The sequence below is a fragment of the Ornithinicoccus sp. genome (assembly GCF_057176825.1).
Map to the genome: position 1 here is coordinate 614,511 of NZ_CM169976.1, position 225,823 is coordinate 840,333.

General features: G+C 72.0%; 200 protein-coding genes, 6 tRNA genes and 15 pseudogenes (2 of these 221 only partly in view). 110 read left to right on the top strand and 111 right to left on the bottom strand.

Features of this window, described 5'->3' with window-relative positions:
* From AC1QRC_RS03285 to rpmH, 5 genes are all read right to left on the bottom strand, one after another.
* A protein-coding gene (locus tag AC1QRC_RS03285; RefSeq protein ID WP_484205407.1) for a Jag family protein crosses the window boundary here: on the bottom strand, positions 1-87 show its beginning. The gene continues 621 nt to the left of window position 1, outside the view; only the first 87 of its 708 coding nucleotides appear in the window; it begins with the start codon at positions 85-87; its stop codon lies off the left edge, out of view.
* A 77-nt stretch (positions 88-164) separates the two neighbouring features.
* Positions 165-1,166 (bottom strand): membrane protein insertase YidC, encoded by a 1,002-nt coding sequence (gene yidC / locus AC1QRC_RS03290; protein WP_484205408.1) that lies wholly within the window; start codon positions 1,164-1,166, stop codon positions 165-167.
* Between the two features lie 7 nt (positions 1,167-1,173).
* Positions 1,174-1,455, bottom strand: a complete 282-nt coding sequence (gene yidD / locus AC1QRC_RS03295; protein WP_484205409.1) for a membrane protein insertion efficiency factor YidD — start codon at positions 1,453-1,455, stop codon at positions 1,174-1,176.
* On the bottom strand, positions 1,455-1,820 hold the full coding sequence (gene rnpA / locus AC1QRC_RS03300; protein ID WP_484205410.1) for a ribonuclease P protein component: 366 nt from the start codon (positions 1,818-1,820) through the stop codon (positions 1,455-1,457). Before rnpA ends, yidD begins: the two co-directional genes overlap by 1 nt.
* 50 nt (positions 1,821-1,870) lie before the next feature.
* Positions 1,871-2,008 carry a 50S ribosomal protein L34 gene (gene rpmH, locus AC1QRC_RS03305; protein ID WP_141783699.1) on the bottom strand — a complete coding sequence of 46 codons (138 nt, stop codon included), beginning with the start codon at positions 2,006-2,008 and terminating at the stop codon, positions 1,871-1,873.
* Between the two features lie 474 nt (positions 2,009-2,482).
* On the opposite strand from rpmH, the gene dnaA reads away from it, so the two are divergent.
* From dnaA to AC1QRC_RS03375, 14 genes are all read left to right on the top strand, one after another.
* Complete coding sequence (dnaA, locus tag AC1QRC_RS03310) at positions 2,483-3,961, top strand: chromosomal replication initiator protein DnaA (protein WP_484205411.1); 1,479 nt, start codon at positions 2,483-2,485, stop codon at positions 3,959-3,961.
* Positions 3,962-4,549: 588 nt separating this feature from the next.
* Entirely contained in the window at positions 4,550-5,683 is a 1,134-nt protein-coding gene (gene dnaN, locus AC1QRC_RS03315) for a DNA polymerase III subunit beta (protein ID WP_484205412.1), read from the top strand.
* Positions 5,684-5,743: 60 nt separating this feature from the next.
* Positions 5,744-6,769, top strand: a complete 1,026-nt coding sequence (gnd, locus tag AC1QRC_RS03320) for a phosphogluconate dehydrogenase (NAD(+)-dependent, decarboxylating) (protein ID WP_484205413.1) — start codon at positions 5,744-5,746, stop codon at positions 6,767-6,769.
* 19 nt (positions 6,770-6,788) lie between these two features.
* Positions 6,789-8,012 (top strand): DNA replication/repair protein RecF, encoded by a 1,224-nt coding sequence (recF, locus tag AC1QRC_RS03325; protein ID WP_484205414.1) that lies wholly within the window; start codon positions 6,789-6,791, stop codon positions 8,010-8,012.
* Positions 8,009-8,617 (top strand): DciA family protein, encoded by a 609-nt coding sequence (locus AC1QRC_RS03330; RefSeq protein ID WP_484205415.1) that lies wholly within the window; start codon positions 8,009-8,011, stop codon positions 8,615-8,617. The genes recF and AC1QRC_RS03330 overlap by 4 nt, the downstream gene beginning before the upstream one ends.
* 19 nt (positions 8,618-8,636) lie before the next feature.
* Positions 8,637-9,263, top strand: a complete 627-nt coding sequence (locus tag AC1QRC_RS03335) for a hypothetical protein (protein ID WP_484205416.1) — start codon at positions 8,637-8,639, stop codon at positions 9,261-9,263.
* Positions 9,264-9,491: 228 nt separating this feature from the next.
* Positions 9,492-11,594, top strand: coding sequence for a DNA topoisomerase (ATP-hydrolyzing) subunit B (gene gyrB / locus AC1QRC_RS03340; RefSeq protein WP_484206566.1), 2,103 nt, complete (start codon positions 9,492-9,494; stop codon positions 11,592-11,594).
* A gap of 202 nt (positions 11,595-11,796) precedes the next feature.
* Entirely contained in the window at positions 11,797-14,316 is a 2,520-nt protein-coding gene (gene gyrA / locus AC1QRC_RS03345) for a DNA gyrase subunit A (RefSeq protein WP_484206567.1), read from the top strand.
* A gap of 22 nt (positions 14,317-14,338) precedes the next feature.
* A complete protein-coding gene (locus tag AC1QRC_RS03350) occupies positions 14,339-15,013 on the top strand; it encodes a DUF3566 domain-containing protein (RefSeq protein ID WP_484205417.1) in 675 nt (224 codons plus the stop codon).
* A 248-nt stretch (positions 15,014-15,261) separates the two neighbouring features.
* The gene (locus AC1QRC_RS03355; RefSeq protein WP_484205418.1) at positions 15,262-16,374 is read left to right on the top strand and encodes a ScyD/ScyE family protein; all 1,113 of its coding nucleotides are present in this window, start codon (positions 15,262-15,264) and stop codon (positions 16,372-16,374) included.
* Between the two features lie 157 nt (positions 16,375-16,531).
* A tRNA-Ile gene (locus AC1QRC_RS03360) sits at positions 16,532-16,608 on the top strand.
* Positions 16,609-16,654: 46 nt separating this feature from the next.
* Positions 16,655-16,786, top strand: coding sequence for a DLW-39 family protein (locus AC1QRC_RS03365; RefSeq protein ID WP_484205419.1), 132 nt, complete (start codon positions 16,655-16,657; stop codon positions 16,784-16,786).
* Positions 16,787-16,817: 31 nt separating this feature from the next.
* Positions 16,818-16,890 (top strand) — tRNA-Ala (locus AC1QRC_RS03370).
* A 199-nt stretch (positions 16,891-17,089) separates the two neighbouring features.
* A complete protein-coding gene (locus tag AC1QRC_RS03375) occupies positions 17,090-17,623 on the top strand; it encodes a hypothetical protein (protein ID WP_484205420.1) in 534 nt (177 codons plus the stop codon).
* Positions 17,624-17,686: 63 nt separating this feature from the next.
* Here the strand turns inward: AC1QRC_RS03375 and AC1QRC_RS03380 are convergent, their stop codons facing one another.
* Genes AC1QRC_RS03380 through AC1QRC_RS03395 form a run of 4 tightly spaced genes read right to left on the bottom strand, consistent with a single transcriptional unit; the run spans position 17,687 to position 20,069 of the window.
* Positions 17,687-18,181, bottom strand: coding sequence for a hypothetical protein (locus tag AC1QRC_RS03380; protein ID WP_484206568.1), 495 nt, complete (start codon positions 18,179-18,181; stop codon positions 17,687-17,689).
* The gene (gene betC, locus AC1QRC_RS03385; protein ID WP_484205421.1) at positions 18,120-19,190 is read right to left on the bottom strand and encodes a choline-sulfatase; all 1,071 of its coding nucleotides are present in this window, start codon (positions 19,188-19,190) and stop codon (positions 18,120-18,122) included. Before betC ends, AC1QRC_RS03380 begins: the two co-directional genes overlap by 62 nt.
* Positions 19,191-19,195: 5 nt before the next feature.
* The gene (locus AC1QRC_RS03390) at positions 19,196-19,771 is read right to left on the bottom strand and encodes an NYN domain-containing protein (protein ID WP_484205422.1); all 576 of its coding nucleotides are present in this window, start codon (positions 19,769-19,771) and stop codon (positions 19,196-19,198) included.
* Positions 19,772-19,793: 22 nt separating this feature from the next.
* Positions 19,794-20,069 (bottom strand): hypothetical protein, encoded by a 276-nt coding sequence (locus AC1QRC_RS03395; RefSeq protein WP_484205423.1) that lies wholly within the window; start codon positions 20,067-20,069, stop codon positions 19,794-19,796.
* Between the two features lie 562 nt (positions 20,070-20,631).
* Here AC1QRC_RS03395 and AC1QRC_RS03400 point away from each other — a divergent pair.
* Positions 20,632-21,780, top strand: a complete 1,149-nt coding sequence (locus tag AC1QRC_RS03400) for an ATP-grasp domain-containing protein (protein WP_484205424.1) — start codon at positions 20,632-20,634, stop codon at positions 21,778-21,780.
* Here the strand turns inward: AC1QRC_RS03400 and AC1QRC_RS03405 are convergent.
* From AC1QRC_RS03405 to AC1QRC_RS03425, 5 genes are all read right to left on the bottom strand, one after another.
* A complete protein-coding gene (locus AC1QRC_RS03405) occupies positions 21,771-22,955 on the bottom strand; it encodes an alpha/beta hydrolase (RefSeq protein WP_484205425.1) in 1,185 nt (394 codons plus the stop codon). The genes AC1QRC_RS03400 and AC1QRC_RS03405 overlap by 10 nt on opposite strands.
* Entirely contained in the window at positions 22,952-23,896 is a 945-nt protein-coding gene (locus tag AC1QRC_RS03410; RefSeq protein ID WP_484205426.1) for a hypothetical protein, read from the bottom strand. Before AC1QRC_RS03410 ends, AC1QRC_RS03405 begins: the two co-directional genes overlap by 4 nt.
* Positions 23,886-25,106, bottom strand: coding sequence for an ATP-grasp domain-containing protein (locus tag AC1QRC_RS03415; protein ID WP_484205427.1), 1,221 nt, complete (start codon positions 25,104-25,106; stop codon positions 23,886-23,888). Before AC1QRC_RS03415 ends, AC1QRC_RS03410 begins: the two co-directional genes overlap by 11 nt.
* 34 nt (positions 25,107-25,140) lie before the next feature.
* Complete coding sequence (locus AC1QRC_RS03420; RefSeq protein ID WP_484205428.1) at positions 25,141-27,363, bottom strand: acyltransferase family protein; 2,223 nt, start codon at positions 27,361-27,363, stop codon at positions 25,141-25,143.
* A gap of 222 nt (positions 27,364-27,585) precedes the next feature.
* Entirely contained in the window at positions 27,586-28,524 is a 939-nt protein-coding gene (locus tag AC1QRC_RS03425) for a hypothetical protein (protein ID WP_484205429.1), read from the bottom strand.
* Between the two features lie 96 nt (positions 28,525-28,620).
* Between AC1QRC_RS03425 and AC1QRC_RS03430 the strand changes: the two genes are divergently transcribed.
* The 3 genes from AC1QRC_RS03430 (at position 28,621) to AC1QRC_RS03440 (ending at position 31,200) form a co-directional block, all read left to right on the top strand.
* On the top strand, positions 28,621-29,139 hold the full coding sequence (locus AC1QRC_RS03430; RefSeq protein ID WP_484205430.1) for a peptidylprolyl isomerase: 519 nt from the start codon (positions 28,621-28,623) through the stop codon (positions 29,137-29,139).
* A gap of 7 nt (positions 29,140-29,146) precedes the next feature.
* A complete protein-coding gene (locus AC1QRC_RS03435; RefSeq protein WP_484205431.1) occupies positions 29,147-30,031 on the top strand; it encodes a rhomboid family intramembrane serine protease in 885 nt (294 codons plus the stop codon).
* A gap of 185 nt (positions 30,032-30,216) precedes the next feature.
* The gene (locus tag AC1QRC_RS03440) at positions 30,217-31,200 is read left to right on the top strand and encodes a ribose-phosphate diphosphokinase (protein ID WP_484205432.1); all 984 of its coding nucleotides are present in this window, start codon (positions 30,217-30,219) and stop codon (positions 31,198-31,200) included.
* 34 nt (positions 31,201-31,234) lie between these two features.
* Here the strand turns inward: AC1QRC_RS03440 and AC1QRC_RS03445 are convergent, their stop codons facing one another.
* Positions 31,235-31,498, bottom strand: coding sequence for a cell division protein CrgA (locus AC1QRC_RS03445; protein ID WP_484205433.1), 264 nt, complete (start codon positions 31,496-31,498; stop codon positions 31,235-31,237).
* A 101-nt stretch (positions 31,499-31,599) separates the two neighbouring features.
* On the opposite strand from AC1QRC_RS03445, the gene AC1QRC_RS03450 reads away from it, so the two are divergent.
* On the top strand, positions 31,600-32,370 hold the full coding sequence (locus AC1QRC_RS03450; protein WP_484205434.1) for a DUF881 domain-containing protein: 771 nt from the start codon (positions 31,600-31,602) through the stop codon (positions 32,368-32,370).
* A 30-nt stretch (positions 32,371-32,400) separates the two neighbouring features.
* Here the strand turns inward: AC1QRC_RS03450 and pknB are convergent, their stop codons facing one another.
* From pknB to AC1QRC_RS03480, 6 genes and pseudogenes are all read right to left on the bottom strand, one after another.
* The gene (gene pknB, locus AC1QRC_RS03455) at positions 32,401-34,374 is read right to left on the bottom strand and encodes a Stk1 family PASTA domain-containing Ser/Thr kinase (RefSeq protein ID WP_484205435.1); all 1,974 of its coding nucleotides are present in this window, start codon (positions 34,372-34,374) and stop codon (positions 32,401-32,403) included.
* Positions 34,371-35,828 (bottom strand): peptidoglycan D,D-transpeptidase FtsI family protein, encoded by a 1,458-nt coding sequence (locus tag AC1QRC_RS03460; protein WP_484205436.1) that lies wholly within the window; start codon positions 35,826-35,828, stop codon positions 34,371-34,373. The genes pknB and AC1QRC_RS03460 overlap by 4 nt, the downstream gene beginning before the upstream one ends.
* Positions 35,825-37,202 (bottom strand): annotated as a pseudogene (locus AC1QRC_RS03465) (FtsW/RodA/SpoVE family cell cycle protein). Before AC1QRC_RS03465 ends, AC1QRC_RS03460 begins: the two are co-directional and overlap by 4 nt.
* The gene (locus tag AC1QRC_RS03470; RefSeq protein WP_484205437.1) at positions 37,199-38,638 is read right to left on the bottom strand and encodes a PP2C family protein-serine/threonine phosphatase; all 1,440 of its coding nucleotides are present in this window, start codon (positions 38,636-38,638) and stop codon (positions 37,199-37,201) included. The pseudogene AC1QRC_RS03465 and the gene AC1QRC_RS03470 overlap by 4 nt, the downstream one beginning before the upstream one ends.
* A gap of 3 nt (positions 38,639-38,641) precedes the next feature.
* Positions 38,642-39,115 (bottom strand): FHA domain-containing protein FhaB/FipA, encoded by a 474-nt coding sequence (locus AC1QRC_RS03475; protein ID WP_484205438.1) that lies wholly within the window; start codon positions 39,113-39,115, stop codon positions 38,642-38,644.
* Positions 39,112-40,074 (bottom strand): FhaA domain-containing protein, encoded by a 963-nt coding sequence (locus AC1QRC_RS03480; RefSeq protein WP_484205439.1) that lies wholly within the window; start codon positions 40,072-40,074, stop codon positions 39,112-39,114. The genes AC1QRC_RS03475 and AC1QRC_RS03480 overlap by 4 nt, the downstream gene beginning before the upstream one ends.
* 221 nt (positions 40,075-40,295) lie before the next feature.
* Between AC1QRC_RS03480 and AC1QRC_RS03485 the strand changes: the two genes are divergently transcribed.
* The 4 genes from AC1QRC_RS03485 (at position 40,296) to AC1QRC_RS03500 (ending at position 42,507) form a co-directional block, all read left to right on the top strand.
* Positions 40,296-40,379 (top strand) — tRNA-Leu (locus tag AC1QRC_RS03485).
* Positions 40,380-40,894: 515 nt separating this feature from the next.
* Positions 40,895-41,407, top strand: coding sequence for a pyridoxamine 5'-phosphate oxidase family protein (locus AC1QRC_RS03490; protein ID WP_484205440.1), 513 nt, complete (start codon positions 40,895-40,897; stop codon positions 41,405-41,407).
* A gap of 33 nt (positions 41,408-41,440) precedes the next feature.
* Positions 41,441-41,995, top strand: a complete 555-nt coding sequence (locus AC1QRC_RS03495) for an orotate phosphoribosyltransferase (protein ID WP_484205441.1) — start codon at positions 41,441-41,443, stop codon at positions 41,993-41,995.
* An 80-nt stretch (positions 41,996-42,075) separates the two neighbouring features.
* Positions 42,076-42,507 (top strand): carboxymuconolactone decarboxylase family protein, encoded by a 432-nt coding sequence (locus AC1QRC_RS03500; RefSeq protein ID WP_484205442.1) that lies wholly within the window; start codon positions 42,076-42,078, stop codon positions 42,505-42,507.
* On the opposite strand, the gene AC1QRC_RS03505 is transcribed toward AC1QRC_RS03500, so the two are convergent.
* Positions 42,504-43,670: a hypothetical protein gene (locus AC1QRC_RS03505; protein WP_484205443.1), complete on the bottom strand. Its 1,167-nt coding sequence runs from the start codon at positions 43,668-43,670 to the stop codon at positions 42,504-42,506. The genes AC1QRC_RS03500 and AC1QRC_RS03505 overlap by 4 nt on opposite strands.
* A 161-nt stretch (positions 43,671-43,831) precedes the next feature.
* Here AC1QRC_RS03505 and AC1QRC_RS03510 point away from each other — a divergent pair, with 161 nt between their 5' ends.
* Positions 43,832-45,826, top strand: a complete 1,995-nt coding sequence (locus AC1QRC_RS03510; protein WP_484205444.1) for a vWA domain-containing protein — start codon at positions 43,832-43,834, stop codon at positions 45,824-45,826.
* 24 nt (positions 45,827-45,850) lie between these two features.
* Here AC1QRC_RS03510 and AC1QRC_RS03515 read toward each other — a convergent pair whose 3' ends face one another.
* Positions 45,851-46,387 (bottom strand): helix-turn-helix domain-containing protein, encoded by a 537-nt coding sequence (locus AC1QRC_RS03515; RefSeq protein ID WP_484205445.1) that lies wholly within the window; start codon positions 46,385-46,387, stop codon positions 45,851-45,853.
* Between the two features lie 44 nt (positions 46,388-46,431).
* Positions 46,432-47,460: a serine/threonine-protein kinase gene (locus AC1QRC_RS03520; protein ID WP_484205446.1), complete on the bottom strand. Its 1,029-nt coding sequence runs from the start codon at positions 47,458-47,460 to the stop codon at positions 46,432-46,434.
* A 31-nt stretch (positions 47,461-47,491) separates the two neighbouring features.
* Here AC1QRC_RS03520 and AC1QRC_RS03525 point away from each other — a divergent pair, with 31 nt between their 5' ends.
* Positions 47,492-48,364 (top strand): oxygenase MpaB family protein, encoded by an 873-nt coding sequence (locus AC1QRC_RS03525; RefSeq protein WP_484205447.1) that lies wholly within the window; start codon positions 47,492-47,494, stop codon positions 48,362-48,364.
* Here AC1QRC_RS03525 and AC1QRC_RS03530 read toward each other — a convergent pair.
* Positions 48,361-49,260 (bottom strand): NAD(P)-dependent oxidoreductase, encoded by a 900-nt coding sequence (locus AC1QRC_RS03530; RefSeq protein WP_484205448.1) that lies wholly within the window; start codon positions 49,258-49,260, stop codon positions 48,361-48,363. The genes AC1QRC_RS03525 and AC1QRC_RS03530 overlap by 4 nt on opposite strands.
* A gap of 2 nt (positions 49,261-49,262) precedes the next feature.
* The gene (locus AC1QRC_RS03535) at positions 49,263-49,568 is read right to left on the bottom strand and encodes a hypothetical protein (RefSeq protein ID WP_484205449.1); all 306 of its coding nucleotides are present in this window, start codon (positions 49,566-49,568) and stop codon (positions 49,263-49,265) included.
* Between the two features lie 245 nt (positions 49,569-49,813).
* On the opposite strand from AC1QRC_RS03535, the gene AC1QRC_RS03540 reads away from it, so the two are divergent.
* Positions 49,814-51,277 carry a DEAD/DEAH box helicase gene (locus tag AC1QRC_RS03540; protein WP_484205450.1) on the top strand — a complete coding sequence of 488 codons (1,464 nt, stop codon included), beginning with the start codon at positions 49,814-49,816 and terminating at the stop codon, positions 51,275-51,277.
* A 190-nt stretch (positions 51,278-51,467) separates the two neighbouring features.
* The gene (locus AC1QRC_RS03545) at positions 51,468-54,188 is read left to right on the top strand and encodes a cell wall-binding repeat-containing protein (protein WP_484205451.1); all 2,721 of its coding nucleotides are present in this window, start codon (positions 51,468-51,470) and stop codon (positions 54,186-54,188) included.
* A 73-nt stretch (positions 54,189-54,261) separates the two neighbouring features.
* Here the strand turns inward: AC1QRC_RS03545 and AC1QRC_RS03550 are convergent, their stop codons facing one another.
* From AC1QRC_RS03550 to AC1QRC_RS03560, 3 genes are all read right to left on the bottom strand, one after another.
* Positions 54,262-54,849: an NADPH-dependent FMN reductase gene (locus AC1QRC_RS03550; RefSeq protein ID WP_484205452.1), complete on the bottom strand. Its 588-nt coding sequence runs from the start codon at positions 54,847-54,849 to the stop codon at positions 54,262-54,264.
* 45 nt (positions 54,850-54,894) lie between these two features.
* Entirely contained in the window at positions 54,895-56,109 is a 1,215-nt protein-coding gene (locus tag AC1QRC_RS03555; protein ID WP_484205453.1) for an amidohydrolase, read from the bottom strand.
* A 121-nt stretch (positions 56,110-56,230) separates the two neighbouring features.
* Positions 56,231-57,511, bottom strand: coding sequence for a glycosyltransferase (locus AC1QRC_RS03560; protein WP_484205454.1), 1,281 nt, complete (start codon positions 57,509-57,511; stop codon positions 56,231-56,233).
* Between the two features lie 71 nt (positions 57,512-57,582).
* Here AC1QRC_RS03560 and AC1QRC_RS03565 point away from each other — a divergent pair, with 71 nt between their 5' ends.
* Positions 57,583-59,130, top strand: coding sequence for an ATP-dependent DNA ligase (locus AC1QRC_RS03565; RefSeq protein WP_484205455.1), 1,548 nt, complete (start codon positions 57,583-57,585; stop codon positions 59,128-59,130).
* A 3-nt stretch (positions 59,131-59,133) separates the two neighbouring features.
* On the opposite strand, the gene pgfA is transcribed toward AC1QRC_RS03565, so the two are convergent.
* Positions 59,134-60,195, bottom strand: coding sequence for a cell envelope lipid trafficking protein PgfA (gene pgfA, locus AC1QRC_RS03570; RefSeq protein ID WP_484205456.1), 1,062 nt, complete (start codon positions 60,193-60,195; stop codon positions 59,134-59,136).
* Positions 60,196-60,325: 130 nt separating this feature from the next.
* Positions 60,326-60,487, bottom strand: a complete 162-nt coding sequence (locus AC1QRC_RS03575; RefSeq protein WP_484205457.1) for a hypothetical protein — start codon at positions 60,485-60,487, stop codon at positions 60,326-60,328.
* 122 nt (positions 60,488-60,609) lie between these two features.
* Between AC1QRC_RS03575 and AC1QRC_RS03580 the strand changes: the two are divergent.
* The 4 genes and pseudogenes from AC1QRC_RS03580 to AC1QRC_RS03595 all read left to right on the top strand — a co-directional run.
* Positions 60,610-61,341: pseudogene (locus tag AC1QRC_RS03580) on the top strand (acyltransferase family protein); the annotation flags it as partial.
* A 160-nt stretch (positions 61,342-61,501) separates the two neighbouring features.
* Positions 61,502-62,398, top strand: coding sequence for a VOC family protein (locus tag AC1QRC_RS03585; RefSeq protein WP_484205458.1), 897 nt, complete (start codon positions 61,502-61,504; stop codon positions 62,396-62,398).
* A 2-nt stretch (positions 62,399-62,400) separates the two neighbouring features.
* Positions 62,401-63,123, top strand: coding sequence for an LLM class flavin-dependent oxidoreductase (locus AC1QRC_RS03590; protein ID WP_484205459.1), 723 nt, complete (start codon positions 62,401-62,403; stop codon positions 63,121-63,123).
* The gene (locus tag AC1QRC_RS03595; RefSeq protein WP_484205460.1) at positions 63,110-63,292 is read left to right on the top strand and encodes a hypothetical protein; all 183 of its coding nucleotides are present in this window, start codon (positions 63,110-63,112) and stop codon (positions 63,290-63,292) included. The genes AC1QRC_RS03590 and AC1QRC_RS03595 overlap by 14 nt, the downstream gene beginning before the upstream one ends.
* Here AC1QRC_RS03595 and AC1QRC_RS03600 read toward each other — a convergent pair whose 3' ends face one another.
* Together AC1QRC_RS03600 and AC1QRC_RS03605 are read right to left on the bottom strand one after the other, a co-directional pair.
* On the bottom strand, positions 63,293-67,447 hold the full coding sequence (locus tag AC1QRC_RS03600) for an alpha-(1->3)-arabinofuranosyltransferase domain-containing protein (RefSeq protein WP_484205461.1): 4,155 nt from the start codon (positions 67,445-67,447) through the stop codon (positions 63,293-63,295).
* Positions 67,444-68,202, bottom strand: coding sequence for a class I SAM-dependent methyltransferase (locus AC1QRC_RS03605; protein WP_484205462.1), 759 nt, complete (start codon positions 68,200-68,202; stop codon positions 67,444-67,446). The genes AC1QRC_RS03600 and AC1QRC_RS03605 overlap by 4 nt, the downstream gene beginning before the upstream one ends.
* An 84-nt stretch (positions 68,203-68,286) precedes the next feature.
* Here AC1QRC_RS03605 and AC1QRC_RS03610 point away from each other — a divergent pair, with 84 nt between their 5' ends.
* A complete protein-coding gene (locus tag AC1QRC_RS03610) occupies positions 68,287-69,468 on the top strand; it encodes a glycosyltransferase family 4 protein (protein ID WP_484205463.1) in 1,182 nt (393 codons plus the stop codon).
* A 67-nt stretch (positions 69,469-69,535) separates the two neighbouring features.
* On the opposite strand, the gene AC1QRC_RS03615 is transcribed toward AC1QRC_RS03610, so the two are convergent.
* Together AC1QRC_RS03615 and AC1QRC_RS03620 are read right to left on the bottom strand one after the other, a co-directional pair.
* Complete coding sequence (locus AC1QRC_RS03615; RefSeq protein WP_484205464.1) at positions 69,536-69,733, bottom strand: hypothetical protein; 198 nt, start codon at positions 69,731-69,733, stop codon at positions 69,536-69,538.
* A 35-nt stretch (positions 69,734-69,768) separates the two neighbouring features.
* On the bottom strand, positions 69,769-71,382 hold the full coding sequence (locus tag AC1QRC_RS03620) for an MmpA family trehalose lipid delivery protein (RefSeq protein ID WP_484205465.1): 1,614 nt from the start codon (positions 71,380-71,382) through the stop codon (positions 69,769-69,771).
* A gap of 116 nt (positions 71,383-71,498) precedes the next feature.
* Here AC1QRC_RS03620 and AC1QRC_RS03625 point away from each other — a divergent pair, with 116 nt between their 5' ends.
* Positions 71,499-71,900, top strand: coding sequence for a pyridoxamine 5'-phosphate oxidase family protein (locus tag AC1QRC_RS03625; protein ID WP_484205466.1), 402 nt, complete (start codon positions 71,499-71,501; stop codon positions 71,898-71,900).
* 19 nt (positions 71,901-71,919) lie between these two features.
* On the opposite strand, the gene AC1QRC_RS03630 is transcribed toward AC1QRC_RS03625, so the two are convergent.
* From AC1QRC_RS03630 to AC1QRC_RS03660, 7 genes and pseudogenes are all read right to left on the bottom strand, one after another.
* Positions 71,920-72,726 carry a class I SAM-dependent methyltransferase gene (locus AC1QRC_RS03630; RefSeq protein WP_484205467.1) on the bottom strand — a complete coding sequence of 269 codons (807 nt, stop codon included), beginning with the start codon at positions 72,724-72,726 and terminating at the stop codon, positions 71,920-71,922.
* 7 nt (positions 72,727-72,733) lie between these two features.
* Positions 72,734-73,573, bottom strand: coding sequence for an ammonia-dependent NAD(+) synthetase (gene nadE, locus AC1QRC_RS03635; protein ID WP_484205468.1), 840 nt, complete (start codon positions 73,571-73,573; stop codon positions 72,734-72,736).
* 20 nt (positions 73,574-73,593) lie between these two features.
* A pseudogene (locus AC1QRC_RS03640) lies at positions 73,594-74,203 on the bottom strand (response regulator transcription factor).
* Positions 74,200-74,619, bottom strand: coding sequence for a sensor histidine kinase (locus tag AC1QRC_RS03645; RefSeq protein WP_484206569.1), 420 nt, complete (start codon positions 74,617-74,619; stop codon positions 74,200-74,202). Before AC1QRC_RS03645 ends, AC1QRC_RS03640 begins: the two are co-directional and overlap by 4 nt.
* Complete coding sequence (locus tag AC1QRC_RS03650) at positions 74,501-75,253, bottom strand: histidine kinase (protein ID WP_484205469.1); 753 nt, start codon at positions 75,251-75,253, stop codon at positions 74,501-74,503. Before AC1QRC_RS03650 ends, AC1QRC_RS03645 begins: the two co-directional genes overlap by 119 nt.
* A gap of 59 nt (positions 75,254-75,312) precedes the next feature.
* Positions 75,313-76,074, bottom strand: a complete 762-nt coding sequence (locus AC1QRC_RS03655; protein WP_484205470.1) for an ABC transporter permease — start codon at positions 76,072-76,074, stop codon at positions 75,313-75,315.
* A complete protein-coding gene (locus tag AC1QRC_RS03660; protein WP_484205471.1) occupies positions 76,071-77,069 on the bottom strand; it encodes an ABC transporter ATP-binding protein in 999 nt (332 codons plus the stop codon). Before AC1QRC_RS03660 ends, AC1QRC_RS03655 begins: the two co-directional genes overlap by 4 nt.
* A 156-nt stretch (positions 77,070-77,225) precedes the next feature.
* On the opposite strand from AC1QRC_RS03660, the gene AC1QRC_RS03665 reads away from it, so the two are divergent.
* The 7 genes from AC1QRC_RS03665 to argS all read left to right on the top strand — a co-directional run bounded on the left by AC1QRC_RS03665 (position 77,226) and on the right by argS (position 84,474).
* Complete coding sequence (locus AC1QRC_RS03665; RefSeq protein ID WP_484205472.1) at positions 77,226-77,888, top strand: hypothetical protein; 663 nt, start codon at positions 77,226-77,228, stop codon at positions 77,886-77,888.
* Between the two features lie 72 nt (positions 77,889-77,960).
* Positions 77,961-79,529 carry a peptidoglycan-binding domain-containing protein gene (locus AC1QRC_RS03670; protein WP_484205473.1) on the top strand — a complete coding sequence of 523 codons (1,569 nt, stop codon included), beginning with the start codon at positions 77,961-77,963 and terminating at the stop codon, positions 79,527-79,529.
* Positions 79,526-80,332, top strand: a complete 807-nt coding sequence (ddaH, locus tag AC1QRC_RS03675) for a dimethylargininase (RefSeq protein ID WP_484205474.1) — start codon at positions 79,526-79,528, stop codon at positions 80,330-80,332. Before AC1QRC_RS03670 ends, ddaH begins: the two co-directional genes overlap by 4 nt.
* A 36-nt stretch (positions 80,333-80,368) precedes the next feature.
* Complete coding sequence (locus tag AC1QRC_RS03680; protein ID WP_484205475.1) at positions 80,369-81,463, top strand: App1 family protein; 1,095 nt, start codon at positions 80,369-80,371, stop codon at positions 81,461-81,463.
* Positions 81,456-82,316 (top strand): Fpg/Nei family DNA glycosylase, encoded by an 861-nt coding sequence (locus tag AC1QRC_RS03685; RefSeq protein ID WP_484205476.1) that lies wholly within the window; start codon positions 81,456-81,458, stop codon positions 82,314-82,316. The genes AC1QRC_RS03680 and AC1QRC_RS03685 overlap by 8 nt, the downstream gene beginning before the upstream one ends.
* Positions 82,317-82,341: 25 nt before the next feature.
* Positions 82,342-82,671: a rhodanese-like domain-containing protein gene (locus AC1QRC_RS03690; RefSeq protein ID WP_484205477.1), complete on the top strand. Its 330-nt coding sequence runs from the start codon at positions 82,342-82,344 to the stop codon at positions 82,669-82,671.
* A gap of 45 nt (positions 82,672-82,716) precedes the next feature.
* Entirely contained in the window at positions 82,717-84,474 is a 1,758-nt protein-coding gene (argS, locus tag AC1QRC_RS03695; RefSeq protein ID WP_484205478.1) for an arginine--tRNA ligase, read from the top strand.
* A 27-nt stretch (positions 84,475-84,501) separates the two neighbouring features.
* Here the strand turns inward: argS and AC1QRC_RS03700 are convergent, their stop codons facing one another.
* Positions 84,502-85,869, bottom strand: a complete 1,368-nt coding sequence (locus AC1QRC_RS03700; protein ID WP_484205479.1) for a DUF2520 domain-containing protein — start codon at positions 85,867-85,869, stop codon at positions 84,502-84,504.
* Positions 85,870-85,944: 75 nt separating this feature from the next.
* Between AC1QRC_RS03700 and AC1QRC_RS03705 the strand changes: the two genes are divergently transcribed.
* From AC1QRC_RS03705 to AC1QRC_RS03715, 3 genes are all read left to right on the top strand, one after another.
* Positions 85,945-86,739: an alpha/beta hydrolase gene (locus AC1QRC_RS03705; RefSeq protein ID WP_484205480.1), complete on the top strand. Its 795-nt coding sequence runs from the start codon at positions 85,945-85,947 to the stop codon at positions 86,737-86,739.
* Between the two features lie 70 nt (positions 86,740-86,809).
* Positions 86,810-88,012, top strand: a complete 1,203-nt coding sequence (locus AC1QRC_RS03710) for an AAA family ATPase (protein ID WP_484205481.1) — start codon at positions 86,810-86,812, stop codon at positions 88,010-88,012.
* 34 nt (positions 88,013-88,046) lie between these two features.
* Entirely contained in the window at positions 88,047-88,760 is a 714-nt protein-coding gene (locus AC1QRC_RS03715) for a class I SAM-dependent methyltransferase (protein ID WP_484205482.1), read from the top strand.
* 65 nt (positions 88,761-88,825) lie between these two features.
* Here AC1QRC_RS03715 and AC1QRC_RS03720 read toward each other — a convergent pair whose 3' ends face one another.
* Positions 88,826-89,239, bottom strand: coding sequence for a PIN domain-containing protein (locus tag AC1QRC_RS03720; RefSeq protein ID WP_484205483.1), 414 nt, complete (start codon positions 89,237-89,239; stop codon positions 88,826-88,828).
* A 244-nt stretch (positions 89,240-89,483) separates the two neighbouring features.
* Between AC1QRC_RS03720 and AC1QRC_RS03725 the strand changes: the two genes are divergently transcribed.
* Both AC1QRC_RS03725 and AC1QRC_RS03730 read left to right on the top strand, forming a co-directional pair.
* On the top strand, positions 89,484-89,702 hold the full coding sequence (locus AC1QRC_RS03725; RefSeq protein WP_484205484.1) for a CopG family ribbon-helix-helix protein: 219 nt from the start codon (positions 89,484-89,486) through the stop codon (positions 89,700-89,702).
* 25 nt (positions 89,703-89,727) lie between these two features.
* A complete protein-coding gene (locus AC1QRC_RS03730) occupies positions 89,728-90,036 on the top strand; it encodes a type II toxin-antitoxin system PemK/MazF family toxin (RefSeq protein WP_484205485.1) in 309 nt (102 codons plus the stop codon).
* A 229-nt stretch (positions 90,037-90,265) separates the two neighbouring features.
* Here AC1QRC_RS03730 and AC1QRC_RS03735 read toward each other — a convergent pair whose 3' ends face one another.
* The 3 genes from AC1QRC_RS03735 to AC1QRC_RS03745 all read right to left on the bottom strand — a co-directional run bounded on the left by AC1QRC_RS03735 (position 90,266) and on the right by AC1QRC_RS03745 (position 91,037).
* Positions 90,266-90,493 carry a substrate-binding domain-containing protein gene (locus AC1QRC_RS03735; RefSeq protein WP_484205486.1) on the bottom strand — a complete coding sequence of 76 codons (228 nt, stop codon included), beginning with the start codon at positions 90,491-90,493 and terminating at the stop codon, positions 90,266-90,268.
* Positions 90,490-90,642 carry a hypothetical protein gene (locus AC1QRC_RS03740; protein WP_484205487.1) on the bottom strand — a complete coding sequence of 51 codons (153 nt, stop codon included), beginning with the start codon at positions 90,640-90,642 and terminating at the stop codon, positions 90,490-90,492. The genes AC1QRC_RS03735 and AC1QRC_RS03740 overlap by 4 nt, the downstream gene beginning before the upstream one ends.
* 191 nt (positions 90,643-90,833) lie before the next feature.
* Positions 90,834-91,037: a cold-shock protein gene (locus tag AC1QRC_RS03745; RefSeq protein WP_484205488.1), complete on the bottom strand. Its 204-nt coding sequence runs from the start codon at positions 91,035-91,037 to the stop codon at positions 90,834-90,836.
* A gap of 203 nt (positions 91,038-91,240) precedes the next feature.
* On the opposite strand from AC1QRC_RS03745, the gene AC1QRC_RS03750 reads away from it, so the two are divergent.
* On the top strand, positions 91,241-92,011 hold the full coding sequence (locus AC1QRC_RS03750) for a DinB family protein (RefSeq protein ID WP_484205489.1): 771 nt from the start codon (positions 91,241-91,243) through the stop codon (positions 92,009-92,011).
* 108 nt (positions 92,012-92,119) lie between these two features.
* On the opposite strand, the gene AC1QRC_RS03755 is transcribed toward AC1QRC_RS03750, so the two are convergent.
* Complete coding sequence (locus tag AC1QRC_RS03755) at positions 92,120-92,896, bottom strand: lysostaphin resistance A-like protein (protein ID WP_484205490.1); 777 nt, start codon at positions 92,894-92,896, stop codon at positions 92,120-92,122.
* A gap of 205 nt (positions 92,897-93,101) precedes the next feature.
* Here AC1QRC_RS03755 and helR point away from each other — a divergent pair, with 205 nt between their 5' ends.
* Positions 93,102-95,282, top strand: a complete 2,181-nt coding sequence (gene helR / locus AC1QRC_RS03760) for an RNA polymerase recycling motor ATPase HelR (protein ID WP_484205491.1) — start codon at positions 93,102-93,104, stop codon at positions 95,280-95,282.
* Here helR and AC1QRC_RS03765 read toward each other — a convergent pair.
* Complete coding sequence (locus tag AC1QRC_RS03765) at positions 95,277-96,539, bottom strand: amidase (protein WP_484205492.1); 1,263 nt, start codon at positions 96,537-96,539, stop codon at positions 95,277-95,279. The two genes, helR and AC1QRC_RS03765, sit on opposite strands and share 6 nt — an antisense overlap.
* Before the next feature lie 34 nt (positions 96,540-96,573).
* A complete protein-coding gene (locus AC1QRC_RS03770) occupies positions 96,574-97,548 on the bottom strand; it encodes a helix-turn-helix transcriptional regulator (RefSeq protein WP_484205493.1) in 975 nt (324 codons plus the stop codon).
* Positions 97,549-97,609: 61 nt separating this feature from the next.
* On the opposite strand from AC1QRC_RS03770, the gene AC1QRC_RS03775 reads away from it, so the two are divergent.
* Positions 97,610-98,332, top strand: coding sequence for an alpha/beta fold hydrolase (locus tag AC1QRC_RS03775; protein ID WP_484205494.1), 723 nt, complete (start codon positions 97,610-97,612; stop codon positions 98,330-98,332).
* Between the two features lie 25 nt (positions 98,333-98,357).
* On the opposite strand, the gene AC1QRC_RS03780 is transcribed toward AC1QRC_RS03775, so the two are convergent.
* Positions 98,358-99,425 (bottom strand): DUF2252 domain-containing protein, encoded by a 1,068-nt coding sequence (locus AC1QRC_RS03780; RefSeq protein WP_484205495.1) that lies wholly within the window; start codon positions 99,423-99,425, stop codon positions 98,358-98,360.
* A 22-nt stretch (positions 99,426-99,447) separates the two neighbouring features.
* Positions 99,448-99,756: pseudogene (locus AC1QRC_RS03785) on the bottom strand (DUF2252 family protein); the annotation flags it as partial.
* Between the two features lie 55 nt (positions 99,757-99,811).
* Between AC1QRC_RS03785 and AC1QRC_RS03790 the strand changes: the two are divergent.
* From AC1QRC_RS03790 to AC1QRC_RS03800, 3 genes and pseudogenes are all read left to right on the top strand, one after another.
* A complete protein-coding gene (locus tag AC1QRC_RS03790) occupies positions 99,812-100,462 on the top strand; it encodes an N-acetyltransferase family protein (protein ID WP_484205496.1) in 651 nt (216 codons plus the stop codon).
* Positions 100,463-101,354: 892 nt separating this feature from the next.
* Positions 101,355-101,912 (top strand): annotated as a pseudogene (locus AC1QRC_RS03795) (DUF222 domain-containing protein); the annotation flags it as partial.
* Between the two features lie 61 nt (positions 101,913-101,973).
* Positions 101,974-102,258 (top strand): HNH endonuclease signature motif containing protein, encoded by a 285-nt coding sequence (locus AC1QRC_RS03800; protein ID WP_484204282.1) that lies wholly within the window; start codon positions 101,974-101,976, stop codon positions 102,256-102,258.
* 58 nt (positions 102,259-102,316) lie between these two features.
* On the opposite strand, the pseudogene AC1QRC_RS03805 reads toward AC1QRC_RS03800, so the two are convergent.
* Positions 102,317-103,296, bottom strand: a pseudogene (locus tag AC1QRC_RS03805) (GAP family protein).
* Between AC1QRC_RS03805 and AC1QRC_RS03810 the strand changes: the two are divergent.
* The 3 genes and pseudogenes from AC1QRC_RS03810 to AC1QRC_RS03820 all read left to right on the top strand — a co-directional run bounded on the left by AC1QRC_RS03810 (position 103,289) and on the right by AC1QRC_RS03820 (position 105,133).
* Positions 103,289-103,798: a hypothetical protein gene (locus AC1QRC_RS03810; protein WP_484205497.1), complete on the top strand. Its 510-nt coding sequence runs from the start codon at positions 103,289-103,291 to the stop codon at positions 103,796-103,798. The pseudogene AC1QRC_RS03805 and the gene AC1QRC_RS03810 sit on opposite strands and share 8 nt — an antisense overlap.
* A 171-nt stretch (positions 103,799-103,969) precedes the next feature.
* Positions 103,970-104,482 (top strand): sensor histidine kinase, encoded by a 513-nt coding sequence (locus tag AC1QRC_RS03815; protein WP_484205498.1) that lies wholly within the window; start codon positions 103,970-103,972, stop codon positions 104,480-104,482.
* Between the two features lie 56 nt (positions 104,483-104,538).
* Positions 104,539-105,133: pseudogene (locus AC1QRC_RS03820) on the top strand (response regulator).
* 110 nt (positions 105,134-105,243) lie between these two features.
* Here the strand turns inward: AC1QRC_RS03820 and AC1QRC_RS03825 are convergent.
* The 5 genes and pseudogenes from AC1QRC_RS03825 to AC1QRC_RS03845 all read right to left on the bottom strand — a co-directional run bounded on the left by AC1QRC_RS03825 (position 105,244) and on the right by AC1QRC_RS03845 (position 108,927).
* A complete protein-coding gene (locus AC1QRC_RS03825; protein ID WP_484205499.1) occupies positions 105,244-106,590 on the bottom strand; it encodes an APC family permease in 1,347 nt (448 codons plus the stop codon).
* Positions 106,587-106,982 (bottom strand): cell wall-binding repeat-containing protein, encoded by a 396-nt coding sequence (locus tag AC1QRC_RS03830; protein WP_484205500.1) that lies wholly within the window; start codon positions 106,980-106,982, stop codon positions 106,587-106,589. Before AC1QRC_RS03830 ends, AC1QRC_RS03825 begins: the two co-directional genes overlap by 4 nt.
* A pseudogene (locus AC1QRC_RS03835) lies at positions 106,969-107,031 on the bottom strand (hypothetical protein); the annotation flags it as partial. The gene AC1QRC_RS03830 and the pseudogene AC1QRC_RS03835, both read right to left, overlap by 14 nt.
* Positions 107,013-108,083: a S8 family serine peptidase gene (locus tag AC1QRC_RS03840; RefSeq protein WP_484205501.1), complete on the bottom strand. Its 1,071-nt coding sequence runs from the start codon at positions 108,081-108,083 to the stop codon at positions 107,013-107,015. The gene AC1QRC_RS03840 and the pseudogene AC1QRC_RS03835, both read right to left, overlap by 19 nt.
* Positions 107,965-108,927, bottom strand: coding sequence for a S8 family serine peptidase (locus AC1QRC_RS03845; protein WP_484205502.1), 963 nt, complete (start codon positions 108,925-108,927; stop codon positions 107,965-107,967). The genes AC1QRC_RS03840 and AC1QRC_RS03845 overlap by 119 nt, the downstream gene beginning before the upstream one ends.
* A 90-nt stretch (positions 108,928-109,017) precedes the next feature.
* Here AC1QRC_RS03845 and AC1QRC_RS03850 point away from each other — a divergent pair, with 90 nt between their 5' ends.
* The 8 genes from AC1QRC_RS03850 to AC1QRC_RS03885 all read left to right on the top strand — a co-directional run bounded on the left by AC1QRC_RS03850 (position 109,018) and on the right by AC1QRC_RS03885 (position 116,923).
* A complete protein-coding gene (locus AC1QRC_RS03850; protein WP_484205503.1) occupies positions 109,018-111,033 on the top strand; it encodes an MMPL family transporter in 2,016 nt (671 codons plus the stop codon).
* A 60-nt stretch (positions 111,034-111,093) separates the two neighbouring features.
* Complete coding sequence (locus AC1QRC_RS03855; protein ID WP_484205504.1) at positions 111,094-111,441, top strand: PadR family transcriptional regulator; 348 nt, start codon at positions 111,094-111,096, stop codon at positions 111,439-111,441.
* Entirely contained in the window at positions 111,438-112,193 is a 756-nt protein-coding gene (locus AC1QRC_RS03860) for an HAAS signaling domain-containing protein (protein ID WP_484205505.1), read from the top strand. The genes AC1QRC_RS03855 and AC1QRC_RS03860 overlap by 4 nt, the downstream gene beginning before the upstream one ends.
* A gap of 103 nt (positions 112,194-112,296) precedes the next feature.
* Positions 112,297-113,316: an NAD(P)-dependent alcohol dehydrogenase gene (locus AC1QRC_RS03865; protein WP_484206570.1), complete on the top strand. Its 1,020-nt coding sequence runs from the start codon at positions 112,297-112,299 to the stop codon at positions 113,314-113,316.
* A 15-nt stretch (positions 113,317-113,331) separates the two neighbouring features.
* Positions 113,332-114,813, top strand: coding sequence for a UDP-N-acetylmuramoyl-L-alanyl-D-glutamate--2,6-diaminopimelate ligase (locus AC1QRC_RS03870; protein WP_484205506.1), 1,482 nt, complete (start codon positions 113,332-113,334; stop codon positions 114,811-114,813).
* Positions 114,814-114,840: 27 nt separating this feature from the next.
* On the top strand, positions 114,841-115,725 hold the full coding sequence (locus AC1QRC_RS03875; protein ID WP_484205507.1) for a DUF5926 family protein: 885 nt from the start codon (positions 114,841-114,843) through the stop codon (positions 115,723-115,725).
* Between the two features lie 38 nt (positions 115,726-115,763).
* Positions 115,764-116,555 (top strand): glycosyltransferase, encoded by a 792-nt coding sequence (locus AC1QRC_RS03880; RefSeq protein ID WP_484205508.1) that lies wholly within the window; start codon positions 115,764-115,766, stop codon positions 116,553-116,555.
* Entirely contained in the window at positions 116,552-116,923 is a 372-nt protein-coding gene (locus tag AC1QRC_RS03885) for a nitroreductase family deazaflavin-dependent oxidoreductase (protein ID WP_484205509.1), read from the top strand. Before AC1QRC_RS03880 ends, AC1QRC_RS03885 begins: the two co-directional genes overlap by 4 nt.
* A 54-nt stretch (positions 116,924-116,977) precedes the next feature.
* Here AC1QRC_RS03885 and AC1QRC_RS03890 read toward each other — a convergent pair whose 3' ends face one another.
* Positions 116,978-118,309 (bottom strand): YjiH family protein, encoded by a 1,332-nt coding sequence (locus AC1QRC_RS03890; RefSeq protein WP_484205510.1) that lies wholly within the window; start codon positions 118,307-118,309, stop codon positions 116,978-116,980.
* Positions 118,310-118,364: 55 nt separating this feature from the next.
* On the bottom strand, positions 118,365-120,479 hold the full coding sequence (locus AC1QRC_RS03895; protein ID WP_484205511.1) for a hypothetical protein: 2,115 nt from the start codon (positions 120,477-120,479) through the stop codon (positions 118,365-118,367).
* Between the two features lie 81 nt (positions 120,480-120,560).
* Here AC1QRC_RS03895 and AC1QRC_RS03900 point away from each other — a divergent pair, with 81 nt between their 5' ends.
* Positions 120,561-121,052 carry a DUF4446 family protein gene (locus AC1QRC_RS03900; RefSeq protein ID WP_484205512.1) on the top strand — a complete coding sequence of 164 codons (492 nt, stop codon included), beginning with the start codon at positions 120,561-120,563 and terminating at the stop codon, positions 121,050-121,052.
* 12 nt (positions 121,053-121,064) lie between these two features.
* On the opposite strand, the gene AC1QRC_RS03905 is transcribed toward AC1QRC_RS03900, so the two are convergent.
* Positions 121,065-122,258 (bottom strand): diacylglycerol/lipid kinase family protein, encoded by a 1,194-nt coding sequence (locus AC1QRC_RS03905; protein WP_484205513.1) that lies wholly within the window; start codon positions 122,256-122,258, stop codon positions 121,065-121,067.
* 119 nt (positions 122,259-122,377) lie between these two features.
* Between AC1QRC_RS03905 and serS the strand changes: the two genes are divergently transcribed.
* From serS to AC1QRC_RS03935, 6 genes are all read left to right on the top strand, one after another.
* A complete protein-coding gene (gene serS, locus AC1QRC_RS03910; RefSeq protein ID WP_484205514.1) occupies positions 122,378-123,649 on the top strand; it encodes a serine--tRNA ligase in 1,272 nt (423 codons plus the stop codon).
* 172 nt (positions 123,650-123,821) lie between these two features.
* Positions 123,822-125,231 (top strand): sensor histidine kinase, encoded by a 1,410-nt coding sequence (locus AC1QRC_RS03915; protein ID WP_484205515.1) that lies wholly within the window; start codon positions 123,822-123,824, stop codon positions 125,229-125,231.
* On the top strand, positions 125,228-125,983 hold the full coding sequence (locus AC1QRC_RS03920; RefSeq protein WP_484205516.1) for a response regulator: 756 nt from the start codon (positions 125,228-125,230) through the stop codon (positions 125,981-125,983). The genes AC1QRC_RS03915 and AC1QRC_RS03920 overlap by 4 nt, the downstream gene beginning before the upstream one ends.
* Positions 125,984-126,125: 142 nt before the next feature.
* A complete protein-coding gene (locus tag AC1QRC_RS03925; protein ID WP_484205517.1) occupies positions 126,126-127,007 on the top strand; it encodes an ABC transporter ATP-binding protein in 882 nt (293 codons plus the stop codon).
* Positions 127,004-128,248, top strand: a complete 1,245-nt coding sequence (locus AC1QRC_RS03930; protein WP_484205518.1) for an ABC transporter permease — start codon at positions 127,004-127,006, stop codon at positions 128,246-128,248. The genes AC1QRC_RS03925 and AC1QRC_RS03930 overlap by 4 nt, the downstream gene beginning before the upstream one ends.
* A 125-nt stretch (positions 128,249-128,373) precedes the next feature.
* Positions 128,374-129,210: an HAD family hydrolase gene (locus AC1QRC_RS03935; RefSeq protein ID WP_484205519.1), complete on the top strand. Its 837-nt coding sequence runs from the start codon at positions 128,374-128,376 to the stop codon at positions 129,208-129,210.
* A gap of 34 nt (positions 129,211-129,244) precedes the next feature.
* Here the strand turns inward: AC1QRC_RS03935 and AC1QRC_RS03940 are convergent, their stop codons facing one another.
* The 7 genes and pseudogenes from AC1QRC_RS03940 to AC1QRC_RS03970 all read right to left on the bottom strand — a co-directional run bounded on the left by AC1QRC_RS03940 (position 129,245) and on the right by AC1QRC_RS03970 (position 136,402).
* Positions 129,245-130,417 (bottom strand): ABC transporter substrate-binding protein, encoded by a 1,173-nt coding sequence (locus AC1QRC_RS03940; RefSeq protein WP_484205520.1) that lies wholly within the window; start codon positions 130,415-130,417, stop codon positions 129,245-129,247.
* A 57-nt stretch (positions 130,418-130,474) separates the two neighbouring features.
* On the bottom strand, positions 130,475-131,785 hold the full coding sequence (locus AC1QRC_RS03945) for an ABC transporter permease subunit (RefSeq protein ID WP_484205521.1): 1,311 nt from the start codon (positions 131,783-131,785) through the stop codon (positions 130,475-130,477).
* A gap of 161 nt (positions 131,786-131,946) precedes the next feature.
* Positions 131,947-132,147 carry a hypothetical protein gene (locus AC1QRC_RS03950; protein WP_484205522.1) on the bottom strand — a complete coding sequence of 67 codons (201 nt, stop codon included), beginning with the start codon at positions 132,145-132,147 and terminating at the stop codon, positions 131,947-131,949.
* Positions 132,144-132,440: a hypothetical protein gene (locus AC1QRC_RS03955; protein ID WP_484205523.1), complete on the bottom strand. Its 297-nt coding sequence runs from the start codon at positions 132,438-132,440 to the stop codon at positions 132,144-132,146. The genes AC1QRC_RS03950 and AC1QRC_RS03955 overlap by 4 nt, the downstream gene beginning before the upstream one ends.
* An 886-nt stretch (positions 132,441-133,326) precedes the next feature.
* The gene (locus tag AC1QRC_RS03960; RefSeq protein ID WP_484205524.1) at positions 133,327-133,731 is read right to left on the bottom strand and encodes an LLM class flavin-dependent oxidoreductase; all 405 of its coding nucleotides are present in this window, start codon (positions 133,729-133,731) and stop codon (positions 133,327-133,329) included.
* A 373-nt stretch (positions 133,732-134,104) separates the two neighbouring features.
* A pseudogene (hydA, locus tag AC1QRC_RS03965) lies at positions 134,105-135,536 on the bottom strand (dihydropyrimidinase); the annotation flags it as partial.
* 3 nt (positions 135,537-135,539) lie between these two features.
* Positions 135,540-136,402, bottom strand: a pseudogene (locus tag AC1QRC_RS03970) (nitrilase-related carbon-nitrogen hydrolase).
* A 164-nt stretch (positions 136,403-136,566) separates the two neighbouring features.
* On the opposite strand from AC1QRC_RS03970, the gene AC1QRC_RS03975 reads away from it, so the two are divergent.
* The 3 genes and pseudogenes from AC1QRC_RS03975 to AC1QRC_RS03985 form a co-directional block, all read left to right on the top strand.
* Positions 136,567-137,265, top strand: coding sequence for a hypothetical protein (locus tag AC1QRC_RS03975; protein WP_484205525.1), 699 nt, complete (start codon positions 136,567-136,569; stop codon positions 137,263-137,265).
* A gap of 23 nt (positions 137,266-137,288) precedes the next feature.
* Positions 137,289-138,083 (top strand): annotated as a pseudogene (locus tag AC1QRC_RS03980) (TrmH family RNA methyltransferase); the annotation flags it as partial.
* Between the two features lie 72 nt (positions 138,084-138,155).
* Positions 138,156-138,770, top strand: a pseudogene (locus AC1QRC_RS03985) (VOC family protein); the annotation flags it as partial.
* Between the two features lie 18 nt (positions 138,771-138,788).
* Here AC1QRC_RS03985 and AC1QRC_RS03990 read toward each other — a convergent pair.
* The 14 genes and pseudogenes from AC1QRC_RS03990 to AC1QRC_RS04055 all read right to left on the bottom strand — a co-directional run bounded on the left by AC1QRC_RS03990 (position 138,789) and on the right by AC1QRC_RS04055 (position 153,937).
* Positions 138,789-141,113: a heavy metal translocating P-type ATPase gene (locus AC1QRC_RS03990; protein WP_484205526.1), complete on the bottom strand. Its 2,325-nt coding sequence runs from the start codon at positions 141,111-141,113 to the stop codon at positions 138,789-138,791.
* A 44-nt stretch (positions 141,114-141,157) separates the two neighbouring features.
* Positions 141,158-141,385 carry a heavy-metal-associated domain-containing protein gene (locus AC1QRC_RS03995; RefSeq protein ID WP_484205527.1) on the bottom strand — a complete coding sequence of 76 codons (228 nt, stop codon included), beginning with the start codon at positions 141,383-141,385 and terminating at the stop codon, positions 141,158-141,160.
* A 31-nt stretch (positions 141,386-141,416) separates the two neighbouring features.
* On the bottom strand, positions 141,417-141,698 hold the full coding sequence (locus AC1QRC_RS04000; protein ID WP_484206571.1) for a metal-sensitive transcriptional regulator: 282 nt from the start codon (positions 141,696-141,698) through the stop codon (positions 141,417-141,419).
* Positions 141,699-141,738: 40 nt separating this feature from the next.
* On the bottom strand, positions 141,739-142,326 hold the full coding sequence (locus AC1QRC_RS04005) for a guanyl-specific ribonuclease (protein ID WP_484205528.1): 588 nt from the start codon (positions 142,324-142,326) through the stop codon (positions 141,739-141,741).
* Positions 142,323-142,931 carry a barstar family protein gene (locus AC1QRC_RS04010; protein WP_484205529.1) on the bottom strand — a complete coding sequence of 203 codons (609 nt, stop codon included), beginning with the start codon at positions 142,929-142,931 and terminating at the stop codon, positions 142,323-142,325. The genes AC1QRC_RS04005 and AC1QRC_RS04010 overlap by 4 nt, the downstream gene beginning before the upstream one ends.
* Positions 142,928-144,355, bottom strand: a complete 1,428-nt coding sequence (purB, locus tag AC1QRC_RS04015; RefSeq protein WP_484205530.1) for an adenylosuccinate lyase — start codon at positions 144,353-144,355, stop codon at positions 142,928-142,930. The genes AC1QRC_RS04010 and purB overlap by 4 nt, the downstream gene beginning before the upstream one ends.
* Before the next feature lie 49 nt (positions 144,356-144,404).
* On the bottom strand, positions 144,405-144,737 hold the full coding sequence (locus AC1QRC_RS04020; RefSeq protein WP_484205531.1) for a hypothetical protein: 333 nt from the start codon (positions 144,735-144,737) through the stop codon (positions 144,405-144,407).
* 31 nt (positions 144,738-144,768) lie between these two features.
* A complete protein-coding gene (gene cydD, locus AC1QRC_RS04025; protein ID WP_484205532.1) occupies positions 144,769-148,236 on the bottom strand; it encodes a thiol reductant ABC exporter subunit CydD in 3,468 nt (1,155 codons plus the stop codon).
* On the bottom strand, positions 148,236-149,303 hold the full coding sequence (cydB, locus tag AC1QRC_RS04030; RefSeq protein ID WP_484205533.1) for a cytochrome d ubiquinol oxidase subunit II: 1,068 nt from the start codon (positions 149,301-149,303) through the stop codon (positions 148,236-148,238). The genes cydD and cydB overlap by 1 nt, the downstream gene beginning before the upstream one ends.
* A gap of 25 nt (positions 149,304-149,328) precedes the next feature.
* A complete protein-coding gene (locus AC1QRC_RS04035) occupies positions 149,329-150,771 on the bottom strand; it encodes a cytochrome ubiquinol oxidase subunit I (RefSeq protein ID WP_484205534.1) in 1,443 nt (480 codons plus the stop codon).
* A gap of 131 nt (positions 150,772-150,902) precedes the next feature.
* Positions 150,903-151,829 carry a M56 family metallopeptidase gene (locus tag AC1QRC_RS04040; RefSeq protein WP_484205535.1) on the bottom strand — a complete coding sequence of 309 codons (927 nt, stop codon included), beginning with the start codon at positions 151,827-151,829 and terminating at the stop codon, positions 150,903-150,905.
* Between the two features lie 51 nt (positions 151,830-151,880).
* Positions 151,881-152,297 (bottom strand): BlaI/MecI/CopY family transcriptional regulator, encoded by a 417-nt coding sequence (locus tag AC1QRC_RS04045; RefSeq protein ID WP_484205536.1) that lies wholly within the window; start codon positions 152,295-152,297, stop codon positions 151,881-151,883.
* A 38-nt stretch (positions 152,298-152,335) separates the two neighbouring features.
* Positions 152,336-153,356, bottom strand: a pseudogene (galE, locus tag AC1QRC_RS04050) (UDP-glucose 4-epimerase GalE).
* A 17-nt stretch (positions 153,357-153,373) separates the two neighbouring features.
* On the bottom strand, positions 153,374-153,937 hold the full coding sequence (locus AC1QRC_RS04055) for a mycothiol transferase (RefSeq protein ID WP_484205537.1): 564 nt from the start codon (positions 153,935-153,937) through the stop codon (positions 153,374-153,376).
* Between the two features lie 218 nt (positions 153,938-154,155).
* On the opposite strand from AC1QRC_RS04055, the gene AC1QRC_RS04060 reads away from it, so the two are divergent.
* Positions 154,156-154,506, top strand: coding sequence for a GntR family transcriptional regulator (locus AC1QRC_RS04060; RefSeq protein ID WP_484205538.1), 351 nt, complete (start codon positions 154,156-154,158; stop codon positions 154,504-154,506).
* Entirely contained in the window at positions 154,506-155,522 is a 1,017-nt protein-coding gene (locus tag AC1QRC_RS04065) for a DUF1648 domain-containing protein (protein WP_484205539.1), read from the top strand. Before AC1QRC_RS04060 ends, AC1QRC_RS04065 begins: the two co-directional genes overlap by 1 nt.
* 61 nt (positions 155,523-155,583) lie before the next feature.
* Here the strand turns inward: AC1QRC_RS04065 and AC1QRC_RS04070 are convergent, their stop codons facing one another.
* The 9 genes from AC1QRC_RS04070 to AC1QRC_RS04110 form a co-directional block, all read right to left on the bottom strand.
* The gene (locus AC1QRC_RS04070) at positions 155,584-155,832 is read right to left on the bottom strand and encodes a DivIVA domain-containing protein (protein WP_484205540.1); all 249 of its coding nucleotides are present in this window, start codon (positions 155,830-155,832) and stop codon (positions 155,584-155,586) included.
* A gap of 78 nt (positions 155,833-155,910) precedes the next feature.
* The gene (locus AC1QRC_RS04075) at positions 155,911-159,267 is read right to left on the bottom strand and encodes an FtsX-like permease family protein (protein WP_484205541.1); all 3,357 of its coding nucleotides are present in this window, start codon (positions 159,265-159,267) and stop codon (positions 155,911-155,913) included.
* Between the two features lie 55 nt (positions 159,268-159,322).
* Complete coding sequence (locus AC1QRC_RS04080; protein WP_484205542.1) at positions 159,323-160,045, bottom strand: ABC transporter ATP-binding protein; 723 nt, start codon at positions 160,043-160,045, stop codon at positions 159,323-159,325.
* Positions 160,038-161,042 (bottom strand): ABC transporter ATP-binding protein, encoded by a 1,005-nt coding sequence (locus tag AC1QRC_RS04085; protein ID WP_484205543.1) that lies wholly within the window; start codon positions 161,040-161,042, stop codon positions 160,038-160,040. The genes AC1QRC_RS04080 and AC1QRC_RS04085 overlap by 8 nt, the downstream gene beginning before the upstream one ends.
* A 5-nt stretch (positions 161,043-161,047) precedes the next feature.
* On the bottom strand, positions 161,048-163,882 hold the full coding sequence (locus tag AC1QRC_RS04090) for an ABC transporter permease (RefSeq protein WP_484205544.1): 2,835 nt from the start codon (positions 163,880-163,882) through the stop codon (positions 161,048-161,050).
* Positions 163,879-167,271, bottom strand: a complete 3,393-nt coding sequence (locus AC1QRC_RS04095) for an FtsX-like permease family protein (RefSeq protein WP_484205545.1) — start codon at positions 167,269-167,271, stop codon at positions 163,879-163,881. Before AC1QRC_RS04095 ends, AC1QRC_RS04090 begins: the two co-directional genes overlap by 4 nt.
* A gap of 185 nt (positions 167,272-167,456) precedes the next feature.
* Positions 167,457-168,770 carry a phenylacetate--CoA ligase family protein gene (locus tag AC1QRC_RS04100; protein ID WP_484205546.1) on the bottom strand — a complete coding sequence of 438 codons (1,314 nt, stop codon included), beginning with the start codon at positions 168,768-168,770 and terminating at the stop codon, positions 167,457-167,459.
* A gap of 36 nt (positions 168,771-168,806) precedes the next feature.
* A complete protein-coding gene (paaI, locus tag AC1QRC_RS04105; protein WP_484205547.1) occupies positions 168,807-169,247 on the bottom strand; it encodes a hydroxyphenylacetyl-CoA thioesterase PaaI in 441 nt (146 codons plus the stop codon).
* Entirely contained in the window at positions 169,244-170,452 is a 1,209-nt protein-coding gene (locus AC1QRC_RS04110) for a 3-hydroxyacyl-CoA dehydrogenase NAD-binding domain-containing protein (protein WP_484205548.1), read from the bottom strand. Before AC1QRC_RS04110 ends, paaI begins: the two co-directional genes overlap by 4 nt.
* A gap of 70 nt (positions 170,453-170,522) precedes the next feature.
* Here AC1QRC_RS04110 and paaN point away from each other — a divergent pair, with 70 nt between their 5' ends.
* The 3 genes from paaN to AC1QRC_RS04125 are packed head-to-tail and all read left to right on the top strand — an operon-like array spanning position 170,523 to position 173,440.
* Positions 170,523-172,229, top strand: a complete 1,707-nt coding sequence (gene paaN, locus AC1QRC_RS04115) for a phenylacetic acid degradation protein PaaN (RefSeq protein ID WP_484205549.1) — start codon at positions 170,523-170,525, stop codon at positions 172,227-172,229.
* On the top strand, positions 172,226-172,615 hold the full coding sequence (locus AC1QRC_RS04120; protein WP_484205550.1) for a DUF3817 domain-containing protein: 390 nt from the start codon (positions 172,226-172,228) through the stop codon (positions 172,613-172,615). Before paaN ends, AC1QRC_RS04120 begins: the two co-directional genes overlap by 4 nt.
* Before the next feature lie 18 nt (positions 172,616-172,633).
* Positions 172,634-173,440 (top strand): NUDIX hydrolase, encoded by an 807-nt coding sequence (locus AC1QRC_RS04125; RefSeq protein ID WP_484205551.1) that lies wholly within the window; start codon positions 172,634-172,636, stop codon positions 173,438-173,440.
* Between the two features lie 10 nt (positions 173,441-173,450).
* Here the strand turns inward: AC1QRC_RS04125 and AC1QRC_RS04130 are convergent, their stop codons facing one another.
* Positions 173,451-174,092, bottom strand: coding sequence for a response regulator (locus AC1QRC_RS04130; protein WP_484205552.1), 642 nt, complete (start codon positions 174,090-174,092; stop codon positions 173,451-173,453).
* A gap of 38 nt (positions 174,093-174,130) precedes the next feature.
* Positions 174,131-174,445, bottom strand: a pseudogene (locus AC1QRC_RS04135) (ATP-binding protein); the annotation flags it as partial.
* A gap of 12 nt (positions 174,446-174,457) precedes the next feature.
* Here AC1QRC_RS04135 and AC1QRC_RS04140 point away from each other — a divergent pair.
* The gene (locus AC1QRC_RS04140) at positions 174,458-174,637 is read left to right on the top strand and encodes a DUF418 domain-containing protein (protein WP_484205553.1); all 180 of its coding nucleotides are present in this window, start codon (positions 174,458-174,460) and stop codon (positions 174,635-174,637) included.
* Between the two features lie 128 nt (positions 174,638-174,765).
* Here the strand turns inward: AC1QRC_RS04140 and AC1QRC_RS04145 are convergent, their stop codons facing one another.
* The gene (locus AC1QRC_RS04145; protein ID WP_484205554.1) at positions 174,766-177,708 is read right to left on the bottom strand and encodes an exo-alpha-sialidase; all 2,943 of its coding nucleotides are present in this window, start codon (positions 177,706-177,708) and stop codon (positions 174,766-174,768) included.
* A gap of 151 nt (positions 177,709-177,859) precedes the next feature.
* Here AC1QRC_RS04145 and AC1QRC_RS04150 point away from each other — a divergent pair, with 151 nt between their 5' ends.
* Positions 177,860-178,648, top strand: coding sequence for a metallophosphoesterase (locus tag AC1QRC_RS04150; protein ID WP_484205555.1), 789 nt, complete (start codon positions 177,860-177,862; stop codon positions 178,646-178,648).
* Between the two features lie 27 nt (positions 178,649-178,675).
* On the top strand, positions 178,676-180,406 hold the full coding sequence (locus tag AC1QRC_RS04155) for a VWA domain-containing protein (protein WP_484205556.1): 1,731 nt from the start codon (positions 178,676-178,678) through the stop codon (positions 180,404-180,406).
* Positions 180,407-180,419: 13 nt separating this feature from the next.
* Here the strand turns inward: AC1QRC_RS04155 and AC1QRC_RS04160 are convergent, their stop codons facing one another.
* Positions 180,420-181,136: a dienelactone hydrolase family protein gene (locus tag AC1QRC_RS04160; protein WP_484205557.1), complete on the bottom strand. Its 717-nt coding sequence runs from the start codon at positions 181,134-181,136 to the stop codon at positions 180,420-180,422.
* A gap of 7 nt (positions 181,137-181,143) precedes the next feature.
* Entirely contained in the window at positions 181,144-181,524 is a 381-nt protein-coding gene (locus tag AC1QRC_RS04165) for a phage holin family protein (RefSeq protein ID WP_484205558.1), read from the bottom strand.
* A 37-nt stretch (positions 181,525-181,561) separates the two neighbouring features.
* Between AC1QRC_RS04165 and hisC the strand changes: the two genes are divergently transcribed.
* From hisC to AC1QRC_RS04185, 4 genes and pseudogenes are all read left to right on the top strand, one after another.
* Positions 181,562-182,653, top strand: a complete 1,092-nt coding sequence (hisC, locus tag AC1QRC_RS04170; protein WP_484205559.1) for a histidinol-phosphate transaminase — start codon at positions 181,562-181,564, stop codon at positions 182,651-182,653.
* A 96-nt stretch (positions 182,654-182,749) separates the two neighbouring features.
* Positions 182,750-183,938 (top strand): annotated as a pseudogene (gene pdhA, locus AC1QRC_RS04175) (pyruvate dehydrogenase (acetyl-transferring) E1 component subunit alpha).
* On the top strand, positions 183,938-184,918 hold the full coding sequence (locus AC1QRC_RS04180; RefSeq protein WP_484205560.1) for an alpha-ketoacid dehydrogenase subunit beta: 981 nt from the start codon (positions 183,938-183,940) through the stop codon (positions 184,916-184,918). The pseudogene pdhA and the gene AC1QRC_RS04180 overlap by 1 nt, the downstream one beginning before the upstream one ends.
* Positions 184,919-184,954: 36 nt before the next feature.
* Positions 184,955-186,484 carry a dihydrolipoamide acetyltransferase family protein gene (locus AC1QRC_RS04185; RefSeq protein ID WP_484205561.1) on the top strand — a complete coding sequence of 510 codons (1,530 nt, stop codon included), beginning with the start codon at positions 184,955-184,957 and terminating at the stop codon, positions 186,482-186,484.
* Positions 186,485-186,586: 102 nt separating this feature from the next.
* Here the strand turns inward: AC1QRC_RS04185 and AC1QRC_RS04190 are convergent, their stop codons facing one another.
* Both AC1QRC_RS04190 and AC1QRC_RS04195 read right to left on the bottom strand, forming a co-directional pair.
* Positions 186,587-187,063, bottom strand: coding sequence for a hypothetical protein (locus AC1QRC_RS04190; protein ID WP_484205562.1), 477 nt, complete (start codon positions 187,061-187,063; stop codon positions 186,587-186,589).
* Positions 187,064-187,381: 318 nt separating this feature from the next.
* Entirely contained in the window at positions 187,382-188,089 is a 708-nt protein-coding gene (locus tag AC1QRC_RS04195) for a maleylpyruvate isomerase mycothiol-dependent enzyme family protein (RefSeq protein WP_484205563.1), read from the bottom strand.
* Between the two features lie 189 nt (positions 188,090-188,278).
* On the opposite strand from AC1QRC_RS04195, the gene AC1QRC_RS04200 reads away from it, so the two are divergent.
* Together AC1QRC_RS04200 and AC1QRC_RS04205 are read left to right on the top strand one after the other, a co-directional pair.
* Entirely contained in the window at positions 188,279-190,288 is a 2,010-nt protein-coding gene (locus AC1QRC_RS04200) for a bifunctional copper resistance protein CopD/cytochrome c oxidase assembly protein (RefSeq protein WP_484205564.1), read from the top strand.
* Complete coding sequence (locus tag AC1QRC_RS04205) at positions 190,285-191,088, top strand: carbon-nitrogen family hydrolase (protein ID WP_484205565.1); 804 nt, start codon at positions 190,285-190,287, stop codon at positions 191,086-191,088. The genes AC1QRC_RS04200 and AC1QRC_RS04205 overlap by 4 nt, the downstream gene beginning before the upstream one ends.
* A 298-nt stretch (positions 191,089-191,386) precedes the next feature.
* Here the strand turns inward: AC1QRC_RS04205 and AC1QRC_RS04210 are convergent, their stop codons facing one another.
* From AC1QRC_RS04210 to AC1QRC_RS04220, 3 genes are all read right to left on the bottom strand, one after another.
* Complete coding sequence (locus AC1QRC_RS04210) at positions 191,387-193,261, bottom strand: acyl-CoA dehydrogenase (RefSeq protein ID WP_484205566.1); 1,875 nt, start codon at positions 193,259-193,261, stop codon at positions 191,387-191,389.
* 163 nt (positions 193,262-193,424) lie between these two features.
* On the bottom strand, positions 193,425-194,111 hold the full coding sequence (locus tag AC1QRC_RS04215) for a response regulator transcription factor (protein ID WP_484205567.1): 687 nt from the start codon (positions 194,109-194,111) through the stop codon (positions 193,425-193,427).
* Positions 194,099-195,289, bottom strand: a complete 1,191-nt coding sequence (locus AC1QRC_RS04220; RefSeq protein WP_484205568.1) for a sensor histidine kinase — start codon at positions 195,287-195,289, stop codon at positions 194,099-194,101. Before AC1QRC_RS04220 ends, AC1QRC_RS04215 begins: the two co-directional genes overlap by 13 nt.
* A 142-nt stretch (positions 195,290-195,431) precedes the next feature.
* Here AC1QRC_RS04220 and AC1QRC_RS04225 point away from each other — a divergent pair, with 142 nt between their 5' ends.
* The 11 genes from AC1QRC_RS04225 to AC1QRC_RS04275 all read left to right on the top strand — a co-directional run bounded on the left by AC1QRC_RS04225 (position 195,432) and on the right by AC1QRC_RS04275 (position 206,060).
* A complete protein-coding gene (locus AC1QRC_RS04225) occupies positions 195,432-196,331 on the top strand; it encodes an ABC transporter ATP-binding protein (protein WP_484205569.1) in 900 nt (299 codons plus the stop codon).
* On the top strand, positions 196,328-197,149 hold the full coding sequence (locus AC1QRC_RS04230; protein ID WP_484205570.1) for an ABC transporter permease: 822 nt from the start codon (positions 196,328-196,330) through the stop codon (positions 197,147-197,149). Before AC1QRC_RS04225 ends, AC1QRC_RS04230 begins: the two co-directional genes overlap by 4 nt.
* A 183-nt stretch (positions 197,150-197,332) precedes the next feature.
* The gene (locus AC1QRC_RS04235) at positions 197,333-198,859 is read left to right on the top strand and encodes an ABC transporter substrate-binding protein (RefSeq protein ID WP_484205571.1); all 1,527 of its coding nucleotides are present in this window, start codon (positions 197,333-197,335) and stop codon (positions 198,857-198,859) included.
* Positions 198,860-198,895: 36 nt separating this feature from the next.
* Positions 198,896-199,843, top strand: coding sequence for an ABC transporter permease (locus AC1QRC_RS04240; protein WP_484205572.1), 948 nt, complete (start codon positions 198,896-198,898; stop codon positions 199,841-199,843).
* Positions 199,843-200,673 carry an ABC transporter permease gene (locus AC1QRC_RS04245; RefSeq protein ID WP_484205573.1) on the top strand — a complete coding sequence of 277 codons (831 nt, stop codon included), beginning with the start codon at positions 199,843-199,845 and terminating at the stop codon, positions 200,671-200,673. The genes AC1QRC_RS04240 and AC1QRC_RS04245 overlap by 1 nt, the downstream gene beginning before the upstream one ends.
* On the top strand, positions 200,670-202,418 hold the full coding sequence (locus AC1QRC_RS04250; protein WP_484205574.1) for a dipeptide ABC transporter ATP-binding protein: 1,749 nt from the start codon (positions 200,670-200,672) through the stop codon (positions 202,416-202,418). Before AC1QRC_RS04245 ends, AC1QRC_RS04250 begins: the two co-directional genes overlap by 4 nt.
* Positions 202,415-203,542, top strand: a complete 1,128-nt coding sequence (locus AC1QRC_RS04255; RefSeq protein WP_484205575.1) for a P1 family peptidase — start codon at positions 202,415-202,417, stop codon at positions 203,540-203,542. Before AC1QRC_RS04250 ends, AC1QRC_RS04255 begins: the two co-directional genes overlap by 4 nt.
* A gap of 39 nt (positions 203,543-203,581) precedes the next feature.
* Positions 203,582-203,836: an antitoxin gene (locus AC1QRC_RS04260; protein WP_484205576.1), complete on the top strand. Its 255-nt coding sequence runs from the start codon at positions 203,582-203,584 to the stop codon at positions 203,834-203,836.
* Positions 203,833-204,258 carry a TA system VapC family ribonuclease toxin gene (locus AC1QRC_RS04265; RefSeq protein ID WP_484205577.1) on the top strand — a complete coding sequence of 142 codons (426 nt, stop codon included), beginning with the start codon at positions 203,833-203,835 and terminating at the stop codon, positions 204,256-204,258. Before AC1QRC_RS04260 ends, AC1QRC_RS04265 begins: the two co-directional genes overlap by 4 nt.
* A 32-nt stretch (positions 204,259-204,290) precedes the next feature.
* The gene (purU, locus tag AC1QRC_RS04270) at positions 204,291-205,175 is read left to right on the top strand and encodes a formyltetrahydrofolate deformylase (RefSeq protein ID WP_484205578.1); all 885 of its coding nucleotides are present in this window, start codon (positions 204,291-204,293) and stop codon (positions 205,173-205,175) included.
* A 102-nt stretch (positions 205,176-205,277) separates the two neighbouring features.
* Positions 205,278-206,060 (top strand): SDR family NAD(P)-dependent oxidoreductase, encoded by a 783-nt coding sequence (locus AC1QRC_RS04275; protein WP_484205579.1) that lies wholly within the window; start codon positions 205,278-205,280, stop codon positions 206,058-206,060.
* Positions 206,061-206,072: 12 nt separating this feature from the next.
* Here AC1QRC_RS04275 and AC1QRC_RS04280 read toward each other — a convergent pair whose 3' ends face one another.
* The 3 genes from AC1QRC_RS04280 to AC1QRC_RS04290 form a co-directional block, all read right to left on the bottom strand.
* A complete protein-coding gene (locus AC1QRC_RS04280) occupies positions 206,073-207,113 on the bottom strand; it encodes a hypothetical protein (RefSeq protein ID WP_484205580.1) in 1,041 nt (346 codons plus the stop codon).
* Positions 207,106-207,600, bottom strand: a complete 495-nt coding sequence (locus AC1QRC_RS04285) for a sigma-70 family RNA polymerase sigma factor (protein WP_484205581.1) — start codon at positions 207,598-207,600, stop codon at positions 207,106-207,108. Before AC1QRC_RS04285 ends, AC1QRC_RS04280 begins: the two co-directional genes overlap by 8 nt.
* A gap of 70 nt (positions 207,601-207,670) precedes the next feature.
* Positions 207,671-208,081: a VOC family protein gene (locus tag AC1QRC_RS04290; protein WP_484205582.1), complete on the bottom strand. Its 411-nt coding sequence runs from the start codon at positions 208,079-208,081 to the stop codon at positions 207,671-207,673.
* An 84-nt stretch (positions 208,082-208,165) separates the two neighbouring features.
* On the opposite strand from AC1QRC_RS04290, the gene AC1QRC_RS04295 reads away from it, so the two are divergent.
* The 3 genes from AC1QRC_RS04295 (at position 208,166) to cutA (ending at position 210,706) form a co-directional block, all read left to right on the top strand.
* Positions 208,166-208,930: a TetR/AcrR family transcriptional regulator gene (locus AC1QRC_RS04295; RefSeq protein WP_484205583.1), complete on the top strand. Its 765-nt coding sequence runs from the start codon at positions 208,166-208,168 to the stop codon at positions 208,928-208,930.
* A gap of 83 nt (positions 208,931-209,013) precedes the next feature.
* Complete coding sequence (locus AC1QRC_RS04300) at positions 209,014-210,357, top strand: aminotransferase class III-fold pyridoxal phosphate-dependent enzyme (protein WP_484205584.1); 1,344 nt, start codon at positions 209,014-209,016, stop codon at positions 210,355-210,357.
* Between the two features lie 4 nt (positions 210,358-210,361).
* Entirely contained in the window at positions 210,362-210,706 is a 345-nt protein-coding gene (cutA, locus tag AC1QRC_RS04305) for a divalent-cation tolerance protein CutA (RefSeq protein WP_484205585.1), read from the top strand.
* A 17-nt stretch (positions 210,707-210,723) separates the two neighbouring features.
* Here the strand turns inward: cutA and AC1QRC_RS04310 are convergent.
* A tRNA-Gly gene (locus tag AC1QRC_RS04310) sits at positions 210,724-210,797 on the bottom strand.
* Positions 210,798-210,886: 89 nt separating this feature from the next.
* Here AC1QRC_RS04310 and dcd point away from each other — a divergent pair.
* The 5 genes from dcd to AC1QRC_RS04335 all read left to right on the top strand — a co-directional run bounded on the left by dcd (position 210,887) and on the right by AC1QRC_RS04335 (position 215,026).
* Complete coding sequence (gene dcd, locus AC1QRC_RS04315; RefSeq protein WP_484205586.1) at positions 210,887-211,462, top strand: dCTP deaminase; 576 nt, start codon at positions 210,887-210,889, stop codon at positions 211,460-211,462.
* A gap of 117 nt (positions 211,463-211,579) precedes the next feature.
* Positions 211,580-212,668 (top strand): ABC transporter ATP-binding protein, encoded by a 1,089-nt coding sequence (locus AC1QRC_RS04320; protein WP_484205587.1) that lies wholly within the window; start codon positions 211,580-211,582, stop codon positions 212,666-212,668.
* Complete coding sequence (locus AC1QRC_RS04325) at positions 212,665-213,306, top strand: ABC transporter permease (protein ID WP_484205588.1); 642 nt, start codon at positions 212,665-212,667, stop codon at positions 213,304-213,306. Before AC1QRC_RS04320 ends, AC1QRC_RS04325 begins: the two co-directional genes overlap by 4 nt.
* Positions 213,303-214,088 (top strand): ABC transporter permease, encoded by a 786-nt coding sequence (locus AC1QRC_RS04330; protein ID WP_484205589.1) that lies wholly within the window; start codon positions 213,303-213,305, stop codon positions 214,086-214,088. The genes AC1QRC_RS04325 and AC1QRC_RS04330 overlap by 4 nt, the downstream gene beginning before the upstream one ends.
* Before the next feature lie 17 nt (positions 214,089-214,105).
* On the top strand, positions 214,106-215,026 hold the full coding sequence (locus AC1QRC_RS04335) for an ABC transporter substrate-binding protein (RefSeq protein WP_484205590.1): 921 nt from the start codon (positions 214,106-214,108) through the stop codon (positions 215,024-215,026).
* Between the two features lie 110 nt (positions 215,027-215,136).
* Here the strand turns inward: AC1QRC_RS04335 and AC1QRC_RS04340 are convergent, their stop codons facing one another.
* A complete protein-coding gene (locus AC1QRC_RS04340; protein WP_484205591.1) occupies positions 215,137-218,739 on the bottom strand; it encodes a heterodisulfide reductase-related iron-sulfur binding cluster in 3,603 nt (1,200 codons plus the stop codon).
* A 143-nt stretch (positions 218,740-218,882) separates the two neighbouring features.
* On the opposite strand from AC1QRC_RS04340, the gene cysK reads away from it, so the two are divergent.
* Together cysK and epsC are read left to right on the top strand one after the other, a co-directional pair.
* Positions 218,883-219,812, top strand: coding sequence for a cysteine synthase A (gene cysK, locus AC1QRC_RS04345; protein WP_484205592.1), 930 nt, complete (start codon positions 218,883-218,885; stop codon positions 219,810-219,812).
* Between the two features lie 44 nt (positions 219,813-219,856).
* Positions 219,857-220,462 (top strand): serine O-acetyltransferase EpsC, encoded by a 606-nt coding sequence (gene epsC, locus AC1QRC_RS04350; protein ID WP_484206572.1) that lies wholly within the window; start codon positions 219,857-219,859, stop codon positions 220,460-220,462.
* Positions 220,463-220,666: 204 nt separating this feature from the next.
* On the opposite strand, the gene AC1QRC_RS04355 is transcribed toward epsC, so the two are convergent.
* Together AC1QRC_RS04355 and AC1QRC_RS04360 are read right to left on the bottom strand one after the other, a co-directional pair.
* The gene (locus AC1QRC_RS04355; RefSeq protein ID WP_484205593.1) at positions 220,667-221,014 is read right to left on the bottom strand and encodes a YtxH domain-containing protein; all 348 of its coding nucleotides are present in this window, start codon (positions 221,012-221,014) and stop codon (positions 220,667-220,669) included.
* Between the two features lie 69 nt (positions 221,015-221,083).
* Positions 221,084-221,166: transfer RNA gene (locus tag AC1QRC_RS04360), tRNA-Ser, on the bottom strand.
* 251 nt (positions 221,167-221,417) lie between these two features.
* On the opposite strand from AC1QRC_RS04360, the gene AC1QRC_RS04365 reads away from it, so the two are divergent.
* Positions 221,418-221,621: a cold-shock protein gene (locus AC1QRC_RS04365; protein ID WP_141783873.1), complete on the top strand. Its 204-nt coding sequence runs from the start codon at positions 221,418-221,420 to the stop codon at positions 221,619-221,621.
* A 91-nt stretch (positions 221,622-221,712) separates the two neighbouring features.
* Here the strand turns inward: AC1QRC_RS04365 and AC1QRC_RS04370 are convergent, their stop codons facing one another.
* Positions 221,713-223,473 (bottom strand): LCP family protein, encoded by a 1,761-nt coding sequence (locus tag AC1QRC_RS04370; RefSeq protein ID WP_484205594.1) that lies wholly within the window; start codon positions 223,471-223,473, stop codon positions 221,713-221,715.
* A gap of 133 nt (positions 223,474-223,606) precedes the next feature.
* Here AC1QRC_RS04370 and AC1QRC_RS04375 point away from each other — a divergent pair.
* A tRNA-Ser gene (locus tag AC1QRC_RS04375) sits at positions 223,607-223,697 on the top strand.
* Positions 223,698-223,780: 83 nt separating this feature from the next.
* On the opposite strand, the gene AC1QRC_RS04380 is transcribed toward AC1QRC_RS04375, so the two are convergent.
* Together AC1QRC_RS04380 and AC1QRC_RS04385 are read right to left on the bottom strand one after the other, a co-directional pair.
* Positions 223,781-224,014, bottom strand: coding sequence for a hypothetical protein (locus AC1QRC_RS04380; protein WP_484205595.1), 234 nt, complete (start codon positions 224,012-224,014; stop codon positions 223,781-223,783).
* 63 nt (positions 224,015-224,077) lie between these two features.
* On the bottom strand, positions 224,078-225,823 hold the 3' portion of the coding sequence (locus AC1QRC_RS04385; protein ID WP_484205596.1) for a phosphoenolpyruvate carboxykinase (GTP). 66 nt of this gene lie beyond the right edge of the window; the window shows 1,746 of its 1,812 coding nt (coding positions 67-1,812); the start codon falls outside the window, past its right edge; its stop codon occupies positions 224,078-224,080.

The window sequence follows — 225,823 nt, forward strand, 5'->3', positions numbered from 1 at the left end:
GGCCCCCGGTGCCGTCGTTTCGGGCGTCTCGGTGTCGGTGGCGGGCGCAGCCGTGTCGTTCGGCGTGGTCTCGGCGGGTGTGCTCATGGGGTACTCCTGAACTGTGGAGCGGTCGTCGACCGCAGGGGCAGGGGATATCGAACTTATGTTCGGAGAAGTGTGGACTAGCGGCCCTTGGGCCGATTGCTTCCCTTGCGTTTGGCACGCTTCTTGCTCACGGGCTGCACGCGTTGACCGCCGGTGCGTGTCGGCGTCGCGGTGCCTCCCGCGGCACCCTCGGCGCTCTCGTCGTCGGCCGTGGAGACCTGGAGCTTGTCGACCGGCTTGCCCTTGGCCAAGCGCCGGGCCTCGCGGGCCTTCTCGGCCGGGGAGCCGGGGGCCGGCATGGCCCGGATGACGTAGAACTGCTGCCCCATGCTCCACAGGTTCGTGGTGGTCCAGTAGATGAGGACGCCGATCGGGAAGTTCACGCCGGTCACGGCGAAGATGATCGGCAGGGCGTAGAGCAGCATCTTCTGCTGGCGCGCCATGGGATTGTCCAGGGCAGCGGCCGGCATGTTCTTGCGCATCAACTGGTGCTGCGTGGTGAACGTGGTGAGCGACATCGCCACGATCAGGACGAGGGCCAGGATCTTGGCCGGGCCGTCGTTGCTGTGCAGGAAGCTCGAGGTCAGCGAGGCGCCGAAGATGTCGGACGCCGCCATCTTCTGGGCCAGTTCCTGGGACCAGAAGCCCTGCGGGTCATGGGTGCCGTTGGCCACACCGGGGACCGTGTTGAGGATCCGGAAGAGCGCGAAGAAGAACGGCATCTGCATCAGGATCGGCAGACAGGAGGAGAACGGGTTGGTCCCGTGCTTCTTGTACAGCGCGAAGCTCTCCTCGGTCATCGCCTTGCGCGACGCCTCGTCCTTCTTGCCCTTGTACTTCTTCTGGATCTTCATCAGCTCCGGCTGCAGGAGCTGCATCCGGCGCTGCGACCGGATCTGCTTGACGAACAGCGGCATCAACAGGATCCGGAGCACGATGACCAGGCCGACGATCGACAGTGTCCAGGTCCACCCGCTGGTGTCCGACATCCCAATCGAGGTCAACAGCCATTCGACGCCGACCATGATGGCGGAGTTGAACCAGTAGAACGGTGTCAACAGTGTGTCTAGGAAACCCATGAGGTCCTCAGTCTTGCGGCGAGCCGTGGCTCACCTGGTGGTCATGCGTGCGTCGCGGCGGGACATGGTCCACACCGCCTGCGCTCCAGGGGTGGCAGCGGGCCAGCCGGCGGGCGGCCAACCAGACACCCCTCAGCGGCCCGTGCTCCCGCAGTGCCTCGATGGCGTATGCGGAGCACGAAGGGTAGTAGCGGCACGTCGGGCCGAGCAGCGGCGAGATGAGCAGCTGGTAGGCGCGCACCAGCCAGACCAGCGGTGCTGCCAGGACCGAACCGACCGTGCCCGCCATCAGCGCAGCGCCCGGGAGAGTGCGTCGTCGACGGCCGAGGCCAGTATCGCACTCGATGCGCCTGCCGCGGCCGGATTGGCCCGCACCACCAGGTCGGTCCCCGCCGGAATCTGACCGATCCGGTCCGCCACGATGTGCCGGAGTTGCCGGGTGACCCGGTGTCGCACCACGGAGTTGCCGACGGCCTTGGACACCACGAAGCCCACCCTGGCCGGCGTGGGGCTGGGGTGGGCTCGGTCTGCCCGATGCACGATGAGCCACGGCGTGCCACTCCTGCGGGAACGCGTCACAGCCCGCGAGGCACCGCCGCGGAACACGGCGGTGAAGTCCTCCGGTCTGGTCAACCGGTGACGCCGGGGCAGCATCGGGACCGCAGGCTGGGTGAGTAGCACGACCGGGCCGGGAGCCGGGCCGGTCAGGCGGACAGGCTGGAGCGGCCCTTGCGGCGACGGTTGGCCAGGATGGACCGGCCGGCGCGGGTGCGCATACGCAGGCGGAAGCCGTGCACGCGGGCGCGACGACGGTTGTTGGGCTGGAACGTACGCTTGCTCACTGGGTACTCCGTTACCGCAGTCCCCCACACGATCTCCGTGCCGGAAACTGTCTCTGGCTGTCTGGGTCTGGTTCGGTGCCGTCCTCGGCCGCAATCGAAAGCCCACGGACGTGCTCATGGGCAGGCGAAAACGGCCGAAAATCGGCCTGCCCAACGGTACGCGAGGCCCGCACACCGGGTCAAACCGCAGCCCACCCATCGCCATCGGCGCCAAAACGGTCTACTCTGAGCCCTCCGAACCGACGACGCGCGACGACACGCCGGGGAGGGCGCGATCCGGGTCACCGGTCTGCCGCCCGCACTTGCCCCGGAGGTGTCGACCTTGTTAGCGTCGCTGGCTCGGGAGTCTTTGTCCACCGGTTTGTACACAGCCTGTGGATAACCTTGTGGACACGGCCGTAGTGGGTCGTTGCATCCGTCGTCCACCGGGGGACACACACCGCACAACTTGTAGAGACAGGACGAACCACACCGATGACGCAGCCCGAGGTCGACTACGACCAAGTGTGGCAACGGACCGTCGGTGACCTGCACGAGAGCGGTATCGCACCCCGGGAACGCGCCTACCTGCGCATGACGAGACTGGTCGGTCTGCTCGACTCGACCGCGCTGCTGGCGGTCCCCTACGACCACACCAAGGATGCCCTTGAGGCCGGGCTGCGGACCCAGGTCGAGGACGCCCTCTCCACGCACCTGTCCGTCCGGGTCAGGCTCGCCATCACCGTCGATGAGGACCTGCGCGGTCAGATCGAGGGGGAAGGCACCCAGATCGCCGACGATGCCTCCGCCCCGGCCGCCGAACACCGAGAGCAGGGCGGTGCGGCATCGGAAACAACCGCCGGGACAGGAGAATCCACCGCTCCGCGCGCGACTCCGTCCCCCGAGGCAGTCCAGGTCTCCTCGACCGACGTCGACTCCAGGCTCAACCCGAAGTACACCTTCGACACCTTCGTCTCCGGCTCGTCCAACCGCTTCGCACACGCCGCATCACTGGCGGTCGCTGAGGCACCCGCCCGGGCCTACAACCCGCTGTTCATCTATGGCGAGTCAGGCCTGGGCAAGACCCACCTGTTGCACGCCATCGGTCATTACGCCCGCAACCTCTACCCGGGGGTGCGGGTTCGCTACGTGAATTCCGAGGAGTTCACCAACGACTTCATCAACAGCATCCGTGACGACAAGGCCGGCGCGTTCCAGCGGCGCTACCGCAACGTGGACTTCCTCCTGATCGACGACATCCAGTTCCTGCAGGGCAAGGAGCAGACGGTCGAGGAGTTCTTCCACACCTTCAACACCCTGCACAACAGCGAGAAGCAGGTCGTGATCACCTCCGACCAGCCTCCGAAGAAGCTCTCCGGCTTCGCCGAGCGGATGCGCAGCCGGTTCGAGTGGGGGCTGTTGACCGACGTGCAGCCTCCGGACCTGGAGACCCGGATCGCGATCCTGATGAAGAAGGCCACCCAGGAGGGGATGACCATCCCCGCCGACGTCGCCGAGCTCATCGCCAGCAAGATCACCACCAACATCCGTGAGCTGGAGGGCGCCCTGATCCGGGTGACCGCCTTCGCCTCGCTGTCCGGGATGCCGCTCACCGTCGAACTGGCGGCGCACGTCCTCAAGGACATCATCCCGGCCGGCGACTCCGGGCAGATCACGGTGAGCACGATCATCGACGAGGTCTCCGGCTACTTCCACATCGCGGTCGACGATCTCTGCGGCACCTCCCGGTCCCGCACCCTGGTGAACGCCCGACAGATCGCGATGTACCTGTGCCGTGAGCTGACCGACCTGTCGCTGCCCAAGATCGGCCAGGAGTTCGGCGGCCGCGACCACACCACGGTGATGCACGCCGAGCGCAAGATCCGGCAGCTGATGGGCGAGCGCCGCGCGCTCTACGACCAGATCACCGAGTTGACCGGCATGATCCGCAAGTCGGCCGCGCGCCGGGCCTGAGTCCACCGCCCTGTCCTCTGCGCCGCTGTGGACAGGGCTCGAGTATCACGGATTGCGCTGCCGACGAGCCGATCCCGGGACCTCCCGCATTCCCACAGCCTGTGGATAACCCTGTGGGTACATCACCTCCTGTTCACCTAGCACCCCCTCCTCGGGACCCGACCCCCTGCCGGACCACTGTGGATGGCCTGCGGACGGTCTGGGGAAATCCGACGCTGCGCTGCGGACAGACGCCCCCCACCCCCGGCCCGGGCTGTGGACCACCGTCGGGCGTCCCCAACCCGGTGCGGCCTGCACGCAGGATGTCCACTCGGCATACACATCACCAACACCGGCTCCGACCTGCACCGCGCCCCTGTCATCCACAGTCTCCACAACCCCTATGACGATGACGAGATAACCTAGGCAGAGGGATCCCGTCCCACGTCCTGGGGATGAGGACAGCACGGGCGGGCTCACTCCTGGTCGAGGGTCGCGGGGCGGGTTGGCCTCGCTCCCACCGCCGACTAGTGTCATGCTGCACACCCGTCGGTGTGCGCGCCGCGCCACCGACGCCACCGATCCTGCCGTCCCGAAGGGCTGACCGACGTGAAGTTCCGGGTTGACCGCGACGTCCTCTCCGAAGCCGTGGCCTGGGTGGTCCGCGGCCTAAGCAACCGGCCGCCGGTGCCGGTCCTGGCCGGCGTGCTGCTCCAGGCGGACGAGGAGGGCACGCTGACCCTCTCGGCATTCGACTACGAGATCTCCGCCACCGTCACGGTCGAGGCCGACGTGGAGGAGGGTGGGCGCGTCCTCGTGCTGGGCCGGCTGCTCGCCGACATCTCCCGCAACCTTCCCGGCAAACCGGTCGAGGTGTCGACCGACGGCAGCAAGGTGCAACTCACGTGCGGGTCGAGCCGGTTCTCGCTCATCCAGATGCCGGTGGAGGACTACCCCGCCCTGCCGGCATCCGCCGACAGCAGCGGAAGCATTGCCGGTGACGTGTTCACCCAGGCGGTCGCCCAGGTGTCGGTGGCCGCCGACCGTGGTGACACCCTGCCCATCCTGACCGGGGTCCGCGTCGAGATCGACGGCGAGAAGGTCACCCTCCTCGCCACCGACCGGTACCGCCTGGCGATGCGCGAGATCACCTGGCGCCCGGTGGACCCCAACGCCTCCCGGGTCGCGCTGATCCCAGCCCGCACCCTGTCCGAGACGGCCCGGGCCCTGGGCGCGGCCGGGACGGTCGAGGTCGCCCTGGGCGACTCCGGCAGCGGCGACGGCCTGATCGGGTTCGAGGCGGGATCGCGTCGGGCGACGACCCGCCTGCTGGACGGGGAGTACCCGAAGGTCACCTCGATCTTCCCCAACAGCGTGGACACCGTCGCGCTGATGGAGACCGGCACCCTCATCGAGGCGGTCAAGCGGGTCGCCCTCGTCGCGGAGCGCAACACCCCGGTGCGGCTGCGCTTCACCGACGGACAGGTGGCTATCGAGGCCGGCACCGGCGACGACGCCCAGGGCAGCGAGGCGATCGAGGCCACCCTCACCGGCCCCGGCCTGGAGATCGCGTTCAACCCGCAGTTCCTGCTCGACGGCCTGGGTGCCCTCGACACGGCATACGCCCGGCTGTCCTTCACCCAGCCCTCGCGTCCGGCGGTGTTGTCCGGGCAGTCCGAGCCGGACGGGGAGTCCGACGAGTCCTACCGCTACGTGCTGATGCCGGTGCGCTTCGCCGGCTGACCAGCGCACCCGCGCCGCCGGGACCCCGCACCCGGCGCACACCCGAAGGAGGAGCCCGGTATGCAGCTCGGAATGATCGGCCTGGGCAAGATGGGCGGCAACATGCGCGAGCGTGTCCGCCGCGCCGGCCACGAGGTGATCGGCTACGACCTGGCGCCGGAGTTGCGCGACGTCGACAGCCTCGAGGACCTGGTCGCCTCCCTGTCGGCACCGCGGGTGGTCTGGGTGATGGTGCCGCACGGGAAGCCCACGCAGGAGACGGTGACCCAGCTCGGGGAGCTGCTTGAGCCGGGTGACCTGGTCATCGACGGGGGCAACAGCCACTTCAAGGACGACGCGGCCCACGATGCGGAACTGTCCGCCAAGGGCATCGGCTACGTCGACTGCGGTGTCTCCGGCGGGATCTGGGGCCTGGAGAACGGCTACGGGTTGATGTGCGGGGGGCGGAGCGAGCACGTCGAGCTGGCGTTGCCGATCTTCGACGCGTTGCGCCCCGAGGGGCCGCGTGCCGAGGGATTCGTCCACGCCGGCGAGGTGGGCGCGGGGCACTACGCCAAGATGGTGCACAACGGCATCGAGTACGGCCTGATGCACGCGTATGCCGAGGGGTTCGAACTGCTGACGGCCAAGGAGATCGTCACCGACGTCGAGGGCTGCTTCCGGGCCTGGTCGCGCGGCACGGTGGTCCGCTCCTGGCTGTTGGACCTGCTGGTCAAGGCACTGGAGGAGACTCCGGGCCTGGACGGCATCAGTGAATACACCACCGACTCCGGCGAAGGACGCTGGACCGTCCAGGAGGCCATCGAGAACGCGGTGCCGATGCCGGTGATCAGCGCCGCGCTGTTTGCCAGGTTCGCCTCCCGGCAGGAGAACTCCCCGGCCATGCAGGCGGTCGCGGCATTGCGCGGGCAGTTCGGCGGACACGACGTGAAGATGCTCGATGACGACCTCGCCGAGGGTCAGAAGGAAGTCCACGAGTTCGCCCGGGCCAAGCAGGACCGGGGCCAGCAGCGACCGGGCGATGCGAGCCGGGACTCGTCCGACCCGTCCGCCGATGCGGATGCCGGCACGGCCGCGGACCGCTGACGCACGGCATACCGATGCAGTGCACCTGACCCGACTGAGCGTCACCGACTTCCGGAGCTACCCCGAGGCCACCGTCGACCTGGCCCCCGGGGTGACCACGCTGCTGGGTCGCAACGGCCAGGGCAAGACCAACCTGGTCGAGGCGGCGGGCTACCTCGCCGCGCTGTCCAGTCACCGGGTGGCCACCGACGCCCCACTGGTGCGGCACGGCGCCGACTCGGCAGTCGTGCGGGCCACGGTCGTGCGGGACGAGCGGGAGTCCCTGGTGGAGCTGGAGATTGTCCCGGGACGCTCCAACCGGGCGCGGCTCAACCGCTCCGCCCTGACCCGGCCCCGCGACGTGCTCGGCACGTTGCGGACGGTGCTCTTCGCACCCGAGGACCTGGCGTTGGTGAAGGGCGAGCCGGGTGAGAGGCGCAAGTTCCTGGACGAACTGCTCGTGGCACGTCAACCCCGGTGGGCTGGGGTGCGCAGCGACTACGACAAGGCACTGAAGCAGCGCAACGCCCTGTTGCGCTCGGCCTCGGCGCTGTGGCGCGAGCCGCGCGGGCGGCGCCGCCGGGACCGCCAGTTGGCACCGGGCCAGACGTTGGAGGAGGCACGGGAGTCGGCCCTGGCGACCCTGGGGGTCTGGGACGGTCAACTGGCCGAGGTCGGGGGCGCCCTGACCTACGCCCGGTTGCGCCTGCTGCACGACCTCGGTCCGTATGTGGACCAGTCCTACCGGACGATCAGCGATGCGGACACCCCCGCTCGCACGGCATACCGGAGCAGTCTGCAGGGACCCGTGGCCGACCGGATCGCCGCCGGGGAGGTCCCCGAACGGGAGGAGCTGGTCGCCGCGACACTGGAGACCATGGCGCAGGTGCGCACCCAGGAGCAGGAACGCGGGGTGAGCCTGGTGGGCCCGCACCGCGACGAGCTGGTGCTCTCCCTGGGTGAGCTCCCGGCCAAGGGGTATGCCAGCCACGGCGAGTCCTGGTCGATCGCCCTGGCGTTGCGGCTCGCCGCCTTCCAGCTGCTGCGGCACGACGTCGGGACCGACCCCGTGCTGGTGCTGGACGACGTCTTCGCCGAGCTGGATGTCGGTCGACGTAGCAGGCTGGCCACGCTCATCGCCGACTGTGAGCAGGTGCTGATCACCGCCGCCGTCGCCGAGGACGTGCCCGAGGACCTGCTCTCCAGGTCCGGTGCCGTGCTCGACGTCAGCCTCGGCTCGGTCAGCGCGCGGGAGGCACCGTGAGCGATGCTGATGGTCCCCCCGACGTGCCCCCTGACGGTCCCCCCGACGAGGCCGACCGCCCCCACGGCTCGGCCCCATCGGCCGAGGACGACCCGCTGTCGGCGGCCGCAGAGGCGCTGGCCAGGGCCCGGCGCCTGGCCCGGGAGAAGGGGCTGCGACCCGGCAGACCCGGCCGGGCGAAGGGCACCGGCTCCGGCGACCCGGGCGCCGGCCTCTCGAGGACTCGTTCCGGTGCGGGCAAGCCCAGTGCCCGGGACCCCCAGACCGTCGGCACCGAGATCGAGCGTCTGGTGGCGAGCCGCGGCTGGGGGGCCGAGGTGCAGGTAGGGTCGGTCATCGGCCGCTGGGCCACCATCGTGGGGGACACCGTGGCCGCGCACGTCTCCCCGACCGGGTTCACGGGGTCCGTCCTGACGGTCCAGGCCGACTCCACGGCCTGGGCAACACAGATGCAGTTGCTCTCGAGCTCGGTCTTGGCCAGGATCGAGACCGAGGTGGGGCCTGACGTGGTCACCGAGATCGTGGTGCGGGGCCCGGGGGGTCCGAGTTGGCGCAAAGGCGTGTTCCGGTCGACCGGGCGCGGGCCGCGGGACACGTACGGATAGTTCGGGAGAGGGAGGACGGATGGCTGTCGGAGATGTCACGGAGCAGGGCACCGTCCTCTTCGAGGCCCGGGCCGGCACGCGCTCCTTCGTGATGCACGCGGTCCTGCCGGTGGGCCTCGGCCTCGGCCTGGCAATGCTGTACCTGGTGTACATCCGCAACCCCGACGGGGGCGCTGTGGAGAACGGCATCATCAGCGGCCTGACCGTCCTGATCTGCGTGGCATCGCTGGGCTTCCTGTGGGCACGACAGCGGGCGCTCTTCCAGGTGACCGCAACCCATGTCGTCAAGCGTCGGACGCTGCTGCAGCCCATCGTGGTCCCCCGGGAGGAGATCGCCGAGGCCGTGGTCACCAAGCAGTATGCGTTGGTCCGCGACTACCAGCCGCGCGTGTGGTTGCTCGCCCGAGACACCTCGCCGTTGTTGACCAGTGAACCGCTGACGGCCCTGACCGACCTGGAGGCTCTTGCCCGGGCTGCGCCCGTCGCCACCTACCTCGAGGTCCTCAGACCGGAGGAGACCCTGCAACGGTGGCCCCGGATGGTTCCCTGGAGCCACCGCAACCAGAAGGCCGCGGCGGTGCTCGGCGGAGCCTCTGTCATCGTCGCCGCCCTCCTGGCGTTCGTCATCGGCCTGATGTTCCTCTGAGGCGGCTGCGCCGCCCCGCGAGAGGGCACATGTGGCCGCCTGAGCCCCCGGTGGATGGGGAGGACCCCGTCTGAGGGTCTGTTTTGCCGTAGAAAAGCCGTTCTGAGGCTGTGGAAGGCCTGTTCTGAGGCGTTCAGCAGGTAGACTGGACCGGTAATCCACGAAGCTTTCCTAAGGAGTCCTGTGGCCACTGTCGGACCCGACGACCTGTCGTCGACCCAGCCAGAGATGCCCGAACTGCCCGAGGCCACACCGCAGGAAGGCGACCCCGAGTCCCTCGCCACCGCGACGGCATACGACGCCAACGCGATCCAGGTCCTGGAAGGCCTGGAGGCGGTGCGCAAACGCCCGGGAATGTACATCGGCTCGACCGGGGAGCGCGGCCTGCACCACCTGGTGACCGAGATCGTCGACAACTCGGTCGACGAGGCGCTGGCCGGGCACGCCACCGAGATCGAGGTGACGATCCTGGCGGACGGCGCCGTCCGGGTGACGGACAACGGGCGTGGGATCCCGACCGACATCCACCCGGTCGAGCAGAAGCCCGCCGTGGAGCTGGTGCTGACCCAGCTGCACGCCGGAGGCAAGTTCGGCGGCGGGGGCTACAAGGTCTCCGGTGGTCTGCACGGCGTGGGGTCCTCCGTGGTCAACGCCCTCTCCGAGCGGCTCGACGTCGAGGTGCGCCAGCGGGGGCACGTCTGGCGCCAGAGCTACCGCCTGGGCGTCCCCCAGGAGCCGCTGTCCCAGGACGAGGCCATCGAGGAGTCCGACACCGGCACCACGATCACCTTCTGGCCCTCGGGCGACATCTTCGACACCCTGGACTTCCAGTTCGAGACGATCCGGGCCAGCCTGCAACAGCGGGCGTTCCTCAACAAGGGCCTGACGCTGACGCTCCACGACGAGCGTCCGGTGGAGGTCGAGCACGACATCGACGCCCTCGACGACGACCCGATCGACGGCGTCGGCGAGGAGGACGCGGACGGTCTCCCGGACCCCGGCACGCAGGCGCAGGCGCAGTCCAAGAAGCGGTCGGTGACCTACTGCTACGCCAACGGTCTGCTCGACTACGTCGTGCACCTCAACAAGTCCAAGCGCGCCGACCCGGTCCACGACGAGGTCATCGGGTTTGAGACCGAAGACCCGGACCGGATGCTCGCCCTCGAGGTGGCGATGCAGTGGACAACCTCCTACAGCGAGTCCGTACACACCTACGCCAACGCGGTCAACACCCACGAAGGCGGCACGCACGAGGAGGGATTCCGGGCGGCCCTGACCCGGCTGGTCAACGACTTCGCGCGGACCAACAAGTTGCTCAAGGAGAAGGACGTCAACCTGACGGGTGAGGACATCCGCGAGGGCCTGACCGCGGTCGTCTCCGTGAAGCTGGGTGAGCCCCAGTTCGAGGGGCAGACCAAGACCAAGTTGGGCAACTCCGAGGTCAAGGGCTTCGTGCAGTCCGCCATGACCGAGCAGCTGGGCCACTGGTTGGAGGCCCACCCCCGCGAGGGCAAGGAGATCGTCGGGAAGGCCGTGCAGGCCGCGGCCGCCCGGGTCGCCGCCCGCAAGGCACGCGACGCCACCCGGCGCAAGGGCCTGCTGGAGTCCGGCGGCCTGCCCGGCAAGTTGCGTGACTGCCAGTCCAACGACCCCGCGGTCTCCGAGGTGTTCATCGTCGAGGGCGACTCCGCGGGCGGCTCGGCGGTCCGCGGTCGGAACCCCTTCAACCAGGCCATCCTGCCCATCCGCGGCAAGATCCTGAACGTCGAGAAGGCCCGCCTGGACAAGATCCTGAACAACCAGGAGGTCAAGGCGCTCATCTCCGGCTTCGGCACGGGCATCGGCGAGGACTTCGACATCACCAAGGCCCGCTACCACAAGATCGTGCTGATGGCCGACGCCGACGTCGACGGCATGCACATCCGGACCCTGCTGCTGACGCTGCTGTTCCGGTTCATGCGCCCCCTGATCGAGCACGGGTACGTCTACCTGGCCCAACCGCCGCTCTACCGGATCAAGTGGTCCAACGCCGAGCACGAGTTCGCCTACTCCGACCGGGAGCGCGATGCCCTGATCAAGGAGGGCATCTCGGCCGGGCGACGGCTGCCCAAGGACACCGGGATCCAGCGCTACAAGGGTCTGGGTGAGATGGACTACAAGGAACTGTGGGAGACCACCATGGACCCCGACCACCGGGTGCTGCTCCAGGTCACCCTGGATGACGCGGCTGCCGCGGACGAGATCTTCGCCGTCCTCATGGGTGAGGACGTGGAGTCCCGCCGCAGCTTCATCCAGCGCAACGCCAAGGACGTGCGCTTCCTGGACATCTAGTCACTCACCCGGGGGCTCCGCCCCCGGGGCCCCCGACGGGGCTCTGCCCCGGACCCCGCTGGGGGCGCACCCCCAGACCCCGCGCGCTTCGCGCACAGAGCAGGACCACTACGAAAATTGCCCCTGAACGGCATACCGAAGGAACGTCGTGACAGAAACACCACAGAGCGATCGCATCGAGGCCGTCGACCTCAACACCGAGATGCAGCGCAGCTACATCGAGTACGCGATGAGCGTCATCGTCTCGCGTGCGCTGCCCGACGTGCGGGACGGCATGAAGCCGGTGCACCGCCGGGTGCTCTACGCCATGTACGACGGCGGGTACCGCCCGGACCGCGGCTACAACAAGTGCGCGCGTGTCGTCGGCGACGTCATGGGTCACTACCACCCCCACGGCGACGGTGCGATCTACGACGCGTTGGTCCGTCTCGTGCAGGACTGGTCGCTGCGGTACCCGTTGGTCGACGGGCAGGGCAACTTCGGCACGCCCGGGGACGACCCCGCCGCGGCCCCGCGGTACACCGAGTGCAAGATGGCGCCGCTGGCCATGGAGATGGTCCGGGACATCAACGAGGACACGGTCGACTTCCAGGACAACTACGACGGCAAGGCGCAGGAGCCGACGGTCCTGCCGGCCCGCTTCCCGAACCTGCTGGTCAACGGCTCGGCCGGCATCGCCGTCGGGATGGCCACCCAGATCCCCCCGCACAACCTGCGTGAGGTCGCGCACGGCGTGCAGTGGCTGTTGGAGCACCCGGATGCCTCCCGCGAGGAGTTGCTCGAGGCGCTCATCCAGCGGATCCCCGGGCCGGACTTCCCGACCGGTGCGCTCATCATGGGCCGGCGCGGCATCGAGGAGGCCTACCGCACCGGCCGCGGCTCGATCATCATGCGGGCCGTCGTCGAGGTCGAGGAGATCCAGGGCCGGCAGTGCCTGGTCGTCACCGAGCTGCCCTACCAGGTCAACCCGGACAGCCTGGCCAAGAAGATCGCCGAACTCGTCAACGACGGCAAGCTGGCCGGCATCGCCGACATGCGCGACGAGACCTCCGGCCGGACCGGCCAGCGCCTGGTCATCGTGCTCAAGCGCGACGCCGTGGCCAAGGTGGTGCTGAACAACCTCTACAAGCACACCCAGCTGCAGCAGAACTTCGGCGCCAACATGCTCGCCCTGGTCGACGGGGTGCCCCGCACCCTCCCGCTGTCGGCGTTCGTGCGGCATTGGGTGGAGCACCAGATCGAGGTCATCGTCCGGCGCACCCGCTACCGGCTGCGCCGCGCCGAGGAGGAGATCCACATCCTCCGGGGCTACCTGAAGGCCCTGGACGCCCTCGACGAGGTGATCGCGCTGATCCGGCGCTCGCCCACCGTCGAGGAGGCCCGGGACGGGCTGATGGAGCTGCTCGAGGTCGACGAGACGCAGGCCAGGGCGATCCTGGACATGCAGCTGCGCCGCCTGGCGGCCCTGGAGCGCCAGAAGATCATCGAGCAGCACGACAAACTCGAGGCGATGATCCTGGACTACCAGGACATCCTGGAGAAGCCGCAGCGCCAGCGCGACATCGTCAGCGAGGAGCTGGCCGACATCGTGGAGCGGTTCGGCGACGACCGGCGCAGCCGGATCGTGCCGTTCGACGGGGACATGTCCATGGAGGACCTGATCCCCGAGGAGGATGTCGTCGTCACCATCACCCGCGGCGGCTACGCCAAGCGTACCCGCGTCGCGGAGTACCGCCCGCAGAACCGTGGTGGCAAGGGCCGGCGCGGCGCCGCACTCCGTGCCGACGACGTGGTGAACCACTTCTTCACCACCAGCACGCACCACTGGTTGCTGTTCTTCACCAACCTGGGCCGGGTCTACCGGGCCAAGGCCTACGAGATCCCGGAGGGCGGTCCCACCGGCAAGGGGCAGCACGTGGCCAACCTGATGGCCTTCCAGCCCGGTGAGGAGATCGCCCAGGTGCTCACCCTGCGCGACTACGAGCAGGCCGACTACCTGCTCTTGGCCACCCGCAACGGCCTGGTCAAGAAGACCCGGCTGGGCGACTACGACTCACCCCGGTCCGGCGGACTCATCGCGGTGAACCTGCGGGACGGCGACGAGCTCGTGGGCGCCCAACTGGCGGGGGCCGACGACGACGTGCTCCTGGTCTCCGTCAAGGGACAGTCGGTGCGCTTCACCGCGACCGACTCCGCACTGCGCCCCATGGGCCGGGCCACGTCCGGCGTCACCGGGATGAAGTTCCGCGGTGAGGACCACCTGCTGTCGATGAGCGTCGTGGCCCCGGACACCGAGGCCTACGTCTTCGTGGTCTTCGAGACCGGCAAGGCCAAACGGACCCCGGTGTCCGCCTACCGGGTCCAGGGTCGGGGCGGTCTCGGCATCAAGGTGGCCAAGGCCACCGACAAGGGCGGCGACCTGGTCGGTGCCCTGGTGGTCGACGAGACCGACGAGGTGCTCGTGGTCATGGAGCGGGGCAACGTGGTGCGCTCTGCCATCGGGCAGGTCCGGGTGACCGGCCGGGACACCGAGGGTGTGCGGTTCGCGACCCCGGGCAAGGGCGACACCATCGTCGCCGTGGCCCGCAACGCCGAGGCGGAGCTGAGCGAGGAGATCGAGCAGATCGAGCTCGAGGACGCCGCAGATTCGTCGTCCATCCCCACCGATGGCGTAACGTCAGACCCCACAGGTCCGGCAGCCCCCGCCGAGACCGACGAGTGACTCCGCCTCAGGGAGGTCAGTGGTGAGCACGACGGACCAGGGCGACCGGCCCGTGGATTCCGACGCGACCCAGAAGCTGAGCCGACCCGGCACCCAGACCGGGGAGAGTTCGGGCATGCGCGACGGCGCGATGGCCCGCACCGCTCCGCGGCGCGACCTGGAGCGACGTGCCCGGGTTGCGGGAGCTTCGGGTTCGACCGGCTCCAGCGGGTCCGGCGCGACCGCTGGCTCGGAGACCGGCAAGGCCAGTTCCGGTGGGCGCACCTCGCGCCCGCCCGCCCGCTCGGGCCCGCGTCCCCCGGCCACCCGGCCGCAGCGCCGCACCGGCCCCCGGCGCGTTCGGCTGACCCTGCAGCGGGTGGACCCGTGGTCGGTCATGAAGATCTCCTTCCTGGTCTCGGTCGCGTTGGGGATCGCGGGCGTGGTCATGGTGACCGTGCTGTGGAGCGTGCTGTCCGGCATGCAGGTCTTCTCGACGGTCAACGAGTTGATCACCATGCTGAGCACCGGCGAGGACGGCGGCCCGAGCTTCGACCTGATGGACTACCTCGGCTTCGGCCGGGTGGTGTCCCTGTCGGTGGTGATCGGCGTGATCAACGTGATCCTGCTGACCGCGCTCGCCACGCTCACCGCGTTCCTCTACAACGTCTGCACGTCCCTGGTCGGCGGGGCACAGCTCACGCTGTCCGACGAGTGAGGGTGAGGGCGAGACGAGTGAGGGTGAGGGCGAGCCGAGTGAGGGTGAGGGCGAGCCGACGAGGCCGCCCCGCCGCCGCCGATTCTGCGCGCCGAACCCGACGACCGTGGGCCAACTAGGCTGCGCCCCAGGCCTTTATCAATTGCTATAGGATTTGTCAAGAGTTCGTCAAGAAAATCCCTTCCCAGGGGTGCCCCGGCGGGTCTACCTTCGTTGCTGTCCTACTCGCTCGGCAGCAAGGAAATGCCATGCGTACACCCCGTCGCATCGTCACCCTGATCGCCGGCCTCGGGCTCCTCGTCGGTGCGGCAGCCGCACCGGCAGTAGCCGGGACCCGTGACCACAAGCCCACCCCGTCGCCCAGAGTGGTCGCCTCCGGGATGGACGCCCCCCGGCACTTGAGCTTCTCCGCCCGCGGCGACCTCTACATCGCCGAGTCAGGCACCGGCGGCACCGACAACTGCGTCGACCACCCCGAGCTCGGCACCATCTGCCTGGGCGACACCGGCGCCGTCACCAAGCTGTCCCGCAAGGGGCACCAGGAACGGGTCGTCACCGGCCTCCCCTCGGTCGGCTCCGAAGGCGAGGGGACCGGTCCCAGCGATGTCCTGCTCCAGGGCAACCGCCTCATCGTCGTGATCGGTCTGGGCGGTGACGAGGAGATGCGTGACTCCCTCGGCCCGACCGCCGCACTCCTGGGCACCGTGGTGTCGGTCAAGACCGGGAAGCACTCCGGCACGCCGAAGGTGCTGGCCGACCTGGCGGCCTTCGAGCAGAAGCGCAACCCCGACGGCGGGCTGATCGACTCCAACCCGGTCGACCTGGTCCGCAACGGTTCGGGATACCTGGTCGCCGACGCCGGCGGCAACGACGTGGTGAAGGTGGACCACAGGGGCCGACTGTCCACAGCGGCCGTGCTCCCGACGGTCTGGACCGACCCGCCCTTCCCCGGCGCGCCCGACCCGTTCCCGGCCGAGCCGGTCCCGACCGCCGTGGCCAAGGGCCCGGACGGTGCGTGGTACATCGCCCAGCTCACCGGATTCCCGTTCGAGCCGGGGAGCGCGTCGATCTACCGGCTCAAGCACGGCAAGCTCACCACGTATGCGACCGGGCTGACGAACGTCACCGACCTCGCGTGGTCCGGCAAGAGCCTGTATGCCGTGCAGATCAGTGACGAGGGTCTGCTCGCCGGGCTCTCGGGATCCCTGGTGAAGGTGAGCACGAAGGGCGAGCACCGCACCGTGGCCGACGACCTGTTCGCCCCCTACGGGGTGGCGATCCGCCAGGGATCGGCCTACGTCACGACCTGCTCGGTGTGTGCCGGCGGCGGCGAGGTCCTCAAGGTCTCCCTCAAGCGCTGAGCCTTTCGCCGCGGCAGTCCCGCACGCACCGTGGCCGGGGCGTGCGGGACCGCTGTGCCCGGGGTTGTTTTGGCCGTCCCTACCCGCGTGAGGTAGTCTCGTGCGGCGCGATGTCGACAGGATCCTGATCCCGATTCGACGTCGCGCAACGCGGTGCGGGCCTATAGCTCAGACGGTTAGAGCGCTTCCCTGATAAGGAAGAGGTCACAGGTTCAAGTCCTGTTAGGCCCACCACTCCAACCCCGCCGGTCCGCGGCGGTGGACCCGACCGGGAGTTGAGATGAATCGTTTGCTCCTCGTGGCAGCAGCCGCCCTCGGCGCCGTGGCCCTGGCCAAGAAGATGCAGGACCAGCAGGCCGAGCGCGACCTGTGGGCCGAGGCCACCGACGACGTCGCCGCAGACCCGAGCTGAACGGCTCCCACCACAACTGAAGAATCCCTCCGGGGGCGTGGCGCAATTGGTAGCGCACCTGCTTTGCAAGCAGGGGGTTGTCGGTTCGAGTCCGATCGCCTCCACCCTGGTGTCAGAGGCCCTTCCCGCTCGACGGGGAGGGCCTCTGGTGCATCTCCGGGATGCGGCCGTCTCCTCCGCGGCAGGGGGCGCGGCAAGGGGTGACCCGTAGAAGCGGGGGCCGTAGCCCGCGTCTGACAGGTCACCCGGGCGAGGCCGTTCTACGGACTAGCTTTCGGCCCTGGCAGCTGGCAAGCTGCGCGGGTGATTCAGTACCGTCGGCACGCGCGATTGCCCGACGGCCCTCGCGAGCGGGAAGAACTGGAACGGGTCGATGCGCTGGCGGCGCGTCTCGTGGCTCACTTGAAGGCCGATGAGGAGACCATTGCCCTGCTCCACATCCACGGGGCCCAGTCAAAGGCGATCCAGGACCGAGTGGGCAGTCTGCTCGAACTCGAACTGGGGTTTAACGCGGAACTCATCCTGACCCCAGACGAGGGTTTGATCACACGAGCTCGTCCCGACTTCTACTACCCGTTGTCCCCGGGGACGGGGGTGATCGCGGAGGTTGAGAGGGGCGGAACTACCGCCAACAATCACGATCTGAAGGATCTGTGGAAAGCGCACATCGCCATCAATGCGAACCACCTGTTCCTCGTCGTGCCCAACGAACTGTTCAACGAGAAGGGAGCCGTGCGCGAGCGGCCCTTCCCGAAGGTGGCGCGACGCATGGGTGCCTTCTTCACGAGCCCACGCACGGCCGTCGACGTGTTGAGCGTGCACGTCTTCGGCTACTGACGGCGGCTCCTCCGCGGCAGGGGTGACCTGTAGAAGCGGGTGCCGTAGCCCGCGTCTGACAGGTCACCCGCCCCTGGCGCGTGCCTCCACGTCGTTGAGATCCAGGTGATTGCGCATGTAGCGCTCGGAGGCGTGCTGCAGGGGCTGGTGGTCCCACGGGTAGTACGCGCCGTTGCGCAGGGCCTCATAGACCAGCAGGCGCCGCGCCTGGCTCGCACGGATGGCCGCGTCGAAGGCACTCAGGTCCCACGAGGCGTCGACCAGCGCCGTGAAGTGGGCCAGTAGATCGGCGTGCTCGGGGAGATCCGCCAGGTTGTGCCGCTCCCCGGGGTCCGCCTCCAGGTCGAAGAGCTGGTCCGGGTCGAGAGCGCACCGCACGAACTTGTGGCGGCCCTCGACGACGCCGACCAGCGGTGCCTCGGAGGCCTCGGCGGCGTACTCCATCGGCACCGGGCCGCGCCGACGGCCCCCGGCCACCGGCAGCAGGCTGGTCCCGTCAAGCTGCACGGGCGACCCGCCCAGGTCGATGCCAGCGAGGTCCGCCAGGGTCGGCAGGATGTCGAGCGTCGAGACCGGGGCGTCGACCGTCCTGCCCGCGCTCGCCCGGGACGGCGAGCAGCAGCGGCACGCGGGCGGAGTGCTCGAAGAAGCTCATCTTGAACCACATGCCGCGGTTGCCGAGCATGTCGCCGTGATCGGAGGTGAAGAGCACCACGGTGTTGTCCGCCTGGCCGGTGGACTCCAGCACACCGAACAGCTGCCCGACCAGATCGTCGACGTAGGAGAGGTTGCCGAAGTAGGCCCGGCGCGCGCGGGCCACGTGCTCCGCGGTGATGTCGTAGCTGCGCCAGTCGTTCGCGTCGTAGATCCTGCGCGAGTGCGGGTCGTGGTCCTCGTAGGCCAGCGGGGCGCCTTCGGGCTCCAGGTGGTCACAGTCGGCATACCGGTCCCAGTAGCGACGCCGGGTGACATACGGGTCGTGCGGGTGGGTGAAACTGACGGTCAGGCACCAGGGTCGGGCGTCGCCACTCCGGGCGTGCTGGTAGAGCCGGGCAGCGGCGTGATGAGCGACCTCGTCGTCATACTCCAGCTGGTTGGTGATCTCGGCGGTGCCTGCCCCCGTCACCGAGCCGAGGTTGTGATACCACCAGTCGATCCGCTCGCCGGGGCGGCGATAGTCGGGGGTCCAACCGAAGTCGGCGGGGTAGATGTCGGTGGTCAGCCGGTCCTCGAAGCCGTGCAGTTGGTCGGGGCCGACGAAGTGCATCTTGCCGGAGAGGCAGGTGGCGTAGCCGGCCCGGCGCAGGTGGTGGGCGAAGGTGGGCAGGTCGGAGGAGAACTCGGCCGCGTTGTCGTAGACGCCGGTGCGGGACGGCAGTTGGCCCGTCATGAACGCCGAGCGGCCGGGCGCGCACAGCGGGGAGGCCGTGTAGGCACGGGTGAACCGCACCGACCGCTCGGCGAGCGCCCGCAGGTGCGGCACGTGCAGCCAGTCCGCGGGGCCGTCCGGGAAGAGCGGGCCGGCCACCTGGTCGGCCATCACGATGAGGATGTTGGGGGTGCTCATGGCCCTCAGGCCAGGAACTGTGCCGGGTCGAACTCTTCGATCGGGATGATCCGGATCCGGGGCAGCGGGGCGTTGAACGCGTGGACGTCGTGCTCCAGGTCGAAGCTGACCAGCCCGTGAGCCTCCAGCGCGGTGAAGCCGCCGTTGCGGAACTCTGCGAAGGCCATCACCGCGACCCGGCGCTCCTCCTGCACCAACGGCGTCAGGTCCTCGAGGAAGTCGCCGTCGTGGCTGACCAGGATGACGTCGTCGGGGCGGTCCTGCAGGGCCTTGAGGGTGCGCTGGATCGCGATGTCGACGATCTTGTCCTCCGAGGAGCCGGACAACGGCACGGGAAGGTAGCCCATCGCCTTGAGCGCCTGCACGAAGGACATCGGCAGCCCGGTGCTGGCGTTCAGGAAGAACAGCCCCCGGGTCGGCTGGCCCCACTGCTCGGTGCTGAAGGTGAGCAGTCGGTCCCACCGCGGCCGCTCGTCCGGGTGCGGGCGGCGCCCCAGGATGGACGTGCCGAGCGTGGCGTCGATGTTCTCGCCGTCGACGAGCAGGTACGTCGTGCGGCCGGCCGCGGGAGTCTGCTCCATGGGCGGGAGTGTATGCCGTTCCTCACCCGGGTGGGTGGGAGAGCGTCTGGCGGGACAGCAGCCTGGCGAGAACGGCGGCGGGGAAGGCGAGCCAGGCCATGGCGCCCATCATCTTCGCGGTCTCCTCGGCGACCCGCCGGACGGTGGAGTCCCAGCCGGTCAGGTCCAGTCCGACGGAGCTCCCGAGAGCGACCACGGCGACCGCGAGGAGCAGGACCTCCGGCAGGCGGCGCAGCGTGTGCCGGTGCCACACCACGAGCAGCGCCGTCACGACGGCATACGCGAGGTAGGTGACCACCTCCGGGGATGCCGAAGACGTGCGGGATGACGATCTCGTGCAGCAGGAACCGGTCGTCCAGGGTCAACACCACCGTCAGGAGGCCGAGGGAGCCCAGGGCCTTGGCCAACGGACGGTCGACCTGCCACAGCCCGACGAGGCCGACCAGGTGGACCGCGGCAGCCCCGGCCCAGACGAAGAGGTTCAGGTCGGACACGCCACCGACGAACCACGGCGCACCGGTCACCTCGGCCGGGTCGCTCATCAGGTCCATCGGCTGGATGCTGCCGCCGGAGACCAGCGTCGCCAGGGGCGCGAGGGCTGCGAGCATCCAGGAGAGCAGGATGGCGCCGGCGACCCACCGCGACGGGAGGCCACCCCCCGGCGCGAGGGGTGCGCCGCCCCGCGGGGGGTGGGTCGGTGGGGGTGTTGCGGGATCCATGGATGCTCCGTCCCTCGGTGATGGGCGTCCTGCCGGATGGCCCGTCCCTACTGCACCAGACGTTTGTGGACGGGTGCTCATCCGCTTCTCATCGCCCGTTCCTAGCCTGGTGGCACCACAGCTACCACCACGGGAGAGCGCATGGGCCAGGGACGCACCGTCCTCATCGTCAGTTCGGGACGGGACAGGGGTGCCCTGGCCGCATCCCGGGCCCTCGCCCGTCGCGGCTGGTCGGTCGGGCTCGGCACTCCGCACCGGCGCGGGATGGTGACGTCCTCCCGCGCCATCGACCGGCTGCACGCGGTGCCCAGACCCCGCGAAGACGGACGCGCCTTCGTCGAGGGGGTCCGCGACGCGGTGGCAGCCGGCGACTACCCCGTCGTGTTCGGCGCGGGCGACGACTGGATGGCCGCGCTGTCCGCATACCGCCAGGAGCTGCCGGCCGTCGTCCCCCACCCGGAGACCGCCGTGGTGGAGGAGGCGCTGGACAAGCTCGCGCTGGCCCGGAGGGCACACGAGGTGGGGCTCGCGGCGCCGCGCACCGTGCTGGCCACGACCGAGGCGCTGTGGGGGTGGGAGGGCCCGGTGGTGGTCAAGTCGCGGCGGCACTGGTTCCCCGGCCAGACCGCGAGGTTCCGGGTCGACACCCGGCTCTTCGAGGACGTCGCCACTGCCGCCGGACGGGTGGCACAGATCGAGCAGGAGGGAGGGCAGGCGCTGCTCCAGGAGCTGGTGCAGGGCCGCCTCGGCTCCCTGGTCGGCCTGTTCCACGACGGCCGGTTGCGCGCGCGGTTGCAGCAGGAATCGGCCGGGGTGTGGCCGACCCCGAGCGGGATGTCCACGCGGGCGGTCACGGTGCCGGTCGACGAGGAGCTGGTCGCCCGCTGCGAGGCCCTGCTGGACGGTCTCGGCTGGCACGGCCTGGTCCAGCTGCAGTTCCTCACCGACCAGACTGGGAGCCCGCACCTGATCGACCTCAACGGCAGGTTCTACGGCTCGATGGAGCTGGCCAACCTCGCCCAGCCGGGGCTGGTGGACGGCTGGGTCCGCACCGCACTGGGCGAGCCGCCCCCGGACGTGCCGGACGCCGCGCCCGGCCACCGGTTCAGCTGGCTGGCCGGCGACCTGCGCCGGGCGGCAACGGAGCGCCGGGGTGGCGCCGTGCCGGACCTGCTGACCACCCTCAGGTATGCCGTCGGCGCGCGGCACAGCGTGTGGCACGGACGGGACCCGGGGCCGACCGTGCATCTGGTGCGGGAGCGGCTGGCACCGCCGCGCGCCTACTCGTAGACGTACTTCTGCGGGCCGGGGAAGGTCCAGGACAATCCGTCCCGCAGCCGGTCCCGCCAGTTCTCCCACGAGTGTCCGTCCCGCGCCTCGACATACCGCACGGTCGTGCCGGTGGCCTCGAAGACCGGCACCATCGAGCGGTTAGGGACGATGAGCGGCTCGTAGATGCCGCACGAGATGAACATCCGGTCCACCACCTTGCGCGGGCGCGCGCGGTACCGGTTCATGAACTTCACCACCGGGTCGAACGCCTCGCCGCCGCCGTGCTCGGTGCCGATGTCGGTGAAGACGAACGACCCGGACTGCAGGATCAACGAGCCGAACACCCCGGGGTTGCGGCTGGCGACCGACAGCGAGGCGACCCCGCCGAAGCTGGCGCCCATCAGGCAGCGGCCGTCGGGGCGGCGGATCAGCGGGAACCGTTCCTCCAGGTGGGGGATCAGTTCGTGGGCGATGTGGCGGGCGTGTGGGGCGTAGTTGGGGTACTCCCGCAGCCGATCGCCGGGGTTGCTGAACACGACGATCGTCTCGGCCATGTCGAGCCGGTGGATCAGGTTGTCCAGCACGGTCTTCATCGCCGAGTAGTTGATGTAGTCGTCGCCGTCGTGCACGACCAACAGCGGGTATGTCGTGCTGGTGCGGAACCGTGCGGGCAGGTAGACCCGGCTCCAGGTCTTGCGGCGCAGCGCGCGGGAGTCCAGGGCCAGGTCGAGCAGCTCGCCGGCCCGCGCCTCGGGGTCGGGGTGGGTCCACTCGGGCGTGACGTAGCCGTCGGCCTGGCAGACCGAGGACGAGCCGACCGGGCTGTGTGCCACGACTGGGTTCAGGGGGTCGTTGCCGCGCTCGACATGGTCGCCGAGCCGCACCTCCAGCTGGTACTCCACCCGGGATCCCTCGGGCAGCTCGATGATGACGTACCAGAGCGAGGTGTGGCCGATGCGGCGCATCGGCACGCGCTGCGGCTGGTTCACGATCCGGTGGGTCACCCAGACCTCGTCGGCGTTGCCGCGGAACAGGAAGGTGCACTTGGCGCCCTCCACGATGGGGACGGCCCGCTCGTGCAGGAAGGTGTCGACCTGCTCCTCGCCCAGATCGTCCTGCTCCCGGAACCGGTTGATCGCGAGCTTGCGCCGTACTCGACGGGGGGCGGGGTACTGGGTGGTGCCGGGGCTCATGCCGCTCCCCTGGTGGTGACGGAGCCGTCCGGCCCGAGCAGGGGGGCGTCGGCGGGGAGCAGCCCGTCGGCGCCGACGTGGACCCGGGTGCGACGGTCCAGCAGCAGGCTCACGTCCGGTGCGAAGCGACGCACCATCATCGCCATCCGGTCGTGGTCGGCGAGCTCCAGCCGCTCCCGCGCGCTGGGGAAGACGACGACCTCACTGAGCAGTCCCACGCCCGTGGAGAACACCTCCGGCAGCGACGGCCCGTGCGGTGCCTGGTCGTGGAAGAGCACGATCCGGTCGGTGAGGGCCATCGCCCCCGCTCCCCAGGCGATGACCGGCACGTGGATCCGGGGCGCGACGTTGAACAGGTGGAGGGCTCCGGTGAGCACGCCGACGTGGCCGCCGGTGAGGACCACGGCCTCGACGTCGTCCAGCTCCCGGGAGATCAGCTGCCGGAAGGTGGCCACCGCCATCCGCTCGTGCGGGCGCCACTGCTCCCAGAACTGCGCGTGCACCTCCGAGACCCGGGCCAGGTGCCGGGTGTCCATCCCCCGCATGATCCGCTCGGCGTCCTCGATGGCGGTCTGGTGGACCTGCTCGCTGCGGGCGTGATGGCCGCGCAGCGATTCGATGGCGTTGTCGACGTGGCCCAGGCCGAGCAGGTAGAGGTCCTGCATCTCCTCCAGCACCTGGCGGCGGTGCCGGTCCGCCGCCGCGAACTCCGGATCGGCGTCCCACACCTCCTGCATCCGGTGCCAGAGCCGCAGGTTGACCGCGTCACCACCGACCAGGCTGCGCAGCAACTCGTCGTCGGGCTCGCGCTCGCGCCAGCCGGCGTTGATCAGGGCGACCCGACCGGTGATGCCGAGGGAGGAGACCACCTCGTCGACGTGGGGGTTGCGCTGGGGTCCGAGGAGGGTGATCGAGGGGACCGTGCCGGGCTCAACCGGCATGGACCTGGACGGTCTGGCCGACCGCGTCCAGCATTTCGCGCAGGACGTCGTAGTCCGGGTGCCGCATCCGGACGTAGGCGTTGGCCATGTAGCCGGCCTCGACCGGCTGGGTGGGCGTGCCAGAGCCCGGCAGGTGGGCGTCGATCACCCAACGTCCGTAGTTGTTCTCGACGGTCTCCAGGCCGGTGTAGCCCGTGATCACGCCGTCCTGGTCGGGGCGCAGCGCGATGATGCCGGCGGAGTGGCTGCGGCTGGGCCGGGTGAAGACCCGACCGTGCACGATCGCGTCCGCCCAGGAGCGGTAGACGTCCATGTCGTTGGCGGCGCTGTAGAGGTCCCAGCACCCCACCCCGGGAGGACGGGCGCCGATCTCACTGAACTTCAGACCCTTGGGCCCGTAGAACCACTCCATGTGGGTCGCCGAGGTCTCGATGCCCAGGGCGGTGATGACCCGCTGACCCATGTCACGGATCTCGTCGTAGAGGCCGCCGCCGTCAATCCGGTTGGTGGCGATGAACTGGGGGCTGATCCACCGGGTGCGCATGGCCTCCAGCACGCCCGGGTAGTAATGCGAGACGAAGTCGAGGGCGACGCCGCCGTCGATGGCGATGGTGTCGTAGAACCCCTCGTGGCCCTCGATGAACTCCTCGACCGCGATGGAGCGTACGTGCGGCCCGAACGCCGCCATGGCACGGGCCAACTCGGAGTCGTTGACCACCCGCGAGGTGGCCGCAGCCCCGGCACCGTCCCGTGGCTTCAGGATCAGCGGGTATCCCACCCGGGCGGCGAACTCCCGGACCTGCTCGACGGTCTCCGCGCCGGTGGAGGCGGCGGTCGGGACGCCGGCCGCACGCAGCGCCTCCTTCATCGACGGCTTGTCCCGGCACAGCCACGTGGTGTGCACGGAGGTGCCGGGGATGCTGGTGCGTTCCCGGACCACCGCCGCGGCCAGGGTGTGGGCCTCGATGGTTGCCTCGAGCTTGTCGACCCAGACCATCCGCTGCACCCGCTCGACGGTGGCGGTGAGCTGCTCGATGTCGGTGACCGAGCCGATCTGCTCGTAGTGCTGCATCCATGACTTGAGCTGGTCATCGAGGTAGTCGGCGGGGGTTTCGCCGATCCCGATGACGTTGGCGCCCGACTCGGCGAGCGCCCGGACGAACTCGCGCTGGTTCCGTGGGAAGTGGGGCTCGACGAAGATGATGTTCACAAGGGTGAGCCTCCCACACCACCCCGGAACGGAATCAAGATGCGCGGGCCAATGCGTCGAAGGATTCTGCAACAACCCGGGCGTAGACGTGCATCCCGGCGATGTCCGGGTGGATGCGGTCGGACTGCAGTGTCTCCGGCTCGGCCTTCATGGCCGCGTGCCAGTCGCCCACGACGGCGTTCGGGTAGTCGGCGACCACGGACTCGATGGTCTCGTTCGACCCGGGCACGAAGGTGCTGGAGGAGTAGAGGTTCATCACCACGACCTGCCGCTGCGCCCCCAGGGTGTCGAGCACTTCGCGCAGGGCTGCCTCGTCGACGCCGGCGTTGGTGCCGAAGTGGATGATGACGTTGTCCTGCACGGTGTCCGCCTCCAGCGCCGCGTCCAGGACGGGCATGGCGTCCTTCCACTGCCGGTTGGACTTGGCCTCGAAGGACATGCCGGGGAAGCGGTACTCCAGGCCGTCCGCGCTGGTGACCACCAGGGAGTCACCGACTGCGGTGATGTCCTCACCGTCGGGGACCAGCAGGCCCTCCTCGTCCTCCTGGTAGCCGAACGGGTGCTCGGACCCCTCGGCGTCGGAGGCGTCGTCCTCGTCGGACTCCTCCTCCCGGGCCTGGTCCTCGGCCGACCCGTCCTCCCCTGCCTCCTCGTCCTCCCCGGCGGCCTTGTCGTCCTGCGCGGCCTTGTCCTCGGTCGGAGTGGCCGCACCGTCCTGCGCGGAGCTGGCGGCGCCCCCGTCCCGGGCGTCGGTCCGGGCACCCTCGAGCACGCCGCCGGGCCCCAGGAGACCGTCGAACGGACCGGTGCCGGCGTCGGCGGCGGGGTCGGCCTCCTGGACCGGCTCGGCCGCCGCGGGCTCCCCGTTGAGCCGGGCCTCCTGCTCCTCGATCACCTGCTGCGTCTGCGACTTGTCGGGGGCGGTGGCGACCGCCACCGCGGAGAGCAGCACCAGACCGGCCAGCGCGCCCGCGGCGATCCTGGGGACCCGCGAGGTCTCCCACGGGGTGAGCGCCCACTGCCGCACCCGGGCCAGCGAGGCACGGAACCCGTGCCGGCGGACCGGGGTCTCGATGAACCGGTGGGAGAGTGCCGAAAGGACCAGGGTGGTGACCAGGGCGCCGGTCAGCACCAGGGTGGCGCGGAGCGTGCCCGGGGCGTGCGGCACCAGGGTGGTGGCGATCATCAGCACCGGCCAGTGCCACAGGTAGATGCCGTAGGAGCGCTCCCCGATCCAGGCCAGCGGACGCAGCTGCATCACCCGGCGCCACGGGCTGTCGGATTCCAGCAGCCCCGCGATGAGCACCGCGGTGGCCAGGCAGGCCAGCAGGATCCCGCCGCGGAAGGTCCAGGGCGACGCATCGCTGAGCACCCGCATCAGCACCACGAGCAGCACCAGCGAGCCGGTCACGGCCACGCCGCGCCAGCGCCGCCAGACCGCAGTCCGCAGACCGGCCCGGTGGGGTGCGGCCCACGCGAACGCGAGCGCCACCCCCAGCATCAGCCCGAACAGGTGCGTGTCGGTGCCGTAGTACACCCGGGTCGCGTCGGTGCCTGGTTGGTACAGGGCGGCCATCAACAGGGCAGACCCGAGCGCGAGCCCGCCCACGGCATACAGCCGCTGCCGGGCCGTGCGGGCGATCGCCAGCAGCACCACCATCGCCAGCGGCCAGAAGAGGTAGAACTGCTCCTCCACCGCGAGGGACCAGAAGTTGACGAAGAGCAGTGGCGAGGTGTGGTGGAAGTAGCTGGCGCCGGCGCCGATCTCCAGCCAGTTCGTGGAGAAGGTGAGCGCGCCGAGCGCCTGCCGTCCGATCGAGACGAGCAGGTCGCCCCCGACGAGGCGGGCGGCCCCGATGCTGACCACGACGACGGTGAGCAGGGCGGGCAGCAGGCGCCGTGCCCGGCGCAGCCAGAACTGCGGCAGGTCCAGCCGGCCGCGCTCGGTCAGCTCGCGCGCCAGCAGGGTGGTGATCAGGAAGCCGGAGACGACGAAGAAGACATCGACCCCCAGGAAGCCTCCCGGCAGGACGGTGGGGGTGAAGTGGAAGACGAGGACGCCGATGATGGCGATGGCCCGGATGCCATCGAGCCCGTGGATGCGCCCCGGGCGGGGGCGCAGGTCGTCGGGTCCGAAAAGGCGGCGGCGCGGGGGTCGAGGAGTGGTATGCCGACGGGCCGGCTGGGTGCGCACCGTGGCCGCCGACGTGTCCGGGGGTGCCTGGAGGGCGTCGACCCGGCGCGCGGTGGTCGTCATCGGTGGCTCCTCCCTGGCGGAACCGAACTGGGGTGCGGGTCCAGCCTAGGTCGGTGCCGGTCCCGGACCCGGGACCCCACGCGCGTGTCCTCGCGCGAGCAGGGGGCGCCGCTGCGCGGGCAGGCGCACTGGACGCGAGGAGGGCGGTGGGCACCGTGGTGTCGGTGCCCACCGCCCTCGACGGTCGTGCGGGTTTCGGGCCCTGTGATCAGGGCCCGGTCATCAGGGCAGGCCGGGACCCTTGGGGGCGTCCTTGCCCTTCTCGACGTCGTCCAGCACGTCGCTCAGCTCCCGGTCCTGGGGCTGGTCACCGAGACCGGTGGTGGCGTCGGTGTTGGTGCCCGGCACGTCCGACTCCTCGGCCGACAGCGGCTTGTCGTCGGCCAGGGCGTCGATCTCCTCATTCTCCAGCACCCGGGCCTGGTCGTCGGCCGCGTCAGCGCCCTTCGCGGTGTCGGTGGCTGCCGTCGTGGCCGCCGGCGCACCGTTCTGCTGGAGCGTCTCGCGGACCTGGGAGTCGACGCCTGGGGCGCCGCCGACGGGGCGCGACCCGCTGCTGCCGGCCCACGGGTCCGTCTTCGGGCCCTGCTGCTGCTGGTTCAGGTACCAGGCGATGCCGGCACCGGCTGCTGCCAGCAGGCCGAAGCTGAGCAGCACCTTGCCCTTGCGCTTCTTCTTCTTGGGGGCTCCGGTGACGACGGCCACCGGGCCCTCCTGCTGGCTGAGCAGCTCGTCCTTGGAGTCCTGCACCGAGGACAGCCACTCGCTCACCTTCGGCAGCAGCTCGTCGACGATGTAGTCGTGGGCCTTGTCCACCTTGGGCGCGACACCCTCCAACGCCTCGGTGGCTCGGGGCACGGCGGCGTCGATCCCCCTGTCCAGCCCGGTCACCGCCCGCTCACGGGCGGCCGCCGCGGCGGTGGCGGCGGTGGCCGCGTAGGCGCCGGCCTTCGGGCCGACCTTGTCCTTGACGTCGTGGAAGAGTGCAGAGTCCTGCACGTTGTGTGCCAGGTGGGAGGCCCTGTCCTGGACGGTGGAGGCGGCTCGTTCTCCGGCAGCCGTCGCCTTGTCCCGCAGCTGTGCGGCCTTGTCCCCTGCCTGGTGGGCGCGGTCGGCCGCAGCCTCCGCGGCCTTCTCCGTCTTGCTCTTGCGGTTGAACACCGATCCTCCTGTTGTCTCGCCGTTGCCCCCATCCTGCCTTGTGCGGGCCACAAACCTCTAGCCGAGGGTGCAGCGGCCCCGTGCGAGGATTGCGACATGAACGTGACCCTGCAGACCAACAAGGGCGACATCAACCTCGTCCTGTTCCCCGACCACGCCCCCAAGACCGTCCGCAACTTCGTCGGCCTCGCCACCGGCGAGCTGGAGTACCAGGACGACGCGGGCCGCACCAACCCCACCCCGTACTTCGACGGCCTGGGCTTCCACCGGATCATCCCGAACTTCATGATCCAGGGTGGCTGCCCGCTGGGCCAGGGCACCGGTGGTCCGGGGTTCGAGTTCGACGACGAGATCAGCCCCGACAAGGACTTCAGCCAGCCCTACGTGCTGGCCATGGCCAACGCCGGCAAGCGGATGGGCAAGGGCACCAACGGGTCCCAGTTCTTCATCACCACGGCGCCCACCCCCTGGCTGCAGGGCAAGCACACGATCTTCGGCGAGGTGGCCGACGGTCCGAGCCGCGAGGTCGTCGACGCCATCGGCACCGTGCAGACGGGCCGGATGGACCGCCCCGTCGACCCCGTGGTGATCGAGAAGGTCATCGTCGCTGAATGAGGAGCCAGTGAGCCAGGTCGACCCGGCGGCCGCACCGGTCTGCCCCCGCCACCCGGACCGGGTGGCCTACGTGCGGTGCCAGCGGTGCGGTCGCCCGACCTGCCCCGAGTGCCAGCGGTCCGCCGCCGTCGGCATCCAGTGCACCGACTGTGTCGACCAGGCGGCCCGCGAGGCGCCGCGCACGACGACCCGGTTCGGCGGCACACCGCGGGACACCCGCCCGGTCGTCACGCTGACGTTGATCGGCCTGTGCGTCCTGGCCTACCTGGGGCAGCGACTCAACCCCGAGGTGACGGCCACGCTCTGGTTCGGGCCCTGGCTCGCCGAGACCGAGCCCTGGCGGCTGCTGACCGCGGCGTTCGTGCACTCGCCGACCCAGCTGATGCACATCCTGTTCAACATGTACGCGCTCTACCTGGTGGGGGGCTACCTGGAGCCCATGCTCGGCCGGGCCCGCTACCTGGCGCTGTACCTGGTCAGCGCCCTCGGGGGGAGCGTGGCCGTGCTGTTGCTGGCGTCCCTGCCGGAGGGCTGGTTCACCCCGACCGTCGGCGCCTCGGGGGCCGTCTTCGGGCTGTTCGGCGCGATGCTCGTGCTGAACCGGCACCTGGGCCGGGACACCACCGGGATCCTGGTCATCCTGGGGATCAACATGGTGATCGGCTTCCTGGTGCCCAACATCTCCTGGCAGGCGCACGTCGGCGGCGCCGTCACCGGAGCCGTCGTGGCCGGCCTCTACGCGCTGACCAGCGGTCGCGGGCGGGACCGTCGCACCGTGGCCCGGCGGCGCCTGGCCTGGCCCGGCCTGGCCGCCGTGGTGCTGGTGCTGGTGCTCCTGTCGGTGTGGCGGATCGACGCCGTGACCGGCAGCCTGCGGTGGATCGTCGGCTGACGCCGAGTTACACCCATGTAGTTATCCCCAGACCTGTGGATAACGTGTGGACAGCGCACTTGGGCCGCGGCGACCGGCCGTTCGTGGGATCTCCCGGTTGGACGGGGCGGGTCCCGGCGGCGCTAGGGTGCGAAGGGCGGGGGGCCACCCGCCACAGGATCCGACCCGTCACCGAGGGGTAGTCGATGCGCGAGATCGTCGTGTTCTCCGGGGGTGCCCACCCCCGCCTGGCCCAGCAGATCTGCCAGGGGCTCGGGGTGCGCCTGGCGCCGTCGACGACGTCCCGCTTCAGCAACGACTGTCTCCAGGCGCAGCTCCAGGCCAACTGCCGGCAGCGCGACGTCTACATCGTGCAACCCCTGGTGAAGCCCACCCAGGACACGCTGATGGAGTTGCTGCTGATGGTGGACGCGGCCCGCGGGGCGTCCGCGGCGCAGATCACCGCCGTGATCCCGCACTACGCCTACGCGCGGTCCGACAAGAAGGACTCCTCAAGGATCTCCCTGGGCGGCCGCCTGGTCGCGGACCTGCTCGGGACCGCCGGCGTGGACCGGGTGCTGACCATGGCGCTGCACGCCCCCCAGGTGCACGGCTTCTTCCCGGTGCCGGTGGACCACCTCACCGCCATCGGCGTGCTCGCCGACCACTTCCGGGGCACCGACCTGTCCGACGCGGTGGTCGTCTCCCCTGACCTGGGCAACGCCAAGACCGCCACCCAGTTCGCGCGTCTGCTGGGACTGCCGGTCGCGGCCGGCAGCAAGCAACGGCTGGCCGACGACAGGGTCGTGATCGACGCGATCGTGGGCGACGTGGCCGGCCGCCGCGCGATTGTGCTGGACGACGAGATCGCCACCGGTGGCTCCATCGTGGAGCTGCTGGACCGGCTCAAGGATGCCGCGTGCACGGAGGCCGCCGTGGCCTGCACCCACGGCCTGTTCGCGGGGCAGGCGGTGGAGCGGCTGCGCAGCCATCCGATGATCAGCCAGGTCGTCACCACGGACACCGTGCCGGCACCCCCCGACTGGCCCGAGCTGCAGGTGCGGTCCGTGGCGGACCTCTTCGCCGAGGCGATCGCGCGGATCCACGCCGGGGAGTCGGTCAGCAGCCTGTTCGACGGCGTGGACCCCGCCTACGCACCGCCGCAGGGGTCCCTGTTCGACCAGGCCTGAGTGTGGCGCGGACCCACAGCCCGCCCGCGCCGGCCTAGCGCCAGCGGGTGGCCATCGCGAAGCCGGCCATGATCGAGCCCAGGCCCACGGCCAGGTTCCAGTAGCCGATCTTCAGGGGCCAGTCGCCGGAGGTGATGTAGAACACGGACACCCACAGGACGCCAAGGATCATCAGGCCGCACATGACCGGGACGAACCACGTGGGGTTGCTCTGCGGCGGCGCGGCAATGTCGGCCTGCTTGGGCTCCTTCTTGCGGGAACGGGACTTCTTGGGTGGGCGGCCCTTGGACTCCGGCACGGTGACTCCTTGTCGGCAATGGTGCCCACAGGATACGCAGGTGCGCGGTCTACCCTGACCCCAGGAGAGCAGCACCGGGCCGAGCCAGGGGACGAGGTGCCATGACGGGCGAGCAGCCAGCCACGCGGCGGACGCCGTGGCGCTACGTGGTTCCCGTGGCCATGCTGGGCGCGGGACTCCTCTTCGGGACGTCGGCGGCGCTGGCTGACCGGTCCGGGTCGGTGGAGCGACCCACGGACCTGGCGGGGCTGGTCGCCGAGCGGGACCGGGCCGTGGCCGACCTGACCGCGCAGGCGGATGAGTTGGCCGCGCAGGTGGCCGAGCTCAGCAGGGGCGGCGGCACCGTCCGTGAGGTGACCGAGCGGGCCGACCGGATCGCCCCGGCGGTGGGGACGGGCGCGGTGCAGGGCCCCGCCCTGCGGGTCACCCTGGACGACGCCGGCTACAGCCTCGACACCCTCCCCGAGGGCTACAGCGTGGACGACGTCGTGATCCACCAGCAGGACGTGCAGGCTGTCGTGAACGCGATGTGGTCCGGGGGGGCGGAGGCGATGATGATCCAGGACCAGCGGATCGTGGCCACCAGCGCGGTGCAGTGCGTCGGGAACACGCTCTACCTGCAGGGCCGGGTGTACTCCCCGCCCTACACGATCACCGCGATCGGGGACGTGGAGCAGATGGCGCAGGCGCTGGAGGACGACCCGGTCGTGGCCAACTTCCGCGGGTGGTCGCAGGTGCTGGGGCTCGGCTACCAGGTCGAGGATGCCGGGGAGCAGGTGCTCCCGGCGTACAGCGGTGCGACCCGGCCGCAGCACGCCGAGGTGGTCGTGCCGGAGGAGCCGGTCGAGCCCCCGGACGGCCAGGTGCAGTAGCGCCTGCGGGCGGGCCGACCGGAGTTGCGACTAGTCCCCCGGACCCGGGCCGAAGGTGCGGGTCTCGCTGTCCCCCGGCGGGTCGGTGGTCGTGGGGTCGTCGGTGTCCGTCGGTTCGTCGGTCTCGGTCGGTGGCGCGGTCTCGGTCGGGGTCGTGGTGACCGTGATCGACTCGGTCGCGGTGACCGTCTCCGGCGGGGCCTGCGCCACGGTGAGCGTGATCTCGGTGCCGTAGTCGACCTCCTCGCCCGGCTCGATGGACTGGGCCAGGACCGTGTTGGGGTCGGTCGAGGAGGTCCGCTCGTACTCGATGGTGACGTCGAGCCGCAGCTGGTTGCTCAGCGTGGCAAACGCCTCGTTGACGTTGTCGTCGACCACGTCGGGCACCTCCACCTGGCCGCTGGCCACGGTGAGCACCACGGGGGTGTCGGGGTCGGCGGCCTCGCCGATCGCCGGGATGGTGTCGATCACCCGGCCCTGCTCGTAGTCCGGGTTGTGCTCCTCCTGCACCTCCTCCTCCACCTCGAGGCCGACCGAACGCAGCCTGGCCCGCGCCGCCTGCTCGGTGAAGTCGCGGACGTCGGGCACGGTGATCGAGTCCGGCCCCTGGGAGACCACGACCTCGACCGTGCTGTCCTCCTCGGCCCGGGTGTTGCCGTCCGGCGTCTGGTCGATCACCCGGCCCTGGGCGGCGTCATCGGCCTGGTAGCTGACATCGGCGACCAGCCCGGCATTCTCGATCTGCTGCACCGCCCGCTCCTCGGTCTCCCCGACCACGTCGGGGACGGTGACCATGATCGGCTCCTCCGGGTCGTCGCTGCCGGGCCCGAGGACCTGGAAGACCACCCATCCGACGCCGGCCAGGGCGAGCAGGGCGAGCATGCTCAGCACCATCCAACCGCCCCGGTGCCGCTCCTCGCGGACCGGGATCTCGTCGGTGCTCTCGTGGTCCTCCCGGTATGCCGTGCGCGTGCTCTCGGGGGGCCGCTGCGCCGGCGGGGGTGGACCAACGGGCCGACGTTGCGGGCCCCCGGCCTGGGTGGGGATCGCCTCGGTGGGCTGGTCCGCCCGCCCGGTGGCTGCCACGCCGGCCGCGCCCGCGGCATACCCCACGCGGTCCAGGGTCTCCTGGGCGTCGGGGCTGACCGTGCGCCCGGACCGGGCGGCGTGCAGATCGTCCCGGAACGCCGCGGCGGTCTGGTAGCGGGCGTCCGGGGACTTCTGCAGGGCGTGCAGGGCCACGGCATCCATGGCGGGGGCCAGGTCGTGCTGCACCGTCGAGGGCGCCTTGGCCTGCTCCCCGATGTGCTGGTACACCAGGGACACCGGGTCGCCGACGAACGGCGTGCGGCCGGTGAGCAACTCGTAGAACAGGCACCCGGCCGAGTACAGGTCGGAGCGGGTGTCGACCTCCAGCCCCTGGGCCTGCTCGGGAGACAGGTAGCGCGCGGTGCCCAGCACCGCCTGCGTCTGGGTCATGGTGGCCGCGGTGTCGGCCAGCGCGCGGGCGATGCCGAAGTCCATCACCTTGACCGCGCCCCCGCGGGTCACCATGACGTTGGCCGGCTTGATGTCGCGGTGCACGATGCCGCGCTGGTGGGAGTACTCCAGCGCCGACAGGACGGCCGCGCTGATCCGGGCGGCCTCGTCGGGGTCCAGCACCTTCTCGTCGTTGAGCACCTGGCGCAGCGTCTTGCCCTCGACGTGCTCCATCACGATGTAGGGCACCATCACCGGGGCTCCGCCGGCCTCCCGGTGCTCCTGCTCCCCGGAGTCGTAGACGGCCACGATCGCGGGGTGGTTCAACCCCGCAGCGGACTGGGCCTCACGGCGGAAGCGGGCCAGGAACGAGGTGTCCCGGGCCAGGTCGGTGCGCAGGATCTTGATCGCAACCGTGCGTCCCAGCCGCAGGTCGTGGCCCACGTGGACCTCGGCCATGCCGCCCCGCCCGATCAGCTCGCCGACCTCGTAGCGTCCGCCGAGCACGCGTGGTTCGTCAGTCACCGGTTCACCCCCGCCTCCAGGACGGCCCGTGCGATCGGTGCCGCCACCACTCCTCCGGTCTCCCCGGTCCAGTCGTCCGAGGCGCTCTCCACGATCACGGCCACCGCGATCTGCGGGTCGTTGGCCGGCGCGAAGCCGGTGAACCAGGCGTGGGCGGCCCCGTTCGAGCCGTACTCCGCCGTCCCGGTCTTGCCCGCGACCCGGACCTCCGGGATCGCCGCCGCCTGACCGGAGCCGGAGCTCACGACCGACTCCATCATCGCGGTGAGCTCCTCCGCGGTCGCCGGAGACGTCGCCTCGGACAGCTCCTGCGGGGAGGTCTGGTCGATGGTGTTGAGGTCCTGGTCGCGGACCGTGCGCACCAGGTAGGGCTCCATGACCACCCCGTCGTTGGCGATGGCGGCGGACACCATGGCCACCTGGAGGGGGGTGACCCGCACGTCATACTGCCCGATGCCGGTCAGCGCCACCTGGGCGTCGTCCAGGTCTCCCGGATAGGTGCTGGACGTCACCGACATCGGGACCTGGAGGGACTGCCCGAAGCCGAACGCCTCCGCCTGGTCGTTGATCGCGCCGGCCCCGAGCTCCCCGGCCAGCCAGGCGAAGGAGGTGTTGCAGGACACCCGCACCGAGTCGGCCAGACTCGCCTCGTCGTTGTCGCCGCAGGCGGCGCCGCCGAAGTTGGGCAACTCGGTCGTGGTGTTCGGCAGGGTGTAGCGCAGTGGTGCCTGCAGCGTGCTGTCCGGCTCGTAGTCGCCGGACTCCAGGGCGGCGGCAGCCACGACGAGCTTGAAGACCGAGCCCGGCGGGTAGAGGTCTCCGGCGATGGCCCGGTTGATCATGGGTCGCCCCTGATCGCCGGACAGCTCGGCCCACGCATCCTCCACCTGGCCGAGTTGGTGGGAGGCCAGGAGGTTCGGGTCGTATGTCGGGTGGCTGACCATCGCCAGGATCGCGCCGGTCTGCGGGTCCAGGGCGACGACCGCGCCGCGGCGCTCGCCGAGCGCGTCGTCGGCCGCCTGCTGGATCTCCGGGTCGAGGGTCAGCTCGAGCGAGGCGCCACTGGGGGTGGTGCCGGTGACCAGGTCGACAATGCGGCGGTAGAACAGCAGGTCGTCAGTGCCGGAGAGGAGAGCGTCCCGGGACAGCTCGAGGCCGCCGCCGGCGCCGTAGATGAAGGAGTAGTAGCCGGTGGTGTGGGCGTACAGGTCCCCCTGGGGGTACTCCCGGATCCGGCGCAGGTTGTCGCCGGAGGCCACCGACCGGGCGACGGGGTCGCCGTCGACCAGGATCGCGCCGCGATCCCGGCTGTAGTTGGACAACAGGGTGCGCCGGTTGCCGGGCTTGTCGCGCAGGTCGTCCGCCTGGACGAACTGGATGTAGGTGGTGGCGATGAGCAGGGCCGCGAACATCGCGAACACGACGACCGCCAGCTTGCGGATCGGGGCGTTCACCGGGACCCTCCTGCCGGTTGCGGCGCGGTGGACCCGACCTCGTCGTGGACCCGCTCCGAGACCGGGCGCCGGGCGTGGTCACTGATCCGGAGCAGCAGCGCCAGGATGATCCAGTTGGCCAGCAGGGAGGAGCCGCCGGCGGACATGAACGGCGTCGTCAGGCCGGTCAGCGGGATGACCCGGGTGATGCCCCCGACGATGACGAAGACCTGCAGGCCGAAGGAGAAGGACAGGCCGGTCGCCAGCAGCTTGCCGAAGCCCTCACGTGCCCCGATGGCGGTGCGCAGCCCGCGCTGCACCAACAGCCCGTAGAGCACCAGGATCGCAAAGACGCCGATCATGCCGAGCTCCTCGGCGAAGCTGGCCACGATGTAGTCGCTGTTGGCCAGGTAGGTCTCGCTCGGGTAGCCGTTGCCCAGACCGGTGCCGAACAGGCCGCCGTGCGCCATCCCCATCAAACCCTTGGCGACCTGGTCGGACTGCACGTCGCTGGCAAAGGGGTCCAACCACAGGTGCACCCGGGTCTGGACGTGCGCGAACAGTTGCCACGCGACATACGCCCCGCCGGTGAACAGGGCGAGGCCGATGACGATCCAGCTCACCCGCTCGGTGGCCACGTAGAGCATCGCCACGAACAGCCCGAAGAAGAGCAGGGAGGACCCGAGGTCCCGTTGCCCGATCAGGATGACGATGGACAGGCCCCAGGCGGCCAGCAACGGCCCCAGGTCGCGTCCGCGCGGCAGTTGCAGCCCGAGGACCTTGCGGCCCACCAGGGACAACGCGTCGCGGGTGGAGACCAGGTAGCCGGCGAAGAAGACGGTGAGGGCGATCTTGGCGAGCTCGCCCGGCTGGAAGCTGAACGGCCCGATCCGGATCCACAGCCGGGAGCCGAACTCCTCCACGCCGAGGCCGGGCACCATCGGCAGCAGGAGCAGGATGATTCCGGCGGCCATCGCGACGTAGGTGTAGCGGCGCAGCAGCCGGTGGTCGCGGACCAGGAACAGCACGACCCCCGCGATCACGATCGCCAGCACGCTCCACATCAGCTGCCGCGTGGAGGCCCACACCTCCGGGGAGCGGCCGGAGCCGAGGTCGAGCCGGTGGATCATCACCAGACCCAACCCGTTGAGCAGGGTGGCGATCGGGAGCAGCAGCGGGTCGGCATACGAGGCCTTCCAGCGCAGCAACAGGTGGAACAGCCCCGGTGATCGCGAGCAGGCCTCCGCCGTGGGTCACCAGGTCGGCCGGGACGGTGCCCTCCAGGGCCAGCCCCACGTTGACGTAGGCCAGCAGCACGATGGCGATGGCGAAGAGCAGCAACACGAGCTCGGTGTTGCGGCCGGTGCGCGGGCGCACCGAGGTGACGGTGCTCATGGTCGACAGTCCTCGGTGGGCACCTCGGGCGTCGGGGCCACCGGGCCGGTCGCGGTGGCCTCGTCGGTGTCCTCCGGCCCTGCGGTGCGGGACTCGCGGTCCTGTGGCCCGGCGGTGCTCGCTGCCCGGTCGGGTGTGGCCGTGACCGGCTCGCCGTCGGGGCCGACAGTGACGGTCACCCGGTCCTCGGACGCGGTGGGCAGGGGGAGTGGGGTGAGGTCGCGGCAGCGGGGCAGCGCCAGCTGGCGCAACTCGTCGACGATGGACTCGGCCCCGGGCAGGTCGTCCGCCGACAGGGTGCCGCGCACTTCCTGCTGGTAGTAGGTCGGCAGCGCCGTCACCTCGATGTCGGAGACCGACTCGACCTGCGACAACTCGATCGGGCCCAGGTCCTGGGAGACGCCGCGGAAGATGGCGACGTGGCCGTCCTCCTCGCCGACGAAGTACTGCCGCTGGCTCCAGTCATAGGTGGCCCAGCCGCCCCCCGCGACCACCAGCAGGATCGCCAGGCCGATCAGGGTGCGGCGCACCCAGGCCAGGGGTCCGGAGGAGTCGCTCTCCTCGGCCAGCTCGAGCGCCTCGCCGTCCTGCCCGTGCACCTCCCGCGCCAGGGCCGCGGCCTTCTCCGCCGGGGTCTGCGGGGCCAGCAGGGCCATGCCCCGGCGCTCGCTGGCCGCCCCGACCACCTGGGGCTTGGTGGTGCCCTCGCCCGCCGGGACGACATCGGCCACGATCACCGTGACGTTGTCGCGCACCGAGGCCCGCAGCGAGATCTCGATCAGCCGGTCGGCGATGGCGCCGGGCGAGGCCTCCTCCAGCAGCAGGTCGGCGACCGTGCCCTCGGCCACGTAGTCGGTGAGGCCGTCCGAGGCCAGCAGCAGCCGGTCCCCGACCCGCAGCTCGCGCATCGACAGATCCGGCTCGTCGCCCTCCCGGCCGGTGAGCACCTTGGTCACCAGCGAGCGCTGCGGGTGGTGCAGCGCCTCCTCCTCGCTGATCCGCCCCTCGTCCAGCAGCTTCTGCACGAACGAGTGGTCCTTGGTGATCTGGGTGACCCGGGTCCCGCGGCGCAGATAGGCCCGGGAGTCCCCGATGTTGGCGACCGCCAGCTTGGCCCCGGAGCGCATCATCGCGATGCAGGTGGTGCCCATCCCGTCCAGGCTCTCGGTCTCCTCGGCGACCTCGCCGAGCCGGTCGTTGGCCGAGAGCACGGAGCGCTCCAGGATGTCGAGCATGTCGTCAGCGCCGTGGCTCTCACCGTCCAGGTGCACCAGCTCGCCGACCACCAGGGAGCTGGCCACGTCGCCCGCGGCGTGCCCGCCCATGCCGTCGCAGAGCACCAGCAACTCGGGCCCGGCGTAGGCGGAGTCCTCGTTGCGGGACTTCGTGCCGAGCCCGACGTGGGAGCGGGCCGCATAGCGGAAGGCGACGGACATCGGCTACCGCTTGAGCTCGAGGATGGTCTGGCCGATCCGCAGCCGGGTCCCGGGCTCCACGACGGTCGGGGCGGTGATCCGCTGGTTGTTCAGGAAGGTGCCGTTGGTGGACCCGAGGTCCTCGGCGTACCAAGAGCCACCGTCGCCGGGGTAGAGGCGCAGGTGCCGACCGGAGGCGAAGTCGTCGGTGAGCACCAGGGAGCACTCCGGGTTGCGGCCGATGAGCAGGCCGTTGTCGGTCAGCGGCACGGTGGTGCCGCGCAGCGAGCCGGCCACGACCGCGACGTGGGAGGGACCCTTGCGGGCCGCACGGGTGTTGCGGGCCGGTCGGCCCTCGCGGCGCTGCGGGGCGGCGCTGCGGGTGGTCACCCGGGTGCCGTAGAGGTCGCCCCGCAGGGCGCTGACCACACTGAACACGAAGGCCCACAGCAGGACGAGCAGTCCCAGGCGGACGATGTTCAGCGTCAGCTCGCTCATCGTCCCCCGTCCAGGTGGAACGTCACGGTGCTGCGACCGATGGTGAGGCGGTCGCCGTTCTGCAGCTGCTCGCTGCCGACCTGGTCGCCGTTGAGGTAGGTGCCGTTCGTGGATCCGAGGTCGCGGACGAACACCTGGAGGTGGGGGCCATCGTGGGTGATCCGCAACTCGGCGTGACGCCGGGAGACACCCGGGTCGTCGACGACGATGTCGGCGGAGTTGTCCCGGCCCAGGGTCGTCACCGCGGCCCGCAGGTCGTGGCGGCGCCCCGAGATGTCGATCCACGGACCCTTCGGCCGGGCCTGGGCCGGGCGCTGCTGGGGCGGCCTGGCCGCGGGGAACTGCCGGGTCTGTGGTCCGTCCGAGCCGGATCCGCCGCCCCCGCCGAACGCGGCCGCACCTGCCGCGCCGACCCCGGCGGGCGCCGGCCCGCCCGGTCGCTGCTCGGGGCGTCCCCCCTGGCGCTGGTCGGGGCGGGGCCGTTGCGGTCCCGCGGGACCATTCGGCATACCGGAGGGTCGTTGCCCACCCTGCTGCCGCGGCGCTCCCTGCTGGCCAGGACCTTCCTGCTGGCGCTGCCGGCGGCGGGCGTTCTTGGAGACGGGCCGGACCCGGAAGATGCCGGTCTCGAGCTCCTCGTCGCTGCTCAGCCGCACCTCCATCGGCCCCGCCGGCGTGTAGCGCTGCGCCTGCGCGTGGTCCTCCACGGCGGCCACCAGCTCGTCGGTCAGCGCCTCCTCGTAGGAGGCGAGGCGCTCGAAGTCGGTCTTGGCCAGCTCGATCGTGAAGACGTTGGGCACCATGGTGCGCCCCGGCCCCAGCACCGCCGCCCGCTCGTCCATCGCCCCCCGCATCGCCGAGGCGATCTCGACCGGCTGGACCTCCGCCTTGAAGACGCGCGCAAAGGGCGCCTTGACGGCACGCTCCAGGCCGCGTTCGACCCGGTCGAGGATTCCCACCGTCCACTCCCTTCGTCAGTGACGGACCGGCCGCCTGCCGGTCCTGCGGTTCCCGCAGGCACGCGGGCGGATCGGTGCCGCCCGCGGCCACCTGGCCGATCGTATCCGCCCTCCCTGGGCGAATCGGGGAGCCGTCCCCCGACACGTCCACCTGGACCTTCGCGACCGCTCCGCTCGATTCCTGATCACGGCTGGCACCGTGCTAACCTGTTCCAGCACTCGCGCGGGTGGCGGAATTGGCAGACGCGCACGGTTCAGGTCCGTGTGCCCGAAAGGGCGTGGGGGTTCAACTCCCCCCTCGCGCACAGAAACCGATCGGCCCTCCAGCCAGCGGAAGACCTTCGCTGACTGGAGGGCCGATCGGCGTTTCTGGGCCAGACTCTGCTCCTGCGGTGGCGACTCCGCTACACAGATGGCGACTCTGCTACTGAGATGGCGACTCTGCTACTGAGATGGTCACTGTGCGTCTGTCCGGACCGGCGCACAGTGACCATCCCAGTAGCACAGTGGGCCATGCCGACCTTCGGGCGCGGACCACAGGTGTGGCGCGACCTCACGTGTCGGCAGCTACACGCTCCGCGACGACTCGTGTTCACCAGGTGACTGACCATCGCGGCCACAGCCCAGACATTCTCTAAGCAGGAGTCCACGCCCATCGGCTGGCCCCAAGTTCCCGAACAAGGACACCGCTCGACCAGACACCGAGCCCGCGGGCGACCACTCAGTGCTCAGAGATCACCACGTGTCCCGGTCGGACGTTCGGCCCGCCCGCGGACTCACTCAGAGGCTAAATGTCGGTGGTCGGGTCTACGTTCGTGGGATGGACCCGAGTGAGCCGACAACCGACCGTCCCACGTTCCCGGACGGCTACGGCGTCCCCGAGACCTCCGAGGGGCTGCTGGACTGGGCGCAGGTGGAGCAGCGCCTCGTGTCGTCGGAGCACTACTGGCTGTGCAGTGTGCGGCCGGACGGCACGCCGCACTCGGTGCCGCGCTGGGGCGTCTGGGTGGACGGGAAGTTCTGGTACGACGGCGCCCCGACCACCCGGCACACCCGGAACGTCGAGGCCAACCCGGCCGTGACCCTCACCCTGGAGAGCGGACGCGAGGTGGTGGTCGTCGAGGGGACGTCCCACGCCACCCGGGCCGAGGCGGACGGGTTGGGTGCGCGGCTGGCGCAGGCCTTCGTCAAGTATGCCGAGGCGGGCTATGCGCCGACCGCCGACTCCTGGTCGGGTGAGGACGGTGGCGGCCTGCGGGTCATCACCCCGCGCCGGGCCATGGCCTGGTTCGCCTTCCCCCGGGACTGCACCCGATTCACCTTCGGGTCCTGACCCGACCCGTTCCTTCGTGGAATCCTCGGGGCCATGAACCGTCAGCTTCTCGCTCAGGACCTCGACGCGGCCTGCCGGCTGACCGGTCGGTTCATCCTGCGCTCCGGCCAATCCGTCGACGAGTACTTCGACAAGTACTTGTTCGAGTCTCAGCCAGACTTGTTGCGACGCGTCGCTGAGGCCATGGTCCCGCTGGTCCCGGCAGACACCGAGCTCCTCGGGGGCCTGGAGCTGGGCGGCATGCCGATCGTCACGATGCTCAGCTCCCTGACGGGCATCCCGGCGGTGTTCATCCGGAAGGAGGCCAAGGGGCACGGGACGCGCCGCCTGGCCGAGGGGGCTGACCCCCGCGGCCGGCATGTCACCCTCGTCGAGGACGTCATCACCACAGGTGGGGCGGTCCGGGACGCCACCGTCGCGCTGCGCCAACTCGATGCCACCATCGCCGTCGTCCTGTGCGCCATCAACCGCAGTGGGGCAGGTGGTGCGGCACTGGCAGACCTTGGCCTCGAGACGAGATCGGTGCTGACCAAGGCGGACCTCGACGCGGTCCGGTCGCCCAGCAAAGGCTCAAGCGACCTTTCCTGACCGGAGGCGCCCTCCGCGCTCCGGCCAATATTCGGTCGAGCCACCACCGACAGCCCCTCCATAGTGGGGTGATGCCACGGATGAAGATGCAGAAGGTCCTCCCGCTGTCCTACGCCCCGGTGCTCGCCCTCGAGGCCTACGCCCGGAAGAACAACGACAAGGTCGTCTACGAGCTGGTCAAGATCAGGGCGTCCTCGCTCAACGGGTGCAGCTACTGCCTGGCGATGCACACCCGTGATGCCCGCAAGGCCGGGGAGACCGAGGAGCGGATCGCGGCGGTGCAGGAGGACTGGCGGCAGGCCGACCTGTGGACCGGTGCCGAGGCGGCGGCCCTGGCCTTCACCGACGAGGTCACCAGGCTGGGTGAGGGCGGTGTGTCCGACGAGGTCTGGGAGGAGACCGTGCGGGAGTGGGGGGAGAAGGGTGCAGGACACCTGATCATGGCGATCGCCGCGATCAACGTGTGGAACCGGATCGCGATCGCCACCGACCTCACCGCCGCGGACCTCTAACGGCTCCGCCCGGGGGCTGCGCCGTCGGAGCGCCGGTGCAGCACGTAGCCCCAGACCGCGAGCCCCAGGGCGGGACCCCAGATCCAGAACGGGAAGATCAGCGCGCTCACCAGCGCCTGCGTCGGGCCACTCTGCCCGAACATGGTCACCATCGGCACTGACGAGACGGTGAGCGCGGCAGCCACGGCGGCACCGGGCACCGCGGCGAACCAGACCGGCACCGCCCGCCCCGCCACACCGGGGACCCAGCGGGGGAAGACCTCGCCCCAGCGCTGGATGAGTCCCAGGGTGAGCGCGAACCCGGCCCACCCGCCGAGCGAGAGCATGAGTCCCCAGAGCCGCATGTCCGGCGTGAGGTCGGCCGGCACCAGGAGCGGCCAGTCGGTGAGCCAGCTGAGCCGCTGCACCGAGTACGGCAACGGGCCCAGCGCCGCGATCACGGTGATGGCCGTCCGGTGTCGCAGCACCCACCCGGCCGCGCGGTCCAGTCCCCCGTGGGACGTCGCGGCCTGCAGGCCCAGCACCGCCCAGACCAGCGCGGTGGCGGTCAGCGTGAAGGGCGCCGCCAGTTGGCGGGGTGCCTCGGTGAGCAACTCGCCGAACAGGTTGGTGATGGCCGCCGCCTCGGGGGTCAGGATGCCGCTGAACACGCCACCGGCGGCGACGGCGGTCAGCACGAGCATGGTGACCCACCGGGAGCGGCCGCCCTGCCGGAGCAGTCCGATGACGAGGATGACCAACCCGACGGGCACGGCGCAGGCGGTGAGGTAGCCGAGTCCCATGATCACGCCGATGCCGAGCAGGCCGAGACCGATCACGCCGGCCAGCGCCGCACCCGTCGGGCCTACCCAGGCGGGCCACCGGGCCCCGGCCCGCCGCGTTGCCATGAGGGCGCAGGTCGCCAGGCCCAGTCCGAGCAGACCCGCGACGAGCTGGACCAGCGCGGCACCCCCCGGCGACACGAGGTTGCCCAGGAGCGAGTCGAGGTCACCACCGGGGCCGTGCGGGTTCCGGTCGGGATCGGCGAGCCAGAGTGCGCCGAGGGCGGCGGTGGCGGCGCCGAGCACCGCCGCCGCACTGCCGACCCAACGGCGCGGTTCGGTGCGGCGCGGGAGTCCTGCGGGAGGAGCGGTTTGGCTGGTGTCGTGGCGTGCGGATGTCATGCTCCCTACGATTCGCCGAGCACGCATGCCGTCCGTCACCCGTGCGGGTGACGGTGCCCGGCACGCGGGTGACGTAGGACGACACGAGGCTTGACTTTGCGAAAGTAAATCCCTAGATTCCCGATTGCAAATCAGCCGACCGTAGAATGGAACCCGAGATCATGGGACGCACCGCCCGACCTGACCGTCGCCGCGCCACGCTCCGCACCGCCGTGCTGGGGTGGACCGTGGCGCTCCTCGCCGTCGTGGCGCTGCCCGCCGTTGCGGCACCGGAGGACGAGGAGTCAGCGGAGTCCGGGGCGACGACGGAGCAGCCGCCGGTGATGCTGGTGCTCGATGCGTCCGGCTCGATGCTCGAGGAGGACGCCGGTGACGGGGGGCCGCGGATGGAGGTGGCCAAGCAGGCGGTCACCGACCTGATCGCGGCCAGCCCGGAGGAGTCCCGGCTCGGGGTGATGGTCTATGGCAGCGAGATCGGCAACACCGAGGCCGAGAAGGAGGCGGGCTGTCAGGACATCGTCACGCTGGCTGAGGTCGGCCCCATCGACAAGGACGCCGTGACGCGGGAGGTCGACGCCGTCACCGCATCCGGGTGGACCCCGATCGGCGCGGCCCTTGAGGAGGCGGCGCAGGCCCTGGGGCAGGAGGGACCGCGCTCGATCGTCCTCGTCTCCGACGGGATCGACACCTGCGCGCCGCCGGACCCCTGTGACGTGGCCGCCGACCTCCGCGACGCCGGGGTCGACCTCGCGGTGCACACGGTCGGGTTCCGCGTCGACGCGCAGGCCCGCGAGCAGCTGCGGTGCATCGCCGACGCAACCGGTGGCACCTATGCGGATGCCGGCGACGCCGGAGAGCTGACCGAGCAGCTGAGCGTGCAGGTCCAACGGGCGCTGCGCAGCTATGTGCCGGCCGGTCAACCGGTCCAGGGGGGTGCGACCGAGGCGGAGGCGCTGGAGCTGACCGAGGGTGACTACGTCCTGGAGTTGGGCAGCAACGAGGGCGCCGCTCCCGAGCGTGCCATCCAGTACTTCGCCGTGCCGATGCGGGAGGGCGAGGTGCTGCATACGGCCGCCTCACTGATCCGGCCGCAGGACGGGGGCTCCTCGATGGAGTTCGGTGCCATCGCGGTGGACCACCTCGGCGACCGGCGGTGCGGGTCGGCCTACGACCAGGGCAGGGCGAGCAACATCCTCGGTGGTCCGCCGACGGCGGTGCAGATCTCGCGGCCGGCCGAGGCCGATCACGCGTGCTTCCCCGACGGGTATGCCGTGGTGTCGGTCGAGCGCTCCGGCAAGCACGCGGTGAATGTGGACCTGCCGGTCGAGCTGTCCCTGCGCGTCACCCAGCCGGTCGACCCCGGCACGGTGACCAAGGCACCCGCCGCAGACATCGAGCTGCCCACCATCTCCCAGTCGGACCGGGACGGTGCCACGCCCGTCCTCCCCGGGCTGAACTATTCGACCGCTGCGTCGATCGAGCCGGGCGTGCACCGTGCGGAGATCACCAATGGCGAGGTGCACCTCTACACGGTCCGACTGGAGCCGGGTCAGCGACTCGCGACGGCGGTCAGCCCGGAGTCCGGTCTCACCGGTCTCAACGGGATGCAGCTGAACTTCGCGGCGCCGGACCGCACGGCGCTGCGCCCGCAGGAGAGCAGCGTCGGCTATCGATCCGGGTCCTTCATCACCGGGATGTCGAACGGTGACGTGCTGGCCGACCGGATGCGGGACACGGTCGACCCGGCGGAAGGCAATCCCCCCAACGCGGCCGGCGACTACTTCGTGATGGTCAGCCTCCAGAACGGCGACCAGAGCGTGGTCCCCTACACCCTCAAGGTGGAGGTGGCCGGCGACCCGGTGGCGGAGCCCACGCCCCTGGCGGATCCGGAGCCGCTGACCGAGGCCGGCCGCGCGGCTCTCGTCGAGGAGACCGAGGCGGACAGCGAGCAGGATGCGGCGGGCGCGACCACCGACGGGGCCCCGGCGACTGCGGGTCCGGACGGGCAGGACGCAGAGGTCGACGCCGCCGGACCAGCCGGGGACGCCGGGTCGGACGCCGCGGGGATCTCCCCGCTGACCTGGCTGCTGGCCGGCGGCGGTCTGCTGCTGGTCGTCGCCGGAGGTTGGCTCCTGGGGACCCGCGGACGAGCCTGACCCACGCGCCCGTCCCGCCTCCGGTCAGAGGTCGCGGTGCGAGGCAAAGTGCCGGGCGGCCTCCTCGGCGCTGCCCAGGCCGTAGACCCGCAGGAGCTCGGCCACCCCTGGGTGGGCGGGCTCCAGCAGGTCCGCCGCGTTCCGCAGCTCCTGGCCGGAGGCGACGGCACGCAGCAGTCGGTGCACCGCCCGGGGCGTCTCGCCCCCGTCTGACGGCTGGGTGTCCTCGAGGCGGGCCACGGGCTGGGACAGCGTCCACTGCCCACTCACCTGCCGGATTTCGTCCAGCCGGTCCGGCACGTCGGCCGCGGCCACGGCACCGGAGGCCACCCGTCCTGCGAGTTCCTGGAGGGCGCCCAATCGGTTCACTGCCACGGGGTTGCCGAGCTTGACCCGCCGGGCGGTCACCAGTTGCGACAGCATGGGTGCCGAGATCCCGATCACCTGCGCGAGCTGCGCCTGGGTCAGCCCGAGGGTGCTGCCCAGCCGGTGCACGACACCGTCCAGGGACTCCCCGTAGATCTCCGCCTGCACCTGGCGGTTGCGCGTCTGGTCGGCCACCGCCCCAGGGTAACCAGCCGACCGGGGCGGGCGGCGGCCCGCGCCTACCCGAGGGCCAGCACCAGCGCGGTGAGCAACGCCGCCAGCCCGGCCGCCAGCAGCGCGCCCCCGAGGACCACACGGCCCCTGCCGGCCGTGGCAGGTTGCGGGCCGAGGCGATCCGCCACGGGCGACACCCCGTCGCTGACCCAGGGGTGCTCGCGTGGGGTCGCGGGTCCCTCCTCGGTCCACCCGGCCGGGAGGTCGGGGACCTGGTCGAACACCTCGACCTCGCCGTCCCCAAGGTCGCGGGGACTCCGGGAGATCAGCCCGGTCGCGCGCAACGACTCCCGTGCCGCCGCCGCCGACTCCGGGCGGTCGGCGGGGTCCGGCGCGAGGAGGTCGAGCACCAGCCCGGCCAGGGCCGCCGGGACCTCGGCCCGGATGAGCGCCTCGGCGGCCCCGGCGTCCGGCTGCGGCGGCTGCGCGACCAACAGTTGGTATGCCGTCGCCCCCGCGCCGTACAGGTCGCCCCGCGGGTCGGGCTCCGCGCCCTCCAGCGCCTCGGGGGCCAGGTACCCGGGGGTGCCGTGCGCCACCGGCCCCGTGGTCAGGCGGGGCCCACCCAGGGTGGTGGCCAGGCCGAAGTCGGACAGCCGCCCGTGCGGCACGCCGGAGCCCGTCGCGTCAAGGAGCAGGTTGGCCGGGGTCACGTCCCGGTGCACCACCCCGGCCCCGTGGACCTGCTCCAGCCCGGCGAGCAGCTGGTCCAGGAGTGTGGCGACCCAGGCGGGTGGCAACGGTCCGTGGTCGCCGACCAGGGTGGCCGCGGACCCGCCGCGCACCAGCGGCATGGTGAAGAGCACCCGCTCGTCCTCCCCGGCCCAGCCCAGCGGGGTGAGCACGTGGGGGTGCTCGACCCGGACCAACTGCTCGCGCATGAAGCGGAGCAGGGAGCTGGCGTCCACCTGACGGAGCACCTTGGCGGCGACGTAGCGGCGCTCGCGGTGGTCCCAGGCGCGCCAGACGTCTCCGCCACCCCCCGCGCCCAGAGGATCGACGAGCTCGTACCGTCCGCCGAACAACGCGCCCACGCCCGGAACTCTAACGGGGCGATACTGGGGTATGCCGATCCTCGCCCTCCAGCGCCGGGCCGGGGCAGCCCTGCGCGCCAAGGTGGCCGGGGAGGACGCCGCCGAACGGGCCCGGGCCATCTGGGGGGTGCGGGGCGAGCGCTGGTTCGGGGTCGAGGACGCCGTCTGGCAGGTGCACCGGGACGCCGCCATGTTCGTCGGCGGGATCGCGGCGCTGCTGGTCCAGTCCCTGCACCCGATGGCGATGGCGGGCGTGGCCGGCCACAGCGGGTACAAGTCCGACCCGTGGGGTCGGCTGCAGCGCACCAGCAACTACCTGGCCGTCACCACCTACGGCACCGTCCCGGACGCGGAGGCGGTCATCGCGCGGATCCGCGCCGTGCACTCCCGGGTCCGGGGCAAGGACGAGCTCGGCCGCCCCTACCGTGCCGACGACCCCCACCTGCTGACCTGGGTGCACCTGGCCGAGGTCCGCTGCTTCCTCGCCGCCCACCAGGCGTTCGGCGACCGCCCGCTGACGACGGCGCGGGCCGACGAGTACGTCGAGCAGACCGGTCGGGTGGCGGCCCGGCTCGGCGTGCCCGACCCCCCGACCACCGTCGCCGGTCTGCGGGCCCGGCTGACGGCATACCGGCCCGAGCTGGAGGCGACCCCCGCTGCACGCGATGCCGCCCGCTTCCTGCTGCTCCACCCGCCGTTGGCGCTGCCGGCCCGGCCGGGCTACGGGATGCTCGCGGCCGGCGCGCTCTCGCTGCTCGAGCCGTGGGAGCTCGGCGAGCTCGGCGTCCGGCTACCCGCCGGGGCGATCCGCCGCGTGGGGAGACCGCTGGGCAGGGCGGCGGCCGGGACGGTGCGCTGGGCCCTCGCCGGGGTGGACGACGAGCGCCGCCCGCCCCCCGGTTAGTCGAGCCGGAAGGTGACGCTGTGGTCGAGGTCGCCGGCCCCCTGCTCGGCCAGACGCCGGTACACCTCCTCGGTGACCTCGCTGACCGGGAGCGACACCCCCAGCTCCCCGGCGGCCGCGAGCCCGAAGCCCAGGTCCTTGAGCTGGTTGTCCACACTGCCGCCACCGGAGTAGTCGCCGGACAGCCAGTGGTGCTGCTTCTGCCGCAGGGCCTGGGAGCCGGCGAGCCCGGCGTCCAGCACTTCGAGCACGGTGGCCAGGTCGAGGCCCCCGGCCTCGGCCAGCCGGAGCGCCTCACCCAGGGCCGAGAGGGTCGCGCCGACCACGATCTGGTTGCACGCCTTGGTCAGCGCCCCCGACCCGACGGGTCCGAGGTGGCGCACCGTGGTCCCCATCAGCGCGAGCACCGGCTCGACCGTCGCGAAGTCCTCTGGCGACCCGCCCGCCATGATGCTCAGGCGGCGTTCCTGTGCCCCGCGCGGGCCGCCGCTGACGGGGGCGTCCATCAGGCGGATGCCCCGGTCGGCGAGTTCGCCGGCCCACGCGCGCACGGCCACCGGGCTGACCGTGCTCGTCACCACCAGTACCGGAGCCGGTGCGTCCGAGTCCCGGGTGGCCCAGCCCGCCGCGAGTCCGTCGGGGCGGTCGACCACGTCCTGCACCTGGGGGAGGTTGTGCAGCATCGCCACCACGATGTCGGCGGCCGCCCCGGCGGGGCTGTCGACGACGCGCACGGACGGTATGTCGTGGGCCAGGTCGTGCGCCTTGCTCGCCGTGCGGTTCCACACCGTCAGGTCGACCCCGCCGAGGGCGAGGGCCCGTGCCATGGGCAGGCCCATCGGGCCCAGGCCCACGAAGCCGACTGACGGAGGGGAGCTCGTCGCGCTCGTCGTCATCGTCAGGATGCTGCGGGCGGCCGGGTCGCGACACCCGGCTCGGGACGAGCCTCGACATACCGTGCGTGCAGTTCGTCGACCTTGCGGACGGCCCGCTGCAGCCCGACGGTGAAGCACGTGATGCCGATGAGGGCGACGATGACCGCCAGCGTGGCGACCAGGGCGGGCGCGCCCCCACCGTCCGGTGAGGGCTCCAGCGCCGTCCGGTAGAGCCACAGTGCGACGCCGACGGCGAGCAGGATGAGCCCGTTGCGCACGGGGCGGGCCGCCGACGGCTCGGGAAGCCGGGACGGGCTGGATGCGGTCATGGCCGCAGGGTAGCGAACCGTCCCGGGGTCGCGAGTCGATGTGGGGGAGCGAGTCGCCTGGTCGGTCAGGAGGCGGCGATGCCGTAGACTGGTGGGCAGCAGCCCGTTCCGTCTTGCCACGGGCTGCCTGGCGATACGATCCCCGGCCGGGAGCCGGATGTCTTGAGTCGCGCGGCCGTTCCCACAGCAGTGGACGGGCCAACGCGCCGGGCGGGACACATCACCAGCAACGACGGAGACTCTCCTTGTCCCAGGACACTTTCGCGCGCCTCGGCGTGCCTGCCCCGCTGTGCGCCGTGCTCGACGCCCGGGGTATCACCACCCCCACCCCCATCCAGGCGGCCACCCTGCCGGACTCCCTCGCCGGGCGCGACGTGCTCGGCCGGGGCCGCACCGGCTCGGGCAAGACCTACGCCTTCCTGCTGCCGCTCGTGGCGCGGCTGTCCGCCTCGGGGAGGAGGCGCAGCCCCAAGCGCCCCCGGGCACTGATTCTCGCGCCGACCCGTGAACTGGTCGGTCAGATCGAGACCGCCCTCGCCCCGCTGGCCAAGACCAGCGGCCTGACCTCGATGACTGTCTTCGGCGGGGTGAACCAGAACCCGCAGGTCCGGGCGCTCGCCGGTGGCGTCGACATCATGGTCGCCTGCCCCGGCCGGTTGGAGGACCTGATCGGCCAGGGGCACGCCAGCCTGGACGCCGTGGAGGTCACCGTCCTCGACGAGGCGGACCACATGGCTGACCTGGGCTTCCTGCCCGGCGTCAAGCGGCTGTTGGACCGCACCCCCTCCGGGGGCCAGCGGATGCTCTTCTCCGCGACGCTCGACGCCGGGGTGAACGTGCTCGTCAAGCGCTACCTGAGCCGGCCCGTCACGCACGAGGCGGACTCGCCGCAGTCCCCGGTGGCCACAATGTCGCACCACGTGCTCCACGTCACCTCCGAGGCACACCTGCCGGTGCTGGTCGACCTGACCGCGGCACCGGGCCGGACCGTCGTGTTCACCCGGACCAAGCACCGCGCCAAGAAGCTCGCCCGCCAGTTGAACGCCTCCGGGGTGCCCGCGGTGGAACTGCACGGCAACCTGAGCCAGAACGCCCGCACCCGCACCATGGAGGCCTTCCACAGCGGTGCGGCGCAGACCCTGGTCGCCACCGATATCGCGGCCCGCGGCATCCACGTCGACGACGTCGCGCTGGTGATCCACGCCGACCCGCCGGTCGAGCACAAGGCCTACCTGCACCGGTCCGGACGCACCGCGCGTGCGGGCAACTCCGGCACCGTGATCACGCTGATGACCGACGAGCAGGTCCGGGATGTGCGCGACCTGACGCGCAAGGCCGGGATCAAGGCCACCACGACACGGGTCGACCGGTCCCACCCGCTGTTGAGCGAGCTGGCGCCCGGTGAGCGGGAGTTCGGCGGGGCCTACGTCCCGCCCGTGCCCGCCGGGTCCGGGGGCGGAGGCAGCCAGGGTCGGCCGCGCGCCGGGGCGCCCCGCGGCGGAAAGTCCCGGAACGGTCAGGGCCGCAACGGTCAGGGCCGCAACGGGCAGGGCCGCAACGGGCAGGCCCGGAACGGGCAGGGCCGCCAGGGCCAGGGGGCTGCCGGGGGCCGCGGCGGCCAACGCCGCTCGGGTGGCCGGGCGACCGTGTACTCCACGAGCTCCGGTGGTGCCGCGGCGTTCTCCCGCAACAGCCGCGCCGGTCGCTGAACCCGCACCACTGAAGTCGACCCGCACGCGCCCGTCGCGTCCGGGTCGATGTCAGTTCACCGTCAGGTTGCTCCGAGGTCTGGACCGAGTCACCGTCGGGCACTAGCCTCCCAGCAGGTCATCTCCCGTGTCGGGCGGTGCCTGTGGTCCCCGTGTCGCCCGCCGTGGGCGCAGACAAAGGAGTTTTCTCGTGACATCCACCCACCGACGGCTCCGACGCGGCGGTATCGCCGCGTTCGCGGCCGCAACGCTGGTCGCCAGCGGAACAGGCATGGCGCTCTCGTCCGGCGCCGTAACGAACGTATCGTCCGGCTCGCTGGGCTCCCTGCTGTCGGCGACGGCGGCCGGAGTGGCTGCCGACGTCAGCCCGGCAGCCGAGACGGCCGACCGGATCGGCGGGGCGAACCGCTATGAGACCGCCGCCCTGGTCGCGGCGGAGTACCCCGCAGGCTCCACCCACGTGAACATCGCCACGGGTGAGAACTTCGCCGACGCCCTGACCGCCGGCATCTACGAGAACCCGACGGCGGCGGCCGAGGAGCTGGCGGCGTCGCCGACCCTGCTGACCCGCAAGGCCAACCTGCCCGCGGCCACGGCCGCGGCGCTGGAGGAGCTCGCACCCTCGACCATCCGGATCATCGGCGGCCCGGGGGCCATCTCCGCCGAGGTGGAGGCGGAGCTGGAGGAGTACGGCGAGGTCGAGCGGATCTACGGCGCCGACCGCTACGAGACCGCGGCCCTGCTGGCTGCGGGCTACCCCCAGGGGCTGGACGCCGTCTTCCTCGCCACGGGCGAGAACTACCCCGATGCGCTGACCGGTGCCGCGCTGGCCGACAGCCAGGGCGCCCCCGTGCTGCTGACCAAGCCCGGTGAGCTGCCGGAGTCCACCGCCGAGGTGCTGGCGGACCTGGAGCCGCAGTCGGTCGTGGTCTTCGGCGGGCCCGGCGCGATCAGCGAGGACGTGGTGACCGCGGTCGAGGAGATCGTGCCGGACACCTCCCGTCTCTACGGCGACGACCGCTACGGCACGGCCGCGGCGATCGCGGCGACGTACCCCAAGGACGTCGCGACGGCATACCTGGCCACCGGGCTCGACTTCCCGGACGCCCTGACCGGCGCCCACCTGGCCGGCGCCGAGGGCCTGCCGGTGCTGCTCAGCCGCCCGACCGGCCTGACCCCCACCACGCAGGACGCGTTGGACGTGCTGTCCCCGCAGGGCGTGACGCTGCTCGGCGGGCAGTCCGCCCTCGGCGAGGCGGTCGAGACCGACGTCAACGCGGCGCTGCCCGCCTGGTTCGACAGCCTGCACCTGCAACTGCTGTCGTTCAACGACTTCCACGGCCACCTTGAGGCCCAGGACGCCACGTTGGACGAGGTCCAGGACCCGGACCAGAACATCGTGGGCGGGGTGGAGTACCTGTCCACCACGCTGACGAACCTGCGCGGCGACTACCAGGAGGGTCACAGCCTGACCGTCGCCGCCGGTGACCTCATCGGCGGGTCGACCTTCCTGTCCGGCATGTTCCACGACGAGCCGACTGTCGAGGCGCTCGACGCGGTCGGCCTGGACATCAGCAGCGTCGGCAACCACGAGTTCGACGAGGGCACCGAGGAACTGCTGCGGATGCAGCACGGGGGGTGCCACCCGGTGGACGGCTGCTACTTCGAGGACAAGGAGTACCCGGGAGCCGAGTTCAACTGGTTGAGCGCCAACGTGGTCGACAAGGAGAGCGGTGAGTCGCTGCTGGAGGCCACCGAGGTCCGCGAGATCGACGGCGTGCAGGTCGGCTTCATCGGGATGACCCTGGAGGACACCCCCAGCCTGGTCAGCCCGGGCGGGGTCGCGACCGTGGACTTCCTGGACGAGGTGGAGACGGCCAACGCCGAGGCCGCCGCGCTCCAGGAGCAGGGCGTGGAGGCCATCGTCGTGCTGCTGCACGAGGGCGGCTACCAGGCCGGCACCTACCAGGACTGCGAGGGCCCCTCGGGGCCGATCGTGGAGATCGCCGAGAACTTCGACCCCGCGATCGACATGGTGGTTACCGGTCACACCCACCAGCCCTACATCTGCGACATCCCGGACCCGGACGGCAACTCCCGCATGGTGACCAGTGCCGCGCAGTACGGCTACGTGGTGACCGGCACGGACCTGGTGCTCAGCCGGAGCACCGGTGACGTGGTCCGCGACGCCGTTGCCTCGCAGAACCACCTGGTCCTGCAGGAGCAGGCCGACGCCGCGATCACGGCGCTGCTGGCCCCGTGGCAGGAGCTGTCCGAGGTGGTCGCCGGCGAGGTGGTCGGCACGATCACCGAGGACATCACCGGCGACGCCGGTGGTGACCGCGGCATCGAGACCCCGATGGCCAACCTGGTCGCCGACTCCATCCTGTTCGGCACCTCCGCCCCCGAGGACGGCGGCGCACAGATCTCGTTCATGAACGTCGGTGGCGTCCGCGCCAGCTTCCTCGTCGACCAGATCAGCAACGAGGAGGAGCCGGGTGAGATCACCTACGAGGAGTCCTACAACGTCGCGCCGTTCGGCAACCTGCTGGTCTCGATCGACATGACCGGTGACCAGATCAAGCGGATGCTGGAGCAGCAGTACATCCCGGACCGCGGTCGTCCCTACCTGGCGCTGGGCGTCTCGGACGGCTTCACCTACACCTGGGACGACAGCCAGCCCGAGGGTGAGAAGGTCAGCGACATGCAGCTGGACGGTGTCCCGCTGGAGGATGACGAGGTCTACCGGGTCTCCACCCTCAACTTCCTGCAGGAGGGTGGCGACGGCTTCAGCGTCTTCACCGAGGGCACCAACCTGGTCGGTGGTCCCGAGGACCTGCAGAACCTGGTGGACTACCTGAAGGCCAACCCGGGGCTGTCCGCACCCCCGGACCGCGTGGACGGGCTGTGACCGGCTGACCCCCGCGTCCGACCTGGGCAGGGCCGCACCCGAGAGCATTCGGGTGCGGCCCTGCCGCGTCCGGTCAGCGTTCCTCGCGAACCGCCCGCAAGGCCCCGGCCCAGACCGCCAGCTGGTCCAGCATGGTGGCGACGTTGCCGGCCTGGAAGTCGCGCGGCACCATCTGGCTGAAGTCCTCCATGTCGTCGTAGATCGACAGCGACACCTGGGCCCGGACCGTGGCGATCTGCAGCTCTCCCAGCACCGACTTCAGGTGCTCCGCGGCGCGCAGCCCTCCCGAGCTGCCGTAGCAGATGATCCCGGCAGCCTTGTCGTTCCACTCGGCATACAGGTAGTCCAGGGCGTTCTTGAGCGCGGCCGGCATCCCGCGGTTGTACTCCGGGGTGACGAAGACGAACCCGTCGTAGCCCGCGACGAGCTCTGACCAGGCCCTGGTGTGGGCCTGCGTGTATCGGCCGGAGGAGGCGGGCTCGGGCTCATCGAGCAGCGGCAGGCCCTGGTCGGCCAGGTCCACCAGGTCGAGATCGAGGTCGGGATGGGCGTGCTGGTGCGCGACGTCCAGGGCCCAACCCGCGACGGTGGGGCCGACCCGCTCGGGCCGGGTGCTGCCGACGACCATCGCGATCCGGAGCGGGGGCTGGGAGGGACTCATGGCACCACTGTGCCGCACGCCGACCGGCTCGGCAGCCCACGAGGGTCAGCGGCCCAGCCGACCCAGCAGCACGGCATACCCGACCCGCACCCCGGTGGTGAGGGTCGGCTCGAGGGCGGGCGCGAAGTCCGGCGAGTGGTTGCTGGGCACCGGGTGCGGTCCGTCGATCACCTCATCGGACATGCCGCCGAAGAACCAGTAGGCGGAGGGAACGCCGATCGCGGCACCCAGGTGCCCGAAGTCCTCGCTGCCCATCTGGGCGGGGCTGACCTCGACCTGCTCCAGGCCGATCTCCTGCGTCATGGTGGCGATGACGCCCTCGATCAGCTCCGGGTCGTTGTGGGTGAGCGGGAAGGTGTAGAGCTCCTCCACGGTGGGCTCCGGCGCCCCGGACGCCTCCGCCTCCGCACGGAGCACCCGGCGCGCGGCGGTGAGGACCCGCGTGCGCACGTCCTCGTCCAGGTGGCGCAGGTTCACCGTGAACACCGCCGTGTCGGGGATGACGTTCTCCTTGGTGCCCGCGCTGAGGGTGGCGACGGTGAGCACGGAGGCCTGCTGCGCGCCGACCTCCCGGGTGACCACGCTCTGCAGCCGCACGATCATGTGCGCGGTCAGCAGGACCGGGTCGATCGAGTGCTCCGGGCGGGAGCCGTGGCCGCCCCGGCCGTGCACGGTCACCCGCCAGGCGTCGGCGACCGCCATCGCGGGTCCCACACTCACCTGGACGGTCCCGGCACGGGCCGGTCCCACGTGCTGCCCGAACACCACCTCGGGCCTGGGGGCGGTGTCCCACAGCCCGTCGCGGACCATGGCCAGGGCGCCCGTCGCGGTCTCCTCTCCGGGTTGGAAGACGAAGACGACGGTGCCCTGCCAGGCGTCCCGGTCCTGCGCCAGGAGGCTCGCGATCCCGACCGCGCAGGTGATGTGCACGTCGTGACCGCAGGCGTGCATCACGGGGACCTCGGTGCCGTCGGGCAACCGACCCCGTGCCGTGCTGGCGTAGCCCAGACCCGACTTCTCGAGCACGGGGAGGCCGTCGGTGTCCGCACGGAAGGCGACCACCGGCCCCTCGCCGTTCGCCAGCCAGGCCGCGAGCCCCGTCCCGCCCACCCGGGCGGTGGTGTAGCCCAGCTGCTGCATCCGCTGCTCGACCAGCTCCGCCGTCTGGTGCTCCTGCATGGACAGCTCGGGGTGGGCGTGCAGGTGCCGGTAGAGGTCGTGCAGGGCGTCCTGCAGGGCTGCGGGGACGGTCACGGTCATCGGGCACGCCTTCGGGGAGTCAGCACATCAGGGCACGAGGCGGCCCGGGGCAATCATGGCCGATCGCGGCCCGCCCCGCCAGGTGTGGGCGCACCGACAGCAGGTGGTCGCCGACCGTCGGTCAACCGGGCCCGTCGAAGAGCCGCGAGACCAGGACGGTGGCCTCGGTGACGCCGTCCTCGCGCCGGACGATCGCGCCCAGGTCGGTGGCGCGGGCCCGCACGCCCGGGTCGGTGGTCAACTGGCGCAGGGCGGCCTCCAACCGGTCGGCGTCAAGCTCGTGCCGCCGGATGGGTGCGGGCCCGAGCCCGAGCTGGGCCACCCGACGGCCCCAGTACGGCTGGTCCGCGACGTGCGGGACGACCAGTTGGGGGACCCCGGCGCGGACCGCCGCGCCCGTGGTCCCGGCCCCGCCGTGGTGGACGACGGCCGCGACCCGCGGGAAGAGCCACTCGTGCGGCACCTCGCCGACCACAGCCACGGTGTCCGGCAGGTCGCCCGCCGCCAACCCGGTCCACCCGGCGTGGACCAGGCCGCGCCGTCCCGAGCGCCGCAGCGCCTCGAGCATGATCCCGGTGGTGCCCTGCGGGTCCCGCGACATCATGCTGCCGAAGCCCAGATAGACCGGAGGCTCTCCGCCGTCGAGGAACGCCACCAGGTCGTCCGGGGGCGTCCACCCCTCGCCGACGGGGAGGGTCCAGTAGCCGGTCGCGCGGAGCTGCCGACCCCAGGACGGGTCGGGCGGCACCACCGCAGGGCTGCACCCCAGCAGGGACGGGGTGGCGTAAGCCGTGCGCAGGTACTCCCGGAACGTCCCTCCGGGCAGCCCGAGGGCCTGCCGGACCGGGTCCGAGGCCTGCCGGAAGACCGAGTACGCCCCGGCCGCCATCGCGGTGGACGCGAGTCTGTTCAGCGATGTCGTGGCACCCGGGAACGGCGCGTAGACGGTGGACGCACCCTGGCGGGCCGGCGTGGTCGGCGCGAGCTGGGCCACGACGTGGCGCTGGCCCCTGGCCCGGGTCGCCACCGAGGTCGCGTCGTAGGTCATCGCCCCGCTGATCACCAGGTCGACGTCCCCGCTGGTCTGCAGCACGCCCTCGGCGATCGGGCCGCCGAGCTCGGCCAGCAGGGAACGGATCAGCTGTCCCTCGCGGAGCAGCCCGCGGCTGGCGTCGGCCTGCCACTCCAGGCCGGCCCCCTCGCCGGAGGCCTGCCGGACGTCGACCGGGAAGGTGCTGGTGCGCAGCCCGTGGGCGGCCGGGAGCGGCGCCAGGTCCTGGGGGACGGTGATCCCGACGCCGAAGCCGGCCGTCGCCAGGCCGGCCGCCAGCGCGACCAGTGGCTGGACGTCTCCGCGCGAGCCCATCGCCAGCACCTGGATGGTGGGCAGCTGCGTGCTCATGGCGCCGAGTCTGTCAGGCCGGGTGCGGTGCTCCGCTCGCCGGTGTCGGTGATCGGCGCCATGCTGTCCGTATGCAGTTCGCCCGGGTCATCGAGACGTCGGCGGCGGTGGCCGCGACGCCCTCGCGCACGGCCAAGGTCGAGGCGTTGGCGGCCGCGCTGCGGGAGGCGGCGCAGGCCGGAGACGTCGCGGTGGTTGCCGACTACCTGGCGGGGCGGCTGCCGCAACGTCGCGTCGGTATCGGCTGGCGCAGCCTGCGCGACCTGCCCGAGCCCGTCGCAGGGTCCGGTCTGACCGTGGCCGAGGTCGACGCCGCGCTTACCGAGCTGGGCGCCTTCGGCGGTGCCGGGTCGGCCGCGGGGCGCGCGGTGGCGCTGCGGGGGCTGATGGCGCGGGCCACGCAGCAGGAGCAGGACTGGCTGTGTGGCCTGCTCACCGGCGAGCTGCGCCAGGGCGCCAGCGACGGGGTGCTGCAGAAGGCGATCGCGGCCGCCGCCGACGTGCCGGAGGCCGCGGTGCGCCGGGCGGTGATGCTTGCCGGGTTCGCCGGGCCCGTGGCCGCCGCCGCCCTCGCCGGGACCGGCGACGCGGAGGAGTCACTGGCAGCGATCGGGCTGGAGGTCGGCCGTCCGCTCCGTCCGATGCTCGCGTCCTCGGCCGCCGACATCGCGACCGCCCTGGACGGACTGGCGGCGCCCGGACGGCAGGTGGCGCTGGAGAGCAAGCTGGACGGCATCCGGATCCAGGCCCACCTGGACCGGGCTTCGGGGGTGCCGGTGCGGCTGTTCACCAGGACGCTGGAGGAGGTGACCGACCGCATGCCGGAGGTCGTGGAGTCCCTCCTCGCGCTGCCGGCCGACCGGGCGGTGCTGGACGGCGAGGTGATCGCGGAGCGGGACGGCCGGCCGGAGCCGTTCCAGGTGACGGGCGCCCGCACCGCGAGCACCGCCGACCCGCAGCGGTTGCGCGCGCAGGTGCCGCTCACGACATACCTGTTCGACGTCCTGCACCGGGACGGCCGCGACCTCGTGGACGAGCCTGCCGGCACCCGCTGGACCGTCCTGGCCGACCTGGCACCGGGGCTGCTCGTGCCTCGCCTGGAGACGACCGATCCGGGGGCGGGACAGGAGTTCTTCGAGGCACGGGTCGCCGCCGGTCATGAGGGGGTGGTCGTCAAGGCGCTGGACGCGCCCTACGCGGCGGGTCGGCGCGGCGCGGGCTGGGTCAAGGTCAAGCCGCGGCACACCCTGGACCTCGTGGTGCTCGCCGTGGAGTGGGGCAGCGGCCGGCGCCGGGGGGCGCTGTCCAACATCCACCTGGGCGCTCGCGACGAGGCGACCGGCGAGCTGGTGATGCTCGGCAAGACCTTCAAGGGGATGACCGACGCCATGCTGGCGTGGCAGACCAAGCGGTTCCTGGGCCTGGAGACGCACCGCGAGGGGCACGTCGTGCACGTGCGCCCGGAGCAGGTCGTCGAGATCGCCTTCGACGGGGTGCAGCAGTCCCGGCGCTACCCCGGCGGGGTCGCGCTGCGCTTCGCCCGGGTGCTGCGCTACCGCGACGACAAGCCGGTCGCCGAGGTCGACACGCTGCAGCGGGTGCGCGCGCTGGGTCAGTGACCGTCAGCGGCCCGCCAGGAACTCCCGGGTGTCGTCGGCGGACCCCTCGTCGTACTGCCCGTCGTACTGGTCGTACCCGTCGTCGCCCGCCTCGTCCCCGTCGGCGTGGCGGGCGGCCCGGCCTCCGCCGAGGGCCAGGAAGCCGCCCAGCACCATCAGCACCAGGCCGAGCAGGATCCCGACCCAGGTGAGCGGGCCGTTGATGAAGCCGAGCAGGGTGCCCTTGCTGCCGTAGGTGTCGACGTTGCCCGCGACGGTCTCGTCCGTGTAGCCGATGGTGCCCACCGTGATCGGCACGGCCGGCAGGGAGTCGTCGTGCGCCTCGAACCGGACGTTCTGCTCCTCCACGCCCTTGAGGATGACGCCGGTGTTCGGCTCTACCCACACCGTCCGGGTGTTCTCGTAGACGCGGTCGGCGTCGACCGGCTCGTCGCTGCCGAAGAGGTCGCCGGGCAGGCCCTCGGAGGTCGCGACCGTCTCGGGGCCCATCGTCATCCGGAACACGTAGGTGGAGGTCCCGGAGAGGGACTCCTCACCCTGGAACACGGCCGGCACCCCGCGACGCAGCGCGCCGTCCCAGTACTGGTAGTCCTGCTGCTGGGTGTCGAACGGGAACTTGAAGAAGACCCCTTCGTGCTCGATCGGCTCGTGCTCGGCCAGGTCGTCGGGGGCGCCGGAATCGCCGACCGCGATGTAGTCGCCGCAGCAGTTGGTGGCCTCCCCGGTGCGCCGGTCGAAGGAGACGCCCTCCTCGGCGTAGGTGAGCACCGGCCCGTCCTCGACCTTGGACTCCACGGTGGTCTGCCAGAACGCGTTGTTGCCCTCGGCGAGCCCGGGGATGCCGACCACCTGGCGGGTGCTGACGAGCGTCGCCCCATGCAGTTGCTCGACCCCGTCGGAGGAGACGCGCAGCGCCTCCATGTTCTCCCCGCGGGAGACGGAGGTGCTCGACTGGTCGAGCTGGGTGGTGGCCAGGCGGTCGTGGATGACCGGCTTGGCGAGGATGCCGAGCAGGAGAGCGAACGCTCCCAGGACCAACATCAGGTATCCGACACCACGACGCATCGCGGGCTCCTTTGCACGAGGTTGCGCCGGAGCCTACCAGCCAGTAACCCATTCGCGTAGAGTCGGCGCGACAATGACCGCAGACGTCCGCCACCGGAGCCCGGACGCCGACCCGCTCAGGCCGGCCGGGTCAGCCTCGGCGACGGTTCGGCGGACTGGACGGGATGCGGGCCGTCGGGGCGCTGATGGTGCTGCTGACGCACGTGTCCTGGCACACGGGCACGAACTTCCGGGAGCCCTTCGGCGGGATCCTGTCCCGGTTCGACTCCGGCGTGGCGATCTTCTTCGTCATCTCCGGGTTCCTGCTCTACCGCCCGTATGTCGAGGCGCGGCTGACCGGGAGCGCCTCCGCCCCGCGTGGGCCGTTACCTGTGGCACCGCGCGCTGCGGATCCTGCCGGTGCTGTGGCTGGTGGTGCTCGCGACGGCGGTGCTCTTCCGGCACGGGACGGCCCTCTCGGAGTACCTGCGGCACGCCCTGCTGGTGCACATCTACTGGCCGGAGAACTGGGTGGGCGGACTCACCCAGATGTGGAGCCTGGCGGTGGAGGCTGCCTTCTACGTCGCGCTGCCGCTGCTCGCCTGGATGCTGCTGCGCACCGCCACGGATCCCCGGGTGTTCGTGCGGCGGTCGCTGGTCGTGCTGGCCGGCTTCATGGTGCTGTCACCGGTGTGGGCCTACGGGGCGCACGCAGCGGAGCACCCGACGGCCTCGCAGTGGCTCCCGGCCTACCTGGGGTGGTTCGCGGTCGGGATGGCGATGGCCACCTGGCAGCAGGCCCGTGGGCTCGGGTTGCTGCGCGCCGGGACGCTGGACCAGTTGGCCCGGCACCCCGGGACGTTGTGGCTGTCGGCCTGCGCCCTGCTGGTCATCGCCTCCACCCCGCTCGCCGGGTCCAGGGGGCTGGACACGGTGCTCCCCGCCGAGGCGGCGTTCAAGTGCACGGTCTACACCCTCGTGGGCGCGCTGCTGGTGTTCCCCTGCGTCGCGGCGCTGCGTCCGGCGGAGGACCCGCCCTCCGTGCGCTGGCTCGGCAGCCGGTGGCCCCGCTGGCTCGGGGACATCTCCTACGGGGTGTTCGCCTACCACCTGCTCGTCCTGGAGTTGGTCGGCCCGCCGATCGGGCACGAGGACTTCACCGGCGGCTTCTGGCCGCTGCTGGTGGCCACCCTGGTGGTGACGCTCCCGCTGGCCACGCTGAGTTACCGCCTATCTGGAACGCCCGCTGATGCGGTGGGGCCGGGAATACCACCCGCGCAGGGACCGTTCTCCCAACAGTTGAAACTTCAAGTGATTGGGATGAGTCATGAACAGCACACTGCCGACCGGCGGACGCGCAGCCGTCGACCTCCTCGACTCCGACACCGTGATGGGTGCGGTCACGCTCAAGGTCGCCGACCTCGATGCCATGGTCCGCTACTACGAGGATGGCGTCGGCCTGACCCTCCTGGACCTGCGGGCAGGCCGCGCCGTCCTCGGGCGGCCGGGCAACCCTGCCCTGGTCCTGGAACTGGCCCCCGAGCTGGGCTACGCCTCCGCCACCGCGGCCGGACTGTTCCACACGGCCTTCCTGTTCCAGGACCGTGCCGACCTGGCCTCGTCGGTCTACTCGGTCGCGCGGCAGTACCCCGGCACCTTTACCGGCAGCTCGGACCATCTGGTCAGCGAGGCGTTCTACTTCGACGACCCGGAGGGCAACGGGGTGGAGCTCTACTGGGACCGCCCCAGTGAGGAGTGGACCTGGCACGGGGGCAGCGTCGCGATGGACACCCTCTACCTGGACCCGCAACAGTTCCTCCAGCAGCACCTGACGGAGCCGGGGACGCTGAAGGTCACCGAGGGGCAGACCCGGGTGGGGCACGTGCACCTGAAGGTGGGCGACATCGAGACCGCCCGGCGGTTCTACGTCGACACGGTCGGGTTCGAGGCCACCGCACGGTTCGGCAACCAGGCCCTGTTCGTCTCGGCCGGCGGCTACCACCACCACGTCGGCATGAACACCTGGCGCAGCGCCGGGGCGGGCGAGCGCACCCCCGCGCTCGGCCTGGGCGAGGTCTCGGTCGAGCTGCCCAGCGCCGACGGGATCGGCGCCCTGCGGGAGCGGCTGCGCGCCCGTGGGATCCAGGTCGCCGACGACGGCCGCGAGCTCACCTTCGACGACCCGTGGCGCAACCTGGTGCGGGTCACCGGTCCTACCGTGTGACCATGACCGACTACGGGCACGACATCGTCCTGGGGTCGTTCCTGACCCCCACCAACGCCCCGCCCCAGCAGGCCGTTGAGCTGGCGCTGGTGTCCGAGCAGGTGGGACTGGACCTGGTCACCTTCCAGGACCACCCCTACCAGCCGCGTTTCCACGACACGTGGACCCTGCTGAGCTACGTGGCCGCCCGCACCGAGCGGGTCACCCTGTCGGCGAACGTGGTGAACCTGCCGCTGCGCCAGCCGGCCGTGCTCGCCCGCGCCGCGGCCAGCCTCGACCTGCTCTCCGGTGGGCGGATCGAGCTCGGCCTCGGGGCCGGCGCCTTCTGGGACGCCATCGCGGCGATGGGCGGGCCGCGGCGCACCCCCGGCGAGAGCATCGCGGCGCTGGCCGAGGCCATCGAGATTATTCGCGGGATCTGGGACACCGGCACGCGGGAGAAGCTCGCCGTCGGGGGGAGCCACTACGTCGTGGACGGGGCCAAGCGGGGGCCAGCCCCGGCGCACGACATCGGGATCTGGCTCGGGGGCTACCGGCCGCGCATGCTCCGCCTCGTCGGGCGCACCGCGGACGGCTGGCTCCCCTCGCTGAGCTATGTGGAGTCCCTGACCGACCTGGCTGTGGCCAATGCCGCCATCGACGAGGCGGCACGCCGGGCCGGCCGGGAGCCCTCCGCCGTCCGCCGGCTGCTCAACATCAACGGCCGCTTTGGTGACAACCGGTGACGGGCTGCTCCACGGCTCTCCGGAGCAGTGGGTGCAGGAGTTGACCGCGCTCGCCGTGGAGCACGGCTTCAGCACCTTCATCCTGGGGACCGACGACGCCGCGGCGCTGGAGGTCTTCGGCCACGAGGTAGGCCCGGCGCTCCGGGAGGCCGTCGCCACGGCCCGCTGATCAGTCGGGTGGGGTCGGGTCGGTCTCCGGCCCGCGCCACGGCTGGCTGCCGGCACCGACGGCGCACGCCACGGCCAGCAGCACCAGTGCCTGGGGCAGGACGGCCAGCAGGACCTCCTCGGTGGGTCGTGGCCCCCACACCGCAAGCAGCGCGGTGCCGAGCGCGCCAGCGGCCGCGGTGATCGTCACCAGTGCGGCGGCGGGCGGGATGCCACGGCCCCGGACGAGCCGGACCGCACCCAGCACGAGGGCTGCCGCCAGCAGGCCCCACCACCCCGCCAACAGAGTCCCCCAGGCCAGGAGCAGGCCGGCGCGGACGACGGCTCCGGGCCTGGCCTCCGGTCGGGCCCCGACCGTGGTGGCGGGGCGCCAGGCCCAGGACAGGATCGCGAGCAGGCCGACGGCGACCAGCCCCAGGCGCAGCCCCAGCGTGTAGGCCAGGTCCGGGGCGAACGTCGCCTCCAGGGTCGTGGCCGGACCGGCGGGCACCAGGAACGCCTGCTGCCACCCCTCCACGGTGAGCGTGGTCAGCGGAGTGCCCGGGGCATCGGCGAGCCTGGCCTCCCACCCCTCGTTGACGTTCTGCGCGACCACGACCAGCGACGGCTCGTCCCGCGCGGGCAGGTCGATCGAGAGGATCTGCGGCTCGGGTCGCAGCGCCGTGAGCGGGGTCGGCGCGGTCGCGTTCCCGCCCATCGGCGGCGCGTCCTCGCGGTGCAGCGCCAGCGTCACCGGGAGCCAGCTGCCGGAGGCCTCGGCAGTCACGAGGGTCCGTCCTGCGTTCAATGGGACCGTGGCGTCGCCGTCGTCGGTGCACCCGGTCCAGGTGAGCCGGTCCCGTTCGAGCAGCTGGCGGACCGTGCCCTCCACGCGCCCCTCCACCTCGGTGTCTCCCACCGTGAGCAGCGGGCCGTCGCCGCACTCGCTGCCCAGGTCGGCGTCTGGGTCCAAGACGGGGAACTCCACCGCTGCGCCGTCGTGCAGGAGGTCGACCTCCGAGACGCCGACCGGCAGGGCCCTCAGGGATCCGGGGACGGCGGGGTCCTCGGTGATGACGTCGTGCTTGGGGCCGAAGGTGAGCTCGATCGTGGTCACCTCCTGCTCGTCCCAGCCCACGACGCCGTCGCCGTCCAGGGAGAGGGTGAGCGACGCACCGTCGTCCAATCGGATGTCCACCCGCTGCGGGCGGCTCGAAGCCAGGTAGTAGTCGTTGACCAGCCGCAGGCCGTCCAGCGTGGTGGCCTCCGGCAGCGTGAGGGTCAGCGTCGGCTCCGGGTCCAGCCGACCGGCGACCCACCCGGTGCCCTGCTCCCCGTCGACGGTCGCCCCGGGTCGGCCGTACGGATCGGCCACGTCCCGACTGCTGGCCGTGGCGAGGATGGTCCCCTCGGTCGGGAGCAATTCCTCGAGATCATCACCGGGGACGGGGAGGACCTCGCCGGACATCGTGTAGGTCGCCGCCTCCGGCAGGGCCACGGACCGGTACAGCCCGTGCGGCTCCTCGGGCTCCTCCGCCTGCAGCGTCGAGCACAGCGGGCGTTGCCCCAGCACCAGGCAGGCTGCCCGGCCGACCAGCTGGGAGCGCAGCAGGACGAGGTCGGGCGCGGCGTCGCCGGCCGCCGCCACCTCCAGAGAGGGTCGCACCGGGGTGCTGCCGGGCAGGTCGACCTCGGCCAGTCCGAAGGCGCTGGCCGTCCCCTCCGACCCTGGGTCCACGCCGATCCGTAGCCACATGGACGGGCCGGCGGGCACGGTGAGCTCTTGCGGCTGCGTCCCGCCGCTGACGGTGGTGACCTCGCTGCCCGCCTCGGTCTCCACGCGCAGCTCCCCGGGCGCCCCTCGGAACTGCGGCTCGGCGAGCACCACCGTGACGGGGTCCCCGCCGAGGGCCTGCTCCTCGGTCCAGTCCAGCTGCCACCACTGGCCACCGACGACGCCGTAGTCCCCCGACACCCAGCTCGTCGTCGGGTCGTCGTCGACCGCTGCCGCCGGGCTCTGGGCCACGGACCCGCGTGCCGTCGCGTCAGCGTCGGACGCCGAGGACGAGGCGTGCACGGCCGCCACGGGACCGGGCCAGCTCAGGCTGCGCTGCTCGGTGGCCCCGGGCAGCAGGTAGTCGTGCACCGCCCGGTCGGGCAGCCGGTCGGTGGCGCCGAGCATCCCGGATACGTTGGCCGCGGCCTCCCCGAAGTTCACGGCCCTGCGGCGGTAGCCGTCGGCCAGCACCGTGCCGCCCCCCGGGGTGGCGTGGGGGTGCAGGTCCTGGGCCAGGACGAACGCCCCCACACCGTCGGCCGCGCCGGTGGCCAGTGCCGCGGGCACATCCTCCGGGCCGCCATCCAGCGCGGCCGTGGCCGACAGCGGCACCAGCCGGGCCGGGAGCGGGTCCGGCACGGCGTGCACGGTCACGCTCGGGCTCGGCACGAGGGTCCGCTCCCGCACCGTGTAGTCGGCCGACTCTCCCTCGGGCCCGACCGGGGGGCCGAAGGCGGCGACCTGCTCCAGCCCGGCCCGGCCCAGCGCCTGCTGCGTCGAGATCGGGGGTGCGGGCTGCTTGTCCCGGCGCAGGTCATTGCGGACCACGACCCACCCGACGCCGGCTCGGCGCAGCGACTCGGCCAGACCCTCGTCGCCGTCGCCGGAGCCGAGCCTGCGCTGCACCTCGTCCAGCCAGCGGGTGGACCCCGCACTGCCCAGGGGCACCGCGTCGCGCACCGCGAACGGCCGCTCGAGCAGCGCCTGCAGGGGCTCGTCCTTGGTGGAGCCCCAGTCCAGGTCGGCGAAGGGCGAGGCGGGCACGACCAGGACCGAGCCGTCCCCGGGCTGGGCATCGAGCCAGTCCGCCGTCTCCTGCCAGTGAGCCGCGATCGCCTGGTACCCCTCCGGGCGCGGCAGTTGCGCGGTGATGGCCGGTGCCGCCACGGCCACGAGGGTGCAGCCGGCCAGGAACGGCGTCAGCAGGGTGGGCCAGCCGGTCGCTCGGGCGAGGGCGGCGGCCCGGGTCAGTGCCGCGGCCAGGAGCAGGACAAGGGGCAGTCGGACCACGAGCTCGAACTTGTGCGTGTTGCGCAACGCCGCCAACGGCCCGTCCAGGAGGTCTTGCACCACGCCCGCCCAGGGGCCCCCGAGCGCCCCGGCGTGGCCCATCGTGACGAGCAGCAGGCCGGTCGCCGCGGACACGGTCAGGAACAGCCGGTGCGGAGTGGCGCGGGACCCCAGGGCCAACAGGCCGGCCAGCGCCAGCGCGAGCGAGGCGGCGATGAGCAGCGGGGTCTCGACATACTGCGCCCCGGCGGGCCAGCTGGGCCCGGCGTCGGTGGACAGCCAGGCCAGCCAGGGGGTGGTGCCGCGCAGTCCCTCGCTGAGCGCCGCGGTCGAGGTGGTGACCGATGCCGTCTCGATCCAGTCCAGGAATGGCGGGCTGTAACGGCCCAGGACCACCAGGGGGACCAGCCACCACAGCATCGCCACGAGCACCGCCCCGAGCCAGCAGGCGAGGGCGGCCAGGTGCTGCCGGGTCCAGGGACGGGTCAGGAACCACAGGGTCGGCAGCACCAGCACGGCGCCGGTGGCCACGGCGTTCACCCCTCCGGCCAGGGCTACCACCAGGGCCGAGCGGCTGATCCGGGAGAACCAGGAGCGGGGCGCGGGGTCGACCAGGGGCCACAGCACCCACGGGGCGAGCGCCATCGGCCAGACCTCGACCGAGGTGATGGCCACCTCGCTGAGGATGCGGGGGCTGAGGGCGTAGGCGAACGCGGCGGCGTAGCGCGCCCACGGCGAGCCCATGCCCAGCGCACCGGACAGCTTCCAGACGCCGACCAGGGCGACCCCGGCCAGCACCGACCACCAGAGCCGCTGCACCACCCAGGCGGGGAGGCCGACCCCGGTGAGCAGGGCGTGGGAGGGCCCCATCGGCAGCAGGTAGCCGTACGCCTGGTTCTGCAGCTGGCCGAAGAACGCCGTGGGGTCCCACAGGTGCAGCGCCCGGATCAGGAAGCCCACCGGATTGGCGGTCAGGTCGAGCTTGGTGTCCGGCACCACCAGGCCCGGTGCCTGGCGGAACATCAGCGCGGTGATCAGCAGCAGCCCGAGGCCGAGCCGGGCCCGCCAGGTCAGGCGCTCGTCCGCGGGCGGCCGCGGCTCCTCGGTCACCCGGGCACCGTCCGGCGCAGCACGATGACGGCGTTCCAGGCCACCACCTCGCGCAGGACCGGCACCCGGATCACCCACCGGGCCCAGGCCGGGTGGTAGCGCGGCTCGATGGCGTGGATCCGGACCTCACCCCGGTCCTGTGCCGCACGCGCCCAGCGCACCATGCGGGAGACCGGGCAGGCGAACAGCGAGGTGCCGAAGTCGTTCTTCGGCCGGTGACCGTGACGCCGGGCGTAGCGGTCGGCCGCGCGGGCACCGCCCAAGTAGTGCCACATCCCCGTCTCGTGTCCTCCGTGCGGGGACAGCCACGGGGTCCAGGACAGATAGACGGTGCCGCCGGGCCGGGTGACTCGGACCATCTCCCGGGCCATCAACTCGGGGTCGGGCACGTGCTCGAGCACGTTGGAGGAGTAGGTCAGGTCGAAGGAGGCGTCCGCGAGAGGCAGGGCCAGGCCGGAGGCGCGCAGGGTGTCGGCGGCCGCGTGGCCGCGGGCGGTCAGCTCACCCGCGTCCGGCTCCACGCCGAGATAGCGCGCTCCTGCGGCGGCGAAGGCGTCGGAGAAGTAGCCGGGCCCACCGCCGACGTCCAGCATCCGGGCTCCGTCGAGGTCGACAAAGCGCCCGCACTCGCGCACCGAGTCCGCCGCGAGCGTGCCGTAGAACCGGTCCGGATCGGACTGCTCGACGAGGAAGGCGCGGAACAGGTGACGCGACCGCGCGAGGGTCCCGAGAGGGGGCAGTTGGTCGGCGTACACGACAGGCCACGATATTCGGGCTACTCTTCGGTAACAAGAGGCCGCCTCCCCCGGCCCACCCGACGACGACGGAGTCTGACGACGATGCGGATCGCCATCTGCAACTGGCGCGACCTGGCCCACCCCGAGGGCGGCGGTGCCGAGGTCTACGCCCAGCAGGTGGCCGAGGGCCTCGCTGCCACCGGTCACCAGGTCACCTTCCTGTGTGCCGCGCACGACGCGGCCCCGGCCGAGGAGACGGTCGCCGGGGTGCGCTACCTCCGCTCCGGCTCCCGGACCAGCGTCTACCGGCAGGCGCGCCGCGCGATCCGGCGGCTGGAGGCCGGGGAGGGTGCGTTCGACGTCGTCGTGGACGTGCAGAATGGTCTGCCGTTCTTCGCCGCCAGAGCGACCAAGGCACCGGTCGTCGTGCTGGTCCACCACGTGCACCGGGAGCAGTGGCCCGTGGTCTTCAACCGTGCCGTCGCCACCCTGGGGTGGGCGGTGGAGTCGCGCGTGTCGCCACGGGTGAACCGCGGCCGGCAGTATGTCGCGGTCTCGCGGTCCACCAAGGAGGAGTTGGCCGCGATGGGGGTCGAGCGCGACCACGTCGCGATCATCCACAACGGCACCCTGCCGCCCCCGCCGGTCCTGGAGGTCCCGGCGGTCCCGCCGCAGCTGCTCGTGCTGGGTCGTCTGGTCAAGCACAAGCGGGTGGAGCAGGCCGTGGACCTGACGCGGCGGCTGCGGGCCCGTCACCCGGGGCTGCGGCTGCGGGTCGTCGGCACCGGGTGGTGGCGCACGCAGCTCGAGGAGTATGTCGAGGCGCAGGGTGCGCAGGACTACGTGGACATCCTGGGATTCGTCGACGAGGAGACCAAGCACCGGGAGCTGGGGACCGCCTCGCTGCTGTTGGTGCCCAGCGTCAAGGAGGGGTGGGGCCTGTCGGTGGTGGAGGCGGCCAGCCACGGGGTGCCGGCGATTGGCTACCGGGACGCTGGAGGGGTGGCCGAGTCGATCGAGCACGGGCGCACCGGCGTGCTGGTCTCCGACCTTGACGAGATGGTGGAGCAGGTCGACCGGTTGCTGGCCAACCCCGGCACCCTCGACCGGCTCGGGGAGAACGCCCGGGCCCACTCGGCCCGGTTCACCTGGCCGGAAACGGTGCGGGCGTGGGAGGAACTCCTGCTGCGCGCCGCCTGGGGCAAGCGACCCAGCGACCTGGGCGACCACCCGCGCCCGTCGTTGCCCGAGGTGTCGCTGGACCGGGCCCGGGGCAGCGCCTGAGGGTTCAGGCGCGTTCGAACGAGGTCAGCCGCTGTTTCGGTCGGGCCGTGACTGTGGGCCAGCGGGGTCAGTCGCCGTAGCCGAGGATCTCCTGGGCCGGTTGGATCTCGGTGCGGCCGGTCTCCCGTGCCGCGGAATCGTCCGGGGCGTAGCTGTTGACCACTGCGGCGGTGGCGGCGCCCGCGGCACCGAGGCCCACGACGATCGCGACCACGGCGGGGACGACACGTCGGCCGGCGCCGCCGGCGAGCGTGCTCTGGCTCATTCTGACCTCCATCGGACCACAGGTACGCCCTGAGGTTACCGCATAGTAGCCGCGCTGTCCCAGAGGTCGCCCAGGTCCCAGACCACCCAGTCCGGGCCGAGGTGGACCGGGTCCAGGGCGACGAGGGTGTCGTCGGAGGCGGGGACGGTCAACTCGGGGACGATGCCGGGGGAGCCCCGCCACGCCAGGACCCAGCGCACGCCCAGACCCTGCAGCAGCGTGGTGTCGATCTGCTCGCCGGCCAGTTGCTGAGCGTAGGCAGGCTCCTCCCCGCCCACGGTGAAGGTCTGTCCGTCCCGGCGGACGGTGAGGTTGCGGGCATGCAGCGTCTCGGCCTCGAGCGCGCGGGGCAGCGGGTCCAGGAACGGGGTGGGACCCGCCCAGCCGGTGGTCCGGAACGGCTGCCAGGGCAGCAGCAGGACCCGCTCCCCGGGGGAGTGGTCCTCGTTGACCATCTGCACGACGGTGTCCCACTCCTCGGGCAGCGCGACCGGCGCGGCGTCCCGGGCCATCCGGCCCGGCAGGTCGGGGACGGCCAACGCTCCGACGGAGGCTGTCACCGCGACGGCGGCGACCGCGACGAGGCGGCGGGGTCCCGCACCCCGCACCAGGGCGGCGACGCCCACCGCGACCAGGACGGCGACCGCCAGGGTGGGCCAGGCGAGCATGCGGTGGGTGTCGCGCAGCAGCGCCACCCCCGGCACCTGCTGCAGCACCCGCCACACCGGCAGCAACGGGCCGGCCAGGGCCAGCACGGTGCCGACCCCGACGAGGTAGGCGACGCCGGCCAGGGCGACCCCGGGGCGGCGGGAGCGGCCGAACCACCAGGTCAGCAGTGCGGCGATGACCAGGAGCACCTGGGCCAGGACCGGCCAGGCCAACTGGCGGGACTCCAACCACGCCCCGGGTGCCCACACACCGCCGAGGGTGAGCACCGCGCCCACGGTGCCGCCGATCCCGTCGGAGTGCACCGCGAAGGCGTCGGCCCCCGAGCCGACCGCTCCGGCTCCCGGGTTGTCCAGGGCGGCGACGATCCACGGGGCGGACAGGAGCAGGACGGGCACCGGCAGGATCAGCCGGGCGTGCCACCCGCGGGCCGCCAGCAGCACGGTGGCCGCGGCCATGACCGAGCCGACCGGGGTCAAAACCGCCGGGAGGGCGGCCAGGGCCACCCGGGGCACCCGCGACCACAGGCCGCCGCCGGACCGTGTGGCCAGCACCAGCCAGGGGATCGCGGCATACCCGAGCAGGGTGGGTGCCTGACCGAGGAGCAGCCGCTCGGCGACGTAGGGGTTCAGGATCGCCAGCGCGGCCCCGATGCACGTGGCGACGGCCCCCTGGCGGCGCAGCAGGACCGCCGTCCCACACCCGGCGAGCAGCAGCGGGGCCACCAGGAGCGCCCGGGCCACCAGTCCGGCGGGCAGGACGGTCGACAGCGCGGTCACGACGGCATCCAGCGGCACGGCCCGCGGCGCGCCCCCGCCACCCCAGGTGGCCTCGTTCCAGACGGGGTCGGGGACGGTGACGAAGTCACGGTGCAGGAACACCCCGTCCCAGGGTCCGACCAGCACCACGCCGCCGAGCACGAGCAGGGTCGCGGCGAGCGCGACGGCACAGCCCGCCCAGGTGGATCGGCGGGTGGTCCTCATGCCTCGGTTGTACCCCACGCCCCTGCGAGTGCCCGAACTGGCGACTGCACTTCCCGGCCCGTGGCGATCTACTACGTTGCCTAGTAGTCTGGGTGTGACGACCCGAGGAGGACGCGATGAGCCAGGACCGCACCGACCACACGCTCCCCGAGGCCGAGTGCTGGCGGCGGCTGCGGGACCACGCCTTCGGACGCCTCGCCTACCACCTGGTGGACGAGGTGCACATCGTGCCGCTGAACTACCTGGTCGACGGCGACCGACTGGTGATCCGGACGGTCCCGGGGAGCAAACTGCTGGGCGTCGAGATGCACCCCGACGTGGCCTTCGAGATCGACGGCGAGGGAGAGGGCACGATCTGGAGCGTCGTCGCGAGGGGGAGCGCGCACCGCCTCGAGGGGGACGAGGCACGAGCGGCCGATGAACTGCCGCTGCCGGGCTGGATCGAGACCGAGCGCTACGCCAACGTCGAGATCAGGGTCACCGAGCTCACCGGTCGCGAGTTCCCGCTGCGCCGCTGACGGGGCGGGGCGCAGGGCGTCAGTCGCACACAGCGGTGAGGAGCAGGTGGGGCGAGAGGTTGATCGCCCGTGGGTCCTGCTCGACCATGCGGGCCGCGACCTGGGCGTGCAGCAGCACCGTCTCCACGCGGTCCTCCGGGAGGTGGTCGAACGCGTAGGCCATCGGCCCCTCGACCCCGTACACCTGCACCTCGCTCCACCCGGCGTCGACCGCCTCCGCGGCCAGCTCCCCAGCCGTATGGGCGTGCCCCAGGGGGAACCCTCCGATGTGGAGGTTCTCGCCGGTCCGGACCAGGTGCGCCAGCACCTCCTGGGAGACCTCCGTGAGCGCGCTGTCGAGGGCGAGCTCCCCGATGACGTGGTACCGGCCGACCGCGGCGGCGAAGACCCTCCAGCCCCGCCGGGTCACCCGGAGGGCCTCCCGCCAGGCGGCCTGTCGGTCCTCCGGCCGGGCCAGGTGGTAGAGCGGACCGAGCAGCAGGACCACGTCCTGGCTGTCGTCCGCTGCCGCGAGCTCGCGGGCGTCACCCCGTGAGGCGGTGACCCCGGCGATCCCGGAGGCGGCCGCGACGTGCCGGGGCACGGGGTCGACCAGGTGGACGCGGTGTCCCTGGCCCGCCAGCCATCCGGCATACGCCCCGGCGCCGCCGCCCACGTCCAGGACGTCGAGGGCCTCGATCGGCTCGACCGGCGGCTCCGGAAGGTGCCGGGAGACCAGCTCCCGGGTGCGCAGCGCCTCCAGCCGGTGGTGGGCACTGTGGGTCAGCCGACCGGACTCGTCCTCGACGTCCTCGTACCAGGCGATCACGTCCTCGTCGGAGTGCACGACACGGTCAGACGTCGTCGGGGGTGACCGGCAGGGCCCGCTTGTGGGCCGTCCGGCGGTGCCAGGACTCGATCGTCTCGCGCGCCTGCTCGGAGACTTCCGCGCCCTCCAGGTAGTCGTCGATCTCGTCGTAGCTGACGCCGAGCGCCTCCTCGTCCGGGAGCTGCGGCCGGGAGTCCTCCAGGTCGGCCGTCGGCACCTTCTGGGTGAGCTCGACGGGCGCCCCGAGCTCGGCCCCGACGGCCCGGACCCGGCGCTTGTTGAGCCCCGCGAGCGGGGTGAGGTCGCAGGCCCCGTCGCCGAACTTGGTGAAGAACCCGACCACGGCCTCCGCGGCGTGGTCGGTGCCGATCACGAGCATGCCGCGGGCGCCCGCCACGAGGTACTGCGCCACCATCCGCTCGCGGGCCTTGACGTTGCCCTTGACGAAGTCGGCGTGCTCGATCGTGGTGAAGTCGACCCCGGCCCCGTCGACCTCGGCGAACATGGCGTCGGTGCTCGCCTTGATGTTGATGGTCAGCACCTCGTCGGCGCGGATGAAGTCGAGCGCCCGCTGGGCGTCGTCCTCGTCCCGCTGCTCCCCGTAGGGCAGCCGGACCGCGACGAACGTGGCCTCGCCGCCGCCCTCCCTGACCCGCTCGACGGCCAGCTGAGCCAGGCGTCCCGCGGTGGAGGAGTCGACACCGCCGCTGATGCCCAGGACGTAGCCGGCGCTGCCGGTCGAGCGCAGATAGTCGGCGAGGAACGCGACGCGGCGCTCGACCTCCTCCGCCGCATCGAAGTCGGGGCGCACCCCGAGCTCGGCGATGATCTCCTGCTGCGTGCTGCCTGCGGGTGTCGTGCTCACCCTCCAACGCTACCGGGCTCTCACAGCCACCCGTGCTGTTGGGCCGTGCGGGCGGCCTGCACCCGGGTGTCGGCGCCGGTCTTGCCGATGGCGGAGGACAGGTAGTTGCGCACCGTGCCCTGCGACAGGTGGAGCGTGGCCGGCGATGGTGGCGACCGTGCTGCCCTCCAGCGACTCACGCAGCACGTCGCGCTCCCGGTCGGTCAACGGGTTCGGCCCGCCGACGAGGGACTCCGCAGCCAGGGCGGGGTCGACCACGCGTAGCCCGGCGTGCACCCTGCGGACCGCCTCGGCGAGCTCGGGCGCCGGGGTGTCCTTGACCACGAACCCGCTCGCGCCGGCCTCCAGGGCGCGGCGCAGGTATCCCGGCCGACCGAAGGTGGTGACGATGAGCGACCGGCATCCCGGGACCTCGGCAGCCACCGCTGCCGCTGCGGCGATGCCGTCCAATCCCGGCATCTCGATGTCGAGCAGGCAGACGTCGACGGCGTGCTCCCGGGCCGCAGCCACCACCTGGTCGCCCCGTCCCACCTCGGCCACCACCTCGAGGTCACCCTCCAGCCCGAGTAGTGCCGCCAGGGCCCCGCGGATCAGGGCCTGGTCATCGGCCAGAAGCACCCGGATGGTCACAGTTGCACCTCGATCCGGGTGCCGCCCGACTCGCCCGCGGTCACGGACAGCTGGCCGCCGGCACCCGTGACTCTCTCCCGGACGCCGCGGATCCCGTTGCCCTCGCGCCGGGTCTGCATCCCGCGGCCGTCGTCCTCCACCACGAGGCTGTCCTCGCGCAACGTCACGGTGCACCGGGTGGCCAGGCTGTGCCGCACGACGTTGGTGACCGCCTCCCGCAGCACCCAGGCGACCACGATGCGGTGGCGCGGATCCACCACCGCCGGGTCGTCGGGCAGGTCGGCGGCGATCCCGGCGTCACCGAGGGCGGCCCGCGCCGACGCCAGCTCGTCGGCGAGTCGGGCCACCCGGAGTCCGGAGATGGTCGCCCTGATCTCGGCCAGCGACTCCCGGGTCAGGGACTGGATCTGGTCCAGCTCGGCCTTGGCCCGATCCGGGTCGACATCGACCAGCCGGCGCGGCCAGCTCGGCCTTGACGGTGACCACCGTGAGGCTGTGCCCGATGACGTCGTGCACGTCCCGGGCCACCCGGTCCCGCTCCTCGACCAGGGCCAGCTCCGAGGTCACCTCCTGGTGGGCCACCTGGCGCTCCTCCAGCACCCGCACCAGCGCCGTGGCCACCGCGACCAGCGCGATGATCGGCACGAAGAACCAATACTCCCCCAGCAGGCCGAGGGGCAGGGAGACCAGCACCGGGCTGAGGATGCCGAGCACCCCGAGCGTCAGGGCCACCGGGAGCGGCAGGCTGAACATGCCGAAGGCCACCACGAAGGTGACCATGCCCAGGGCCTGCGGCCCGATCACCACGGCCGCCAGCAGGACGAGGGTGACCAGGAGCCCCAGGTAGACCCAGCCGAACCGACCCACCTGCCGCCAGGTGTCCGCCTGGGAGATCCGGATGAACCCGTGCACGTAGACCGCGGCGAACATCAGGATGACGACCACGCCGGCCACACGCCATACGGTGTCGCGCGGTGCCGTCACGGCCGCCGCGATCGGGAAGGCCAGGAAGACCAACCAGATGGCCCCCATCAGCCAGCCGAACCGCACCCACGGGTCCTCGGGTGCGGTCGGCCGGCTCGGGGCGTGGCCCGGCGTGACGGGCCGGGTCACTGGCGGCCCCGGCTCCGGCGCACCAGCAGCACCGCCACGACGCTGAAGATCACTGCCCACACCGCCACGTTAGCGACCGGGATCCACAGCGGGTCGTGGGTCAGCTCACCGGTGGCGGTGTTGATCAGGTGGCCCTCGGTCAGCGGGTAGCGGGCGAGCGCCACGTAGCCGTAGAGCGGGGTGAACTTGGCGATCGTGAGCATCAGCCCCGACAACGGGAAGAAGATGTTGCCCAGGAAGGCCAGGATGACCAGCGAGCCGCTCGCGGCACCGACGGCCGCCTCGGAGCGGAACGCCAGGCCGAAGCACAGGCCGTAGATCGCGAAGACCGCGGCGCCGACCAGGACGATGAGCCCGCTGAGTAGCCAGGCGCCGACGGTGCCCTCGGCCCCGGTGACCGTCCCCAGCAGGTAGATCAGGGTGATCGGCACGGCCGCGATGACCAGGGCCACCAGGCTCTTGGTGGCGACGTACTGGGCGTCCCGCATCGGGGTCAGGCCGAGCTGGCGGCCCCACCCCTGCATCCGCTCGACGGCGGCCATCCCCCCGACGCCCACCGTGGCGGTGACCGCGCCGTAGGCCGCCATCGAGATCATCACGTACAGCCCGACGTTGCCGTTGCCGGCGTTCTGCTCGGAGTACTGCTGCACGGCCCCGAAGATGACGTAGAAGAAGGCCGGCAGGATCGCGATGAAGAACATCGAGACGTAGTCGCGGGCGACCCGGCGCAGCTCCAGGCCGGTGTAGACGGCATTCATGCCGGGACCTCCTCGGTCGCGCCGTCGGTGGTGTCGCCCCGACGGTCGGTGATGGTCAGGAACGCGGTCTCCAGGGAGCCGCTGCTGATCTCCAGGTTGCGGGCGCCCAGCTCGGTGAGCAGCAGTCGGGCGACGCTGTCGGAGTCACCGGAGCGCACCGTGACCCGCCCCCGTTGGGTGGTCACCTCGTGCACCTCGGGTATGCCGTGGAGCCGGTCGAGCGCGTCCGTCGCCGACTCCTCGGGCAGGTCGGCGGAGACGGTGCGCCCGCTGGCCCGCGAGCGGATCTGCTCGGTCGTGCCGTCGGCGACGATCCGTCCGCCGGCGATCATCACGATGCGCCGGGCGAAGGCGTCGGCCTCCTCCAGGTAGTGGGTGGCGAAGACGATGGTGCGACCGGCGTCGGCCTCCGCGTGCATGGTGTCCCAGAACTCGCGGCGGGCCCCGACGTCCATCCCGGCCGTGGGCTCGTCCAGCACCAGCAGGTCCGGGTCGGGCAGCAGCGCCAGGGCGAACCGGAGCCGCTGCTGCTCACCCCCGGAGCACTTGGAGACCCGGCGCCGGGTCAGGTCGCCCAGCCCGGCCTTCTCGATGACGGCGTCCACCCCGGCGTGCTGGTCGAAGGTGGAGGCGATCATCTGGACGGTCTCGCGGACGGTCAGGTCGCGCAGCAGGCCCCCGGTCTGGAGAACGGCGGACACCCGGCCGTCGGCGACCGCCCTGCGGGGTGGCCGGCCGTAGGTCGTCACCGTCCCGGAGGTCGGGTCGGTCAGGCCGAGCACCATGTCCAGGGTGGTCGTCTTGCCGGCCCCGTTGGGACCGAGGAAGGCCACCACCTCACCCGGATCGATGCGCAGGTCCACCCCGTCGACCGCCCGGACGGGCTGGCCGCCGGGCACCGCGAAGGTCTTGGTCAGGCCGGACAGCTGCACCGCCGCCCGGTCGGCCCGGTCGGACGTCGCGCCCGGTGCATTCGTGCTCGATGTCGTCGTCATGCCCCCATCGTGTCCCCCGACACCTGCGTGGTCCCCGCCCGTTCGTCACCGGCTGCCCCTGACATTCGTCATGCCGGAACCTGCCGGGTCCTCGCCACGTCATAGGCTGGACCTGAGGGGGGACCCCCTCGCCTGCAGACCGAGGAGACGATTGCGATGCGACGCACCACGACGACCTTTGCCCTGGCCGCCACGGCCGCCCTCACCCTGTCCGCCTGCGGCGGCGGTGCCGAGGCGCTGACCCAGGAGCAGACCGCCGAGGTCCTGCTGACCGAGGAGGAGTTCGGCATCGACGGCTGGACCCGTGGCGAGGTCGAGGAGGTCGAGAGCGACGACGGCGCGGACGCGACCGACGACGCGACGAACGAGTTCGAGGAGCTGTTGGGCGAGGCCGAGGGGGTCAGCCAGGAGTGCGTCGACGCCCTCGGCGCGATCGAGGGCGACGCCTTCGGGGAGATCAGCGCCGGATCCAAGGTGACCTTCAGCGGCGGCGGGGGCGACCTGATGCCGGAGGAGGCTGAGCTGGTGGTCGTGGCCATCGACGGGGACTCCCCGCTGAGCGGCTTCGAGGCGATCAACGCCGAGTGCAGCGACCTGGAGATCGAGTCCGAGGGCGTCACCATGGAGATGAACTTCAGCGAGCTCGACGGCATGGACGGCACGCGCATCAACATGGGCGTGATGGGCATGGAGGTCGAGATCATCATGGGCGGCGTCCAGGACGGCGACAACGTCGTGGCCATGGTCGTCACCGGGCTCGAGGAGTCTGAGGTCAAGGAGATCGTGGACCGGCAGATGGAGAAGGTCTCCGACTTGTGACCCGCTACCCCTAGCGGAACGTGCCCTGCACGGCATACAGTCGAGTCGTCCTGTTCGTCTGAGGAGAGCTACGTGAACACTGCTGGGGGAGACCGGAGTCGTGACCGGGAGCAGCGCCCGACGCATCGTCGTCGGGTGCTGTCCGGTGTGCTGGGTGCCGCGCTGGCCCTCACGCTGAGTCAGGCGGTGCCCGTGCTCGCGGACGAGGAGCCCGCGCCTCCGCCGGCCACCGACGCCCCCGCCGACCAGGCTCCGGACCAGGGGCAGGACCAGTCCCCCGAGCAGGGCGAGGACCACGGCCATGACAGCGGATCCGGTAGTGGCGGCAAGGGATACGGCTACGGCGGCCGCGCCACCGGGCCCTCGCCGCTGCCGCTGCTCGACGCCGACCCGAACTACCCGGTGCCCGAGCCGATGGAGCGCGACGACCTGCCCGAGGAGGTCGACGTCGTGCCGTCCTGGCAGACCAACACGATGTGCGACCCGGTGGACCGGCCCGGCATGGTGGCCTTCGCCAACCTCATCGGTGAGCACTACAACCGTCCGGGGTACACCACCTCCCGCAGCTGCATCAACCTGAAGTCGGAGCACTACGACGGCCGGGCGGTCGACTGGCAGCTCAATGCCTACGACCCGGTGGACCGCCGGATCGGCGACGCGGCCGTCACCTGGTTGACCGCCAACGACGGCGAGATGGCCAAGCGGTTCGGCATCCAGTCGATCATCTGGAACCAACACGTCTGGCGGGCCTACGAGTCCGAGGTCGGCTGGCGGGGCTACGTCGGGCAGAGCCCGCACACCGACCACGTCCACTTCTCCTTCACCTGGGACGGCGCCGCCATGCGCACCTCCTGGTGGACCGGTGTCCCGGTGCAGGACCCCGACCTCGGGCCGTGCGCCGCCGCGTCCGGCCAGGGAGTCGTGGTCTCCCGGGCCCCGCGGCTGGGGGACTGCAGCAGCGCCCCGGTCGCCCCCCTGTCCGGTGCGGACGGGAGCGAGCAGGAGGAGACCGGGCAGGACGAGGCCGCGACGGCGCCGCGCGCCTCCGGGCCGACCGGGCCCACCGTGGGCAGCACCACCCCCGACTACATGGTCACCGCCTTCACGCCCCACCTGGACACCGAGCTCTCGGTCGGCGACAACGGCGAGGGCGTCGCGGTGCTGCAGCGCGCCCTCGGCATCGAGGACGACGGCGTGTTCGGCGGGCAGACCGCGGAGGCGCTGCACGAGTACGTCACCGAGCGCCCGGGCCTGCGCGCCGCGGGCTCCGCCCAGGAGCAGAGCACCAGCACGCTGATCTGGCTGATGCTGGAGCGGGACACCTACCCCACCGTGCCGATCCGGTCGATGGAAGTGGCCCTCGGTGACGAGGGTCCGGCCGTGGCGTTGCTGCAGGCGCAGTTCGACCTGGACGCCGACGGCATCTTCGGCCCGATGACCGAGCAGGCCGTCAGGGACGCCCAGCTCGAGGCGGGCCTGGCCCCGAACGGGGTCGTCGACGGGGCCACCTGGCAGGTCGTCGACTCCGGGCGCGGTGCGGACTGGGAGTTGGCGACCGCCTACGTCGACCCGCAGGGCTTCACCTGGGAGAACGGCGCGATCCGGCTGCGGCAGGAAGACCTGCCGGCCGCGGACCAGTGACCGCGGGCGGGGCGCAGACGCGGCTCGCCTTCGTTCGCCGCCCCAGCCCGCACCTGGCGCAGGGCCTGGTCACCCACATCGAGCGCAGCACTGACGTCGACGCCGGACGGGCCCTCGAGCAGTGGCAGGGCTACGTCACCGCGCTGCAGGACGCTGGCTACACCACGGTCGAGGTGGAGCCCGCGCCCGAGTGCCCGGACGGGGTGTTCATCGAGGACGCGATGGTCGTCGCCGGGGGACTGGCGGTGCTGACGGCGCCCGGTGCCCCCAGCCGGGTTGCGGAGGTCGCGACCGTCCGTGCCGCCGCGCTGGCCGTCGGGCTGACCGTCGTGGAGCTGACCGACGCCCCCGTCGAGGGGACCGTGGCCCTGGACGGCGGGGACGTGCTCAAGGTGGGGGACACGGCATACGTGGGGGTCGGCGGGCGCACCACGGAGGCCGGCGCGCAGGCGCTGGCCCACCACCTGGCCACCGTCGATCGCCGCGTCGTGGCCGTCCCGATCAGCAAAACCCTGCACCTGAAGAGCCAGGTCACCGCGCTGCCGGACGGCACGGTCGTCGGCTACGAGCCGCTCGTGGACGATCCGGGGTCGTGGCCGGGGTTCCTGGCCGTGCCGGAGCCGGAGGGCGCACACGTCGTCGTCCTGGGCGAGCGGACAGTGCTGATGTCCGACCAGGCGCCGCAGACCGCCCGCCTGTTCGCCGACCGCGGGCTCGAGGTGGTCGCCCTGCCGGTCGGTGAGTTCGTCAAGCTCGAGGGCTGCGTGACCTGCCTGTCCGTGCGACTCCACGACGCGGACTGACCGGCGCCGTCGGCGCTGACCACTACAGTTCTCGCTATGGCCGGTCGTCCGCACATCGCCGCCGTGATGGAGAACGCCGTCAACACCCGGGTGGAGCGGATCCTGCGCCGCCGCGGGTGGACCGAGCGGCTGATCGGCTACACCGGTTACGGCACCGCCGAGCAGGTGCGGGTCCTGGCGCGGGTCGTGCTTTCCCGCCAGGAGCAGCCGGAGGACGTCACGGTCGCGGTCGGGGCCAGTGACGCCGAGCAGGAGCAGGCCGAGGAGCTGACGCAGCGTGGGTGGCGTGCCTTCGTCACCGCCCCGGCCCTGTCGACCCCGGTGCACATCACCCTGGGTGCCGCGCAGACCGAGGTGGTCACCGACCGTGGGGGCTACGTCGACGTGGTGCTGACTGGCCACGGCCTGGCGCCGGGCTGGCACGAGGTCACGCTGAGCGCGGCCCACGGTGCCGAGGTCGCGGCACCGATCCAGGTCATCGACCCCGCGGTGGGTCGCGGGGTGGTCAGCGACATCGACGACACGGTGATGATCACCCACCTGCCCCGCATCATGATCGCCGCGTGGAACACGTTCGTGCGGTCCGAGCAGGCCCGCCAGGTGGTGCCGGGCATGGCGGCGCTGCTGCGCTCGCTGCAGGGGGAGGTCGCCGGGTCGCCGGTCTTCTACCTGTCCACCGGGGCGTGGAACACTGCCCCGACCCTGGCGCGATTCCTCAAGCGCAACTACTACCCGGGCGGGCCGCTGCTGCTGACCGACTGGGGTCCGACGAACACCGGATGGTTCCGCAGCGGCCAGCAGCACAAGAAGGAGCAACTGCACCGGTTGCTGCGCGACTTCCCGGGCATGCGCTGGATCCTGATCGGCGACGACGGGCAGCACGACCCCGCGATCTATGGCGAGTTCGCCGAGCAGCACCCCGAGGCGGTCGAGGCGGTCGCCATCCGGCAGCTCACGCCGACCCAGCAGGTGCTCTCCCACGGGTTGCCGATCGCGACCGACGAGTTGCTCGGCCAGCGGCACAACGTGCCGATGCTGCGGGCGCCGGACGGCTACCAGCTGCACCGGTTGATCCACCGGGCCCGCCAGGCGATCGGCCGGGTCACGGTCCCGGAGGGTCGGCGTGCCTGAGCTGCCCGAGGTGCAGGCGCTGGTCGAATTCCTGGCGCGGCGGCTCGCCGGGCGGGTGGTCACCGACGTCGAGCTTGGGTCGATCGCGGTGCTCAAGACCTTCGACCCGTCACCGGACGCGCTGGTCGGCAGCCCCGTCGACGGCGCCGCGCGGCACGGCAAGTTCGTCGACCTCGACGTCGACGGCACCCACCTGGTCTTCCACCTGGCCCGGGCCGGTTGGTTGCGCTGGTCCGAGGCGATCCCCGACACCCGCGTCCGGCCCGGCAAGTCGCCCATCGCGCTGCGGGTGCGGCTGGACGACGGCGCCGGCTTCGACCTGACCGAGGCCGGCACCCGCAAGGGTTTGGCCGCCTACGTGGTGCACGACCCCGCCGACGTCCCCGGCATCGCCTCCCTGGGGCCGGACCCGTTGGCCGCGGAGTTCACCCGGGAGGTGCTCGGCGAGATCCTGGAGGGCCGCCGCACCCAGATCAAGGGGGTGTTGCGCGACCAGCGGGTGATCGCCGGCATCGGCAACGCCTACTCCGACGAGATCCTGCACGCCGCCCGGCTCTCGCCCTACACCCTCGCCGCCGCCCTCACCGGGGAGCAGGTGGACACCCTGTATGCCGAGCTGCGGCGGGTCCTCACCGACGCCGTCGGGGTGGCTTCCGGCAAGCCCGCGGCCGAGCTCAAGGACGCCAAGCGCGCCGGGATGGCGGTGCACGGTCGGGCGGGTCAGGAGTGCCCGGTGTGCGGTGACACCGTGCGCGAGGTGAGCTTCGCCGACACCGCTCTGCAGTACTGCCCGACCTGTCAGACCGGCGGCAAGGTGCTCGCCGACCGCCGGATGTCCCGTCTGCTGCGCTGAGACACGACGTGACACCATGGCGGGCATGAGCGAAGTCCCCACCATCTCGGTCCACGACATCCCTGACGACGCCGTCATCCTCGACGTCCGCGAGGACGACGAGTGGCAGGCGGGGCACGCTGCGGGCGCGGTGCACGTGCCGCTCGGGGAGGTCCCCGCGCGACTCGGCGACCTGCCGGAGCAGGACGAGCCGCTGCCCGTCATCTGCCGCAGCGGCGGCCGCTCCGGCCGGGCCGTGCAGTGGCTGGTGCAGCAGGGGTTCGACGTGGTCAACGTCGACGGTGGCATGCGTGCCTGGGGCGGCGCCGGCAAGTCGATGGTCGCCTCCGGCAACGCCGACCCCCAGGTCCTCTGACAGCGCGTTCCGCCGCGGTCGGTCGCCGCCGTTAGGCTGCCGGGCGTGACCTCCCCGCTCGCCCCGCTCGGCCCCCTCGTCTCAGCTGCCATCGAGGCGGCGCTCGGCCCCGAGTTCGCCGGCGCAGACCCGGTGCTGCGCCCGAGCCAGTTCGCCGACGTCCAGTGCAACGCGCCCCTGGCGCTCGCCAAGCGGGTGGGTGCACCCCCGCGCGAGGTGGCGGCCCGGATCGTGGCGGCGCTGGACGTCGCCGGGCGGTGCAGCGCCGTGGAGATCAGCGGCCCCGGCTTCATCAACCTGACCTTCGCCGACAGCTGGCTGGAGGAGCTGACCGGGGAGTTGGCGCGCGACGCCCGGCTCGGGGTCCCGGTCCAGGAGCAGCAGGTCGTGCCCATCGACTACTCGGCACCCAATGTGGCCAAGGAGATGCACGTCGGGCACCTGCGGACCACGGTGGTGGGCGACGCGCTCGCCCGCACCCTGGAGCACCTCGGGCACCGGGTGGTCCGGCAGAACCACATCGGGGACTGGGGCACCCCGTTCGGGATGTTGCTGGAGCACCTGCTCGACGTGGGGGAGGACTCCGCCGAGGCCGGTCTGCTGGAGACCGACCCGAACGCCTTCTACCAGGCGGCGCGCGAGCGGTTCGACGGCGATGCAGCCTTCGCCACCCGGTCGCGCGCTCGCGTCGTCGCGCTCCAGGCCGGTGACGCCGAGACGCTGCGGCTGTGGGAGTCCCTCGTCGAGCTGTCCCGGCACTACTTCAACCGGATCTACGCCCTGCTCGGGGTCACCCTGACCGACGAGCACCTCGCCGGCGAATCGACCTACAACGACCATCTTGAGGGGATCTGCGCCGAGCTCGAGGACAAGGGCCTGGCCCGGGTCGACAACGGTGCACTGTGCGTCTTCCTGGACGGCTTCACCGGCCGCGAGGGCAAGCCGGTCCCGCTGATCATCCGCAAGTCCGACGGCGGATACGGCTACGGCACGACCGACCTGGCCACCGTGCGGCACCGGGTGCAGACCCTGGGCGCGGACCGGATCCTCTATGTCATCGGCGCCCCGCAGGCGCTACACCTGCAGATGGTCTGGGAGACCGCGCGGCTGGCCGGCTGGCTCCCCGAGGACGTCGAGGTGGTACACGTCCAGATCGGCAACGTGCTCGGCCCCGACCGCAAGATCCTGCGCACGCGGTCCGGCTTCCCGCTGCGGTTGAGGTCCCTGCTGGAGGAGGCGGTCGGCACCGCCCGCCGGGTCATCGACGAGTCGCGTCCCGACCTGGAGGAAGGGGTGCGCGCAACGATCGCACCGCAGGTGGGGATCGGCGCCGTGAAGTACGCCGACCTGTCTGTCGCCCACGACTCGGAGTACGTCTTCGACCTGGACCGGATGACCGCGCTCACCGGCAACACCGGGCCTTACCTGCAGTATGCCGCCGCGCGGGTCCGCTCGATCCTGCGCCGGGGCGGTGTGGAGTCGGCTCCCGCAGGAGGGACACTGGCGGGGCCGGGGGCTGCAGCGATCCGGCTGGGCGAGCCGGCCGAGCGGGGCCTGGCCCTGCGACTGCTGGAGTTCGGCGGGGTGGTCGAGGTGGTCGGCGCCGAGCTGGAGCCGCACCGGTTGTGCGGCTACCTCTTCGACGTGGCGCAGGACTTCTCCGGCTTCTACGAGCAGTGCCCGGTGCTACAGGCGCCGGACGAGGCGACGCGCGAGTCGCGGTTGGCGCTCGCCGGGCTCACGCTGGCGGTGCTGGTGCAGGGTCTGGACCTGCTGGGGATCGAGGCTCCCGAGCGGATGTGACCCGCTGCGGCTGGTGTGCGGAGTGGGTCACCACTCGACGCCGAACGCTGCCTCGGCGACCTCCTTGAGCAGGCCCGGCTCGTCCAGGACGTCTACCGGCCGTCTGCCGCCCAGGTACGTCGTGGCAGACACCAACCACTGGACGAGGCCGCTCTCGCTCCGGTTGTGGCGCTGCCCGAGCGCGATGACGTCCGCGATAACCGGTCGCGCCCCATGCTCGTCGAATTGAAACCCCGGGAACACCAGGTGCCGACCTCGCTGAAGGGCCAGGAGTCGGCCTTCTCGCCGCGTGGCCAGTGCCAGATTCCCCGTCGCCGAGGATCGTGACCCCAGGCGCTCCCCAGCCGCCGCACTCGACAGCATCCCGAACTCCTCGTCGATCTGGTCATAGAGGTCCTGCTCGGCCTGGCCGGACCGTGCCAAGGCGGGGGAGGCTTGCCCGGTGGGGACCTCTCGTCCAGCGAGGAGCCGCGTGGCGGTGACGAGGGCGTCGAAGAGCTCCACGTTCTGGGGGCGGTGCTGCGCCACCGCCTCGCGGTGGCGAGCCACCGTGGCGTCGTCGCCCCGGGCGACCGGGCCGGTCAGTGCGGCGGGCCCGCCGTCCCGGGACCAGTTCTGGACCGCGGCCAGCACGATGGGCTCGAGCTGCTCCCGGTCCAGGCCTGCCACGGCGGCAAGGTGTTCGGCCAGGTCGAGCAGGGTGGTGAGGAAGTTCGAGGCCACGGCTGCAGCGGCGTGGTAGGCGGCGCGGTCCTCATCGCGCACCTGGACGGCGCGCATCCCGAGGGAGGTGGCCAGGTCCGTCGCGGTGGCCAGCGCTCGGGGCGTGGAGCCCGCGACCGCCGCCGTCACGCCCACGAACCGGGCTCCCGACTCCGGGATCGTCATCAGCGGGTGCAGCGAGAACGCCTCGTGGCCGGCCAACGGCTCCAGGGTGGTGGCCCCCGAGCAGTGCCCGACCAGCAGTCCCGGCCGGGGGGCGAGCGCGTCGGCCGCCTCCGCGATGGACCTGTCGGGCACGGTGAGCAGCACGATGTCGGCGCCGGCCCCGTCGGAGCCCCGGCCCAGGGGGCCCTCGACCTGTCGGCCGGCGGCCCGGAAGGCGGCGGCGAAGGCGGTGCCCAGCCGGCCGGCCCCCACGATTGCCAGGGGTCCGGGGGAGGTCTGCGCACGGCGGCGCCGGGGCGCCGGGGCGGGTGGCACCGGTTTGGCGGCCACGACATCCGCCAGGCTGATGCGGACGCGGCCGGCACGGGCGGTGTCCACCACCAGGTGCTGCTCGTCCCGCTCGGCGAGGGTGCCCAGGGCATCGGTGGCGCGGGCGCCGTCCTCGATCAGGTACCGCACCACCACCCGCGCCCCCACGGGCACGTCGACCAGCCACTCTCTGCCCATATCGGCGATTCTGGCACAGCCGCTAGAGAGGCGTAGATGCCGCGATCGGAGTCGTCCCCGGCGTAGCGTGCAGTCATGCGCGCCGCGCCCCGAGTCTCCCGCCGCACCGTGCTGCGGGGAGGGCTGCTCGCACTCGCCGGCGCCGCGGGGGCGTCGGCCCTGACCGGCTGCGGGGAGGACGAGGAGGACCGGTCCGTCCGGGAGGGCCGGTTGGACTCGGAGCACTGGCCCGGTGCCCGCCCCCGCTGGCACCTGGCGCTGCCCGAGGACGCCCGCGCCACCGTGATCGCCCTGCACGGCTACGGCGGGGACGCCCGCTTCTTCTTCGACCCACCGCTCGCGGCGGACCTGGCACAGCAGCACCACATCGCGATAGCCGGGGTCGACGGGGGTGACAGCTACTGGCACGCCCGGGCGGACGGGACGGACACTGGCGCGATGGTGCTCGATGAGCTGTTGCCGGTTCTTGAGGAGGCCGGGGCCCCGGTCGACCGGATCGGCTTCACGGGCTTCTCGATGGGGGGATACGGAGCCCTGCTGCTCGCGACCGAGTTGCCCCGGGAGCGGGTGCTCGGCGTGGCCGCCGTCAGCGCCGCGATCTCCTTCTCCGCCGGCGAGACCACCGGGGCGTTCGACGACGAGGCCGACTTCGCCGAGCACGACCTGTTCCAGCGGGTGGACGCGTTGCGCGAGGTGCCGGTCTGGTTGGCGTGCGGCTCCGCCGACACCTTCGTCGAGACCAACCGGGCGCTCGCGGAGCAGCTCCCCGACGCGGTCGCCGTGCTCGACGAGGGCGATCACTCCCGGGGCTACTTCGAGGCCCGCTGGCCGGAGGGGATGGCGTTCCTCGCCGAGCGTGCCGGGCCCTGAGCCCGACACGCCGATCACGCACTATCCGGACATCTCAGGAAAACCCTAGACATCCGCATACAGTCCCATCGTGGACCCGATCAGGAACCCCTACGCCCCCGGGGCCGGCCAGCGGCCGCCCGAGCTCGCCGGCCGTGACGAGGAGCTGGAGCGCTTCCGCGTCGTGCTGGAGCGGATCGCCCGTGGCCGGCCCGAGCGCTCGATGGTGCTCACCGGGCTGCGCGGCGTCGGCAAGACGGTGCTGCTCAACGCGCTGCGCTCGACGGCCGTGCGGGCCCGCTGGGGCACCGGCAAGTTCGAGGCGCGCCCGGACCAGTCGCTGCGCAGACCCCTGGCGGCGGCGCTGCACATGGCGGTGCGCGAGCTGGGTCACCCGCGCGGGGAGGAGCTGGACCATGTCCTCGGGGTGATCAAGGCGTTCGCCCAGCGGGAGCAGCCGGGCGCCAAGCTGCGCGACCGGTGGAACCCCGGGATCGACGTGCCCGCGCTGACCGGCCGGGCCGACTCCGGCGACATCGAGATCGACCTGGTGGAGCTGCTCACCGACGTCGGTGGCCTGGCGGCCGACGTCGGCAAGGGCGTCGCCGTCTTCATCGACGAGATGCAGGACGTCGGCCCGGACGACATCTCCGCGATCTGTGCCGCGTGCCACGAGCTGAGCCAGTCGGCGCTGCCGGTCATCATCGTGGGGGCGGGCCTGCCGCACCTGCCCGCGGTGCTGTCGGCGAGCAAGTCCTACTCCGAGCGACTGTTCCGCTACAACCGGATCGACCGGCTGGACCGGGCCGCTGCCGAGGCCGCCCTGCAGGTGCCGGCCAGGGACGAGGACGCCGAGTTCGACAGTGCGGCGATGGAGGCGATGTACGTCGCGACCGGCGGCTACCCCTACTTCATCCAGGCCTACGGCAAGGCGGTGTGGGACCTGGCCCCCCGCAGCCCGATCACCGCCGAGGACGTCGCCGTCGCCGCGCCGGAGGCCGAGGCCGAGCTCGCGGTCGGCTTCTTCGGCAGCCGCTACGAACGGGCGACGCCGGGGGAGCGGGAGTACCTGCAGGCGATGGCGGACCTGGGCGCACAGACGACCGAGGCGGACCGGGACGAGATCGAGTCGGTGGCCACCTCCGAGGTCGCCACCCACCTGGGCCGCAAGCCGCAGTCGCTCTCCCCGGCCCGGGACGCCCTGCTGAAGAAGGGGCTGATCTACTCCGGGGAGCGCGGCCGGATCGCGTTCACGGTGCCGCACTTCGGGAGGTACCTGCGCAGCACCGCCTGAGCGGTCACGTCAGCGGAGAACTAAAGTCGGGCGGGTGCAGCGTGACGACTTTGTCCCCTCCGGAAACCAGGCGGCCGATCCGGAGATCTACGAGATCGAGAACGCGGCGATCGACCGCGCTGGTGTGCTGTGGTCGGCCCTGCGGGAGCAAGCTCCCTGGGCAGACAAGGTGCTGCTCGACCTGGGCTGCGGAACGGGCTTCTGGCTGCCGCACTACCACGGGGCGGCCGAGGTCATCGGCGTCGAGCCTGACACCAGCCTCCTCGACGCCGCGCGCAACCGGCCCGGAGGTAGTCGCGTGCTCCATGGCTCGGCCGAGCACCTCCCGCTGCCGGACTCCTCCGTCGATGTCGTGCACGCCCGCTTCGCTTACTTCTTCCCGCAGCCCGACTTCGACCCGAACCCCGGGCTGGTGGAGGTGGGGCGGGTGCTCCGGCCCGGTGGCCGGCTCGTGGTGATCGACAATGACTCCGAGGTCGGCGAGTTCGCCGAGTTGCTGCGAGCCAGCCCGTGGGCCGCAGCCCAGGGCCGGGACACCTATGCACGGCAGTGGTGGGCGGAGCAGGGGGCGGACACCACAGCGGTCCGGAGCTCCTGGCAGTTCGACTCCCGTGACGACCTCGCCGCGGTCCTGCACCTGGAGTTCCCCGAGGACCTGGCCGGCGGCTGGCTCGAGGCGAATCCCGACCGGACGGGCCTGTCCTACGGTTACCTCCTGCACACGTGGCAGGCCCCCGCGTCCACCTGACGGTGCTCGCGTCTATTCGCCCGCATCCACCGGGTGTCGCGGCACGGCGGTGCGGACGAGACCGGTCAACTCCAAGGATTGACCACGGTGAGCCCGGGGCAGGCAAGACCTGCGGTGTCCCTGGTGGCGACCTGGGCCTCTCGGCTGCGTGCGATGGCGGCGATCTGGGCATCCATGGTGGAGAGAGGCCCGCCGAGTTCGCGACGTTCGTCGACGATCAGTGCGTACTCGGCCGCGGCACCCTCGTCGAAGGCCCAGACCCGGCCGCTCAACGAATCGAGCACCGTCGCGACCGCCTGCGCGAGAGAGTCGCGTCGTCTCCCCGCAGGGAGCGCCCCGACGCCGAGCAACAACTCGGCCATGACGGGCGTGGCCGTGGCAAGGTCGAGGTTCTCGGTCCCGGCCAGCCACGACGTCACGGCGGGGTCTGGCGAGGGTCGGATGAGCTCTGAGAGGACGTTGGTGTCGAGGAGGATCACAGGACCGGAATCTCTGCCTCGTCCTCACGGCTCGGCAACTCCAGCTCAACTCCCCCGGTGTCTCGTCGGAACCGCTCGGTCGCCTCGAGCAAGGTGGGTGCGTTCGACGACATCGCCGGGCCCGGCCGCGACTCAGCCGAGGGTCGAGCGTCTCGCGACCACGCTCGGCGCGGCATGTACGGACGATGCTACTAGGGTAGCAATAACTATCCCACCTGGGTAGGATGTGGTCATGAAGGTGAGCGTGAGTCTGAGCGAAGAGGATCTCGCGGCCCTCGACCGGTACGTCGCAGAAGCTGGCCTTGAGTCGAGGTCCGCTGCCGTCCAGCAGGCCATCCGCCGCCTGCAAGACCCGCAGCTGGAGGCGGCCTATGCCGCCGCCTGGGAGGAGTGGGCCGTCGCGGGGGACGAAGACGCGTGGGCATCAGCGTCCTCGGACGGGCTCACCGATGCTCCGCGGTGAGATCCTTCTCGTAGATTTGGATCCAGTGCGCGGCAGCGAGGCCAACAAGCGGCGCCCCGCGGTGCTCGTCAGCAATGACCGGGCGAACACCGTGGGGCAACGACTCGGTCGTGGTGTAGTCACCGTCGTGCCCGTCACCAGCAACGTGGAGCGGGTCTTCCCGTTCCAGGTGTTGCTGCCAGCTGACGAGACAGGACTGCGGGTGGACTCCAAGGCCCAGGCGGAGCAGGTGCGCTCGGTTGCAGTCGAGAGGGTCGTTTCTGCAGTAGGTCGGGTGCCGCCCCGCCTCATGGCTGCGGTCGACGAAGCGTTGCGAATCCATCTGCAGCTATGACCGCCCGACGCGCGGCATGAGCGGATCTCTGAGAGGACATGAGTGTCGAGGAGGATGAGCACCGCGCACCTCAGCCTGCATGGACCGACCGTCACTGACAGCATGCGCCTGGTGCAGTCGTCCTGCCAGGCGGTCTCGGCCGCGTCGACTGCACGGGTTGGGCACGTGAAATCGCCAGGGTGCGGCAACAACCCATCCATACGACGACATCGCCGGGCCCGGGCGCGACTCAGCCGAGGGTCGAGCGCCGTGCGACCAGCTCGGGCGTGAAGACCACCGACTCGTGCTCGTGGTCGGGGTTGCGGGTCTCGTCCAGGAGCAGGCGGGCGGCGGTCTCGCCGAGCCGGTGCCGCGGCTGGCGCACGGAGGTGAGCGGGACGGCCGCCGCCGCGGCGAAGTCGATGTCGTCGTAGCCGACGATCGCCAGGTCTCCGGGGACCGTCCGGTCCGTGCTCACCGTGTGCTGCAGGAGGCCCAGGTGACGCACCGTCCACCGTCGTAGGAGAACGTCTCGGTGACCAGGTCCCCCGCGATTGGATCGGCACAGGGTGGCTCGGGCACGATCTGCGGTGCCGCGTCCTCGTCGTCCGTCGTGCCCTGACCCATGCGTGCCATCCTCGCAGCCATGACGGCACCGAGCCATCGCCGCGCGCCGCCGACTGCACGCGTTGTTGCCGGCAGATCGCGATTTCTGCGGCAATACCTGGTCCACTCGTCGCGGGTCCTGCCACCCGCGACATGCAGAAAGCCCCGCGCACCTGGCGCGGGGCTTTCCGGTGGAGTCCGTGTGGATCAGGTCAGAGCGACCGGACCTTCTCCGCCTGCGGGCCCTTCTGGCCCTGGGTCACGTCGAACTCGACCTTCTGGCCCTCCTGGAGCTCGCGGTACCCGCTGCTGTCGATAGCGGAGTAGTGGACGAAGACGTCGGCACCCCCGCCATCCTGCTCGATGAAGCCGAAGCCCTTCTCGGAGTTGAACCACTTCACGGTGCCTGTTGCCACTGGTGCTGCCTTTTCTATGAATGCGATCGGGGCCCACGTGTGCGGCGCCTCCGGACTACCGAGGGGCGTCTTCCACGGGGACTCCGGGCCACGCGGGCACGGGTACCGTCAGAGAACACTGATACGGCTGGTCCCGGCCGACGCTAGCACGGGCCCCGCCCCCGCCCCTCCCTGGCGGCAGCCAGAGGCGACAGGAGCACGCGATGACAACGTTTGACCGGTCCGACGACCTGGAGGGTGCGGTCTTCACGGGGGTGAACCTGCGCCGCGCACGGTTCGTCGGCAGCGACCTGTCGGGGGCGGTGTTGCGCGGCGTCCAGGTGGAGGAGCTGGACCTGGACTCGCCGTGGCTCTCCGACGGTGACTTCGTGCGGATCAACGGCGTCGACGTGATCCCGCTGGTCGAGGCCGAGTTGGACCGCCGCTTCCCCGGCCGCGAGCTGCGGCGAGCGCAGGATCCGGTGGGGCTGCGCGCGGCCTGGCTGGCGCTGGAGCAGACCTGGGAGGCCACGCTGGCCCGCGTCGCGACGATGCCGGAGGGCACCGTGGATGTCTCGGTGGACGGGGAGTGGTCCTTCGCGCAGACGCTGCGGCATCTCGTCATGGCCACCGATACGTGGCTGGGCCGCGCCGTCCTCGGGCAGGAGCAGCCCTACCACCCCCTCGGTCTGGCCGACGCGGGAGCCGAGGCGGAGGGCCTGGACCTGTCGGTCTTCGCCTCCGGCATTCCCTCGTATGCCGAGGTGCTGGCGGCGCGTTCCAGCCGGGTGGGCATGGTGCGCGGCTTCCTCGCCGAGGTCACCCCGGAGCAGCTGGAGGAGCCGCACCCGAACCCGTGGGCGCCGCAGTATCCCGAGACCACCCGGTCCTGCCTGCACACCATCCTCGAGGAGGAGTGGGAGCACCACCGCTATGCGGTGCGCGACCTCGAGGCGATCGCGCAAGGGCGCTCCGAGCCCGCGTCGGAGGGGTGACCTGCACGTCCCGCAGGGGTGACCTGCAGGACGAGGGCTGTGACACCCGCTTTGACAGGTCACCCCGGGCCCACGGCATATGGCTTGCCCCACGGCATACGACAAGGATCAGACGGCCAGGCGCCAGGCGAGCACGCCGAAGAGCACGCCAAGGGCGTTGGTGGCCCAGTGCATACCGATGCTGGCGAACAGGCTGCCGCTGCGTCGGCGCAGCTCCCCGGCCACCAGCCCACCCAGGGCGGTGAAGAGCACGGTCCCGACCACCAGGGCCACCTCGGCGAAGGTGCCGAGGTCACGCAGCAGGGTGCCGACCAGGGTGTTGCCGGTCGCGGACGCGGCGGCGGGCAGCACGTGCCACAACCCGAACAGCAGTGAGGAGCCGACCAGCACCTGCCACATCCGGGCGTGCCGGGCGAGCATCCCCCAGAGCACGGAGCGGAACGCGACCTCCTCCAGGAGCACGGTGCCCAGCGGGATCATCACGAAGGCGGTGAACAGCACGCTCGCCGGCGGCAGGTGATAGCGGACGTCGAGGAACGCCGTGCGGGTGCCCGGCAGCAGCACCCCGGTCAGGTAGATCGCGGCGACGAGCAGGATCACGAGCCCGCCCCAGCGCAACCCCGCGGCATGGGTGCGCCGGGCCAGCCCGAGCTGGTGCCAGGTCAGGCCGGAGGCGCGGGCGAAGGCGATCAGGGTCACGGCTCCCGCCGGTCCGAGCCACAGCGAGTTCCACCCGAGGACATGGTTGGCCAGGTTGATCCCGACCAGCCCGAGCACGACGGTGATCGTGGCGACGGGGGCGAATCGGGGGGTCCGCCTGGCAGGTGCGGTGCGCGTCCGGCGCTGCGGCTGGGTCGCCTCGGCCCGGGCGATCGCGTGACTCATCGGGCTCCAGTGTGGCGGTCGGTCCTGGGAGTTCTCTGGGTGTCACCTGACAGGCGGGGCGGCAGGCAAGGAGACAGGCCAGAAAACGCGAAGAAGGGAGTCTCACGACTCCCTTCCACTCTCACTGTATAGCGCACGGGGGGTCTTGCGGCAAGGCCCCCTGGAGGGCGCACAATCGTCGGCCGTGGCAGTTAATAACAAGGGGATGGGGACCATGACCAGCGCATTCGACCTACCTGACCACCTGTCCGCCAAGGCGGAGCCGGACCTGATCGCGGGCGATGCGGAGCACCTCGCCGAGGTGGCGAGCACCCTGGCGGCGACCATCGCCGACCTGGAGGATCGCCTCGCCGTCGAGCGCCGGCGCGCCGCGGGCGGCGGTCAGCGGGCTCTGGACCGGGACCAGGAGGTGCACCGGCTCACCGCGCGGCTCAGGACGCTGCGGCGCTTCGGGATGGACCTGTGCCTGGGGCGGCTCGTGGCCGAGGACGACCCGGACCCGGTCTACATCGGGCGGCTCGGACTGACCGGCGAGGACGGCCGAAGGTTGCTGGTGGACTGGCGGTCACCCGCCGCCGAGCCCTTCTTCGGGGCCACGCACGGCAACCCGATGGGGTTGGTGAGCCGTCGTCGCTACCGGTGGAGTCGCGGGGTCATCCGCGACTATTGGGACGAGGTCTTTACCGCAGAAGGACTGGAGCACGGCGCGGCCCTCGACGAGCAGTCCGCCTTCATCGCCAGCCTGGGGAGCAGCCGGTCGGCCCGGATGCGCGACGTGCTGGGCACCATCGCCGCGGACCAGGACGCCATCATCCGCGCGGGCTCCCGCGGCGCCCTCGTCGTCGACGGGGGCCCCGGCACCGGCAAGACGGTGGTGGCCCTGCACCGGTCCGCATACCTGCTGTATGCCGATCCACGCCTGGGCCATCACCGTGGCCGGGTGCTGTTCGTGGGCCCGCACGTGCCCTACCTGGCCTACGTCTCCGACGTGCTCCCCAGCCTGGGGGAGGAGGGGGTGCAGACCTGCACGCTGCGCAACCTGCTGCCCGAGGGGGCCGCCGCCGTCCCCGAGGCCGATCCGGAGGTGGCGGCACTGAAGGGGACCGTGGAGATGGTCGGCGCGATCGAGTCGGCGGTCCGCTTCTACGAGCAACCGCCCACGCAGCCGACGACGGTCGCCACCGAGTGGATCGACCTGCAGGTCAGCCCCACGGACTGGGCCACCGCCTTCGCCGCCGTCGGGCCGGGCACGCCGCACAACGAGGCCCACGACGTCATCCTGGAGGAGCTCGTCGAGCTGGTGACGGAGGCCCGGGAGGGCGAGGAGGACGACGCCGCGCAGTTGCGTGCCGCGCTGCTGGAGGACCGCGACCTGCGCGGCGCCCTGGCCCGCGCCTGGCCGTTGATCGAGCCCGCCGACCTGGTCGGCGACCTGTGGTCGGTCCCTGCCTTCCTGCGGCACTGCGCACCGTGGCTGGACGCCGAGCAGCGCCGCACGCTGCAGCGGGGCGACGCCCAGGCCTGGACCGAGGCCGACCTTCCGTTGCTCGACGCCGCCCGGCAACGGCTGGGAGACACGGGGGCCTCGCGGCGCCGTCGCCGGCAGGAGGCCGAGCTCGCGGCCGAGCGCACCCGGCGGGATCAGGTGATGGACCATCTCATCCAGCACGACGACTCGGAGATGGCCGTGATGTCGATGCTGCGCAGCCCGGACCTGCGGGCGGCCCTGGACGACCACGACGGCGTGGCCGAGCCGTCGCCGGACCTGCTCGCCGGTCCCTTCGCGCACGTCGTGGTCGACGAGGCGCAGGAGCTCACCGACGCCGAGTGGCAGATGCTGTTGCAGCGTTGTCCGTCGCGCAGCTTCACCATCGTCGGCGACCGGGCGCAGGCGCGGCACGGGTTCACCGAGTCCTGGGAGGAGCGGCTGGCCCGGGTCGGGCTGGACCGGGTGCGGCTGGCGTCCCTGAGTATCAACTACCGGACGCCGGAGGAGGTCATGGCCGAGGCGGAGCCGGTGATCCGCGCGGTGCTGCCGGACGCGAACGTGCCGACGTCGGTGCGCCGGAGCGGCCACCCCGTTGTCCACGGCCCGGTGTCCGACCTCGACGGGATCCTGGACGGGTGGCTCGCGGAGCACTCCGAGGGCATTGCCTGCATCATCGCGGCCCCGGACGCCGTCGCGGGGAGAGCAGAACCCGCCGCGCACCCGCGGGTCCGGTCGCTCACCCCGGAACTGGCCAAGGGCCTGGAGTTCGACCTGGTCGTCCTCCTCGATCCGGAGTCCTTCGGCGGCGCCGGGTCTGGGGGCATCGAGGGTGGTGTCGACCGCTACGTCGCCATGACCCGGGCCACGCAGCAGCTGGTCATCCTGACGAGCTCATGACGGCGGTCCGTGCCGGGCCTCCAGCGCGGCTCCGACCCGGTAGAGGACCGGGTCCCGACCGGCGGCCACCATCAGCTGGAGGCCCACCGGCAGTCCCTCGTGCTCACCGACGGGCAGCGACATCGCGGCCAGCCCGGCGAGGTTCGTCTCGACCGTCCACCAGTCGGTGCGGGGCCGGGCCAACGGGTCGTCGACGCCCGGCTTGCCAAGGGGCGGGGCGAGCAGCGGGACGGTCGGGCTGACCATGAGGTCGCAGGAGGACAGGGCGGCGGCCGCGTCGACGGCGATCTGCTCCCGGACGCGCAGCGCCTCCCTGTGGGCCCCGGTCCCGGCGACCCGGCGACCCAGGGCCAGGCGGGTCCGCGCCTCCGGCCCGAGGTCCCCGTGCTCGTGCTCCTGCAACACAGGGACAGCCTCGACGGACGACACCGTGAGGTACACCTCGAGTAGGTCGCCGAAGTGGGGGACCTGCACGTCGACGACCGTGGCGCCTAGGGCGCGGAGCGCCTCCAGTGCCTGCTCGAACCGCCCCACCACACCCGGGCTGTTGCGCTCGCCCGACATCGGGACGACCCGGCCGACCCGGCACCCCGACAGGTCCCTGCGGTCGGCGCCGACGGCGGCTGCGCGGGCGCACCGGCCACCCGGGTCGCCGGCCAGCACGTCGTGCAGCACGGCGGCCCCGGCTACGTCGGGAGCCAGCGGCCCGACCCGGTCCAGGGTCGGGGCGAACGGGACCACGCCACCCATCGGGACGGTCCCGGGCGAGGGTGCGACCCCCACCACCCCGCAGAACGCGGCCGGCTCGCGGATCGACCCGCCCGTGTCGGTCCCGACGCCCAGCACTCCGTAGGCCGCCACCGCAGCTGCCGAGCCGCCGCTGGACCCGCCGGCCGTCCGGTCTGGGTCCCGCGGGTTGCGGGTCGGGCCCCACGCCGAGCTCTCCGTGGAGGCCCCCATCGCGAACTCGTCCAGGTTGGTGGTGCCCACCACCACGGCGCCGGCCGCCCGCAGCCGCCGCACCACGGTGGCGTCGCCGTGGTCCGACGGTCGACCCCGGCGGGCGGCGGATCCGCACGCCCAGGGGGCACCGCGGACCGCGAGGTTGTCCTTGACCGCCACCAGTTCCCCCGCCAGCGGCCCGGTCAGCGCCTGCTCTTGACCCGCCCGGGCACCCTCGCGGTCGACGTGCACGAACGCGTTCAGCAGCCCGTCGTGGTGGTCGATCCGGGTGAGGAGACGGTCCAGGTCCTGCACGCGTCGAGCGTACGCTCCGAGGCGTGGCGGGCCGTCACGTCGGGACGGTGCCGGGAGGCTCCGGTAGGGCCGCGCCGAACCGGGCGGCCACCTCCGCCACGGCGGCCCGCAGCTCGGGCCCACCCTCCACGCGGAACGGGAACGGCACCTGCGCGAGCCACTCCTCGGCATACATCGCCGGGTTGTTGGTGCTGCCGGTCAGCAGGCAGCCGTCCGGGGTCTCCTCCAGGGTGCCCATCGGGGACCGGATCCATGGGGCGACCTCCTCCCGGGGCGCGAGGAAGCGCACGCGTGTGGGGAAGGCCCAGCCGGTGCCGAGGTTCTCCTCCAGGACGGCCACCGGGTCTAGGTCGGCAGGGGGCGTGAAGCCGCGCTCGGTCGCCCGGACCGCGCGGACCCGGTCGATCCGATAGGTGCGCACGGCGTCGGCCCGGTGCGAGTGGCACAGTAGGTACCACCGGCCGTGGCGGACGACCACCGCCCAGGGGTCCACCTCCTCCTGCCACTGCCCCGAGCCGCTGCGGTAGTCGAGCAGGACCGTGAGGTGTGCGGCGGTCGCGGCGACGAGGGCGCTGGTGGTGGCCGGGTCGGGGCGGTGCGTATGCCGTGTCGGCGTGGCTGAGGCGTGGGCCCGGAGCGCCGCCGCCTGGCGGCCGACCGAGTCCGGCAGGGCGCGGATCACCTTGCCCAGCGCCGTCCCCACCAGGTCCTCGGCGTCCACCGCCGAGGGGTGGCCGTCGAGCACCGCCATGACGAGGCCGAGCGCCTCGGCCTGGGTGAACATCACCGGTGGTAGCCGGGTGCCCCGCCCCAGCCGGTAGCCGCCGTAGCGCCCCCGGACGGAGTCGATCGGGATGTCGGCCTCCCGGAGGATCTCCACGTAGCGGCGCGCCGCCCGGTCCGTCACCCCGAGGCGTTCGCCGAGCTCGGTGGCCGTGATGCCCGGTCGCTGCTGCAGGATCTCCAGCGCGCGCAGGGCCCGGGCCGTCGGGCTGGTCTCCGGTGCCATCCGGCCAGCGTAGGAGGCCCCGACCCAAACCGGAAGCCGATCATCCGGAAGGAGACCTAGGGTGCTGATCGTGACCCTGACCCGTGGAACGGAGAGTGTGATGGACCTGATCCTCATCGGAGGACTCTGGCTGGACGGCACCGCCTGGGACGAGGTCGTCCCGGCCCTGGCGGAGCGCGGGCACCGGGGCGTGCCCGTTCTCCTGCCAGGCCAGGGGGACGGTGCGGCGGCCGCCACCCTGGAGGACCAGGTGGATGCCGTCCTCGCCGTGGTCGACGCCGCGGACGGGCGCCCCTGGGTGGTCGGTCACTCCGCGGCCGGCACCCTGGCCTGGATCGCCGCCGACCGCCGCCCCGACGGGGTGGCCGGGGTCGTCCTCATCGGCGGGTTCCCCGCCGCCGACGGGGCCGCCTACGCCGACTTCTTCCCCGTCGTCGACGGGGCCATGCCCTTCCCCGGGTGGGGGCCGTTCGAGGGTCCGGACTCCGACGACCTCGGCGAGGAGGGCCGCCAACGGCTGGGCGCCGCTGCCTTGCCCGTGCCGGAGGGGGTGAGCAAGGGGGTGGTGCGGTTGACCGACGACCGGCGCTACGACATACCGGTCGTGCTCGTGTGCCCCGAGTTCGCCCCCGAGGACGCGCGCGAGTGGATCGAGGCCGGCGACGTGCCCGAACTGGCCCGCGCCACCGATGTGTCGTATGTCGACCTCGACTCCGGGCACTGGCCGATGTTCACCCAGCCGGCTGCCCTGGCCCGTGTGCTCGCCGCGGCGGCGGAGGGCTGAGCGCTCGTCTCCGCGGGGGCGAGTCTCAGACGCCGTGCTCGGCCGGCACCCGTCCGCTGCGGACCGCCTGCTCCAGGGCGGCATAGTCGCGCTCGGCCTGGTCGGCATACGCGGTCGCCCACGTGGCCACTGCCTCCTCGAACCGCTCGGACCCGCCCAGGTAGCCACTGGCCACGGCCCCGCCCGGGCTCTGGCTGTGCGCCCGCGCCAGCACCTGACCGCACAGGGTGACGTAGGCGCGGTAGGCCTGCGGCTTCAGGCCGCTGAGCTCGACCGAGCCCTTCATATCGCGGAACTGGCGCCAGTAGTAGTCGACGGGTGGGCGGTCGGCGCGGTCCCCGGCATACCCGGTGATCCAGCCGAGGAACGGGTCCGACTGGGCCTGCAGGATCCGCTGGGTGCCCACCACCCGGTGCCCCTCCCGACCGGTGCCGGCCGGCGCGAACCCTGCCGGCGGTGACCACGGGATCCCGCCGTAGGTCTCCAGCACCGACGGCGGAGCCTCCTTGGCCTGGATGAAGAGCGGCTCGTGCGAGGGGCCCTCCAGGAGCAGGACGTAGCACCGGGTGCCGACCGAGCCGACCCCCACCACGCGGAGCACGTAGTCGCGGAAGGTGAACTGCGAGACCAGCAGCGAGGTGTCGGCACGCAGCGTCGTCCGGTAGTTCTCGAAGAGTTTGATCACGTCGGCGTCCGCGGCGTGGTCGACGTGTTGGGCTACCGGCGGCTGGTCCTGGATGCGCAGCACGCCGTCGGCATCCTTGACCGCCAACTTGCGCAGGACCTGGTCGGAGGTCCGGCCCCGGGCCTTCTTCACCGACTTGTGGATGACCTTCTGCGCGGCGGAGGTGGCCACCTGCTCGAGCCAGTCGGTCTCGACCTGGAAGTAGTAGCGCTGCAGCGCCGTCATGGTGTGCAGCCGGCGCAGGGCCCCCCGGTAGCCGCGAACGGCACTGACGGCCGCCTCCCGGCACTGCTCCTCGGTCAGCCCGTTGTCGCGTCCCCCCACCACGACGCTGGCCGCCAGGCGCTTGACGTCCCACTCCCACGGGGCCACGGACGCCTCGTCGAAGTCGTTCAGGTCGAAGAGCACCCGTCGCTCCGGGCTGGCGAAGGAGGCCGAAGTTGGAGATGTGGGCGTCGCCGCAGGCCACGATGTGGGTGCCGCAGCGGGCGTTGCCGGACAGGTCGTGCGCCATCAGCGCGGCGGTCCCGCGGAAGAACGCGAACGGCGACTGCAGCATCCGCCCCATGCGCACCGGCACCAGGTCGGGCAGCCGGTCGGCGTTCTGCTGCTCCAGGATCGTGACCGGGTCCCGGTCGTCCACCTCGAGCCGGGCCTGGCCCGAGCGCGGCAACGTGGCGCGCAGGCTCTTGCCGCGCGCCCGGGACTCGGTCAGCAGGGGAGCTGAGGTGGGCGGCATCGGACCTCCTCGCGTGGGGTGAGGACAAACTACTCCCGGGTGACAGGATGGGTCGATGGCTCTCGACGTGCGTCCGTTCCGGCCTGCTGACCGGTCGGCGTTGTCTGAACTGTTCCGGTACGCGGGCGAGGGCTCGCCTACCGGGTCGCTGTGGGACCACCCGGCCTCCGAGGCCCAGATCTACCTCGATCCGTATGTCGATCTGGAGCCCGAGTCGGTGTTCGTCGCCGAGGTCGACGGTGCCCTGGTCGGCTATCTGACGGGGTGCCTGGACACGGCGTCCTTCCCGGGCGAGGACGCGCGGATGGTGGCGGCCATCCGCGAGCACCGGCTGGTGCTGAAGCGCGGCCCGCGGTCCTTCTTCCTCCGCGCCGGACTCGACTCGCTCCGGATCCGACTGCGCCGGCAGCCGACCGCGGGGGAGTTCACCGATCCCCGGTGGCCCGCCCACCTGCACATCAACGTCGCGCCCGCGGCTCGGGGGACCGGTGCTGCGCAGGGCCTGATGCGGTGCTGGCTGGACCGGGTCGAGCAGGCCGGGGTCGCGGGGTGTCACCTGCAGACGCTGGTCGAGAACACGCGCGCCGTGCGGTTCTTCGAACGGTCCGGGTTCGTGCCCTTCGGGCCGACGCCGCAGGTGCCTGGCATGCGCTACGAGGGTGCCGTGCTGCACCAGCTAACGATGGTGCGGCCGGGTCCCGGCTGAGCTCCCGGGTGGCCGGGCGCCGCTCCGCGGCGAGGCTGCCGCTCCGCGCGAGCGGCTCGGCCCCGGCCTTCGCCCATGCCCCTCGGATCTCGGCGTTTGTGCTGGTCAGGTGTTTTGTCGGTGGTCGGGTTTAGGGTGGACGCATGATCGATAGGTGGGGTGGTGTCGTGGCCCGGGTGGGGTACCCGGGCCGGCAGGCTGCCCCCGCACAGGTGACCGGGGACAGTGCCCCGCAGCGCACCGGGGGAAGTGTCGCGCCGGAGCTGTCGGACCCTGTCGCCGGGGCGATAGCCAGCGTGGCCCCCAACGGCATTTGTGCAGGTCAGGTGCTCTGTCAGTGGTCGCCTCTAGGGTGGACGCATGATCGATAGGTGGGGTGGCGCAGTGGCCCGGGTCGGGTACCCGGGCCGGCAGGCTGCCCCCGAACACGCGACCGGGGAGGGCGCCCCCAACACCGTTGGGCAGCGGGCCCCACAGCCCGGCGGGAAGCCCACCGGGGAGGGCGCCCTGCCGAGCACCGGGGGGAGCGTCGCGCGGGAGTTGGCGGACTCGGTCGCTGGCGCGGTGGCCGACGTGACCGTGTTGCCGGTGCTGGCCGACGCGATCGGTGATGCGACCCGGTCGTTGTCCCGGGCCCGGGCCAGCCTGCCGCTGTTGGTGCGGTCCGCCGATGGTGACCTCTCGGACCGGTTGGACGAGCTGGACACCGCCCGCCGCGACCTCGAACGACTCACCCTGCCAGTGCTGATCGAGGTCATCAGCCGGGGCCTGCCCGGCGACGAAGGCCTGGGCGTGCGGGACTGGGTCGCGGTCCGGTGCCCGTGGCTGTCCCGGCCCGAGATCAACGACCTGGTCACCGTCGCCGAGGACACCACGACCCCCGCGCACGCCCCGGTCCACCAAGCACTGGCCCAGGGGCGAGTTGCCGTTGCGCCGGGCCGCCCGGGTGATCCGGGCCCTGGGCCGGGTCGCCCCGGCCGTGGACGACCCCGGCGTGTACGCCCAGGACGTGGAGGTCCTGCTCGGGGTGGCGACCGACCCGGACTACACCGACGCCGACCTGAAGAAAGTCACCGACAAACTGATCGACGTCGCCCTGCCGGAGAAAGAAGCCGAGGACCAAGCCCGCTCCGCCCGGGCCATGCGCGGCATCCACGAGTCCTCCCTGGCCGATGGCACCCTGACCCGGTTCATCATCACCTGCGACGCCGAGGGCGCCGCGTTCTTCCGCCAGGTCATGAACTCCCCGCTGGCCGCGCCCGCCCCCGACGCCGACGGCCCGGACCCCCGCACCGGCACCCAACGCCGCTACGACGCCCTGATCACCATCCTCGGCCGCGGCATCGGCGCCCCCCACGGCACCCCCGGCACCGCCAAAGCCAAACTGCTCCTGACGGTCAACTGGGACCTGCTCACCGGCATGCTCACCGGGTCCGGACACACCCTGACCGGGGAGAACCCTGTCCCCGGCCACCGCCCGCAAACTCGCCTGCACCGCCGACCTCGTCCCGATGATCCTGGACAAAGACGGCCACACCATCGAAACCATCACCCCCACCCGCTACGCCACCGAGAACCAACAACTCACCCTCTGGAAACGCGACAAACACTGCACCTACCCCGGCTGCACCATCCCCGCCCAATGGTGCGACGCCCACCACATCACCTGGTGGTCCCGCGGCGGCAAAACCTACCTCCTCAACCTCGCCCTCCTCTGCGGACGACACCACACCCTCGTCCACGACAAAGACCTCACCGCCACCATCGACAAGACCGGCGTCACCTGGCACGTATGACCACCCCGCCCCACACCCGGCCACACCAGCCGGGCCACAGGCATGTCCGGGGTCAGGGTCAGCCGAGACCGTCGAGGAAGTCCAGGATCTCGGGCATCCGGCTGACGGCGTCGCGGGCGATCAGGAAGCCCAGGATGCCGACGATCCACGCCGTCATCTCGCCGCCACTCTTCTCCATCCACCGGGCGATCCGCTGCAGCAGCGGGTCGACGACCCGGTGGGCGACCAGCCGGCCGGTCAGGAGGACGAGCGCCGGCAGGATCATCACGAGGCAGTAGAGTCCCCAGCGCGCCGACCTGCTCGGGGACGTCGAAGTCCCGAGGTGCCCAGCAGCCCGATCGCCGCCGAGGTAGGGCAGCATCGTGGCGACCTCCACCAGTGGCCGCGCCGAGGGCGAGCGTGACCAGGCTCGCCGAGGCCTCCGTCGCCCTGCTGGCCCAGGGCACGCTCGCGCCACCGGGTCAGCCGACCGGGGGTCCTGGCTCCATCGCCGTCTGCGTCGACCTCCGGACGTTGCTTGCCGATGAAGAAGCTCCACACCAGCAGACCGACGCCGAGGACCAGCTGTGCCCGCAGGAAGATCGGGTTCTCCGCGAGGCCGTTCAGCTGATCGAGCAGGGCACCCATCCCGAACAGCAAGGCGACACCGACGCCGAGGTAGAACGCGGCCACCGTGCCCAGGAAGACGAGCACCCGGCCGACCGGGACTCGCCCGGGCGCGAGCAGGAACCAGATGGGGATGAGCAGGGTGCCGAAGCTGGTGGAGTCGATCAGGGCCAGCACGAGCAGCGTGCCGGCGAGTGCGAACGTCATGCCGCCATGGTGCGGGCGCACCCACCGGGGCGGTCGTCGGCCCTCCGAACGAAACCTCGAGGACCGGGCGATGCGACTTTCGACCGATACTGCGTGCGTGCCGGCCTGTGCTGGGATAGCAGCATGGACACCCCGCTCAGCCTGTGGCGACGGCTGCGCGCGGAGCCTGGCCGCCGGGACGCGGTGGACGCCGCGGCCACGGCGGTCGCTGGGGCTGGTGCTCATCCCGCTCGGGATGGTCGACGTCGTCGGCGGGGCGTCGTGGTCGCTGCCGGAGTGGGCGCAAGGGCGGTGGTGGCACGCGGTGCCGCTGCTCGCAGGGTCCCTGGCGCTGCTCGCCAAGCGACGGCGCCCGGTCGCCGTCACCGCGATCGTCGTGCCGCTGCTGGCGATCGACGTCTACCTCGGTGGCAGCATCGGGATGTATGTCGTGCTGGTCGACGCGCTGTACTGCCTGGTGCTGCACACCCGTGCGGCGTGGGTCCGCCCGGCCATCATCGCGATCGCCGTGCCGATCGCCGTGGCCCCGGTGGTGACCTTCGTGGTCACCGGGGACCCGCGGGCGACCGCGTTCATGCTGCTGCAGTTCTTCGCGCTGCTGGGCACCCCGGTGTGGTGGGGGCTGTCGGTGCGTCAGCAGGCCGAGTTGGCCCACCTCGAGCGGGCCCGGGCCGAGGACCTGGACCGGCTCTCGGCAGCTGCACCGGGACCAGGCGGTGCGCGATGAGCGGAACCAGGATGGCCCAGGACCTGCACGATGCGCTGTCCAGCAACCTGTCGACCATCGCGATCCACTCCGGGGCCGTGCTACGCCCCGCCGGGACGATACCCGGCTCGGCGGCAGCACCGCGACCGGTCGCGGATCGAGGAGTCGCTGGTCGAGATCCGGGCGGCCAGCGTGCGGGCGCTGGAGGACCTGCGGGAGATGATCCTGCTGCTGCAGACCGACCAGGACCAGATCTCTCCGGCGGCCCACCTGGCGGACCTCGACACCCTGGTGAACTCGGCCCGGTCCACCGGTCTGCGGGTCACCGTCGACGGTGATCCCACGCGGCTGCCGCCCCTGCCCTCCGTGGTCGACCACGCGGCCTACCGGATCCTCCAGGAGAGCCTGGCGAATGCGACCAAGCACGCGCCGGGCGGCCAGGTGGTCGTCGGTGTCCGGGAGGATGGGCACCGCTTGTGCCTCGAGGTCAGCTGCCGGCGCCCCGAGCGCGGCGGCCGCGCCACGGCGCAGCGGTCATCCCGGACCGGCCGGATCGGTCACCGGGAGCGGCATGGGGCTGCGGACCATGCGCGACCGGGCCAGCACCCTGGGCGGCACGTTCGAGGCTGGGCTGGCGTGACGGAGGACGAGCGGGTCTGGGTCGTGTCGGCGGCGCTGCCCCTGAAGGAGGTGGTGGTCCGGTGACGATCCGCGTGTTGCTGGCCGACGACCATGCGGCGATCCGCTCCGGGCTGCGACTGATGCTGCAGAGCGGGGGCGACATCGAGGTCGTCGCCGAGGCCGCCGACGGCGCCGCCGCGGTCACCAACGCCCGGGCGCTGCGACCCAGACGTGGTGCTGATGGACCTGCGGATGCCGGGAACGGACGGGATCACCGCGACCCGCCAGATCGTGGACGAGGACCTCGCCCGGGTGCTGGTGCTGACCACCTACGACCTGGACGAGTACGTCTTCGGCGCGCTGCGGGCGGGTGCCGCGGGGTTCCTGCTCAAGACGGTCGAGGCCGACGCCCTGGCGGACGCGGTGCGCCGGGTGGCCGCCGGTGAGGGGGTCGTCGCCCCCGAGGTGACCCGCCGGCTGCTGGACGCCTTCGTCGCGCTGGACCCTGCCCCCGATCCCGAGCCCCCGGCCTGGCTTGCTCACCTCAGCGCCCGGGAGCGGGAGGTGGTCGGCTACCTGGCCCGCGGGATGTCCAACGCCGAGATTGGGGCAGCCATGGTGATCTCCGAGGGCACCACCAAGAGCCACGTGTCCCGGGTGCTCGGCAAGCTCGGCTGCTCCTCCCGCCTCCAGGCCGGGATCCTGGCGCGCGAGGCGGGCCTGGGTGTGGGGTAGCGGCTGGCCGGGGGCCGGGGGCCGGGGGCCGGGGTCGGGGTCGGGGTCGGGGTCGGGGTATAGGAGTGTGATCGCGGCGGCGCTGTCGGCGGGGCACCGTCGCCCCGCTGTCAGCTCGCCCGCGCGACGAGCCGCCTCAGCAGCCACAGGAGCGCCCCGGCGAACAGGACGACGCTGCCGGCCAGGACCGAGCCGGCTGGCAGCGCGACGGCCAGCACCACGCACCCCACCAGCCCCACGACGGGGACAATCCGGGGTGGCCGCCCCTCGGAGCGGGTCAGCGTGAGAGCAGCGGCGTTGGCGATGGCGTAGTAGGCGAGCACGCCGAAGGAGGAGAACCCGATCGCGCCGCGCAGGTCCGTCACGAGGACCAGCGCGATCACGGCGGCGGCCACCGCCAGCTCCGCACGGTGGGGTATGCCGTGGCGAGGGTGGACAGCAGCCAGGAGCCGCGGCAGGTGGCCGTCCCGGGCCATCGCCAGGGAGGTCCGGGAAACCCCGAGGATCAGCGCGAGCAGGGACCCGAGGGCCGCGACGGCAGCGCCGATGGTGACCACCGGCCCCAGCGCGTGGAAGGAACCGGCCTCGACCGCCGCACGCAGCGGGGCAGGACTCGCGGCGAGGCGTTCCGGGCCGAGGGCCAGCAGGACCGCCACCGCAACGAGCACGTAGATACACAGGGTGATCAGGAGCGCGATCGAGATGGCGCGCGGGATGGTCCGGGAGGGGTCGCGCACCTCTTCCCCGAGGGTGGCGATCCGGGCGTAGCCAGCGAAGGCGAAGAAGAGCAGGCCGGCCGATTCCAGGACGCCCCACACCTCCAGGACGCCCCACACCTCCAGGCCGGCGCGCACGTCCAGGCCGTCGCGCGCCTCGAGGACGCCAGCGGCACCGGTGTCGCCGCTGGGCGACAGCGCTGCGGACAGGTGGCCGGCGTCCGCCGTGCCGCCGGCCAGCGCGGCCAGCACGACGAGGGTGAGCACGCACAGCGTGGACACCACGATGACGCGGGTCAGGCGTGCCGACTTCTGCACCCCGGCGTAGTTCACCGCCGTCAACCCGACCACGGCGGCCACCGCCGCGGGACGGGCGAGGTCGGGCACGGCATACGTGGCGAAGGTCAGCGCCATGGCGGCGCAACTGGCCGTCTTGCCGACCACGAACGCCCACCCCGCCAGGTAGCCCCACAGGTCGCCGAGCCGGCGTCGGCCGTAGACATAGGTGCCGCCCGACTCGGGGTAGAGCGCAGCCAGGCGGGCGGACGAGGTCGCGTTGCAATAGGCGACGACCGCGGCCAGGAGTAGCCCGATCAGGAGCCCTGCCCCGGCGGCCTGCGCGGCCGGGGCGAACGAGGCGAAGACCCCTGCGCCCAGCATGGCGCCCAGCCCGAGGGTGACGGCATCGCCCAGACCGAGGCGACGCTCCAGGCGCCGGTCGCCACGGCCGGGCCCGGTCACCGGATGGCGCCCAGTGCCCTGCGCACGTCCTCACTCACGGCGGTGGCCCCGCCGAGGACGTAGCCGATCTCGACAGCGCCTAGCGACTCGACCACCGCTTCGGTCGGGGCGGACAGGGCACCGGGCCGGGTGAGCAGCACCGGGGAGTCCGTGGCACCGGCCAGGGCCGCCCCCGCCACGGCGTCCGGCCAGTTCAGGCCCGAGGCGACGGCATACCGGTCCGGGTCGGTGAACCGCTCGGCGACCAGGGCCGCGGTCCGGTAGCGGTCCGTTCCGGTGATCCGCTCCGACCGTCCCGTAGTCGGCCAGCTCGTCAGCGACGGCGCGGGAGACCGCGGACTCGCCCCCGAGGACGACGATCGACTGCGGGGCGAGCTCGGCCAGGGCGGCACGCGTCTCCGGGGGCAGCGTCGCGGTGCGGGTCAGCAGGACCGGGGCCGCCTCGGAGCCTGCCGCGGCCGACCCGGCCAGCGCGTCGGGGAAGTCGGTGCCCACAGCGACGAAAACGGTGCCCCCGGGCGCTGCCGTGCTCGATGGCGACGGCGGCCGCCGTGCCGTAGCGGTTGGCACCGTAGACCCGGGTCACCGGCCCACCCGTGACGGCACCGATCTGGGTGAGCACTGTCGACGCCACTGCGCTCTCGCCGCCGACCACGACGACCCGGTCTGGGATCCAGCCGGGCCAGCGCGTCGGCCGTGGCGCCGGGCAACTGGGCGGGTCGGGTGAGGAGCACCGGGGCGTCCTGGTCACCGGCGGCCGCCGCGACCGTCAGGGCGTCCGGGAAGGAGTCGCCCGTCGCGACGAACACGGTGTGCGCTCCGGCGGGGAACTCCCGGGACACCGCGGCAGCGGTCGCGTACCGGTCCCGACCGGACAGGCGCACCACGGTCTGGTCGGCCGCCGTGGTCAGGGCGGCGAGCACGTCAAGCCGGCCCTCGCCATACACGTTGTTGTGGCCGGCGGTGCCGCCGCAGGACAGGTCGGCGGTGTCGATGGCCGTCGCGTCGAGCGCCGCGCGGGTCGCCGGGATGTCACCGAGCAGGGAGGGCTTGGCCGCCCACAGCAGCGCCACCGCCCCCGCCACGTGCGGTGCCGCCATCGAGGTGCCGGACTTTAGCGCGTAACCATCGCCCGGCACCGTCGAGCGGACGGCGCTGCCGGGGGCGGAGATGTCCGGCTTCACGACGCCGTCCTGGCCGGCGCCGCGGCCCGAGTCGGACGCGATGGTGTGGTTGCTGCGGTAGTTGCCGACGGAGTAGGTGAGGGCGCGGCTGCCCGGGGAGGAGCTGGTGCTGCAGTGACCCGGTTGGTGGGCGTTGCCGTTGGCGAAGACCCCGAAGATGCCGGCCGCCTCCCAGGCCTCGGCGACGTCCTCACCGATCGGGTCGGTCGAGGGCCCGGTGGTGCCCCAGGAGTTGTTCACGATGTGCGGGCGGCGGGCCGGGTCCGGGTTGCTGCCGTCCCGCGCCGTCGGGGCGAGCATCCACTCCATCGACTCGATCGAGGGCGGCGTTGGTGGGGCAGCAGCCGTTCGTCGCGATCCAGGTGGCACCGGGGGCGACCCCGACCTGGTTGGCGCCACCGTCGTCCCCGACGATCGTGCCGGTCACATGGGTCCCGTGGGTCTGCCGGTCGCGCGGCGAAGGGTACGGGCTACTGCTGACGTCGAGCCAGTGGTGGTCGTGGGAGAACGCGCCGCCGCCACGGTTGCCCCGGTACTGCTCGACGAGGGCGGGGTGGTCGAACTGCACGCCGGTGTCGATGGTGCCCACGACGATCGACTGCCCCGTGACGCCGGTGGCCCAGACGTCGTCCGCGTTGATGTCGGCCACCCCCCACTCGACGGCCTGCGGCGTGGCCGACGGCGCTGGTGCGCTGTCCGGGTCCGGCGGGATCACCTCGACGGCGGGGTGTATGCCGTCAACTGCGGGGTCCTCGGCGGCTGCCTGGAGAGTCGTCGGGTCGCCTCCGCTCACCCAGACGGCGTTGCTGATCGCGAACGACTGGTAGCTCACCCCCGCCGCATCCAGCCGGGCACGGACGTCCGCCTGGCTCTCCTCCGCGGTGCTGCTCAGGGCCTCCCACACCGCCTCGCCGCGGGCCTCCCAGTCGGTCAACTGCGCGGCGTCCGCCAGGTCGGGACGTGCCGCGAAGTGGATCCAGAAGTCGGCGTTCCCCTGCGCCGTGAGGTCGCCCAGGACCTGGGCATCCACCTTCTCCCGCCACGGTGGCTCGTCAGGACCTGCCGTGCCGGGGACAGCGCCCAAGGCGGGCACCGACAGGAGGGACGCCGCCACGGCGCAGGTCAACCGGCGGGTCCGGGATCGATGGTGCACGCGTGTCTCCTCGGGGCGGAGGGGCCCGTGGCTCGCGGGCCCCTACGGCTCCGTATTGTATCCGCGCGCCCGGCGGGAGATACTCCGAGCATGAGACGTGGTCGGCGCACAGCCGTGCTGGTGGCACTGGCCGGGGTGTTGCTGGCACTTCTGGTGATTGTCGTCCTCGGGGAGGCGGAGCGCGAACCGGCGCCGACCGACTCACTGCCGGACGGCTACGACAGCACGGCCGCCACGCAGCTGCTGTCCGAGTTGCCGGAGGACGACGAGTCGGTGGCGCTGATCCTCTTCACCTCCGACGGAGGGGAGCTGGGGGAGGACCTGGAGGCGCTGGAGGAGCTGGTCAGCCCGCTCCAGCCGGCCGAGGACGGGACCGCGGCCCTGGGGATCCGCACCGTCCCGTCCGCGACGGCGACCCAGACTTCGCAGGAGGTGCGGGACCTGCGGGCCGAGCTGCGGGAAGCGGTGCCCGACGGCGTGACCGTCCAGGTGACCGGCCCGGCCGGCATCGAGGCCGACCTCGCGGGGGTATTCGAAGGGGCGGACATCCGGTTGCTCGCGGCGACCGCCTCGGTCGTCGCCCTGTTGCTGCTGGTCACCTACCGCAGCCCCGTCCTGTGGATCATCCCGCTCGCCGTCGTCGCGCTGGCCGACCGCATGGCCGCGGTCCTGGCGACGCACGTGCTGGCCTTGCTGGGGCTCCCCTGGGACGAATCGACCATCGGCATCCTGTCGGTCCTGGTGTTCGGCGCCGGGACGAACTATGCGCTGCTGCTGGTCTCCCGCTACCGGGACGAGTTGCGCGAGCACGAGGACCGCGGCGAGGCGATGCTGCTCGCCCTGCGGCGGGCCGCCGAGGCCGTGTTCGCCAGCGCGGCCACGGTGTTCGTCGGCCTGCTCACCCTGCTGCTGTCGGTCATCCCGACCACGCGGGGGCTGGGGCTGGCGTGTGCGGTGGGCATCCTCCTCGCCGCGGTGTTCGTGCTGACCGTGTTGCCCGCGGTGCTGGTCCTGTTCGGCCGCTGGGTGTTCTGGCCCCGGGTCCCGGAGGTCGGCCAGCCCGTGCTCGCCGACGCCCCGTCCCTGTGGCGCCGGGTGGGCGATGCCGTGGCCACCCGCCCCCCGGCATACATCGTCGGGACCCTGGTGGGGCTCGCGCTGCTGGCGACCGGGCTGTTCCGGATCGACCTCGGGCTGAGCACCGACGAGCAGTTCCTGGACACCCCCGAGGCGATCACGGCGGCCACCCGGCTCGCGGAGTCCTTCCCCGCGGGGACCGCAGAGCCGACGACCGTGGTGACCCGCGCGGCCGAGTCCGAGGCGGCTGCGCTGGAGGAGGAGCTGGCCGCCCTCGACGGGGTCGGGTCGGTGCGGGTCAGCCTGCAGGAAGCGGGGATCACCCGGCTGGACGTCGTGCTGGCGGACGACCCGGGCAGCCCGCAGGCCCGCGATTCCGTGCTCGCACTGCGCGAGGCGGTCGCAGACTCGCCGGACACCCACGTCGGCGGCGCGGAGGCCGAGGCGTTCGACGAGGCGGACGCGACCTCCAGGGACCGCACGCTGATCATCCCCCTCATCCTGGGCCTGGTGCTCATCGCCCTCGCGGGCATCCTGCGCTCGGTCCTCGCCCCGATCATCCTGGTGGGGTCGGTGGTGTGCACCTTCGCGGCCGCGCTGGGGATCTCCTGGTGGCTGTTCACCGGTGTCCTCGGCTTCTCGGCGTTGGACTTCGCGGTGCCGCTGCTGGCCTTCCTGTTCCTGGTGGCCCTCGGCGTGGACTACAACATCTTCCTGATCACCCGCACCCTGGAGGAGTCCCGGACACGCGGTTCCCGATCGGGCGTGCTGCGGGCCCTCGCGGCCACTGGCGGAGTCATCACCAGCGCCGGCATCCTGCTCGCCGCCGTGTTCGCGGTGCTGGGCGTGCTGCCCCTCGTCGTGCTCGCGCAGCTCGGCGTGGTGATCTGCATCGGCGTGCTACTCGACACCCTGGTCGTGCGCACTGTCCTCGTCCCGGCCATCGTGCTGACCCTCGGGGAGCGCTTTTGGTGGCCCCGGGTCGTCGCCGGGACCGCCGGCAGGACACCCGGGCGCCACCGCGCGTGACGTAGGCGCGGGCCTCCGCAACCCTTGCTCGACTGAGTCTCGCCAGGTACCGTGTGATGCATGGTACCTGGCGACAGCGCGATCCTGAGTAATCTCCGCAGGGGTGCGCTGGAGTACTGCGTGTTGGCCATGCTCCGGGGCGGGGCGCTCTACGGGCTCGACATCGCCCGCACGCTTACCCGGGACGGCGTCCTGATGTCCAGCGAGGGGACGCTCTATCCGCTGCTGGCCCGACTGCGCAAGGCGGGCCTGGTGGAGACCACCTGGCAGGAGTCCACGTCCGGGCCGCCCCGCCGCTACTACGACCTCACCGACCAGGGCGCCGCGGCGCTGGCCGCCTTCGAGCGCACCTGGGTCCCGTTCCGCACCGCGGTCGACGCCGCACTCACCGAGGGAGCAACACCGTGAACGACACGCACAGCAGGCTCATCGAGGGCTACCTCGAGGATCTCGCCCGCAGGCTCGGGGACTTGCCGGGCGAGGACCGGATGGAGGTGCTCGACGGGGTCCGGGAGCACATCGGGTCCGCGCTGGAGGGTCAGGCCGACCCCTCCGAGGCCCAGGTCCGGGCGGTGCTGGCCGAGCTCGGCAGACCCGAGGACGTCGCCCAGGAGGCCTACGCGGGACGGCCCGGGCAGTTCGGTGCCGCGGTCCCCGGCCCGCACGTCGGCGCCGGCCCGCACGCCAGCGCCGCGCCGGCCACGCCGCTGGCCAGCAGGTCGTGGGTGCCGGTGCTCGTCGCCGTACTCCAGTCCGTGGCGGTCCTGCTCGTACTCCTGGTGATCGGCGCCACCTCGGCCTTCATCACCACCGTGGAGGTCTCCGGGTCCGCCGGGTCCACCACCGAGACCGCGTACGCCACAGGCGGCACGGTCGGGGCGATGCTGGGGGCCGGGATGCTGGTGCTCCCGCTCTGGATCGTGCTGGCCCTGTTCGTCGGCAACTCCGACCTGTGGGTCCCGCGGGAGAAGGTGGCTCACCTGTTGCTGATCCCGATGGTGCTCCTGCTCATGGGGGTCCTCCCGGAGGTCGGGTATGTCGTGCTGGGGCTGAATGGGGTCTACGGCGCGGCCTGGGTCGGGACGGCGGTCTCCCTGCTGGGCGGTGGCTGGCTGCTCGTCCGGTTGACCCGCGCCGGGCGGCGCCGGGCAGCCGGTTGAGGACCTTGGTCCCTACCGACGCGGCTCAGTACGACATAGCGTCGTAGTGAGCCGCCGGTGCGGCGGCGCCACCAAGAGCGAGTGAGACAAGATGCGCGCCGTGATGTTGCAACAGTGGAAGCACGACCCTGCGCTCGTAGAGGTGCCGGATCCCGAGCCGGGGCCCGGGGAGGTGCTGCTGCGGGTCGCCGGCGCCGGCTGCTGTCACTCCGACATCCACCTCTACCGGGAGTTCGAGCCCGGGATGATGCCGTGGGAGCCGCCGTTCGTGCTGGGCCATGAGAACGCTGGTTATGCCCAGGCGCTCGGCGCCGGCGTCACCGGCGTCGAGAAGGGCGCCGCCTACCTGGTCTACGGGCCCACCGGCTGCGGTCTGTGCGCGCCGTGCCTGGAGGGGGCCGAGACCTACTGCGAGCGTGCGGCCGAGCTTCCGGCGGCAGTCGGGCTGGGACGCGACGGGGGGATGGCGGACTGCCTGGTCGTCCCTGCCCGGCACCTGGTCCCGATCGGTGACCTCGACCCGGCGCAGGCCGCGCCGCTGGCCGACGCCGCCCTGACGCCGTACCACGCTGTCAAGCGCGCCCAGTCCTACCTCGGGGCGGGGAGCACCGCCCTGGTCATCGGACTGGGAGGGCTGGGCGGCATGGCGGTGCAGCTGCTCAAGGTCCTCACCGGCGCGCAGGTCATCGCGGTCGACACCCGCCCGGCGGCGCTCGAGGCTGCGAAGGAGGCCGGGGCGGACCATGCAGTCGCGGCTGGGGAGGACGCACCGGCACAGGTCCGCGAGTTGACTGCGGGTCTGGGCTGCCATGCCGTCTTCGACTGCGTCGGGGCCGAGCAGACGCTGGCCCTGGCGGTCGCCTCCGCCCGGCATCGCTCCGCCGTCAGCATCGTCGGTATCGGCGGAGGGCAATACCCCGTCGGCTTCTTCACCGTGCCCTACGAGATGAACTTCGCCTCGACCTACTGGGGCACCCTGCCCGAGCTGACGGAGGTCGTCGCCCTGGCGCAGCGAGGGCAGATCGGGTGCCGGATCGAGCGGTTCGGCCTCGACGACGCGCTCGCGGCCTACCGGAAGCTCGAGGCGGGCGAGGTGACCGGCCGGGCGGTGGTCGTCCCCTGACTTAGTCTTGCGCCCATGAGACTCGGTGCCCTCGCTGCCGCCCTCCACCTGCCAGCCCCGGCCGGGGCGGACGCGGACCCGGAGGTCACCGGGATCACCCACCGGGCGGACTGGGCCCAGCCGGGCGACATCTTCGTGGCGATCCGGGGAGCGAAGTTCGACGGGCACGACTTCATCGACCAGGCCGCGGCGCGGGGCGCGGTCGCGGTATTCGGCGAGGGTTTGCCCGCCGGCACGGACAGCGCGCTGCCGTATGTCGTGGTGCCGACGACGCGGGCTGCGCTCGGCGACGCGGCGGCCGCGCTGGCGGGACACCCGAGCCGGGAGATGACCGTGCTCGGCATCACCGGGACCGACGGCAAGACGACCACCTCCTGCCTGACCCGACACCTGCTGCGCAGCGCGGGGCACCCGACCGGGCTGCTGTCGACGATCGGCTACGAGCTGCCCGACGGTGTGCTGCTGCAACCACCGGCACACTTCACCACCCCCGAAGCGCCACAGGTCCAGGGGATCCTGCGGGACATGGTCGCGGCCGGGGCCCGGGACGCGGTGGTCGAGGCCTCCAGTCATGCGATGGCCCTCGAACGGGTCCGCGGCGTCGACTTCGACGTCGCGATCTGGACCAACCTCACCGGGGAGCACCTGGACTTCCACGGCACGATGGAGCGCTACTTCGCCGACAAGGCCAAGCTCGTGGAGCGGGCCGCCCACGCGGTGCTCAACGCCGACGACCCGTGGACCGAGCGGCTGCTGCCCCTCGCGGCCGAGCACACGACGTACAGCGCCGACGGCGGGGAGGCCGACTGGCGGGCGACCGATGTCGTGGAGGGGCCGGACGACCTCCGCTTCGCTGTGCACGGACCGGACGGCACCGCGCCGGCGGTGCTGCCGATGATCGGTCGGTTCAACGTGGCCAACGCGCTCGCGGCGCTGGCGGGGGCGCACCGTGCCGGGGTGTCGACGGCGGAGCTGCTGGCAGGGCTGCGCACCTTCCCGGGGGTGCCCGGCCGGATGGAGATGGTGGCCCGGGAGGACGGCGACCCGCGCGTGATTGTGGACTTCGCGCACACCCCACCCAGTCTCGAGAAGGCCCTGGAGACGGTCCGGGTGACGACCGAGGGGCGGCTGTGGGTGGTGCTTGGCTCCGCCGGCGGCCCGCGCGATCCGTCCAAGCGGGCCCCGCTGGGCGAGGTCGCCACGCGGCTCGCCGACGTCGCCGTGTTCACCGAGGAGGACCACCGGGACACCCCGCTGGCCGCCATCCTCGCCGAGATGGAGCGTGGCGCCCGCGACGCGGGGCGGGACAACTTCCGCAGCATCGGCGACCGGGTCGAGGCGATCCGGCACGCCGTCGCGGAGGCGGACGCCTCCGACACCGTGGTGTTGGCCGGGAAGGGCCCGGAGCACACCCTGGAGCGGGACACCGAGACGATCCCGTGGGACGAGATGGCGCAGGCCACGGAGGCCGTGCAGCTGCGCCGGGGGCAGGTCTGAGCGCCGACCCGCCGTAGGATGCCGCGCATGGGTAAGGCATCACGACGCAAGCGCCGCGAGCAGGGCGCCACCACCAAGCAGTCCGCCACACGGGCACCGTACGTCGCGCGTCCCTTCGAGGGGTTGGCCCGCGAGACCGAGTGGGTCGCCATGCGCGAGATCATCCCCGCGGCGACCGCGCCGGTGCAGGTGACCCTGCCGGACGCCGAGCCCCGGGAGATCACCCTGGCCAGCGTGTTGCCCGGCGCCCTGCCGGCGCTGCACCGTGCCGACGGCTCCGTGCTGGTCGCGCTGCAGTCCCGCACCTCCAGCGGGGACGCCAGCCGCGACATCGTGGCGGCGATCCAGGCGGCCCTCGCGGCCGAGCCCGGCACGACGGTGCGGGCCCCGGGCAGTGCCACCGCGCAGACGCCGCGGCTGGAGGACGTCCTCACCGGCGGGCAGGACCTGGAGGTGACGGTCCACGAGGACTTCAGCTTCTGGCTGGAGGACCCCGACAACGTCACACCCGAGGTGGCGGCCTCCCTGGAGCAGACCAACGCCGCCGCCGTCCCGACCGAGCGGATCGAGGGTCAGGCCTCGGCCTACTGGTGCAAGATGGGCGAGCGGGCCTACATCCGCTGGATCCTCTCCGAGGACGAGGACGCCGCGACGACCGCCCTGGCCCGGCTGCAGGCCGCCGGAGAACACACCCTGGGTGAGGGCACCACGCTGCTGGGGGCCTTCCGCGCCGCGGGCCTGCTGGTGCCGGTCCTGGAGGTCGACCCGGCCGCCGCTCCCGCCGACCACGCCGCTGCCCTGGCCGACCTCGCCGGCCGGTATGCCGACGCGCTGGGCCGCACGGAGTCCCTCACCCCCGACGAGCGTCGGGCCCGCGACGGGCTCGTCAGCCGCCAGGTCACCCTGCGCTGAGCGGGCGACCCCATGCCGGACGGGACGCGGTGAACGAGATGGCCACCCGGGTGGCCGCGGTCGTGCCGGCCAAGGACGAGGCGGAACGCCTGGCGGCGACGCTGGCCGCCCTGCGCGAGCTGGACCAGGTGGACCTCGTCGTCGTGGTCGATGACGGCAGCACCGACGGCACCGCCCACGTGGCGGTCGAGTCCGGGGCGGCCGTCATCCGGCACCCCCGCAACCGGGGCAAGGCCGCCGCCATGGCCAGCGGCGCCGCCGAGGTCGCCAGGCAGGACGCCCTCGAGGCGGACCGTCCCGGTGGGCGGCCCGTGCCGCGCCCCCTCCTCTTCGTCGACGCCGACCTGCAGGAGAGCGCGGCGAACCTGGGCGCGCTCGCCGCGCCGGTCCTGTCCGGCTCCGCCGACATGACGATCGCGGTGTTGCCGCCCCAGCTGCGTCGGGGCGGCGGGTTCGGCCTGGTGGTGCGGATGGCCACGACCGGCATCCAGCGGCTCACCGGCTGGACCCCCACGCAGCCGTTGAGCGGGATGCGCTGCCTGAGCCGTGCGGCGTTCGAGGAGGCGCTGCCGCTCGCGGGCGGTTGGGGGGTCGAGGTCGGACTCACCGTCGACGTGCTCCGCGCGGGTGGCCGTGTGGTGGAGGTGCCGTGCGAGCTGCACCACCGCGTGACCGGTCGGGACCTGCGTGCCCAACTACACCGGGGGCGGCAGTACCGGGATGTCTGGTGGGCGCTGGCCCGCCGGGGCGCCTGGCGGCCGTCCAGGGCCACGAACCCCTCGGATACCGCCGGGCCCCAGGGCGCAGGGGACGGTGCGGGCCCGGCGTGACCGCGGACCTGAGCACCGCGCAGAGCGTCCGGATCAGCACGACCGGCCGCGTCACGGGACGCCCCCACGAGGTGCGGGTCTGGTTCGCCCTGGACCCCACGACGGACCCGACCACGCTGTATGCCATGTCGCGACACGGCACGGCGGCAGACTGGGTCGCCAATGTCCTGGCGCACCCACACGTGCAGGTCCGGGTCGGTCGCACCGCACACAGGGGGACGGCGCGGTTGGTGACCGACCCGGTCGAGAACGAGCGGGCCCGGCGGCTGGAGCACGCGAAGTACGCCCCGCGACACCGCGGCCTCGACGGCTGGTTGGAGGGTCCGGCAACAGTGGTCGCTATCGCCCTGACGCCGCTGGTTTCCTGACGCCGCTGGTTTCCTGACGCCGCTGGTCTCCCCACTGCCGTAGGGGTAGGGCGTTCAGAACAACAGGTGCGCCAGGGGGATGGTGAGGATCAGCGTGAGCATCACCCGCTGGAACCAGATGACGATCATCTGCGGCACGGTCAGCGGGATCTCGGTGGCCACCACGCACGGCACCATCGCCGAGAAGAAGATGATCTGGCTGATGCAGGTGACCGCGACCACGAACTTGACCGACATCACCGAGTCCACGACCAGCAGGGCCGGCAGGAACATCTCGGAGATGCCCAGCGCTGCGGCCTTGCCGACCAGGAGCGGCTCGGGGATCTGCAGCGCCCAGGTCACCGGGTAGAAGAGGTAGCCGATGATGTCGAAGACCGGGGTGTACTTGGCCAGGACGAGACCGAGCAGCCCGACGGACAGGATCGAGGGCAGGATGGCCATCGCCATGATCAGGCCGTCCTTGAGGTTGTCCAGGATGTTGCGCAGCAGGCCCGGTGCGGTGGACAGCACCTGGCCGGCCTCGCGCCAGGCGCCGCGCAACCGGTTGCCCGTCACCACCGGCTCGGGGTCGGGCTCGACGCCGGGGTAGTAGTCGTCGGGGATGGTCCGCAGGGGTGGCAGGTGGACGGTGATCGCGGTCACCGCGAAGGTGATGACGAGCGTGGACCAGAAGAACAGGTTCCAGTGCTGCATCAGGTCCAGCGTGTTGGCCACGACGACCATGAAGGTGGCCGAGACCGTGGAGAAGCCGACGCCGATGATCGCCGCCTCGCGTCCGGTGTAACGCCCTCCCTTGTAGACGCGGTTGGTGATCAGCAGCCCCAGCGAGTAGCTCCCGACGAACGAGGCGACGGCGTCCACCGCCGAGCGGCCCGGTGTCTTGAAGACGGGGCGCATCATCGGCTGGACCAGGACGCCGATGAACTCCATCAGGCCGTAGCCCACAAGCAATGCCAGGAACACCGCACCGAGCGGCACCAGCAGACCGACGGGGATGACCAGGCTGTTGAGCAGGAACGGTCCCATGTCGTCCTCGAACAGCCACGCCGGGCCCACGTCGAAGACCAACAGGAAGCCGACGACCATGCCGATGACCTTGGCGACCGAGAAGATCCGGCTCACCACGGTCTTGTCCCACGTGCCCGAGACGAAGGGGTAGACGGCGCCGGCGACCAACAGCGCCAGGGCGAAGTATGGCAGTGCGGAAGGGACCGTGTCCCGGATCCAGGTGACGATGTGGTCCAGCGGGATGGAGCTGCGCCCGTCGACCGTGATCGGGACGAAGAACATGAACGCCCCGACCGCGCTGAAGACGAAGAACTTCCACATGGCCGGCTGCTCTCCGGTGCCCGCGGGGGCCTGGGTGGTGCCTGGGTCAGAGCTCATGGCCTTCCCTCCGTCGGTGGTGGGCTTAGGTGCACTCCCCCCAGGCCCAAGCCGTCTAGACCGCAGCGGAATCTGGTGCCGCGTCCGGCAGCCGCAGCCGCACGGCCAGGAGCGTCGCCACGGCCACCCCGAGGCCGATCCCGACGATGGCGATTCCCGAGTCGTTCAGGGCCCAGCCGACCGCCCAGCAGATGACCAGGGCGAGGCACCCGGCATACAGCATCGGCACCTGCCAGAGCGGGGCGAGCAGCCGGCCGGGCGGGGACTCCGGGCGAAGCAGGCCCCACACCACGACGGCGAGCAGCAGCACTGCCACCCAGGCGACCGGGTAGTGCACGAGGATCCCCAGGCTGTTGTCCAGCTTGCGCAGCACGACCGTGAACGCCGTGCCGTCCAGCACGTCCTGGGCGAAGGCGCCGAGGTGGGTGCGCTGGTCGGCCGGCCGCAACCAGTCCAGGGTCATCAGTGCGGCGGAGACTGCGGCGGTCCCGGCACCGATGAGCAGCAGCCGCAGCGGGGTCAGTCGGATCCCGGCGGCGGCGAGGGCCAGGACTCCGCTGGCCACCAGCACGGCCGGCACCCCGCCGAAGTCGGCGCCCCAGCTCGGCCAGCCGTCGACGACCGCGACCGCCACCCCGAGCAGGAGGACCACCAGCCCGGCGACCCGGCCCCTGCCGAGGGAGGCGGCGAGGAAGGTGGCAAGGAGCAGCACGGCCGTCGCTACGATGCCCAGGCCGACGTTGCCCATGCCGTAGAAGCGGCCGGCCACCACCGGTTGCACCCCGAGCACGCCGACCAGGCCGAGGCGGCCGCCCCAGATCACGTCGACGCAGACGACCGCCACGGTCACGGCGGAGACGACCGCCGGGGGCCCGAGGACGGACCGGCGCCAGGGTCCGGCCCAGGCCAGTGCGGCGGTGGCGGACGCCCACCCCACGATGGTCGCCCCCAGCAGCACCCCGGCGAGGGCCTGGCTGTCGGGATGCCACCAGGGGACCAGGCCAGCCAGGAAGGTGGCCGCCGGCACGGCCGCGGCGGCGGTGGCAACCACGGCCGCGGCCTTCCGGGACCGCAGCCGGGCCAGGGCGAGCGCCCCCAGGAAGCACACGACCAGCCCGCCGAGCACCGGCCCCGCGAGCTGTTGCACCAGGGTCGCGGCAGCGGCGACGCCCCGGTCGCGGTCGGCCCGCTCCGCAGCGCCACGCTCCAATACCCACACGTGCTGCCCGGAGACGGCCGCCGGGAGCTCGTCCGGGCCGTCCGCGGCGAGCCCCAGCACGGTGGCGGTCAGGTCCGGGGTGCTCACCATGCCCCACTGGCGGGTGCTCGTGGAGCCGAGCATCCCCGCGGCCCCCTCGTGCCCGGTGAGCAGGACGGCCCGCAGGGCGGGCGTGGTGCCGGCATCCCCGAGTCCGGCCACCACGAGCAGGGTGTCCGCCGGCCACGCCCCCGAGACCCGGGCGAGCTCGGCGTCCAGGGTTGCCGGGTCCACGCCCTCCGCGGCGATGGTCTCCGGGTCGGCGAGGCCGGTGGCACCGTCGACCAGGTGCACGGCGCAGTCGGTCAGCTCGCCGTCCCAGTCGGGCAGGGCCGGGCCGAGGTCGGCCACCGCGCCCTGCGGGTCGGCCGCACCGATCCCCGCCAACGGCCCGTATGCCGAGACGCACCCGGGCTGGTCCGTCGCGAGCGCCTGCGCGAGGGTGCCCAACTGGGCGTCCAGGGGCCGGTTCGCGGTGCGTTCCAGCCAGGTGTCCCATCCGGGGAGCTGCGGCCCGTCCTGCCCGCCGTCGGACGTCGGGGCGATCGTCTGGGGCCCGCACCATCCGGCGCCGCCGCCGGGCAGGTCGGCCGCGGCACGCTGGCCGGCGCCGAGGGTGAGCCAACCGTCGGCGGCACAGGTCAGGGGGTGGGCGCCGCGCACGACCAGCACCCCCGTGGAGCCCTCCTGCCGCCAGGTGTCCAGGGTGGGGGTCTGCTGGGCGGTGATGTCGGTCCAGTCCAGCCCCGGCACCCCCACGACCACGACCGGCCCCCCGGCCGTGGTCACCGGTCGGGACTCGTCGGCGCGGTAGCCCAGCCCGGCCGCCGACCCGACCGCCCCGATGAGCAACGCTGCCAGCACGGCAGCCAGCAGGGCCCAGGCGAAGCGGCGTCCGGGCAACAGGGTCACGCGCAGGAGCCTATCCGCGCAGGCTGGGCGCGTCCTGGATGCCGGCTGCGCGGTGGCGAGCGGTCCGCATACCCTGTCCGCGTGGACCTCACACCCGAGCAGACGTCCCTGGTCGCCGGTGCCGCCGCGCTGCTCGCGGTGGTTGCCGTGCTGCTGGCCTGGCTCGCGCACCGACGGTATGCCGTTTTGCTGCGCCGGTTCGAGGTGCTGTGGGGTCAGGAGCAGGGGGACGTGGCCACCGTGCTGACTCGCCAGCAGGAGGCGCTCGCGGTCGAGCGGGCCCGGGTCGACGGGGTGGAGCGCGGTCTGGCCGGCCTGCGGGACGAGGTGTCCCAGTCGTTGCAGCATGTCGCGGTGGTGCGCTACGACGCGTTCGGCGACATGGGCGGGCGACTGTCCTTCTCCGCCGCGGTCGTCGACGACCGGGGTGACGGGATGGTGCTGAGCTCGATCCACGCCCGGGGGGAGTCCCGCACCTACGCCAAGGGGATCGTGGGGGGTCGCAGCGAGGTGACGCTCACCCCGGAGGAGCAGCAGGCGCTCGCCGCGGCACGGGAGGGCGAGGACGCCTGAGTCGGCGGCGGGTCAGGCGGTGCGCCGCACGATGAGGCTGGCAGGTGCCACCGCCACCTCCATCGCGGTGACCGGGCCGAGGGTGTCGCCGTCCAGCTGGATCTCGACCGGCTTGTTGGAGCGGATCCGGATCTCGCGGCACTGCAGGTGGTCGACCCGGTCGTGGCCGCGTCGCTGCTTGGTGGCCAGTTGCGCGACGACCGCGCCCCACCCGACGACGCCCTCCGGGGAGAGCAGCACCACGTCCATCTGACCGTCGTCCGCCTCCGCGTCCGGCAGCAGCTCCATCCCGCCCTGCAACCGCCCCACGTTGCCGACGATGACGCTGCGGACCCGGCGGTGGAAGGTCTCCTCGGACGCGTCGGTGCGGACGTCGACGCGGAACTGGGGTCCGCGCAGGTGCCGCGCCCCCGAGACCAGGTAGGCGCTCCACCCGAGGTTGGACTTCAGCTTCTCCTCGGTGTTCGCCATGACCTCTGCGTCGAATCCCAGACCCGCCATGACCAGGAAGATGTGCTCCTCCCGGGACCCGTCGGAGGTCTGGTGTGCCTCCTCGCCGTCGATTGCGTCGCGCTCGTACCCCTCGGCCAGCTCGGCGTCCGTCGGGCGGGTCAGGGTGAGCGAGCAGGTGTCGATGGGGGCGTCGCGACCGGTCAGGGCGACCTTGACGGCAGCCTCCAGGTGATCGCCCGGCAGCCAGTCCACGGGGAGGCGCAGGTTGCGCGCCAGGAGGTTCCCGGTGCCGGCGGGGAGCAGGCCCATCGGCATACCGGTGCCGGCCAGGGCGGACCCGACGACGCGCACCGTGCCGTCGCCTCCCATCGCGCAGACCAGGTCCACCCCTGCCTCGATCGCCTGGAGTGTCTGACCGCGACCGGGATCGTCCTCGGTGGTCTCCAGCCAGAGGGGCGCCGCCCACCCGTGCTCCTGGCAGACCCGTTCGACCACCCGGCGGGTCTTGGCGAGGTCGGCGAACTTCGTGGGGTTGACGACGACGGCCGCCTGCTTGCGGTCCGACGTCCCGCGCCTGGCCCCGGGGTTCGCCGCCTCGCCCGTCGCGGTGTCGGCTCCGGACGGGGCCACGCCACCGAACCGTGCCGTGACGGCGCGCTGCTCGGTGAGGACCAGCCAGATGATCAGGCCGAGGCACAGCAGGGAGAGCGCCAGCACGGCCGCCAGCGCGGCCCAGCTCGGCTCATCGGTCATCGGCGGCACCCTCCGGTCGTGGTCATCAGCACACGGTAAACCTGCCGGTAGCCGGGGGCCGCCCCAGGGCCGACGGGTATCCGGTTCGCGTCGGCGCGCCCGGTCATTAGGCTGAGGGCGTGATCGACATCCGTGTGCTCCGTGACGACCCCGAGCGGGTGCGCGCCTCGCAGCGCGCCCGCGGTGAGGACCCCGGCGTGGTGGACGCCGCGCTGCAGGCCGACCAGGGGCACCGATCCGGGCTGGCGGAGTACGAGCAGCTGCGGGCCGCGCAGAAGGCCTTCGGCAAGAAGGTCGCCGCCGCCCAGGGCGAGGAGAAGCAGGCGCTGTTGGCCGAGGTCAAGGAGACCTCGGCGCGGGTGAAGCAGCTGGAGCAGGCCAAGGACGAGGCCGCGGCGGAGCGGGAGCGGCTGCTGCGTTCCATCGGCAACGTCATCATCGACGGCGTCCCCTCCGGGGGTGAGGACGACTTCGTGGTCCTGGAGGAGCACGGCACGCCGCGCGACTTCGCCGCGGAGGGGTTCACCGCGCGGGACCACCTCGAGCTCGGCGAGATGCTCGGGGCGATCGACATGGCCCGGGGCGCCAAGGTGGCGGGGGCCCGGTTCTACTACCTCACCGGTCCCGGCGCGCGGCTGGAGAACGCGCTGCTGCAGCTCGCCCTGAAGCGGGCGCATGAGCACGGCTTCACCCAACTAGCCGTCCCGACCCTGGTCAACCCCACCACGATGGCCGGGGCAGGGTTCCTGGACGCGCACGCCGAGGAGGTCTACCGGCTGGAGTCCGACGACCTCTACCTCACCGGCACCTCGGAGGTGGCCCTGGCCGGCTACCACGCCGACGAGATCATCGACCTGACCGACGGCCCGCTGCGCTACGTGGCCCAGTCCACCTGCTACCGCCGCGAGGCCGGCAGCTACGGCAAGGACACCCGCGGCATCATCCGGGTGCACCAGTTCAACAAGGTCGAAATGTTCGTCTACTGCCGCGCCGAGGACGCCGAGGCCGAGCACGAACAGTTGCTCGCCTGGGAGCGCGGGATGCTCGACGACATGCAGGTCCCCTACCGGGTCATCGACACCGCCGCCGGGGACCTCGGCGGTCCGGCGGCCCGCAAGTTCGACTGCGAGGCGTGGGTGCCGACCCAGGAGCGCTACCGCGAGCTGACGTCGACGTCCAACTGCACGACGTTCCAGGCGCGGCGACTGGGCACCCGCGAGCGCGGCACTGACGGTGGCGGCACCCGGACCGTGGCCACGCTCAACGGCACCCTGGCCACCACCCGCTGGATGGTGGCGATCCTGGAGAACCACCAGCAGCCCGACGGTTCCGTCGTGGTCCCCGAGGTGCTGCGCCCCTTCCTCGGCCAGGACGTCCTCACCCCCCGCTGACCGACCGGCAGCGCCACCTGGCGGCCCCACACCCCGACCGAGAGCGTCATCTGGCGGCGCCACACCACGACCGAGAGCGTCACCTGGCGGTCACCGGGAGTAGCCCGGCAGACGGAGCGGGCTCCGCCGGGCGACGGATCCGCGCAGCCCGCGTGCGGCATACCCTGGCGGGATGGAAGCCCCAGCCCGTTTCTTCGGCGCGGACCTGCAGTGGACCCGGCCGGGACCGACCGCGGCCGAGCGACGCACCGACCTGAAGCTGGCGTTCTGCTGGTTCCTGGCCGCGGCCCTCGGCGTGGAGTTCCTCCGCGGCGTGGACGCCCTGTCGAACGAGCCCTGGCAGATCGTCTGGCAGTACGTCGGCACCCTGTCCGGCACGATCCTGCTCGCCTGGCGGCGCAGCCACCCCATCGTGGTCGCGGCGTTGTCGGCGGTGCACATGCTGGTGCTGGGGGTGCTGATGCCTCCGGTCATGTCGACCCTGCCGATGCAGGTGGTGTACTTCTTCGCGCTGTTCAGCGGGGTCTCCTGGGCGCGGGACCGGCGGGCCCTGTCGTATGTCGTGGGGGCCGTGATCGTGGTGATGTTCCTGTGGCTGACCTGGGCCTTCGCGCTGAGCTCGGGGGCCGCGCGGATGTCGGTAAACCTGGGGCTGGGCGAGGGCGCCGAGCAGACCGGACTGCTCTCCCCGACCACGTCGATGATCCTCTACATCGTCCTCAACAACGTCTTCTTCTTCGGCGGGGCGATCCTGCTCGGCCAGATGAACTGGCGCGGGGCATGGCGCACCGCGAAGGTCGTCGAGCAGGCCGAGACGATCCAGCGGCAATCCGCCCGGCTGCGCGACCAGGCGGTGGTGGCCGAGCGGCTGCGGATCGCCCGGGAACTGCACGACGTGGTGGCCCACCACGTGTCGGTGATGGGGGTGCAGGCGGCCGCCGCCCGACGGGTGCTGACTCGGGACCCCGACGCCGCGGCGACGGCGCTGACCGCGGTGGAGACCTCCTCCCGCCAGGCCGTCGGGCAGATGCGCGACCTGCTGGGGACGCTGCGCAGCGGGGAGGAGGCCGCCGACGGCCCCGGCGACGAGGACGGCCCGGGGGAGGGCGGGCGGATCGACCGGGCGCCGCAGCCCACCCTGGCCGCACTGCCGGACCTCATCGCCGAGGCAGGCACCCCGATGCTGGACGTCCGGTTCCGCCTGGTCCAGACACCGGAGGGTGCGGCGGAGCGGGTCTCGCCTCCCGTGCAACTGTCCTGCTACCGGGTCGTCCAGGAGTCCCTGGCCAACGTCAGACGGCACTCCACCGCGACCCGCGCCTCCGTCGTGGTCCGGGTCGAGGGGGACTGGGTCGAGGTCGAGGTCGTCGACAACGGCTCCCCCCGTCACGGCACCTCGGGGACCGGTCTGGGACAGTTGGGCATGCGCGAACGGGCCCAACACCTGGGGGGAATGGCCGAGATGGGGACACGCAGCGTGGGCGGCTACCGGGTCCGGGTGCGGTTCCCCGCCTCCGGTATGCCGTCAGAAGGGGCCGACGGGGACATGTCCGGGGCGCCGCTGGTGGGGTCGGGGCGATGAGCGCCCCCATCCGGGTGCTGCTGGTCGACGACCAGCCGTTGCTGCTCTCCGGCTTCGCGATGATCCTGTCGACCGAGGAGGGGATCGAGGTGGTCGGGCAGGTCGGCAACGGCCGGGAGGCGGTCGACGCCGTCGGTGAGCTGCGCCCCGACGTGGTGCTGATGGACGTCCAGATGCCGGTCCTGGACGGGATCGAGGCGACGCGGCTCATCGTGCCGGACAGCGAGGCCAAGGTCGTGATCCTGACCACCTTCGACCGGGACGACTACCTGTTCGATGCCCTCCGCGCAGGTGCCAGCGGGTTCCTGCTGAAGAACGCCGACCCGGAGGACCTCGTGGGGGCGATCCGCACCGTGGCCGGTGGCCACGGGTTGCTCGCCCCGGAGGTGACCCAGCGGGTCATCGCCCGGATGACAGACGACGCCGCTGGTGGCGGGGACCGAGGCCCCACGGCCGACGGGGGTGCCGGCGGCGCCGAGGGCCCTGCGGCGGGGGAGGGCGCACCGCGGCCGGCGGCGTCCGGCAACCCTGAGCTGTTGGCCAAGGCCGAGTTGCTCACAGAGCGGGAACGGGAGGTGCTGGGCATGCTCGCCCGCGGGCTGAGCAACGGGGAGATCGCGGCGGACCTCTTCCTGGGCGAGGCCACGGTGAAGACGCACGTGTCCAACATCCTGTCCAAGCTGCACCTGCGCGACCGGGTGCAGGCCGTCGTGTTCGCCTACGAGGCCGGCCTGGCTCAGCCTTCCGACTGAGTCACGCCGTCGGCCCGCGGCCAGGCAGGCCCCGCGAATCCGCCTCCAGGCTGATCCGCCCGGGTGTACCCGCTCCCTAGGGTGGTGAGCAGTCGGGACGTAGCGGCGTCCCGGGCCAGGACCAACGAGAGCGAGGGACGCGATGTTGCAGGTTGAGGGGCTCGCCCGCAGATTCGGGGAGGTGCTCGCGGTCGACGGGGTCGGCTTCGAGGTCCCCGAGGGGCGCATGGTCGGGTTCGTCGGCGCGAACGGTGCCGGCAAGACCACCACGATGCGGATGATCATGGGGGTGCTGGAGCCCACCGCCGGCCAGGTCAGGTGGGACGGGACCCCGGTCAACCGGGCCCTGCGCACCCGCTTCGGCTACATGCCGGAGGAGCGGGGTCTCTACCCCAAGCAGCCGGTGCTCGACCAGCTCACCTACCTGGGGCAACTGCACGGGATGACCGCGGATGCGGCCCGCAGCCGGGCCGGTGACCTGCTCGAGCGGTTCGGCCTGGGAGAGCGCACCAAGGCGAAGGTCGAGTCGCTGTCGCTGGGCAACCAGCAGCGTGCCCAGATCATCGCCTCGGTGCTGGGGGACCCGCTGGCCCTGATCCTGGACGAGCCCTTCTCCGGGCTCGACCCCGCGGCCGTGGACCAGATGTCCGAGCTGCTGCGCGAGCACACCGCGACGGGTGTGCCGGTGCTGTTCAGCAGCCACCAGCTCGATCTGGTGGACCGGCTGTGTGACTCGATCGTGGTGCTGCACCAGGGCCGGGTTGTGGCCAAGGGCGACGGTGACGAGCTGCGCGCCGGGGCACCCCTGCGCTACCGGCTCACGGTGGCCGACGACGCCGGGTGGGTCCGGGACGTGCGGGGGATCCAGGTGCTGGACCTGGACGGACCGACCGCCCTGGTCGAGCCGGATGACGAGGAGAGCGCGCAGCACCTGTTGCGCACCGCGGTGAGCCGCGGCGGGGTCCAGGACTTCGCCCGCGTGGTCCCGACCCTGAGCGAGATCTACCGGGAGGTGGCAGCATGAGCACCCAGCAGACGACGACGGAGCGCACGCAGCAGCAGGGTCGGGAGCACGAGCCGGCCAGGGGCGGGACCACGAGCCAGCCCTGGGTCCTGGTGATGTTGCGGGAGATCCAGGTCCGGATCACCGACAAGAACTTCCTGGTGTCGACCGGTCTGACCCTCCTGCTGATCATCGGTGTCTTCGTGGCGACCGCCTTCCTCGGCGGCGGCAGCTCCTCCTACACCGTCGCGGTGACCGACGACGAGGGCGCCGCGATCGTGGCGCAGGCCGAGGAGAGCCTGCGCGCGGTGGACGACGGGGCGAGCATGACCACCCTGGAGGTTGCCGACGAGGCCGCGGGCGAGACCGCGGTCACCGACGGCGACGCCGACGCCCTCCTCACGCAGACCGACAACGGCTGGGACCTGGCGGGCGACGGCGAGCCCGGCAACGAGCTGACCAACGTGCTGACCGAGGTGGTGCGCGCCAACGCCATGCAGACCAACGCCGAGGCGGCCGGCACGACCGTGGAGCAACTCACTGCCGGCAGCGTGCTCACCACCTCCGACCTGTCCGGCTCGGACGGCGAGAGCCAGCTGATGCTGTACTTCGCGGGCATCTTCTTCGCGATGCTCTTCTACATGGCCTCGGTCATGTTCGGCATGGCGATCGCCACCAGCGTCGTCGAGGAGAAGCAGTCCCGGATCGTGGAGATCCTGTCGGCGATGATCCCGGTGCGTCAGCTGATGATCGGCAAGGTGCTGGGCAACACGCTGCTCGCCCTGGGCCAGATGATCCTGATCACGGGCATCGGCCTGATCGGGCTGACCTTCACCGACTTCGACCAATTGCTGCCGCAGATGTCCACGGCGATCCTCTGGTACGTCCCGTTCTTCCTGATCGGCTTCCTCGCCCTGGCCTGCATCTGGGCGGCGGCCGGTGCGATGGCCTCCCGCAACGAGGACCTGCAGTCCACGACGATGCCGCTCACGATGGCGCTCATCATCATCTTCGTGGTCGGCATCAACCTCAGCGGCACGGCCGAGGCGATCGCCTCCTTCGTCCCGGTGGCCTCCACGATCCTGATGCCGATGCGGATCCTGGCCGGGGAGACTGTGTGGTGGGAGCCGGCCCTCGCCCTCCTGCTGACCCTGGCCTTCGCGGCGCTGACCATCGCCGCCGGCGCGCGCCTCTACCGGCGCTCGCTGCTGCAGACCCAGGGCCGACTGTCCTGGAAGGCGGCCTGGACGACCGGCGACTGACCGGCGGACGGCCGGTATCCGTCCGGTGGCCGGGAGCGGTCGGTGGTGTGAACAGCACAGCACCGACCGCTCCCGCCGCATGTCAGGGGGAGTGCGCCACCTACGCTGGGGACGTGGACTTCACCATGACCGTTCCCCCCGGACAACTGCTGGTCGGCCTCGACATCGACGGCACGATCCTGCACCACGACGGCACCATGACCGACCGGGTCGCGCGGGCGATCGACACCCTGGATCAGGCGGGGGCCACCCTGGTGATCGCAACCGGCCGGTCGGTCGTCGCCACCATCCCGTTGCTGGAACAGTTGGGTCTGCTCCGCAGCGGAGGGTATGCCGTGTGCTCCAACGGGGCGATCACGCTCGCCCTGGACCCGGGGTTGCCCGGGGGCTACGAGATCCTCGAGGCGGTGACGTTCGATCCCCGTCCCGCCGTCGAGGTGCTGCAGCGGGCCGTCCCGGACGCGATCATCGCCGTGGAGGACGTGGGGGTCGGCTTCAAGGTCAGCGCACCGTTCCCCGAGGGCGAACTGCAGGGCGCCGAGCGGGTGGTCAGCCACGAGGAGCTGCTCGCCGAGCCCGTCACCCGCGTGACCTTCCGCGACCCCAACGGCAGCTCGGAGGAGTTCGCCGAGCTCGTGGCCCGCATCGGGCTGCACGGCGTCAACTACGCGGTGGGCTATACCGCCTGGCTGGACCTGGCTCCGGAGGGAGTCTCCAAGGGCTACGCCCTGGAGCAGGTGCGCCGCCGGTTGCACATCGAGCCGCCGGGCTGCGTCGCGGTGGGGGACCAGCGCAATGACCTGGAGATGTTGACCTGGGCGGCTCTCGGCGTGGCCATGGGGCAGGCCCCGCCCGAGGTGATCGCGGTCGCCGACCAGGTGACCGCCACGGTCGAGGAGGACGGGCTGGCCCTGGTGCTGGAGGCCCTCGCCGCTGCGGGTCAGGCGCCGGAGGGCACCTGACCCGCAACGGTGGTGGGGCCGTGGGGAGCGCCGGTCAGTTGCCACCCTCGTTGAGGGTGACCTCGATCGGCTCGTAGCCGTCGCCGACCAGGTCCAGGTCCTCGCCCTCGAGGCTGTCCAGCGCGGCCTGGATGTAGTCGTTGGTGTAGGACCCTTCGTCCGGCTCGGCGGTGAGGACCGTGGCGCCGTCCAGGTTGGCGGCGCTCATCGAGATCTCCACGGTCTGGGCCCAGTCGGCCTCGTCGGTGATGCCGATGCCGTTCTCGGACGGCCAGATCAGCTTGTTCACCTCGTTGACCATCCACAGCTGGTGGCTGGCCCCCAGCTGGGAGCCGCTGGACACCACGATCTCGGCGGCCTCCTCCGGGTTGTCGCGGGTGTAGACCCAGCCCTTGATGACGGCCCGCAGGAAGGCCTCCGTCGTCTCCTGGTAGTCCTCGTCGCCCTCCAGCCGCTCGCTGTTGGCCCACAGCGAGTCCTGCAGCATGGCCGTGCCCTCGTCGTTCCAGTCGATGACCGCGAAGTCCTCGGGGGTGTAGAGCTCGCCGGTGTCGGGGTTCACCGTCTCCAGCAGCTGGGCGTACTCGTTGTAGGTCATCGCCTGCGCCGCGTCGATGTCACCGGCCAGCAGGCCGGACATGTCGAAGGCCTGCTGCACCAGGGTGACGTCGCTGGCCGGGTCCAGCCCGGCCTGGCTCATCCCGGCGAACAGCTCGAACTCGTTGCCGAAGCCCCAGTTGCCGACGTTCTTGCCGGCCAGGTCGGCCGACGTCGTCACGGGGCTGTCGGCCCAGGAGACCTGCAGGGTCCCGGACCGCTGGAAGATCTGGGCGATGCTGGTGATCCCGGCACCCTGCTCCCGGCTGGCCAGGGCCTTGGGCACCCAGGCGATGGCGTAGTCGGCCTGACCGTCGGCGACCACCGTCTGCGGGACGATGTCGGCGCCACCCTCACGGATGGTCACATCCAGGCCCTCCTCCTCGAAGTAGCCCTGGTCGAGCGCGACGTAGTAACCGGCGAACTGGCCCTGGGCGAACCACTGCAGCTGCAGCGTGACCGGGGTCAGGTCGCCGTCGCCGGAGCCGCCGCCCGCGGTGCCGTCACCGCCGTCGCCACCGCCACCGTCGTCGTCGCCGCTGCACGCGCCGAGCAACAGGGCGGTCAGGGCCGTCGCGGCCAGGGCCGCCGTCCTCCTCGTGCGGATCATGTCGTACCTACTTTCTTTCGGTGCCCGGTGGGACTGTTCCGTCGGGGCAGGGGTGGGTCAGGTGGGTCTGCGGGAGGCGAGGCGTTCCAACAGCAGGGTGACGCCGTAGAAGACCAGGCCCAGCGCGATCGAGGCGACCACGTAGGCCCAGGCCCGGGAGTAGCCGCTCTGTGCGGCGGCCCCGGCGATCCGGGAGCCGATGCCGTTCTGCAGGCCACCGAAGTACTCGGCGACCACGGCGGAGATGACGGCCAGCGACGAGGCGATGTTGAGCCCGGTGAAGACGAACGGGATGGCGCCCGGCAGGGTCACCGTCCGGGTCATCTGCCACGGGGTCGCCGCGTAGGCCCGCATCAGGTCGCGGTGCACCGGCTTGACCTGCCGCAACCCCCGGAGCGTGTTGAGGAAGACCGGCACGAACACCACGATCCCGACGATCACTCGGCGGGGGCTCTCGCTGGTGGCGCCGAACATGTTGGACAGCACCGGGGCGAGCGCCACGATCGGCACCACCGCGGCGGCGGCCACCAGCGGCGCCACCATCTGGTCCAGCCAGGACAGCCGTGCCGCCAGTGCGGCCGCGATCACGGCCAGCACCGACCCGACCAGCAGGCCCACCAGGGCGTTGGTGCCGGTGGCGAGCGTGGCGTCGACCAGCCCGTCCCAAATGGCGCGGATCTGCTCCAGGATCTGGGTCGGGGCCGGCAGCAGGTATGCGGGGAGAGACCCGGCGCGCACCAGCACCTCCCACCCGACGAGGGCGAGCACGCCGAGCAGGACGGGGGCCAGGACCCGCAGGGCGGCGCGGCTCACGGGGCGGCTCCGGCGACGGCGGTCATCGGGTGTCCACCCCGCGGGCCCTGCCGGCCTGGGCCGGCTCACCGTGCAGCGCGTCGCGGACCGCGGTGACCGCGTCGAAGAAGGACGTCGTCCTCCCGCAGCGTCCTCGTCGCGCTGCTCGCCGAGGCGGACGTCGACCACCCCGGTGATCCGGCCCGGCCGCGGCGACATCACCACGACGCGGTCGGACAGGAACACCGCCTCGGGGATGGAGTGGGTCACGAACACCACGGCGGCGCCGGTCTCGGCGGCGATCCGGACCAGCTCGCCCTGCATGCGCTCGCGGGTCATCTCGTCGAGGGCGCCGAACGGCTCGTCCATCAGCAGCAGTCGCGGGTTCTCCGCCAGGGACCGGGCGATGGCGACGCGTTGCTGCATCCCACCGGAGAGCTGGTCGGGGAAGTGGTCGGCGAAGTCGGTGAGGCCCACCATCTCCAACAGCTCTCCGACCCGCTGCTTGCGGGCACCGCCGGCGGTGCCGTGCAGCTCGCAGCGGCAGCTCGACGTTGCCCGCGACGCGTGCGCCACGGCAGCAGGCCGGCGCTGCTGGAACGCGATGCCGTAGTCCTGGTCGATGCCGGGCCTGCGTGCGCGGACTTGCCGAACACCTCGATGCTGCCCCCGCTGGGGGTGTCCAGGTCGGCGATGAGCCGCAACAGCGTGGACTTGCCGCACCCGGACGGGTCCGATCAGCGAGACGAACTCGCCGGGGGCGACCGTCGAGGTCGACGCTGGTGCAGCGCCTCGACCCGACCGCGGCGTCCGGTGAACACCTTGTCGACCCCGGTGGCCTGCACGGCGGGTCGGCCGGTCTCGTCCACGCCTGCCCCGCTGGACCCGGTGTCCCCGCTGTCCCCGGTGGACCCGGTGCGCCCGGTCTCCCTCGTCATACGGTCTCCTCGTTGCGTCGATAACGGGCCAGGAACAGCCCGAGGACGGCCACCAGCCCCGCGGCGCCCAGACCCATCAGGACGGCCCCCGCGATGGGGGACCAGGCCTTGGCGGGGTCGGCCGAGCCGGACTGGGCGTACTCGATGATGCAGGCGGCCGATGCCGCCCTTGTGGCCGGTGGACACCTCGGCGACCACGGCGCCGAGGATCGGCGGCGGCGGCGGCCAGGCGCAGCGCCGGCAGCAGGTAGGGCACGGCCGCCGGCAGCCGGAGCCGCAGCAGCGTCGTCCACCAGGACGCCGCGTAGGTGCGGAACGAGGTCGACGTGGTGCGGCCTCGGGGGACTTCAGGCCGCGCAGCGCCCCCACGGCCATCGGGAAGAACGCCAGGTAACTGGCGATCACCGCCACGCGACATCCAGGTTTCCCAGCGCACGGGGCCGAGCGTCGCAGCCGCCCGCCCCAGCTGACGCACCAGCGGGGCGAGCGCGATGAGCGGCACGGTCTGGCTCAGGATGAGCCAGGGCAGCACGGCCCACTCGGCGACCCGGAAACGCTGCATCAGCAGGGCCGAGCAGCGACGCCCACGACCGCGCCGACGCAGCCAGCCCGGCGCCCGGCGATGCCGAGGGTGACCAGCGCACGCCTTGAGCGACCGCCAGCCACACCGGGTCGGCCCCCTCGATGCTGGTGGCCGGTTCGCAGCGCCCGGCCCACCATGTCCCACAGGTGCGGCATCGCCGAGGTCGGTGGTGCGCGGCAGCACCGCCTGCCCCGCGACGACCACCCCCTCGGCGGGGCCGAGCGCCTTGTACAGCTCCCACAGCACGCCGAGGCCGAGCACGCCGGCGGCGCCGAAGACGATGGCCCGCCAGCGCGCGCCGCCTCCCCGACTCGCCCATCAGGCCTTGGCCACGACGTGCTCACGGAGGGCCGGGATCACGATCTCGCCGTACTGCGCGCAGCGTCTCCTCCTTGCTGTCGTGCATGCAGGTAGGCCGCGAACTGGTCGACGCCGAGATCCTTCAGCTGCGGTCGAGCTTCTCGATGTGGTCCTCGCGCGGTGCCGAGCACGCAGAAGCGGTCGACGATCTCGTCGGGCACGAAGTCGACGTGGTCGTTGTCGGCCTGTGCCGTGGGTGTTGTAGTCGTAGCCGGTGCGGCCGGCGATGTAGTCGGTCAGCGCCTGGGGGACCGCCGCCGCGAGCTGCCGTAGCGCCGCGACGATGTCGGCGATGTGGTTGCCGACCATGCCGCCGAACCACCGGCTCTGCTCGCGCATGGTGCGTCCAGGTCGTCGCCGACGTAGGCCGGCGCCGCGACGCAGATCTTCACCGACATCGGGTCGCGACCGGCGTTGTCGGCCGCGTCCCGCACCGCCTGGATCATCCACCGGGCGATGTCGATGTCGGCCAGCTGCAGGATGTAGCCGTCGGCCACCTGGCCGGTCAGCTCCAGCGCCTTCGGCCCGTAGGCGGCGACCCACACCTCCAGGCGAGGAGCCCGGTCGACCAGGGGAAGCTGCAGCGTGGCGCCGTGGTACTCGACCGACCGGGAGTTGGCCAGCTCGCGGATGACGTGCATCGCTCTCGCGCAGCGTCTTCAGCGTGGACGGCGCTGCCGTTGGTGACTCGCACCGCGGAGTCGCCGCGGCCGATGCCGCACACGGTGCGGTTGCCGTACATCTCGTTCAGCGTGGCGAAGACGCTGGCGCGTGACGGTCCAGTCGCGGGTGGCGGGGTTGGTGACGAACGGCCCGACGGTCACCTTGCGGGTGCTCCGCGAGGATCTGGCCGACTAGATGACGTAGGGCTCCTGCCACAGCAGGTGGCGAGTCGAACGTCCACACGTGGGCGAACCCGTGGTGCTCGGCCAGCTGGGCGAGCTGCACCACCCGGCTCGAGGGCGGGTTGGTCTGGAGAACAGCTCCGAAGTCCATGCGCCGCCTCCTCAGACGCAGGTACTGACTGAGAGCCGCGCTTGAGGTAGCGCCCGTGCCCGGCGGACCCGTGGTACTCGCCGCCGTCGACCACGACCCGCCCGCGGGAGAGCACGGTGTCGACGTGGCCGTCGATCTCGAAGCCCTCCCAGGCCGAGTAGTCCATGTTCATGTGGTGCGTCTTGTCGCAGCCCGATCGAGGTGTGGCCGTTCGGGTCGTAGACGACGATGTCGGCGTCGGCGCCCGGGGCGATGACGCCCTTGGTGCCGTAGAGGCCGAACATCCGGGCCGGGGTGGTGGAGGTCAGCTCCACCCAGCGCTCCAGGGTGATCTCGCCGGTGACCACGCCCTGGTACATGAGGTCCATCCGGTGCTCGACCGAGCCGATGCCGTTGGGGATGGCGCGGAAGTCGCCCGACGCCGAGCTCCTTCTGGTCCTTCATGCAGAACGGGCAGTGGTCGGTGGAGACCATCTGCAGGTCGTTGGTGCGCAGCCCCTGCCACATGGCGTGCTGGTGGCCCTCCTCGCGGGAGCGCAGCGGCGTGGAGCAGACCCACTTGGCCCCCTCGAAGCCGGGGGCCCCGAGCTGCTCCTCCAGCGACAGGTAGAGGTACTGCGGGCAGGTCTCGCCGAAGACGTTCTGCGCCGCGGTCGCGGGCCGCGGCGAGCTGGGCGACCGCCTGCTTCGCGGACACGTGCACGACGTACAGCGGGGCGTCGGTGACGTCGGCGAGCATGATCGCGCGGTGGGTCGCCTCCTCCTCCATCTGCCAGGCGCGGGCGATGCCGTGGTAGTACGGGCCGGTCTTGCCCTGGTTGTACGAGCTGCTCGGCGAGCACGTCGATCGCCGGGCCGTTCTCGGCGTGCATCATCGTGAGCAGCCCGAGGTCGGCGGCCTTCTGCATCGCCCTGAGGACCTGGGCGTCGTCGCGAGTAGAAGACGCCGGGGTAGGCCATGAACAGCTTGTAGCTGCGTGACGCCCTCGTCGACCAGGGTCTCCATCGCCTTGAGCGAGAACTCGTCGACGCCGCCGATGATCTGGTGGAACCCGTAGTCGACGGCGCAGTTGCCCGTCGGCCTTCTCGTGCCAGGCGGCCAGGCCGTCCTCGACCCGCTCGCCGTAGCGTCTGCACCGCGAAGTCGATGATCGTGGTGGTGCCGCCCCAGGCGGCGGCGCGGGTGCCGGTCTCGAAGGTGTCGGAGGCGTAGGTGCCGCCGAACGGCAGCTCCATGTGGGTGTGGGCGTCGATGCCGCCGGGGATGACGTACTTGCCGGTCGCGTCGATCGACGCGTGTCGACGCCGGCCGGCCAGGTCGTGCCCGAGCAGCGGTGGATCCCGGCGCGAGGACCGCGACGATCTGCTCGCCGTCGACGAGGACGTCGGCCTCGGTGCGTCCGGTGGAGGAGACGACGGTGCCGCCCGTGATCAGTATGTCGTGGCTCATGGGTCAGCTCCTCACGGCTGCGGTGATCTGGGCGTAGGAGTCGGGGCGGCGGTCCCGGTAGAACTGCCAGTCGTCGCGCATCTGCTGGACCATGTCCATGATCGAGGTCGCGGACCAGGACCTCCTCCTGCTCGCCCGGAGCCGAGCGTCGCCGACGAAGTTGCCGCGCGGGTCGATGACCTGGCTGGTGCCGTAGAAGTTCGACGGCCTCCTCGCCGTACTCGTTGTCCTCCAGGCCGACCCGGTTGGGCTGCAGCACGAAGTAGCCGTTGGCGACCGCGGCGGCAGGACCCTCGACCTCCCACAGCCGGTTGGACAGCCCCGGCTTGGTGGCGTTGGGGTTGAACACCATGTGGGCGCCGTTCAGGCCGAGCTCGCGCCAGCCCTCGGGGAAGTGCCGGTCGTAGCAGATGTAGGTGCCGATCGGGCCGACCGCGGTCTCGAACACCGGGTAGCCCAGGTTGCCGGGGCGGAAGTAGAACTTCTCCCAGAACTTCTCCACGTGCGGGATGTGGTGCTTGCGGTACTTGCCGAGGACCGTGCCGTCGGCGTCGACCACGACGGCGGTGTTGTAGTAGACCCCGGTCTGGTCCTCCTCGTAGATCGGCAGGACCGATGACCAGGCCGAGCTCCTTGGCGAGCGCGGCGAAGCGCTGCACGATCGGCCCGTCGGCCGGCTCGGCGTAGCGGTAGTACTTCTTGTCCTGCGTGATCCCGAAGTAGGGGCCGTAGAACAGCTCCTGGAAGCAGATGACCTGCGCTCCCTCTGCGGCCGCGTCCCGGGCGAACTGCTCGTGCTTGTCGAGCATCGAGTCCTTGTCGCCGGTCCAGGTGGTCTGGGTTATTGCTGCCCTCACGGTGGCCATGTCTCTCCAGTTCGTCGGCGCTGACGGGAAGTGTCGCTCTCCCGTGTTTCCGCGGTATGTCGGCCAGATGACGGTCGACATCCCGAGGAGACCCCCACGCTAGCCGAGCAAGGCCCCGACGTTAAGGGTTTCGGTCGCTCGACCTGCGGCATACCCTTCCGGACATGTGGCGACGGGTCAGACGGGTGCTGCTCGTGACGCTGCTGCTGGCCCTGGCGGTGGTCGTGGTCCTCGTGTCCCTCAAGGCCATCCGGCTGGCCGGACTGGCCGACCGGACCGCCGACGCGGCGACCACGGCCCTGCGGGAGAGCCGGGACGGCGCAGCGCAGGACCATGCCGACCTGGTCCGGGCGGCCACCCGTGACCTCGGCAGTGCGCCGACGCACAGCGCCGCCGGCTACCGGTGCAGCATCATCTCCCGCGACCGCGGCCTGTTCGTCGACCACTACGCCCAGAAGTGTCACTGGAGCTTCGTCGAGTACTTCGCGGCGCCGGACCCACAGGCCCTGGCCGGTCGGCACGCACTGTCCGGGAGCCGGCCACAGGACTGCCCGCTGCTCTTCCTGCCCGCCTTTGAGGACGACTACACCGTGACGGCGCCGCTGGTCCCCGCGGACCGTGACGAAGCGCGGTGCGGTGAGCTCCCCTCGGTGGAGACACTGCGGCCGTGGGTGAGGTGGGGCGAGCCCACCGAGCTGGTGCTGGAGCGGGACGTCGAGGTGGTGCAGGGCGTGCCGGGCTCCGGCGAGGACTGGGTGATCCTCACCTCATACAGCGACTTCCTGGAGGAGGACCTGGGGTGCGGGTTCGGGATCGTCTTCTGCAACCGCCCGCTGGGTGAGGTGGCGATGCCGCGCCGGTAGCCATCTGGGATGCTGTCCCGGACATGGACGACCTGCTGATCACCTCGCCGGGGAACCCGCGGTTGAAGGCCCTGACAGGGCTGCGCCGCCGACGGGTCAGGGAGGCGGAGGGGCGCACCCTCCTGGAGGGCTACGAGGAGCTCTCCCTCGCGCTCGGTGCCGGGCTGACCCCGATCACGGTGTACTACTGCCCCGAGCTGATGGCCGACCCGGCGCAGCAGGACCTGGTCCGCCGGGCCGCTGACGGGGGCGCCGAGCCGGTGCGCCTCGGGCGTGCGGCCTTCGAGAAGGTCGCCTACCGGGAGGGTCCCGACGGGTTCCTGGCGGTGGTCCCGACCGTGACCCGGACCAGCGCTGACCTGGCATTGACGGGCTCCCCGCTGGTGCTGGTCTGCGAGGGGGTGGAGAAGCCGGGCAACCTGGGGGCCATGCTGCGCACGGCGGACGCCGCGGGGGTCGATGCGGTGATCGCAGCGGACCCGGTCACCGACTGGGGCAACCCCAACGTGGTGCGGGCCAGCAAGGGCACCGTGTTCAGCGTCCCCGTGGTCAGCGACACCACCCAGGCAACGCTCGCGCGGTTGGCGAGTGACGGCATACCGCTGGTCGCGGCCACCCCGGACACCGACGTCGAGCACACCGACGTCGACTTCACCGGGCCGGTGGCGATCGCGGTCGGGGCGGAGAAGTACGGCCTGACCCCCGAGCTGCTGGAGGCTGCCACGCACCGGGTGCGGATCCCGATGGTGGGGCGGGCCAACTCCCTCAACGTGGCCACCTCGGCCGCCATCCTGCTCTACGAGGCCGTGCGGCAGCGGGGCAGGCGTACCCTGATTGAAGGTCCCGGTGTGGGCTGTGTCACGATGATTGGCATGCGCATCGACCACGTCTGTTACGCCGCAGAGCCGGACGGGATGAAGGCCACAGCCAGTCGGCTGGCGCAGCGGTTGGGGGTCACCGCACGCGACGGCGGGTTGCACCCCCGGTTCGGGACGCGCAACATGATCCTCCCCCTGGCGGACACCCGCTACCTGGAGGTGGTCGAGGTGCTGGACCACCCGGCGGCCGACAAGGCGCCGTTCGGCCAGGCCGTGCGGGCCCGCTCCGAGAAGGGGGGTGGCTGGATGGCCTGGGTGGTGGCGGTCAGCGACCTGGCCCGGTTTGAGGACAAGTTGGGGCGCAAGGCGGTGGAGGGGCACCGGCACACCCCGGAGGGGGTGGAGTTGACCTGGCGACAGGTGGGCATCAAGGGCCTGCTCGCCGACCCGCAGTTGCCCTTCTTCGTGCACTGGGACAGCCTGGAGCACCACCCCTCGACCCTGGACGAGAGCGCGGTCCGGCTGAGGGCACTGCACATCAACGGCGACCCGTCCCGGATCCGGGACTGGCTGGGGCTGGACCGCCCCGGCGAGTTCGAGCGCGAGATCGACTTCGAGTTCCAGCAGGGTCAGCCCGCGCTGGACTCGGTGACCTTCGACACCGGCGGGGAACAGGTCACTCTCTGACGCCCCCGCCGGTCCCGGTCAGGAGCGGCCGTAGGCCCTCAGCCGCAGGCTGTTGAGCACCACGATCACGCTGGAGAGCGCCATCGCGGCACCGGCGATCATCGGGCTGAGCAGGCCGAATGCCGCGAGCGGGATGGCGGCCGTGTTGTAGCTGAAGGCCCACACGAGGTTCTGCTTGATGATCCGCAGCGTCTCCCGGGACAGGCCGATGGCGGTGCCGACGCTGCGCACGTCGGAGCGCACCAGCACGATGTCCGCCGACTCCATCGCGGCGTCCGTGCCCGCACCCATCGCCATCCCCAGGTCGGCCTGGGCCAGGGCCGCGGCATCGTTGATCCCGTCGCCGACCATCGCCACGACCTTGCCCTCGGCCTGCAACCGCGCGATCTCGGCGTGCTTGTCCTCCGGCAGCACGTTCGCGCGGACCCGGGACGGGTCGATCCCGACCTCCTCGGCGACGACGCGGGCGGTGTGCTCGTTGTCGCCGGTGAGCAGGTATGCCGTGAGGCCGAGGTCGGCGAGCTCGCGCACCGCCTGCGCGCTGCTGGGTCGGGCGCTGTCGGCGACCGTGAGGGCGGCGTGCGCCCGGCCCTCCCAGCCGACGAGCACGGTGGTGCCCTCGGCCGTGGCCAGGGCCTCGGTGAGCTCGGCGGGCACGGTGGAGAACAGCTCGGGCTTGCCGACGGTCACCGGCATCCCCTTGATCGAGGCCCGGGCGCCGCGGCCCGGGAGGTTCTCGAACCCGTGGATCCGGGGGAGCTCCACCCCGCGCTCGGCGGCCGCGTCGACGATCGCGCGGGCGATCGGGTGCTCGCTGCCGGCCTCGACGGCGGCAGCGGCCTTGAGCGCGGCGATCTCGGGTAACTGGCCCGCGGTGGTCACGGTCTGCAGCTGCGGCTCGCCCGCCGTGAGGGTGCCCGTCTTGTCGAGCACCACGGTGTCGACCCGGCGGGTGCTCTCCAGGATTTGCGGGCCCTTGATGAGCACGCCCAGCTGGGCACCCCGGCCGGTGCCGGTGAGCAGCGCGGTCGGCGTGGCCAGCCCGAGGGCGCAGGGGCAGGCGATGATGAGCACGGCGACGGTGGGCATCAGGGACTCGCTGACCGAGTGCCCCGTCACCAGCCACACGAGGAAGGTGAGCGTGGCGAACGCCAGGACCGAGGGGACGAACACGGCGGACACCCGGTCGGCGAGCCGCTGGACCGGCGCCTTGCCGGTCTGCGCCTCCTCGACGAGGCGGGTGATCCGCGCCAGCACGGTCTCCGACCCGACCCGCGTGGCCTCTACGACCAGTCGACCCTGGCCGTTGACGGTGGCGCCGACCACGTCGTCGCCGACGCCGACCTCCACCGGCATCGACTCGCCGGTCACCATCGAGGCGTCGACGGCGCTGTGCCCGTCGACGACGGCCCCGTCCGTCGCGATCTTCTCCCCGGGACGCACCACGAACCGGTCGCCGGGCCGCAGCGCGTCGACCGGCACCCGCTCCTCGGTCCAGGCGCCGCTGACGGGGTCGGTGTGCAGCACCGCGACGTCCTTGGCGCCCAGGCTCAGCAGGGTGGTCAGGGCGGACTTGCCCCGCGCCTTGGACCGCGCCTCGATGTAGCGCCCGATCAGCAGGAACGAGGTGACCACGGCGGCGGTCTCGAAGTACAGGTCGTGGGTGAACCCGGTGAGGACCGCCACGACCGACCAGCCGTAGGCCGCGCTGATCCCGATCGAGACCAGGGTGTCCATGGTCGAGGCCAAGTGCCGGGCGTTGATGGCCGCCGCCCGGTGGAACGGCCAGGCCGCCCACAGGTAGACCGGGGTCGTCAACACCAGCTGCAGCCAGTGCCCCCAGGTGCCGAGCGCCATGCTGATCGGGTGCACCATGGCCAGGACCACGACAATCGCGGCCAGGACCGTGGCCACCAGGGCCCGCAGCCGCAGCGACCGCTCGCCGATGAGGTCGTGGTCGTGGTCATGCCCGCCGGCGCCCTCGTGCTCGTGGTCATGCCCGGCGTCCGCGGGCCCGTGCGCAGTGCCCTCGTGCCCGGCGTCGTCGTGAGCCGTCCCGTGCCCCTCCGCCCGGCGCGGCGTCGAGGGCCGCACCGGCTCGGCGCCGTACCCGGCCGCCCGCACGGCGGTGACCAGCTCGTCCACGGTCACCGGATCGGCATACCGGATCCGCGCCTTCTCGGTGGCGAGGTTGACGCTCGCCTCCACACCCTCGAGCTTGTTGAGCTTGCGCTCGATCCGGGCGGAGCAGGAGGCGCAGGTCATCCCGGTGATGGCCAGGTCGACGGCAGACTCCGGCGTCGCCGCGGAGGATTCGGACGTGGTCGGGGAGGAGGTGGACATGGTGCCCTCGTCTCGTGGGTGTGCGTCGGTCAGAAGGATGTCGGTCAGAAGGACGCGGTGTAACCGGCCTCGGCGACGGCCGCCTTGGCCGCCTCGACGTCCAGGGGGCCCTCGCTGTCGATGAACACCGGGGAGTCGCCGCCGGCGTTCAGCTCGACGCGGACGTCGCGGACCGCGGGGATCTCCTGCAGCTCCTCGGTGACCGAGGAGACACAGTGTCCGCAGGTCATCCCGGTGACGGTCAGTTTCGTGGTCTGGATCTGGGTGCTCATGAGAGGTCCTCTCGGGTCGTGTGGGGGTGGGTCAGCTGCGGACGAGCCGGGCGATGGCCGCCGAGGCTTCCTGCACCTTGGCGTCCGCGGCCTCGTCGGACTCGCGGGCGGCATCGACCACGCAGTGGCCGATGTGGTCCTCGAGCAGGCCGAGACTGACCGCCTGCAACGCCTTCGTGGCGGCGCTGACCTGCGTCAGCACGTCGATGCAGTAGGTGTCGTTCTCGACCATCTTGGAGATGCCGCGAATCTGTCCCTCGATCCGCGCCAGTCGCTTGAGATAGTCGTCCTTGGTCCCGGTGTAGCCATTCACAGCCATGCCAACAGCATACCCCCTTGGGGTATTCCCGGACTCAGGGTGCGAACGCGCAGAAACTCTCGTAGTGGTCCTCGGTGTAGTACCAGGCGGCCGGATCGGTCGCCTGGTCCCCGCCCGTGACGATGCGGCGGGCGCCGCGGTCGCTGCTGCCGGGCGTCTCGACGGTGTACTCGCGGTAGTAGCCCCGGGCCTCGTCCGGCAACAGCCCCTCCCGGTTCTGGAAGGTGGTGTCGTCGTTGCGGGGATAGTCGAACGGCCCGCCCGCTGCGATGTCGTCGATGACGTCGGCGGCCTCCGGGGGGAGGGGGTCGGTGCACGCCGGAATGCCGTCGGGCAGCTCGTCCGGAGCGGGTGACCCGGCATCCTCGGGCGCTCCGGAGCCATCAGGTGTCCCCGCATCGTCCGTCGTCCCGGCGGTGTCCGGGGTCGCGGATCCGCCGGCTGGGCCCGACGTGGCGGTGGGCCGATCCGGCGCGGCGCCACCTGCGGTGTCCGCGTCCTGCGTGTCGGAGGAGTCGAACCCGAACCACCAGGCCAGCAGCGCGACCAGCCCGAGGGCGATCGTGGCCAGGAGCGATCGTTGGCCGCCACGCCTGCGGCCGTCGCCGGGGCCGCCGCTCACCACGGATCGTCTCCGGCTGGCGGTGCCCCGGTGTGGTCCTGCTCCGCGGCGTCTGCGGCGTCGGTGACGTGGGTGACGTGGGTGACGTGGGTGACGTCCGCGACGTTCGGGAGGGTGGGCACCCCGTGCCGCTCGACGAAGGCCACCGTCTCGAAGGAGCGGTCCCCGGGGGAGTCATGCCAGAGGTCCTCGGTGGCCGAGCGGAGGATGTCGGTCAGCACCAGGTAGCCGGGCAGGTCGGACTCGACGAGCGCGTCGGCGCCGTGCCAGAGCAGCGCGACCCGGTCGGACTCGGGCCACCGGACGGCGAGGTCTCGCAGACTGTCGACCAGCGCGTCGAGGTTGCGACCGGCGGTCTCCGGCAGGCGCAACGCCGTGGCGAGGGCAGCCTGGACCTCCCGCAACGACGTCGCCGGCCGGTCCGAGTCCAGGGTGTCGGCCGCACGACCACCCCAGGTCGGGGCGCTGATCTCGGCCAGGGCGAACCCGGCGCCAACGAGCGCCCCGCGCACCCGGTCGGTGTCGTGGGGACTGGCCAGCAGCACACCGTGCCCGTTCAGGCCGGGGACCACCTGGGTGAGCCGCACCCGGGAACCCGCGCTCACGTCTCCTCCTCCGGCGCGACGCCGTCCAGGTGCTCGACGAGCTCGGGCGCGAGTCCGACGTAGGTCTGCGGGGTCATCGCCGCCAGCCGCTCCTCGACGTCGGCGGGCAGCCCGAGGCCGCGCACGAACTCGCGGAGGTCCTCCCCGGTGATCCGCCGCCCCCGGGTCAGCTCCTTGAGTCGCTCGTAGGGGTTGTCCATCCCCGGCAGGCCGGCCGCGGCGAGGGCCCGCATCGCGGACTGGACCGGCTCGGCGAGCACCTCCCAGTTGGCCTCGAGGTCGGCGGCCATCGCCTCCGGCACCGCGTCGAGGCCGGCCAGCCCACGGCATACGTTGTCGATGGCGAGCACCGAGTGGCCCAGCGCCGTCCCGATGTTGCGCTGCATCGAGGAGTCGGTGAGGTCGCGCTGCAACCGGCTGGTGACCAGCGTGGAGGCGAGCACGTCGAGCAGGGCGTTGGCGACCTCGAGGTTGGCCTCGGCGTTCTCGAAGCGGATCGGGTTGACCTTGTGCGGCATCGTCGAGGAGCCGACCGTGCCCTGTCCCCGCACTTGGGCGAAGTAGCCCAGCGAGATGTAGGTCCAGATGTCGGTGCACAGGTTGTGCAGCACCCGGTTGAACCGCGCCAGGTCGGCATAGAGCTCGGCCTGCCAGTCGTGGCTCTCGATCTGGGTGGTCAGCGGGTTCCAGGTCAGCCCGAGGCTGGTGACGAACTCGCGGCTGATCGCCTGCCAGTCGGCGTCCGGCACGGCCGCCAGGTGGGCGCCGTAGGTGCCGGTGGCGCCGTTCAGCTTGCCGAGGTACTCCGCGTCCTCGATCCGTCGCAGCTGGCGGCGGAGCCGGTGTGCGAGCACGGCCAGCTCCTTGCCCATCGTGGTGGGGGTGGCCGGCTGCCCGTGGGTGTGCGCCAGCAGCGGTATGTCGTGCAGCTGGCGGGCCATCTCGCCCACCTGGTCGACCAGGCCGGTCGCGCGGGGGAGCCAGACCTGCTGGACGGCGTCCCGGACCATCAACGCGTAGGACAGGTTGTTGATGTCCTCGGACGTGCAGGCGAAGTGCACTAGTTCGGACAGGTCGCTGCGCCCGTCCAGGGTGTCGGTGAGGCGGCGCTTGAGGAAGTACTCGATCGCCTTGACGTCGTGCACCGTCTCGGCCTCGATCGCGGCGAGCTCGGTGATGGCCTCGGCGCCGAAGGCGTCCACCAGGTCCCGCAGCTGCTGTTGCTCGCCCGCCTCCAGGCTGCCCGCCCCGGGCACGACCCCGTGGGTCGTGAGGTGGATCAACCACTCGATCTCCACGTGCAACCGCTGCCGGTTCAGCGCGGCCTCGGAGAGGTGGTCCACCAGGGGCGCGACAGCCCCGCGGTAGCGACCGTCCAGCGCCCCCAGGGCGATCGGGGGCGTGATGTCAGCGAGGGATCCCATGCCGGGATTGTCCCATCCGGCGGCCGTGCTCCGTCGCAGCCGTGAGCGGCTAGGTCCGGTCGCGCGGGTCGATCTCGTCGGCCTGCTGGTAGGTCTCGGTCACCTCGTCCCGCACCTGCCGGGCCTCACCGGTGGCCTGCCGGGCCTCCTCCTCGAGCCGGTCCGCCTCGGCCCGGGCCTCCTCAGCGCGCTGCTGTGCCTCGCGGGCCAGCGCCTCGCGGTCGGCCGCCGTCGACTCCCCCGCCGCCGCCTGTGCCCGCAACTGGTCGGCCTCGGCGCTGGCGCGCTCCCGTGCCGCACGCTGGGATCGCTGGGCGAGCAGCACGCCAGCGATCGCCACCAGCACCACGGCCGCCAGCAGCCACCACATCCAGGGTTCCATCCCGCACTCCCGTCGTTGTCCTGCCGCCACGCTAGCGCGACGCCGGCGCGACGACCCGGCGGAGCGGCACGGGGGAGCCGTTCTGTGAGGTGCCGTCGGGCGACCCGCCCCGGGAGATCTCGTGGACCTGCCAGGACCGGTCCTGGTCGAGCAGGTGGACGGACTCGTGGGAGACCATGATGACCGCGCTCTGCGCAGCGTGGTCGCACAGGTCGGCGAGCACGGCTCGGGCCGTGCGTCCGTCCAGGTGCGCCGTCGGCTCGTCGAGCAGCAGCACGCGGCGCTCGGACAGGATCGCCCGGGCAATCGCCAAGCGGGTGCGCTCCCCGCCGCTGAGCCCGGCCAGCGTCGCGTCGAGCCCGCCCCGGTGAGCGGCCAGCCAGTCGCCCAGACCCGCCGCGGACAGGGCCCGGCACACCTCCCCGTCCGTCGCGTTCGGTCGGGCGAGCACCAAGTTGGCGCGCACCGTCCCGGCGAACACGTGCGGTTCGTCGTCGACCAGGGCGACGGCCGCGCGGCTCTCGGCCAGCGCCAGGTCGGTCACGTTGGCGCCGTCCTGCGTGTAGTGACCAGCGACCGGGTCCAGGTGCCGTGCGAGCACGGCCAGCGCGGTGGACTTGCCGGCACCGTTGGGACCGGTGAGCAGCACCCGGGAGCCGGGGCCGGCCACGAGGTCGAGCGGGGCCAGATCCAGCGGCTCCGGGTCGCGGGTGTCTGGGTCGACGTGGTCCGGGTCGCCAGGAGCCGGGTCGGACCAGCGTGCGGCGACACCGGCGAGCTCGACGACCGAGGGTCGGGACGACGGACCGTGCGACCGGCGTGCCGCCCCGGATGCCGGGTCGACGACGGCGGGCTCCTGGTCCAGCACGGCGGCGAGGCGCTGGCCCGCCGCTTCGCACCTCGCCCTGGCGCCGAACATCTCGGGCAGGGCCGTCCACGTGTCCGCCAGCGCCAGCGGGGTCAGCGCGACGAGGGCCGCGAACGGTGCGCTCACGGCCCCGGTCAGGTAGCCCGCCCCCGCCTGCCACGCCACGCCGGTCACCGTCAGGCCGAGGACGACCCAGGCCAGCCCGGTGGTGGTGGCCCGCGCGCGGCTGCTGCTGCGGACCGCGGCGGACTGGTGGTCGGTCGCGTGCCTGAGGCGGTCCAGCGCGGTTTGGGGCACGGTCAGCAGCGCCTGGTATGCCGACAGCTGGCTGGCCACCGCCGTCGCCTCCGCGTGGACGGCGCCGCGGGCCGACACGACCTCGCGGTGCGGCCCGGCCTCCAGTCGCTGGCCCAGCCTCCCGACGGCGAAGGCGGCCACCGTGCCCAGTGCGAGCACCGGCGCCGCGGGGGGGAGCACCACGAGCAGGATGACGACGGCGACCAGCGACGCGATCGCAGCACCCAGCAGCGGCACGGTGGCCCGCACGGTCCGGTCGACGGCGTCGTCCAGGTCGCGGACCACGGCGGTCAGCACATCGGCCCGGGACCGGCGTCCCAGCCGGGCCGGGGTCAACGGGATGAGCCTGGTGTAGGCCCGGGTGCGCCGTTCGGCCAGGTCGGCCAGGGCGATGTCGTGCGAGGCGACTCGCTCGGCATACCGGAGCAGGGGACGACCCATGCCGAACGCGCGCACCCCCACGATCGCGACCAGCAGGGTCAGGATCACCGGCTGGAACGACGCCTGCACGATCAACCAGCCCGACGCCGCCGTCAGTGCCACCCCGCACGCGGTCGACATCCCACCCAGCAGTCCCGCCCACAGCACCCTCCCCCTCCCCCTTCCCGACCGGACGGGTGGTCTGGCGGTCTCTACCCCTGTCCGGACGGGTGGTCTGGCGGTCTCCACCCCTGTCCGGACGGGTGGTCTGGCGGTCTCCACCCCTGTCCGGACGGGTGGTCTAGCGGCTTCGTGACGTGTCGTGGCCGGCGGCCGCAGCGACCAGCGGTCGTGCGCCATCCCGGCGAGGGCCGTGTCATGGGTGGCCACGATGACCCGGCGGTGCTCGGCGAGCTCCAGGATCACCTCGTGCAGGCGCGGCTTGTCGGCCGCGGCGACGTGAGCGGTCGGCTCGTCCAGGAGCAGCACCGGGGTGTCGGTGAGTCGTGCGCGAGCGAGGGCCAGGCGGGCGCGCTGCCCCGCCGAGAGCCCGAATCCATCGTCGCCGAGCAGGGTGTCCAGTCCGTCGCGGGCAGCGACGGCGTGCCACAACCCGACCGCCCTCAGTGCCAGCACCGCCTCGCCGTCCGTGGTCCCGGGGGAGGCGAGGCGCAGGTTGTCCCGCACCGTGCCGGGCACCAGGAGCGAGCGTTGCCGGGCGTAGTGGACGGCCCCCGGGACCTGCACGATGCCCGCCACGGGGACGCGCAGGCCCGCGACCACGTCCAGCAGGGTGCTCTTGCCGACGCCGGACGGTCCGGAGAGGACGGTGAGCCCGCGGCCGGGCGGCGTTTGCAGCGTGAGTCCGTCCAGCACCCCACCGCGCCCGGGGTAGGCGAAGGACAGGCCCTCGACGCTGACCCGGCCCCGCTCGCCCCCCGGTCGGTCACGGTCGACCACCCTGGCGCCAGGTCCGGCCGGGTCCGCAAGGTCCTCGCCCATTGCCTCGAGCGCCGCGGCCCCGTCGGCGGCGCTGTGGAACTCCGCGCCCACCCGCCGCACCGGCCAGTAGGCCTCGGGGGCGAGGAGGATCGCGGCCAACGCGACCTGCAGGTCCACCCATCCGACGGCCAGACGCAGGCCGACCCCGACGGCGACCATCGCCACCGAGATGGTGGCCAGCAACTCCAGGGCGGCCGTGCTCAGGAAGGCGGTGCGCAGCGTCCGCACCGTCGCCCGGCGGTGTCGCTCACCCACCGCGGCCACGACCTCCGCCTGGCGCTCGGCCCGACCGTAGGTGACCAGCGTCGGCAGGCCCCGGACCACGTCGAGGAAGTGCCCCGACAGGGTGGTCAGGGCCGCCCACCGACGCTCCGTCTCATCCTGGGTGTGCTTGCCGATCAGGGCGGCGAAGAGCGGCATCAGCGGCAGGGTGAGCACCACGATCAGCGCGCTCCAGACGTCCACCACCGCCAGGGTGACCACGGCCAGCACCGGCACGACGGCCGCGGTGACGAGCGCGGGGAGATACCTGCCGACATACGGCTCCACCGAGGCCGCGCCCTCGGTGGCGCGGGTCACCGCCACCTCCGGGGCGGGCCGCTGCTCCTCGGGTCGGGACAACCAGCGCCGCAGCAGGTGCTCGCGGATCCCGGCCGAGACCCGCTGGCCGGCCGTCGCCGTGACCCGCTCGGACAGTGCCGCGAGGGCGCCCCGGAGGAGCAGGACGCCGAGGAGGGCCAACGTCGGACGGTGCAGCGGGTGACCGGTGGCCACGGCGGTGACCAGCCAGGCCACCAGCAGCGCCTGCGCGACGGCGAGCACCCCGCCAGCCGTGCCGAGCACCCCCAGGGCAAGCACGGGCCGCCGGGCGGCGGGCACCGCACGGAGCAGCGCCGGGTCGACGGGCCGCATCAGCGCCCGGGCTCCGCCGGCATCTCGACCGCCGTGCCACCGGGGGCCGTCGAGGCGGTCGGGATGTGGTGCCCGCTGACCCGCTTGCGGAACACCCAGTAGGTCCAGCCCTGATAGAGCACCACGATCGGGGTGAACGCGACCGCCACCCAGGTCATCACGGTGAGCGTGTAGCCGGTGCTCGCGGCATTCTCCACGGTGAGCGACCAGGCCGGGTTGGTGCTGCTCGGCATCACGTCGGGGAACAGGGCGACGAACAGCGAGACGACGGCCAGCGCGATCGTGCCGAAGGTCCCGGCGAAGGCCCAGCCCTCGCGGCCGGCGCGGGCCAGGCCCAGGGCAGCCAGGAAGGTGGCCGCGGCCAGCCCGGCGAGCGCCCACGACGCGGTGGTGCCGGTGCCGACGTGGATGATCCCTAGCCACAGCACCGCCAGCACGGCCGCACCCAGCCCGATGCGGACGGAGAGGGCGCGGGCCTCGTGCCGGATCGGACCGTCGGTCTTCAGCGCCAGGAACATGGCCCCGTGGGTGGCAAAGAGGGTGAGCGTCACCAGCCCACCGAGCAGGGCGACCGGGTTGAGCAGGGTGAGCACGCTGCCGGTGAACTCCATGTCGGCGTCGATCGGCACGCCGCGCACGATGTTGGTGAACGCCACGCCCCACAGGAACGCGGGCACCACCGAGCCGAACACGATCGCCGCGTCCCACCGGCGCCGCCACACCGGGTCGTCGACCTTGCCGCGGTAGTCGATGCCGGTGGCGCGCAGGATGAGCGCCACGAGGATGATCAGCAGGGGCAGGTAGAACCCGGAGAAGAGCGTGGCGTACCAGTGGGGGAACGCCGCGAACGTGGCGCCTCCCGCGGTGAGCAGCCACACCTCGTTGCCGTCCCACACGGGCCCGATCGTGGAGAGCATGACCCGCTTGCGGGTGTTGCCGTCGAGCTGCTCGTCGCCCCGCCCGAGGACCGGGAACAGGCTGCCGACGCCGAAGTCGAAGCCTTCCAGAACGAAGTAGCCGGTCCACAGGACCGCGATCAGGATGAACCAGACGGTGGTCAGTTCCATGGGGTGACTCCTGTATGCCGTGTGCTCAGTAGCTGAAGACGAAGGCCTGGTCCTCGTCCCGGTCCGCGGGGTCGAGGGAGGCGCCGTCGTAGGGGTCCGCGCCGGCCCGCGAGTAGCGCAGGGTGAGGCCGACCTCGACGACCGCGAGCACCCCGTAGAGCAGGGTGAAGACGGTGAGTGAGGTGAGCACCTCGGCGGCGCTGACCCCCGGGCTGACCGCCGTCTCGGTGGTCATCAGGCCGAAGACGACCCAGGGCTGGCGGCCCATCTCGGTGAAGATCCAGCCGAAGGAGTTGGCGAACAACGGCAGGAAGAGCACCCCGACGGCCGCCCAGTGCCAGGCGCGGTGGGTCAGTGGCCGGTCGCCGCGCAGGCCCCACAGCGCCACGGCCGCGACCGCCATCCCGGCCATGCCCAGGCCGACCATGAGCCGGAAGCTCCAGTAGGTCACGGGGATGATGGGCCGGTAGTCCTCGGTTTCGGTGAGGTCGTGGCCGGCGTAGGTGAGGGTGTACTCCTCCTGCAGGTCGTTGATGCCGTGCACCTCACCCTCCAGGCTGCCGGTGGCCAGGTAGGACAGCAGCTTGGGCACGGTGACGGCCCACCGTTCCTCGGTCCCGTCGAGGCTGCCGACGGTGATGATCGAGAACGGCGCGCCCTGCCCCTCGGGCACGGTGTCGTAGAGCCCCTCGGCGGCGGCCATCTTCATGGGCTGCACCTCGGTCATGATCTTGCCCTGGATGTCGCCGCTGATCGTGACGCCCAGCCCGGCGACCAGGACCGTGACGGCGCCCAACCGGGCTGCCTTGCGATACATCGGCTTGTCGCCGGTCGGGGTCTTGTCCCGCCACACGTGCCACAGCGCGATCGCCAGCACGAAGGCGCCACCGGTCATCAGGGCGGCGGCGATCACGTGCGGGAAGGTGACCAACTGCACCTTGTTGGTGAGCACCGCCCAGAAGTCCACCAGCTCGGCCCGCCCGGTCTCCGGGTTGTTGCGGTATCCGACCGGGTGCTGCATGAAGGAGTTGGCGGTGAGGATGAAGTAGGCCGACAGCACGGTGCCGATGTGCACCAGCCAGATGCAGGCGCAGTGCAGCTTCTCCGGGATCCGGCCCCAGCCGAAGATCCAGAGCCCGAGGAAGGTCGACTCCAGGAAGAAGGCGAGCAGGGCCTCGATGGCCAGCGGTGCCCCGAAGATGTCGCCCACGAACCGGGAGTAGTCCGACCAGTTCATCCCGAACTGGAACTCCTGGACGATGCCGGTGGCCAGCCCGAGGGCGAAGTTGATGGTGAACAGCTTGCCGAAGAACTTGGCCAACCGCAGCCACTCCGGGTTGCGGCCGCGCAGCCACAGGGTCTGCATGATCGCGACCATGAGCGAGAGCCCGATCGTGATGGGCACGAAGAAGTAGTGATAGACGGTGGTGATGCCGAACTGCCAGCGCGCCAGCTCCAGGGCCTCCACGGGCACTCCCTCCGGGGTGTACTACTCACAGTAGTAACTACGTGACGTAGTAGAGAGTACACCGGTGCGTGGGGTGGCCCATGGTGTGGCCCAGCCGGGGCCTACCCCAGGGGTGCGGGCCGGGTCCGGGGTCAGATCGCCAGGGCGAACAGGACCCAGGGGGCGGCGGCCACGAGGAGGGCGAAGGCGAGGGTCACCGCCGCCAGTCCCCGCGCCGGGTCGGCCGCCGCGGCGATCAGCTCGAGACGGGTCCGCACCTGGGCAGCGGGCCCCCCGGCACCCAGGGCTGCCTCGGGGGGACGGCCGCCGGCCATGGTCACCAGTGCCCGTGCCAGCGGCCGGGCCCCCGCGGCCCGCAGCGCGGCCCGGTCGGCCAGCGCCTCGACGAGCAGTGTCACCTCTGCCAGCGCCGCGGCGCAGCGGACCGGGGCGGGGACGGCGTGGTGCAGCACTGAGAAGAACTCCAGCACCAAGTCGTGCCGCGCCCGCAGGTGGGCCCGCTCGTGCGCCAGCACGGCGTGCAGCTCATCGGGGGCCAGCGTCTCCAGGGCCCCCCGACTGACCACCAGCCGCTGGTGTAGTCCGGGCAGGCAGTAGGCGGTGGGCCTCCCGTCGGCCACCACCCGCACCAATTTTCGTAGCGGTTTTGCCGTCCCTGCACCCATTTTCGTAGCGGTCCTGTCGGCCCCGCCCGGCTCGGCGAGCAGGTCGACCAGCTCCCTGTGTCGCTGCCGGAGCGTCCGCAGACCGGTGCCGACGCGGTGGCCGGACAGCAGGACCAGGGCGAGGACGAGCGCGGAGGCGCCGAGGCAGACGGTGAGCAGCAGGGGGCGGTTCGTCAGACCCTGGAGCCCGGTCCCTCCTCCCGGGCCGGGTGCGCTGCCCGCAAGCACGGCAGGTCCCACCAGGAGCGCCGACACCACGGCGGAGAGCCCGACGGACTGCCAGGCCAGCAGGGCCGGCCCCGGCGCGCGGCGGAAGAGGGTGAACCGCGCCATCATCCGCGGGCCGGGTCCTGCGAGGAGCAGCGCCAGGACGGCCAGCAGGAGGGCAGTCACGGCAGGACAGTCATGGCAGGGCAGTCACGGCAGGGCGGTCACAGGCAGGGGTCAGCCGGAGGATCCCGCGGCGTCGGTGGTGGTCGCGGGATGGCGCTGCTCGACCTCGGCCAGCGCGGCCCGCAGGTCGGCGATCTCCGTCTCGTCGGCGTCCCCCAGGAAGTGCAGCAGCGCCGCCCGGCGGTCGGTGGTGCCCAGGGACTCAAACGACTCGCGCATCGAGGCTGCCGTGAACTCCTCGCGGGTGGAGGCCGGGGCGTAGCGCCAGACCCGACCGTCCCGCACCCGGGCGGCGAGTCCCTTGCGGGCGAGCCGATCGAGCACTGTCATCACGGTCGTGTAGGCCAGGTCGCGTTCCGCCTCCAGGGTGGTGTGGACCTCCCGCACCGTCTGGTCCTCGGAGCTGTCCCAGAGGGTGTCCATGACGGCGCGCTCCAGGTCGCCGAGGGAGGTGCTGCGTGGGGCCATGGCGGCAGTTTACGCCCGCCCGCGCAGGTCAGCCGCGCTCAGCCGGGGTAGCCCTCCGGGTTGGCCGACTGCCAGCGCCAGGTGTCGGCGCACATGTCGTCGACCGTGCGGGAGGCGGACCACCCGAGCTCGTCCTGCGCGCGGGAGGGATCGGCATACGAGGCCGCGATGTCCCCCGGCCGGCGACCGACCGACGTCGTAGGGCACCGGGCGCTCGCTGGCCCGCTCGAACGCGGCGACCAGCTCCAGCACGCTGGTGCCGTGGCCGGTGCCGAGGTTCCACGTCGACAGGGCCCGGTCGTGCCCGGTGATCCACTCCAGTGCCGCCAGGTGCCCTGCGGCGAGGTCCTCGACGTGGATGTAGTCCCGCACGCCGGTGCCGTCCACGGTGTCGTAGTCGTCACCGAAGACCGACAGTCGCTCCCGCCGCCCGACGGCGACCTGGGCGACGAACGGCATCAGGTTGTTGGGGATGTCCGACGGGTCCTCCCCGATGCGGCCGGACGGGTGCGCCCCGACCGGGTTGAAGTAGCGCAGTAGCGCGATCCGCCACGTCCGGCTCGGCCACGGCGAGGTCGCGCAGCACCTGCTCGATCATCACCTTGGTCCACCCGTAGGGGTTGGTGGCGGACGTGGGCAGGTCCTCGGTCATGCGGCACCGGGGCGTCCGGGCCGTAGACGGTCGCGGAGGAGGAGAACACGATGTTGCGCACGCCCGCGCGTGCGCATGGCGGAGAGCAGCGAGAGCGTCCCCCCGAGGTTGTTGCGGTAGTAGTCCAGCGGCTGCGCGACGGACTCGCCGACCGCCTTGAACCCCGCGAAGTGCACGACGGCGTCGAACGACTCCTGGGCGAACAGGGCCGACAGCTTGTCGGTCTCGGCGAGGTCGAAGGCGTGCACCGGCACCGGTTCTCCGCTGAGCTCCTCGAGCCTGCCGACGACGGCGGGCTTGGCGTTGCTGAAGTCGTCGACCACGGTCACCCGGTGGCCGGCCGCGAGAAGGGCGAGCACGGTGTGGGACCCGATATAGCCGGCGCCGCCGGTGACGAGGACATGCATGGGCCCCAGTATGCCGATCAGCGGCCGGGCGTGGGCCGCCACCCGGGCGGGGGGTCCTCCCCGACGCGCCCGTCGACGGCCTCCCGCAGGAGGTCGGCGTGACCGGTGTGCCGGCCGTACTCCTCGAGCAGGTCGAACAGCAGCCGACGCAGGCTGACCGGTGCGTCGTCCGGGCCGGTCAGGGCCACGTGCTGGTCCAGGCCGGCGACGTTGAGGGCGTCGGCGACGCGGTCCCGGGCGCGGGCCACGCAGGAGTCGTAGAGGGCGTAGAGGTCCTCGGGGGAGTCCGCGGCGGCCGAGCTGAACTCCCAGTCCTCGTCCTGCTCCCAGTTCGCGGGGTCCCAGGGGCCCAACGGGTGCGTGCCGTCGAGCCGCACCGTTGACAGGTGGTCCTCCACGAAGGCCAGGTGCTTGAGCAGACCGCCGAGGGTCAGCGAGGACGCGCCGATTGCGGCGCTCAACCCGGCCGTATCCAGCCCGTCGGCCTTCCAGCGGAACGTGGCGCGCTGTCGCTCCAGCGCCCCCACCAGGTGCTCGGTCTCGTTGCCGTCGAACGGCGGCTCCCACGGGGTCTCGGACATCGGTGCCTCCCTGCGCTCGGTCACTGCCGCGGCGCCCCATGGCGCCGCACCATCAGACCGTAGGCCCGAATGCGGACATTCACCTTCCGCATCTGCCTGGCGGTCTCTCCCTCATCGACTGAACGCGCGACCTGGCGGTCTCACCCCGGCACCGGACGCACGACCTGGCGACGTGGGTCACCTTGTGGGCCACTTGTTATTCTAGTAATAATAGAACTATGCGTTGGCAGGTCGACCCCTCAGCCGCCGCCCCGCTCTACGAGCAGGTGGCGTCGTCGGTCCGTGCCGAAATGGCGGCCGGACGACTCACCCGCGGCGAGAAGCTGCCCTCGGCGAAGCTCGTCGCCGCCTCGCTGGACATCAACCTGCACACCGTGCTGCGGGCCTACCAGCAGTTGCGGGACGAGGGCCTGATCGAGCTGCGCAGGGGTCGTGGCGCCGTGGTGACCGCGGACCAACCCGCCGGCCTGGCAAGGCTGAGCGAACTCGTGGGCCAGGTGCGCGTGGAAGGTGCCCGCCTCGGGCTCTCCGCAGCGGACCTGGCCCGCCTGATCGAGGAGGAACACTGATGACGACTGCCTCACCCATCCCGGCATCCGGCGGAGGCCGACGTCGCGCTCCGTGGCTCGTCGCGACCCTGATCGCCCTCGGCGTGGTTGCGGCGGGCACCGTCGCTGTCCTCGTCGTCCGCCCGGACCTGCCCGACCCGGTCGCGATCCACTGGGGCCCGGACGGGGCGGACGGCTTCGCGAGCGTGACCGGGGCACTCTGGCTGACCGGTGCGCTCAGCCTGGGGGTGACCGCGCTCATGGTGGGGGTGCAGCAACTCCAGCACCCGTCGGCACGGCACCTGATCGCCGGCGTGTCGGCCGGCACCGGCGTCTTCGTCGCGGTCGTCGGCTACGGGTCGCTGCTCACCCAGCTCGGCCAGTCGGACGCCGCCGGGGCACCGGCGCCCGGCCTGGCGATCGCGGTCGCGGTCGTCCTCGGGCTGGTGATCGGGTATGCCGTCAGCCGGCTCACGGCGCCGGCCGCGGGCGGACTCTCCGCACCGGCAGGCGCGAGGGGCCAAACCGTGGCCCCGGGGGCCGACCCGGACCTCCTGCCGGTGGGGGCACGCCTGTCCTGGGTGGGGCCGCTGCCGGTGCAACGGATCGCCGTGGCGATCGTCGTGCTGGCCGGCCTCGCGCCCACCGTCTACCTCGCCCTGACCCTGGACCCGTGGCTGTGGATCGTTCCGGTGCTCCTGCTGGCCCTGTTGCTGGTCCTGACCACAGGCACGCTCGTGGTTGACGAGCGGGGCGTTCGGGTGCGCTCGGTCGGGGCGGTCACCCTGCTTCGGGTGCCCCGCGAGGACGTCGCCTCAGCAGGACCGGACACAGTCCGGCCCCTGCGGGAGTACGGCGGGTGGGGGTGGCGGCTGGGCCGGGACGGGAGCCGTGGCCTGGTCCTCGCCGACGGTCCCGCGTTGCGGATTCGACGTCGGGACCGGCCCGACGTCGTGCTCTCGGTGGGGGATCCCGAGGGTGCCGCCGCGGTGCTGAACACCCTGATCGCGCAGGGCGGTGAACGCACGAAACGCTGAGGCCCCGACGTTCCCCCGTGGTGTGGCTACCCCCGCCGACAGGTAGAAACGGGGACGCGGCTCAGACCTGACTCAGCTCCAGGTGCAGGTCGTCCAGGAAGATGTCGACCTCCTGCTGGTCGTAGCCGCCGAAGCACACGGAGAAGGTGGCCGCCTGGATGTCAGGCACCGGCTGTCCCTGCCGGACCGCCGCGGCGATCGTGTCGAGGAACTCGTCGACCTCGGCTACGGAGTAGCCCCGGCGCAGCCGGGACATCGTGAACTGCGGGCGTTCCTGCTCGCCGCCGTCCTCGGTGGAGAAATCGGTCATGACTCGATCATGCCACCGCCCGTCAGAAATGTCGTATTCGCAGGTCACGTGGCGTGAACCGGCTCACATTGGGGTTGTTCAACGCACTTCCTCGCGATACTCGTTGTCCCGGGCGTGGGTGCGGACCCGACGCCCCTGATGCGCCAGCAACCCGGCCGTGGCGGCAGCGAATGTGCCCATGGAGATCAGCCAGAGCGGCCACTCCAGGCGCAGCCGCACGGGGATCCGCACGGCATCCTGGGGGGTGGTGGACCGGGCCAGCTCGGGGACGAGCGCCACCCCGATCACCCAGCCCGCCGCGACACCGACGACGGCCGCCGTGACGACGACGGCGACGAACTCGACAGCCCTGGACCAGGCGAGCCCACCCGGTGCGGCCCCCAACGCACGCAGCACCACGACATCCGCCCTGCGCAGCCGGAGCAGGGCGACGGCGACCGCCGCCGTGCCGGTCAGCGCGAGGAGCATCGCCCCTGCGGCAGCGACCCACAGCATCCCGCGCGCCGCGGCCGCGGCGTCGGTGACCGCGGTGTCCACGACCGTGGTCGGCGTGCCCAGTCCGGGCAGCGCGCGCAGCGCCTCCCCGGTGGCCGCAGGGTCCTCGCTGGAGCTCCAGAAGCCGGTCGGCGCCGGCAGCTCGCGGTGTTGCGGCAGGAGCGCGGCCTGGACCGTGTCCCGGTCGGCGAGCACCGCCGACGGTGCCAGGGTCCCCGGCACGGCATGGACCACCTGGGCGACCTCGCCCTCGAGCGCCGTGCCCCACGCCGACAGCGACAGCGGGGATCCCACGTCGAGGTCGAGGGTGGTGGCGAGCTGGCGGGTCACCAGGAGCGGCACCCGGGGCTGTTCACCGGAGAGGTGAGGACCGATCATCACCTCCCGCCGACCCGCGCCGTCGAGGTCCGGGTAGCGCCCGGCGATGCCGAGCACCCGCAACTCGCCGCCGACCGGGTCGTGAACCGCCAGGATCCCGGGCTCGTTGACCGACCACAGCAGCCGGTCGTCGGTCTGCAGCAGGTCCGTCCCGTCCTGGTCGGTGATCCCGTGCACCACCACATCCGCCTGGTAGCCACCGCCGCGCGGCACCTGCAGGTGGAGCGAGCCGAGGGAGGCAAGTCGACCGGCGGGGACGCGCAGCTCCAGGTCGTGCCGGGTCACCACCGTCGTCGGGGACACCGTGGCACCGTCACCCGCCACCTCGAGGTCGGGCTGCAGCGGCACCGGCTCCGTCGCCAGGTGGGCCAGCCGACCACTGGCGCGGTCCACGGCATACAGCTCCAGCGACATCGTGTGTCCCGCGGTGAACCCGGCGAGCAGCTCCTCGCGCTCCCGGGCGACCTGGACGCGCAGCGGCTGCCCCGCCAGGTCGGGCTCGCGGTCGCGGACCTGCCCCGGGACGGCGGCCAGCTCCGCCTCGAGTCGTTGCCGGTGCTCGGGGTGCACACCCACCGTGACCTCGACGCCCACGGTGAGCACCTCGGCGGCGGCCGGCACCGGGATGCCGGTGTCGGCCGGGTCAGCCGTATGCAGCAACGCAGCTGCGCGCTCGGGATCCACCAGGTCCTGGGGCAGCCGGATGGCCGCTCCCAGGTCCGGGGCGGGTGCCACGGTCAGTGCGACCTCGGCCGTTCCCGCGCGGGCGGAGGTCTGCCACACGGCCGTAGCGGCGGCCGTGTCGGAGGCCCCGGTGAGCTCCGGGAGGACGGGGAGCCCTGCTGCGTCCCGGGCCGGGCCCAGGTAGGGGGTGTGCACGTCGGACCCGTTGCCCAGGACGGCCAGGTCGTCCCGCAGGTCCCCCGCCGTGCGGGCATACAGGCTGGCGACGGTCACGGCGCCGCAAGCGAGCACCACCAGCGCCAGCGGGGCGGCATAGACGACCAACCGGCGGGAGACCTGGGTCGCGGCCAGGTGCGCGACCCAGCCCGTGCGGGCTGCAGTCAGGCGCTCGCCGACCCCGGCGAGCGGCCCCAGCCCGGACGCCGTCAGGGCGGCGGCGGAGGCGAGCAGCAGGGCGGGAGCGGCGCTGGCCAGCAGGTCGACGCGGGCCTGCCCGTCCGGGGTCGTCACGATGGGCGACTCGTAGAACCGCAGTTGCCACAGGGCGAGCAGCCCACCCCCGAGGACGAGCACCAGGACCCAGGCCGGCACCACGTCGCGGTCGCGCCCGGACCGGTCGGCTGGCCGGTGGGTCTGCAGCGCCCGCACCTGGAGCACGTTGACGACGAGGAGCGAGGTGAGCACGGCCAGACCGGCCGCGGCCCCGACCAGGATCGTGCCCACGGTCTGCTCCGGGCCCGAGGGCACCGCCCGCAGCGCGGCCAGCGCCAGTGCCACGCCGAGCGCGGTGCCGGCGGTCCCGGCCGCCCCGGCCTCGAGCACGGACCAGGACAGCACCTGGCGCCGGGACGCACCACGGGCCACCAACAACTCGGCCTCGGTCGTCCGGGTCGCGGCCTGGACCCGGGTGATCTGCACGACGGCGATGACACTCACCAGGAGGAGGACGCTGATCGGGATCACCGACAGGGCGCGCGCGGCGGCGAGGTCCTGGGCGGCGCGCGCCGCGGTTGGCGCCAGGTCGCCGTCGACGACCAGCCCCCGGACGACGAGGTCCGGGTCGTCCAGTGCGTTGCGCAGGGCCGCGGCGCCGTCGGCGAGCGCGGGCAGGTGCTCGGGCAGCACCCGCCCGGTCTCCGGCAGCACCGTCCAGCGCAGGAACGGGTCGCCCCCGACGGACGGGACCGCGCCGGGCGGGAGCACCACGAGATCGGCACCCCCCGCTGACCCGGATGGTGATGACCCGGATTCTGCCGACTCTGGCTCGCCGAACCAGAACGGGTCCGCGGGGTCGGCCGGCTGCCAGGTGGCGGTGACCGTCACCGCCAGGTCGCCGACCGTGAGCGTGTCACCCACCGCCACGCCCCATCGCTCGGCCAGCGGGGACAGGAGGGCTCCCTCGACCGCACGGTCTCCCGCGGTCCCGCCGTCGAGGCCGGGACCTCCGGCGTCGTCCACCCTGGGCCAGGTCCCCGCGACGACGGTGACCCGGTCTGCGAACCGGGGGTCACCCGGCATGAGGGACGCGGAGGACAGGGCGACCAGGCGCTCCTGCCGGCCGGCGACCGGCCGGGGCTCGGAGACGTGCGCGGACACCGTCTCGACGGGTGCGGGGGAGAAGGCCGCGGCGATGGCGGAGCGGGCGAGGGCGTCCTGGCCGGCGGGGTCGGGCCCCTGCCGGGTCTCCGCGCGGACCGCCGCCTCGGTGGGATCCCCGACCCCCACCAGGGCCTCCCGGGTCGCCTCGGTCGCGCCGGCCCGGGCATAGCCGACCGTGCCGGCCACGATGGCGGTCGTGCCGGCCGTGAGCAGCAGCAGGGTCGCCAGCAGGCCGAGACCGGCGCGGGCCCGCTGGAGGAGCAGTCGGAGGACACCCATGTCGTCCGGGCTCGGGAGTCCGGGCCGTGGACGGTGGCCGACCCCCCGGGTCCGCCTAACCCGTGGCGTCGGCAGCGGGGGTCACGGCGCCGTTGAGCAGACGGCCGTCGTGCAACTCCACGAGACGATCGGCTCGCCGCATCAGGATCGGGTCGTGGGTGGAAACCACCGCGGCGATCCCCTGCTCGTGGGTCAGCCGCGCCAGGAGGTCCATCACGGTGGCAGCCGTGTCGGAGTCCAGCTGGCCGGTGGGTTCGTCAGCGATCAGGATCTGCGGCTCCGCCACCAGCGCTCGGGCGATACCGACCCGCTGCTGCTGTCCGCCGGACAACTCGTAGGGTCGCTGCCGCCCGTGCTTGCCCAGCCCCACCATCTCCAGGGCCTCCTCGACGCGGCGGGTCCGCTCCTTCACCGGGGTGTTGAGCAACCGCAGGGGCACCTCGACGTTCTCCGCCGCCGACAGCACGGGCACCAGCCCGAAGGACTGGAAGATGTAGCCGATCATCTCCCGGCGCACCGCCAGCACGTCGGTCTCCTTCAGCTCTGAGAGCACCCGGCCGTCACCGAGGTGCACCCGGCCGGACGTGGGCCGGTCGAGTCCGCCCAGGATGTTGAGCAGCGTGGTCTTGCCGGACCCGGACGGTCCGCGGACGACGGTGAGTTCGCCGGGGTGCACCTCGACGTCCACGCCCGCCAGGGCGTGCACCTGGGTGGCGCCGTGGCCGAAGGTCCGGTGCAGGTCCTCGCCGCGGAGCAGGTATGCCGTGGTGTCAGTCATCGTGGTCCTCCTCCGAGGGCGGGTGCTGACCCGTTGGTGGGGGTTGGTCGTCCGCCTCGGCCTGGCGGGCGAGGCTGTGCTCGTCCGGCCAGACCCCGACGTGGTCGGACTCCAGCTCGAGCCGGACCCGGTCCCGCAGGTCCAGCTGGTTCACGTAGCCACTGGGCAGCTGCATCCGCCCGGCCCGGTCGATGACCGTGAACTCGCGGGCCACCAAGTGCTCCCGGCCGTGCTCGTCGACCTCCGTGTGGCGCAGCACCTCGGTCGACGTGCGGCCGTCCCGGATCTGGACGGTCCGTTGCACGTGGTCGGCGATGGTGGGGTCGTGCGTAACGATCAGCACGGTGACCCCGAGCCGCGTCGAGGCGTCCCGCATGGCCTCCAGCACCTCCTGGGACATCGCGTCGTCCAGCTCGCCGGTGGGCTCGTCGGCCAGCAGCACCGAGGGGTCGTTGGACAGCGCCACCGCGATGGCGGTCCGCTGCTGCTGCCCGCCCGACATCTCGGTCGGTCGGCGATCCCGGCAATCGGCGATGTCGAGCACCTCGAGCAGCTCGTCCACCCGGTCCTGGCGATGCTTGCGGTTGCTGATCACGAGCGGGAGGGCGATGTTCTCGGCGGCGGTGAGGTAGGGCAGCAGGTTGCGGGACGTCTGCTGCCAGACGAAGCCGACGATGTGCCGTTGGTAGGTGATCCGTTGCCGTCGGGTCATCGACAGCAGGTCGACCCCGGACACCTGCGCCCTCCCGCCGGTGGGCTTGTCCAGCCCGGAGAGGATGTTGAGCAGGGTCGACTTGCCCGAGCCGGAGGCCCCGACCAGGGCGACCACGTCGCCCGGGTCGACCCGCAGGTTCAGACCCTGCAGGGCCTGGACCTCCACGCCGTCGGTCGAGTAGATCCGGACCAGGTCCTCGCACAGGATGTCGGGCCCGCCGTGGTCCCGTTCGGCCGCGGACGGGACCACGCTCGTCCCGGTGCCGTGGGTGGGTGTGGACATGGTGGCTACCTTTCCTCTCCGACGCGCAGCTGCTGGGCCAGGTTGGTGCGGCTCGCGGTCGCTGCGGACAGGGTCACGGCCAGGACGACCGCGGCCAGGATGGCCCCGACCACGAGGCCGAGCTGGCCCCAGTCGAGGTGCAGGGTGGGTTGGTACTGACCGCCGGTCATCCCGGTGAGGTCGATTGCGCGGAGCAGCAGCCAGGGGATGGCCACCCCCAGCAGGGCCCCGACGGCGAAGGCCATCGCCAGCAACGGGCCCAGCTCCCAGGCGGTCAGGGAGCGTCCCTGGCCGGGCCGGAGCCCGACCGTGCGGAGCACCGCGAGCAGTTTGGCCCGTGCCGGGGCGCCCATCAACTGAACGACCAGGATGGCGAGCACGGTGAGCACGGTGGTGAGGATCACGGCGGCCGTGAAGAGTTGGCCCAGGCCCGAGGTGACCGGCGCCGACCGGAAGGCCTCCAGCCGCTCCTGGGGGGTCTCGACGAGGGCGTTGCTGATCTCCTCGTCGAGCGCGGCAGCGACCTGCTCCCGCTGCGCCGGGTCGCTGACGGAGACCAGGGCGACCGTGGCCACGGTGGTCTGGTTGCCGGCCTGCTCCCACTGGGCACGGTCGACCACCACGAAGTTGGCGTCCGTGCGCACCCCGGGGAGCTGGTCGATGTGGCCGACGATGTCCACCGGCCCGACGGTCGAGAGCTGCCCCGACCCGGTGTCACCCTCCAGCCGCCCGCCGGTGACGATCTGGGTGGCTGTGGTCGGGGCGAACAGCTCCTCGGGCAACTGCCCGACCAGGGGTGCACCGGCCTGGACCGTGGGGAGGCCGGAGTCGACCACGTAGATGCTGACGCCGGCCTGCGTCACCTCGCCGCTGAGGTCGGCGGACCGTCCGGCCTCCCGCACCCCGGCGACCTCGGCGACGCCGTCGACCTGCCGGATCCGCTCCAGCATGTCCTCGTCGAACCGGGGCCCGGAGAGCCGGATCTGGGCGCCGTTGTCGTTCCAGGCCGCGGACTCGGCTCCGTGGTTGATCGTGGAGGACATCAGGGTGGAGAAGACGGCCACGCCGACGCCCAGGATGACCGCCAGGGCCGGGACCAGTCCGCCCGCAGGGTCCCGGACGGAGCGGGCGGAGCCGAGGAAGGGGATCAGGCCGGTGCTTCGGCGGAACAGGGTGGAGAGGCCGCGGACGGGCAGCGGATAGAGCCGCAGCGTCAGGACGCAGGCCGCCAGCGCGAGCAGCACGGGGGTGGCCGCCATGAGCAGGTCGACACCGGTGTCCACCTGTGCCAGGGGTGCCGCCGCTCCGGGAGGCGCACCAGGGGCGGGCGTCTCCGCCGGCGCGGTCACGTCGATGCCGGTCAGGCCCCGCTCGAGGAGGCGCCACACGGCGACGGCCGCGAGGGCGAGCACCACGGTCTCGACGATCCACCGCAGCCGGCTGGCTGACCGGGCCGCGAGGTCGCTGCGGGTCTCGCGGAGCGAGTCCTCCCGTGCCGACAGCGCCAGTGCGGCTGCCGGGACCAGCCCCGCGCAGACCGCCACGACGATCTCGGACCAGCCGCTCGGTGCGGGGCGGACCAACCCGGCCAGCAGATAACCGGCCGCGGCCGCGGGCAGTCCGAGGATCAACCCCTCCACCGCCAGCAGGCCGCGCACCTGCCGGGGGGACCCACCGCGGGCGCTGGCCAGTGCCAGGGCGTAGCGGCGCCGGCTGATGATCAGCCGGGCAGCGAGGGCGAAGACGGCCAGGGTCACACCGACGGGCCCGGCGGCCACGACGGCGAGCATCGAGGCAGTGGCCCGCTGCTGGGCGGACAGGTCCTGGAAGGTTCCGACCGACTCCGAGGAGAACCGCACCCGGACGGGGGTGGCGCCGGTCTCCGGGTCCTCCTCCGTCAGGAACACGTCGGCGGCGGCGAGACCGAGGATCTGGCTGGTCACCGTGTCCACCTCGTCGCCGCGCACGGCCGAGGGGTTCAGGCCGTACCAGTAGCTGAAGCCCGCCACCGTCGGCGGACCGACGGAGCCGGGGTTGGCCGGGTTGAGGTAGAGGGTGGCGAAGCCGAGGACGCCACGGTTGCCGTCGAAGAGGGTGCCCAGGGTCGCGCCGTTGGTGTGGTGCTCCCACCGGCGGTCCTCGGGGTCGGTGGGGCGATAGGTCCCGCTCAGCACCCACTTCTCGAACTCCTCACCGACCTCCCAGCCGAGCCGGTCGGCGGACTCCTCCAGCAGGACCACCGGCACCGGGTCGGGGTCCCGGGCCTGCTCGACCTCCGAGATGATGACGTTGCCCTGGTCGTCGACGGTGACGTAGCTGGTGGGGTCGACGACCAGGTCCGGCCAGTCGCCCTCCACCAGCTCGACGTGCTCCTGGAGGTAGGGGTCCACCCGCTCCTGGAGCGTGATGAAGGAGATGTCGCTGTCGCTGTCGGGCGGTCGGGTCTCCTGGGCCTGTCCGAGGTCGACCAGGAACTGCGCGGGCCGCAGCATCGAGCGCAGTGGCTCCCCCTGCTCCTGCCGCAGCCGCTCCAGCCCCTCCTGCAGGTCCCCCCACGCGCCCTCGACCGTGTCCGGCAGGTCCGGGGTGGCGGCCACCGTGGTGGAGGAGTGGGCGATGACGTCCTGCCGCGTCGCCGACAGCTGGTCGATCTCGTGGGCCACCTGGTCGCCGTTCATCTCCAGGACGAAGCGCGGCCACAGGGTGGTGGTGAAGACGACCAGGACCACCATCAGGGCCAGGGCGAGCGAGACCCAGGGATCGGCCGTGAACTGGCGGACCCCGAGGCCTGCTGCGCCGGGGAGCCGCCGCCCTCCACGGTGCCTGGCGTCGTGGCTCACCGGATCTCCTCCCGGTACTCGTTGTCGAGCGCCTGGGCGCGGACCCGCCAGGCCAGGGTCGTGATCAGGGCTAGCAGCACCACCAGCAGCAGGCCGAGCAGGCCGGCCCAGGGCGCCACCTCAAGATGCAGGGGTGCGGGCAGCACCGCCTGCCCGCTGACGGTGGTGCTCCGGGCCAGGTCCGGGATGACGAGGGCGCTGACCAGCCAGCCGGCGGCGAGGCCCAGCAGACCCGCCAGACCCACCACGCCGAGCAACTCTGCGCCGCGCGACCGCGCCTGGTGGCCGGGTGTCATCCCCAGCGCACGCAGCACCGCCACCTCGGCCCGCCGGGCGGAGAGCAGTGCGGCGGAGACCGCGGCGATCCCGGTCACGGCGAGCAGGACGGCTCCCGTGGAGGCCACCCAGAACACGAGCCGGACGGCGGAGGCCGCGTCGGTCACGCTGACCGTGCCCGGCCCCGTCACCGTGGCGAAGGCCGGATCGGCGCCCAGCGTCTCGACGGTGATCGCCGGGTCCTCGCTGGCGATCCAGACCTGGTGCGGTTGGCCCAGCGCACGCTCCAGCGGCATGGAGAGGGCGGCCATGGTCCGGCTGTCGACGAGGAGGGCCTCGGGGGAGGTGGTGCCGGTGACCGCCTCCACCAGCGCGACGACCTCCGCGTCCGCCGGCACCCCGAAGGCGTTCAGCGTGACGCGCGAGCCCACCTCGAGGTTGCTGGCCGTGGCCAGGGAGCTGGTCACCGCGACCGGGACGGGATCGGGCCGGACGACGGCGAAGCCCGATCCGCCCCCGGCTCCAGCGGCGGCGTCCGACTCGGCGGGCTCCACCGGCAGCATCCGCACGGTCCGCGGGAAGGAGTTCTCGTAGTAGGAGAAGTGCTGCCCCAGCGACTCGCGGAATCCCAGGGTCCCCGCCTCGGGGTCCTGCTCGATCGTGAGCTCCGCATCCCCCCAGCCCAGGTCCGGGGCACCGACCAGCAGGTTGGTGGACGGGTCGGCGTCGGCGGAGATCCCGGTGATCCGCAGGTCCATCAGGTGGCCGGCCCCGACCTCATGCACCTCCAGGGTCAGGCCGAGGAGCCGCTGCTGGCCGCTCCCCGGCAGGGTGAGCGTGGTGCTGCCCTCGTTGACCAGGGGGGCGCTGGTCACCTCGGTGCCGTCCCGCTCGATGTCGAAGCCGTACTCCACCGCGTCCAGCACGACGGGGGCGACCACCCCGGTGTCGGCGTCCTGGACCCAGGCGGTCAGCGTGGCGGGCATGGTCGCCGTGAACCACGCGGTGTTCTGGACCCGCAGTTCCTCGGTCTGCTCCTCGATCCACTCCTCCGGCATCTGGTCGCCGCCCTCGGAGCCGAGGCTCTCCAGCCACCACGTGCCCAACTGCTCCAGGAGCTCCTCGAGCTGCTGCTCCTGGTCCTGGTCGAGGGAGGTCTCGATGGTCAGGTCGACCGTGACCTCGGTGGCTCCCTCCGGCAGCTCGAGGGATCCCCAGCCGGTGAAGTCGGCCGGCTGCAGGAGGGACCGCAGGGCTTCGGGGTCGGTCCCCTCCGGGCTGTGCGCGATCTCGGTCATCAGGTCGGCCGGCATGGCCAGGATCTGGGCCTGCGGCCCGGCGGTTCCCAGGCGGGTCTCCGTCTGCCAGACGGGCATCGCCGCGGTCGTCCCGGGGTCGTCCTGCACGACGGGGAGGGCACTCGGCGGCACCAGGAAGGAGGGGGTCAGGTTGGTCGGTGCGCTGGCCAGCTCGGCCCGGACGTCGGCGCCCTCGCTCAACGCGTTCAGCTGGGTCCGCAGGTGCGCCGAGGTGGCCGCGTACATCGCGGACACGGTGGTCGCCCCCACGGCGAGGACGGTGAGGACGACAGGCACGGCATACACCACCAGGCGGCGGGACACCTGGGCCGAGGCGAGGTGCACGCCGAGTCCCCGGCCGGCCCGGCTGACCGCCTCGGCCAGGCGCCCGGCCGGCCCGAGCAGGGCCATCGCGACCACCGCGACGGCAGCCAGCAGGAGTGCCGGCGCGGCGCCGGCGACCAGGTCGGTGCCGAGGGTCCCGTCGTCGCCGGTGACCAGCGGGGAGCCGTAGCGGCGCAGCTGCCACCAGGACAGGGCCGCCGCCCCGAGGGTCAGGAGGAGTGTGCCGAGCGCGGCGACGGTGCGGGTGCGCCCGGAGCGGTCGGTCGCGGACCGCGCCGCCAGGGCCCGCACCTGGAGCAGCGCGATCAGCGCGAGGGCGAGCAGGACCGCGAGCCCGGTGAGGAGCCCGGTGCGCACCACCGTCGCCGTCTGCTGGTCGCCGGCCGGGACGTAGCGCATCACCAGGAGGGCGGCCCCGATGCCGAGCGCGGTGGCCAGCACCGTGGTGCCCAGGGACTCCAGGAGGGTCCAGCGGAGCACCTGGCGTCGGGCGGCGCCACGGGCGATGAGCAGCTCCACCTCGCCGCTGCGGGACTGTGACTGCAGCCGGGCGAGCTGGACGATGGCGATCACGCTGACGAGCAGGAGCAGGATGACCGGCACGACGTTCAGGGCCTGCGCCGTGGCCAGGTTGCGGGCGGCCGTGGCCGTGGTCGGTGCCAGGTCGCCCTCGACGGTCACGCCACGCACGTCGACCTCGTCGGTCTTCATCGCCGACTGCAGCCGCGAGGCGGCCGCGGCGAGGGCGGGCATGTCGGCGGGCTCGATGTCGTCGGGGTCGGGCTGCACCGTCCACCGGGCGAACGGCGTGCCGCCCAGTGCGGTGATGGCGTCCGGGTGGACGACCAGGGGACCGACCTCGCCCTCGGTGCCGCCCGAGGCGACGAGCGGGTCGCCGAACCAGAACGCCGCCTGGGGATCCACGGCCCGCCACAACGCGCTCACCGTCACCTCGGCATCGCCGACGGTGAGGGTGTCACCGACCGCCACCTCCCACCGCTCGGCGGCGCCGGCGTGCAGCGCCCCCGGCACCGTGCCGCCCTGGTCGGGCGCGTCGGGCCACGCCCCGTCGACGAGGGTGACCCGGTCCGCGAAGTCGGGGTCGGCGGACTGCAGCGAGCTGCTGGCCAGCGCGATCAGGCGGCCCTCGTGGTCGGCGACCGAGCGCGGCTCGGACACCCGGGTGTACTGCACGTTGACGTCGGCCCCGGAGAACGCCTCCTCGATGATCCGGCGCGCGGCCGTGTCCTGGGCGGCGGGATCGGGCGCCACCCGGGTCTGCACCCGGATGCCCGCCTCGGTAGGCACCGCGTCGGTGAGCGCCTGGCGGGCTGCCACGGTCGCCGCGGCCCCGCTGTAGCCCAGCGTCCCGGCGATGATCGCGGTGGTGGCGCCCGCCAGCAGCAGGATGGTCAGCAGGAGACCGAGACCGGCACGGGCGCGATGGAGGACGAGCGCCAGCGGACCCATTCGCTCTCCCTCACCGCACGAGACCTCGACCCGGTGTCCCCTGTCGGCACCGAGCCCTTGACGCTATGCAGGAGTCACTGGCGCCGACAATGGTTCCCGGAGTTTCGTGACCCAGTTGTGACGGCGTCCTTCCCCCGGGGGATAGGCCCCGCCCGGCCGCACCCGCCCCGCTCAGCCTGCCCCGCTCAGCGCAGCCCGCGCTCGTCCACGATGCGACGCGCCTTGCCGACGGAGCGTTCGATGCCGCCCTCGCCGAGCACCACGACCTGCGCGGTGGTCCCGATCCGGGACTTGATCCGGTGCGCCAGGTCGCGGGCCAGCCGGTCACGGTCCTCCCCGCTGAGCTCAGGCGAGCCCTCCACGTTGACCGTCAGCTCGTCCATCCGGCCCGGCCGGGTGAGCACGCACTGGAAGTGCGGGGTCAACCCCGGCAGCTCCAGCACCAGCTCCTCGATCTGGGTCGGGAACACGTTGACGCCCCGCACGATCATCAGGTCGTCCGAGCGCCCCGTGACCTTGGCCATCCGCCGGAACGCCGGCCGGGCGGTGCCTGGCAGCAGCGCGGTGAGATCCCGGGTGCGGTAGCGCAGCACCGGCATCGCCTCACGGGTCATCGCGGTGAGCACCAGCTCGCCGACCTCCCCGTCGGTGACGGGCTCCTCGGTGACCGGGTCGATGATCTCGGGCAGGAAGTGGTCCTCCCACAGGTGCAGCCCGTCCTTGGTCTCCACGCACTCCTGCGCCACCCCGGGGCCCATCATCTCCGAGAGCCCGAAGATGTCGCAGGCGTGCATCCCGGCACGCTCCTGGATCTCCTGGCGCATCGCCTCGGTCCACGGCTCGGCACCGAAGACGCCGATCTCCAACGAGGTGGAGTCGGCGGACTGCCCGGTCGCCTCCAGCTGGTCCAACAGCGCCAGGAAGTAGGAGGGCGTCACCATGATCGCCCGTGGTCCGAAGTCGTTGATCAGCTGGATCTGCTTCTCGGTCTGGCCGCCGCTCATCGGGATCACCGTGCAGCCGAGCCGCTCCGCCCCGTAGTGCGCGCCGAGGCCGCCGGTGAAGAGCCCGTACCCGTAGGACACCTGCACCAGGTCCCCGGGCCGCACCCCGGAGGCACGCAGCGAGCGCGCCACCAGACCTGCCCACATCTCGATGTCGCCCCGGGTGTAGCCCACGACCGTCGGCCGCCCCGTGGTGCCGGAGGAGGCGTGCACGCGGACACACTCCTGGCGCGGCACGGCGAACATCCCGAACGGGTAGTTCTCCCGCAGGTCGGCCTTGGTCGTGAACGGCAGCAGCCGCACGTCCTCCAGGCCCCGGATGTCGTCGGGATGCACCCCGCGCTCGTCCATCAGCCGCCGGTAGTGCTCCACCCGGTAGGCGCGCCGCACGCCCTCCTGCAGGCGGCTCAACTGGGCCGCGCGCAACTGGTCGACCGACCAGGTCTCCGCCTCGTCGAACAACTCGGGTGCGGGGGTGATCTCGGGCAGTGACATCGGTGTCCTCCTCGGGCGGCCGGGGTGCGCGCTGGCTCAGCGGGTGGGTGGCTTGATCGAACGGGAGCGGCCGCGGAACTCGGCGACGACCGCGCCGTCGGACTCGCGGGTCACCGTCACGTCGGTCACCCCACTGCGGCCGTATGTCGTGCGCTCGCGGGCCTCGGCGAGCAGGACGTCGCCGTGGCGGGCCGAGGTGACGAAGGTGACGTCCGCCCCCGCGGCGACCGTGAGCGAGCCGCCGGCGTTGCAGGCCAGGGCGAACGTGGAGTCGGCGAAGGTGAAGATGTAGCCGCCGTGACAGATGTCGTGCCCGTTCACCATCGTGTCGGTCACCGGCATCCGGGTCCGGGCGTGGCCGCGCGGGCCGCGGGGGGAGTCCTCCAGGCCGACGTCGAGGCACTCGATGCCCAGGTGGGCCGAGGCCGCGTCGTCGGCCCACATGGCGCGCACGTGCGTTAGGTCGGCATCGCTCATCGGCTCATCTCCTCCAGGGCCGGGCTGACCCGGTAGCGGCCGCCGGGGAAGGCGGCGTCCAGTTCCCGCAACTGTCCTACCACGGTCGCGGCGCCGATCTCGGCGAGCCACTCGTGCGGCCCCTTCGGGTAGTTGGTGCCCAGCCTCATCGCCGTGTCGACGTCCTCCGCGGTGGCCTCGCCGCGGTGCACCAGGTCGACGGCCTCGTTGACCAACATCGCCAGGGTGCGGGCCACCGGGTCGGTCACGACCGGCCCGCCTACCAGGCGATCGGCCAGCCCCGTGTCCGGGGTGGCGTCCTCGGGTTGCCCGGACTCGGCATACCGGAAGACGCCGTGACCGGTCTTGCGCCCGAGGCGACCGGAGGCGACCAGGTCCTGCTGGTAGTCGGTGGGGGTGTAGCGGGGGTCCTGCCCCGTCTGCTCCCACACGCTGGTGCCGACCGCGAGGTTCACGTCCTGCCCGATCAGGTCGGTCAGCTCCAGCGGGCCCATCCGGAAGCCTGCATGCTCGCGCAGCGCCAGGTCGATGGTGGCGGGATCGGCGGTGCCGTCCTGCACCATCCGCTGGGCCTCGCCGTAGAAGGGACGGGCCACCCGGTTGACGATGAAGCCGGGCGTGGACGTGCACTGCACGGGCGTCTTGCCCCAGGTGCGGACCAGCGCGGCCACCGTCTCCAGCACGGTGGGGTCGCTGCCGGTGCCACGGACCACCTCGACCAGTCTCATCAGCGGGGGCGGGTTGAAGAAGTGCAGCCCGATGACCCGACCCGCCGCCGGGAGCCCGTCGGCGATCGCGGTGATATCCAGGCTGGAGGTGTTGCTGGCCAGGACGGTGTCGGCGGGTTGGTGCTCGGCGAGGGTGCCGAAGATCTGCCGCTTGACGTCGAGCCGTTCCACGACCGCCTCGATCACGAGCCCGACCTCGGGCAGCGCGGCCAGGGCGAGGGTGTCACCTGCCGGCACGACGACGCGCTCCAGCGTGCCCGCGGCCTCCTCGGCAGTGACCTTGCCCTTGGTGACGAGCCGGTCGAGGGTCGCGGCGAGCTTCTCCCGAGCCGTGCCCGCCGCCCCGGGCGCCGCGTCGACCAGGTGCACGACGTGTCCGGCCTGGGCGGCCACCTGGGCGATCCCCGCGCCCATGGCTCCTGCGCCGATCACGGCAACGGGCGATCTCTGCAGGGAGGTCAGGGACGGCTGCGTCATGCCCACATGGTGCCACTGCCCGGTCGGCCACCCCACGGTGCCGGTCCCGCCGCGGCGTTAGGCTGGCGGGGTGACCCAGACTGCCCCCACCCACCCGCTCCTCGATGCCCACCGCGAGGTCCTGGACGCGGCCACCACCGCCCTGACCACGCGCGAGTACTACTCCCGCTACCCCGAGTCCCCGTCGCCGCGGGTCTATGGGGAGTCCGCCGCCGAGGACGGCCAGCGGGCCTTCGAGCAGACCCGTAACGCCGACTTTGCGCCGCTGGCCGACCAGCCGGGCACCGGCGAGGTGGCCGGCAGCGAGGTCTCGCCCTACGGCCCCGAGCTCGGGGTCCGCTACCCCCGGCTGGACGTCGACGCGGCGATGGACGCGGCGCTCGCCGCGCTCCCCGCGTGGCGGGACGCCGGCGCCGAGGTCCGCGCGGCCGTGTGCGTGGAGATCATCGAGCGGATCAACGCGCGGTCGCACGAGATGGCGCACGCCGTGATGCACACCAGCGGCCAACCGTTCGTGATGTCCTTCCAGGCCGGCGGGCCGCACGCCCAGGACCGGGCCCTGGAGGCGGTGGCCGCCGCGCTCGTGGAGCAGCAGCGGGTGCCGGCCTCGGTGCTGTGGGAGAAGCCGACCAAGGGCGACCCGATCCGGATGCAGAAGGACTACCAGGTTGTCCCGCGCGGGATCGGCCTGGTCATCGGGTGCAACACCTTCCCGACCTGGAACGCCTACCCCGGGATCTTCGCGTCCCTGGCCACCGGCAACCCGGTCGTCGTCAAGCCGCACCCGCGGGCCGTGCTGCCGTTGGCGCTCACCGTGGCGATCGCCCGCGACGTGCTGGAGGACGCCGGCTTCGACCGGGCCCTGGTGCAGCTGGCCGCCGAGGACGACGGGGACGGCCTGGCCAAGACCCTCGCGCTCCGGCCCGAGGTGGCGATCATCGACTACACCGGCGGCCCCGGCTTCGGCGGCTGGTTGGAGACCGAGGCGGCAGCCGCGGGCAAGCTCGTCTACACCGAGAAGGCCGGGCTCAACACCGTCGTGCTGGACTCCACCGACGACCTCAAGGGGATGCTGGGCAACCTCGCCTTCTCCTTCTCCCTGTACTCCGGGCAGATGTGCACCGCCCCGCAGAACATCTACGTCCCCGCCGGGGGGATCAGCACCGACCAGGGCGACCTGACCTTCGAGGAGGTCGCCGAGCAGCTCGCCGGCGCCATCGCGAAGTTCAACGCCGACGACACCCGGGCCGTGGAGATCCTGGGCGCGACGGTGAACGACGACGTGCGGGGGCGGGCGACCGACGTGCCTGCGCTGGCGGAACGCCTCGGCGGTGAGGTGGTGCTGGACTCGCGCCCGATCACCCACCCCACGTTCCCCGACGCCGTCGTCCGGGTCCCCGCCCTGATCCGGGTCGACGCCGCCAACGACACGGCATACACCCAGGAGTGCTTCGGCCCCGTCGCGTTCGTGATCCGCACCGACGACACCGCCGCCTCGCTGGAGACCTTCGCCAGGACGGTCCGGGAGCACGGGGCGATGACCGCGTCGGTCTACTCCTCCTCCGAGGAGGTGCTGCAGCAGGCGCGGGGGGCCGCGGCCCGGGCCGGGGTCGCCCTGTCGGAGAACCTGACCGGCCAGATCTTCGTCAACCAGACGGCGGCCTTCAGCGACTTCCACGGGACGGGTGCCAACCCCGCGGCCAACGCGGCCTACACCGACGCCGCGTTCGTGGCGAACCGGTTCCGGGTCATCACCAGTCGCAGGCACGTGGCATGAACCTGACCGAGGTGCTGCGGTTCCGGCCGTTCGCCCGCCAGATCTTCCGCGTCGTCGCCATCGCCGAGGCGGTGTCCTGGGCGCTGCTGCTCGTCGGGATGTACTTCAAGTGGGTCGCTGGGACCACCGAGGTCGGGGTGCAGGTCGCCGGGCCGATCCACGGCGCCATCTTCCTCCTCTACGTGATCGTGACGCTCGGGACCGCCAGCATCTTCGGGTGGAACTGGAAGGTCACGCTGCTCGGGCTGGCCGCGGCGATCCCGCCGTTCACCACCTGGGCCTTCGAGGTGTGGGCGTTGCGGCGTGGACTGCTGGCCGACGAGGAAGCGCCGGCCGCCACCGCCACGGGGGCCACCGCCACGGGCGACCCGGTCCGGGGCGGCTGAGGCGTGTCGGGTCCCCGGGTGGCGCTGCGGGTCGAGCCGGCCGCCGACGGCGTCGGGGTCCTGACCTGGGACGGGGACTCCCTCGCAGACGGCGCCCCCTGGTGGGTCGACCCGGCGGCCCGCGACGCCGTCAGCGAGGTCCTGGAGGCCGCCTTTGCCTCCGGGACGCGGCGGGTGGAGGTCGAGGTGCCCGCCAGCGCACGGGACCTGCGCCGCACCCTGCAACGCGCCGGGCTGCGCCCCGAGGGGACGTCGCGGGCCCGGGGGACCGACCCCGACGGGACACCGATCGACCTGATCCGGCTGGCCCGGCTGGTCGACGACGCGCCACCCGGCACCCGTGAGGGGTTCATCTCGATGCTGAACGCGACGTTGCCGACCAAGCGGGTGATCGGGCAGGGCGTGATCCGGGACGGCGCCGGCGCGGTCCTGCTCTGCGAGCTGGTCTACAAGCGGGAGTGGGACCTGCCCGGCGGGGTGGTCGACCCGCGGGAGTCCCCCGCCCAGACGGTCGCCCGCGAGATCGGGGAGGAGCTGTCCATCGCGCTCGATCCGGGCCCGCTGCTCGCGGTGAACTGGCTGCCGCCCTACCGGCAGTGGGAGGACGCCGTGCTGCTGGTCTTCGACCTCGGGGTGCACCCCGAGGTCGCCGAGCGGGTCGTCCTGGAACGCTCCGAGTTGCGGGCCGTGCACTGGTGCCGTCCCGAGGACCTGGCCGACCACGTGGCCCCGTATGTCGCGCGGCACCTGGCGCACGTCCTGGCCGCCGATGCCGGAGCCGACCCGCTCTACCTCGAGGACGGCGAGCTGCGCGACCCGACCTGAGCCGTGGACGTCACCGGGTCGCGAGACCGGCCTGGTGGGCCAGCAGCCCCGCCTGGAGCCGGCTGTCGCAGCCGAGCTTGCGGACCAGGGACGACACGTGCCCCTTCACCGTGGGGACACTGATTCCCAGTTCCGCGGCGATCTGGGCGTTGGACAGTCCCGCGGCGAGCGCCCGCACCGTCTCGAGCTCCCGCTCGGTCAGCGTCCGCCGGATCATCCGCTCGAGGACCTGGCGGTCGTCCGTCTCGCCCATCAGGTGCCGCACGACCCGGGGCGCGAGCACGCGGTGGCCGGCCGCCGAGCTGTGGACCACGTGGACCAGGTCGGCGGGATCGCCGGACTTGACGAGGTAGCCGTGCGCGCCACGGCGCAGCGCGAGGTCGATGTCGCGCGGGGTGTCGTATGCCGTGAGCACCACCACGCGGGTGCCTGCCGCGGCGGCCAGGACGGGCTGGATCGCCTCGAGCCCGTCGCCCCCGGGCATCCGCAGGTCCAAGAGCACCACGTCCGGGCGCAGGTCGGCCGCCCGGCGTCGGGCGGCCGGGCCGTCGTGGGCCCACCCGACCACCTCGACCTGGTCGTCGGCGCACAGGATGTCCTCCAGGTAGCGACAGACCAGGGGCTCGTCGTCGACCAGGAGGACCCGGAGCACGACGACCCCGCAGGGGTGGGCTGAACGTTCGGGAGGGTGAGGTCCATGTCGAACCCGCCCTCCGGCGTCCGGCGCGTGGTCAGCGTCCCGGCGTTGTCCGCGACCACCTGCCGGAGATCTGCCAGCCCCAGGCCGGCGCCGCGGCTGAGCAGGCGCCTCCCGGATGCGCCGGGCTCCTCGCCCGACACGTCCGCGTCCGGGACGGGACCGTTGCGGATGAGCAGTCGCACCGCTCCTGACTGGGCGGCGAGGTGCACGGCGCACGGGGCACCGGGGGCGTGCGCGCGTGCATTAGCCAGGGCCTCCCGCACCACGCGGGAAAGCACGGCCGCGCGCGGGTCGTCGTCCGGCACTGCGGGGCCGGTGTGTTGCAGGGAGACGTCCCGGACGCCGCGATGGTGTGGGTGCTGACGACCGTGATCATCGCGGTCGAGGCGGTGTGGAGCCCGCTGTGGCTGCGGCGGCACCGGTACGGTCCCGCCGAGTGGGTGTGGCGCTGCCTCACCTGGGGCGAGCGGGTCCCGCTGCGCCGTCCCGAGAACTGAGGAGAGGGCGGGGGCGGGGTAGTTCGCTGCACCCATAGGTACAGCGAACTACCCCACCCCCCGTCGGGGCCCGGCGACGAGAGGCCCGGTCGCCGCGTCCGTCCGGCGCCCAGGGCCCGAGCGCGGCCTCAGGCCAGTGGCTCCCAGGGGCCCCAGGGGTCGCCGGGCTCCTGGTTGCGGGTCCACCACTGCGCCACGTAGTCCTGCCCATCGTGCCGGACGACGTCGCCGGTGTCGAAGACCCGCGACGCGGTCCACAGGGCCGTGCCGTCCTCGTCGGTGGCGATCTCCTGCCAGGCGCCCCACGGGCTCCCGCCGGGGGTCTCGCCGCGGGTCCACCAGAGCGCCTCGAACACCGCGCCGTCATGGGTCACGAGGTCACCGGCCAGGTAGACGGTGTCGGCGTCCCAGGCCGGGTGTGCCGGGGTGGTGTCCAGCGGGAACGGGCCGGCCTCTCCGCTCGCCGTGACCTTCAGGCTGCCGTTGGCCGCGGTGGCCTCGAAGGACCGGGGCGGTAGCTCGCCCGCCGCGAGGTCCTCCTCGTCGAGCACCACGACGTCGGCTGCGAGCTCCACGGTCTCGCCCGTCGTCAGCGTGCGCGCTTCCAGGCCCGGAGCCGTGACCTCGGTGAGCGTGACGTTGCCGGTGTTCTCCAGCGTCGAGGTGTAGGTCACCGTGTCGCCGATGCTGGCCTGCCCGTCGCCGTCGACGTCCTCCCAGACCGGGGTGAGGCCGGCCTCCAGCTGCGGGTCCCTGACGAGGAGGTCGACCTCACCGCCGTCGACCTCCAGCTCCGCGCTGGACTGCGCCGCCGCGGTCACCTCCCAGGTAGTCCGGGGCACGAAGAAGCCGTGCGCCAGCTCCTCCTCGGTGACGGTGTGGCGCGGCGTCGCACAGGTGTAGCCGTCGAACGCCGGCAGGTTCTGGTAGCGGCAGTTGCCGGGGCCGGGCGGCACGAACGGGTCGAAGTCACCGCCGGTCGGCGTGATCGTCGTGGTGATCGGCGCGGTGCTGTCGACCCGGAACGAGTAGGGCACCTGGTCTCCCACGGCATACGGGTCGGCTCCCAGGTCCCGGTCCCCGTCGCCGCGGGTGCCCACGATCTCGGCGCCCAGCAGCCCGTCGCGCAGGGGGATCGCCGCGCCGGTGTGCTCCACCGTGGTGGTGTCGTCGGGGTCACCCGTGGCGGCCACGGTGAAGCCGAACTCGGGGGTGAACCAGCCGCGCTCCACGTCCTCCTCGGTCAGCGTCCGACGCGGGGTGGTGCAGTTGTAGGCGTCCAACGCGGGCAGACCGAGCCAGCGGCAGGCGGTGGGCAGGAACCCGGTGCTGAAGTTCGCGGCCAGCGGGGTGACGTCGGTCGTGACCGCGCTGGTGCTGGTGACCCGGACGGTGAAGCTCAACTCCTCACCCGCCTCGTAGGGGTCCGTCACGACGTCACGCGGGGCGCTGGTGTGGGTGACGCCCAGCGTGGCGCCGAGGGGTGCAGGGAGGCGGACCGTGGTCGTGCCCTGGCCGACCCTGCCGTCGGCGGCGGTAAACATGGTCGCGAGTCGGTGCGTCCCCTCCGCGTCGTCCGCCGCCGTGAGCGACACCTCGACGGTCGTCGACTCCCCGGGCGGCAGGTCCTCGACCCCGGCGTCGTCCGCCGCCCAACCGGCCGGTGCTGCGATGCTGACGGTCCCGGTCAGCGGGGTGTCCTCCTGGTTGGTGACCGTGACGGGCACCGCGACCGTGTCCCCGGGCGCCAGGTCCTGCTCCGGAGCCTCGACCGGGGCGCAGACGTAGTTCAGCCATGCCTCGTCGAAAGTGCTGAACTGGATGTTGTCGGTGTAGTTCTTCTCCCACAGCACCCCGAACAGGCCGTCGTCGAGCGCGGTCGTGCTGGAGTAGGCGAAGAAGCCCGGGTCCAGCGTGCGCAGGCCCGGCCAGGTCTGCCCGTCGTCGCAGCTCACCCGTGCGGCGCCGTTGACCCGGTCGCCGTTGGCCCCGTTGTTGGAGTTGGTGAACAGCAACTTGCGGGCCTCGGCGCTGCCCTCGGAGGCGTCCGGATGCATCCGGATCAGCGCCGCGTTGTTGGTCGGGTCGGGCAGGGCGTGGTCGCGCTCGACCGGGCCGTAGCTGGCGCCGCCGTCGGTGGAGATCGTCACCAGGCGGGTGCGCCCGTTGCTGCTGTCGCGCGAGTTGAGCATGACCCGGCCGTCGGAGAGCTCGACGACCTTGTTCTCGTCCATGCCGGTGCCGACGTTCTCCCCCTTCTGCCAGGTCTGGCCGTGGTCGTCGGAGTAGACCGAGTAGGCCTGGATCGCGGTGGACCCGTCCTCCTGGAGCACCGTGCCGGCGTACTGCTGGACCAGCCGCCCGGCATACTCCCCGTAGCGCAGTTGGATCCCCTCGCCGGAGGTCGCGAAGTTGGCGCGGATGTCGCCGGGCACCGGCTGGTAGACGCCGTCGACGGTCTCTCCCTCGGCCGTCTTGGCGACGTCCGTGATCAGTCGCGGCTCGCTCCAGGTCTGCCCGCCGTCCTCGGAGGAGATGACCGCCGAACTGATCACCTGGCGGTCCTCGTCGTCGTTGCCGTAGGCGCTGCCGTGGAAGCCCTGGTCCTTGGAGTAGACGAAGAAGTTGAAGACCGTGCCGGTCTCCCGGTCCACGACGTAGCTGGGGTCGGAGTAGCCGAACCGGGGCCCGTCGGGTCCGTCCTCCTGCCCGGCCGCGATGATCTCCAGCGGACCCCAGGTCTGCCCGTTGTCGGTGGAGCGCCGCTGGATGATCGAGTTCGGGTTCGGCGCGTCCGCGGCGCTGCCGGGGCGGGCGTCCCACGACGCCAGGACGACCCCGTCGCCGAGGTGGGCGAGGGCGGGGATGCGGTAGAAGAAGTTCTCCGGGGTGCGGTCCGCGCCCAGGTTGGTCGAGGTCCACGTGCCGGGAGGCTGCGTCGGGTCGTCCGGGGTTGCCGCCGCGGGCAGGGCGGCGACCGGCGCGGCGAGACCCGCCAGGAGCGTGAGCGCGGCGAGGGCCGCCAGGCGTCTGCGCGGTCGGGGCGTGCGGAACGTGCGGGGTGTGGGCACGGCAGGGGACCTTTCGTCGTGGCTGTCAGATGTCTGATGTCCGATTTCAGGTGACCCTACGGAGCCGGGCAGAGGAGGGCAAGAGCCTGACGGCAAAGGTTGGGTAAGAAATCGGCGGCGCCGGGCGGCGCCGTCGGACAGACTCTTTCGTATGCCGACCGTCAGCGTGGCGCACCTGGCCGACCCCCATCTGGACGGGACACAGGGGTGCCGCCTCCGGCTGGAACGTGTCGCCGACTTCCTCGCCGGGCTGACCCCGCCCCCCGACGTCGTGCTGGTGACCGGGGACCTCACCCAGCGTCCGGGGGACGTCGCCGAGGCCGCGGCGCACGCCGTCGCCTCCGGCGAGCTGGCGTTCCTCGAGCAGACCCTGGGCGAGGCCGTCCCGGCGCCGGTGCTACTCCTGCCGGGGAACAGCGATGACCGGTCCGTGTTCGGCGACCATCTGGGGGTGCTGGGTGCAGAGTCCCAGCTCAACCGGGCGATCGACGCCGCCGGATTGCGGTTCCTGCTGGTGGACAGCAGCGTCCCCGGGGAGTTCGCGGGAGAGCTCGCCGGGTCGACCCTGGAGTGGCTCGCCGCCGAGCTGGACGCCACGTCCCGGCCGGTCGTCCTCGCACTCCACCACCCACCGGTCGCCTTGGGCCACCCGGTCGTGGACACGCTGCGGCTGCGCGGACCGGAGGCCCTGGGGGCCTTGCTGCAGGGTCGGGCGAACGTCGTGGGGACCCTGGTCGGCCACACCCACGCCGCGACATCGGCGACCTTCGCCGGCCGGCCGCTGGTCGTGGCACCGGGCGTCCACTCACTCGGGCAGCTGCCCTGGCACAGCGACGGCACCCCAGAGGGGCTCATCGACCCTGGGGCCCGGCCCGGTCTCGCGCTGCACCGGGTCGACCCCCTCGCCGGCAGCCTGGTGACCTACTTCGTGCTGGTCTGAGCCCACACCGGGCTACGCTGTCGGATCGTGTCCAGACATCGCGCCGAAGCGGCGCACCCACGCGGGCGCCTGATCGGGGCGCTGGCCGCCGCCGTGCTGCTGGTCATCGCGGTGTTCGGCGGGTACTCCCTATTGACCGGCGGCGATGGTGCCGGGCGGCAGGCCGGGGCCGACGAAGCCGGCTCCCAGGGAGGCGCCGACGCGACCCCCACGACTGCCCCGGCGCCGCCCGTTGATCAGGCCGGTGCCTCCGCCACGGCAGACGGCGCAGACGCCGACTGCCAGGAGCCGGAGACCGTGCTCGTCGCCGCGGCCCCGCAGATTGCCGAGGTCCTCGAGCAGGTCGCGGCCGACGCGGCCACGCCGTGTGCGGAGTTCCGGGTGGAGGCCCGGCCCGCGGCCCTCGTCGTGGCCGGTCTGGCCGGATCAGGGGGCAGCGACGAGGAGACGCCCGACGTGTGGGTGCCGGACTCCACCCTGTGGGTGGAGCTCGCCGCGGCCCAGGGCGCCGACGTGGAGTCGGGACCGGTGGTGGCGACCAGCCCCATCGCGCTGGTCGGGCCCGCGGACGTCCTCGGGGACGCCGGGGTCGAGCCGGGGGCGAGCTGGGCGGAGCTGTTGCAGGCTGGGGCACCGCTGCGGGCCGCGGACCCCCAGCAGGACGTGTCCAGCCTGTTCACCCTGCTCAGCGCCCAGGCCGCGTTCGGCGACGACGAGGCGGGGCAGCAGCAGGCCGCGGGGGTGCTGGTCAGCATCGGCCGCGACTTCACCCCGGTCGAGGAGCTGGTGGAGGCCGCCACCGCCGGGGAGGCGGTGGTCTTCCCCGGCAGCGAGCAGTTGGTGGCCGCTCACGAGGATCTCGCCGCCCTGGTGCCCGACGGGGGCCTCGGGACGCTGAGCTTCCCCGTCGTCGCCGTGCCGGGCCGGGAGGCCGACCAGGCCGCGGACACCCTGGCCCAGGCGCTGCTAGCCGACGACGGTGCCGGGGCGCTCGCCGGGGCCGGGTTGCGCCCCGGTGAGGATGGCGAGGGCCCCGGCGTGGACGGCATACCGGAGCAGTCCCCGGCGCTGTCCGCCCAGCCCGGTGCCGAGCAGGTGACCGCCGCCACGAGCAGGTGGGCCACGCTGACCAAGGAGCAGCGGATGCTCGCGGTCCTGGACGTCTCCGGGTCGATGGACGAGCAGGTCGGGGACACCACCCGCATCGGTATCGCCACGGCCGCGGCCCAGGAGGCGATGAGCCTGATGCGACCGCAGTCGCAGGTGGGCCTGTGGGAGTTCTCGACGGATCGCGGACCGAACGGGCAGGACCACGCCGAACTGGTGCCCATCCGCACTTTGACCCAGCAGGTGGGGATGCGCACCCAGTCCCAGCTGCTGCTGGAGACGGCGACCGAGCTGGACGAGGACGCCACGACGGGGGACACCGGGTTGCACGACACGGTGCTGGCCGCCTTTGAGCACATGCAGCAGACCTACGACGCCGACTACGTCAACTCCGTCGTGCTGCTCACCGACGGCGTCAACGACGACAGCACCGGCGGCCTGTCCGAGGACGAGCTGATCACCGAGCTGGAGTCGCGGACCGACCCGGAGCGTCCGGTGACCGTGGTGCTCGTCGGGATGGGTCCGTCCGTGGACGGTGGCGCCCTCCAGCGCATCGCCGAGGCGACCGGGGGACGGGCGTATGTCGCGGAGGACCCCGCGGACATCACCGGCGTGTTCCTCGACGCGGTGTCGCACCGCGCCGGGCGCTGAGGTCGGGCCCCGGTCAGCCTGTCGTCGGCAGTCGCCGGCCGAGGAAGTCGACCGTCTGCTCCCAGGCGGCCTGGCTCGCGGCGGCGTCGTGGAACAGCGGGTGCGGGTTGTCGAAGGCGTGACCGGCGCCCTCATGCAGCACGAACTCGACGTCCTCCCGGGAGCCCTGCGAGGTCACCGCCCCGCGGATCTGCTCGACCTGGTCCTGCGGGATGTAGTTGTCGGCCGTGCCGAAGTGGTGCAACTGCGGGCAGGTCACCTGCTCGGCGAGCCCGGTCAGCTGGGGCAGCGCCGACCCGTAGTAGCTGACAAGCAGGGCGGGATCGCCCTGCGCGGCGGTCTGGAACGCGAGTCCACCGCCGAAGCAGAAGCCGACCAGGCCCACCCCAGCAACGTCGGGTCGGGCGGCCAGGTCCTCGGCGCTGGCCAGGGCGTCCTGCACCGCCAGGTCCCAGTCCAGTCGCCCCACGACCGCCATCGCGCGCTGCAGGAACTCGGGGTCGTCCTCGTCGATGTCCGCGTCGTCCAGGCGCCAGTAGATCTCCGGCGCGAGCACGGCATACCCGAGGTCGGCGAGGTCGGCGCAGCGGTCCCTGACGTATCGGCTCACCCCGAAGATCTCCTGCAGCACCACCAGACCGGGGTGCGGTCCGTCGCCGGACGGCAGCCAGAGGTGGGCCGGCAGGTCACCGCCGGAGGTCGGGACGCGGTGCGGTGCCGGGGTGACCATCAGCCGCTCACCGCCCGTCCGGGAGGACGGCGTTGAGGACCATGGAGACCAGGGTGATGATCAGGGCTCCCAGGATCGCGTCCCAGAAGAACTGGTGCACCGTGAAGTCCAGGCCCAACTGGCCGGACAGCCACGAGGTGATCGAGAGCATCGCGGCGTTCACGATGAAGGTGAACAACCCGAGGGTCAGGACCAGCAGCGGCAGGGACAGGAACAGCAGGATCGGCCGGATGACCGCGTTGAGCACGCCGAAGATCAGGGCGACTGCACCGATGGTGAGCACCGTGGTCGTGGTGTCCGCGTCACCCCCCAGCTCGATCCCGTCGAGGAGGAGGGAAGCGACCCACAGCGCCACCCCGTTGACAACCACCTTGATGAGGAAGGGCATGGGTCCATCGTGGCATGCCGGGTTCTACAGTGAGGCCATGAGCGAGTCGACGCCCCCGGCCCACGTCCGCCTGCGCAGCGCCCTGGACGCGGTGCCCGCGTACAAGCCCGGCAAGCCGGCGGAGCCCCGGGAGGGTGTCACCGCCTACAAGATCTCCTCGAACGAGAACCCCTACCCGCCGCTGCCGTCGGTGCTGCAGGTGGTGACCGACGCCGCGGGCTCGATGAACCGGTACCCCGACATGGGCGTCACCGCGCTGACCAGTGCCCTGTCCGAGCGGCTCGGCGTGCCCGCCTCGCACCTGGCCACGGGCACCGGCAGCGTGGGGGTACTCACCCACCTGATCACCATCACCTGCGAGCCCGGCGACGAGGTCGTCTACGCGTGGCGCTCGTTCGAGGCCTACCCGATCGTGGTCGCGCTGGCCGGGGCCACATCGGTGCAGGTGCCCCTGGACGAGCAGGCCCGACACGACCTGGACGCCATGGCGGCCGCCATCACCGACCGGACCCGCCTGGTGCTGGTCTGCACGCCCAACAACCCGACGGGCCCGAACGTCACCGACGCCGAGCTGCGAAAGTTCCTGGGCACGGTGCCCTCCCACGTGCTCGTCGTCATCGACGAGGCCTACCTGGAGTTCAACACCGACACCGACGCCCCGGACGCGCTGGCGCTCTACCGGGAGTTCCCCAACGTGGCGGTGCTGCGCACCTTCTCCAAGGCGTACGGTCTGGCCGGGCTGCGCGTCGGCTACGCCGTCGCCGGTGAAGATGTTGCGACCGCGCTGCGCAAGGCGGCCACGCCGTTCGGTGTCACCGATCTTGCCCAGCACGCCGCCATCGCCAGCCTGGACGCCTACGACGAGCTCGAGGTCCGGGTGAAGGCGCTCGTCGACGAGCGCGCCCGGGTGCTCGCGGCGCTCCGCGAGCAGGGGTGGCCCGTCCCGGACACCGAGGCCAACTTCGTGTGGATGCCGACGGGCGAGGACACCCTGGATTTCGCGGCCGCCTGCCAGGACGCCGGCCTCACCGTGCGCCCGTTCCCGGGTGAGGGTGCCCGGTGCACTATCGGGGAGACCGAGGCCAACGACCGGCTCATCGAGGTGGCCGGGGCGTTCCGGAACCGCTGAGGCGCGCGGGGTCGCCCTGGGGTAGCGTGAGCGGCGAACCTGCACCCGGCGCGGGCACACCCCGTGCGCCCCCGCCCACTGAAGGAGCACCTACCTGTGAGCGACGACGCCGTCGCGCAGGCGCCGACCAGCGCGCCCGCGACCCACGAGCCACCTGTCCGGGACATCACCGACGGCGGCCCCGAGATGGTCCAGTTCCTGGACAGTGACGGGCGTCGGGTGGGGCAGACGGAGGCCAACGCCCCCTTCGCCTCCTACCTCGAGGATGTCGACGCCGACGTGCTGCGCGGCCTCTACCGCGACCTGGTGCTGGTGCGCCGGGTCGACTCCGAGGGCCACGCGCTCCAGCGCCAGGGCGAGTTGGGGCTGTGGCCCTCGCTGCTGGGCCAGGAGGCCGCCCAGGTGGGCGCCGGCCGGGCGATGCGCCCGCAGGACTACGCCTTCCCCGGCTACCGGGAGCACGGTGTCGCCTGGTGCAAGGGCGTCGACCCGGTGAACCTGCTCGGCATGTTCCGCGGGGTCAACCACGGCGGGTGGGACTCCAACGAGAACAACTTCCACCTCTACACGATCGTGATCGGCAACCAGATGCTGCACGCCACCGGGTACGCCATGGGGGTGCAGCGCGACGGCGCCGTCGGCTCCGGCGACCTCGGAGCGGGACACCGCGGTGATGGCCTTCACCGGTGATGGCGGCACGGCCCAGGGCGACTACAACGAGGCGCTGGTGTTCGCCGCCGTGTCGCACGCCCCCGTCGTCTTCTTCGTGCAGAACAACCACTGGGCGATCTCCGAGCCGAACGAGCGCCAGTTCGTCATCCCGCCCTACCAGCGGGCCCGCGGCTTCGGCTTCCCCGGCGTGCGGGTGGACGGCAACGACGTGCTGGCCACGCTCGCGGTGACCCGGCAGGCCCTGGAACGGGCCCGGTCCGGGCAGGGCCCGACGCTGATCGAGGCCTTCACCTACCGGATGGGCGCGCACACCACGTCCGACGACCCCACCAAGTACCGCATCGCTGCGGAGGTCGACGCCTGGCGGGCCAAGGACCCGATCGACCGGCTGCGCAAGCTCCTGCAGACCGAGGGGATCGCCGACGACGACTGGTTCACCGAGGTCGACGCCGAGGCCGACGCGTTGGCGGCCCGGATCCGCACCGCCTGCCAGCAGATGCCGAACCCGCCGCACGAGGACATGTTCGCCGACGTGTATGTCGACCCGCACCCGTTGGTGGAACGGGAGCGTGCCGAGTTCGTGGCCTACCACGACAGCTTCGAGGAGGCCTGATGAGCCAGAAGATGACGATCGCCAAGGCGCTCAACGGGGGAATGCGCGCGGCGATGGAGGCGGACCCGAAGGTCGTCCTGATGGGGGAGGACGTCGGCAAGCTGGGCGGGGTGTTCCGGATCACCGAGCACCTGCAGAAGGACTTCGGCGAGGAGCGGGTCATCGACACGCCGCTGGCCGAGTCGGGGATCATGGGGGCCGCGGTGGGTCTGGCGCTGCGCGGCTACCGGCCGGTCGTGGAGATCCAGTTCGACGGCTTCGTCTATCCCGCGTTCGACCAGATCATCAGCCAGGTCTCCAAGATGCACTACCGCTCGCTGGGGCACCTGCGGCTGCCGATGGTCATCCGCATCCCCTACGGCGGGGGCATCGGCGCGGTCGAGCACCACAGCGAGTCCAACGAGGCCTACTTCGCGCACACCGCCGGGCTCCGGGTGGTCACCACCTCCACCGCCGAGGACGCCTACTGGATGATGCAGCAGGCGATCGCCAGCGACGACCCGGTCGTGCTCTACGAGCCCAAGCGCCGCTACCACGAGCGCGGCGAGGTCGACCTGGGTGACACCGCCCCCCACGGGCTGCACGACGCCGTCGTGCGGCGCGAGGGCACCGACCTGACCCTGCTCACCTACGGGCCGATGCTCAAAACCTGTGTGGCCGCCGCCGAGGCGGCAGCCGAGGAGGGTCGCTCCGTCGAGGTGGTGGACCTGCGCTCGCTGTCGCCGCTGGACCGCGACACCATCGTCGGCTCGGTGAGCAAGACCGGGCGCGCCGTCGTGGTGCACGAGGCGCAGACCTTCCTGGGGATGGGCGCGGAGCTGGCGGCCCTCGTGCAGCAGGAGTGCTTCTACGCACTGGAGGCGCCGGTGCTGCGGGTGGGTGGCTACAACATCCCCTACCCCCCGAGCCGCCACGAGGAGGTGTTCCTGCCGGACCTGGACCGGATCCTGGACGCCGTCGACACCTCGCTCGACTACTGACCCACCCTCGACGACTGACCCACAGGAGTCCCACCCATGCCGCAGTTCAAGCTCCCCGACCCCGGTGAGGGCCTGGTCGAGGCCGAGATCGTGACCTGGAAGGTCAAGGCCGGCGACCAGGTCAAGGTCAACGACATCGTGGTCGAGATCGAGACCGCCAAGTCCCTCGTCGAGCTGCCCATCCCCTGGGAGGGCACCGTCGTGGAGCTGCTGGCGGCCGAGGGCGACACCGTGGAGGTCGGGACCCCGATCATCGTGATCGACAACGGCGACGGGGGAGGCGGCGCTGCCGCGGCCCCCGAGGCGGCTCCGGCCTCCGAGCCCGCAGCGGCCGAGCCAGCAGCGGCGGAGGACTCCCCCAAGAGAGAAGCCAACCTGGTCGGCTACGGACCCTCCGAGGGGTCGACCTCACGACGACCCCGCAAGCGGTCCCGGGGCATCCCGGACGCCCCGCCGCCGCCCGCGGCAGCCGGTGACGCGGGTGCCGCCCAGGCACGGTCGGCCCACCCCGCTGCCCCCGCGCCCTCGGCGCCCGCACCCGCGGCCTCTCCCGCCGCTGCGGCTGCTCCCGCCGCTGCGCCCGCGACGCCCGCCGGGCCCAAACCGCTGGCCAAGCCGCCGGTCCGCAAGTACGCCAAGGACCTGGGGGTCGACCTGGCCCTGATCATCCCGACCCGCGAGGACGGCGTGATCACCCGGGCCGACATCGACGCCCACGCCTCCGGCGCCCAGGACCCCGCTGGGGCCGCAGCGGCCCCCGAGGCCCCGCCCGCGGGACCGGCCGCTGAGGCTGGCGATGCAGGGTCGCGCCCCACGGCATACGCGGCCCCGGTGTTCGACCGCGCGGGTGAGCGTGAGACCCGCACCCCGGTCAAGGGCGTGCGCAAGATGACGGCGCAGGCGATGGTCGGGTCGGCGTTCACCGCGCCGCACGTGACCGAGTTCATCACCGTGGACGTGACGGCCACGATGGACCTGGTCGACCGGTTGAAGCGCAGCCGCGAGTTCCGCGACACCAAGGTCTCCCCGCTGCTGATCCTGGCCAAGGCACTGATCCTGGCGGTCAAGCGCAACCCCGGCATGGTCGCCGTGTGGGACGAGGCGGCGCAGGAGATCGTGCAGCGCAACTACGTCAACCTGGGCATTGCCGCCGCGACCCCGCGTGGGCTGATCGTGCCCAACATCAAGGACGCCGACCTGATGGACCTGCGTCAGCTGGCCGACGCCATGGGCCACCTGGTCGAGACCGCGCGGGCCGGCCGCACCCAACCCGCGGAGATGTCCGGGGGCACCATCACGATCACCAACGTCGGCGTGTTCGGCGTCGACACCGGGACCCCGATCATCAACCCGGGGGAGTCGGCGATCGTGTGCTTCGGCGCGGTCCGCCGCCAGCCGTGGGTGGTGACCGGCCCGGACGGCACGGAGGAGATCGTGCCCCGGTGGGTCACCCAGCTCGCGGTGTCGTTCGACCACCGGCTGATCGATGGCGAACTCGGCTCGAAGTTCCTCTCGGACCTGGCCGCGATCATGGAGGACCCGGCGCAGGCACTGGTCTGGGGCTGAGCCCCCGCCGGCTACCGCGCCCACAAACGCCGAACGGCGCCCACCCCGAGGGGAGGGCGCCGTTCGGCATACGGTGCCGCCGAGTGCGGCGAGTGGCCGGGATCAGCCGGCGCAGGCGGTCTCCAGCTCGCCCTGGGCGTCGGCCGAGCCCTGCACGTCGATCTCGGGCAGGGAGATGGCACCGTCCTCGTCGACGGCGTCCCCGTCGGTGACGGCGGTGACCGTCTCGGCGAACGGCGCGTTCACCTCGTCGAGCAGGGCGCTGATGTCCTCGGGGGCGGAGGCCGAGGTCGCGTCGATGCGCTGCTTGAGGAGGTTGACCTCGCCGTAGGTCGCCATGTCGACGATGTCGCCGTTGGTCAGCGCCTCGCGGGCCGCGTCGGCGCGGTCGGCCAGCGGGCCACCCTCGGTGAAGAACTCCTCGCAGGCCGGGTCGGCGTAGCTGCCGGCGGCACCGGTCGCGCCGGCGCCGTCGTCGGTGGCGGCGTCGTCGTCGGCCCCGGCGTCGGCGTCGTCGTGCCTCGTCGGCGCCGGCGTCGTCGGTCTCGCCCGCGTCGTCGGTCCCGCCCTCGTCCGCACCGCCCTCGTCCTGCACGGCGGTGGTGTCGTCGGCGGGCTCATCCTCACTGCTGCACGCGCCCAGGGCAACGGTCGCGGTCAGGGCCAGGGCAAGCAGGCTGGTCTTCTTCATCAGGTTCTCTCCTCATCGGCTTCCGGTGAGGGGGCAGGGCGCAGCCGCTCCGCACGGTCATCTGTGCTGGTCGGCGGCGTCATTGTCCCCTGGGCGGCGCCAGCCTCACGCGGGTGCGGAGGCGGCATGCGCCACCCACTCACTGTGCGCCTTTTGCCGGGGAAACTCAAACCGATTGTGGCGCGGCGCGTTCCGCGGCGGGTCGGTCAGGGGGTGATGACGAGGGCGTCCAGCACCCGCGCCGCCAGGTCCTCGTCACCGACCACCTGGTATGCCGTGTCGACGGTCGTGCGCCGTCCCGCGGCGCGGCGGGTGAGGGCGTCGGTGGAGGCGATGATCGTGGTGGTGGGACCCTCGACCGCAGGGCTCTCGGTGGCCTGCTCCGTCTCGCCGGTGAAGAGCGTGTGCACCCAGGGACGCCCCTCGGAGTCGCGTGCCATCTTGCCCCCGATCCGGGCGGTGACCGGCCCGGTGCAGTCCAGGATCACCGTCGTGCCCTCGGCCAGGTCCAACCGCTTGGCGAGCAGGACCGGGAACGAGCGTTCTAGCGCGTCGAGGAACACCGCGGCGCCGACCGTGTCCAGGCCACCCGGGCGGTCCAGGGCCTCCCGGACGTCCTGCTCGTGCGTCCAGATATCCATCAGGCGCAGCCGCAGCAACGGTCCCAGGGCCATGGTCTGCTCCATCGGAGCGCGGACCTCGGTCTCCAGGGTGAGGTCCGGGTTGGCCAGGGTGGAGAGCCGGTTGTGCAGCAGCGTCTGCAGCTCGCTGACCACCGCCTCGCCCGGTGTGCCCCGGCGGGCCTGCACGCCCTGCTCCATCCAGGCCGCGAACTCGTGGTGGACGTGGTCGCCCTCGGGGAGCTCCACCTCGGGGTGGGGCGCCCCGTCCAGGTAGGCCTCGACCGCGGCCACGTGCGCCAGGTGGTCCTGCAGCGGTCCACCCCGGGCAGGAGGTCGGGCGGGCGAAGTCGTCCGGGCGGCACCCGGCCCCCAGGTCCACGACCGCCTGCACCCCCTGGCGGAACGCCTCGACCAGCTCGGGGAGGTCGTCGGGCGGAGCGGGGTGGATCGGCATACGGCCAGCCTACCTAGCATGGGGGCGTGCCCCCCGCTCCCGACACCGTGACCGAGACACCCCGGCAGCCTGCCGCCGGGGTGGCGTTGCGGTGGTTCCCCGCGCTGGGGCTGATCGGCCTCGCGCTCCCGGTCGCGCTGCTCGTGGGTGCCGCCTCGGGTGCCCTGGGCGGGCAGCTCCTCATGGATGCCGGCCCGATGGTGCGTGTCGGGCTCCCGGTCGTGGACGTGGTGCACAACCTCGCCGCGGCGCTGGCCGTCGGGATGCTGCTGGTCGCGGCGTTCCTGGCGCCGGAGGGTCGGGCGACCTCCCGGCGGGAGACCGCGGCGCGGGCGGCGGGCTGGGCGGCGGCGGTGTGGGCGGGCTCTGCGGCCGTCGGCCTCGTCTTCGCCTTCGCCGACGTCGCCGGTCTCGCGCCGAGCACTCCCGGGTTCTGGACCGATCTGCTCGACAACCTGTGGGCGCTCGAGCTGACCCGACTGCTGCTCCTGGAGACGCTGCTCGCCACGGCACTGGCACCCCTCGCCTGGTTCGCACGCACCCGCGGCGCGCTGGCCTGGGCGTTCCTGCTGTCCCTGGCCGCCCTCCTGCCGTTGAGCTTCGCGGGTCACGCGAGCGGCACCGAGGGTCACGAGCAGGCGATGACGGCGCTGATGTTCCACCTCTTCGGGGTGTCGGTGTGGGTCGGCGGGCTGCTGGCGATCGTGGTCCTGCGCCCCGTCCTCGGCAAGGCGGTGGAGCCGACCCTGCGCCGCTTCTCCACGGTGGCGCTGTGGTGCTACGGCGCGGTGGCCGTCTCCGGGGTGCTGTTCGCGATGCTGGAGGTCGACGACCCCGGCGACCTCACCAGCGCCTACTGGCTGGTGCTGTGGGGCAAGGTGTTGGCGCTGGGGGCCCTCGGTGGCATCGGCTACCAACAGCGCGAACGGCTGCTGGACCGGGGCGTGGAGCGGTCCTCGGCGTTCGCCCGGCTGGCCCTCACCGAGCTCGCCGTGATGGGCGTCGCGATGGGACTGGCGGTGGCCCTGTCCCGGACCGCGACGCCCGAGGTCGAGCGCCTGCCCAACACCCCGGTGCTGGAGCTCACCGGCTACCCGATGCCGCCGGAGTGGGAGCTGTCCCGCCTGGTCACCGTCTGGGAGATCAACTGGCTCTTCCTGCCGACGGCCGTGGTCGCGGTCGCGAGCTACCTGGTCTGGGTCACCCGGCTGCGGCGCCGCGGCGACAGCTGGCCGCTGCACCGGACGATCTGCTGGGTGATCGGCTGGGCGGTCTTTGTCTACGCGACCAACGGCGCCCCCGGCGTCTACGGCAGGATCATGTTCTCCCAGCACATGGTGATGCACATGCTGCTGATGATGGCGGTGCCGATCTTCCTGGTCCTGGCCGCACCCGTCACCCTGGCGCTGCGCGGCCTGCCGGCCCGCAAGGATGCCACGCTGGGTCTGCGGGAGATCCTGCTGGCGGTGGTCCACTCCCGGTACGCCTCGTTCGTGGTCAACCCGTTGGTGGCCGGGGTCATCTTCTTCGGCAGCCTGGTGGCGTTCTACTGGACCGAGTGGTTCCCCTGGTCGCTGACCACCCACTCCGGGCACGTGGTGATGGTGGTGCACTTCACGCTCACCGGCTACGCCTTCGTGTGGTCCCTCATCGGCACCGACCCCGGGCCCCCGAAGTGGCCCGCGCCCCTGCGGATGATGGTGCTCATCGGCACCTTGGCTGCCCACGCCTTCTTCGGTCTTGCGCTGATGAGTGGCACCTGGCTGCTCGCGCCGGGCTTCTTCAAGGCGATCGAGGTGCCCTACGTGCCCGACTTGTTGGCCGACCAGCAGCTGGCGGGGGGTATCGCCTGGGGGATCGGGGAGGTCCCGACGCTGGTCCTGGCCCTGCTGTTGGCGCTGGACTGGTTCCGCAGCGACACCCGGGAGGCGGCCCGGTCCGACCGGCGGGCCGAGCGCGACGGAGATGCCGAGCTCACGGCATACAACGAACACTTGCAGGAACTCGCCCGACGCAACGCACGGAGGCCACAGTGAAGATTGCCGTGATCCAACTCTCCTACGGTGACGGGGAGCCCGAGGAGGAGCGCGCCCGCCGCGTCCTGGAGCTCGTCCGCGCCCAGGACGGGCACGACCTGGTGGTGCTTCCCGAGCTGTGGAGCGCGGGCGGGTTCGACTACGAGGTGTGGCCGGACCGGGCGCAACCCGTCGACGGCCCCGTCGTCCAGTCGCTGGCCGCCGTGGCGCGCGAGATCGGGGCGGTGCTCCACGGCGGTTCCCTGGTGGAGCGGCCGGTGGGCGAGGACGGGCCGGAGGGGCGTGGGCTGTGGAACACCTCGGTGCTGATTGGGCCGGACGGTGAGTTGGTGACGCGCTACCGCAAGGTGCACCGCTTCGGGTTCGGCGTCGGCGAGCCCCGGTTGCTGGAGGCGGGCGCCGACGTGGTGGTGACGGACCTGCCGGCCCCGGCGGCTGGCCTCCGCGCCGGCCTCTCGACCTGCTACGACCTGCGGTTCCCCGAGCTGTATCGCGCCCAGCTCGATCTCGGCGCCGAGCTCTTCCTGATCCCGGCCGCGTGGCCGGCCGCGAGGGTGGAGGCGTGGCGGTTGCTGCTGCGTGCCCGAGCGATCGAGGACCAGTGCTACGTCGTGGCCTGCAACACCGCCGGCACGCATGCGGGCACCGAGATGGGCGGGCACAGTGCCGTCATCGACCCCTGGGGGACGGTGCTGGCCGAGGCGGGGACCGACGAGGAGGTCCTCTCGGTCGAGATCGATCCCGGCGCCGTCGCAGCGGCGCGGGAGAAGTTCCCCGTGCTCCGCGACCGCCGCCTGTAGCTCCCCGCCCTCCTTCCCACCCTCCCACCCATCGACCGGACGGGTGATATGGCGGTTTCACGGGTGACCGGACGTGTGGTCTGGCGGTCCTACGGGTGACCAGACGGGTCGTCTGGCGACGTTCCGCGGAAGCGCCGCCAGATCACCCGTCCGGTGCCGGCTGTGAGCGCCAGACCAGACGTTCGGTGCCGGCTGTGAGCGCCAGACCAGACGTTCGGTGCCGGCTGTGAGCGCCAGGCCAGGCGTCTGGTGGGGGTGAGGACCGCCCGCCAGACGACGCGTCTGGTGGGGGTGAGGGTTAGAAGGCGGCCTCGGGCAGGTCCATCAGGGAGCTGTCGGTCTCGGTGGTGATGGCCCGTTCGGAGGTGAGGCGGGGCAGCACCGTGCGTGCGAAGAAGCGGGCAGCGGCCACCTTTCCCTGGTAGAACGCCTCGTCCGAGCCGGAGGCGCCGGAGTCCAGCGCGGCCTGGGCCACCACGGCGTGGCGCAGCAGCAGCCAGCCGACGATGAGATCGCCGAAGGACATCAGCAGCCGGGTCGTGTTGAGACCGACGTCGTACAGCTTCTGGGCGTCGCCACCGCTGCGGGGGTCGGCCGCCATGAGCCGGCCGACCATGAACTCGACCATGCCCTGGACGTCCTCCAGGGCGGTGCCGAGCAGCGCGCGTTCGGTGGCGAACGGGTCGTCGGCCGAGCCGCCCTTGACGAGCTCCAGCACCTGCTCGGCCAGGAAGCTCAGGGCCTCACCGTTGTCGCGGACGATCTTGCGGAAGAAGAAGTCCATGCCCTGGATCGCCGTCGTGCCCTCGTAGAGGCTGTCGATCTTGGCGTCGCGCACGTACTGCTCGACGGGGTAGTCCTGGAGGAAGCCGGAGCCGCCGAAGGTCTGCAGCGACTCGGTGCCCAGCAGGGTCCACGCCCGCTCGGAGCCGCACCCCTTGACGACCGGCAGCAGCAGGTCGTTGACGCGGCGGGCCATGATCGCCGGCGACCCCTCGGGCAGGTCCTCGGTGCCGGTCTCGGCCTGGGCGGCCATGACCGTGTCCTGGAAGCTCGCCGTGTAGAGCATCAGGGCCCGCAGCCCCTCGGCATACGACTTCTGCAGCATCAGGGAGCGGCGCACGTCCGGGTGGTGCGTGATCGTCACGCGGGGGGCGGTCTTGTCGGCCATCTGGGTCAGGTCCGAGCCCTGCACCCGTTCCTTGGCGTACTCCAGCGCGTTGAGGTAGCCGGTGGACAGCGTGGCGATCGCCTTGGTGCCCACCAGCATCCGGGCGTACTCGATGACACGGAACATCTGGGCGATCCCGTCGTGCACCTCGCCCAGCAGCGTCCCGACCGCGGGGCGCGAAGGGTCCTCACCGAACCGCAGCTCACAGGTCGTCGAGGTCTTGAGGCCCATCTTGTGCTCGATGTTGCTGACCTGCACGCCGTTGCGCTCCCCCAGCTCACCGGTCTCCGGGTCCACGTGGAACTTGGGGACGATGAACAGCGACAGGCCCTTGGTGCCGGGGCCGGCCCCCTCGGGCCTGGCGAGCACGAAGTGGATGACGTTGTCGTAGAACGGTGCCTCACCGGAGGTGATGAACCGCTTGACCCCCTCGATGTGCCAGGTGCCGTCCTCGGCCTGGACCGCGCGGGTCCGGCCAGCACCGACGTCGGAGCCGGCGTCCGGCTCGGTCAGCACCATGGTGGCGCCCCAGGCGTGCTCGGTCATCAGCGTGGCCAGGTGCTGCTGGGCGGGAGTGCCCAACTGGTAGAGCACCTCGGCGAAGGTGAAGCCGGCGGCGTACATCTTCAGCGCGGGGTTGGCGCCGAGCAGCAACTCGGAGAGGGCCCAGGTCAGCGAGGGTGGTGCGGGGGTGCCGCCGATCTCCTCGGAGAGCCCGATCCGCCACCACTCCGAGTCCACGAAGGCCCGGTAGGAGTCGACGAACGCCTGGTCCATGGTGACCTCGCCGGTCTCGGGGTCCAGGACCGGCGGGTTGCGGTCGGAGGAGAGCAGGCTGGGCCCCAGCTCACGCTCGGCAAGGGTGGCCACCTGAGCCAGCACGTCACGCGCGGTGTCGGCGTCGACGTCCCCGAACGGGCCGGACCCGAGCACCTCCTGGCGGTCCAGCACCTCGAAGAGGTTGAACTCCAGGTCCCTCAGGTTGCTCTTGTAGTGGCTCATGACGCACCTCTGCGATCTCACGCTCGTCAACTGTTCCCGATACTCGCCGTACCTGTTAGTTGAGTATAGCCGGGGACGAGGCCCCTGCCTACCCGGGGGTAACTGCGATCCGTGACCGACGGGGAGTATGCCGAGGCCCCCGGCGGCGGGGCGGACGGCGTCGTCAGGAGTCGCCGGTGAGCCCGGCGTCGTGCACCACCAGGGCGACCTGGGTGCGGTTGCCCGCGCCGAGCTTGGTGAGCAGGCGGGAGACGTGCGCCTTGACGGTGGGCACCCCCATGTAGAGCCGCGCCGCGATCTCGGCGTTGGACCACCCCTGGCCGATCCCGATCGCGACCTCGCGCTCCCGGTCCGTGAGCCCGTCCAGCAGACGGTTCGCGCGGGCCTTGCGGTCATGCTCGGGGGGCGTGGCGTCGACGGTCCGGACCCTGGCGATCAGCTGCGCGGTGACCGAGGGCGACAGCATGGGCTCGCCGCCGGCCACCGTGTGGATCGCCTCGACCAGCCGCTCGGGGTGGGTGCTCTTGAGCAGGAAGCCGTGGGCCCCGATCTGGAGCGCCTCGAGCACCATGTCGTCGGTGTCGAAGGTCGTCAGCACGATGACCTTGGGCGGCTCGTTGTCACCGAGCAGTTCCCGGGTGGCCGCCAGCCCGTCCATCCGGGGCATCCGGATGTCCATCAGCACCACGTCGGGGCGCAGCGTCCGGGCCAGGTCGACACCGGTCCGACCGTCGGCCGCCTCGCCGACGACGTCGATGTCGGCGGCGCCGCCCAGGATCAGTCGCAGCCCGGTGCGCACGAGGGCGTCGTCGTCGACCAGGACGACCGAGATCACGCTCACGCCTCCCACGGTAACCAGGCCCGCACCGTGAACCGCCCTCCCCGGTCGCTGCCGTAGGTCAGCCGGCCCCCGCTGAGGACGGCGCGCTCGGCCAGGCCGAGCAGCCCCAGCCCGGACCCGCTGCCCTGGGCGGACTCCTGCGGGGGAGTGGTGCCGTATGCCATGGGCTGGTTCACGACCGTGACCTCCAGACCGTCGGTGGGTCCGCCCGCGAGGGCGACGGTGACCGGCATCCCGGGGGCGTGCTTGCGGGCGTTGGTCAGCCCCTCCTGCACGATGCGGTAGGCGTGCCGGCTGATCGTCTCGGGGACGTCCCCCACCTGCACCCGCAGGTTCAGTTGCAGCGGGGTGCCGCCCTCGCGGACCTCCTCGATGAGGTCGCCGAGCCGGGTCAGGTCAGGTTGCGGACCGAGGGGCTGGCCGGGGTCCTGCGCCCCGCGGAGCACCCCGAGGACCTCCCGCAGCTCGGTGACGGCCTGGTCGGCGTTGTCCCGCAGGGTCGCGGCGATCTCCCGCACCTGCTCCGGGGGCAGGTCCTCCCGGTAGGTGAGGATCCCGGAGTGCATGGCGATCAGGCTGATCCGGTGGGCCAGCACGTCGTGCATCTCCCGGGCGATCCTGGCCCGCTCGGTGGCGCGGGCCTGCTCGACGCGGCGGCCCTGCTCCCGCTCGGCAGTCTCGGCGCGCTCCCGCAGGGCCGCGATGTTGTCGCGGCGCACGCCGATGTAGTAGCCGACGGCGACGCAGGTGATCAGGCTCAGGGCCTGGATCACCAGGGACGTGACCAGGTGCCAGCGGCCGGGTTCGGTCGGCGGGAACAGCAGGTCCCAGGCCGGGGCGGCGGCCAGGAAGAAAGGCGTCACGGCCAGGACCTCGCGCCAGTTGCGGCGGGTCGCCATGGACACCAGGGCGATGGCGCCAGCTCCGGCCACCGACACGGCGACGCCGGAGGTGATGGTGAGGACGAGCGCGACGAACAGCGGCCAGCGGCGCCGGAACAGCAGGAGTGCGGTGCCGGCCAGCCCGACGGCCGGGTCCACCAGGGCCAGCCACCACTCCGGGCCGACCCGTCCCTCGAGGTCGATGGTCGCCCAGGACAACAGCCACAGCAGCGCACCGATGAGCACCGCCGCCACGACCCGCCAGGTCTCACCCCACAGGGAGGTCGCAGGCACACCGAGTCGCATGACCTGAGCCTAGGTCGCCCGCGGGGCGGAGTCTGCCACCCAAAGACTAGGCAGCCTCATCCCAGAGGCGTACGAAAGTAGGGGGCAGGTCCAGACTGCAGACCGATGTGCGCACCCCCCGACGGCCCGCACGATGGATCCCATGATCTCAGTGACCAATCTCGTGAGGACCTACGGGGACTTCACCGCGGTGGACGATGTGACGTTCACTGCCGAGGCCGGCCGGGTGACCGGCTTCCTCGGTCCCAACGGGGCGGGCAAGTCCACCACCATGCGTGTGATGACCGGGCTCACCCCGCCGACCTCCGGGGCGGCGCTGGTGCTCGGGAAGCCCTACGCCTCCCTGACCAACCCCGGACGCCACGTCGGTGTCCTGCTCGACGCCTCGGCCCAGCACGCCGGCCGCACCGGCCGCGAGGTGCTGACCCTGGGTGCGATGACCCTGGGCATCGACCGGCGACGGGTCGACCAGATGCTCGAGGTGGTGGGGCTGACCAAGAAGGAGTCCGAGCGGCGGATCCGCAACTACTCCCTCGGGATGCGCCAGCGCCTCGGCCTGGCCCACGCGCTGCTCGGTGACCCCGAGGTGCTGATCCTGGACGAGCCCGCCAACGGACTCGACCCGGCAGGTATCCGCTGGATGCGGGACCTGCTCGGCACGTTCGCCCGCGAGGGCGGCACGGTGCTGCTCTCCTCGCACCTGCTGCACGAGATCGAGAAGATCGCGGACGACATCGTGGTGATCGGGCGGGGCAAGATCGTCGCGCAGGGCACCAAGGAGGAGCTCCTGCGGCCCTCCGGTTGCCTGGTGCGCAGCTCGGACGACCACGCTCTCGCGGCGGCGCTGTCCCAGCAGAACCTGACTGTCGAGGTGCTGCCCAGCGGCGGGCTCCAGGTCGAGGCCGAGGCCCTCCGGGTCGGGCAGGTCGCCGCCGACCACCGGATCGTGCTCGAGGAGCTGCGACCGGGTGACAACCAGGGCCTGGAAGAGATGTTCCTGACCCTGACCTCGGACGACGCCCGCAAGGAGGCCGCAGCATGAGCACCCAGACCCTCGAGGACACCCGGCAGGTCGGCACGATCCGCCCCGGGTTCTCCCTCCCGAGCATCGACGCCCCCGTGTCGGCCGTCTCCTTCGGGCGCCTGGTCCGGGTGGAGACCCGCAAGCAGATCGACACCCTCGCCGGCCGCTGGTTCCTGATCAGCATCGGGCTCGTGGTGGCCGCGGTCATCGCCATCATGCTCGGGGTCAACGGCGGCAACCACTCCTTCATGGACTACCTGGTGGCGACCTCCACGCCGCTGGCCATCCTGGTGCCGATCCTCGGGATCCTCACCGCGACCTCGGAGTGGTCCCAGCGCACCGCGATGACGACCTTCTCGCTGGAGCCGCGGCGGGGACGGATCATCGCCGCCAAGGTCGTGAGCTCGCTGTTCCTGGGCGTCGTCGCCTTCCTGGTGGCGATCGTCCTGGCGGCAGCCGGCCACTTCGCGGCGACAGTCTTCCGCGACGCCACCGCGGTGTGGGACCTGAACTGGTGGCTGATCGGGGGCATGGCCCTGCTGACGCTCCTCAGCGTGGGCCAGGGCGTCGCCTTCGGGTTGGCGTTGTTGAACACCCCGGCGGCCATCGTCGGGTATCTGATTCTCCCCATGGTGTGGTCCATGCTCGCAGCACTGGTCTCCTGGATGCGCGATGCCGCAGCCTGGTTGGACCTGGGCGTGACGCAGGCACCACTGACCTTGGGGGAGGCGCTGACGGGCCAGGAGTGGGCCAAGCTCGGCGTATCGACGGCCGTGTGGCTTGGGCTGCCACTGGCCATCGGGGTGTGGCGCGTGCTGCGCCGCGAGGTCAAGTGACCCGCGGCTAGTGCCCCCACCCCGCACAGGGGAAAGTCGTCGGCGGGACCGGACGTTGTGACCGGTCCCGCCGACGCATGTCCGGATCCGGTATGTCGTGGGCCGAGGGGGTCGTCACCGGCCCGTGACCTTCGTAGGGCAGGATGCCCACACACGCACCGGAGGCCGGAGAGGTGACCAGGCATGAGGTTGACGAGGACGGGGACGCTTGCTGTTGCGTTGGGCGGGGTGCTGCTGTTGGGCGCCTGCAACGCGGGGTCGAGCACCGACGAGAGCGGTGAGTCCGGGGACGCGCCGGAGGGCGGGTCCGACAGCGTGACCATCGGCCTGGTGGCCGAGCCGGCCAGTCTGGACTTCACCACCAGTGACGGTGCGGCCATCCCGCAGGTGCTGCTCTACAACGTCTACGAGACCCTGGTGAAGGTGGACCAGGACGGCGAGATCGTCCCCTCCCTCGCCACGGACTGGCAGGTCAGTGACGACGGGTTGACCTACACCTTCACCCTGGCCGAGGGCGTGACGTTCAGCAACGGCGAGGACTTCACCGCCGACGACGTGGTGTTCTCCATCGAGCGGGTCCAGTCCGACGCGTGGACGATCAGCCTGAAGGCACAGATGGATGTCGTGGAGTCGGTCGAGGCGACGGGCGACCACGAGGTCACCGTCACTCTGTCGCGGCCCAGCAACAGCTGGCTCTACTCGATGACCACCCGGGTGGGCGCGATCTTCGACGAGGGCGGGGTGGAGGACCTGGCGACGACGGCCGTGGGCACCGGGCCGTTCACCTTCGCCGACTGGCAGCGCGGCAGTGCGATCACCCTGGAGCGCAACGCCGACTACTGGGGCGAGGAGCCGTTCTTCGATGAGGTGGCGTTCCAGTACTTCGCGGACGCGACGGCGCTCAACAACGCCCTGCTCACCGAGCAGATCGACGTCATCGGCACGGTGCAGGCGCCGGAGTCGCTGAGGGAGTTCGAGGGGGAGGACCACCAGATCATCGAGGGCACCACCAATGGGGAGGTGGTGCTGTCGATGAACAACAGCGCGGCGCCGTTCGACGACCTGCGGGTCCGCCAGGCCGCCCGGCACGCCATCGACCACGAGAGCCTGCTCGAGACGTGCTGGGCCGGGCGGGGTGAGCTGATCGGCAGCATGGTCCCCCCGACCGACCCGTGGTTCGAGGACCGGACCGGCGACTATCCCTACGACCCGGAGGCGGCGCAGGAGCTGCTCGCGGAGGCGGACGCCGACGGTGCCCAGGTGCGGCTGCGGATCCCGAGCCTGCCGTATGCCGTGGCGTGCGGCACGGTGGTGGAGTCGATGCTGGAGGACGTGGGCTTCGAGGTGACCATCGACCAGCTGGAGTTCCCGGCGGCCTGGTTGGAGGACGTGTTCACCAACGCCGACTACGAGATGTCGATCATCGCCCACGTCGAGCCGCGGGACATGCGGGCAGTCTTCGGTGACCCCGACTACTACACCCAGTACGGCGACCCGGACTTCGTGGCGCTGCTGGATGAGGCAGACGCGGGGACCCCGGAGGAGCAGCAGGCGGCGTTGAGTGAGGCCGCTGCCCTGCTCTCTGAGGACGCCGCGGCCGACTTCCTGTTCGTGATGCCCAACATCATCGTCGCGGACCCCGCCATCACCGGCCTGCCGGAGAACGCCATCAGCGAGTCCTTCGACCTGGCCGACCTTGCCCGCGACTGATCGCGTGACTGCCCCCCGACGGGCGGTCGCGCACTGATGGTGCTCCACCTGGCACGGCGCCTGGGGGTGCTCCTGGCGAGCCTGGCGATCAGCTCGGTCGTGGTCTTCGCCTTCATGCGGGTGCTCCCGGGGGACCCCGCGCGGGTCGCGCTGGGGGTGAACGCCTCGGAGGAGGCGGTGGCCCGGCTGCGCACCGAGTTCGGTCTGGACCGGCCGATCCTGGAGCAGTACCTGTCCTGGGTCGGTGGGTTGCTCCGGTTCGACCCGGGCATCGAGTTCCTGTCCAAGGCGGCGATCGGCCCACAGATCGCCGACCGGCTGCTCGTCACCCTGTGGCTCGTCGGGGCCGCGATGGTCCTGGCGGTCGTGGTGGCGCTGCCGGTGGGCACCTGGATGGCGGTGCGGCACCGGCACGCGGACGGGGTGATCGCCTCGGCCCTGTCCCAGCTCGGGGTGGCCATCCCGGCGTTCCTGGCCGGGATCCTGCTGATCGCGGTGTTCGCGGTGCGATTGCGGTGGGTCCCGTCGGGGGGCTGGGTGCCGCCGGCGCAGGACCCCGTCGAGTTCCTCAGGCGGCTGGTGCTCCCCGCGGTCTCCCTGGCCCTGGTGCAGGCCGCGGTGCTGGCACGCTACGTGCGCAGTGCGGTGCTGGACGTGCTGCGGGAGGACTACCTGCGCACGGCCCGCGCCAAGGGACTGCGCCCGATGCCGGCGCTGCTGCGGCACGGGCTGCGCAACGCCTCCATCCCGGTCGTGACCGTGCTCGGTCTGCAATTGGCCACCCTGCTCATCGGGGCCGTGGTGATCGAGCGCGTCTTCGTCATCCCCGGCCTGGGCACCCTGCTGCTGGACTCGGTGGCCGACCGGGAGCTGCTCACCATCCAGGCCGTGGTCATGGTGCTGGTCGTGGCGGTGCTGGTGATCAACTTCGTGGTCGACGCGCTCTACCTGCTGATCGACCCGCGGCTGCGGGGTGGGCGCTGATGGGTGGGCGCCGGCTGAACGCCTCCCTGCTGATCGGGGGCCTCATCGTGGCCGTCGTCGTCGGGTTGGCGCTGCTGTCCTACGTGTGGACGCCCCACCCGCCGATGAAGGTCCTGCCGACCGAGTCCTACCAGACGCCCAACGGGGAGTTCTGGCTCGGCACCGACCGGTTCCGGCGGGATGTGTTCACCCAGATCGTGATCGGGTCGCGCACGACCCTGTATGTCGGGCTGGTCGCCGTGGGTGTGGCCGCCGTGGTGGGGGTGCCCATCGGGATCCTCGCCGCCATGTCCCCAGGGTGGCTCGGCCAACTGGTGATGCGGGGCAACGACATCCTGCTGGCCTTCCCGGCGCTGCTGCTGGCGATCATGTTCGCCGCGATCTACGGCGGCAGCACCAGGGTCGCGATGATCGCCATCGGCATCGCCACGATCCCCTCGTTTGCCCGGATCACCCGGTCCGGGGCGCTGCAGGTCATGGGCACCGAATACGTCACCGCGGCCCGCGCCGCCGGGCGGTCCCCGCTCGCGATCGCCGGGCGACACGTGCTGCCGAACGTCGCGGGCCTGATCATCGTCCAGGCGTCGGTGAGCTTCGCCATCGCGATCCTGGCGGAGGCGGCGCTGGCCTACCTCGGCCTGGGCACGCCGACCGGGCAGGCGTCGTGGGGCCGGATGCTCTACGAGGCGCAGTCGACGTTGCGGGCGGCACCGCACCTGGCCCTCATCCCGGGCGCCGCGATCGCCCTGGCCGTCCTCGGGTTCAACCTGTTTGGCGACGGGCTGCGCGACTACCTGGACCCGAAGCTGCAGCGGGTGGTGCGCCGATGACCGCCCAGCCCGTGGAGACCACCGGGGACCCCGGCGGCGAGCACACCGTGCTGTCCGTGTCGGGACTGCACGTCCATGTCGGGGAGGAGCGCCTGCTGCACGACGTCTCCTTCGAGATCGGCCGCGGTGAGCGGGTCGGCCTGATCGGGGAGTCCGGCTCCGGCAAGTCGCTCACCGCGCTCTCGGTGATGGGGCTGCTCCCCGAGGGCCTGTCCGCCACGGGCCGGGTCGGCCTTGCCGGCCAGGACGGCAACCTGCTGACCCGGTCCGAGCGGCGACTGGCCAGGATCAGGGGCGACGCCATGGGCATGGTCTTCCAGGAGCCGATGACCGCGCTCAACCCGACGATGCGGGTCGGCGCCCAGATCGCCGAGACGATGACGTTGCACGGTGGTGCGAGCCGCGCGCAGGCCCGGCGCCGCGCAGTTGACCTGTTGGACCAGGTGGGGTTGCCCGAGCCCGAGCGGCTGGCCCGCTCCTTCCCGCACCAGCTCTCCGGCGGGCAGCGGCAGCGGGTGGTCACCGCGATCGCCCTGGCCAACGACCCGATGCTGCTGATCTGTGACGAGCCGACCACGGCGCTGGACGTCACGGTCCAGGCGCTGGTCCTCGACGTGCTGTTGCGCGGCGTCGCCGACCGCGACGCGGCGCTGCTGTTCATCACCCACGACCTCGCCGTCGTCGCCTCCACCTGCGAGCGGGTGCTGGTCATGCACGAGGGCAGGATCGTGGAGGCCGGCCCCGTGCAGCAGGTCTTCACCGCGCCCCGGCACGACTACACGCGCACGCTGCTGGCGGCCAGCGAGCTGGCCCCCCGGGCCGCCGAGCTGGTGCCAACGGCCGAAGAGCAGGCGCCAACGGCCGACGAGCAGGCGCACGAGGCCGGCAGCGACCCCGCCATCACCGTGCGCGGGGTGGGCAGGGACTTCCACCGGGCCCGGACCCGGCTCACCGAGCGACCCCCGGTCGTGCACGCCGTCCAGGACGTCAGCGTCGACATCGCCCGCGGCGAGCGGTTCGGCATCGTGGGGGAGTCAGGGTCGGGCAAGTCGACTCTGTTGCGGATGATCTGCGGCCTCGACCAGCCCACGCACGGCGAGCTCCTGATCGAGGGCCGACTGATCCACGACCGGTCGCCGCGGCAGCTCGGGTGGCTGCGGGAGCGGCTGCAACTGGTCTTCCAGGACCCGATGAGCTCGCTGGACCCCCGGATGCGGGTCGCTGACATCGTGGCCGAGCCGCTGGTCGGGCAGGGGATCGGCACCGCCGCCGAGCGGCGCGACCGGGTCGTCGAGCTGCTGGAGGCCGTGGGGCTGTCGGCCGACGCGGCACGGCGCTACCCGCACCAGTTCTCCGGCGGGCAGCGGCAGCGGATCTCCATCGCCCGGGCGCTGGCACCCAACCCGGACATCCTGGTCGCCGACGAACCGGTCAGCGCGCTCGACGTCTCCGTGCGCGCCCAGGTGCTGGACCTGATCGACGAGGTCGTCGACACCTTCGACCTGACCCTGGTGTTCGTCTCGCACGACCTGTCGGTGGTCCGGCACGTGTGCGACCGGGTGGCGGTGATGCGGCAGGGCAGCTTCGTCGAGGTGGCCCCGACCGAGCAGTTGTATGCCGACCCGCAGCACCCCTACACCCGCCAGTTGCTGGCGGCCGTGCCGCGACTGGACGCGGCCCTAGAGGGGCGCACCGCGGCCGAGCTCGCCGCGCAGACCCGCGCGGCCGCGGAGGAGGGACCATGACCCAGGACCTGCGACCGGGACCCACCAACAGTCTCGTCGACGTGGGCGGCCTGCAGGTCGGGCAGCACCAGCGGGTCGGTGACGGCTGGCTCACCGGCACCACCGTCGTGCTCTCGCCCGGCCGCGGCTCACCCGACGGGGGCGCCACCGGCGGGGTCGACGTGCGAGGCGGTGGACCCGGCACCCGGGAGACCGACCTGCTCGATCCGCGCAACCAGGTCGAGCGCGTGCATGCCGTGGTGCTCACCGGCGGCAGCGCGTTCGGGCTCGCCGCCGCCGACGGCGTGATGGACGCCCTGGACGCCGAGGGGACAGGGCTCACCGTCCCCGTCCGGCGCGCCGTGGAGGTCTCGGCCGGGGCGCCGCCCGGGTCGGTGCTGGTCCCGATCGTGCCTGCCGCGGTGATCTTCGACCTCGGGCGCGGAGGGGATGCCGCGTGCCGGCCGGACGCCGGCTTCGGCGCGGCCGCGGTCGCCGCCGCCAGCACCGCGGCGCCGGAGCAGGGTGCTGTCGGCGCCGGCACGGGCGCGCAGGCAGGCGGACTGAAGGGCGGGGTCGGCACGGCCAGCGCGGTCCTGCCGGACGGCACGACCGTCGCCGCCCTCGTCGTCGTGAACGCCGCAGGATCGGCCGTCGACTTGCGTACCGGCGAGCTGCTCGGGGCCCGGCACCTGCTGGAGGGTGACCTGGGCGCCGGAGCCGGCGGATCGGCATACGGGCTGTCGGTCCCCCACCCGGACGAGTTGGCGGCGGCGGTCCGGGCGGGCGCCGAGACCGACCGCGCCGGGCTGCCCCGCACCCTGGCCACCACGATCGGGGTGGTGGCGACCGATGCCACGCTCACCAAGGCCCAGTGCTCGAAGGTTGCCGGTGTCGGGCACGACGGGATGGCCCGGGCGATCAGCCCCGTGCACACGATGGTCGACGGGGACACCCTGTTCACCCTGGCGACCGGGGAGCGTGGTGCGCCCGACCCGGTCGCGTTCCACTGGCTGCTCGACGCCGCCGCCGGGTGCGTCACCCGCGCCATCGTGCGGGGCCTGCTCGCCGCGGAGACAGTGCGCACGCCCGCCGGGGCCTGGCGCTCCTACCGCGAGGTGTTCCCCAGCGCGATCCGTGGATGATGCCATAGCATCACTTGATGTGATGCTATGCTGTCACACGTGCGCACCACCGTCACGCTCGATGCCGATACCGAGGAGATCATCCGGCAGCGGATGATGGCGCGGGGGGTCTCCTTCAAGCGTGCCCTCAACGATGCGATCCGGGACGGGGCTGCCGGGTCGCGACCGCGCGTTGACTTCCACACCCCCACCTTCTCGATGGGGGTGCCGAAGGTCGACCTCGACCACGCCCTGCGGGTTGCCGGGGATGTGGAGGACAGCGAGCTCATCCGACGGTTGCAGGTCGGCAAGTGAAGCTCGTCGATGCCAACGTCCTGCTCTACGCCGTCAATGCCGACACGCCACACCACGATCGGGCGCGGCAGTGGCTGGACGGAGCGCTGTCGGGCAGTGCCGGTGTCGGATTCGCCTGGGTAGCACTCCTGGCATTCCTGCGGCTGTCGACGAAACCCGAGGTGTTCGCCCGTCCGCTCACGGTCAGTGAGGCGTGCGGCGTGGTGGACTCCTGGCTGGCCGCCCCCAGCGCCCGCGTGCCGTCCCCGACTGCCCGCCACCCCGAATTGCTGACGGACCTGCTCGGTGTGCTCGGGAGCGGCGGCAACCTCGTCAACGACGCCCACCTGGCGGCCCTGGCGATCGAGCACCGTGCCGAGATCGTCACCTTTGACCGCGACTTCGGACGGTTCCCGGGCGTCCGGTGGTCCGAGCCGTCCTGAGCGGCCCCCGCGGAGCCGTAGACTCCCGCCTCGTGACTGAGCAAGAGGTGGCCGGGCGCAGGCCCGGCCGGGAGTTCGTGCTGACCGTGTCCTGCCCGGATCGGCGCGGCGTGGTGCACGCGGTGTCCGGGGCGATGCTGGAGCAGCAGCTGACCATCGCGGACAGCCAGCAGTTCGGTGACGCCACGTCGGGGGAGTTCCACCTCCGGATGCACCTCATCAAGGAGGGCGACCCGCTCGACCTGGCTGCGCTGGAGGCCCAGCTGGCGCCGGTCGTGCGGGAGTTCGCCATGCAGTGGCGCGCCCACGACCTGGCCGACCGGCACCGGGTGCTGGTGATGGTCAGCAGGCAGGGGCACTGCCTCAACGACCTGCTCTTCCGCACCCGCACCGGGTTGCTGCCGATCGAGGTCGCGGCCGTGGTCTCCAACCACGAGGACTTCCGTGCGCTCTCGGAGTGGCACGACATTCCGTTCCACCACGTGCCCGTCAGCAAGGACACGAAGGTCGCCGCCGAGGACCGGCTGCGCGAGCTCGTCGCGCAGCACCGGGTCGACACGGTGGTGCTCGCCCGCTACATGCAGATCCTGTCCGAGGAGCTGTGCGCGGACTTCCCCGGGCGGATCATCAACATCCACCACTCGCTGCTGCCCAGTTTCAAGGGTGCCCGCCCCTACGCCCAGGCGCACGACCGTGGGGTCAAGGTCATCGGCGCGACCGCGCACTACGTCACCTCCGACCTGGACGAGGGGCCGATCATCGAGCAGGACTTCCGCCGCGTCGACCACCGGATGAGCCCGGCCGAGCTGGCCCAGGTCGGCCAGGAACTGGAGGCCATGGCGCTGTCCCGCGCGGTCCGCTGGCACGCCGAGCACCGGGTCGTGCTGCGCGGCCGGCGCACCATCGTCTTCGGCTGAGGTCCGCTCGCCCGGTGCATTCGACGTCGTCGGCGGCCGGCCGCGGGCGCCCCAGGGGCGGCTGGGATACTCCGGGGTGACACCACACGGAGGAGCCCACGGATGAGCTATGCAGACATGTTCTCCCTCGAGGGGCGGCACGCCGTCGTCATCGGGGCCGGGGGGATCGGCGCCGAGGTGGTCGCTGGCCTGGCCGCGCACGGCGCCCGGGTCAGCAGCCTGGACAAGAGCCTGCCCACCGCCGACTCGGCCACCCAGCGGGCGCAGGCCGAGGGGGAGGGTGACCATGCGGCATACGGGGTCGACATCCTGGACGAGTCGGCGCTGACCGAGCTCGCGACCCGACTGGGGGCCGTCGACGTCCTCGTGGTGACCGCGGCGATGAACGTGCGCAAGAAGCTGCTGGACTACAGCGCCGAGGAGTATGACCGGGTGGTCGACCTCAACCTGCGGGGGTCCTTCCACGCGCTCCGGGCGTTCGCGCCGGGGATGGCCGAGCGGGGCCGGGGGTCGATCATCGCGTTCAGCTCGCTGCGGGCCCTGGCGGTGGAGCCAGGCCAGGGGGTCTACGCCGCGACCAAGGCCGGGCTGGTGCAGATGCTGCGCACCCTCGCCGCCGAGCTCGGTCCGAACGGCGTGCGCATCAACGCGGTCGCACCCGGCGTGGTGGAGACGCCGCTGACCGAGCAGATCCGCAGCGACGAGGAGTGGAACAACGCCTACGCCTCCAAGAGCGCGCTCGGCCGGTGGGCCCGACCGGAGGAGATGGTGGGCGCAGTCGTCTATCTGGCCAGCGACGCCTCGACGTTCGTCACCGGGAGCCAGCTCGTCGTGGACGGTGGCTGGACGGCGATCGACGGCCGGTTCACGCCGCCCTTCGGCTGAGCTCCCGGGGGCTCAGGGGACGTCGTAGACGAACGCCACCGAGTCCACCGGGGAGTCGCGGCACACGGCGGTCCAGGTGGGGTGGGTGGCGTCGTGATAGCCGCCGCCGGAGGAGAACGGCTCGCCGTCCTCGACCATCACCCCGCCGCCGGCCCCGCCCGGCAGCCACGAGTAGACCCGGCGTATGCCGTCGGGCGCGATCCCGGAGCTCCCGTCGTGGCCCTGGGCGTTCGGCAGGACCAGACCCACGAGCTGCGTCCCGTCCTCCGTCTCCTGCTCGAGCACCGGGCAGCCCTCGTCGGTGAAGCGCACGGTGCCGGTCACCTCGGCAGCGTCGCCCCCCTCCGCGGGATCCCACTCGAACGTCGGCACCTCGTAGAAGCCGAGCTCCTCGTCCGTCGTCGGCGCCGTCGGCCCGGGCTCGTCCGGCGGGGCGGGGGCCTCGGTGAGCGGACCGGACGCGGGATGGTCGTTGATGACCGCCCCTCCCCGCGGGGTGGCGTCCGGGCACTGGGCCAGCCAGGTCCGGCCCAGCTCGGTGTCCGGCTCCACGACATACCCCCCGCCGTAGCTGAACTCCTGCCCCTCGACCGCGAACACGTCGCCGTTCCCGTCGACCACGGCCCGGACCCCGTTGTCGTAGGTGATGCCGGTGGCGTTGGGGAAGATGACGGCCTGCGTCACCCGGTCGGAGCCGTCGCCCTGGCTCATCAGCGTGCAGCCGTCCTCGGTGAACCACAGCGTGCCGCCGACCAGGGCGTCCATGCCGCCGGACCTCGGGCCCCAGTCGTAGGTCGGGACCTCGAACGTGGAGGTGACCGGCCCCTCGGCGGGCGGGACGTATGCGGACCGGTTGCCTCCGGGGAGCAGCTGCCAGACGGCGACGCCCACCAGGGCGGTCGCGGCGACGCCGAGCACGGCTCCCAGGGTGCGCCGGCGTCGGCGGTGGGCGGCGCGACCGGTGAGGTCCATCAGGGGCGGGACGCGCACGTCCCCGGCGTCGCCGGCGGCCCGCCGGATCGTGGTGGCCAGGTCGGGGCGCTGCTCAGGCATCGTCGAGCTCCTCGGTGTGCAGGGCGGAGGCCAGGGCAGCCCGGGCGCGGGAGAGTCGCGACTTGACCGTGCCCTCGGCGACCCCGAGCTCCGCGGCGATCCGCGAGACCGGCAGGTCCTCCAGGTAGTGCAGGACGACGACCTCCCGGTGACCCTCGGGCAGGTCGGTGAGCGCCCGGTGCAGGTCGAGCCTGGCCTCGGTGCCGACGCCGTCCCCGGGTCGGGCCCAGTCCGGCACCTCGGCCGGGGAGAGGTAGCGGCCGGAGCGGCGCCGGTTCAGCCAGAGCCGCCACGCGACCGTGCGCAGCCAGCCGTCGGGACTCTCGTAGCGGCGCACCTTCTCCCAGCGCGGGATGAGCCGGACGAAGGCCTCCTGGGCGAGCTCCACGGAGTCGTGCTCGGGCACACCCATCAACCGCAGGGTCCCCACCAGGCGCTGGTAGGCCGCGGGGTAGTAGTCCGCCAGCTCGGCGGGGGGTGCGCCCATCTCCACACTCCTTACACCCGCGAGTGTGCCCGATGGTTCCCCTGCGGGGCGGCCACCGACCGACAGTGCGTCAGATCTGTGGCGACGTCGCCTCCGCCGGGGGCTCGGCCACCCAGTCGACGAACTGGTAGATGAGGCCGCTGGGGTCCGCGACCTGGAAGTAGCGCTCACCCCAGGGCTCGACCTCCAGTGGCGTGACGACCGTGACGCCCTCCCCCTGGAGGCGGGCGTAACGCTGCTCCATGTCGTCGACCTCGAAGGCGATCAGCAGGCCGTCGACGGGGCCGGCGGACGAGGCGGGCTTGAACGTCTCCAACCCGACCGCGAGCAGGGCGATGTGGAACCCGGCCTCCGGGTGTCCCAGCGAGGCGAAGCCGTCGGCGGCCATGACCTCGCGGAAGCCCAGGTGGCGCTGCGCCCACTCCGAGGAGGCGCGGACGTCGGAGACGTTGACGGAGATGACGGACTGGGTAATGGACATGCGGGTCCCTTTCCTCGGCGCGTGGTGAAACAGTGTACACCGTATGACGTACAGCGTAAGGAGTTATCGCTAGGATGTATTCCCATGAGCCCCGGGCCCACCGCGAACGCCGCCGCCGACCGTGTCTTGCGGCTGCTCTGGCGGCACCACCTGGAGACCCCGGGACGGCGCGGACCCCGGCCGAGGCGCTCGGTGGACGAGGTGGTCGCCACCGCGATCGCCCTGGCCGACCGGGAGGGCCTGGACGGGCTGAGCGTGCGGGAGGTGGCCAAGGAGCTGGGGATCTCCACCATGTCGCTCTATACCCACGTGCCGGGCAAGGAGGAGCTGCTGCTGCTCATGCTCGACTCGCTCTACGCCGCGATGCCCCGCCCTCCCTGGCGGGCCCGCACCTGGCGGCGGCGGGTCACCGCGGTGGCCGAGCAGAACAGGCAGCTGCTGCGTGACCACCCGTGGGCCACCGAGCTGGCCGTCCTGAGCCGCCCCTCCCTCGGCCCCGGGCAGACCGCGAAGTACGACCACGAGCTGGCCGCCCTGGCCGGCACCGGGCTGGACGACGTGCATATCGATGCCACCCTGTCCCTGGTGCTGGGCTTCGTCCAGCAGCAGGTCCGCGCCGAGCACGACCTCGCCCGGTCCGCCGCGGCCTCCGGTCTGAGCGACGAGCAGTGGTGGGCGGTGAACGGTCCCCTCCTGGCCGAGCTGCTCGACCCCGCCGACTACCCGCTGGCGACCCGGATCGGGGCGGCCGCCGGCGAGGCCCAGGGCGCGGCCTACGCGCCCGACGCGGCCTGGGACTTCGGCCTGGCCCGGCTCCTCGACGGTCTCGCCGCCCTGATCGACTCCTGACGCCCCCGGCACTCACCCGCACCGACCCGGCCCCGCCACTCACCCCCCTGCCCCGCGGGCGCGAGGCACGGCATACTCGGATCATGTCGTTGACCACCCAGTCCGAGCAGAGCACCGCCACCACGGATCCCGCCAGGGCCGCCGCCATCCGGGAGCTGAGTCGGGAGCACGTCTTCGTCTCCTGGTCCGCCCAGGCGAAGGTCGATCCCCTGCCGCTGGCCGGCGGGCTCGGAGCGCGGTTCTGGGACTACGAGGGGCACACCTACCTCGACTTCACCTCCCAGCTGGTCAACGTCAACATCGGCTACCAGCACCCGAGGCTGGTGGAGGCCGTCCGCGAGGCGGCGGGCCGGATGATGACGGTCGGACCCAACTTCTCCAACGAGGGACGGGCCGAGGCGGCCCGGTTGATCAGCGAACGGGCGCCGGAGCGGATGCGCAAGGTGTTCTTCACCAACGGCGGCGCCGAGGCGGTCGAGAACGCGATCCGGATGGCGAGGGCGCACACCGGCAGGCACAAGGTGCTGGCGTCCTACCGCAGCTACCACGGCGCCACCAGCGGGGCGCTCTCGCTGACCGGTGAGGCCCGTCGGTGGGGCACCGAGCCGGGGCTGCCCGGCATCGTCCACTTCTGGGGCCCCTACCTCTACCGCTCGACCTTCCACGCCACCACCGAGCAGGAGGAGAGCGAGCGCGCGCTGACGCACCTGCGGCAGACGGTGCAGGCGGAGAACCCGCAGAACGTCGCGGCGATCATCCTGGAGCCCGTCGTCGGCTCCAACGGGATCCTGGTCCCGCCGCCCGGCTACCTCGAGGGGGTGCGGGCGCTGTGTGACGAGTTCGGAATCATGCTGATCGCCGACGAGGTGATGGCCGGGTTCGGCCGCACCGGCAGGTGGTTCTCCATCGACCGGTGGGGGGTCCGCCCCGACCTGATCACCTTCGCCAAGGGGGTCAACTCCGGCTACGTGCCGCTGGGCGGTGTTGTCATCGCCGACGAGGTCGCGGCCTCCTTCGAGGACACCCCCTACGTCGGTGGCCTCACCTACTCCGGTCACGCGCTGGCCACCGCCTCGGCGGTCGCATCGATCACGATCATGGAGGACGAGGGCATCATCGAGCACGCCGAGGAGCTCGGGCGTGACGTGATCGGCCCGGCGCTCGCCGAGCTCGCCGACCGGCACGAGGCGGTGGGCGACGTGCGCGGCCTGGGCGTCTTCTGGGCGGTCGAGCTCGTCGCGGACCGGCAGACCCGGGAGCCGCTGGCTGCCGACCGGGTCGCCGCCGTCGTCCAGGGTTGCAAGGAGCGCGGCATGTGGCCGCTGCCGATGGGCAACCGCATCCACCTGGTCCCCCCGTGCGTCATGACCGCCGGGGAGGCGCGGGAGGGGATCGCGGCCCTCGACGAGGCGCTCGCCGCGCTCTGAGCCCGTGACCGCCGACGCCGACCCGCAGCCGCTGCTCGAGGTGCGGATCAGCGTGCCCGACACCGACACCGGCGAGGCCATTGCCGACTTGTTGGTCGGTCGCGGGCTCGCCGCCTGCGTGCAGACCCTCGGGCCGATCACCTCGACCTACACCTGGGAGGGGGCGGTCGAGCGGTCCGAGGAGTGGCTACTGCTGGCCAAGACCACCACGGATGCCTTCCCCGCCGTGCGCGAGGCCGTGCTCGAGCTCCATCCTTACGACGTTCCCGAGGTGCTCGCCGTCCCCGTCGTGCTCGCCCTCGAGCCGTATGCCGTGTGGGTGCGTGACGGGGTGGTCCCGCCGGCGTGAACGGGGCCGGGTGGGTCTGGAGCGGGCGACGAGAATCGAACTCGCGTATTCAGCTTGGGAAGCTGATGTTCTACCATTGAACTACGCCCGCAGGATTTCCGCGCCAGTGTAACTGACACCGAGCCGCGGACCGAACCGGCACGTCACCCACTCTTCGACCCGGCCGGTTAGTCTGTCCGCGTGCTCCTCTCCGACCGCGACATCCACGCCCAGATCGACGGCGGGCGCGTGCGCCTGGACCCGTGGGACCCCGCGATGGTCCAGCCCTCCAGCGTCGACGTCCGACTGGACCGGTACTTCCGTCTCTTCGACAACCACAAGTACCCCGTCATCGACCCCTCCCAGGACCAGCCGGAGCTGACCCGCCTGGTGGAGGTGGACCCGGGCGAGAGCTTCGTGCTGCACCCCGGCGAGTTCGTCCTCGGCTCCACACTGGAGGAGATCACCCTGCCCGACGATGTCGCGGCACGGGTGGAGGGCAAGTCCTCGTTGGGCCGGTTGGGCCTGTTGACGCACGCCACGGCGGGGTTCGTCGACCCTGGGTTCACCGGGCACGTCACCCTGGAGTTGTCCAACGTGGCAACCCTGCCGATCGTGCTCCACCCGGGGATGAAGATCGGTCAGCTGTGCTTCTTCCAGCTGTCCAGCCCGAGCGAGCACCCGTACGGGTCGCAGGCCAAGGGGTCGCACTACCAGGGCCAGCGCGGTCCGACGGCCAGCCGTTCCTTCCAGAACTTCCACCGCAGCGACGTCTGACGCCGACGCGACGGGGTGACCTGTCAGACGAGGGCTATGGCACCCGCTTTGACAGGTCACCCCGCGCGGCGGGAGCTCGGCCCGGAGGGTGCCGCACCCCCGCTGTAGGGTCACCCCATGATCCGTCTTGAGGGCGTGACCAAGCGATACCCCGACGAGACGGTCGCCGTCGACAACCTGACGTTGGAGGCGCCCACTGGGCAGATCACCGTGCTGGTCGGGCCCAGCGGCTGCGGCAAGACGACCTCGCTGCGGATGATCAACCGGATGATCGAGCCGACCTCGGGCCGCATCCTGATCGACGACCAGGACACCGCCGACCTGCCGGCTGCCCAGTTGCGCAGGGGAATCGGCTACGTGATCCAGCACGCCGGCCTGTTCCCACACCGCACCGTGCTGTCCAACGTGATGACCGTGCCGCGGCTGCGGGGGCGGAGCAAGGCAGTGTCCCGCCAGCGGGCGATGGAGGTGCTTGAGCTCGTCGGGCTGCCCGGTGACTACGCGCACCGCTACCCCTCCCAGCTCTCGGGCGGGCAGCAACAGCGCGTCGGCGTGGCCCGCGCCCTGGCCGGTGACCCCGACGTCCTGCTGATGGACGAGCCGTTCAGCGCGGTCGACCCGGTGGTCCGGGAGGGGCTGCAGGACGAGTTCTCCCGGCTGCAACAGGAGCTGGGGCTGACCATCGTGCTGGTCACCCACGACATCGACGAGGCGATCAAGCTGGGGCACCGGATCGCCGTGCTGCGCGTCGGCGGGAGGCTGGCGCAGTTCAGCCCGCCCGACCAGTTGCTGGCCCATCCCGCAGACGACTTCGTGGCCGACTTCGTGGGGCGCGACCGCGGCTACCGGGCGCTCAGCTTCATCGGGGGAGAGGTCCCGGTGCACCACGAAGACCCCATCCGGCTGGGTGCCGCGCCGCCCGCCGAGGGGCAGGTCGGGCCCTGGCGCCTGGTCGTGGACGACGAGGACCGTCCGCAGGGATGGGTCCACCTGCCGGCCCTGGCAGGAGGCCCGGTCGAGCGCTCCGACTTGCAGCTCGGCGGCACCCTCGCCGACCGGGACGGGTCGTTGCGCGCCCTGCTGGACGCCGCACTGTCCTCCCCCAGCGGCCGCGGCGTCGTGGTCAGCGGGGGCCGGTTTGCCGGGACGGTCCGGGCCGACGAGGTGGTCGGCGTCATCCAGCGCACCGGGAGGCCCGCCCCGTGAGGGTGCTCGGGGTCGAGCTGGAGACCCTGCTCGAGCTGACGGTCCGGCACATCTACCTCGCCGGCGTCCCGCTGGTGATCGGCCTGGCGGTGTCCCTGCCCCTGGGCTGGCTCGCGCTCCAGCGGCGCTGGCTCTATCCGCCCCTCATCGCCGGCACCGGCCTGCTCTACACGATCCCCAGCCTGGCGCTCTTCATCATGCTGCCGGGCATCCTCGGCACCCGGATCCTCGACCCGCTGAACGTGGTCATCGCGATGACGGTCTACACCATCGCCCTGGTCACCCGCACGGTCGCCGACGGGTTGGGCTCGGTGCCGCACGACGTCACGCAGGCTGCCACCGCCATGGGCTACTCACCGCTGCGGCGGTTGGTGGCGGTCGAGCTGCCCCTCGCGGTGCCGGTGATCTCCGCCGGCCTGCGGGTCGCCGCCGTCAGCAACGTCTCGATCGTCTCGGTGGCCGCCCTGGTCGGCGTGGGCCAGTTGGGCTCGCTGTTCACCGACGGGTTCAACCGCAACGCGATGGAGCCGATCGTGGTCGGGGTCCTGGCCTGCATCCTCCTGGCGATCGCCTTCGACCTGGTGATCCTCGCGGTCACCCGGCTGCTCACCCCCTGGCTGACGGTGGCGCGATCATGATCGGCGCGGTCCTGGACTGGCTCACCGACCCCGCCAACTGGACCGGGGACGGTGGCATCCCCGCGCAGACCCTCACCCACCTGCGGCTGTCGTTCACCGCCCTGCTGCTGGCCTCCCTCATCGCCGTGCCGCTGGGCCTCTACGTCGGGCACACCGGGCGGGGACGGATCGTGGCGGTCAACATCGTCGGCGCCTTCCGCGCGATCCCCTCCCTGGGGGTGCTGTTCATCGCCGTCCTGCTGTTGCTTCCCCGCCTGAGGGGAGATGCGGCATACGAATGGCCCTGTCTCATCGTGCTGGTGCTGCTGGCGATCCCGCCCATCCTGTCCGGCGTCTACGCCGGCGTCGCCCAGGCGGACCCGGCGGCGCGCGACGCGGCCCGGGGCATGGGGATGACCGGCTGGCAGGTGCTCTGGCAGGTCGAGGTGCCGTGTTCGCTGCCGCTGGCGATCTCGGGGGTCCGCTCGGCGATGATGCAGATCATCGCCACCGCCACCATCGCGGCCGTCGTCGGGCTCGGGGGCCTGGGGCGCTTCCTCATCGACGGGCAGGCGCTGCAGCAGTACGACCGGATGGCCGGTGGCGCCCTCGTGGTCGCCGCGCTCGCCCTCCTGGTGGACCTGGCGCTCGCGGGTCTGCAACGCTGGGTCGTGTCCCCCGGACTCCGGGCCGGGAGCGGATCGCGTCGTCAACGCCGACGGCTGTCGGTGGACGCCCGTAGCGTCGAGGCTGGGTCCGCCGCCGACCCGATCGAAACCGTTGGAACCCGTTCGACCCCATGAACTGTCCAGGAGGACCCATGAACCGCAAGACCGCCTTCCCTGTCGGCTTCCTCGTGGCAGCGCTGGCGCTGACCGCCTGCGGAGGCTCCGACGACCCCCTGGCCGGCGACTCCGACGAGGGTGGCGCCACCGGGGGCGACGGCGACGCCGTGGCCATCGGCTCGGCCAACTTCCCCGGCAACGTGCTGCTCGCCGAGATCTACGCCGCGGCGCTGGAGGACAGTGGCGTCTCTGTGGCCAAGACGCTCAACATCGGCAACCGGGAGACCTACATCGCCGGGCTCGAGGACGGCTCGATCGACCTCATCCCCGAGTACACCGGCGCCCTCGCGGTGTACTTCAACCCCGATGCGGAGGCCACGGAGTCCGAGGACGTCCTCGCCGAGCTCCAGGACGCGCTCCCTGACGGCTTCACCGTGCTTGAGCCGTCCGCGGCGGAGGACAAGGACGCCGTGGTCGTCACGTCCGAGACGGCCGAGGAGTACTCGCTCACCGCGATCGGTGACCTGGCGCCGCACGCGCCGAACCTGGTGCTCGGTGGGCCGCCGGAGTGGGCAGAGCGCCCGACCGGCGTGCCCGGCCTCAGCGAGGTGTATGGACTGGAGTTCGCCTCCTTCCGAGCGCTTCAGGCGGGCAGCAACCTGACGGTGCAGTCGCTGCTGAACGGTCAGATCGACGCGGCCAACATCTTCACGACCGACCCGGCGATCGCCGAGAACGACCTGGTGGTCCTGGAGGACCCGGAGGCCCTCTTCGCCGCGCAGAACGTCGTGCCGCTGATCACCGACGACGCACTGACCCCCGACATCGAGTCGGCCCTCAACGAGGTGTCCTCGGTGCTCACGACGGAGCAACTGTCGGCCATGATGTCCGAGGTCGTCACCGACGGGCAGGACCCCGCGACCGTGGCCCGGGCCTTCGTCGACGAGAACCTCTGAGGCGTTTGGCCGGTGTGGCCCAGGGGTGAGCCGGTGACGGGGGTGACCTGTCAAACGAGGGCTGTGGCACCCGCTTTGACAGGTCACCCCTCCGCGGAGGACGGCGGCTGCTAGCTGAGCCAGGAGTCGCCGAGGGACTTGAGGTCGCCGTCGTCCGGCGGGTCGTCAGGCTCGTCACCGTCGTCCGCGTGAGCGGTGTCCTCGGCGGTGTCCTCCTCGGGTGCGGTGGCCTGGTCTGGCTCCGCCTGATCCTCGCCGTCCGCCTGACCCTCGACGCCTGCCTGGTCCTCGACCTCGTCAGGTGCGGGCTCCTCGGCCTCGGGGGCGCCTGGAGTCGGCTCGGTCCCGGCTCTCGTCGCGTCGGCGACCGACTCCGCCTCGGGAGCGGGGGCGCTACTCGCGCCGCCCAGCCACGAGTCACCCAGGGCCTGGATGTCGTCATCCTGGGGCGGGGTTGTCGCCACCGGGTCGTGGACTTCTGCCGCGGGAACGTTGTCGGCGGTCTCGTCCGACTCGGGGGTCCCCGCGGACGGTGACGCCGGGTCGGCCGACGAATCGCCGGTCTCGTTCGCGCTGGTGTCCTCGTCGTGAGGACGTGCCTGGTCAGGGGTGGTGTTTTCGGTGGGTGCCTGGGCCTCGCTGGCGGGGGTCGTGCCGCTGAGCCAGGAGTCGCCCAGTGACTGTATGTCGTCTGCTGGCGCTGCCTCGGCGGCGTCGGCGGGCTCTTCGGTCCTGGTGTCGGCTTCGGGGGTGGTGTCCTCGTTTTGAGGACGTGCCTGGTCAGCGTCGGTGATTTCGGTGCCGGTGGTGGGGGTGTCGGTGAGCCAGGAGTCGCCGAGGGCTTGGGTGTCGCTATCGGTCGCGGTGGTGGTCCCGGCCTCGGTGCTTTCCGCCTCGGGGGTGTCCTCATTTTGAGGACGTTCCTGGTCAGCGTCGGGTTTTTCGGCGGGTGCCTGGGTCTCGCTGGCAGGTGTGTCGGTGAGCCAGGAGTCGCCGAGGGCTTGGGTGTCGCTGTCGGCTGCCGTGGTGGTCTCGGGGGTGTCCTCGTTTTGAGGACGTGCCTGGTCAGCGTCGGTGATTTCGGTGCCGGTGATGGGGGTGTCGGTGAGCCAGGAGTCGCCGAGGGCTTGGGTGTCGGCGTCGGCGGGGGTGTCCTCGTTTTGAGGACCTGCCTGGTCAGCGTCGGTGTTTTCGGCGGGTGCCTGGGGCTCGCTGGCAGGTGTGTCGGTGAGCCAGGAGTCGCCGAGGGCCCGGGTGTCGCTATCGGTCGCGGTGGTGGTCCCGGCGCCGGTGCTATCCGTCTCGGGGGTGTCCTCATTCTGAGGACGTGCCTGGTCAGCCTCGGTAGTTCCGGCGTCGGTGATGGGGGTGTCGGCCACAGCCGCTCCGGCAGCCCCAGCAGCCGCTCCGGCGGCGACCGGGGCGCTGTCCCCCGCCGCCACGGGCACCGCCTCGGCATCGGGCTGGGCGGCGCTGTCGTCCTGGCCGCGGCGGACGGCAGCCAGCAACATCTGGGCGACGTCGACGACCTCGACCTCTTCGCTGGCGCCCTCGGACTGCTTCTGGGTGAGCCCGTCGGAGAGCATCACGCGACAGAACGGGCAGCCGATGGCGATCCGGTCCGCACCGGTGGCGAGGGCCTCGTCGGTGCGGTTCAGGTTGATCCGCGTGCCGAGCTTCTCCTCCATCCACATCCGGGCGCCGCCGGCGCCGCAACAGAACGACTTCTCCCCGCTGCGCGGCATCTCCCGCAGCTCCACGCCGGGGAGGGCGCCGAGCAGCTCGCGGGGCGGGGCGTACACCCCGTTGTGGCGGCCGAGGTAGCACGGGTCGTGGTAGGTCACGGTCGACGCGGTCGAGGCGACGCCCGAGGTGTCGGCCGCCTCCGGACGGGCGACGGGGGTGAGGCGCTTGTCCCGCACCAGTCGGTTGAGCAGCTGGGTGTGGTGCACCACCTCGTACTTGCCACCGAGCTGGGGGTACTCGTTCTTGATGGTGTTGAAGCAGTGCGCGCAGGTGACGACGATCTTGGTGGCCCCCACCTCGTTGAGAGTCTCCACGTTTTGCTGGGCCAACATCTGGAACAGGAACTCGTTGCCAGCCCGACGCGCCGGGTCGCCGGTGCACGTCTCGCCGTCGCCGAGCACCGCGAAGGAGACACCGGCGGTGTCCAGCAGCTCGGCCACCGCCCGGGTGGTCTTCTTGGCACGGTCCTCGTAGGCACCGGCGCAGCCCACCCAGAACAGGTAGTCCACCGAATCGAGATCCTCGACGTCCTGCCCGGCGACCTTGACCTCGAACGGCAGACCCTTGGCCCACTCCATCCGGGCGCGCGCCGACATCCCCCAGGGGTTCTGCTTGTTCTCCAGGTTCTTGAACAGCCCGCCCAGCTCGCTGGGGAAGGCGGACTCGATGAGCGTCTGGTAGCGGCGCATGTCCACGATCGTGTCGACGTGCTCGATGTCGACGGGGCACTGCTCGACGCACGCGCCGCAGGTGGTGCACGACCACAGCACGTCCGGGTCGACGATGGCACCACCGTGGGGGACCGTCGGGTCTCCCTCGGTCAGGCCGACCAGGGGGCGGTCGGCCTCCAGCACCGCCGCAGACGGTATGCCGTGACTCGCCCCCGACTCGGCGGCATCACGCTGCGCCTGGCTGGCCATCAGCCAGGGAGCCTTGGCGTGGTGGTGGTCGCGCAGGCCGATCATCAGCATCTTGGGCGACAGCGGCTTCTCGGTGTTCCAGGCCGGGCACTGCTCCTGGCACCGACCGCACTCGGTGCACGTGGAGAAGTCGAGCAGCCCCTTCCAGGTGAAGTCCTCGACCTTGCCGACCCCGAGGGACACCTCCTCGTCCAGGTCCTCGACGTCCTCGAAGCTGAGCTCCTTGCCGCCGACGGTGATGGGCTGCAACGCGCCCAGCGACGTGCGCCCGTCGGCGTGCCGCTTGAACCAGATGTTGAAGAACGCCAGGAACCGGTGCCAGGCCACCCCCATGGTGGGCGTGACCGCGATGGTGATCATCCAGCCCATCGAGATCAGGATCTTCACGAGGGCCACGACGACGATCGTGGTCTCCAGTGCGCCGACCGACATCCCCTCGAAGAAGGTGCCGATCCACCCGGTGGTGGGGAAGTGGATGGTGTCGGCCCACGCGGCTCCGGTGGCCTTCCCGAGGGCCGATTCCAGGCCGCGCAGCAGCACGATGCACAGGCCCACGCCGAGGATCACGAACTCCACGACATACGCCTGCCAGAAGGTGGACCCCCAGAACCGGCTCTTGCGCTCCAGCGTGCGCGGGTGCAGGCGCTGCCGGACGACGATCAGCGCGACGATCCCGATCAGGGTGCCCCAGCCGAAGAGCTCGGCCAACCAGATGTACGGCGGCCAGTGACCGATCAGCGGCAACGCGAAGTGGGGGTCAAACAACTGCCCGTATGCCGTGGCGAGCGTCGTGGTGAGCAGCAGGAACCCGAGCATCACGAACCAGTGGGCGGCCGCGACGAGCGGTTTGCGAGCCATGCGGGTGTGCCCCAGGAACTCCCGGAGCAGGGTGAGGGTCCGGGCCAGCGGGTCGTCGTGCCGACCTGCGGCCGGCTGCCCCAGCCGGAACTTCGCGGCGAAGCCGGCGATCGTCCGCACGAACAACGAGACCGCCACCAGGGTGACGCCCAGGCCGAGGATCAGGGCGATGATCTGCACCGGAGACATGGGAGGGAGTCTACGGACCGGTCCCCGTCGACCCCGGGTGGCGCGACTCCTTGCCCACGGAATAACGTGTCGTTAGAAGACGTATAACCGCAAGCCCCTTCCGGCGTCAGGACCGGGGGACCCGAACCGAAAGGCAGCACCCAGTGGCAGTCCACGACGACATTACGCAGGTCATCGGCAAGACCCCCCTCGTCCGCCTCAACCGGCTGACCGAGGGCCTCGGGGCGACGGTGGTCGTCAAGCTCGAGTCGCAGAACCCCGCCGCCTCGGTCAAGGACCGCATCGGCGCGGCCATCATCGACGCCGCCGTGGAGTCCGGCGAGCTGCAGCCCGGCGGCACGATCGTGGAGGGCACGTCCGGCAACACCGGGATCGCCCTGGCGATGGTCGGCGCGGCCCGCGGCTACCGCGTGGTGCTGGCGATGCCGGAGACGATGAGCCTGGAGCGCCGCGCCCTGCTGCGTGCCTACGGCGCCGAGCTGGTGCTCACGCCGGGCGCCGACGGCATGAAGGGTGCCGTCGCCAAGGCCGAGGAGATCGCCGAGGAGCAGGGCGCCGTGCGGGCCCGGCAGTTCGCCAACCAGGCCAACGTCGCCATCCACCGGGCGACCACCGGCCCGGAGATCTGGCAGGACACCGACGGCGGCATCGACATCTTCGTGGCGGGTATCGGCACCGGTGGGACCATCACGGGCGCCGGTCGCTACCTGCGTGAGCAGAAGTCCGACGTGCAGATCGTGGCCGTCGAGCCGATCGACTCCCCGATCCTGACCGGCGGCAGCCCCGGCCCGCACAAGATCCAGGGCCTGGGCGCCAACTTCATCCCGGAGATCCTGGACACCGAGGTCTATGACGAGGTTCTCGACGTGGCCCTGGACGACGCGGTGCGGGTCTCCCGGGACCTGGCCACCCAGGAGGGCATCCTCGCCGGGATCTCCGCCGGCGCCAACGTCTGGGCGGCGCTGCAGGTCGCGGCTCGTCCCGAGTCCGCGGGCAAGACGATCGTGGTCATCGTGCCCGACTTCGGCGAGCGCTACCTGTCGACTGTGCTCTTCGAGGGACTGACTGACTGATGCTGCGCACCGGCCCGGCGGGCGACGGGGACCGGGCGGACGGTATGTCGTCCGCCCGGCCCGCCGACGCGTTCCGGGCCGTCGTGGGGCGGGTGATCGAGGACCTGGACGCAGCGATCGCTCGCGACCCGGCCACCGACAGCCGCCTGGAGATGGCCCTGGCCTCGCCCGGTCTCCACGCACTGTGGAGTCATCGTGTGGCGCACCGACTGTGGAGCCGGGGAGGCAGGGCCAAGCTCCCTGCGCGACTGCTCTCCCAGGTGGCCCGGGCAGTCACGGGCGTCGAGATCCACCCCGGGGCCACGATCGGGCGCCGGGTGTTCATCGACCACGGCATGGGCGTGGTCATCGGGGAGACCGCCGAGGTCGGCGACGACGTGATGATGTATCACGGCGTCACCCTCGGCGGACGGTCGATGCAGCCGGTCAAGCGGCACCCCACCGTCCGCGACGGGGCCACGCTCGGCGCCGGCGCCCGCCTGATCGGGCCGGTCACGGTCGGCGCCGGGGCCCAGGTGGGCGCCAACGCGGTCGTGGTCCGCGACGTGCCGGACGAGGCCACCGCCGTCGGCGTGCCCGCCGTCGTCCGCGTCCCGCAGGGGGAGCGGACTGAGGACCAGTTGTATGCCGATCCCGCACTCTGGATTTGAGAGGCACCAGGGTCTGACCGCCAGCAGGCGCTGACCGACACCAAGATCTGGCCGGCACCAAGGTCTGACCGGCACCGGGTGCCCGGGACGCCGACGGCCGGCGGGGGCGAGGTCCTCACCCCCGCCGGCCGTCAGCGGGACTTCTGAGACTTTCCGTCAGATCAGGCTCAGCGCAGTGCGCGCCCTGGGCTCGGGGCTCAGGGCTCAGGGCAGCTTGTCGCCGCCGGGGCCGAAGCCGGTGGTGTCGACGGTGGTCTCACCGGTCTCGCCGTTGAAGGAGCCGGTCTCGTTTTCGTAGGAGCCGTCGAAGCCGGTGGTCTCGTGCCCGGTCACCTTGGACTTGGCCTGGGCGGCGGCGTCCTTGGCGGCGTCGCTGACCTTGTGGGCCACCTCCGGCGCCTGGGCCTTGACCTCCTCGACCTTCTCCTGGACCTTGGGGTTCCCCCAGACCTCGTTGGCCTTGCCGGTGATCTGGTCGTAGCGCTCACGCCCGGCTTTGGCGCCGAGGATGTAGCCGACACCCACCCCGATGAGCAGCAGGATCTTCTTCATGTGACTCTCCTTCCGTTGTGTCACCTTGCTTCGGACACTACCGGCCGGTCACGCCGAGCGCACAAATTGCGGAGGGTGTGGGATTCGAACCCACGGACGTTTCCGTCGGGCGCTTTCAAGGCGCCTGCACTCGGCCACTATGCGAACCCTCCCGGTCCCGGCGTCTCCACCGGGCCGCGAAGGCCATCATCCCATCCTGTGGAGATGCGCCGAAACCTGGCGGGTGCTGCTACGGTTGTCCGAGGTTGAAGTTGCAGTTCCTCGCAGTGACAGCATGAAGCCGCCGCAGGGCGGTCTTGCACAGCACAGAGTCGGGCATGTCCCGGTCGGTGGGGGGTTTCATCTAGGCCGGTTCCTCCACGACCTGTGGGGGTTCGCACACGCACAGCAGAAAGAGATTCCCATGGCACAGGGAACCGTGAAGTGGTTCAACGCTGAGAAGGGCTTCGGCTTCATCGCTCAGGATGGTGGCGGCCCGGACGTGTTCGTCCACTACTCGGCCATCGAGACCAACGGCTACAAGACGCTCGAGGAGGCCCAGCGGGTCGAGTTCGAGGTCACCCAGAGCCCCAAGGGGCCGCAGGCTGACGCCGTCCGCCCGGTCTGAGGTAGAACTTCACCAACGTTCTTACCAGCGAGACCCCCGAACCGACTCGGTTCGGGGGTCTCGTCTTGTTCGGGGCCACTGCTGGTGGTCGTCAGCAGACGGCGCCGACGTCGGCCAGTTCGTCCTTCGGCTCCTCGGTGGTCTCGGCCGCCGGGTCCTCGGGAGCCTCGGTGGTCGGCTCCTCGGTCGTGGTGGCCGCGTCGTCGGACGTGCTACCGCCGCCGCCGTCGGTGCCGGGGGTGGCCGTGGTCGGCTCGGGCTCCGGCGGGTTGATGGCCTCCTCCACGGTGGCGTGGATCTCCTCGTAGTCCGGGTAGGCCGTGTCGATGTTCTCGCTGGTGAACGGCAGGCTCTTGATCTGCCCGTCCTGCACGCGCAGGACGAGCTCGGCCCACGCCGGCAGGTCGGCCACGTCGACGCTGACGGTGATGTTGTCGCCCGCGACCGAGGCGATCTGGGGGTAGCGCTGCAGCATCGTCATCGGGTTCACCTGCTGGACGACCGCGGCGACCACGCAGCGCTGCCTCCGCATCCGGGAGAAGTCGTCGCTGGTCACCCGGGAGCGGCTGTACCACAGGGCCTGGTAGCCGTTCAGCTGCTGCGGGCCGACCTCGAGCCAGCCGTTCTCGGTGCCCTCGATGAGGTGGGCGTTCCCGGCGTAGTCGGTCCACGTCTGACCGCCCAGCGGGATCCGCTCCTGGACGTTGATCTCGACGCCGCCCATGGCGTCGATCAGGTCCTGGAACCCGGCCAGGTTGATCAGGACCGTGTAGTTGATCGGCTGCCCGATCACCTCGGAGATCACCTCGCGGGTCGCGGTCAGGCCGGGGTTGTCATCCCCCTCGAACCACTCCGGATGCTGCTCGGCCTGCACCTCGGCCTCGGTCCAAATGCCGTTCATCAGGCACTCGTTGCCACAGTTGTAGCCGTCCGGCCAGACGTTGTGGAGCGGGCTGTCCTCCGGGATCGGCACCTGCTGCAGGTTGCGGGGGATGCCGAACAGGACGGTGTTGCCGGTCTCGGTGTCGATGCTGGCGACGATCATCGAGTCCGTCCGTATGCCGTCGCGATTGTCCGCCGCGTCGGACCCGAGCAGCAGCACGTTCACGTGGGACGTGTGGGCCCAGGGGTCCTCCGCCTCCCTCCGTGGGCCCTCGCCGCCCTCCTCGTCGACCGTGCCGGTCCCCTCGTTGCCACCGGAAGCCCCGGTGAAGATCTTGTCGACGGCATCGGTGTGGGCGTCGATGTAGCGCAGCCCGATCCCGACCGGAGCAGCGACCACGAGGCACATCAGGGCGGTGAAGGCGCTCAGCCCGGCGCGCTGCCGCTGGGCCAGCGGCTTCGGGCGGGTGGTCAGGGCCGTCAGCACGATGGAGCCGATCCAGACCAACCCGCCGACGACCAGCATCACGGCCAGGAACCGCAGCAGTCGCGGGCGGGTGGCCAGGTCGAGGGCGGACTCGAGCGCGCCGCGGTTCACGACATACCAGATCACAGCGACCAGCCCCACCAGGGCGAGCCCGACCAGCGGCACCCCGATGGCCCGCCGCCGGGTCATCGTCAGGCCGGCCCCCGGGAGGAGCGTTCCCAGCGCCGTCAGACCCAGCGAGCGACCCATCGTGGCGTCGGCGTCGCGGGCGGCCAGGCGCGCCTCACGGCGGGTGCGCGGTCCGCCACCGACCCCGCCGGCCCGGTAGGTGATGGCCCCCTCGTCCGCCTCGGCATCGTGCCCAGGCTGCGCACCGGACTCCTCACCCGGGGAGCGGTCCGGGTGCCCGGAACCCTCCGGATTGCCGGGGTCCCGACGTGGCGGACGTCGGCGGGAGTCGCCACTGGGCGGCAGGAAGGACATCGAGCACCTTTCTGGGGGTCAGCGGACATCTTCTCTCACGAGACGCTCTGAGGGAACCGAACCGTTTTGGTCCGGGCCACATCCGCCGGGTAACCTGACAGCCGTTCCTCGGCTGCTTCGGCCCCTGGGACGTGGAGGCGTCGCCTAGTCTGGTCTATGGCGCCCGCCTGCTAAGCGGGTTTGGGGCTACAACCCCATCGAGGGTTCAAATCCCTCCGCCTCCGCCGCGACACTGCGCCAGGGCAGGACAGAACCCTCGTACCCCAACGGGCACGAGGGTTCTGTGGTTCCCGGACCGGTATGCCGATCACGCGGGGGTGTCTGTCTCGGACCCGTCGTCGGTGGGGTCGACGTCCGGGTCCGAGGTGGACTCGGACTCGTCGGCCGCCTCGTCGGCCTGCTCCACGTCGTCGGGCCCGGCGTTGCGGATGCGCTCGTCGATGGCGTCGACGACCTCGGCGGCGTCACTACCCGGCGGCAACGGTTCGACGGCCGAGAGGGGGCTCTCGCCGGTGGCCGGGTCGTTGGGTCGCGGGTCCATGAGGTCTCCTGTCGTCGGTCCGTCCCGGTCCGGGCGGAGCGCTGTCTCCCAGCAAACCAGAGTTCAGCCTTCGAGGCGCTGCTCCAGGGTGTGCAGCTCGTCGGAGAGCTGCTCCGGCAGGGAGTGGCCGAACTTGGCGAACCACTCCCGGATCATCGGCAACTCCGCGCGCCACTCCTCGGCGTCGAAGGCCAGCGCCGCCTGCACCTGCTCGGTGCTCATGTCGAGACCGGTCGTGTCGATGTCGGCCGGATCCGGCAGGAAGCCGATCGGGCTCTCGGTGGCACTGACCCGGCCCTCGATGCGGTCGATGACCCACTTGAGCACCCGGGTGTTCTCCCCGAAGCCGGGCCACAAGAACCCACCGTCGGCGTCCCGGCGGAACCAGTTGACCAGGAAGATCTGCGGCATCTGGGACTCGTCGTGCTGCTTGCCGACGGTGAGCCAGTGCCCCAGGTAGTCGCCGGCGTTGTAGCCGATGAAGGGCAGCATCGCCATCGGGTCGCGGCGCACCACACCGACCGCGCCCGTGGCGGCGGCCGTGGTCTCCGAGGACAGGGTGGCTCCCAGGAAGGTGCCCTGCTGCCAGTCCCGGGCCTGTGTCACCAGCGGCACCGTGGTCTTGCGGCGGCCGCCGAAGAGGATCGCCGAGATCGGCACGCCCCGCGGGTCGTCGTACTCTGCGGCCAACGTCGGGACCTGCTCGATCGGCGTGCAGAACCGGCTGTTCGGGTGGGCGGCTGGCCGGTCACTGTCGGGGGTCCAGTCGCTGCCCAGCCAGTCGGTGAGCTGCGCGGGCGGCTCGTCGGTCATCCCCTCCCACCACACGTCGCCGTCGGGGGTGCGGGCGACGTTGGTGAAGATCGAGTTGCCCTGCTCCACCGTGTGCATGGCGGTCGGGTTGGTGCCCCACCCGGTGCCGGGGGCGACCCCGAACAGGCCGAACTCCGGGTTCACGGCATACAGCCGGCCGTCCTCGCCGAACCGCATCCAGGCGATGTCGTCGCCGACGGTCTCGGCCTTCCACCCCTCGAGCGTGGTCTGCAGCATCGCCAGGTTGGTCTTGCCGCAGGCCGAGGGGAACGCGGCCGCCACGTAGTGGACCTCATCCTGGGGGGAGGTGAGCTTGAGGATGAGCATGTGCTCGGCCATCCAGCCCTCGTCCCGGGCGATCGCCGAGGCAATGCGCAGCGCGTAGCACTTCTTGCCCAGGAGCGCGTTGCCGCCGTATCCGGAGCCGTAGGACCAGATGGCCCGCTCCTCGGGGAAGTGCACGATGTACTTGGTGGTGTTGCAGGGCCAGGCGACGTCCTGCTCACCCTCGCGCAGCGGAGCACCGACGGAGTGCAGCCCCTTGACGTAGTCGGCCTGCAGCTCCTCCATCCGCGCCAGCACCTCATCGCCGATGCGGGCCATGATCCGCATCGAGGCGACCACGTAGGCACTGTCGGTGATCTCGATGCCGAACATCGGCTGCTCGGCGTCCAGGTGACCCATCACGAACGGGATGACGTACATCGTGCGGCCGGCCATCGCGCCGTCGAACAGCGGGTTGAGGGTCGCCTTAATCTCCTCAGGGGCCATCCAGTTGTTGGTGTGGCCGGCGTCCTCCTCCCGCACCGAGCAGATGTAGGTGCGGTCCTCGACCCGCGCGACGTCGTCGGGGTCGGACGCCGCGTGGAAGGAGTTGGGCTTCTTGGTCTCGTCCAGCCGGGTGAAGGTGCCGGCGGCGACCAGGCTCTCGTTGATCTGGTGGGACTCCTCGTCGGAGCCGGTCACCCAGACGACCCGGTCGGGGCGGGTCAGCGC

Coding starts and splice junctions, on each gene's coding strand:
- yidC (WP_484205408.1), bottom strand. CDS start 1,166: ATGGGTTTCCTAGACACACTGTTGACACCGTTCTACTGGTTCAACTCC.
- yidD (WP_484205409.1), bottom strand. CDS start 1,455: ATGGCGGGCACGGTCGGTTCGGTCCTGGCAGCACCGCTGGTCTGGCTG.
- rnpA (WP_484205410.1), bottom strand. CDS start 1,820: ATGCTGCCCCGGCGTCACCGGTTGACCAGACCGGAGGACTTCACCGCC.
- dnaA (WP_484205411.1), top strand. CDS start 2,483: ATGACGCAGCCCGAGGTCGACTACGACCAAGTGTGGCAACGGACCGTC.
- gnd (WP_484205413.1), top strand. CDS start 5,744: ATGCAGCTCGGAATGATCGGCCTGGGCAAGATGGGCGGCAACATGCGC.
- AC1QRC_RS03335 (WP_484205416.1), top strand. CDS start 8,637: ATGGCTGTCGGAGATGTCACGGAGCAGGGCACCGTCCTCTTCGAGGCC.
- gyrB (WP_484206566.1), top strand. CDS start 9,492: ATGCCCGAACTGCCCGAGGCCACACCGCAGGAAGGCGACCCCGAGTCC.
- gyrA (WP_484206567.1), top strand. CDS start 11,797: ATGCAGCGCAGCTACATCGAGTACGCGATGAGCGTCATCGTCTCGCGT.
- AC1QRC_RS03355 (WP_484205418.1), top strand. CDS start 15,262: ATGCGTACACCCCGTCGCATCGTCACCCTGATCGCCGGCCTCGGGCTC.
- AC1QRC_RS03365 (WP_484205419.1), top strand. CDS start 16,655: ATGAATCGTTTGCTCCTCGTGGCAGCAGCCGCCCTCGGCGCCGTGGCC.
- betC (WP_484205421.1), bottom strand. CDS start 19,190: ATGAGCACCCCCAACATCCTCATCGTGATGGCCGACCAGGTGGCCGGC.
- AC1QRC_RS03390 (WP_484205422.1), bottom strand. CDS start 19,771: ATGGAGCAGACTCCCGCGGCCGGCCGCACGACGTACCTGCTCGTCGAC.
- AC1QRC_RS03400 (WP_484205424.1), top strand. CDS start 20,632: ATGGGCCAGGGACGCACCGTCCTCATCGTCAGTTCGGGACGGGACAGG.
- AC1QRC_RS03405 (WP_484205425.1), bottom strand. CDS start 22,955: ATGAGCCCCGGCACCACCCAGTACCCCGCCCCCCGTCGAGTACGGCGC.
- AC1QRC_RS03410 (WP_484205426.1), bottom strand. CDS start 23,896: ATGCCGGTTGAGCCCGGCACGGTCCCCTCGATCACCCTCCTCGGACCC.
- AC1QRC_RS03420 (WP_484205428.1), bottom strand. CDS start 27,363: ATGACGACCACCGCGCGCCGGGTCGACGCCCTCCAGGCACCCCCGGAC.
- AC1QRC_RS03430 (WP_484205430.1), top strand. CDS start 28,621: ATGAACGTGACCCTGCAGACCAACAAGGGCGACATCAACCTCGTCCTG.
- AC1QRC_RS03440 (WP_484205432.1), top strand. CDS start 30,217: ATGCGCGAGATCGTCGTGTTCTCCGGGGGTGCCCACCCCCGCCTGGCC.
- AC1QRC_RS03450 (WP_484205434.1), top strand. CDS start 31,600: ATGACGGGCGAGCAGCCAGCCACGCGGCGGACGCCGTGGCGCTACGTG.
- AC1QRC_RS03470 (WP_484205437.1), bottom strand. CDS start 38,638: ATGTCCGTCGCCTTCCGCTATGCGGCCCGCTCCCACGTCGGGCTCGGC.
- AC1QRC_RS03475 (WP_484205438.1), bottom strand. CDS start 39,115: ATGAGCGAGCTGACGCTGAACATCGTCCGCCTGGGACTGCTCGTCCTG.
- AC1QRC_RS03490 (WP_484205440.1), top strand. CDS start 40,895: ATGGACCCGAGTGAGCCGACAACCGACCGTCCCACGTTCCCGGACGGC.
- AC1QRC_RS03495 (WP_484205441.1), top strand. CDS start 41,441: ATGAACCGTCAGCTTCTCGCTCAGGACCTCGACGCGGCCTGCCGGCTG.
- AC1QRC_RS03500 (WP_484205442.1), top strand. CDS start 42,076: ATGAAGATGCAGAAGGTCCTCCCGCTGTCCTACGCCCCGGTGCTCGCC.
- AC1QRC_RS03505 (WP_484205443.1), bottom strand. CDS start 43,670: ATGACATCCGCACGCCACGACACCAGCCAAACCGCTCCTCCCGCAGGA.
- AC1QRC_RS03510 (WP_484205444.1), top strand. CDS start 43,832: ATGGGACGCACCGCCCGACCTGACCGTCGCCGCGCCACGCTCCGCACC.
- AC1QRC_RS03525 (WP_484205447.1), top strand. CDS start 47,492: ATGCCGATCCTCGCCCTCCAGCGCCGGGCCGGGGCAGCCCTGCGCGCC.
- AC1QRC_RS03530 (WP_484205448.1), bottom strand. CDS start 49,260: ATGACGACGAGCGCGACGAGCTCCCCTCCGTCAGTCGGCTTCGTGGGC.
- AC1QRC_RS03535 (WP_484205449.1), bottom strand. CDS start 49,568: ATGACCGCATCCAGCCCGTCCCGGCTTCCCGAGCCGTCGGCGGCCCGC.
- AC1QRC_RS03550 (WP_484205452.1), bottom strand. CDS start 54,849: ATGAGTCCCTCCCAGCCCCCGCTCCGGATCGCGATGGTCGTCGGCAGC.
- AC1QRC_RS03555 (WP_484205453.1), bottom strand. CDS start 56,109: ATGACCGTGACCGTCCCCGCAGCCCTGCAGGACGCCCTGCACGACCTC.
- AC1QRC_RS03560 (WP_484205454.1), bottom strand. CDS start 57,511: ATGAGCACGCAGCTGCCCACCATCCAGGTGCTGGCGATGGGCTCGCGC.
- AC1QRC_RS03565 (WP_484205455.1), top strand. CDS start 57,583: ATGCAGTTCGCCCGGGTCATCGAGACGTCGGCGGCGGTGGCCGCGACG.
- pgfA (WP_484205456.1), bottom strand. CDS start 60,195: ATGCGTCGTGGTGTCGGATACCTGATGTTGGTCCTGGGAGCGTTCGCT.
- AC1QRC_RS03575 (WP_484205457.1), bottom strand. CDS start 60,487: ATGACGAAGAAGATCGCCACGCCGGAGTCGAACCGGGACAGGATCCCG.
- AC1QRC_RS03585 (WP_484205458.1), top strand. CDS start 61,502: ATGAACAGCACACTGCCGACCGGCGGACGCGCAGCCGTCGACCTCCTC.
- AC1QRC_RS03590 (WP_484205459.1), top strand. CDS start 62,401: ATGACCGACTACGGGCACGACATCGTCCTGGGGTCGTTCCTGACCCCC.
- AC1QRC_RS03610 (WP_484205463.1), top strand. CDS start 68,287: ATGCGGATCGCCATCTGCAACTGGCGCGACCTGGCCCACCCCGAGGGC.
- AC1QRC_RS03615 (WP_484205464.1), bottom strand. CDS start 69,733: ATGAGCCAGAGCACGCTCGCCGGCGGCGCCGGCCGACGTGTCGTCCCC.
- AC1QRC_RS03620 (WP_484205465.1), bottom strand. CDS start 71,382: ATGAGGACCACCCGCCGATCCACCTGGGCGGGCTGTGCCGTCGCGCTC.
- AC1QRC_RS03625 (WP_484205466.1), top strand. CDS start 71,499: ATGAGCCAGGACCGCACCGACCACACGCTCCCCGAGGCCGAGTGCTGG.
- AC1QRC_RS03655 (WP_484205470.1), bottom strand. CDS start 76,074: ATGAATGCCGTCTACACCGGCCTGGAGCTGCGCCGGGTCGCCCGCGAC.
- AC1QRC_RS03660 (WP_484205471.1), bottom strand. CDS start 77,069: ATGACGACGACATCGAGCACGAATGCACCGGGCGCGACGTCCGACCGG.
- AC1QRC_RS03665 (WP_484205472.1), top strand. CDS start 77,226: ATGCGACGCACCACGACGACCTTTGCCCTGGCCGCCACGGCCGCCCTC.
- AC1QRC_RS03680 (WP_484205475.1), top strand. CDS start 80,369: ATGGCCGGTCGTCCGCACATCGCCGCCGTGATGGAGAACGCCGTCAAC.
- AC1QRC_RS03690 (WP_484205477.1), top strand. CDS start 82,342: ATGAGCGAAGTCCCCACCATCTCGGTCCACGACATCCCTGACGACGCC.
- AC1QRC_RS03700 (WP_484205479.1), bottom strand. CDS start 85,869: ATGGGCAGAGAGTGGCTGGTCGACGTGCCCGTGGGGGCGCGGGTGGTG.
- AC1QRC_RS03705 (WP_484205480.1), top strand. CDS start 85,945: ATGCGCGCCGCGCCCCGAGTCTCCCGCCGCACCGTGCTGCGGGGAGGG.
- AC1QRC_RS03740 (WP_484205487.1), bottom strand. CDS start 90,642: ATGGGTCAGGGCACGACGGACGACGAGGACGCGGCACCGCAGATCGTG.
- AC1QRC_RS03750 (WP_484205489.1), top strand. CDS start 91,241: ATGACAACGTTTGACCGGTCCGACGACCTGGAGGGTGCGGTCTTCACG.
- AC1QRC_RS03755 (WP_484205490.1), bottom strand. CDS start 92,896: ATGAGTCACGCGATCGCCCGGGCCGAGGCGACCCAGCCGCAGCGCCGG.
- helR (WP_484205491.1), top strand. CDS start 93,102: ATGGGGACCATGACCAGCGCATTCGACCTACCTGACCACCTGTCCGCC.
- AC1QRC_RS03770 (WP_484205493.1), bottom strand. CDS start 97,548: ATGGCACCGGAGACCAGCCCGACGGCCCGGGCCCTGCGCGCGCTGGAG.
- AC1QRC_RS03790 (WP_484205496.1), top strand. CDS start 99,812: ATGGCTCTCGACGTGCGTCCGTTCCGGCCTGCTGACCGGTCGGCGTTG.
- AC1QRC_RS03800 (WP_484204282.1), top strand. CDS start 101,974: ATGATCCTGGACAAAGACGGCCACACCATCGAAACCATCACCCCCACC.
- AC1QRC_RS03840 (WP_484205501.1), bottom strand. CDS start 108,083: ATGGAGTGGATGCTCGCCCCGACGGCGCGGGACGGCAGCAACCCGGAC.
- AC1QRC_RS03850 (WP_484205503.1), top strand. CDS start 109,018: ATGAGACGTGGTCGGCGCACAGCCGTGCTGGTGGCACTGGCCGGGGTG.
- AC1QRC_RS03855 (WP_484205504.1), top strand. CDS start 111,094: ATGGTACCTGGCGACAGCGCGATCCTGAGTAATCTCCGCAGGGGTGCG.
- AC1QRC_RS03865 (WP_484206570.1), top strand. CDS start 112,297: ATGTTGCAACAGTGGAAGCACGACCCTGCGCTCGTAGAGGTGCCGGAT.
- AC1QRC_RS03870 (WP_484205506.1), top strand. CDS start 113,332: ATGAGACTCGGTGCCCTCGCTGCCGCCCTCCACCTGCCAGCCCCGGCC.
- AC1QRC_RS03875 (WP_484205507.1), top strand. CDS start 114,841: ATGGGTAAGGCATCACGACGCAAGCGCCGCGAGCAGGGCGCCACCACC.
- AC1QRC_RS03880 (WP_484205508.1), top strand. CDS start 115,764: ATGGCCACCCGGGTGGCCGCGGTCGTGCCGGCCAAGGACGAGGCGGAA.
- AC1QRC_RS03890 (WP_484205510.1), bottom strand. CDS start 118,309: ATGAGCTCTGACCCAGGCACCACCCAGGCCCCCGCGGGCACCGGAGAG.
- AC1QRC_RS03905 (WP_484205513.1), bottom strand. CDS start 122,258: ATGACCGATGAGCCGAGCTGGGCCGCGCTGGCGGCCGTGCTGGCGCTC.
- AC1QRC_RS03915 (WP_484205515.1), top strand. CDS start 123,822: ATGGAAGCCCCAGCCCGTTTCTTCGGCGCGGACCTGCAGTGGACCCGG.
- AC1QRC_RS03920 (WP_484205516.1), top strand. CDS start 125,228: ATGAGCGCCCCCATCCGGGTGCTGCTGGTCGACGACCAGCCGTTGCTG.
- AC1QRC_RS03925 (WP_484205517.1), top strand. CDS start 126,126: ATGTTGCAGGTTGAGGGGCTCGCCCGCAGATTCGGGGAGGTGCTCGCG.
- AC1QRC_RS03930 (WP_484205518.1), top strand. CDS start 127,004: ATGAGCACCCAGCAGACGACGACGGAGCGCACGCAGCAGCAGGGTCGG.
- AC1QRC_RS03935 (WP_484205519.1), top strand. CDS start 128,374: ATGACCGTTCCCCCCGGACAACTGCTGGTCGGCCTCGACATCGACGGC.
- AC1QRC_RS03940 (WP_484205520.1), bottom strand. CDS start 130,417: ATGATCCGCACGAGGAGGACGGCGGCCCTGGCCGCGACGGCCCTGACC.
- AC1QRC_RS03950 (WP_484205522.1), bottom strand. CDS start 132,147: ATGACGAGGGAGACCGGGCGCACCGGGTCCACCGGGGACAGCGGGGAC.
- AC1QRC_RS03960 (WP_484205524.1), bottom strand. CDS start 133,731: ATGCACGTCATCCGCGAGCTGGCCAACTCCCGGTCGGTCGAGTACCAC.
- AC1QRC_RS03975 (WP_484205525.1), top strand. CDS start 136,567: ATGTGGCGACGGGTCAGACGGGTGCTGCTCGTGACGCTGCTGCTGGCC.
- AC1QRC_RS03990 (WP_484205526.1), bottom strand. CDS start 141,113: ATGTCCACCTCCTCCCCGACCACGTCCGAATCCTCCGCGGCGACGCCG.
- AC1QRC_RS03995 (WP_484205527.1), bottom strand. CDS start 141,385: ATGAGCACCCAGATCCAGACCACGAAACTGACCGTCACCGGGATGACC.
- purB (WP_484205530.1), bottom strand. CDS start 144,355: ATGGGATCCCTCGCTGACATCACGCCCCCGATCGCCCTGGGGGCGCTG.
- AC1QRC_RS04020 (WP_484205531.1), bottom strand. CDS start 144,737: ATGGAACCCTGGATGTGGTGGCTGCTGGCGGCCGTGGTGCTGGTGGCG.
- cydD (WP_484205532.1), bottom strand. CDS start 148,236: ATGCGGCCCGTCGACCCGGCGCTGCTCCGTGCGGTGCCCGCCGCCCGG.
- cydB (WP_484205533.1), bottom strand. CDS start 149,303: ATGGAACTGACCACCGTCTGGTTCATCCTGATCGCGGTCCTGTGGACC.
- AC1QRC_RS04045 (WP_484205536.1), bottom strand. CDS start 152,297: ATGGCCCCACGCAGCACCTCCCTCGGCGACCTGGAGCGCGCCGTCATG.
- AC1QRC_RS04055 (WP_484205537.1), bottom strand. CDS start 153,937: ATGTCCGAGACCCCGTGGGAGCCGCCGTTCGACGGCAACGAGACCGAG.
- AC1QRC_RS04060 (WP_484205538.1), top strand. CDS start 154,156: ATGCGTTGGCAGGTCGACCCCTCAGCCGCCGCCCCGCTCTACGAGCAG.
- AC1QRC_RS04065 (WP_484205539.1), top strand. CDS start 154,506: ATGACGACTGCCTCACCCATCCCGGCATCCGGCGGAGGCCGACGTCGC.
- AC1QRC_RS04070 (WP_484205540.1), bottom strand. CDS start 155,832: ATGACCGATTTCTCCACCGAGGACGGCGGCGAGCAGGAACGCCCGCAG.
- AC1QRC_RS04075 (WP_484205541.1), bottom strand. CDS start 159,267: ATGGGTGTCCTCCGACTGCTCCTCCAGCGGGCCCGCGCCGGTCTCGGC.
- AC1QRC_RS04080 (WP_484205542.1), bottom strand. CDS start 160,045: ATGACTGACACCACGGCATACCTGCTCCGCGGCGAGGACCTGCACCGG.
- AC1QRC_RS04085 (WP_484205543.1), bottom strand. CDS start 161,042: ATGTCCACACCCACCCACGGCACCGGGACGAGCGTGGTCCCGTCCGCG.
- AC1QRC_RS04095 (WP_484205545.1), bottom strand. CDS start 167,271: ATGGGTCCGCTGGCGCTCGTCCTCCATCGCGCCCGTGCCGGTCTCGGT.
- AC1QRC_RS04100 (WP_484205546.1), bottom strand. CDS start 168,770: ATGTCACTGCCCGAGATCACCCCCGCACCCGAGTTGTTCGACGAGGCG.
- paaI (WP_484205547.1), bottom strand. CDS start 169,247: ATGAGCGATGCCGACCTAACGCACGTGCGCGCCATGTGGGCCGACGAC.
- AC1QRC_RS04110 (WP_484205548.1), bottom strand. CDS start 170,452: ATGACGCAGCCGTCCCTGACCTCCCTGCAGAGATCGCCCGTTGCCGTG.
- AC1QRC_RS04120 (WP_484205550.1), top strand. CDS start 172,226: ATGAACCTGACCGAGGTGCTGCGGTTCCGGCCGTTCGCCCGCCAGATC.
- AC1QRC_RS04150 (WP_484205555.1), top strand. CDS start 177,860: ATGCCGACCGTCAGCGTGGCGCACCTGGCCGACCCCCATCTGGACGGG.
- AC1QRC_RS04160 (WP_484205557.1), bottom strand. CDS start 181,136: ATGGTCACCCCGGCACCGCACCGCGTCCCGACCTCCGGCGGTGACCTG.
- AC1QRC_RS04165 (WP_484205558.1), bottom strand. CDS start 181,524: ATGCCCTTCCTCATCAAGGTGGTTGTCAACGGGGTGGCGCTGTGGGTC.
- hisC (WP_484205559.1), top strand. CDS start 181,562: ATGAGCGAGTCGACGCCCCCGGCCCACGTCCGCCTGCGCAGCGCCCTG.
- AC1QRC_RS04180 (WP_484205560.1), top strand. CDS start 183,938: ATGAGCCAGAAGATGACGATCGCCAAGGCGCTCAACGGGGGAATGCGC.
- AC1QRC_RS04185 (WP_484205561.1), top strand. CDS start 184,955: ATGCCGCAGTTCAAGCTCCCCGACCCCGGTGAGGGCCTGGTCGAGGCC.
- AC1QRC_RS04210 (WP_484205566.1), bottom strand. CDS start 193,261: ATGAGCCACTACAAGAGCAACCTGAGGGACCTGGAGTTCAACCTCTTC.
- AC1QRC_RS04220 (WP_484205568.1), bottom strand. CDS start 195,289: ATGCGACTCGGTGTGCCTGCGACCTCCCTGTGGGGTGAGACCTGGCGG.
- AC1QRC_RS04225 (WP_484205569.1), top strand. CDS start 195,432: ATGATCTCAGTGACCAATCTCGTGAGGACCTACGGGGACTTCACCGCG.
- AC1QRC_RS04230 (WP_484205570.1), top strand. CDS start 196,328: ATGAGCACCCAGACCCTCGAGGACACCCGGCAGGTCGGCACGATCCGC.
- AC1QRC_RS04235 (WP_484205571.1), top strand. CDS start 197,333: ATGAGGTTGACGAGGACGGGGACGCTTGCTGTTGCGTTGGGCGGGGTG.
- AC1QRC_RS04240 (WP_484205572.1), top strand. CDS start 198,896: ATGGTGCTCCACCTGGCACGGCGCCTGGGGGTGCTCCTGGCGAGCCTG.
- AC1QRC_RS04245 (WP_484205573.1), top strand. CDS start 199,843: ATGGGTGGGCGCCGGCTGAACGCCTCCCTGCTGATCGGGGGCCTCATC.
- AC1QRC_RS04250 (WP_484205574.1), top strand. CDS start 200,670: ATGACCGCCCAGCCCGTGGAGACCACCGGGGACCCCGGCGGCGAGCAC.
- AC1QRC_RS04255 (WP_484205575.1), top strand. CDS start 202,415: ATGACCCAGGACCTGCGACCGGGACCCACCAACAGTCTCGTCGACGTG.
- AC1QRC_RS04275 (WP_484205579.1), top strand. CDS start 205,278: ATGAGCTATGCAGACATGTTCTCCCTCGAGGGGCGGCACGCCGTCGTC.
- AC1QRC_RS04280 (WP_484205580.1), bottom strand. CDS start 207,113: ATGCCTGAGCAGCGCCCCGACCTGGCCACCACGATCCGGCGGGCCGCC.
- AC1QRC_RS04285 (WP_484205581.1), bottom strand. CDS start 207,600: ATGGGCGCACCCCCCGCCGAGCTGGCGGACTACTACCCCGCGGCCTAC.
- AC1QRC_RS04290 (WP_484205582.1), bottom strand. CDS start 208,081: ATGTCCATTACCCAGTCCGTCATCTCCGTCAACGTCTCCGACGTCCGC.
- AC1QRC_RS04295 (WP_484205583.1), top strand. CDS start 208,166: ATGAGCCCCGGGCCCACCGCGAACGCCGCCGCCGACCGTGTCTTGCGG.
- AC1QRC_RS04300 (WP_484205584.1), top strand. CDS start 209,014: ATGTCGTTGACCACCCAGTCCGAGCAGAGCACCGCCACCACGGATCCC.
- AC1QRC_RS04320 (WP_484205587.1), top strand. CDS start 211,580: ATGATCCGTCTTGAGGGCGTGACCAAGCGATACCCCGACGAGACGGTC.
- AC1QRC_RS04330 (WP_484205589.1), top strand. CDS start 213,303: ATGATCGGCGCGGTCCTGGACTGGCTCACCGACCCCGCCAACTGGACC.
- AC1QRC_RS04335 (WP_484205590.1), top strand. CDS start 214,106: ATGAACCGCAAGACCGCCTTCCCTGTCGGCTTCCTCGTGGCAGCGCTG.
- AC1QRC_RS04340 (WP_484205591.1), bottom strand. CDS start 218,739: ATGTCTCCGGTGCAGATCATCGCCCTGATCCTCGGCCTGGGCGTCACC.
- epsC (WP_484206572.1), top strand. CDS start 219,857: ATGTCGTCCGCCCGGCCCGCCGACGCGTTCCGGGCCGTCGTGGGGCGG.
- AC1QRC_RS04355 (WP_484205593.1), bottom strand. CDS start 221,014: ATGAAGAAGATCCTGCTGCTCATCGGGGTGGGTGTCGGCTACATCCTC.
- AC1QRC_RS04365 (WP_141783873.1), top strand. CDS start 221,418: ATGGCACAGGGAACCGTGAAGTGGTTCAACGCTGAGAAGGGCTTCGGC.
- AC1QRC_RS04370 (WP_484205594.1), bottom strand. CDS start 223,473: ATGTCCTTCCTGCCGCCCAGTGGCGACTCCCGCCGACGTCCGCCACGT.
- AC1QRC_RS04380 (WP_484205595.1), bottom strand. CDS start 224,014: ATGGACCCGCGACCCAACGACCCGGCCACCGGCGAGAGCCCCCTCTCG.